Below are 230,686 nucleotides of genomic sequence, written 5' to 3' on the forward strand. Positions count from 1 at the left end.
CCTCCGCTCCAGGAACCTCCACCCCCGCCCGAGGAAGATCCCCAAGACGACGAGGAACCCATTCCTCCTCCGTTTGCGAGGACAAAAAACCAAAGTAAGAATGCGCCCGGTATCAAAAGCCAAAACGTGATGGACCAAAAAATTCCTAAGATCACAAAAAGAACGGCGCCGATTCCACCGGACAATCCGTTACCGAATAAAAATCCGAACAACTTTCCGAGAACCACAAGAATGATGAACGCGGTTACGAGGTTACTCGGAATTACCGGTCCGTCTGTCGAAGAAGAAGATTCCGAATCCGATCCGGCGACTCTTCCGCTTGCGGGTGGAAGTTCTTCTCCGTCGATTCGTTCTATGATTCTTGCGATGCCTTCGGTGATTCCTTGATAATAATCCCCGTTTCTAAAATGAGGAATCATAAAATCCTCTATGATTCGTTTACAGATCACGTCTGGCAGTGCGCCTTCGAGTCCGTATCCGGTTTCGATTCTTGTTTTGTGATCCTGAATTGCGACGACCATAAGAACGCCGTCTCGAATGTCCTTGCGTCCCAACTTCCAGGTTTCGAAAACCTTCACCGCGTATTCTTCTATGGTCCAATCCGAGGTCGAACCTACGATGAGAATCGCGATCTGACTTCCTTTTCTTTTTTCAAGATCGACTAACGTGCTTGTCAGTCTGGACTTTTGCAGATCGGTCAACGTGGATGTTGTGTCCGTGATCTGTGTACGCAGGGGAGGAATCGTGGGGTCTTCCGACCTCCATTCTTCCCTGAAAAAAATCGGGGAAGAATTTACGGTTTTCAGATTCCAACCGGCTACGACCAGAAAGAGAAGAAAAAATCGAAGGATTCCGAATTTACGACGAATCATATTCAAAATTCTTAAAATTTAACTTCCGGGGGTTTGGAGATTTCCTTTTCGTTTTCGACCGTAAAGGACGGTTTTGTGTCGAATCCGAAAAACTTCGCGGTTAGGTTGCTCGGAAATTGTCGAATCGTAATATTATATTTTTGTACAGCTTGGATGTATCTGTTTCTCGAGACGGTGATTCGATTTTCCGTTCCTTCGAGTTGCGCTTGCAGATCTCGGAAGTTCTCGTTGGATTTCAACTGCGGATAATTTTCGGCGACCACGAGCAATCTGGAAAGCGCCGATGTCATCTGCGACTGAGCCTGCGCGTATTTTTTAAAAAGTTCGGGGTTGTTCAGAGTTTTTTCGTCCGCTTGAATCGAACCGACTCCGGCTCTCGCCCTTGTCACTTCGGTTAACACTTTCTCTTCTTGAGTGGCGTAACCTTTTACGGTGTTTACCAGGTTCGGAATCAGATCCGCTCTTCTTTGATATTGGTTGAGTACTTCGGCCCAAGACGCGGTCACGGCCTCGTCTTCTTCCTGGATCGCGTTATAACCGCAGTTGGATGAAACGAGGACCGCGAACGTAAGCGCGATCGTCATAAACGACTTGGTAAGAATTTTCGTTTTCAAGAAATTTCTTTCTCCTGTAGAGGTGTAATTCTTTTACACTTAGACCCGGATCGTAAATCGAATTTTCATTTCTCAAAACGGAAAATCTTCCTCTATATCCGTAAAGTCATTGCCGTCGGTTTCGGCGGCCGAGGAATTTCCTTCGGATTTTTTTTCCGGATTCGGTTCGGAAAGGCTTAGAGAAAGATAATTCTTCCCCGTCGCGGATTTGCGAATCCAACCCGCGAGTCGATAGGTCTTCCCGTCGAGCAGAACCTTTCCCGTGTAATCGGGTTGGGTTTCCTTTTCCTTGGTCGCGTTGCTGAAGAGACTTCCTTTTTTTTCCTTGAGTGCGTATTCCGCCATTGTGGTTTCCTCCTGATGTTTACTCGATTTGTCGAATTGTTAAGCGAAGTCGTTATGCGGCTTCGGGTTTGTTGCGAAGGGCTTCCTTTTCCAAGGCCCTTTTACGGATTTCTTCGATCAACTTGTCCGCGAGAATTTCCGCGATCGCCTCGATTCTATCGTCCATCCATTCTGAATTCATGTTTTGCATATCGTTACCTCTTATCTGAAAACAAGAATACAAGGGACCTCGGACAAAAAAGGGGAGAATGACGCGTTTTAGTAGTTTTTATACGATTTATTTTTTCGAATCCGGAGAATTCTCCGTTTTCTTTGATAAAACCTTTGACCTTTGTCGCCGACGGAAAGAATAAAGGGCGGATTTTCGGTAATTGCTGTTATGTGGATGAAGTCGGAATCATTTGAACTGGAACGTTATCGGGATTTTTTCCTGGGAAGCGCGGAAGGCATCTGGTGTTTCGATCTTTCCACGCCCATAGAAATCGGTCTTCACGAAAAGGAGCAGGTTTCGCTCCTCCTAACGCACGCTAGACTAACGATCTGCAACGATTCTATGGCGAGAATGTACGGATATCGAAGCCCTTCCGAAGTGATGGGGCTTACCCTTTCCCAATTGGTTCCGTCGGATTCGCCCGAAGATCTGGAACCGTACTTCGCGTTCGTTCGAGCCGGATACAATATGAAGGATTTTGAATCTAAAGAATCGGATCGATTCGGAAATCTAAAATACTTTTTGAACAGCGTTGTCGGGGTCGTCAAAGAAGGGAAACTCGTTCAGATCTGGGGTTCTCAAAGGGATATAACTCCTTTGAAAAAATCCGAGGATCAACTCAAATATTCTTTGCTTCTTCAGAGCAATCTCACCGAAATCTCCAAAAGTTTCATCAAGGTTCAACCGAAGGAATTGGATCAGGCGATCCGCGATTCTTTGGAAAAAACGGGAAGAATCTGCAACGCGGACCGCGCGTATATTATAGAATACTCAAATACTCATAAACATCTTTCCAACACATACGAATGGTGCCGGGAAGGAGTTCCCTCCCAAAGACAATTCTTTCAGAACATCACGGTGGAAAACATACCGCTCGCAAAGTTTGAAAACGTACGTAAGTTCGGTTACTTCGCATTAAATTCCGTGGAAGAAATCGAAAACGAGGATTCGTTTTTGAGAGAACTTCTTCTTCCGAGAGGAATTCGTTCCTTGCTCATCATCGGGCTTGTGTATCAGGGAAAGGAGATCGGCTTTTTCGGAATCGACATGGTTCGAGAGGATCGGGTTTGGACCGGGGAAGAAATTTCCATTCTCGGTTTGATCGGAGACTTGATCGTTCTCGCTTTCGATCGAAAGGAAAAGGAAGGAACCTTAAACGCATTTTACGATAGAATGCTCTACGACCTCGAACTCGGAAGGCTGACTCAAAGATCCTTAGTCGATCGTACGTTTCCCGATTCCAAATATTTCAAAATGGAAACCTACTTTCGTCCTTTTGAAAAAGTCGGCGGGGACGTGATCAGTACGATTCAGAACGAGGACGGAAGTATAGACATTCTTTTTGCGGACGTTTCGGGTCACGGAATTTCTTCCGCGATGGTTTCCGGGATGGTGGTCATCTCGTTTAAGAATTCGTCGAGAATCGGTCTTTCTCCCGCGGAAGGTTTGATTCGAATTGTGGAAGATTTAAAACCTCTCGTAGTCGATCATCATATTTCCGCGGTTCGAGTGAAATACATTCCCGAGTCGAAACGTTTGGTTTATTCGTACGCGGGACATCCTCCGATTTTTCTTTTTCGAGACGGAAAAAGAATCGAATTGGACGGAATGAATCTTCCTCTTCTCGCGTTTGAAGGCGCTCAGTATTACGATCAATCGATCGATCTTTTGCACGGGGATCGGATCGTTTTTTTCTCGGACGGAATGTATGAGATCTTCGATTCTCAAGGGGAGATTTTGGACCTCACGGGTTTGATTTCGATTTTGGAAGAATATCTGGATACGGAATCCATCGAAGACTATATAGAATTGATCGTTTCGGATATCTTCGCGTATTCCGGCGGAAACTTCGGAGACGATATCGCTTTGATGATCTTGGATATCTATTAAGGATGTATTTTATAACCTGAAAGGAAACAATTCGTTAAACCAATTATAATTTTCGAATCATAACATCAGCGGGCTGTGTATGGATCGAATCTTTAATTTTTTTTGGATTTTTGCGGGAACTCTTCTTTGTTTTACGTTTTGTTCCCAAGCGGATCGAATCAGTTTAGATTCTTCCTCTGCGGCCGGCATTCTTTTGCAGGGAGGAATGGACGTTTTTCGAAACGGTTCGTACAATCCGAGTGCAAAAGAAATCACTTCCTTTCGGTTTAAAGCAACCGATCATTTTTTTACGACCGATTTTGTCGGAACAATTTCCGGGAATCAGATCACGATTCGGGTTCCGTTCGGATCGGTTCCTCGTTTGAAAGCCACCTTTGAAAATACGGGGATCCGAGTTCAGATCAACGGTGTGACTCAAACTTCCGGACAAACCGTAAACGACTTTTCATCACCACTTACTTACAGAGTTACCGCATCGGACGGAAGCGTCGCCGATTACGGTGTACAGGCGGTTCCGATATTTCGTCTAACAGATGCGGGACAGCCGAATTGTTATGCGACATGTTCCACCGATCCCGGACAGGACGCGGATTATTCGACCGGAGTAATCGGGTCGTTTCAATCGAATTATAAATTTCCCGGATATACAAATAATCCGGTTACGATCGACGGACAAAGCGGATTGATTTGGAAGTATTGCGCGGAAGGAATGAACGATACGAGTTGCGGTTCCTCGATGAGTTTTACTCAATATTCCGCCGGCGGAAGTTGCAATGATTTGAACTCACAAAACGGTGGCGCCGGTTATGCGGGAATCACCCATTGGAGACTTCCCAACTTGGAAGAATTGATGACTCTCAGCACTTTTAAAACTCCGAGTACCGTGCATATCGATCTCGCGGAATTTCCGGGAGGGGCGGGTGAATTTTGGACCTCTTTTTCTTACGTTTTGAATACGGCGGAGGCTTGGAGTTACGACTTTTCCGATGGATTTAACAGCACTTCCGACAAATATTGGGGGAGCGCGTACGCACGTTGTGTTTCCGGAGGTTCCGCGCCGACTTCCTCATACTCCGATTTGGGAAACGGAACGATTCAGGACAATCGAACCGGATTGATTTGGCAGAAGTGTTCGACGGGACAAAACTGGTCCTCCGCGTCTCCGAACTGCGCCACCGGGACCGCGACCACGCATAATTTTTCTTCTTCCTTGGCTACATGCAGAAATTTGAATTTAGCCGGTCGAAGCTGGAGGCTTCCGAACGTACATGAACTCCGAAGTTTATTGGATTTTAATACCACGTCGAATCAGAAAATCGATTCCGTCGCGTTTCCGAATACTCCGAACGCTTCGGAATTTACGACGAGCAATTCGATTCCGGGCGGACAGATTTACAGAGTCAACTTTACGAATGCGGTGATCAATTTGAGCGCTTCCAGTTCCGCCAATTATGTTCGTTGTGTAAGCGAAGGTTTTTGATTTCCATTCTCCCGTTTCTTTGTAAAAAAGATGCGTAGAATTGGCGTTGACCTTGGGAAAAGGCCGTCTGATTTATAAAAAAACAAACAAATTCTTATCAGTTGCTTGTTTTTAAATTATACGGTCGTTTTTAAATGTACCCAATTCTAAGAAGACTGTGGATGTTCTACATCCTGACCACCGTTTCCTGCGCGCAAGCGGGTAAGATTAGTTTCGATTCTTCCTCGAATGCCGGTTTGTTACTTCAGGGCGGGCTTGGGATCATTCGAAATCTGGGAACGGGAACTACGATCACCTCGTTTTCCTTCAAAGCATCCGACAATATTCTTTCCCAAGATTATCCTACAACGATCAACGGAACCAACGTAACCGCTACGATTCCCTATGGGGCGATCGCTCGTTTGCAAGCGAGTTTTGAAGTTTCTTCTGGCGCGACTGTAAAGGTCGGAGGAACTACGCAGATCAGCGGAATCAATAAAAACGATTTTTCAAGTCCGGTTGTTTATTCGGTTCTTTCCGAAACCGGAGAAAAAAAAGATTATACGATCACGATTGCGACGACGGCTCCTTTGACCGACGCGAATCAAAAGTTGTGTTACGACGCTTCCTTAAACGGAATCTCTTGTGGCAACGGAACGAATCCGGGACAAGACGGCGATTTTCAGAACGGACCACAACCGACCTATGTGAAAACCGTATTCTCCGATTATCCGAATCAACCCGTCGTTCACGATAAGATCGCGGGACTCGTTTGGAAACAATGTGTGGAAGGAACCAACGCAGTCGATTGTACGGGAACCGCAACTTCACTTTCGTATGCTTCCGCGATCGCGGCTTGTTCCGCGTTAAACTCGGGGAACGGTTACGCGGGTTATAAGAATTGGCGAATACCGAACATTCAAGAATTGTACACTCTTTCTTCTTATGAGAATCCGACTCCGAGTCCTTATTTGAATGCGACCTTGTTTCCGAATTCCGCTTCTACGTTTTGGTCCGCGACTCTTGTGACCACTCCGAACTCCACTTCGCGTTGGACGTTCAACTTTATGCAAGGAACGAGCAGTAATCTTTCGGAAACCGGCGCGCTTCCGGTTCGTTGTGTCGTAAGCGGCGCGTTTCCTTCAAAGAACTATGCGGATTTGGGAGACGGAACCATTCTCGATCGAAACAACAATCTTCGTTGGGCTATGTGTTCGATCGGGCAAACTGGTTCGGATTGTTCGGGTGGTTCTCCTTCCAATCTTTCCAGACAAGCGGCGCTTTCGGCTTGTAACGGAATTTCGGTTTCCGACGGAAAACCTTGGAGACTTCCGAACGTTCATGAAATGAGAAGTCTCGTCGACTACGGTTTAACCGTTGGAAACGGAATCATCGATACAACGTATTTTAAGAATTCTCCGCCTAACTCGACTTATATGACGAGCAACGTAAACGCGGACGCTTCGAATAAGAATCTATTCATTCTCGACTTCGCATACGGTCCGATTTCTTTGTCCTCGTTTTTGGCGACTACGAACCCGACTCGTTGTGTAAAAGACGGACCTTGAGTTCTTTAATAATTTAGAATATTCTATTCTTATTAAGTAAGAATCCGTCAATTCATCGTAATTTCGGCGTTGTTCGGGTCCTCGTCTTCTTCCGTTTCCTTTTTTGCAAGGGAAGAATCTTCGTAAGAACCATTCTTATCCTTTGTTTTAGAATCCGCAGAAACGATCGAACCGGTCGAGTGAATCGAATCGGTTTGAGTTTTTGTTTCCGATTTTTTCTTTCCGATCGAAAGAACACCCGCCAACACGAAAATCGTTCCCGCGATCCCCGACGACGTGATCGCTTCACCCAAAAAGATCCAAGCGAGTAGGATCGTGGAAATCGGTCCTACCGAACCGATGATCGCGGCTCTTCCCGATCCGATCATTCGAATGCCTTCCGTTGTGAAGTAAGCCGGAATCACCGTCGTCAAAATTCCCAAGGCCAATCCGTATAAATAAACCGGACTCGGTTGGATCAAAGAAGAAGGATTTTTTGTGATGAAAAAATGAATCACCACGATCAAACCCGATAAGAGCATGAGATACGAAGTGAATCGAACCGAGCCGAGTTTGGGTATGAGGGATTCGCTTCCCACAAGATACAACGCATACGCGATCGCCGAAGCGAATACGAACAAAACTCCCTTGGTCGCGTTCGGTCCTTCCGTTTGAATGTCTCCGATAAACGCGATCGAAATTCCGGAATACGTAAGAAGAATTGCAAACACTTCCACACGTTTGATCTTTCTTTTATAAAGAATGGAACTGATCACGAGAACGATCGTGGGATATACGAAAAGTGTAAGTCGTTCCAGACCCGCGGAGATATATTCCAAACCCATAAAGTCGAAAAGACTCGCGAGATAATAACCTAAGAACGCGAGAATAAAAACCAAGGCCCAATCTTTTTTGGTCAATGTCGCGTTTGTTTTTGTGTTTCTGGATCTGTATGCGATCCAAGCGAAGAATGGAATCGCGAACAACATTCGAAGCGCCAACGCAGTTATCGAATCCACTTCGTATCGATAGACTAATTTGACAAAGACCGCCTTTGCGGAAAAGAAAACCGCGCCGGCTAAAACTAAGGATGCGCCTAAAAAGGGCTTCCACTTGGATTCGGAAACTTCCATAAATCCATGCTTATTCCCAAGGACTTTTGATAAAGATATTTCCTTCTTCGTCCACGGAAGGGAAGAACAACGCGCCCGTTTCTCGATTCTTTCGTTTCAGTTCTTTGACCTTTCGGATTTGAACGTAACAATCGCTTAAAAAGAAAGAATGTCCGCATCCGAGAAGATGATACCCTTCGTGAATCAGAGTTCCCTTCGAACCTCCGGCCAACCAATGCGAGATCGTTCTGGTTTGCCCGAGAATATAACCTCTCGTTCCCGTTTTGTTTTCCACCGCGCCTAAAACTTGAAAACTGGGAATTCCGAAAAACGCCATAAAAATTCCAACGAGTTCGAATGCGGTGTCGCTGATTTTTCCGCCCGCGACCGCGAGAAGTCGATCGCATTGTTTGGGAAGGGAAGCCGAGAACACCTGATCCATGATCGGCATTCCGGTCCAACCGGGACGTTCCCAGTCCTTGATGTCGCTTAACAAAACCGTGATTTTATAATATTCTAATTCTTCGTTCCAGGCGCCGACGAGTTCGACGAGTTCCTCGTCGGAAACCTTTACGTCCTTCCAGACGCAGAGCCTCAACGTTTCCTCTTTGCCGAAGTCGATTTCCTGTCGGATTCCATCTCGGTGAAATCCGACCGTCGTACACGAAACCGCAAACAAACAAAACGAAACGGCGAGGATCCTATAAAGAAAACGTTTCAATTCTTATTTAGAATCGGGGATCCTGTGCATCCAAAGCGAAAAGATCGCACCCGTTGCGAACATGATCAAACTGTAAATCGCCGACGGGATCGCCATCGCGGGGTTGTTGAGAATCGTACTCGCGATCGTAATTCCCAAGGTTCCGTTTTGGATTCCTACTTCGATCGTGATTGAGGTTCTTTGAGATTGTGTAACCTTCATCAAGGTCGCGCCTAAAAATCCCAAGGCCATCGTGATCAGGTTTAAAGCCAAAGACGCCGGACCGACCTTGATAAAATAAGGAATGATATTCTGTCTTTCGCGAACGATTGCGCCTGCGATGATCAAAACCAAAAAAACTCCGGAAAGAATTTTTACGGTCTTTTCAAACTTTCGAGAAAGTTCCGGCTTTTTTGCGTTGAGAAGCATTCCGAGTGAAACGGGCAATACCGTGATCAGAAAAATCTGAAGAATGGTTTGCGGAATGTTGAGTTCGATAATCTGTCCCGCTCCGAGAAAATGATGCATCGAAACGTTTAAAAGAAACGGAATGGAGATCACGGTAACACAGCTCGTGATTGCGGTTAACGTGATCGAAAGAGCGACGTCACCTTTGGCGAGATGAGTGATCAGATTGGAAGTCGCGCCGCCGGGACAAATCGCCAATAACATCAGACCGACCGCCAATTCTCCGGGAAGACCGGACACGCTTGCGATCAACCAGCCGGTTACTGGTAAAAGTAAAAGTTGCAACGTTAAACCCGTGATCACCGCCTTGGGAAGAACGAAGATCCGTTTGAAGTCGTCGATCGTAAGAGCCATTCCCATTCCGAGCATGATGATAGCTAACGCGATCGGAAGAAATACAGTCGTAAGCAAATTGGATTCCATAGTTAAGACCTTTTTTTGTTTCGAACTCTGTACCGAAGTTCGGGTCTTTAGTCCACAGAATTTTCGAATTTGGAGAATTTTATGTTTCCGATTTCTTTTTTATCGAACGCTTGACAAAGAAAAAAATGGAAATATATTTCTCGATTACGATGAAAAACTTAAAAATCATTTACGCCTCGCTTTTAATCGGCTTAGTTCTGTTCGGCGGTTTTTTTGTGATTCTTGCAAACCCGAACGGAGGTTTGCCGAAAGAAAGCAGTGGAATCGTTTTAGCGGTTTCGATTTTTCTTTTGCCGGTGGCCTGGTATATTCCGTTGTTGATCGCAAAAAAGAAACTGATTCAAGGAGATCTCAACGTTAAGGAAAAGTTCGTTTCTTATTCTCAGTCGAAAATTCTTTCCGTTATTTTTTTGGACGCGGCTTATACGATCAACGGGGTTCTTTACTTCGTGACTTCTGATCGGATTCACTGGATCGGCATGGGTGTGTTTTTTGTCGCGATGCTTCTTCTGTTTCCGAGAGGAAAAGAGTTTTCCAATCTTTATAAATCACCCGAAATCCCCGTTTGATCCAGTCGAAATCCGAGCCCAAAAAAGAGGTGATGGATTTTCGAATTCGAAAAATTCTCGTGTTACATGGAAGAAAATTCTAAGGTAAACGAAAGACAATCGTTCAAAAGAAAATTTTTAATCTGGCTGATTCCTTTTCTCGTGGTCAATCTTCAAAGATTGATCGGTCTTACTTCCCGAAGAGTCAATATCGGCGACGAAAATCTTGTTAAACTTCGTAAGGAAAAAAAACCTTACATCCTTTCCATCTGGCATACGAACGTTCTTTATTCTCCTTATCTCAATAGGAATGCGGGGGCCGCGGTTTTGATCTCCGAGTCCAAGGACGGAGACTTTATCAACGAGGTTGTACATCGTTTCGGCAATTATAGCATACGGGGAAGTTCTTCGAAGGGCGGTTCCAAGGCTCTCAAAGCTTTGTTCAAACATCTGAAAAATAATCTTCCCGCGGCGATAACGCCCGACGGTCCGAGAGGGCCCGCGCTTGTGCTTCAAGCGGGTTTGATCGCGTGCGCTCAAGTTTCCCAGATTCCGATCATTCCGATGCATTATGAATGTACCCGTCAGTGGATCGCGGAACGCGCTTGGGACAAACATAGAATTCCGAAACCTTTCACCACATTTGTGGTTTCCTACGGAGATCCGATTTACGTTCCGAAAAAACTCGACGAAGAAAGTTTTGAGGAAGCGAGGCTTTCCGTGGAGAAGGCGATGTTGGAAAATCGGCAAAGAGCCATAGACAAAGCCGAAGAGTTAAGAAAAAAATAATATTCAAAAAAAGGAATCTGCGGATTCCCTTTTTTTTGAGAAGTCGAGCGGGGGCTTCGATTCTTTTTGACGCATGGATCTCTCGTCGGTTCGATACGTGGTTTGCGAATTTGCGGAAGGATACTTAAACCAACTTCCGCATAATTACGGATTCTGAATATAAAATCGGTATTGATTTTTTATAATATTAGAAATCGATATTTTTTCATTTCCATCGATCCGATTCGAGGTCGTAAGTCTTTAATTCCACAAAAAGGGTAGTTCATTTCTCTTTGGAACGATCCATCTTAAGTCCTTCAATTTTTTTCTCAGAGGCTGTTGGCAATATTGTGATGTTTGGATCATAAACGCAGTATGCGACTTTTGATTTCCATAAATTCACACGAATCAACAAACAAATTTCAACGAGGTTTGAATATGAGAATAATAAGAATATGGGCCGTTTTGCTCGGAGGATTACTTGCGTTTCAGGCGTGCGATGATTCATCCAAGAAGAAAGGAGAAGAGATACTTCTTTCTTTGATTCAAAATTCTTCCCAACAAGCAAACTTGTTTCCGCCGGGACCGACCGTGAGACGTTCAACGGACGCACAACCGCCTTCGCCCGGTCCAAGCGCCGATTTTATCCGTTCGGAACGAAAGCAGGATTTTCTCGCAAAGATCGATAGACCTGTGGCCTTTTCCGTCAATGGAAAAGGATATCTTGCCTTTAGAGATACTCCGACAACCGCTTGGATCGACTTGTGGGAGTATTCGCCTAACACGGACAGTTGGACCCAAAAGCAAACACTTGTAACCGGTCAGAGTAACGTTGGTCTTGTGGCGTTCGGAGTCGCAGGAAAGGGTTATCTCAGCGTGCCTGTGAATAGTACGTTTAACTTTGTGAACAAATACGATCCGACGACGAATGTATGGACACAGATCGCAAATATGCCCGGAGGACCGCGGAGCAATGGGGCCGCATTCGTAATCGGAACCAAGGCCTATGTCGGTACGGGACGTTCTCTGCAAGGTACGGTGCTTAAGAGTTTTTACGAACTGGATACCGTAACGGAAACTTGGAGATCGGTAGCGGACCTTCCTGCCGCTCGGATGGATTCGGTAGCCTTTGTTTTAAACGGAGCAGGCTATGTTGGAGGAGGACAAGATGCTCTGCATCAACTTTCCGATTTTTGGCAATATCAACCTCAGACCAACGGACCGGGTACTTGGATACAAATCGCGTCTTTTCCGGGTATCACCGGTTCCGGCACCGGAACTTCCGTCGACGGTAAGGGATTGATCATCGGATATGTATACGCGCCCAATCCAAATTTTGAAAGACAGGTCTGGTCGTACGATCCGAGCGTCGGTTGGAAACAAGAGACGAATTTGTATTTTTCATCCCAACCGGAATCGTTGGGAACAACAGCGTCTTTTACCACAGGATCGTTTGCTTATTCCGTGATCGGACAGAAAGTTTATCAATTCCAACGTGTGATCATTGGACCCGACGAACCTTCAGATATGTAAACTCTTGTACGTCGCAGAGGAAACTCTGTGACGTCTAACGGATTCTATTTTTATCCAGGAGATTTTTGTGTTCAAAATTATGACGATTCTAATTTCAATTTCTCTTTCATTTGCGGTTTGTAATCCGAAGAAGGGGAATGTTGCCGATTCCGCTGATATCCAAAACGCCAAAGACCAAGAAATAAAGATCGAAACCTATTCCGTGGAAACGGGTGGATACGGTTATGACGTTTACGTAAACGGCGCTTTGAAAATTCATCAACCTCACATTCCGGGTAGAAACGGTTTGAGCGGTTTTACCCGGCAAATACAGGCTCATCAGGCGGCTCAACTGACGGCCGATAAATTGAGTCAGGGAATCATGCCCCCGACCATAACCGAAAAGGAACTCGATGGTATTTTAGGAAAACGTTAAGTTGATTTTCTGAATGAAAGAAAACAATCTTAAAATGGAAGCGGATTTTTATCCTTATCCGTTGTCTTTTCGCTCGGACGTTTTTCGTCCGCGGTTTTTCCGGAATCGTTTTCTTTTGAGTGTTCTTTGAGAATCCGTTTTACTTCCAAAAAAGTAGGAAGATGATTCTGAACCGAATGTTCGGACGGAATGAGCATTTCCGATTCCGGATTTTCCAAGTGAGAACTTTCGTAAGAAACCACCGAGTCGCTGATCCAATCCAAATCAGCGAGTTTCGAATTTCCGATGATGGAATGAAACTTCACTTTCGGTTTAAATTCTCCGGTGACTTTCATAAAAAGACTTTTAGGCGCGAGACCGTCGAATCCGTATACACCCGCGACTAATTCTCCCTTTTTGTGGGTCGCGTTTAAAAACGCCAAACCGTATTCAACTTTTTGAATGACTTCCTTGGGCAATCGGAACATGAATCTCGCGATCGTTCCCAGGATTCCGTTCGCCAAGTTAGAACCTCTATGCGGGGTCGCGATAAAAACGGCTCTTTTGACGAATGGAACCGGCTTGAATTCGAGAACTCTGCGGATTTCCTTTTTCGATTCGTCGTTCATGGAATCGAATACCGATCGGGGAATTTCGGCGGCGTTCATCCATTGTTCGATGGTGCTGTCGGTGACGGCTAACTTTGTGATGAGCCCGCCCATGCTGTGCCCGATCAATACGGAACGATCGAAATTCTTATTTTCATTTTTTGGATCGTATGTTTTTCTCAAATCGTATAACGTATCTCTAAAGTCCGCGGCGGAAAAAACCATGGGCATCGCGGTCGGATACCAATAGACCCAAAACTGATATTTCGCCTTAATTTCCGGATCGGAAAGAAGTTCGTTGATCATCGGAAACCAAACGAACGGAGAAGACGCAAGGCCGTGCAGGAACACGACTGGAATTTTGTCCTTGTGATACGGATAAACGAGATAAAGACCTTTGCGGGACATACTCGTTTCTCCGTCGAAGATCGCTTTTAAACTGTCCCTCTGTTGTGCGATCGTAAGCATATACGCGAGCGGAGTGGTCGTATCGCTTTCCATCGGGAGGCTGATTCCGTCTAACGTTATGCGATCTCGAAAGACCGGATCGTAGACGTGTATCTTTGCGCGGAGATTCATCATATCTCTCGTGCCTAAATACGATTCTTCCAAACTTACGAAGGCGGTTGCGGGATAAGCCTGACCGACGCCGTTGATAAATTCGTATTTGATTCTTCCCTCGGATTCGTTTTCGGGAAACTTACGATTGAGAATCAAAGGAGTTCCGATTCCGTATTTGCTGATATGATTGGAGAATCCTTTGACCTTGTAGTCGTATGCGACTTCCACTTGAAGAAAATTTTGAGGACGCCAGCTCGTTTCAGTTTCTGAACCGATCATTTCCAAGGAGCCTCGGATCAAAGGAAGATTGAGATCCGTTACGTTCGCAAGTTTGCGGTTCTTCTTCGCAAAACGAACCAACTGCGCGAGAGAACGGTTGTATGTTTGTAGAGCGAATCTGAATTCCGCCGAAAAAGGATCGGCCGCGGGAGTCGCTTTTTTATCGAAAAGATACGTATAAGAATATACTAATGCGGATGCGTACATCTTCGCAAACTGGACGTCTTCCATGTCCAATGAATTTCCCGTAAGATAACAAAGTTCGGAAAGATAATAGGCGAGTTCCCGCGACTTATAGGCGACCAGGCGATTGTCCAAGTCGTAGATGACGACTAACGGAGATTTTTCGAACTTTTCGTCGAGATCGTTGCTTTTCAGATAACGGGTCGTGAGCAGACTGAGACGGTTCGAAGAAAGGCTACTGATGTTCACCGATTTTTCCTGTTCAAACTGAGAATAGTTGGAAGTGGAATACGTCGCACATCGTAAAAATAAAATCGAAAACAGAAGGACCGTAATAGAGAATTTCATCGTATCAAAACCTATTGAAATCAAGATTCGAATCCGTCGAACTGACAAGCTAAAAAGAAAAACGGATCGTTTTTGACATAGACAAAGTTTATCACATAAACGATTCTTGCTCCGTGAAATTTCATCGTTGTGGATTCTGGATCGGAATCCTTTTGTGCGCATTCTGTGCCGGTAAAAAAGAATCGGCTTTTGGTCCGGGGCTTTGGATAAAAGAACCCGGAAGTCATTCGGTCGTTTCCGGAAAACAAATTCCTCTTGTGTTCGTTCCCGGTTATAAGGGTTCGGAGTTGTATCAAAAAAACGAATCCGGTTCTTTGGATCGGATCTGGCTCACACCTTGGCAGGCGTTGAATCTAACGGTCCCCGATCTTACTTTGAAAAAAAGCGATAACGTTCAAGTCGGAAACGTTCTCACTCGGGTCACTTTGATTCCTTCCTTGATCGAAGTGAAGGTGTATCAACCTTGGTTGGAAAGAATGAGCTCGAACGGTTTGGCAAAACTATACGTTTTTCCTTACGATTGGAGAAAGGACAACGGGGAGAATTCTGCGAAACTCGAAGCCTTTTTGGAACTCGTTCAAAGGGAGAATGGCGTCTTACCCGTGTTAGTCGGTCATAGCAACGGAGGAAATCTTTCCTTATCCGTTCTCAATCGAAGACCGGATCTTGTTTCTAAGGTCGTGTTTGCCGGTGTTCCGTTTCGAGGAGGAATCGGTTTTATGGAGGATTTGATTTCGGGTGTTTCCACGGGTTTGAATCCCGAGATCGCGAGCGCCTGTGTCGTATCCAGCTTTCATTCCGTTTATACTTTTTTTCCAAGAGAAGGAAGTTTCGATACGAAGGAAGTTTTAAAGGACGCGGAAGGAAAAATTCTTCCATTCCGTTTTTTCAATGCGGGTGATTGGGAAAAATATGAACTGGGCCCTTATTCTCACGAGGCTCATTGTGAGCCGCCTCCATCGATCAAAGAATTTCAATCCAGATTGGATCTTGCGCTCGCTTTTCGAGATTCTTTGGAAACGAAAAAAGGAAACAAATATCCGCCCGCACTTGTCATTCACGCGAAGAACAGACCAACGATGAGAACTTTAGTTCCGGAAAAAAATCCGGATCATTGGTTTTGGGATTTTAAAAATTCGATTCGTGCTCCGGGAGACGGAAGGGTTACGTTTACGAGTTCGATTCCGCCCGAGGATGTCGCTTATCAAAGTTTCGAAACACAGGCGGAACATTCGGATCTTCTAAACGACGTTCTGGTTTGGGAAAGAATCGAGTCTTTTCTAAAAGAATGAATTTATTCTTCTTTCTCTCAAGAGAAACCTTCGTTTGTGTCTTTAGACTTGATCGATTCTTTCTCGAATGTGTTCATAGTAATTCGTATTAGGAAAAAAGAAAATGAAAACGCCCGCACACAAGTTAGTCGAAGAACCCGAATTTAAAAAACTCGTTTCCACAAGATGGATCGTAAGTTTTACGCTTCTCGCACTTTTGTTTTTATCGTATTACGGATACATTCTCACGGTTGCATTCTATCCGGAGCTGTTGATTCGAAAAGTCGGTAGTTTTTCCAACGTGGGAATTTTAGCGAGCGCGTTAGTCATCTTGTTCTCGTGGTTCTTAACCTTGATCTACGTAATTTGGGCCAATCGATCGTATGATAAAAACGTAAACTCCTTAAAGAAAAGGTTGGAGGATTAAGATGGAAACTCATTTAGGACAACCGAATCTTTTATCCATATCGTTCTTTTTTATCTTTGTCGCATTGACGCTCGCGATCACTTATTGGGCCGCGCGCAAAACGAAAACATCCAGCGAGTTCTATGCCGCGGGAAGAAGTATCACCGGTTTTCAAAACGGCCTCGCTCTTTCGGGGGATTTTATGTCCGCGGCTTCCTTTCTCGGAATTTCGGGAATGGTCGCTTTGAAAGGTTATGACGGAATGTTATACGCGGTTGGATGGCTCGTGGGTTGGCCCGCGCTTATGTTTTTGATCGCGGAACCTCTTCGTAACTTGGGAAAGTTCACGTTTGCGGACGTGGTCGCGTTTCGACTCAAACAAGGACCGATCCGAATCGCCGCGGCGGTGGGAGGAATTTTAGTCACTCTCACATACTCGATCGCACAAATCGTCGGTTCCGGAAAACTCATCAATCTGATGTTCGGTCTTCCTTACGAGGGAGCCGTGGTTTTGGTGGGAATCGTTATGCTTCTTTACGTTTTGTTCGGAGGTATGATCGCGACCACTTGGGTTCAGATCATCAAGGCCTGTCTTCTTTTGTTCGGAGTGACTCTGCTTACCGTATTGGCTCTTTCTAAATTCGGTTTCAGTCTTGAGAATTTATACGGTGCGGTGGAACAAAAATTCGGTAAGACATCTTTGGAGCCGGGAGGTTTGGTCGCGAATCCGTTGGACGCGGTTTCCCTCGGTCTTGCGTTGATGCTCGGTTTATTAGGACTTCCTCATATTCTAATGCGTTTTTATACCGTTCCCGACGCAAAAGAAGCCCGCAAGTCGGTCGCTTATGCGACTTCCTTCATCGGATATTTTTATCTGATCATTCCCATCGTCGGTTTTGCCGCGGCCGTTTTGATCGGAAGAGAACCGATCGCAAGCATCGACAAAGGCGGTAACATGGCGGCCGCTCTTCTCGCGGAGCTCTTAGGCGGAACCTTGCTTATGGGTTTTATCGCCGCGGTTGCGTTCGCCACCATTCTTGCGGTCGTAGCCGGTTTGACGTTAGCCGCCGCTTCCACGATCTCTCACGATATTTACGTGAGCGTCGTCAAAAGAGGAGAAGCGACCGAAGAGGAACAAGTAAAAGTGGCAAGAAGGGCAACGATCGCGTTCGGTGTGTTCAGTATTCTTTTCGGAATTTTATTCAAGGATCAGAACGTCGCCTTTTTAGTCGGACTCGCTTTTGCGGTGGCCGCGAGCGGTAATTTTCCCGCATTGTTCTTATCCATCGTTTGGAAAAACTTCAGCACCATCGGCGGGGTCGTATCGATTCTTACCGGTTCGATCTCTGCGATTCTTTTGATCGTTCTCAGTCCTACGATTTGGGTCGACTTGTTCGGTTTTGAAAAAGCGATTTTTCCTTTGAAGAACCCGGCCGTTGTTTCCATGACTCTTTCTTTTGCGGTCGCGTATATTTTTTCAAAACTATTTCCGGAAACGCGCGCGCAAGAGTTGTATGAAAAGGAAAAAATAAGGACCTATCTAGGCGTGGGCGCGGAATGAATTTTATTTTGAGAATATTCCGAAAACAAAATTTATAGTTTCTTAATGTATTGGGGCGCCTCCTCGCTTCGCTCGGACCGGGCTATCCGCTTCATCTGCGACGCACCACGAGCGGTGCATCGCAGGATTCCACTTCTATCCCTGGCGCGGGATTATTCGCATAAGATTTGGATTTTGCCGTCTGTCATGTTTTGACTGTAATATGTATACGCGTCTTGGATTTGATCCAAAGGAAATTGACGTTGAATCTTAGGTTTAAAGATTCCGTTTACGTTTTGAATCACTTCTCTGGACAATCTGAATCTGGAAAAAAGCGAAAGAGAATTCACGTAATACTCCGTTTCAAAAAACTGAATCTTCCAGCCGTTGAATAATTTTTGAGGCTGAAACAACATCGGTCCGGTATTGAAATAACCGTACATACATAATGTGGAACCTTGAGGCATGGAACGGATCAGGGTCAAGGGCATATCTCCTCCGATACAATCGAAACCGTATGTGCAGTTGACTTCTTTACAAAGGGCCGTAAGTTGTTTTTCGAAATCGGGATCGGATTGGTTCAATACGTGAGAGGCGCCTTCTTCCTCGCAGATTTTTCTTTGTTCTTCTCTTCGTATGATCGCGATGCTCTTTAGTCCGTATCTTTGAGAGGCTCGGATGGTCATTCTTGCAACGGCCCCGGCGGCGGCTGTGATAAAAAAATATTTGGAACCGGAAGCCTCGGCCCATTTTGCCATTCCCATGCCCGTGATCGGATTTGCGACCGAAGACGCGGCTTCTTGAAATTCGACATCTTTCGGAAGTACGATCAGCTTTAAGGAATCGGCTAACACGTATTCGGCGAAAAGTCCGTTCTTTGTATAGAATGCGACTCTTTTGCCCATTCTCATCCTGCCGACGATTCCACCTCCGTTTGCAACGACCGTACCGGCTCCTTCAAATCCGACTCCTCTCGGATACGGATAATTTAAGGTGGAGCTATACACTCCTTTGATGTGATATAGATCGTTCGGATTCATAGAACCGCGATTGACTTTGATCAGAACCTGTCCCGGTTGCGGTTTGGGAAGATCGAGTTCTTTCAATTCTAAGATTTTTGAAATTTCCTTCGGATCGGAAATCGAGTTTTCGGACAAAGGTCCGAGTTGCCGGATCGCTTTCATTTTTTGGGGAAGAATGTATTTCATGTTTTATCCAAGGGAACGATTCGATCCGATTCTCATAAAACGAAAGGAATCGAATCTATACAAAGATTAACATGGATCCTTTCTTCTTGGCTTGAACGGTTCCGGTATGACGCGAAAAAATTTTAATCGAGTAGATTCATTGGAGGACCGAGTTCCATTCTTAAAAATTTTTTCTGACATTCTTTCTTTGAAATCGGTTCTCTTACTTTGATTTGCAGTTACAGTCAATTGAACATGTCGAATGCGATTTCCGTTTCACCATCCAAATTGCGAAGAGGCCGATTGCTATCAGGAGGCTAACAATTCCAATGGATTCCGCAATGGAAAGTATCCATGAAACAATTGAAATTCCTAAAAAGGCAAAGATAAGAGGGGATAGGCAACACAAACCGCACAATCCGATTCCTATGAATCCCAGTTTTTTCCCCCAGTTGAAAAGTTTGTTATTTGATTCCATTCGATCTAAATTTTCCTTTTTCTAAAATTTGATCTCAGTCTAAACCGTTGACTATACTCCATTGTCAATAGGGGCGATGAAAAAAGGAGAAAAAATGTTAATCGGAGTTTTATCGGAACAGTCCGGGGTTTCCAGAGATACGATTCGATTTTACGAGAAAAAGGGACTTATAACGGGAAATATCATTACGCGCAGAGATAATAATTATAAAGAATATTCGGAAGATGTTCTTGAGCAGTTGCTTTTAATAAAACTTCTTCGTAAACTTTCGTTTACTCTTGAGGAAATCAAAACGTTATCCGTAAATAAAATCGATAATCGGCTTGAATGTAATTCTTTAGTTCGCTCGGTGAAGCAGAAATTGAACGTCATCGAGACGGAGATGGAACGTCTCAAGAAAATCAAAACGAAATTAAATTCCGTTAAAAATGATTGCAATGACGATTGTACCTTTGATAAAAAAGTACCGTCTTGTCTAACTTGTTAAGGAGTCAAGGGTGATTCTAAAAACTATTTTCATCTTCGTTTTAGCAGGTCTTTGTGAGATCGGTGGCGGATATCTCGTGTGGCTCTGGTTGAAGGAAGGGAAATCATTTTGGTTCGGATTCACGGGATTTTTAATCTTGGGCCTTTACGGGATCGTAGCGACTCTTCAACCCGCTAATTTTGCGAGAACGTATGCGACTTACGGCGGAGTATTCATTGCCATGTCTTTACTTTGGTCTTGGAAATTGGATGGGTATATTCCGGATAAATTCGATCTTTTGGGCGCCGGTGTTGCTTTGATTGGAGTTGGCATTATCTATTACGCGCCTCGTTAGAAGCGATCCGAATCCGGACATGCGAAATTTTACTGCAACCGCCTACGATCGGTAAAACAAATATCCAGACGAGTCGGAATGAAAATAGACGTTTCAAAAATTACCACCTTGTTGGATCTCGATTCAAAATCGAATTCCGTTTCCATGAAATTAAGACGGAAACGGATTCTTTGAAATCATTATTTAGATTGATTCGTTTTGTTTTTGTAAATCTCAATAAAAAGACCGAGCCGACTTGAATTAACGATTCATACTAATTTTCGATTCGTTTTGTGGGAAATCGGTTTCGGTTTCTTCCTCCTTCTTCGTTGTCAATTGTAGAAACGTTTTTTCGTAATCGGGATGAACGGTTCCAAAAAGTGAATCCCAGATCGTGGTATAAAGTCCGTAGTTGTGACGAAAGGTTTGGTGATGCATATCGTGATTCGTATTCGTGTTGATGAATTTTAGAATTCGATTCGAGATCATCCAACTTGGAAAAATTTCGTAACCGCTGTGACCCAAAACGTTTCGAACGATCTGAAAGGTCATAAAGATCATCAAAGCCAGAGGATGAATCGGAAACAAAAACGCAACGATCGGCATGATCATCGCGTGAATCAGTGCTTCCCAAGGACTGAAAGAATACGCGGCCCAAGGAGAAGGTGTGATTGATTCGTGATGAACCTTGTGAACCGCTTTGAAAAAAAGACGCGTGTGCATGAGTCTATGCGTCCAGTAAAAGTAAAAGTCTTGGATCACTAAGATTGCGATCGTACTCGAAATCAAATAAGTCCAACCGTATTCCTCGATTCGATCGTAAAATTTAAAATACCCGTATTTTCTCAGTAAGAATACGATCAACGTGACTCCCGTATAAACGAGAACGGAGGAAACGGAATATAAGAATTCTCTTTTATACTGAGAATTGGAAACGGTTCGTTTTTGGATTTTTCTCGATTGAAACGGATGTTTCCAAACGTAAAAGAACAGGAACGCGACGCTTGCAAATAGAAGGTATCGCAGAAAGTCGATTGAAAAAATGATCGGAGTCATCGGAGCCAAATCCGAAACGTATTGGAAGAGTTGTTGTTGAGCGCACATATTCGATCCTTTCTCCCCGAATCGGGGTTGATGCGCTTATTAGAACACAAATCGTTTTTGGATTCCGATCGAATCCGGCCGAATGTCAATCGATCCCGGAATCGATCAGGTTTTATCGAATGTTCTGCTTTCTAAACTCGGTGGGCGTATTTCCGGCAATCTCTTTGAACGCACGATTGAACGGAGCGAGCGATCCGTAACCCAGATCCATTGCGATTCGTAATACAGGGGTCTCGTATTTTGTGGGATCGGCAAGGATCGTTTTGGCTTCTCGGATTCTAAAATGATTTAAGAATTCGTTAAAGTTTCTGTATCCGAGTCCCTGATTGATCAGTTTACGGATTTTCTTTTCGGGAACGTTCAATTCTTTCGCAAGCGCGAGAATCGTAAGATTCTCCCTAAGGAATATTTTTTCTGTTTCGAGAAGTCGGTTTAATTTTTTAAGAAGTTCTTCGTCTACCGGTTCTTCTTCCGTTTTCGTTTCCGGCGTCGGAAATACATTGCCCCTAAACTCGAACAACTTGAAAGAAAAGAAATATACAAGAAGTAAAATCGATATCGAATTTAGAAGATCCAACTGACTCGAATCTCCCGAGTTTTTGACGATCGCTTCCACGAGAACGACGCAGATCGCATACAATCCGGTAACCCATGCGAATAAGGTTCTGAATTCTCTTCTTGATTCCATCAGATCTATGTTTCTGTCTTTTAGGATTTTGCCTAACGTTAAAAGAATCAGGGTTAAATACAAAAGTTGCGGAGTGCTGAAGAGAATTCGAGAGAACGCGTCGGTTTCATTCCGCAGGTTAGAAAGGAAGAATATCGTAAAACTATAACAGTTGATGAATACGAATAAAAGTCCGTGCCATATTCTCAGACGGAATTCGTCTTCGAAAAGACTTCTTACGAACAGATAGAAAAAAATCGAAACGGAATAACAACCCATGTGAACGACGATAATTAGGATCGGATGAAACTCCGCGTGATTTCTGGCGAACATCGGACAGATAAAATAGAAAATGAGAGAGACACAGAAGAGGCTTCCCAAAAGATTTCTTGCGGAGAATCGAACTCGAAACAAAAAGTTGAAAATCAAAAAACAAAGTTGAGCGATCGTGATCGCTTTTAGGATGTGAATCAGATTCATCGTTAGTAAGGTCCGCCTCGATTATTCTCTGGGTGACAGATTGACAATGTAAAGATCGAACGCGATAAATTCTTCGTTTTAAAATATATTTTCTGGACGGACGCGGATTATTTTGTTATAAATTCCTTTGGTAATTTCCAAAGGAGAACGGGATGGACCAGCAAATAAAAGACGGTTTGAATGCTTGTTTTGGAATCCTAAGGATTGTACGCGAGAACATAACGAAGGTGAAAACGAATACCGATTCGATTTTTAAGGAATTGAGCTCGAAAGGCGCGAGCGATAATTCGGAATTCGCGATTCGGTTGAGAGACTTCGTAGACAGATTGTTAAGCGAATATTCAAGCGTTTCAAACCAAGTTGAAAAAGGATACAAAGAGATTCGCGGAAAATTTTCCGAAACTGCGGAACACCTAATGACTTCGAACAAAAAGGAAGAAATGCCTATCTCTCGTAAGAAGGTGGCCGCTTAATAAAAATCGACTTTCGTATAATTTAAAGTCCTAAGGTTTTAACGCGCTCTGAGTGATGAAAAGGGGATCTTATTCCTTTACCACTGGCGAAATCAAATCAATACTTTAGGACATTCTGTTCTTTCCATTTCCTAATTTCATTATTTATAATCTTTATGAAACCGAAGATTCGTTTAAAAACGAATTGAAAGATAAAATTTTTGGAGCAGAATCACTGTGTGAATGAGAACTCAAACAGCCAGGTGATTGGACAAAGGATTTGGGAACAATTATCAAAAGAATCCGTTCACATTCCGTTTCCGTTCTTTATTTTGGATAAGGACTGGGGAATCGTCCATTCCAGTGAAGACGGGGATTCGAAATACGTTTCTCTGATTTCCGAGTTTCAAAACGGAATTCTTCCTAAAATAAGGGACTTCGTCGGAGATTTGATCGAGTTTACGTTTGAAACGAAAATTCCCACTTTTGAAAATTACTCCGAAGAAACCGACGTTTGTGTATTCATCGGGAAACTGCGGTTTCAAGATCATTATTGTATATTCATACAAGATAAAACTTCCTCTCATTCCCAAGATAGCTCCGAATATTCCCGTGAGTTTCGAAGGATCAAAGAACAGATTCATCATTTTTTGAATATTCAAGATTCTAAAATTGATAAACGAAGAACGGAAGGACTGGAAAATTCCGATACGTTTCGAGTCGAATTGCTGAAAAAAATTTCTCTGTTGGATTTGATGCAACAGATCGCCACCGCCGCGAACGAAACAAAGGATATAGAAGCATTATTGCAGTTCGCAGTGGATCGGATCTGCGTCGTTGCAGGATGGAAACTCGGTCATATCGAATTGTTGGACGAGGCCGAATCCGTTTTCTTACTTCATCCGATTTGGTACTCCGGGGAAGAATCATCCGTCAAAGAATTTAGATCCTTGGTCGAGTCCTTGAAATTGAAACTCTCCCACCGAGTATTGAATCAAAAAAGAACGATCTGGTTCGAAGATTTTTTGGAAAACTTCGATTTCAATTCGAGACAAATCGCGATTAAAGCGGGTATCAACACCGCGATCGCAGTACCGATTTGGAACGGAGAAATTATCGTCGGAGTGATGGAATTCTTCTTGGATTCGGAACATTCGGATCCTTCTTGGATCGAAGCGCTTTCTCATGTCGCTTCCCAAATCGGAAGAGCATTCGAAAGAAAGAATGCGGAGACGTATCTTCGAAAATCTCAGGAACAACTGCGGGCTTTGTCGGCTCGTCTTCAGGAAGTAAGGGAAGAAGAACGCGTGTTGATCGCGCGAGAGATTCACGACGAATTGGGACAAATTCTCACCGTTCTCAAAATAGAAATCACATTATGTAAACAGAATGTATTGCCTTCCGATTCTTCGGATCATAAAATTATAAAAGATCTGGATTCGATGATTCAGCTGGTCGATTCGGCGATCGAATCCACACAAAGGATCGCAACCGAATTGCGTCCTTTGCTTTTGGAAGAATTGGGATTGTTGGAAGGAATCGAATGGTATGGCGAAGAATTTCAAAAACGAACCGGAATCCTTTGTAGGGTTACGAAGACATCGTTGAAGTCCTTTTTGAACAACGAGATTGCGATTGCCTTGTTTCGTATTTTTCAAGAAACGCTTACGAACGTCGCTCGTCATTCGAAAGCGACTTCCGTGGATGTGATTTTGGAAGAAAAGGATTCCAATATCATATTGATCATGAGCGACAACGGAATCGGGATTCAAGGGAACGAGATTTCCGATTCGAAGTCCTTGGGTATCATCGGGATGCGCGAACGTGCGATCGTTCTGGGAGGTAAGGTGGAAATTTTAGGTTCTCGCGAGAATGGAACAAAAGTAATCGTTCGGATTCCGATCCGTGCCGCTCATTCGTCTTCATCTTCGGGTTCCGAAATATGATTTCCATCATACTCGCGGACGATCACGCTTTGATTCGAGAGGGTTTGAAAAAAGTTCTCTCCAAAGAAAACGATATAGAAGTGATTTTTGAAGCCGAGAATGCTCAACAAGTTTTGGATTTTCTTATAAAAAAGAACGCTAATCTTCTAATTCTTGATATCAACCTTCCCGGCATGAGCGGTTTGGACGCGTTGAAATACATTCAAAAACTATCGCCCGATTTGAGGGTGTTGATGTTGAGCATGTATCCCGAGGATCGTTTTGCCGTGAGGGCTTTGAAGTCCGGAGCCGCGGGATATTTGACGAAGAGTAGCGCCGCGGAAGAATTGGTAACCGCCATTCATAAGATCGTTTCCGGAAATCGTTATCTCAGTTCCGAAGCTACCGAAATCCTATTGAGGGAAATTTCCGGTTCAACGGATAAACTTTTACACGAAACTCTTTCCGAAAGGGAATTTCAAGTGATGCTTTTTTTGGTTCAAGGAAAAAGTGTGAAAGAAATTTCACAGGATTTGGTTTTGAGTTTGAATACGATCAACACGTATCGCGCCCGAGTGTTGACTAAGATGAAGGTGAAAACGATTCAAGAACTGATTCGTTACGCTTACGACCAAAGACTTCTGGAATAACTTTAACTTATTCTAATCCTTTTAATTTATTTCGCATTAATACCTTTGATTTATTGACAGACGCGGCTTTTTTCCGCGAGTTTCCTGTCGCATTTTCGATGACAATCGTTTCGTTCATTTAACAATTACAAGGTGAACCTTTTCAGTTCATTTTTTGTTGCGAATTCCTAACTTGTGATCCATTATTTAAGGGATACTTAGTGTTACCTAGCGAGGAGCGAATATGGCAGACTCAGCAACGGCAGAACTAAACGAAAAGGATTCCCTGGATTTAAAGAAGATCTTGGAAGTCTTGTCCGCTTTTAAGAGAGGCGATCTTTCACAGAGAATGCCTTTGGATCGTGTCGGGATCTCGGGTAAGATCGCGGACGTAATCAACGATATCGTGGATCAAAACGATCGAATGGTAAAAGAATTCGAACGGATCAGCAACGAGGTCGGACAAGAAGGTAAAATTTCACAGAGGATCAATGCCGTTGCCGCAACCGGTTCTTGGGCGGCTTGTATGGATTCGGTAAACTCATTAATCGGGAATTTAGTACAACCGAATACGGAAGTCATGAGAGTGATCGGAGCGGTCGCCGGCGGAGACCTTTCTCAGAACATGTCCTTGGAGATCGAAGGTCGTCCGTTGAAGGGAGAATTTCTTCGCACCTCTAAAATCGTAAACACGATGGTGGACCAGTTGAATTCTTTCGCATCGGAAGTAACGCGGGTAGCGCGAGAAGTAGGAACGGAAGGTAAGCTGGGTGGACAAGCGGATGTTCGTGGGGTTGCGGGAACTTGGAAAGACTTAACGGACTCCGTGAACTCGATGGCATCGAACCTGACGGGACAGGTTCGTAACATCGCGGACGTAACGACCGCGGTAGCACGCGGCGACTTATCTAAGAAGATCACCGTGGACGTTAAAGGAGAGATCTTAGAACTCAAGAACACAATCAACACGATGGTGGATCAGTTGAATTCTTTCGCATCGGAAGTAACACGGGTTGCAAAGGAAGTGGGAACGGAAGGTAAGCTGGGTGGTCAAGCCGACGTTCGTGGTGTTGCTGGAACTTGGAAAGACTTAACTGATTCCGTGAATTCGATGGCATCGAACCTGACGGGACAGGTCCGGGACATTGCGGAAGTGACCAAGGCAGTTGCAACGGGTGACTTGTCCAAAAAGATCACCGTGGATGTTAAGGGAGAAATTCTCGAGCTGAAAGATACGATCAACACGATGGTGGATCAATTGAATTCTTTCGCATCGGAAGTAACGCGGGTTGCAAAGGAAGTGGGAACGGAAGGTAAGCTGGGTGGACAAGCGGACGTTCGTGGTGTTGCCGGAACTTGGAAAGACTTAACTGATTCCGTGAATTCGATGGCATCGAACCTGACGGGACAGGTTCGTAACATCGCGGACGTAACGACTGCGGTAGCACGCGGTGACTTATCTAAGAAGATCACCGTGGATGTTAAGGGAGAGATCTTAGAGCTCAAGAACACGATCAACACGATGGTGGATCAGTTGAATTCTTTCGCATCGGAAGTAACGCGGGTCGCAAAGGAAGTGGGAACGGAAGGAATCCTCGGTGGACAAGCGGACGTTCGTGGTGTTGCTGGAACTTGGAAAGACTTAACGGATTCCGTGAACTTTATGGCGAACAACCTTACCACTCAGGTTCGTGGGATCGCAAAGGTCGTAACTTCTGTAGCGAACGGGGATTTAAAAAAGAAACTCTACTTGGAAGCGAAAGGAGAAATCGCGGAACTCTCCGATACGATCAACGATATGATCGATACTCTCGGTCTGTTCGGGGATCAGGTTACGACTGTGGCCCGCGAGGTGGGAATCGAAGGTAAGTTAGGCGGTCAAGCAAGCGTGCCGGGTGCGGCCGGTTTGTGGAGAGACTTAACGGACAACGTAAACCAGCTCGCGAGTAACTTAACGACTCAAGTGCGCGCGATCGCGGAAGTTGCAACCGGTGTGACAAAAGGAGATTTGTCGAGAACGGTAATGGTTAAGGCCGCCGGTGAGGTGGCCGCACTTTCGGATAACATCAACGAGATGATTCGAAATCTGCGTGAAACAACCAGAATCAATACCGAACAGGACTGGTTGAAAACGAACCTCGCTAAGTTCACTCGTTTGTTACAAGGTCAAAGAAACTTAGTAAACGTAAGTAAGCTCATTCTTTCCGAATTGGCTCCGCTTGTGTCCGCGCAACACGGAGCCTTTTTTATCACGGAGATGATCGAAAACGAACCTTCCCTCAAATTACTCGTAAGTTACGCGTATCAGGAACGAAAATACGTTTCCAATCGATTCAGACCCGGCGAGGGATTGGTCGGCCAATGTTTTCTGGAAAAAGAAAGAATTCTTCTCACACACGTTCCCTCAGATTATATCAAAATCAGTTCCGCATTGGGCGAAGCCGCTCCCTTGAATATCGTCGTATTACCCGTGTTATTCGAAGGTGAGGTCAAGGCGATCATAGAACTGGCTTCCTTTTCCAATTTCACTCCGATCCATTTGAACTTTTTGGATCAGTTAACTGAAAGTATCGGGATCGTTTTGAATACGATCGCGGCGAGTATGAGAACGGAGGAACTTTTAACTCAATCCCAAACTCTTACCGAAGAATTACAAGGTCGTCAGGAAGAATTGACCAAAACGAACGAACGACTCGAAGACCAAGCGAAGTCCTTACAGGCTTCCGAAGATCTTCTCAAAGATCAAAGGGAAGAATTGCAGGAAAAAAACGACGAGCTTGAGGAAAAAGCGAGATTGCTCGCGAAGAATAACAACGAAGTCGAACGCAAAAATATGGAGGTGGAACAGGCCCGGCATTCCTTAGAGGAGAAGGCCAGACAACTTGCTCTTACTTCGAGATACAAATCCGAATTCTTGGCGAACATGTCGCACGAATTACGGACCCCTCTGAACAACATGTTGATTCTATCGCGTTTGTTGTTCGACAGCGAAAGCGAGAATCTTTCCGGGAAACAAATCGAATACGCGCGAACGATCCATAGCTCCGGGAACGATTTGCTTCAGTTGATCAATGATATATTAGATTTATCTAAAATAGAATCCGGAAAAATGACGGTGGATCTCGACTCGGTTTCCTTTAGGGAACTTGCGGAATATCTCGAAAGATCCTTTCGGGAAACCGCAAGAAATAAGGAACTCAAGTTTCAAGTGGACTTGAATTCCGAACTTCCGGTTCGAATGACTACGGATCTACAAAGATTACAACAAATTCTTAGGAACCTTCTTTCAAACGCGTTTAAGTTCACCGAAAAGGGAAGCGTTCTCTTGCGCATCAAACCCGTAAACATAGGTTGGAGCGAGGAACATAAAATTCTAAATCACGCTGGATCGGTCATCGAGTTTTCGGTGATCGATACCGGAATCGGAATTCCTCCCGAAAAACAAAATCTGATCTTCGAAGCGTTTCGTCAGGCGGACGGAAGTACGAGTAGAAAATACGGAGGAACCGGTTTGGGTCTTTCCATCAGTAAAGAAATCACTCGACTGCTTGGCGGCGAACTTCGACTGGAAAGCGAACCAGGAGCGGGTAGTACATTCTCCCTTTATCTTCCCTCCGAATACGTACCTACGGAAGAATCTCTTATGGAGGAAAATCTCAAAGAAGATTCCAAGTGGGTTCAACCTCCGGTGTTGGACGGTCGAGGTGGAAGTTACATTCCGCATATCTTCAAAGAAGTTCCGTTTCGAGAAATCAATCGTTCTTTTTTTAAGATGATCGACGACGATCGTTCCGAACTTTCGGGCGAAGTTTTACTCATCATAGAAGCGGACGAAACGTTAGCGAGACAGCTTTTACAATTGGTAAGAAAGAACGGATTCAAAGCGCTCGTGGCGTTGGATGGAAAAACGGGTCTTTCTCTTCTGCAGGCTTATCCGGTTCATGCGATCGTTCTCGATTTTAATCTAAGCGATATGAACGGATGGTTTATTCTCAACTGGTTGAAAAGGGATCCTAAGTTTCGGCATGTTCCGATTTTGATCGTCTCCGAAGATACTCAGTGGAGAAGAAGTTTGAGGATGGGCGCTCTCGGACAAATTACAAAACCGATCAACGAAGAATCGCTGTTACGCGCCATCGATAAGATGCGGAAGTTTATAGAAAGAAAACCGAAACTTTTGTTGATCGCTATCGATAGCAAGGACGAAGCGGATAAGTTGGTAGAGTCGATAGAAAATTCCGATATCAAGATAAAGACCTCGTTCTCTTCGAAGGATACGATCGATGTTCTGCAAAAAGATCTTGTGGATTGTTTGATCGTTTCCTCCGAATTTGAAGAGGGAAAATTTTTCGATCTGATCGAAGAGGTCAACCGAATCGGAATGGATCATCTTCCGATCGTGATTTATTCGGACGGCCCTTTGAGTCAGAACGATTTGGCTCAGATACAAACTCTCAAAGATACGAATACGATCAAAGAAGTGGAAACGATATCCTCGCTCGTCGAAGAGACCGCGGTGTTTCTTCATAGATCGCAGGAGAATATATCCACTTCTCAGAGAAAGATGATTCTGGATTCTTCACACAACGATCCTATGTTAAAAGGTCATAAAGTGTTGATCGTGGACGACGACGTTCGAAATATCTTCGCTCTTACGAGCGTTCTCGAAAGACAAAAGATGAAAGTCGCCTTTGCGGAGAACGCAAGCGAAGGGATTCGAATTCTTCAGGATACACCCGATATAGAAATCGTCATCATGGATGTGATGATGCCGGATATGGACGGGTATGAAGCGACAAGGGCCATTCGATCTATGAGTAAGTTCGTTTCACTTCCGATCGTCGCGGTTACTGCCAAGGCGATGAAAGGGGACAGGGAAAAATGTATCGAAGCCGGAGCGACCGATTACATCACCAAACCGGTGGATGTGGATCAATTGCTTTCTCTTCTTCATGTTTGGTTGTGCAGGTAACGTCTATGTCTTTACACGTAAAAGTGAACGTTTTGATCGTGGATGACAATCCGGACAACCTTTGGGTTCTTGAGAAAATTTTAGTCAGTCCAGAATTGAATCTTATCAAAGCTCGTTCCGGCGACGAGGCCTTAAAGGCTTTGTTGGAACCGGACGACTTCGCTTTAATTTTTATGGATGTAAGAATGCCGGGTATGGACGGATTCGAAGTCGCTTCTCTGATTCGCCAAAGAGAAAAGTGCGCGCAGATTCCGATCATCTTCCTGACCGCTTATGGAAACAACGAGTCTTGGATGTTCAAAGGATATTCATTAGGAGCGGTGGATTTTTTGATTAAGCCGATCGCTCCCGAAATCCTACAATCCAAGGCTTCCGTTTTTGTGGATCTTCATAAAAAGAATCAGACTCTACTGCTTCAAGACGAATTGTTGCGGGAAAGTCATGACAAGCTGGAACAACGCGTTCAGGAAAGAACCGCAGAGTTGAAGAAGGTAAATCAAAACTTGGTCAACGAAATTTCGGATCGAGAACGAGCAGAAGACGCTTTGAAAAATTCTTTGCGCGAAAAAGAGGTTTTACTCCGTGAAATTCATCATAGAGTTAAGAATAATCTTCAGATTGTTTCGAGCATTCTCAATCTTCAATCCAATTATATCACCGACTCCAGATCTTTCGAATTGTTCGAAGACGCCCAATCCAGAATCAAATCCATCGCTCTGATTCACGAGCTTCTCTATCAGAACAAAGATCTCGCTCAGATGGACTTTAAAGAATACTTATATAATCTTACGACCAATCTTCTCCGTACATATAGGGTCAATTCCGAGATCGACTTCGAAATAGAAGCCGATCCGATTTTTCTCACGCTCGATTCGGCGATCCACTGCGGCCTGATCGTTACGGAGCTGGTTACGAATTCCTTAAAATACGGGTTCAAAGGAAGAGAGAAAGGCACTATATACATATCCATTCGTAATTTAGAGGAGGGTTTTGTTCTGACGGTGGGGGACGACGGAGTCGGATTCCCCGAGGATATCGATTTTAGTCGGACCGATTCGCTAGGATTACAATTAGTGAATATTCTTTCCGAACAAATCGGAGCTACGTTGACTTTGGAGAAAAGCGAAGGAACAAAATTTAAACTGATGGCTATGGATTCGAACAGGGTAAGAAAATGAATCAATATACCGCAAAGATCCTAATCGTAGAGGATGAGAACATCGTTGCAAAAGACATTCGGGACCGGTTGGTCAAGATGGGATATCCGTTTCCGGCGATCGCAAAAAACGGAGCCGAGGCGTTGCAGTCGGCGTCCGTATTAAAACCGGATATAGTCCTGATGGATATTATGCTGACAAGGGGAAAGATAGACGGCGTCGAAGTTGCGACGGAACTTCGGCAAACGATGGACGTTCCGGTCGTTTATATAACCGCGTATGCGGACGATCAAACTCTGATTCGTACAAAACAAACGGAACCGTACGGGTATATACTCAAACCGGTGAGAACTCTTGAACTTCAGATCGCAGTCGAAATCGCTTTGAACAAACATACGATGGAGAGAAAGTTAAAAGAAAATCAACAGCTCTTATTGACTACACTGGAAAGTATCGGAGACGCGGTGATCGCGACCGACGCAACCGGAAACATTACGTTTATGAATCGTATATCGGAAGGATTTACGGGATGGACCATTGCCGAAGTCGGCGGAAGAAAGATTCAAGAGATCGTCAAAATCGTTTCTTATTCGGAACAGGACGAGATGTCGGATCCGATTTCTCATATTTTAGAAACGAAGGAACAGATTCTTTTTGTAAGCGATATCCGTTTGGTCGATCGATTCGGAAAGGATAGACCTATCGAATGTACCGCTTCGCTCATTCATATGGAAGACGGAGTTACGTTAGGCGCGGTTCTCGTTTTTAGGGACGTCACCGAAAGAAAGGTTACCGAAGAATGCGTTCGATATCTTGCCTATCACGATCCGCTCACTGGATTGCCGAATCGTACTCTACTTTTCGAACGTTTTAAAAGAAACATAGAAATCGAGAGACCGAAACGAAAAGAATACACGATGTCCTTTTTGTTTATAGACATAGACGATTTTAAAAAAGTAAACGATACGATGGGACACTCGACCGGAGATAAACTTCTTCGGGAATTTTCCGATCGTATGAAGGCGATCGTTCGGGAAGACGACATCATCGTTCGGCTTTCCGGAGACGAGTTCGTAATCATCCTGAACGACCTCGCAAATACGTCCGATGCGGAGAAGGTGGTTCGAAAAATATTCTCTTCTCTCAAAAAACCTTTTTCGATCGAAGACTTTACGATTTTGCTGAGTTTGAGCATCGGAATTTCGGTTTATCCGAAAGACAGTATGGACATCGATCAACTGATTCGTTTTGCGGATTCCGCAATGTATCGATCAAAATTAAAGGGAAAGAATACGTACGCTTTCTATTCGTCGGAAAGCGAAGTTAAAGTCGTGTGAATTCGAATGGTTTCCAAGGAATCGTCAAAGATACTCATCGTAGAGGATGAAACTCTTGTCGCACAAGATATAAAACGTCGTCTTTTGAAAATGGGCTATGAGAATCTTCTCGTTTCCGTTACGGGAGACGATGCGATTGAACAAGCCAGAACTTTTCAGCCGGATCTGATCTTGATGGATATCATTCTTTCTAAAGGGAATTTAAACGGAATCGAAACCGTAAAGAAGATACAAGAATTCTTAGATGTTCCCGTCGTCTATCTGACCGCTTCTTCGGACGTAGATACGATGAAAGAAGCGAAAGAAACAAATCCGAGCGGGTTTATTCTAAAGCCGTTTCAAACTCGAGAACTGCAGATCGCAATCGAGCTGATTCTTTACAAAAACGATTCCGATAAAGAAATTCAAAAAAAAGAAAGATTGGTTCGTTCCACTCTCAAGAATATCGGAGAGGGAATCATCGCGATCGACAACACCGAAACCGTTTACTTTATGAACACCGTCGCATTAACGCTTACCGGTTGGAAGGAAGAGGAAGCGCTTGGACGATCTATACAAGAGATTCTTAATTTAGCTCCCGTTATAAAATTGGGCAACATCGAAACTAGTAATTTTGCCCCCGACTCCTATGTGATTCCCACCGAAGGATTTTTGTTATCGAAGAATGGGGAACGAACGAGCGTGGAGATCGTAAACAGGGCCATTCTCGGCAACGAAAGCGAGGCGATCGGTAAGGTTTTAATCATTCGCAAAAAGGCAGAGTGACCGGGTTTAAATCCCATATTTTCTAGTATTTCACTTGACATGCAGGTAAATACCTGCATAATCAAAATCACGAACGTAACGGATGGACGCTGACAATGTTTTCAAGGCACTGGGAGACCCGACGCGCAGAAAATTGCTCGATCTACTTTATGAGAAGAACGGGCAAACGTTGAATCAACTCTGCGAGCACTTGGACATGGCGAGGCAATCGACTACACAGCATCTCGGGATTCTCGAGGCGGCCAATCTTGTGAGTACGGTTTGGCGCGGACGGGAAAAATTGCATTTTATCAACCCGGTTCCGTTGCACGAGGTCTATGAGCGATGGGTACGGAAATTCGAACAACAACGACTCAGCCTGCTACACGACCTGAAGAAAGAGCTTGAAGGAGAGTAACCATGAGTAAAGAAAAGACGAGTTTCGTTTATGTGACCTACATTCGTTCGACGCCGGAAAAGGTGTTCGAAGCAATCATGAAACCGGAGATCGCACGACGTTATTGGGGTCATGAGAATGTCTCCGATTGGAAACCGGGATCGCATTGGGAGCACGTGAAAGACAACGCGGAACGTACGGTTCAGATCGTAGGAAAGGTGGTGGAAGTCATTCCACCTTCACGTTTGGTAATCACATGGGCAAGTCCTTCACAAGCATCCGATCCCGAAAGTTATAGCCGTGTTATATTCGACATAGACGTATATGAGGAAATGGTAAAGTTAACCGTAACCCACGACGAACTCGAAGCGGGAAGCGGAATGGCAAAGGGAATTCAACAGGGATGGCCGATCGTTCTTTCCAGTTTGAAGTCCTTGCTCGAAACGGGCGAGGGGATCGACGTTTTTGCTAAACCGAAGTTGGCTTCCAACGGGAATCGTTCATGAGCAAAATTTATACGGGCGGATGTGCGTGCGGTGCCATCCGTTATACGACCAAACACGCTCCTATTTTTCAGAATCATTGTCAGTGCCGTGATTGTCAGTTACGAAGCGGCACCGGACACGGTTCTTATCTGACCTTTCCTTCGAAGGACGAGATGTCGATCACCGGCGAGGCGACTCATTGGGAAGTCAAAGGCGATAGCGGCAACGTGAAGATTCATTCCTTTTGTCCCGTCTGCGGGACGCCCGTTTATCTTCGTTTTGTAGCGATGCCCGATTTGATTGCGATTCACGCGACTAGCTTGGACGACCCGAATCTTTTTTCTCCCCATGCGCTCACTTATAAAGTTCGCGGATTAGCATGGGATTCCATCGATCCTTCCTTGCAAGCCTTCGAAAAAATGCCAACGGGATAGAAGCGGTCGGGTAGGTCGCTTCGTTCAGGCGAAATTCTTTTCGATCGAAGCGTCCGATTCTTTTTTGTTTTCCGGATTGACCGGAAGGTCTATAAAGAAACGAGTATATTCGTTTTCTTTACTTTCGTAATATAATTCTCCGCCGTGATCTTTGATGATTCCGGTGCTGACGGAAAGGCCGAGTCCCGTTCCTTTTTCCACCTTCTTCGTGGTAAAAAACGGGCTGAAAATCTTTTTAGCCTCTTCGGGAGGAATTCCGATTCCTCGGTCCTCGACGATCATCTGAATCCAGATCCTTCCTTCCTTGTCGAATTGTTTTGCCGAAAGTTGAATGATCTTGTTCGAATCGAACTTGGGATATTTTTGATTGAGTGCGTCTCTTGCGTTGTTCAAAAGATTTAAAACGACTTGTTGAATCTGTTGAGGAACACATCGGATTGCGGGAAGAGAATCGGGCATATCCGATTCGATTTGAATCAAATCCTTCTTGAAGAGTTGTTCACAGAGAGAAACCGTTTTTTGAATGATCTCGCCGAAGTTGACGAGGGACAAAACAAGCTTCTCGTGTCTTGAGAGTTTTAAAAGATCCTTCGTAATTTTGCCGATTCTTTCCCCTTCGTCCAAAATGTTGCTCGCGTATTTGAGAATGGAGTCGTCTTTACTTTGTGCGAGAATCAACTGCGCAAAGTTGATCATGATCGTAAGCGGGTTATTGATTTCATGGGCCACACCCGTGGCAAGAAGACTGATGGCTTCGAGTTTTTGCGCTTGGAGCAATTGGGATTTCAGAGCTTCGTTTTCGCGTTCCGCTTCTTCGAGAAGGTTTCGTTCGTCGTATTCCTTCAAGGCTCTGTCCACGGAGAACATCAACTTGGTGATTTTATTTTTGGAAATATAATCGGTGGCGCCTTGTTTGAGAGCTTCAATGGCCGCTTCTTCTCCGAGCCAACCCGAAACAAAAAGAAACGGAACCTTCGGATGATATTTTTGCGCGAGGTGAAGCGCTTCCATTCCGTCGAAGGAAGGAAGTGAAAAATCGGAAAGGATGATATCTGGCTCGCTTGTTTTGAATTCCTGGACCAATTCTTCTTTGGTTTGAATTTGTTTATACGAAAAGTCCAAACCGCTCGCACTGATTTGACGGATCATCAGACCCAAATCGTTCGGGTTGTCCTCAATACAGATGATGTAAACTTTTCTCTGAATCATAGTATGCTTTTGTTCATTAGAATCCAATAAAATCCGATTTCGCTCGCAACGTCGCTGAACTTTCCGAACTCGAGAGGTTTGACCACATAGCTGTTCACTCCCAGTCTGTAACTCTCCACTATGTCTTTTTCCTCGGCGGAGGAGGTGAGAATGACCACGGGGAGCATCTTCGTTCTTTCTTCGCTTCTTACTTTTCGAAGGACTTCGATCCCGTCGACCTTCGGCATCTTTAGATCCAAAAGAATCAGAGAAGGAACGTGAGAAGGGTCCCGATCCGCATAACGTCCGGTTGCATAAAGATATTCTAATGCTTCTTCTCCGTCTCGAACGAGTTTGACCTGATTGCTGAGGTTGTGTTTTTTAAGACTTCGTAGTGTGAGTTCCGAATCCTGAGGATTGTCCTCCGCGTAAAGGATCGAAATCAGATTGTCTTCAAATTTATCCATGATTCTCGTGAACTCCCAGAGTAAAATAAAAACAAGCGCCCTCGTTCGGTTTACCTTCTCCCCAAACTCTACCATCGTGTTTTTCAATGACTCTTTTTACGATCGCAAGGCCGACTCCGGTTCCTTCGAATTGATCGGCGTGATGCAATCTTTGAAAGATGTTGAAAAGTTTGTGTTGGTATTTCATATCGAAACCGGCTCCGTTGTCCTTTACGAAGAATACGGTTTCTCCGTCGTTTTGATACGAACCGATCTCTACCTTCGGGGAATCTTTTTTATTGGAATATTTAAACGCGTTCGAAACGAGATTGAATAGAAGTTGTTTGAGAAGACCGGAATCGGCCTTCGTGTGCGGAAGATCACCCACGATCGTTTCCATCTTCGACTCCGGATAATAGTTCGTAACTTCTTCGAGAATTTTTTCGGCCATGGACTTCATATTCACGACTGAGAACGCGATTTCCCTTCTTCCCAAACGGGAATATTCGAGAAGGTCGTCTATGAGTTGGCCCATGTTTTCCGAATTCTGAATGACTATGTTGAGAATTCTTCTTCCTTCCTCTCCGAGATCGTTTCCGTGATCCTCCATTAGAATTTTAGAAAATCCTGATATACCTCGGATCGGCGCGCGAAGGTCGTGCGAAACGGAATACGAAAACGCTTCAAGATCCTTATTCGATCTTTCCAGTTGTTCGGAATGGGTTTTTAGATTTTTGTTCGATTCTTCCACGGCGTCTTCAGCCGCTCTTCTACGTTTGCTTTCTCTGTAGATAAGCCAGTTCTGAAGAATGATAAACGAAAGATTCAAAACGATTCCGGAAAAAACGAACGCGGTCGCGATCGTCAGATTCTGTTCCGATTTTTTTTTGCGGATCGAAAGAAGCGCGGCTTCTTCTTTTTTCATATCTCTCAGTATGGTTTTTATTTTTTCGGTGAGAGGAATTCCCTGAGGAGAACGAAAGGGCATCACATAACTTTGAATCGAGGTTCTTTGTCTTTTTACGACTTGGTTTTCCAGATAAAGAATCTTTTCGTCGATCAAAGGACGAACTGTGCTGATCTTTTGCTGTTGTTCCGCGTTGTCCTTGGTCAGGTTGTCGACTTTGTTCAGCCGTTCGTAGATTTCGTTTTTTGTTTCGTAAAAATTCTTTAGAAAATAAGGATCCGTAAAAAGGATATAACCCCGGATGATGGAATGCATTTCGCTGAACGCGGATAAGGTTTCTTCGAGGCTGATGACAACTTCCTGGGTATGAGTTTCCCATTCTTTCAGTTCCGCAGATTGTCGGAGTCCGTAAAACGAGGCTCCCGCGATAATCGCGTTTAAAGCGACAATAACGCTCAGTCCGAAGACGATGTTCTTTTCAATCGCACTTTTCAAAACAACCTCAAAAATCGAGATAACGTTTATCGTTTATAAACTTAAAAATAGCAAGAAAATCTTAGGATTCCCGCTCGGAAACGTGGCAATTATATTCCATTTTTTCCAAATCGGGCAAGAATTTATTTCAAAGCGGAAGGGAAGTCCTGCGTGTTTTTTTATTTTTCGAAGGAAAGGGCCATCATATCGCCTTGGTCCAAAAGTTTGACCGCGGGGTCCGCTACGTATTTTAGAGTTCTGTAAAGCGCGGAGGCGTTCTTTTTTGCGGTAAGTCCGCTTCCGTATGTGATGTGTTTTTTCTTTTTGAGTCCGAGAGACGCGCAGAGTTTTACGATTCCCGATAAGGAATAGTAGTATAAATGTTCGGGAACGTTCAGATATCTCCAGGACGGTCCTTGCAATTTTGCTAAAATTCCCCAGCGGCAGGTCGAAAGAATGATTCTTCCTCCGGGTTTCAGATGTGTATAAATCTTTTCTAATGTTTCTTTGGGTTTATGAAGATGTTCTATGGAAGCCCAGAGGGTGATCAGATCGAACTTCTCTTCCCGTTTCGGTTTCCATTCGAGAAAATCCAGTTGTTCCACTTTGAGATTCAGTTTTTCCTTCGCGAACTTCACGGGCGCTTCCGCGATGTCCATTCCGTACGAATCCCAACCTCTGCGTTGCATATAATCCACGAAATAACCGGCCGCACAACCCACGTCGAGACATCGTTTTTCGGAGGACAAGGATTCTTCCCAAACGTTGAAATCCAAATCCTTTAAGTTGAGTCCGAACACTCTGGAGATTTCGTTTCTGATTCCGTCCGAAAAATAGTTATCGTAACCCCGGTCGCTTCGTTTTAAAAAATATTCTTCCGAATAATAAGAAGCCACTTCTTCGGAAGAGGGCTGAGGACTTACTTGCACGAGCGCACAACGTTTGCATCGAACGATATGAAAGAGTTCGTTCTTATGATTGGATTTGGAAAAAAGAGGTTCGAACTCGAACGAACCGCAGGTGTTGCAGGGGATTCTTTCCATTCTATGATTCTTATCGGGCGGGGTCGCGATTCCTTTGATAGAAATTCTGCTTTACGAGGATCTTCTCGTTGAAACTCATGAAAGGACATGAACCGAAACGTAATTCTTACCATTCTATCCGCTTTTCTTCTTTTTTCATCCGCGCTTATCGCGGATTCTCAGGCGAATACGACGATTAAAATCAAGTCCGTGGGCGACATGGTGCCCGGAACGAATTTTCCGGAACCTTTGAACATTCAGGATCCAAGATCCTTTTTGTTCGGTAAGGTGGAGAATCATCTGAAAGGCGCTGACATTCTTTTCGGAAACTTTGAAAGTACTCTTACCAATTATCCGAACACTTCCAAGGATACTTCGAGAAGAATGATCTTCGCGTTTAGAACTCCTCCTTCTTATGCGAAGGTTTTGAAGGACGTAGGTTTCGATATTTTAAGCATTGCTAATAATCATTCCTTGGATTTTCACCAGCAGGGTTTCGACGATACTCAGAAAAATCTTTCCGACGCGGGGATTCGTTATACGGGTAAGAAGGGAATGATCACGTATATGAACGTGAAGAACGTTTCGATCGCGTGGATCGGATTCTCCCATTTGAAGTCGCATAACAACGTGAACGAAATCGAAGAGGGAGTTGAGCTCGTTAAGGAAGCGAAGAAAAAAGCCCAACTCGTTTTTATTTCCTTTCACGGCGGAGCGGAAGGCGGTCCCGCTCTTCACGTAAAAAATCAGATGGAACGTTTTTACGGAGAATACAGAGGCAACCTTGTCGAGTTCAGTCATTCTCTCATCGACGCGGGGGCGGATCTTGTGATCGGTCACGGTCCTCATTTGGTGCGCGCGATGGAATTGTATAAGGGAAGATTGATCGCGTACTCGCTCGGAAACTTTATGGGTTATAGAGCGTTATCTTCCAAAGGAATGGTCGGTTATTCCCTCGTTCTCGAAACGGAAGTGGATTCGCAAGGCAAGTTTGTAAAAGGAAAAATCATTCCTTTGCAACTCGACTCGGCTTCGATCCCCGAATACGATCCCGAAAAGAAAACCATCGACTTGATGAAGAAGCTGACCCGGGAAGATTTCCCCGGCAAAGGCCCTAAAATTTCCGAAGACGGAACCATTCTTCCTTGAGATTGATCTTGCTCGCCTGATCCCTCTCGGAAAACCTGGAACGGAAACTTGTACGTCCTCTTTTTCGAGAGGAAGGGAATCCGGTTTAAGTCCGGAGCTGAACCCGCAGCTGTAATCGCCGTAAAGGATTTCGCAATCAACCCACTGCGTTTTTTCGCGGGAAGGGAGCGAAATCGGCGAAAGCCAGAAAACCTGACAAGTTAATACAAACTGATGGGACTTTCGGGAGTTAAGGTCGGGTTTGAGAATGGCACCCAAAAAATACATTCGAAGATTAGAATATTCTTTTTTCCTGTTTCTCCTTATCATCCGGGGTTTATCCGCGCAGGACGATCGTAATAAGAATTCCGTAACGACCGAACCTACACAAAAAGCGGAAACGGTTCAAGTTGTCGGAAAGGTTTCCGATTCCGGTTCCCAAAATTTCAGATCCAATCCGAGCGGTTTTCAATCCGCGATCAAACTCGACGAAACTTCGGCGCGTTATACGTCTTTGCCGGAGGTTTTGGAAAGAGAAGCCGGGCTTCGCGTCCGGTCCTTCGGAGGTTTGGGTTCTTATTCCACTCTTTCGATTCGAGGAACGAATCCGAATCAATCCAGAATCTACTTGGACGGAATTCCGTTGAACAACTCCCAGGGCGGAGAAGTCAATCTCGCCGATCTTCCTTTCGATAGCTTGGAAAGTGTGGAAGTTTATAGATCTGGGAATCCGATCGGATTTTCCGGTTCCGCGATCGGAGGTTCGGTCAACTTGGTTACGAGAAAGGATTCGGGAAAGCCGCGCACTCGGATCAATCTGGGCGGTGGTTCGTTTAACACGGGAAAGGCGAGCGTTTCGCATACCGGGACCTACAACGGAATCGGAGCCAGCTTTTTGGCGCTCGGGGAAAAATCGGATCAGAATTTCTCCTTTAAAAACGATCACGGCACGGTCGTATTAAACACGTTAGACGACACGATCGACAGAAGAAAAAACGCCGCATTTGAAAGGGCCGCATTGTTCGGAACTCTGAAATACCAGATCGGAAAAACCGAACTCAAATTGTTAAACGACTTCAATCATAGAATCCACGGACTTCCCGGACCGGGTTCCAATCAAACCAATCAGGTTCACAGAAAATACGATCGATATACCGGTTCGTTTGCGACGGACACGAAGGGTTTGTTCACCGATTCCTTTCGATTGGAAACGAGAAGTTTTTATACCGCGGCCAAGGACGATCTTTTCGATCCGGGTTCGGAGTTTTCCAAAGGAACGCCGAACGCGAGAGCGGAGATTCGTCAGACCGGAATTCAAGTGATGCCGACTTTGTATCTTACGGATTATTACCAGATCATTCGCGGGTTTGCTTCCTTGGAAAAAGAATCCTTCGATCGAGAGAGGCTGACTCCGTCCAATGTTATAGGAAGAGTGGAACCTCTCAAAGAGCGTACCTATTCTTCCTTTCGATTGGAGGACGAGGTGAGGCTTTGGAACGCGAAAGTTCTTTTGATTCCCTCCGTGACCTGGGATCATTACAAGGATCGTTTTCCTTCGGAAGAGCCCTGGTATCGAAGACAGGATCCTCTTGCGAGCGATCAGAAAAAAACCGCATTCACAAATCCTAAATTCGGTTTTGTATGGAAGTTGTTCGAAAAGGAAACCTGGGATCTTCAGTTTCAAGCGAACGTTTCGAAACAGTATAGAATTCCTTCTTTCTTGGAAATGTTCGGCGAACAGGGAAGTATCATCGCCAATCCGAATCTGAAACCGGAACAAAGCGGAAACGGTGACGCGGGTTTTGTCATGAAGTCGGATCATTCTTTCCTGAAAACGAAAACGAGCGTTTCATATTTTTCAAAAGACATCAAGGATATGATCTTGTTTCTTCCGAACTCTCAGTTCACCTTAAGACCGGAGAATGTGGACTCGGCGAGAATTAGAGGATTAGAATTTTCTCATAGAGAGGATTGGAAATACGGGATTAAGTTTTTGTTCAACTATACGTATCAAGAGGCGATCAACAATTCTTCGTCTCCGTATCTGCACGGGAAAATTCTTCCCTTAAGACCGAGACATGAGTTTTCGAGCACTCTTTCCTGGAAGGGAAAACGATTGGAAACCGGGATCGAACTTTTGTATATAGGCGCGGTGTTTCGGGATAGAACGAACGAATACATCAATTACATTCCCGCGAGACAGATCTGGAATTATTTTTTCACCTGGGTTCTTTATTCCGAGCCCGGAGAGTTTACGAAGGACGCCTCGGGCAATCCGAAAGAATCCGCTCCTTCGAAAGAATTTCTTCTCACCTTCGAAGTGAAGAATTTTACGGATAAAAGAGTCTCGGACCTGATCGGTTATCCGCTTCCGGGAAGAAGCTGGTATGCCACTTTGAGCATGAGGTTTTGAAATGAGATCAAAACTTAAGATTATTATTTTATTCTTTTTTTTGAATGTGTTTTGCAGAGACATTGAAAGACCTTCTTTTTTAAGTCTTCTTTTGACCCAGAATTCTCCCGGAAACATCGGAGTCGTTACGACCGATTTCGGCGGGGGCGGACGGTTTAAGGTAGTCAATCCTTCTCTTCTTTACAGTTATCCGGGTTTGACTCCGATTCATTCGGACGCCGTGGCGCGTTTTGGACTCGGAAGGGTCTACGTTTTAAACAGACTCAATCGGGACAGCATTCAAGTTTTGGAACCTAACTACGGTTTTGTGACCATCGCTGAACTTTCCCTCGGTTTAAAAGTGAATCCGGTCGACATGGAATTTGCGAGCGCGTCCAAAGCGTACGTGAGTCTTTACGGTTCCAATCGTTTGTTGATCGTAGATCCGACGTATTTGACGATCACGGGTTCGATCGATCTCGGAGGTTATGCCGAAACGTTTTCGACCGGCGGCGCTCCGGACGGAATTCCCGAGATGAACGGTTTGAAGATCGTGGGCGATTCTCTTTTTGTTTGTTTGGAAAGATTGGATCGAAACGATCCTTCCGGATATTTTCCACCTAACACGACTTCGTTGTTGTTGGAGATCGACATCAGGACGGATAAGGTTGTGGGAAATTATACGTTTCCGAGTTCCAATCCCGTGAGCAAACCACAGCTCGTGGATCTTTTCGGAGAACCGCATCTTGTGGTCGCAACTCCCGCGAGAATGGGTTTTCAGAGTCAGATCGACGGAGGAGTGAGCGCATTTCGCTTATCAACACGTTCTTTTGTTTCTCGTTTTCTTTATTCGGAAACCGTAGCCGGCGGGGATATTCTTACGGTTCAGATAAAATCGGATTCGGTGGGTTACGTTTCCGTTTTAGACGCGGGTTTTACAAAAACCTTGCAGGTGTTCAATCCGAGTTCCGGAGAAAAAATTTCCACTCTTCTCACCATTCCTTCGAGTTATGACGCGAGTCTTTCGAGCATTCTTCTTGCCTCGGATAAGATTTTATATGTGGGGAACACTCAGTTTCAACAGCCGGGTGTGACCATGTTCGATACGGAACGGGGGAACGCGCTTTTGACTCCGAATCCGATCTCGGTGGATCTTCAGCCGTACGATATTATCGAATTGAAATAAACTTTTCCCTCTCGCGCAGCGTCGTTCTTTCGAATCGTTTTATGAAATTCGAATCAAGAATTCTCTTGAATTTTTTTCAAAAACGGGATTTAATCCTCTCTCAAAAAGCGACGGTGATCTCTATGCAGGAAATCTTTCAGGCGATAGCAAGCGGGCAAACGGCCAAAGTGATCGGTCTTCTAAAAAGAGATCCCGGTCTTTTTCAATGTGTAACGGAAGAAGGGATCACTCCGATTTTATTTTCCGTTTATTACGGAAAATTAGATATTTCTAAAGAGATTTACGAGCTGAGTACGAATCGGAATCTTTTTGAAGCCGCGGCTCTCGGCGATTTGGAAGAAACAAAACGCATTGTCGCCGCTTCTCACGAAACGATCAATACTCTTTCCCAAGACGGTTGGTCCGCCTTACATCTCGCGGCTTACTTCGGTCATCTGGAGATCGTAAAATTTTTGGTTTCGGCCGGAGCGGATTTGAGTCTTACGTCCAAGAGTAAACTTTCCTATGGGAACACGGCTTTGCATTCCGCGGTAGCCACCGGAAAAAAATCGATCGTGGAAATTCTTCTGGAAAAAGGAGCGGATGCGAACGCTCTTCAAAATCCGGGCGCGATCACACCCTTACATATCGCCGCGAGTAGGTCCGGAAGTATCGAAATCATTCAACTTCTTTTAAAAAAAGGCGCGGACAAAAAGAGAATGAGTTCCGATGAACAAACTCCTTACGAAATCGCATTAGAAAAAGGGAATGCGGTCGAAGCCAAGGCTCTGGAAGTTTGATTCGACATTCCGGTTGACGCAGGTGCGACAAAGATAAACATTGTTTCGACTTAAGGAGAATTGAATATGGAGACCATCAGTTTCAACATTTCCATCCACGCCGACGTAAAGACGGTTTGGAACAAGATGCTCGAGGATAAAACGTATCGGATCTGGACCAAAGAATTTCACGAGGGTTCTTATTACGAAGGAACTTGGGAAAAGGGAACGGAAATCCGTTTTGTCGGGCCCGACGACGACGGAAATCTTCAAGGAATGTTCAGCAAGGTTCAGGAGAATATTCCGAATCAATTCATTTCCATTCTCCATGTGGGTTTGATCGTAAACGGAGTCGTCGATACCGAAAGCGAAGCGGTCAAACAATGGGCGCCTTCCTTTGAAAACTACACCTTTCAAGAAGAATCGAAAGGAAACACAAAGCTGACCGTGGAGATGCAGATCGCGGAAGAATACAAAGAAATGTTCCAAGACATGTGGCCCCGCGCTTTGAAAGCCTTAAAGACTCTCTGCGAAACCGGCTAAACGGTAAATTCTCCCCTTTTTTAAACTCAGACCTCCCGAAATAATTTATTCAACAAAACGGTTTAATAATTGACAGTCCTTGTTCCGAGGAAAAATATTCAACTAAATGGTTGGATTGTTAAATAAGGAACAAAAACTGGATCGGGTCTTTGCGGCCCTTTCCGACAGCTCAAGAAGAAAGATGCTCGCGCGTTTGCGAAAACGTCCTTTGACGATCTCGGAACTCGCAGAACCTTTTTCCATGTCATTTGCGGGCGTGGCCAAACATATCGACGTGCTTACGGGAGCCGGACTTGTACAAAAGATTCGAGATCCCGAAGACGGCCGCAGTTTTCGTTTGAAACTTCAAAATCGAACTCTTGACGAAGCTTCCGAATGGCTTGCGTATCATCGGGAGTTTTGGACAAACAAACTCGACAAACTGGAATCTTTTATAGAGGAACAAGATCATGATCACGGAAGTTCTAAGAGTAGAAAAAAAAATTAACGCGGAACCGACTCGATTGTTCAAAGCCTGGTTGAACGCGGACGCATTCTCGAGTTGGTTTTTACCGGACGAAGAAATCACGATTGGAACCGTGACCATGGATCCGAAACCGGGCGGTAAGTTTTTGATCAACATGCATCTTGACGGAAAAATTCTTCCTCACGAAGGAGAATATCATGTTATCGAAGAACCCGTTAAACTCGTTTTCACTTGGAGATCGGAAGCGACCGAATGGAGAGACACGTTGGTCACCGTTACTTTTACCGAATTGTTAAGCGACATGAAAAATTCTTCCCAAAGTAAGAATTCAAAACCGCAAACGCTCATAACGTTGGTTCACGAACGTCTTGAGAACGACGAGGAAATCAAATCGCATACCTACGGTTGGACGAGTATTCTTGAGGGATTGGAACGATGGCAAAAATCTCAAAAGTAAATCGAGTCTTTATGGATTGAACAAAGTAAAAAAGCAACGAAGCAGGAGAGAAAAATATATGAACGGAATCTATCACAAGATCGGAATTCGCGCGGGGGCTACGGAGGTCTTACGCGCGCTTACGACACAAGCGGGTCTTGCGGGTTGGTGGACCGAACAAGTCGGAGGAACGTTCGCGGGGGGATATTCCAAAGCGGGTGAATCGATTTATTTTGATTTCGGAATCGCGGGAATCGAAATGAAAGTGAAGGAACAAATTCCCGATCGAGTTCTTTGGGAATGTACAACCGGTCCTGAAGATTGGATCGGTTCTCAGATCGATTTTCAATTGAGCGCCGCGAACACTCCGAAGGGAGAACCGATCACTTTGATTCATTTTCGTCATCAAGATTGGAAGAACGAAAGCGATTTTACGGCGCATTGCAGTATGAAATGGGCGGTGTTTCTTCTCAGTTTAAAAAGTCTTGTGGAAGCGGGGAAGGGCCAACCGGCTCCGAACGATTTTAAGATCGACGATCTGAATTGAAAGATCATAGAGAAATACGCGCGGCGTTTAAGAAAACGTCGCGCGGTTGTATTCAAAATTTAGAATGTGTTTCTTACTTTGAACGTTATGAGAAAAATCCGAATTTTTGTTTTCTTGATTCTCTTCCTCTGCGTTGCACTGGACGCGGAATCGAAAAACAAACTCGATGAAAAAGAATTTCAAAGTCTCGTCATAACCGTTTTGGCAAAACGCCTTCCTCAAACCAAAATTCGCAAAGCCGACGACAAAACTGCCGTATATATAAATGAAATTGAATATAGTTTATCGAATTTATATAGACTGTATCAAACTTCGACCGGCAACGATGAGGAATTGATTTTCAATCATTTCGAAAAATCGATTCGAATGGCCGAGGATCAACCTAAGTCCGCGTTGTCTTGGGAAAAGGCCAAAACGATTCTCATGCCTCAAATCATTCGTCAAGAATACGCAAAAGAGAATCGAATCTTTTCAGGAAGAATTTTCGGAAGCGACTTAGTCGTTTCGTATGTTTTGAACTATAAGGAAGGCTATCGATACGTTCTGGAAGAAAATCAAACTTCTTGGAACGTTTCGGAAGAGGAGCTCTTTCGAAACGCGGTCGATAACTTGGATCGGATCAGTCGAAACGTGAAGTTCCTAAAAGTGAACTCCGGAATTCTTGCAATCCGTATGCAGGATTCGTATGACGCTTCGCGGATTCTTTTGCCCAAGCTCAGGGAACGAATCGCAAAACGATTGGGAAACGACTTTGAATTCGCATTACCAAAACGTGATTTTCTAATCTGTTGGAGTAGGTCCTTGCCCCAGGACGTGAAGAAAGGTTTGGCGGAACAGGTCGATTTGGACTTTCAGTCTGGAGCCTATTCGATTTCGAAAGAGGTTTTTGTGGGGAATAAGGAAGGGATTCGGGGGAAGTGAGGAAGGGGAGAAGAAGGTGTTGGACTCGCCGTTACGCACGATTGGGAAGCGTTGCGGGTGCAGTTTGGTCGCAGGGATTTCTCAACTTCGTTGAGAACTTTCGGTAGTGCTTCGCTACCTCAAGTTGTCTCGCTCTCTATGGATCGCTCGACATGTATCTACCGGGACTCGCCGTTACGCACTCTTTCATCCTGAAAGAGTTTGCTCCACGGCGTCTCGAACTTGCCTCGCTACATCCTGTCGCTCGGTCGCGTTCATTACGCTTCCTACGGGGCGCTATGAACGCTTTCAAGTTCTCGCTTCGAGTCCGATATCGATTGCAGTTGGATTTCTTTGCTTCTTATGGGGCGCAATGTATCTACCGGGACTCGAACCCGGACCCCAGGCTCCGGAGGCCTGTACTCTATCCGTTGAGCTATAGATACGTTTACAAGTGAGTCTTTTGAAGAGGCTCGGGCTGTCAAATGCAAATCCTGAAGACCGACTTATGGGATAGGAAAGTCCTTGAAAAAGGAATCGGGTCTGAAATCGTCTTCCTAAAGATAGAGGTTGAGATGAAGGTTTCGTTTCTGAAAGAGGGGGGAGTTCTGTCCCTTCGTAAAATTGTTTCCGTATTTATTTTCGTTTTGGTATTAGGGATTCTTTCCCCGGCATTTAGCGTCAGTGAAGAGGAAGAAGAGAGACTTTTAGAAAAGGCTCTTCTGGAAAGTGCGGTAACTCCCGGCCAAAAACAAGCGATCGCGAATTATCTCAGAGCGACCGCGGTTGCGAAAAGAACCAGAGCCGCCGAACTCAGAGAATTGGCTCAGCTTTCTCACGGTGAAAAGTTTCTTCAGGCGAAAGTCCGCAAAGAAAAACTTTACAAAATGGCGGATTCTTTGGATCGTCAAGCCGATCGTCACGAAGCGGCTCTCAAAGAATTCCAAATCGAAAGCCACTAAATTCAAAAATTCTAATTTAGTTTTCGATTCTTTTCAAAAGAATCTCCAGACATTCCGAAACGATTTGATCAGGACCTTTTTCTCCGTCGATACGAATCGTTTCTTTGGGAAGAATTCTCTCATAAGCGGAATGGATTTTTTGAAGTTGGGATAGTGTTTCGAATCTTTCCTTGTCTTCCTTTCTTCTTTCCAGTCTTTCGAGTGCGATCTCGGGTTTTAAATCCAGATAAAACAAAACGTCCGGCGTTTTGAAATTTCTTTCCAAATTCTTTTCCAAAATCGTTTCGGGTGATAAGTCCTCTCCGCTTTGATACGCCGCGGTGGAATACATATATCGATCGAGTAAAACGTTCTTACCGGATTCAAGAGAAGGAAGAATGTTTTGTTTCAACGATTCTTCCCGATCGTTTAAGAACGCTTCGATCTGTTCCTTTCTGCCGAGTTCGATTTCTCCCCTCAAGAATTTTCTGAGATACTTTCCGGTTTCCAAGTTCGTCGGTTCGGTGAAACCGACGGAGGAAATTCCCCGCGCGGAAAGTTTTTCGGTCATGGATTTGCAAAGTGTGGATTTGCCGCTTCCGTCGATTCCTTCAAACACGATAAAGAAAGGTTTTTTGTTCTTCATTCCGAGGTTTCCAATTCAATTCTTGACAGGGAAGAATTTTTGAGAAATCATTCTTCTATTACCTACATGGATTCTTTCGGAAGGGAAGAATCCAACGAAAAAACTTCCACTATGAAATATAAATTTTCGATTCTGAAATTTCTCCTTTTGATTCTTATCCTCGAATTCTTTTTTGATTTTTGTTCCTCGTCCGTTTCGACTCAGACGCAGGCCGCTAATCTCGACCCCGAACAGGAGCTGGAGCGCGAACTCGGTTTGGAAGAAATTCCGATCGATCCCAAATCTTCCAAACTTCATTCCAAGGACAAGATCCGAGTTCATCACGTTTTCGAAGAGGTCTATCCCACTTCTTCCGCGAGTTCGGTTTCCATTTTCACCGAAAAGACCGTTAAGTCCTCGGCGATTCATCACAAGGGAGGTCATCTTTCCGAAAAGATTTTGGTTACTCTCGGCAACGGAATCGTTTTCAATAAACAAGGTTACATTCTCACCAACGCACACGTGATCAAATCGCACGATCATCTTGTGGTTAAGGTGAAATCGGGCAAAGCATACGAAGCGATCGTCATCGGTATGGATAAAAGAATCGATTTAGCGATTTTGCAAGTAACTCCGGACGAGGATATCGTTCCCGTCGAGAAGTTGGATTACTACACTCACCAAAGGGGAGAGGCCGCGATTCTGAAATACATCAATCTAAAAATTCAGATTCGAAAAAACCGAGAGGCCAAATCGAAATCCAAAGTGAAAACTTCCGCTTAAGATCGTTCTTCGTTTTGTACGATTTAATTGGAAACTCTTTCCGGATGGAACGGTCTAAAAGTCGAAGACGGAAGGATTCTCCCTTTCGTCCCAATCCAATTCTTAAACCGATGTATGCCTTCATGAGACTTGCTTCCAAATCCAACTTGACAGTCGGAGAAGCGAGTCGATCCTTTCAGGTACGATCGGAAATTCGTTTTCAAAGGGATAGAATTCAATGAAAAACATGGAAAAACTGAAGTATGTTGCGGTCGTTAGCGTTTCACTTCTACTAGGCGCATTTTTATCTCCCGTGATGTTTTGCGGAACCGGTCAGAACAGTCCCTTGTTTCTGAACGCGAAGGGCGACAAGGAGCCGAGCGCGGCGACTCGTCAAGCGATCACGATTCAACAAGCCTTCGAAGAAGTTTATCAAACCGCTTCTCCGAGTGTGGTTTCCATCGCGACCGAAAGAATTCAAAACGTTCCGGTTCATCCCTTCGGCGATCCGTTCTTCGACCAATTTTTCGGAAGAGGTCAGGCTCAAGGCGGAAGGGTGATGAAACAAAAACAAACCGGTCTCGGTTCGGGTATCATTCTCAATACGCAAGGTTATATTCTTACCAACGAACACGTAGTTCGCTCCATGGATAAACTTACCGTTCGTTTGAAAACCGGTAAGACATACAACGCGGAACTCGTAGGTTCCGATGCGGTGATCGACTTGGCTCTTTTAAAAATCAAACCGGATACGGAATTGATTCCGATCGAACTCGGAGATTCTTCCGCTGTGAAAGTGGGGGATTGGGCGATTGCAATCGGCGCTCCTCTCGGTTACGAACAATCTTTGACCGCGGGAATCGTAAGCGCCGTGGGTAGAACCGGAATCGATAACAGCGGCGTTCATTATCTACAAACGGACGCTTCCATCAACCAAGGAAATTCCGGAGGACCGCTTCTCGACATCAACGGTCGAGTGATCGGTATCAATCGTATGATCGCTTCGCAAAGCGGCGGTTCGGTAGGAATCGGATTCGCCATTCCGATTAACGAAGCAAAGGCGATCATGGAAGAGTTAAAAACCACCGGTAAGGTCAAACGTCCCGCGAAACCTTTACTTGGTATTCGAGTGGATTATCTTCAAGAAGAAGACGCCAAACACTTGAAAATTACGGGTGGTGCGGTTGTCGTAGAAATCGTGAACGGTTCTCCGGCGGATCGAGCCGGAATTCAATTGATGGATGTGATCACGGAAATTTCGGGAACCAAAATCAATACACCGGAAGAAGTCGTCAGCACCGTGGAAAAAAGCAAACCCGGAGATCGTATCACGGTTACGATTCTACGTCAGGGAAACGTTTCCAGAATTTCGATCCAACTCAAAGAAAGACCGAACTGATTGTCCAAATCCCACACACTCAATCCTGAAGAAGAATTCGAAGAAGAGTCGGGCTTACGTCCTTCTCTTCTTTCCGAGTTTATAGGCCAGAAAGAAGTTCTTGATAACCTAAGCGTTTACGTTCAAGCCGCTAAGAATCGAAAACGCGCGCTCGATCACGTTCTCATCTCCGGTCCTCCCGGTCTTGGTAAAACTACTTTGGCCGGAATCATTTCCAACGAACTCGGAACCAGACTTACGATCACATCCGCTCCCGTAATTACCAAGGGTGCGGATCTGGCTCGTCTTCTTACGAGTATGGGGGAGAATGAAATTCTTTTTATAGACGAGATTCATACACTTCACAAAAAACTCGAAGAGATTCTTTATCCGGCGATGGAGAATTATATGATCGATCTCGTAATCGGCGAAGGGGTCACCGCGCAGATGGTTCAGATTCCTTTGAAACCGTTTACTCTTGTGGGCGCGACTACAAGAAGCGGGCTCATCAGCGAACCTCTCAAAAGCCGTTTCGGAATTCAACTTCGTCTCGATTACTACGGCGACGAAGAGATGAAGGAAATCGTTCTGCGTTCCTCCAAAATTCTCGGCGTTTCCATCGAAGACGACGCGGCCTTGGAAATCGGAAAACGTTCTCGCAAAACTCCTCGAATCGCCAATCATCTTTTAAAAAGAATCCGCGACTTCAGCGAGGTTGACGGTCATTCTTCCGTGAAAAAGGATCTTTGTATGAAGGCCTTTGAAAAGATGGGGATTGACGACCTGGGACTGGATGTTATGGATAGACAGATACTCGGTTGTATGATCGATCGATACAAAGGCGGACCCGTAGGTCTGAAAGCGATCGCGGTTGTTGTCGGAGAGGAAGAAAAAACCATCGAGGACACGTACGAATCCTTTATGGTTCGGATCGGTCTCATCAACAGAACTCCCGCCGGTCGAGTCGCAACCGAAAAGGCGTATCGGCAATTGAAGCGAATGGAAGATTTTTCCGGAAACCATGGACAAGACCCGACTTTATTCTGAATATTCCGGAATCCCCGAAGACGACAAGAGGTTGATCTATGCCTCGTTTCTCGTTTTAGCGCTCGCGTCTTTTTTTACCGCACACTTACTCACACGCAATATGCTCTGGAAAATTCTCGGTAGCGAACCCATGGTTAAGATGGAAAGCAACGAGGAAAAGGAAAAGATCTACGAGGTTCTTCTTGAACAAGACTTCGTGGATAAGAATATCAAGGACGAGTACAAAGCCCTTTCCAATGTGGACGCCGCCGGAGCCGGAGGAATCACGAAGAAGGAAGGGTTTCATTCCGCGAGTCCGTTCCGTGAATTCGTTATGGGCAGTATGGCTCGAAGACCTTCCGAGGCTCAGAAGCAGGAAGCCAAAGAGAAAAACGACGAGAAGGCTTTCGAAGTCGGGATTTATAAAATCGATCCGGTTCAAACCACGACCACGGAAGAAACAAAACAAAGTTCTCAAACCTACGGAAGAATGACGAAGATCCCGTTCAACTATCGATTCGAACAGGATTTCTTGTTTCGTTGGGACGGTAACCAAGCGCTTTCGATTCCGAGAAAAAAACTCGCGGGTTACGAATACTTCAAACGTATGTTGAAGCAGATCGAAGGAAGTTTCGCACCTCCGGGCGGAGGCAATTTCGCCTATCGTGATATGGCGGGCACCGTAGTTCGCGAAGGAATTCTTCCGGGGCAAGTCAAAGTTCTTTTTATGCTCAGCGAGGGTGGTCAGGTTTTGGACGTGAAACTCGTGTCTACTCAGGGACAGGATGTGGTGAGTCAGGCTTGTATGGATTCCATCCGCGGTCAGAATTTCGGAAAGGTTCCGGAAGAGGTCAAGGCGCAGGGAATGATCTTCGGGATCAACTTTATCTTTCCGATGATGCGTCGTTAGTCGATTGTGGACCCCGTAAAAAAAGCGATTCAGGAAAAAGAACGTCTTAAAGAAGAGGAACGTTCCGAAATTCTCCGCAGTCGATCCCGCCAAGAAAGAATGGAACGATTGAAAGAGCGCCTAACGCATTTTTTCGGATTTCTCGCCGGAACTTCCTTCTGGATCGGTCTCAAAAGATACTTTCGATTTATGCTCGCTGATCTTTGGATCGTAAATTACACTTTTATCATATTTCTTCTTTTGATGGGTTTGCCCTCGTTTTACGTCCTCTGTCTTTTGCCATACTTCTTCGCTTCTCCGACCGTAAAGATCATCGCTCTTTTGTTTCCTTTGATTCTTTTGACCGTATGGTTTCGGCAGATTCTTTTTGAAAGGGCGCTTTCCCGTATTTCCTTTCCCGTGAACGGTTACCGGGAAATTTTGAATCGTCCCGAGCTTGGTTATTACAATTGGTTCGAAATCGAGTTGAAAGTCGCGGCTTCCCACAATCAAGAAGCGATTTCCGCGCTTTTGGAGTCCTTTACGATCCGCTCCAAAAAACTTTTTTATCCGCATGACTGGGACATAAATGAGCCGAGAACTTTTTGGAAACATACTTTCGATTCCGCTTCCGGTAGCGTCAATTCCAGACTTGTTCTTTTTTTGTTTCGGGATTTGCTCGCGAAATTGAATGAACTTCATCGGTTCGATCCTTCGATCAAGTCGGTGACGATTTCCGTTCTTTCCGGTCCGATCGAGGTGGAAGCCAGAAGCAACCAGTCCAATTCGGATTGATTGTTTCGCCTAATGTGTTTTGCTACTCCGACCTTGAGTCAAAATTTACTCACCGACCCAAGCTGTACGATTCTTTTTATAATATAAAGGAATTTCTATGTTTCATTCTTTGGGAATTCTTACGGACCACTTTTACAGCAATTAAGGCGATCTACTTAATTGGATTCTTTTATGGTAAAGTTTTCGTATTAGTATCTTGAAGAATCTTTTAAGACATCCGCGTAGGTTCGGATAGAACCCCATCGGAGCCTTCAGATTATAGGATGGGGTGCGAACGCACGATCGTTCTGTTAATCTATTCGACGAATGCCGGCAATCAAGAAAGAAAGCCCGGCTTTTGTTGGAGGATCCAGTTGCAAACGATCACAAAAATTATTTTAGTTTTTCTATTCGCAGTAGCAAGCCTAAGTTGTGTAAACGGAAGCAAGAGCAGTTTGCCCTTTCTCGCTTATCTGGATTTAAGCAATAAATCGAATCCGTTTTCGGTTTCACAAATCACTCCCGGATCCGGAGTGACGCAAGTCTCGCTAAATACCGCGATTCAAGTCGCGTTTAGCGCCTCTATCGATCCTTCCTCCGTTACCTCGTCTACGTTTCAACTCAAACAAAACGGCACTTTAATTCCGGGAAATTTTACGTTGAGCGAAACGGCCGCGGTGTTTACTCCAAATTCTTTACTCACTGCTTCAACAATCTACTCGGTGACAATTGCTAAAGAAATTACGTCCGCAACCGGGATCGCTTTGAAAGAGGATCTTACTTGGAATTTTACTACGGAGAGCGTAGTGGATGCGGTGGCTCCCGCTTTATCTTTGAGAACCCCCGGCACAGGAGCGGCTTTGGTTCCGAACAATACTTCGATCCAAATCGCTTTTACGGAAACGATGGATTGTACAACGGTGGACAATACCACTTGGACTTTGAAAAATAATGCGACCAACGTTCCGGAAGCGGTTAACGTAACTTGTTTGGGTCCGAGTGCAACTTTGACCCCCGTCAATCCCTTGGCCGCGAATACGTTATTTCGAGTGGATATGTCCACTGCGATGAAAGATCTCGCCAACAATCCGCTTCCTGGACCGCAGAGCTGGACCTTTACGACCGGGGCGGGTCCGGACATTGTACCGCCGACCGTTTCTTTCACTTCTCCGACTGCGAACGATCAAGGAACTTCGACGAATTCTGCGGTAAGCGTTGCGTTTAGCGAACCGATCCATTGCGGAACGATCGCGGGAAATCTTACTTTAGACGATAATCCTCTTCTTCCCGGAACGGTTGCCGTAACCGTCAATTGTTCTGGATCTACCGCATCCATTATTCCGACGGCTCCGTTAGCGTTCAATACGACTTATACGGTAGCCATTTCCAATGCGGTTACCGATCTATTTGGAAATTCGATCGGGGTGGTTGCTCCTTGGACGTTTACGACCGGACCTGCGGCGGATTCGACTCAGCCTACGGTTACGTATACAGTTCCGACGGCAAACGCGATCGGGGTTGGAATCAATATCAATCCTACGATCGTTTTCAGCGAAGCGATGTCCTGTGTTTCCGTAAACGCGGCCTCTTTCCGATTGAGATTGCAAGCAACGCCTGGAGTATATTTAACGGGAAGCGTAAACTGTTTTGGAACTTCCGCCACTTGGATTCCCGATCCGTTGATCAATCCTACGCTCGCTTTCAATACTCTTTATACGGTTGAGGTCAATGCCGGAGCCTTGGATGCATCCAATAATCCTCTCGTCCCGATATCTTGGGACTTTAGAACCGGTGCAGGACCGGACGTTACCCCGCCTACGGTCGCTTTTGTGACACCCGCGAACGCCACGTTAGGCGTTCCCGTCAACGGCGGTATCAGCGTCGCGTTCAGCGAAACGATGAACTGCGGGACCGTTTTGGGAGGAATTACCTTAGACGACGACCCTTTAACACCCGCTACCGTAGTTCCGATCAATATAAACTGCAATGGAAACACTTCCACGATTACGCCTATCGCGCCATTAGCATTCAATACCGCTTATACAATAAAAATTGCAAATACGGTGACGGACAGTTCCAACAATGCTTTGGTTGCGAATTATATCTGGACCATCACTACGGGCGCGGCGGCCGATGCGATTCCTCCTCAAGTTTCTCTCGTAAGCCCGGTGCCGACTGCGACGGGAGTAGCAACCAATTCGAATATTACGGTTTCCTTTAGCGAAACCATAGATTGTTCCACGTTGAATTTTACGGTCGATAATGGAATCGGAGGCACCGTGAATTGTTCCGGCGCTACGGCCACCTTCGTTCCGAACGCAATGACTCCTTTAGGCGCGGGAACTACGTATACGGCCAGCATCGTAACGGTAAAGGATTTGGTCGGAAATCCGATCGCTTCCGTTCCTCCCGCTCCTGCGTTCAGCTGGACGTTTACGACCGGATTAGCGGCGGATGTAACACCGCCGACGTTAAACATTCAAAACGTGAGGACCAACAGCACTTTAGAATCCGGATTTATCATCGGAACCGCGACCGATGCAAGAGGGATCGCGAGTGTTGAAATTAACATCGACGGAAACGGATTTACTTCGGCCGGAATGGTCGGAACCACTTCTTGGAAATATCCGATTCCTGCTACCGGTCCGAATGCCTGGTTGCCCAATACACAACACAACGTTTCGGTGCGAGTGACGGACAGTTCGAATCTTTCCACAACTTCCGGAGTTGTAACAAATATACGAAAAGGTACGAACAAGGATATCAACGGAGACGGTTACGTAGATGTGGTGACCGCGGAATACGGACAAGGTCTTGTTTATATTTTCCATTCTTCCGGAACTGCTGGGATAACGACGACTAACGCGGTCTTTGCAAGTCGTGTGATCGCCGGAAGCGCGGCGAATCGATTCGGGAAAACCGTAGCAACGGGTGATGTCAACGGGGACGGATATGCGGACGTAATCGTAGGTTCAACTCCTCCTGTGCCCGGTGCTGTCGGTCGAGTTTATATCTTTCATTCTTCCGGAAACGCGGGTGTGAGCACGTCTTTCTCCGGTTTTGCAAACACGATTCTCAACGGAAATGTCAATGCGGATCAGTTCGGAGACGGACTTGCGGCTGGAGATATCAATGGGGACGGATTCGCCGACGTAGTAGTAGGTGCGCCGGGTTACAATACGTCTACGGGAAGACTTTATGTTTTCCATTCTGCCGGAGGAGCAGGGATAACAAACGCAACGGTGAATGCCGCCGGAGCCGGAGCGAGCGCTTTTAAAACCGGAGCCGCAACCGGGGATCGATTCGGGTATTCCCTTGCTATGGGAAATATAAACGGAAATGCGGGAGGAGGTTTTTCCGATGATCTCGTCGTGGGTTCTCCCGGTTTCAATAGCGGAGGTTTCGGAGATGATTGGGGAAGAATTTACATATACTACGGTTCAACGCCCGCGGGTTTGACTGCGGCCGCACCGAATACGCTTACAAACAATACGGGAAATACAAACGTCACTCCGGGAATTCCGGGCGGACCCGGTTTGTTCGGAGCCTTTGTCGCACTGGGGGATGTCAGCGGCGACGGTTTTTACGATCTCGTAGGAAGCGCACCATACTTTATACAGACTAGCGCAGTTCCCGGTCCTAGCAACGTAGAAGGAAGAATCGTGATTTTTGTCTCGGGCGGAGCCGGAGGAATCGGAAACTTAAACATTGGAGCGGCTAATCGAGTTCTCAACGGAGTAGTCAACACACAATCGATCGGTTCTTCCATCGTTGTGAGCGATTTGAATTCGGATGGAAAAGCAGACATTGCATTTTCTTCCGTAAATCCGAATGCGGTTCAGATATTTATGACTCCCGGGATTGGTATCGGAGCGACTGCGGATACGAATGCGGCCGATATTACGATCGCAGGCGGAGGGTTTTTCATCGGATATTCCGGAAGTTACGCCGGAGCGCCGGGGGTGCCAAGCCCCGGTCGCGCTCTTTCAAGCGGAGATATCAACGGAGACGGTCTTGTGGATCTGATCCTCGGCGGTTCGGGCAACTCGGTTCGTGTTCTTCATTCTGTGGGAGGAGCCACACCGATCACCAACAATATCGCCGCCGCATCCAGCATCATTCTCGGCTCCGGATTGTTAGGCGGGATCGGGGGAACGGGAGCGAATACGAACGAATTCGGTTCCGGTCTCTAAATCAGAGAATTCGGCTTCACTCCGAGAAAAAATTATTGGAGTGAAACCGAATTCTACGGTATTTTATGATATTTTAATATTTTATCCGATTCTTTAAGAATTAAGAAATCGGAACGTATAGAACGAATGAGTTTTCGGAATTTTTGGAATTGAAATCGTAGGTCGCTCCCAGTTTTTCCGATCGCATTCGAATGCTTCCGAGTCCGATCCCGGAAGATTTTTCCGCGTCGATCTTGAATTTTTTTCCGTCATCGATCACTTTGAGGATTAGATTTTTCCCTTCTTCATTCCATGAAATTCTAATATTCTTCGCTTCGGAATGTCTGAGTATATTGGACATTACTTCCAGAAAAATTTTTTGAACGTGAAGACATTGATCCAGATGAATCAGATCCGAAACGTCCTCCACGTGCGTTTCCACACGGATGGTTCCGGTTCCTCCGATTCTTTCTCCGTAACGACGGATCACGTCTTCCACGAGTTCCTTATTGGTTCCCTGATGGTGCATTAGAAAAACGATATCCCTTACGTTCGAGATGAGATGGCTCACTTCGGATTTGAGCTTGATCAACGTGGAATCGTTTTTGTCTTTGGATTCCAATTCGAAAAGAATCGCGGTCAGTTCGGAGCCGATGGAATCGTGGATGTCCGACGCGATTCTCGTTCTTTCCTGAGCTTGAAACTTAAGTTGTTCGTTGTATTTGATCTGAAGTTGTGCGAACTCCTTGGCTCTTTCCAAGTCTTCCGCAAATCTCGAAGAAAGAATGTAGGAATTTAATACGACAAACGTGACGAGTCCGAACGGAAAGCTGTAAGGGAATAAAAAGTAGATTTCGTATAAGCCGTAGAATACGTCGTTCATCATCGTAAACGCCAATACGAAACCGGTGAGAAGAATCGTTTTCGCTCTCGGTTCTTTCGCTCGAAACGCGTTTATCGTTCCTAGGATCAAAACGGTTCCGTAGACGGGAGGGAGATACATAAACTTGGAATAAAACGTAACCAGATCGTGTTCGTTTAAGATGAAAATTCCCAAAAAGAAAACGATGCTCGTGCCGATCGCGAAGTGCATCCATCGCAGGTTGAACTGGATCGGAAACATGTTCTTCAACATCATATAAGAAGCGGGAAAGAATGCGACCTCGCAGAAGAATTCGATTCGAATTCTTAGGTTCAAAGAAAGGGTCGGCAAGGCCATGTATTGAATTCCGGAAGTGATGAAGGAATAACCCGAAACCAAAAAACAAAACGCCGCGAAATACAAAGGAACCGGATCCTTTCTATAAGAGAAAAAGAATACGATATGATAGATTCCGAAGGAGAATATGACGACGATTAGAATGATTTCGAACCATTCTTCTTTGCGTTCTTCGGAATCGATCGAGTCGGCGTTTCCGATCCGAAAGGATTTTCGGATTCCTCCTTTCAGATGATTTCCTTTGAAGTTCGATACGACCACGGTGATATAAAAATCTCCCGAAGGTAGGACGACGCTCGTGATCAAAGGATGTGCGACGAATACCGTATCCAAGGAATCGGTTCCGGTAAAACCGTTGGAATAAACCTTATGATTATCGAAGTAGACGTCGTAAACGCCGGGAAGTCTCGGAATTCTTATCTTGAGATTGGGGCGTTTCCAGTCGCATAACACGCGCAAACGGTAAGTCGCATAACCTTCGAGTGTGAAATTTTTATCGTAGTCTCTCCAGATCCCCGGAACCGGAACGTAAGAAGGGGTCGCGTCCGCGATCTTCGAACTTCCATTCGCGATTTGTTTCCAATAGAATTCCCAGTTTCCGTCGAGGGTCGTTCCATTTTCGTTGAGATTGAAATTTCTGAGATCGATGACTCCGTTTTTCGCGTTGGGTCTGTCCTTGGAGCCGACGGTTGGAGAGCACGCGGCCAAAAACCAGACCAATATTAAGAAAGTATAAAATAGAATTCTTTTCATGGGAGTCGTATTACGGATAACCGGGTATGTCTCGTATGATTCCCATTCTTCTTCCGCGAATGATCGCTTCCGATCTGGAATGAACTTCCATCTTTTTGTAGATTTTTTCGATGTGTCGACTAACGGTATGACTGGAGATGTCCAGTTCTTCGGCGATATCGGGAAAGGTCATCCCGAGCGCCACAAAATTCAAAATTTGTAATTCTCTTTCGGTAAGTCCGAGAGTGTTTACGATCGGAGGATTTTTGGTTTCTTCTTTTTTTGCGAATTCGCGTATGATCTTGTCCGCGATTCTTGCGGTTAAGGGCGCGCCCCCGAGTACGATGACTTTGAGTTCCGCCAAAAATAACTCGGGCGAGGTATCCTTCAATAGATAACCGGAAGCGCCGCCTTGGATCGCTTCCACGATTTTTTCCTCGTCTTCGAACACCGTGAAGATCACATATTTGGTGTTAGGCGTTTTTTCCTTGAGTTCCTTTAGACATTCGAGTCCGTTTTTTCCGGGCAATCCTATGTCGAGAATGACGATGTCCGGCGCTTCTTCGGGAAGAGAATCGATCGCTTTTTGCGAATTCGAATAGTGTTTTAGAAATCGGAAATCCGGGGAATTGCTCAGTAGTTCTTGAAGATTGAGGGCCGTATGACGATTGTCTTCAACGATGGAAACCAGATAAGGAGACTTGGTTTCCGTTTGTGTTGTTTGCCGAACCATCGGCCTGATTTTTCGTATCGCTTTAGGGCGGTAAATTAATTTTTCTATCTATGGATTGCTCGATTTAAAGTATTCATTCCATTCTTCCTTTGCCTTTTCCCATCTGCGTTTGCGATCTCCTTTCTCCTTACTCTTGACATACATTCTGGGTTCTTTTCCGGGGAAGGTGATTCTGACCCTGTGTTCGTGAAGAACTTCCACGAATACGATCTGTTTGTTTTCGATTTCGACTTGATAGGCGACTACACTTTTCATTTGCATCGGGACCTTTCCCTGGCCCAGATCGGCGATTCCTTTTCTGAAATCCAGTTCTAAACATTCAATCGGTTTATGCCAAATGTCGCAGAATCTTCCTTCCGGGGGAGGAACCGGTTTCAGTCCGCAGGATACGATCCAAATCGCAAAAAGAGGCGCGCCCAAAATCGTATAAGATTTTTTGCAAATTCTCCGTAAGAATAAAACGTTCACTTCGTTTAACATTTTAAAAATCTTTCGAAGGATCTACTGATCCGATTCCTGTTCCAAGTTGAGTTTGGTTTTGAGAGTCGGTTTTTCTTCGATGATTTCCTTCGCGAGTTTTATGATCTCGGGTCTTCTGTCTTCCGCTTTCGGATAAAGTTCCTCTAAGATCGTGATCGATTTCGCGTGTAGGTTTTGAAGTCTGAAAATTTTCGCCTCCAAAATCCAAGAACCGGTCGTGATGAAGTCCTCGTTTTCGTTTCTTACCTTTCGGATAAAATTCAAAGAGGAAACGTATTGACCCGCTCTGAACTCGGAAAGTCCGATTAAAAAATTCGATTCCCTGTCTGTTAGAAGAATCGATCCGCTCGACTCCGGACTTGCGAGATTTCGTTTTAAAAATTCCGTATCGCCGGACAAGGACGCGCCTAAGATCGCGATCCAAGTATAACCGATCTTAAACTCGGGACTGATTTTGTCGTAAGGAATGGAAGTCAAAAGACCGGTCAGGGATTTTCTGGAAAGATGTTGTTTTACCGTTTCGCCGAACGCAATCATCACTTCGTTGTCCGGGTTTTCGATCATCGCGGGATCGATCGCCTTCGCGCGAAGCGCGTTACGATACATCTCTTCCAAAATCGGAAGATAAGATCCGTCCTCTTTTAGAAAATCGTTGAACCCCGAATAGGCGAGTTTTACGAGAGTTCCCGAATCGAAGGAGAATCCGTTGAGCAAAAACAAATCATAATTTCCTAATGCGGAATAAAAATATCCGAGTTCGTCGGACGGATTGGCGGTAACGTAATCCTTGGCCGCGCTCTGAAAATTTTTTACGGAACCTTCTTCGAGATTTCCGGAAAGAATCTGCTGTTGAATGTTCTTTCTTTCCTTTTCAAGAAGAATTTTTCGATCGCCCGCGAACAGATTCTTAACGTCTTGCCGGAAAAAAAATCCCATGCCGCCTAAGATCAAAATTAGAACGGTGAAGATATAAGGTTTATAACTGGTTTTCTTTTTGTAACTTTTCAGGCCGGATTGATACAGCATACTTCGTCCTAGTTTTTACCCGCCTATTCAGGGTTCACGTATTTTTTGGAGTCGCTTCGGCCCCTAAAACTTGACACTGAGGGCACCCCTGATTCCGTTGGATTCTATGCCTTACGATTACGATTTTGACGAAGATTTTGAAGTGGAAACCGGAGACGGAGAGGAAGGCTCCGATGAAGAAGTTTTAACGTTTGCCTGTGAAGATTGCGATCACCGTTGGGAAGAGGACGCCTACGAAGCGGAAGACTACGGTCCGGAAGGGGCGATTTGTCCGATGTGCGGTTCCTCTGCAGTAATCGAACTTTGAAAAATACCCGGCCGGTTCGGCGATTCCTTGAGAATTCCGCTATCCGGCTTTTCGGGTTTGCATTCATTCTTTATACATTCATCTTTCAAAGTCCGATCCTCTCGACCGATTTCAGCGACGTTTATGATTTTTATAAAAAAGGAAACTATGATACTTTAGTAAAGGTTTCCAGGACCGCACTCCGCAAGGAGGAAGTGGATTATAGAATTCTTCTTTTGTACACCGCCGCGGAAAAAGATCCGGAAGAGATCGATAAAACGTTAAGAAGCATCTACGAAAAGAAGGATTCTCATCCGGGAATCTTTTACAACTCGGTGTTTTTGTTTCTGGAACGTTGTCTGGTATTGGAGGACGAATCTTCCGGGATCTTCTGGGGAAAAATTTTCACCGAACACGGATCGTCTTCGGTGCGTTATGCGGAAGGTCTTTACACATACGCCTGCATATTGTACGAGGCGGGAAAGTTTTCGGAATCGAAAAGGATTCTTACCAAACTCAAGGAATCCAGGTCCACCGAAAAGTTGATCAAGAAGATTCGAATATTGGAACTCAGTTTGGAAAAAAAATTGGAGGCGCAGACGTGAAATTACTCAAAGTGCAAACCGGAAAACTCAAGGGTAAGTCGATCGAAACACCTCCTGCCGTTGCGGGGAATACGAACTTCACTCCCGCGGTTCTCAAAAAATCGGTCTTCGACATCATCGGTTCCTTGGTATTAAAGGGAAGATTGGCTACGGAAGAATCGGCGTTCATCGACTTCTTCGCGGGTTCGGGACAAATGGGATTGGAAGCGGTCAGCCGAGGATTCGGAAGAGTCGTTTTATACGAACTCGCTTGGGAACGTTCGGACAGTCTTCGAAAACTGTTTTCAAAGTTCGGAGACAACACCACGATCTATAGAAAAGACGTATTCCGTTTTTATGATAAACTCGACATCCCCGAAAAATCGAAGGTTTACTTTTTAGATCCACCGTATTCTTTTTGGGACAAGAAGAGCGAGAAGATTAAAACTCTTTTGGATTCTTTGTTAAGCGACAACACGACCGTCGCGGTTTTGATTCAATCTCCTGTGGATCCTCATTGGTCCGATTTTCAAACTCGTAAGTTTGGTAAGAATTTTTTGACCTTCAAAATCAACGGTCTTACCGGAGAAGAATCGGATTTATCCCGGTTTGATTCGGACGGTTCGGTGGACGATGAAGACGAGGAAGAATCGTCGGTGGAAGAAAATTCTTCGAATCCTTCGTCGAACGGGCCGTCGGAAGATTCTAACTGAAACGTTCTTCTTGTCGGAAGATGATTTTTCGTAAAAATGCAAAGTCCGAACGAATTGTTTAAGTCGATCTTGGAAAGAATGCGAACGATCTTCGCGGAAAGGTCGTTTCGTACGTATCTCGTATTTTTTGCGATCGGGATGGGGATTTCCTTCGTTACATTGCTCTTGAACTCTTCGTTTCAGTTCATGGGAGTCGACCTTTCCGAGTTTAAATCCCTCTTTTTGTCCTTTTTACCTCTATTCTTAAAAGATTATATTCAAACTTTATTATCTAGCGGGATCTTGTTCGGAGCGATCGGCTTGCTTTTGTCTTCCGGGTTTGCAAATGCAAAAAAAAGAAGCGAATTCGAAACGACCAACGAATCCGAAAACCGTTCTTTGCGAAGAGAATTTTGGATCTTCGGAGTTTTTGTTTTTCTTCTTTGGTGTCATTCGATCGTATTTTATCCGCAACTCTATGGAGAATTTTTCTTTTATCGGTTCGCGTTTTTACGTTTCTTTTTGTTCTTTTTGACGGACTGGGTTTTTCCTTGGATTCCTCAGACGATCGCGCTTGGAATCTTAGGTTTTTGTGTTGTTCGACATTCCGTTTTTTTGATCCGAGAAAAGAATCGGATGAAACTCGTCGTCTTCGTCGCTTTTTGTTTTTTCCTTTTTGTATTTCATCTTTTGGGAAGTGTTCTCGGGGTTTTGATCGTTACGATCGTATATTTGTCGAACGGTATATTCGAAAATTCTAAACTGAGAATTGCGGGCGGGGTTTTTGTGGTATTGTCCGCAGGGATTCTTTTTTGGAACGGTAAGGCGGAAACAAAATCGATCGTGACCCCGGTTTCGGAAACACTTCCGAACATCCTAGTGATCAGCGCGGACAGTCTGCGTTTCGATAAGATGGGATATTCCCTCGGTAAAAAAGGAATGACCCCGCATATCGATTCCTTATCTGAGGATTCCGTAATATTCCAAGATCATCATACTACGATTCCAAGGACCTTTCCCGCTTGGGCGGATCTGCTCACCGGGCAACCGAGTTTTGTACACGGAATTCAGGACATGTTTCCGGACGCAAAGGATCGTTCCGGTTTGACGGATAATTCTTCCAGAACGATTCCGTATTTTCTTTCCGAACTGGGTTATCGCACGGGGGTAGTTTCCTCGTTCGCGGGAGATATTTTTCCACGAGCGGATTGGGGGTTTCAAACCGTAAAGGCTCCGATCTTTCACGCGGGAACTCTTACGGCTCAGAGAATTTTAGAATCTCAGATTCTTCTTTTGCCGATCGTAACCGGTTCGATTCCGGGTGCGGGAGAATATTTTAAATCCCTCCGAGGACTTCCGAGTCTCGGAGACGATTCCAGAATCCTTCCCGATCTTTTTGAAACGTTAAAAAAGGAAAAAAATCCGTTCTTTACGGTTTTCTTTTCCTCGGTGACTCACTTTCCGTTCAGCCCCCCGTATCCTTATTACAAGAAATTCACAAATCCTGAATATTATGGAAAGTTTAAGTATTTTAAGTTCGTGGACCCGAGCGATTCTTCGGAACTTTCAAGGGCCGATCAGGAACAGATTCGGGGACTTTTTCAGGCTGGAATCGCTTCGTTTGACGACGCGGTCGGTCAGATCGTAACTCGCTTGAAGGAAGAAGGTCTTTACGATTCCACTCTGATCGTTTTGACGAGCGACCACGGTGAATCCCTGTTCGAAGCGGATCATAGCCACGGTCACGGAGAACATCTGAGAGGGGAGGGTGTGACCCACATTCCTCTTCTGATTAAATTTCCGAAAAACGAAGGCGCGGGAAAAAAGTTCAACGGTATCAGTAGTTCCCTGGATTTGTTTCCGACCTTACTCGGAAACGTTTTGGCGGACGTTTTCCATTCTCCCTTAAAGGAACAACTTTCTAAAGAAGTCAAAAATCGTCCGGGCAGGGATCTTTCTTTTGCGCTCCATTCCGCGACTTGGAAGGATCTTCGAAACGTTTATGGGGAAACCGGGATTTGGTTTAGCGATAGAGGAGATCATTTCTTTCAAAAGGAAAGAATTTTCTATCCCAATATTCTTCGTTTGCATTCCATCGAGACGGGTGATCTTCCACTGATTTCGATCGCGGATTCTTACGCAAAAGAAAGTGTGATCGTTTCCAAACACAGGATGTTTCAGAACGCGAATCGCAAACTTCTCTACGTTCCTTCGGAGAACGGGGTGGTTTGGCGTTGTTATGATCGAATCTCCGATCCTTGGAATGAACATCCTCTTCCAATCGGAGAATGTTCTTTCTTAAAGGATTCTCTCGTTTCGTTTTTAATCTCTTCCGGAAAATTCAAGAAAGCGGGAGAGTATTTGCTTCCTTCGTCAAATTGATGCTTGAAGGATAGGGTTAAACTAAAAATCTGTAATTTTAGTATGCCTAGAAGAGAAGACATTCGCTCCGTACTCATCCTGGGTTCCGGTCCGATCGTAATCGGACAGGCTTGTGAATTCGATTACTCCGGAACACAGGCCGCGAAAGCCCTGAAAGAAAAAGGGATTCGTGTTATCTTACTGAACTCAAACCCGGCCACGATCATGACCGACCCCGATCTCGCGGACGCCACGTATGTGGAACCGATGACGGTTCAAGTCGTTCAAAAAATTCTTGAGAAAGAAAAACCGGACGCAATTCTTCCCACGGTCGGAGGTCAGACCGCTCTCAATCTCGCTCTTGCCTGCAATACCGCGGGTCTTTTGGAAAAATACAACGTCGAACTGATCGGCGCCAAAGTGGACGCGATTAAAAAAGCCGAAGACAGAGAACTTTTCAAAAAGGCGATGGAAAAGATCGGAGTACGAGTTCCCGAATCCGGTCTCGCCAACAATCTCAAAGACGCATTCGAAATCAAAAAAAGACTCGGACTTCCGCTCATCGTTCGTCCCGCGTTTACTCTCGGAGGAACCGGAGGCGGAATCGCGTTCACCGAAGAAACCTTCGAAGAAGTAGTTTCCAAAGGTCTCAAAGCTTCACCGATCAGCCAGGTTCTTTTGGAAGAATCGGTTCTCGGTTGGAAAGAATTCGAACTCGAAGTGATGAGAGATCTCGCGGACAACGTGGTCATCATCTGTTCGATCGAGAACATAGATCCGATGGGAGTTCACACGGGAGATTCCATCACCGTAGCTCCGCAACAAACTCTTTCCGATAAGGAATATCAAAATCTGCGCGACATGTCGATCGCGATTATCCGCGAGATCGGCGTGGAAACCGGCGGCTCCAACATTCAGTTTGCGGTCAATCCCGCGAACGGAGACGTGATCGTGATCGAAATGAATCCGAGGGTTTCCCGTTCTTCCGCTCTTGCGTCGAAGGCCACGGGATTTCCGATCGCTAAGATCGCGGCTCTTCTCTCCATCGGATACACGTTAGACGAAATTAAGAATGATATCACCCGAGTTACGCCGGCTTCTTTCGAACCTTCGATCGACTATGTCGTAACAAAAGTTCCCCGTTTTGCGTTCGAAAAATTTCCCGGAACCGACGATACGCTCGGAGTTCAGATGAAGGCCGTCGGAGAAGCGATGGCGATCGGAAGGACGTTTAAGGAGAGTTTTCAAAAGGCTCTTCGTTCCTTGGAGATCGACCGTTACGGTTTCGGTTCGGACGGATACTTTCAAGAATTATTATATGCAAGAAGTCTAAACCCGGATCAAAGAAAGGAATGGATCGATTCCTTTTTGAAACGCCCGAACGACAAACGTATTTTTTACATCAAACTCGCTTTTGACGAGGGTTATACCGTGGATCGGATCCACGATCTATGCAAGGTGGACAGATGGTTCCTCTGGCAGATGGAAGACCTTCTCAAATTGGAAAAAGAATATTCCGAAAAGGGAAATTCCGTTCTTTCCAAGATGAAACAGGCCGGTTTTTCCAATCGTCAGCTTTCTTTTCTAAAGAATAAAAAACAAATTCTGGATCTGCTCGACGGTTCTCTTCGAGTCGATCTCAAGAAAACGGAAATCCAAAATCTTCTTAAAAAATCCGAAGAGGAAATCGAATCGGAACTCGGTTCCAAAAAGATTCTTCCCGTTTACAAAAGAATCGATACATGCGCCGGAGAATTCGAGGCTTACACTCCTTACTTCTATTCTTCTTACGATGAAGAAGACGAATCCGACGTCACTCCGGCTAAGTCCGTGATGATTCTCGGCGGTGGTCCGAACCGAATCGGTCAAGGAATCGAGTTCGACTACTGTTGTTGCCAGGCTTCGTACGCTCTTCAGGACTTAGGCGTGGAATCCATTATGGTAAACTCGAACCCGGAGACTGTTTCGACCGATTACGATACGTCCGATCGTCTTTACTTCGAGCCTTTGACGCTCGAAGACGTGTTCCGCATCTATCAAAATGAAAAACCGGAAGGTGTTATCATTCAGTTCGGCGGTCAGACCCCGTTGAAACTCGCGAAGGATCTGGAAAGAAAGGGAGTTAAAATTCTCGGAACCAGCCCCGATTCCATCGACCGCGCGGAAGACAGAAAACGTTTTATCGAAGTATTAGAAAAATTGAAACTGAATTCTCCGGAAAGCGGGATCGCAACTTCGATGGAAGAGGCGAGAGAGATCGCGCAGAAGATCACCTATCCGGTGTTAGTCCGTCCGAGTTACGTTCTCGGCGGAAGAGCGATGCTCATCATCAACGAGGAAAAAGAACTCGATCGTTACATGGAAAAGGCGGAGGAGATCTCGAAAGATCGTCCTCTTTTGATCGATTCCTTTTTGGAAGACGCCGTGGAAGTGGACGTGGACGCACTTTGCGACGGTAAAGACGTGTTCGTAACCGGGATCATGGAACATATCGAGGAAGCCGGAGTTCATAGCGGCGACTCGGCTTGTGTTCTTCCTCCGCAAACACTTTCCAAAAAGATGATGGACGAAATCCGCAAAGCCACCGTGAATCTCGCTCTCGAACTTCAAGTTAAGGGTCTGATCAACATTCAATACGCGGTTAAGGAAGAAGTTCTTTATATCATCGAAGTAAACCCGAGAGCGTCGAGAACGGTTCCTTTCGTTTCGAAAGCGCTCGGACATCCGATCGTAAAATACGCGACTCGGATCATGATGGGAGAACCTTTAAAAAGTCTTCCACTTCCGAAAGAGATGGCGTTCTCTCAGGTTTCCGTGAAGGAAGTTGTTCTTCCGTTTAATAAATTTCCGGGTGTCGATACGATTCTCGGTCCCGAGATGCGTTCCACGGGCGAGGTGATGGGAATCGCGGCGACCGCCGGAGAAGCGTTCTTAAAATCTCAGTATATGGCCGGTGACGAACTTCCTTCTCAAGGAACCGTCTTTGTAAGTATCAACGATAAGACCAAGTCCGAACTTCTTTCCTATATCAAGGATCTTTCCGAACTCGGTTTTAATCTGATCGCAACTTCCGGAACTCATAAGTTTCTTTCGGACAACGGGATTCTTTCCTCTAAGATCAACAAGGTGTATGACGGAGTGTTTCCTACGGCGCTGGATTATATTCGGGAGAATAAAATTCATCTGATCATCAATACTCCGCTTTCGAGAGTTACGAGAGACGATAGTTTTACGATCCGTCAGGCGGCGATTCGGTTTAAGGTTCCTTGTCTAACGACCTCTAACGCGGCTAAGGCGCTCATCAAGGGAATGGTGGAGATGAAGAACAAGGGATTTACGATCCATTCTCTTCAGGAAATCCACGCCCTGCCAAAGGTTCTCTAAGAAAACGTATTCAGAAATTCGAATGTGTATTCTCAAGGTGAGAATGCGCTTCGAATTTTTTCGATTCTCTTACGATTGACTCCCAAATCCGATTTTCCCAACCTCGAAGCCGAACGTACATGAATCACCGATGCGTTCGGATCGATCAAAAACTCGACGTCGTCCACAAATCTCCACAAGAAACTCGTAAATTCTACGTACAGATATTTGTCTTCCTCTTTTATAATGTTGGTTCGAGGGGTTTCGGCCAGAATCGCCTTCAGTCTCGCTTTTGCTTCCTCGGGTTTTCCGGAAAAGGACAAAGGTTTGATAAAATGTTCCGAATCGGACTCGAGACAAAAACTGCTCACACAGTTCGGAGTTTCCGGACAAAGTCCTAATTTTCCGTTTTGAAGTCCGAGGGTCATCGGTCTTGTTCCGGTGCACCCAAGAAAGAAGCATAACGTTACCAAAATCCAAAAAGGGAACTTCCCTAAATTTCGAAAGAACATCGAATCTTTTTTACGAACGCCGTTCTTTCCGAGATCGGATGAATTCGGTCTGTTCGACTTATGCGTGTTAGGTTCCGAAGAGAATCGAAACAAAAATGTAAAAGAAAAGCGGGGGAAATGGCGGTGGAACATAGGGAGAAGAATATCAGTAAAACGGAAATTAGCGAAAGAAATTTGTAGTGATTTGTAAAAATCTTATTATTTTCTATAAAAAAATAATTTCATGAAATGAGTGGGATTTCACTCTAAGACGAAAACGATGTCTCTTCTCGAATCAGAAAAAGTCCCCTTGGGAAGTTTATTACCTTCCTTTCAATTGCCAGATCCCAACGGAAAAATGTATTCTTCCGATCAGATTTCCGGATCCACGGGTTTGTTGTTGGTCGTAACCTGTAATCACTGTCCTTATGCACAAGCGATTTGGCCGAGACTGATCCGGTTTGCGGGAGAAATTCTTTCCCTCGGAGTTAAGACGGTTGCTATCAATCCGAACATTCGCCCCGATTATCCGGACGATTCTCCCGAGGTGATGCTTTCTAAGATCAAGGAATGGGAAATTCCGTTTCCGTATCTCGTGGACGAAACCCAGGAAGTGGCCCGAAAGCTCAAAGCTATGTGCACCCCCGACATCTATCTTTACGATTCCGATCAAAAACTTTTTTACCACGGAAGAATGGACGACAACTGGAAGAACGAAAAACAGGTTTCGAGAAAGGAACTTGAATACGCGGTCCATCAACTCGTAAAGGGAAATCCGGCTCCGATCAATCAAATGCCTTCGATGGGTTGTTCCATCAAGTGGAAGGAATAAACATTGCCTGCAATTACACCCGATCATACTCCTATCGCCGCGGAATCCTTTCAAGACGCGGATTTTATCAGCGAACACTATCGTGAAATCGAAACGAAAACCTTGGATCACTTCAGGGATGAGTTTCGAAAAAACGAAACTTCTTTGGATAACGTTCCCACGAACGGTTTGACTCCTTTTCTAAAACGAAGCGGAGATCTATATCAGGATTGGAGAATATTAAAGAAGAATCTTACCGATAAATACGCGGAACTTCAGAAAAGTAGAAATCTTGAATACGAACTGATCTATCGTAAACTTGTGGCGGATAAGAATCACAAATCCAAACCGACCTCTTTGATCGGAGATATTTTTCAATCGGTGGTCGACGGAGTTTTGAACACGGTGTACAACTGGTTCGATTCCGATAAAAAAAACGAACCGTCACCTCCGCCTCAACCCGTTAAAACGACTTCGAAATCTCCGAAGGACGACGATCTAAAAAAACTCTATCGCGAAATGGTTCAAAAGAAACTCAAGGAACGCGATCGCAGTTTCAATCTTTTTCAGGATCTTCTGAAGGAATCTGCTTTGAACTGGAATCAATCGTATCGTAAAAAATTCCATCAAAGTTTGGCCGCGACGGTGAAACAACTCGAGTCGTCCAAGGCCAATAAGGCGGAAATTCTCGGGACGTCGAAGGCCGCGAGGAAAGCGGTTTTAAGTTTTCATGACGAGGATAAGATCCAAAAATATTCAATTTTTATGATAGATTATTTCTTCGAAAGGCTTTTGAAAAAAGAACCGATCGCGGAAAATAAAATGAATCCTCCCGAAAAATTGGAAAACGTAAAAACGGAAACCGTTAAAGCGGAAGAATCGAAAAATCAAGAAAACAAAAACACGGCTTCCTTGATTCCGAATCCGACAAGGGAGAATTCCACCGCGCAGAAAGCGGCGGAACGTATCGTAACCGATTCCGAGCGCGAGATAGAAAAACCGAATTCCTCAAAGAAAAAATGTCCGATCACCGATCTTCCGGATCATCTCATCAAGGAATGTTATTCCGATTATCTGATCGTGGATTTGTCCACGAAAGAAAAACGTTTGGAACTTCATCGAATCCGTTTGGGCAAGGAAAATCAGAACACTCGTGCGGAAGCCATAGAATTTTTTAGCCAGTGTGTGAATAAGGATTCTTCCGCGGTCGCTTTGGCCGAGTCCGTTTTGAAAAGACACAATATCGCGCAGGAAGAAGAGGGTAGACTGAACGAGATGATACGCAGACAGAAAGCCTGCAAATAGTTGATTTTTGATACGATCCCGATTTTAATGAAAGATCGGAGATCGTTATGACACTTCTTGAAAAATCGATTCATCGATACGGCGGATGGGATCTTTGGAATCGTTTGGATTCCGTGGAATTCCTTTTCGGATTCCTGGGCGGTCCGCTTCCGATTCTCAAAGGGCTTCATAAAACCTTTCCGATGCCGGGTAATGTGCGCGTTTTTCCGAAAAAATTAATCGCCGAATTTTTAGATTATCCGATTCCCGGAAAGAAAATCACATTCAATAACGGTAAAGTAGGAATCTTTGATATGAATGGAACCGCCGATGCGTTCGATATTCCGAATTACAGGGAAACGTTTCGCGGTTTTCGAAAATACAGAAGATGGAATCCGCTCGACACTTCGTATTTTTTCGGTTACTCGATCACTCAATATTTAAGCGTTCCTTTTACTCTCAAAGATTACCGCGTTCGCGAATTCGAACTTGCGGACAGCGGCTTTCAAGTTGATGCGGAATTCCCGCAAAATCTGCACACTCATTGCAGACGACAATCGTATCGTTTTGATCGGGAAGGTCTTCTGGTTCGTAACGATTATACCGCCGACATTGTCGGTCCTTGGGCGAATGGCGCACATTTTACGACGGACTTTCAAACGATCGAAGGTTTTCCAGTCGCAACCAAACGCAATGTTTTTGTTCGATTGGGGAAGGTCGTAACTCCGATCCCGGTTTTGTCGGCGGAACTCAAACCGCTTCGAGTGAATTTTCGGTGAAGAATGGCTTGTGAGAAGAATGTTGAAAGTTGCATGTCGTTAAGAAGAAGTTAGGCGGCATAGCGCTAATTAATAATGTAACGGAAATGTCTAATTTACCTGAATCAACTAAAGAAATGATTTTCAGCTTTATAGTTGGAAACCTTTCTTTGCAAGAGTTTGAAGCTTTTCTTTATGGATCAAAGGAAATTGAAAATGCGTTTAAATACGATGATTATATAGAATTACTTTCGCTAAACTTCAATAAAAATAGTAATAGATATGAAGCATTCAAAATCATTGAAAAAAATGTTGATATGTCAGAATACGAAGTGTGGAGATTGAACAAAATTTTCAATAGTATTGTTAATAAAGAAAAGAATTATCCGCAATTGATCGCTTCGCTTTATGATTTATATTGTAAAGGCTACTCTTTTTTACAAATACTCGGCTTAGGCTATGGATTAAACTTAACGTGTCCTCGAGAATATAATTACGATAAACATATATCTGATCTTATTGAGCCAGAGCAGATAAAGTTAGCAAATGCCCTGTATCCGGAAATCGTTTTTCATGTGCATTTGATCCAAAAATTTATCAATGATAAGAAAATAATTATTACAGGTAAACTGGATGATTTTAATAATTACGAATATATTGATAACAGAAATGAAGAAGAAAAGGCTCAAACTGAATTCAGACATGTAGAAACCAAAAGAAAATGGTGGCAGTTTTGGAAATCGAAAAAATCACTACTACTTACTCGCTACGTCGACTAACTTCGTCTCCTCGCTTCGTTCGGGATTGCTCATGCAACCCTCACTCCGGTCTTTGACACATTTGCTTTGTCGCTCGGTTTGCAAGGCGCGACTAAGGTCGCTCAAACCTCGTGCCAATTCTTCCGCACGCTTAGGCGCGCTCCAGTACCGCAAGCGTCGAGGAGACTCTTTCGGTAGAGGAGATTGGAACTACGTCCGTGCTTTGTCGAAAGGTGTGGTAGTTCCCACATTTTCAAAACAAAATCCCGATGAAAACGAAGGAGTTCCCGTACACCATTCTTCCCTTGAAAAGAAACGCGACATAATCATAAAAGGGAAGAAGATAATTTAAAAAACCGTCAAGGAATTTCGTGAAAGATCGATTTTAATACTGCGGAGCACAGTATGAATATTTCCGGCGACATATCCATTTCAGAATTTAAACCACAACAATATCCCGACAACACTCCAACTCTCCCGACAATAGGGGCGTTCATCGGAAAGAGTTCCTTTTTAGATCTGATGAAATCCCTACAAGGTTCCGCGCAGAAGGGATTGGATGAAACCTTGACCGGAATTCAAAATACGTTTTCAAAAACCGAAGTTCCGACAAACAAGGAAGAAAAAACAGAAATCATCGAAGATAAAACCGCCGAATCCGTAAAAACAAAAGACGAGGCCGAGGTCGCAACCGAAGAAACCTCTAAAGAAGAGGAAGAACTCGAATCTGTTGAAGAAGCGACTAACGCAACCGCGCTTCCCTGGTTTCTCGTAGCGGAAGCGAAACCGAACGAAACCGTCGATCCCGAAATCGAATCCGCGATCTTGGACGAACTACAAAACGAAATCATCGAGGAAGTTTCCGTGGAAACCCTCGAATCAAAACCTTCCTCCACGAGCGAGCTGATCGAAACCCTTTTCGCAAAGGAAGAATCCACCGAATTGTTAAGCGAAGTCGCGTTCGAAGAGGAAAACGCCGCGTTTCAGGAAATCGCGGAAGAATCCTTTCTTTCTCTCGAAGACTCCAAAGAAGTAAAACGCCCGATCTCCAAAAGGGAAGAATCGATCCGCGAGGAAGAATCGAAATCATCCGAAACCAAGTCCGCTTCCGAAATTTCAAGAACCACCGAAACGAACGCAAAAGAATCCAAAGAAAACGTAAATACGAAAAATCTTTCCAACAAGGAAACCGTTTCGAAAGGCGCTGAAGAGGCGAGAATCGAAGTTTCCAAAGAACTCGCCCTCGATTCCGAAAAATGGAAGATCAGCAGAGATAAAAAAACGGATTCATACATGAATCTGAAAACTTCCGCAAGAGAAGAGATCAAAACCGCGGTTCTCAATCAATTCTCCGAAAATTCTTCCGGCAAATCGGGTCAGGAACAATCCTTTCGCTCCGGCGGAAACGATTCCTATTCTTCCTTGGTGAAGGGAGTGGGAGGTCCGACCGTAGCGGGAAGAGAACCGAGTCAACTCGGAAAGGATTTTTCCGTATCAAAGGAGACTAACGTTCTTTCTAAAAGGGACGTTCAACAGAACTTTCAAAACCTGATCCGCTCGGCCCGGGTTCAAATTCTCGAAAACGGAAAAACCGAAGCGAGCATCCGTATGAATCCGAAAGATCTCGGTCAGATGTCCCTTTCGATTTCCACGGACAAAGATATCGTTCGAGGAAAACTTTTAGTCGAATCGGATGCCGTCAAACAGCAGTTAGTCGCCGAACTCGCAAACTTGAAACAGGATCTTAAGGCGAACGGACTCGAACTCGAATCGCTCGTCATCGAAGTCAAGGAAAGAGAGGAATCTTTCTCCTTCAATCAAGACTCGGATAAAAACGGGAAGGACGCAAATTCTTTCCAAGCCGCTTTCGGGGAGGAATGGAACTCCGATTTCAAAAATTCTTTTTACGAAGAGGATGAACTTTTCGGCGAAGAAAATTCTCAAGAGTCTCACGGTTTTTCGGAAAAAACCGATGGGAAAACCGAGAAATTGCTCGATCTGAAAGTATAGGCTTCGGAGGAAATCATGCCAGAGACCACAGGCGTCAGCCAACAAGCAACGAGAGATCGTTATCTCGAAGGAGACAGAAGTTTCAATATTAGGAACCACATGGAGAATATTGAAAGGGAAGAGAAGAACGGTCTCAAAGGAATCGAGATTCGTTCCACCGTTAAGGCTCTCGGCAAGGACGATTTTCTAAAACTTCTCATCACGCAATTATCATCTCAAGATCCAACGAACCCGGTTAAGGATCAGGACTTCATCGCGCAGATGGCGCAGTTCTCTTCTCTCGAACAGATGAACAATATCTCCACCGGAATTCAGAAGATGGGAAACCGTCAGAGCTTTTCACTCGTTGGAAAACTCGTTTCCGGTCCAGACTTCGTTACGGGCGAAAGTGTCGCGGGTATCGCGGGCGCTCTTTTCTTCGACGGAGAAGGCAAGACATTCGTTCGAGTCAACGGAAGATCGGTTGACGTGGAGCAAATCTCATTGGTCAGCGATCCTACGGTTCTCAAAGAACAGGAAGCCGCTTACAACCAAGCGCAGACTCAACAAACTCCTTCTACCGCTCCGTCTGCAATGGCGCCTAACGCGTCTCAATTGAAATCGGATAAAAAGGAATCCGCACCCGTTGGCGCTAACGCGGAACAGTCTCCGGAATTGAAGGACAAAACTACCGTCGAAGAAAAACCTTCGGATTGGAAGTTTCCCGGAAAAGACAAAAGTAATTCATACGAATAAACAAAGGATAATCGAGGTAACAGCTTTATGATGAGGTCACTCTATTCCGGTGTATCCGGACTTAAAAACCACCAGGTCCGCATGGATGTCATCGGTAACAACATCTCCAACGTAAACACTCACGGTTTTAAAACCGAACGTGTTACGTTTCAGGATATGATTTCCCAGGAGCTCAGAGGAGCTTCCGAGCCGAAGGAAAATATCGGAGGTGTGAACCCTCAACAAGTGGGTTTGGGTTCCTTGATCGCCGCGATCGATAAGATCATGACTCAAGGTTCTCTTCAAACCACAGGGAAGAATACGGACGTGGCCATGTCCGGTGAAGGATTTTTCATCGTTAAAGACGGGGACAAACAATTCTATACAAGAGCCGGTGCTTTTAACCTCGATAAGAACGGTTACTATGTAAACCCCGCGAACGGTCTTAAGGTTCAGGGATGGAATTCCAGACTCGACGACAAAGGAAACAAGTTCATCAATTCTTCCGCGTCGATCGAAGACATCGTGATTCCAGTTTATTCCAAAGAGCCGGCGAGAGCGACTTCTCAGATCGATTTCAAATCGAACTTGAATTCTTCGGCGCCTGCAGTTCCTCCGGACGCGACTCAGGAAGAAATCACGGCGATGATCAACGATCCCGATCCTAAGATGAGAAGAGGTCACGTAACTACGATTAAGACCTTCGACGATCAGGGAATTCAAAGAGAATTCAAAATGGAATTTTACAAGGTTCGCGATAACACTTGGAAGGCTCGTTTGAACATGACCGACGCGACTCAGCTTTCGGTCGACGTGGCCGGAACCGGCGGACAAAACACACAACTTCCCGGTAACACCGAACTTGAATTTGGATTTACTCCGGACGGAAAACTCGTTTACGTTTCCGACGGCGTGGACTCGATGAACAGCGGTAAGTTGAACGCGAAGGTTTCCTTTAGAATCAACGGAAACCCGGCGGTTCAAAGTTTCGATCTGGCGCTCGGCGAAGCGGGAATGGTGGACGGAATCACTCAATTCTCATCCGACTTCACTACTAAAGCGGTAAAACAAGACGGTTATACGATGGGTTATCTGGAATCTTTTTCCATCGATAACTCGGGAACCATCACCGGAGTTTTCTCGAATGGAGTTCGTCAGCCGCTTGCAAGAATCGCGACCGCGGTTTTTAACAACCCGGCAGGTTTGGACAAGGCCGGAGATACCATGTTCGCGTATTCCATGAACTCCGGAGAACCAAACATCGGTGAGGCGGGAGTTCAGGGAAGAGGTAAGATCAACGCCGGACTTTTGGAAATGTCTAACGTGGATCTTTCCGATCAGTTTACCGATATGATCGTAACTCAAAGAGGTTTTCAGGCCAACTCGAGAACGATCACCACTTCCGATCAGATGATTCAGGAAGTCCTCGGTCTCAAACGTTAAGGATTTTCTCCGATTGATTTCCTCTTCGGCTGACTGAGATGAGCCGAAGAGGATTCGAATTCCATTCTTTCCAAATTATAGATACATTCCTTTTTTTTACAAAGTCCGGGGAAAAATTCTCTTTCCACTATATTTCCAGTACAGTTTCATTGGTTCCTGGTAAGAATGAGTCAGAAGTTCCCCAAATACATAGTTACGGACTCCCGTTCTATCGCTAAAAGACTCGACCCGGTCGCTCTTCGTTTAGAAGTTCAATTCCTAAGTTTAAAAGAATTTTTCGAGTCCGAAAACATCCGGGATTCCATCGGATTTTTGAACGTTATCTTCTATCTAACCGTTTCCAGCCTCAAAGAAACTCAAAGAGAAATTCATAAACAATTCCAGACAAATCCGTTGATCTTAAGCCGTTTTATCCTGAACGACGAGCTGAGTTATACGCAGTCGGACGACGTAAAAATCGAAGAAGATCTGATCTTTTCCATTCTCCCCGAAACGTCTTCGGATATGATTCTGAACAAAACCTTTCTCAACGCGTTCACTCAACTTCAGATGATCACCGATCAGTTCGATCTTCAGCACAAGGTCAACACGACCAAATACGAAATTTCAAAACTGACTCGGATCGGAATCAGTCTCGCGGATGAAAAGGATTTCAACAAACTTCTGAGGGAAATTATTTTCAGCGCAAGGGAAATCGCGGTCGCGGACTCGGGTTCCTTGTATCTCGTCGAAAAGGACGAACTCGGTTTTATACGCAATCTTAGGTTTAAAATTTCATCGATGGACATCGATACCGAAGAATTTTTGCTTCCGATCAATAAGTCGAGCATCGCGGGTTATGTCGCGGCCACCGGAAAAATTCTAAACATACCGGACGTTTACGATCTTCCCGAAGACGCCGAATATACGTTCAACAGCAATTTCGACGTATTATCGAATTATCATACGAAATCCATGCTCGTGGTTCCGATGAAGAATCATAGAAACGAAGTCGTGGGTGTCATTCAGCTCATCAACAAAAAGAGAAATTTCAATCAGAAGTTGACCGTGGATCAGATGAAGGGAAAGGACATTCTTCCTTTCGACGATTATTCCGCTCAACTTGTGATGAGCGTCGCGGGCCAAGCGGCGGTTGCGATTCAGAACAACAATCTTTTGCAGGAAATCGAAACCCTATTCGAAGGATTCGTAACCGCTTCCGTAAACGCGATCGAATCCCGGGACCCGACCACGAGCGGTCATTCGTTTCGAGTCGCGATTCTTACGGTCGGTTTGGCTGAAACCGTGGACTCGGTGAACGACGGTAAATACGGGGATATCAAGTTTTCCAAAGAACAGATCAAGGAAATACGTTATGCGTCCTTGCTTCATGATTTCGGCAAGGTAGGAGTTCGGGAAAAGGTTCTTGTTAAGTCTAAAAAACTGGAAGACTACGAACTTGAACTGATCCGTTGGAGATTCGAATACATAAAGAAGGATATCGAAACCAGAATTCTTCAGAAAAAAACGGATTATCTGAAAAAAAAAGGAAGCGGGGGTTTTGCGGATTACGAAACCTCTCTCGAATTCGAACTTCAGGTGGAATACCAGAAACTCGATCAGATGTTTCAGATAGTAGTCGATTCCAACGAACCTTCCATATTAGAAGAATCTAATTTTCAAATGCTCGAAGAGATCGCAAAGGTGAATTATTCGACTACCGGAGGAGATAACCTGCATCTGATCTCCCCGTATGAGTTCGGATTTTTGACGATCAAAAAAGGTTCTCTTGATTTCGCGGAAAGAAAGGAAATCGAATCCCACGTAGAACATACGTTTCAGTTTTTAAGTAAGATTCCTTGGACCGGGGATTTGAAAATGGTTCCTTCGATCGCACACGCACATCATGAAAAATTGGACGGCACCGGTTATCCGAGAGGACTCGCGGGCGATTCGATTCCGGTTCAATCCAGAATCATGACGATCTCCGATATTTACGACGCGCTTACCGACAAGGATCGACCTTACAAGAGAGCGGTTCCGGTCGAAAGAGCCCTCGACATTCTGCAGATGGAAGCAAGGGAGAATCACGTGGATCAGGATCTTTTAAAGATCTTCATCGAAGGAAAGGTCTACGAACGATTGAATAACTCCGGTTATCTGCGTTAGGCGTTCCCGCGCCGGACTTTTTGTTAAACAAAATCAGATCGAAATCGCGCGGGCCGGGCTTGCTCCGCGCTTCAGCTTCGCTTTCGGTCGTTCTTCGAACGACTGCTTCGCACGCTCCACATCCCTAACGCATACTGAAGTTATCGTAATGAAACCGAGCATCGTTGAATTTTCTTGACTTCAGATTTTTCCGAAGATCGGTCGCGAATTTCTCAGGACCACAAAACCAAATGCTTACGTTCTCAAAATCACCGATTGCGGCATGGAGCTTTGCAACCGTTAGATATTCTTTTTGATTTGAGTTTAAATGATAAAAGTCGATTCCGTTTTTCTTGCACAAATTTTGTAAGGAAGAAGGGAATTGATTCTCCAATTCGCCGCGCGTGCAATACCAAAAGTCGATTTGTTTTTTTGCGCCGCCGAGGTTCGACAATAATTCCAAACGCGCAAGAAAAGGCGTAATTCCGATTCCTCCCGCAATCCAAACTTGCCGTTCACAATCGTCTTCAAACGTGAATTCTCCATAAGGGCCTTCTACGTCGATGGGTTGTCCGACTCGTATACGATTGTTTAATTCTTTTGTAAAGTCGCCTAGGCCCTTGATGACAAAACGCAATTCGTTCGGGTTCTTCTCCGAAGAAGATGCGATCGTGAACGGATGCGGTTCTTTATCGTCTCCAAATCGTAAAAAGGCGTATTGGCCCGCACGGTGGGTCCAAGGTTTGTCCACTGTTTCTAAGTGAATATCGAATATTCCACTTTTATGATGTTGGATATCTTTGACCGAAGTTTTGATTCTGCGTGATTTACCGATTTGTTGAAACAATCCGACGAGAGCGGAAATACTTCCCACCGCTAAAAGAGCGCACAATAAATATCCCGCCGGACTGGACATCCAGTCTTCTTTGATCTGCGCGGTGGCCGCGTGAAACGCAAGTAAAAGAAAAATTCCCGGAAATAGTTTGTGTGTTACGCGGAAGAATCGATACGGAATTCTACGGAAGAGCGCGGTTACGATTAATATTATAAAAATATAAAATACAATCTCTGCGATTGCGGTTCCGGCTTGAAAAAGAGTGATTTGCAATTCGGAAAATTTGCTTTCGTCCCCTAATTCTCCCGGATTTGGAATGATTTTAAGTTCGACGAGCCAATGAGGAACTTCTTCCGTGAGCCAATGAAGAACAACGAATACCGAAGCGAAAATTCCCGCGGATCTATGTACGACGTAAGCCTTATCCAATCCTCCGAGGATACGGTTGATTCTTTCCAAACGTATGGAAAGAATCATGGACAGAACCATAAGAGACATCGAGCAGATTCCCGTAAGATAAACGAGTTGTTCGCGCAGTTCTAACCAGGAAGGATTTTGAATCAGATGAATCGGGCCGGGTGAAAGGGCAAAGATCGAACATCCTACGAGTATAAAAGCGAAGATCCATTTTTTGGTTTTCATCGCCTTCTTTGTCGTTATGACTTTCTTCGTTGTCAATCATTCAAGGACGCGCCCGTTGATAAAGTTTTGAAAATCGATAACAAATGTTAACAAACTTAAGCTGAGTCGTTTTCTTTTGCAAGTTTGCTCTTGATTCTACTGAGATGAACCTTGCTGATTCCCAAATAAGATGCGATATAATGTTGAGAAACTCGTTCTACGATCTGGGGTCTTTCTCGGATCAAGTTGACATAACGTTGCTGAGGTGTGTCTTTTATGAACGATAAAGAATGTCTCATGTAATTGAACGTGCGCTCGAAGATCGCCTCTATGAATTTCTCCCGAATCGATGCGATCTCGGTCACCTCTGCGATGATTCTGTCCGCGTCTTTTTTTTGAATGTACCACAGAATACTCGGTTCTATCGTTTCAATCGTAACGGGACTTGGAATCGCTTTACGAAAACTTTCGATGGATGCGACAGTCTGGTTTTCGAATAAAAACTGAAACGTAAGATTTTTTCCGTTGTTGTTCAACCATACGCGAACACATCCCTTTTCAATGAAGAATAACTTTTTCGAAATGGCGCCTTCGTTTAAGAGCACCGTCTTTGCGGGAACCTCAAGACGTTTGAAACAACTTACATATTCGTTCCATTTATGGTCTTCAATCGGAAGTAGATTTCTAAATCGTTCGAACATTTTTAAAACCTTCTTGTATGGATCGAACTTCCCGCTTCGGACAAAAATATTCAAATTATCGGAAGCCAAGAGATCGACTCGTTTTCAGGATATACTATCTTTTATGGAAGGAGATTCGTATGAAAGAGAATTATGATATTCCCGAGGATCTGACCCGGGACTTGAGCGAAGGGCGCAGGCTTATATCGAGTTCTCAAGGATGGTTCGATCTCGCGTCTTCTCGCGAATTCAAACTCACTTCGGTTCACATAGGACCCTTCCATTCCAAAGAAGAAGGACAATATTATACACACGCGTTGGGTTTGGTTTCGAATACGGAAGCCTATGGAGAATATCACGAAGCGCTCGTATGGCTTCCCCGTTTAAAATCATACGGAGCTTGGGACGCAAGTCATGAAGAGCTTCATATATTCCCGGGTCAAACCTGGACGACTATGAAAACGGATCTTCTTCCGTTTATCGAAAGTCAATGGAGTTCTTCCAGGGAAGGAAAACGGACATTCCAAAAAAGGACGGTGCATCGACCGAATACATATCCGGGTGCGTTCGATTTTATACCGTATCGATTGAAGGATCAGATCAAAGCCGCTTTCGACGATGAAATCTTAAAACTTCTCAAACGATACGAAACTTCAATTCTAAAACATCCGAATCTCGCTTCATTGACGGACGCCTATTTCGCATTGGCAAACGCGTATCATCGTTTGGGAAAAAACGAACCGGCTGAGGAGAATTCTTGGAAAGAAAAGTGCATTCGAATCTTAGAATACTATCCCAAGAATCGATTTTATCACGAGAGAGAAGGGGCCGAGATTTGGGGTTGGGCTTCTCCGAAAAAGAATCTTCTTCTCTTCCGCGAACTCTTGAATAAAGAAGACAAACAACCCGAATACTCCGGCGGAGCGAGTTTGGTTTCTTCGTATTTGATTCATTCTCCCCAAGAAATGAAACCGCTTTTGGAGCTCGCTCAGGACTTAAAACATACGTTTGCGGTTTTAAGATGTCTTTACGTAGCCAAACGTTGGGCCCTCACCGTGGTAAACGATCGACTTGCGGCCCGTTTGAAAGGAAACAAAACCGCGATGCTTTCCCTGGACGATTTGATCGTTGCGGTGGAGGATCGGATGTTATCGGCTCCTGAATCCTATTCGGAATCGGAGATACACGAGGTTCGTCACAGAAGGGTCTCGGATCGAATTTCAAAAGGTTGGGAGCACTTAAGAAAAAAAGAATATTCAAAAACGGAGGAATGTCTTGCGTCCGTCCTCGGAGAGTATCCGGAAAACGGAGAGGCCCTCTTTTTGGACGCCAGACTCGTTTGGATCCGTTCCGGTTCCGTGGAAGAGGGATGGAAACGAGCCACTGAAAATCTATCCAAGGTCAATCGCGCGGATTCTTCGGGAATCGGAAAACTTCACAATTGTATCGGATGTGCGTTAGACGAAATTGGAAAGTTTTCGGAAGCGATCGAGTCGTTTCGACTCGCGGAAGAATCCGATCCGAAAGAATCGATTTATCCCGCCAATCGGGCCGAAATGTTTTGGAAACTCGGAGATGAAAAGTCCGCATCCTTGTACGCGCGCAAATCCAAAAAAATGGGAAACAAATCGGAGATCGTGGAAACGATTCTGAAAAAAACCGCAAAACCCTCTCAGATACGATGGGAATCCTTTTTGAAAGAATGGGAAAAAAGCGGGTTGAGCGATAAGGAATTTTGCGCCCGAGAAAATCTGAGTAAAAAGGCTTTTGCTCATTGGAGAAGGAAAACGTTTCGATAGACGCGTTTTGATCTCGCGTTGGTTCAAAAAAAATTGGATGCAGATTCAAAAAATTTTTTGATCACCTCCATCAATCGATTCGGTTTAAAAAATCTTTCACCAAAGAAAGAAAATGATTTCCTCGTTCTTCGAAGTTCTTGTATTGATCGAAACTCGCGCAAGCGGGGGAAAAAACCACCGAACTCACTTCCGCGCCGTTGGACAATCGGATCTTTTTAGAGACGTTTTCGGTCGAAACATCCGCTTTGTCCGCGGAACTCGCAACCCCGGAAATCACATTCCCATGATTGAATATTCCAAAAGCATCGTTCAGATTTTCGACCGAAAATAACTTGTCTCCGATCACACTGCGGATTCCTTCTTCCCAAACGGATCTTGCTTCCCCGATTAAAACCACCGAGCCGATTCCCCGAATTAGAAAATCATAAAGCGGTTTCGGATCTTCCTGTTTCGGCCTTCCTCCGAGAATGAGACAGGTTTGTGGAAGATTCTTCCATGTCGCCATACCGGCGAGCATACTATGAAGGTTCGTCGATTTCGAATCGTTGATAAACGACAATCCGTGTTTTTCACCCGCGATCTGAAACCGATGAGGAAGTCCTTGAAACAACGGAATCTGAGCCTGGATCGATTCCGGTTTTCCACCGATTGCTTCCGCCGCGAGAATGGAAGCCGCGAGATTCTCCCGGTTGTGTGTGCCCGGAAGATGAAACTTGGAAATGTCATAGGTAAACAAAGACGTTTTGATCGTAAGAGAATTCTCATCCAGAAACGCATCCGAAGAGGATGTTCTTCCGAAACTTTTCAACTTGCATTGAAACGAAACCGAACCTTCGATTTTCTCCCGAATCTTTTCGGAAACGACCAAGGTATGTCGCGGATTGGAAAGATCGGCGATCTTCAACTTGGCTTGGAAATAATTCTCCATCGTCTTGTGTCTTTCCAGATGATCCGGCGCGAGATTTAAAAAAACGGAAACGTCAAGATTCAACAAGGAAGAATCGTCGAGTTGATAACTGGAAAGTTCGAGAACCGCGAGCGAAATCCGATTTTTGCTAAACGAAGTAAACGGGATTCCTAGATTACCGCCTTCTTGAAGATCGGAAAAATCTTTCCGAAGGAGATGCGCCGTTAGGGAAGTGGTCGTGGACTTTCCGTCCGTGCCGGTGACGCCGATGATTCTCCCCTGAAAAAACTTTTTTCCAAGATCGATTTCCGAGAACACGGGAATTTTTTTTTCGATCGCATAAGAAAGAATCGGATGAGTCGGTAGGATTCCCGGCGATTTGATGATCAGAGAAATGTCCGGAAGTGTGTTCGGATCTATGTCATCCGGAAGAAAAGGAACTTGTATGGATTCGGGTCGATTGCGATCGCAAAGAATCGGTTTCGCTTCTTCGGTGATCAAAAGATTTAAAGCGGAGTTGCCGGAGATTCCTCCTCCGAGAACGAGAGTCTTCAGGCCTTTCAGGGACTCTGGAAATTTCATTTTTGGACCGGTGAACAGTGATTGACAGGTTATTTTCACCCCCGATAGTTGTCAGTAGCAAAAAACTAAGGATATTCCCTTGCTCGATCACAAAGTACGCGACGGTGTTTTGATTGTATATCTCAAAGGACGTTTGGATGTTTCCATCGCCAATGAGGTTGAGGAAAATCTGAATGATCTGATCGACAATCAAGGTCATAAAAAAGTAATTCTGAATATGCAGGAAGTGGATTATATGTCCTCGTCCGGTTTCAGAGCTTGTATCTCCACCCTTAGAAAGTTAAACTCCAAAGAGGGTGCATTAAAAATCAGTAATATCAAACCTGCGGTTAAACGGATCTTCGACGTAATCGAACTCACTTCTCTTTTTGATATCCGTGAAACCGAAGACGAGGCTTTGAAATCCTTCTAAGCCTCGATGTCTTCAGCTCAACTCCACCGGGTTCTCCGGGAAATCATTTCCACAAAACAAAACGAAATCAAAACGATCCAAGATTGTGATCCGGCTCCGTATCGCGGACTCGGTCTTCGCGATTCTTTAAGAAGCAGAACCTTCTCCATTATCGCGGAATGCAAACGTAAGAGTCCATCCGCCGGTGAAATTCGCACGGACTACGATCCTGTTCAAATCGCAAAAACATACGAGACTTCGGGAGCTTCCGCGGTTTCGGTTTTAACCGATCGGGATTATTTCGGCGGTTCTTTGGAGGATTTGAAAAACGTTTCTTCCGAGTTGAAGATTCCCGTTTTGAGAAAGGATTTTATCTTGGACGAGATTCAGATCCGAGAAGCGAGAGCCTATGGAGCGTCCGCGATTCTTTTGATCGTGAGAATTCTAACTCCCGAACAGATCAAAACTTTTTTGAAAACGGCATCCTCGTTTGGAATGGATTCTCTTGTGGAAGTTCATACCGCGGACGAAGCGAAACTCGCGCTCGATTGCGGGGCGGAGATCATCGGAATCAACACGAGAGACTTGGACACGTTTCAGATTCATAAGAATCTCGTGGAAGAAGTATCCGCATTTTTACCTCCTAACATCGTTAAGGTGGGAGAATCGGGTGTGAAAAACCGTTCCGATCTAGACACGTTCCGCAAGTTGGTCGACGCCGCTTTGATCGGAACCTATTTTATGGAAAAGCCGGATATCCGCAAAGCCTGGCTGGATCTATTTTAAAGTTTTAAAATATTCTTATCCGTTCTTTTAAAGAATCTTTTTGTGTCTTAAGGGATTCTTCCTTTCGAATCCGTACTTTACAAACCGAAGAAAATCCGATACGTACAATCGGGGAAAAACGATGATCGTATATACTTTGAGTTGGTTTCTGCTTTTGGTTTTCGCGTTTATCAACGCGGCGGTGCGGGAACTTGTTTATAAAAACGCGACGGGAGAATTCTTATCCCATCAAATTTCCGTTTTTACGGGAATGATTTTTCTTTCGATTCCGATTTGGGCGATCGCAAAGTTTAAACCTTTTGAAAATAGAAAACAGGCGATTCAAGTCGGTTTAATATGGATTTTGTTAACCGAAACGTTCGAGTTTACGATGATCGTATTCCGGGGTCAAGGTTCCCTCGAAACTTTTTGGGAAGTTCATTCTCTTTGGAAAGGGGAATGTTGGCCTCTTCTTTTGATTTGGATCGGACTTGCGCCGTATCTATTTTATAGGTCCTCACGTTGATCGAGCATCTTGGAACATAAGAATCCGAAAACGAGCCTCTTGAAAAGAGTATGCACTCAAGTGGGTTGAAAAAAAATCGACAAAGAAGGCTTTCCTCATGACTCAAGACACGCTCGGAGAAGTTCAAACCGGTAAGATTCCGCTCAAGGGAAGAACCCTAAAAGAACTTTCGGAAATTATGGTTTCTCTCGGTGAAAAACCGTTCCGCGCAAAACAAATCTATCACGGTTTATACGTAAACCGCTACGAATCTTGGGATCAATTCTCCACATTTTCCAAAGCGCTTAAGGAAAAACTGGAAGACCTTTGTTCTTTAACACAACTTCAAGTTGCGAAACATCTTAAATCCGTGGACGGAACTCAGAAGTTCACGTTCACATCCGAACTCGGCAACGGAAAAGAATTCGAAGCCGTTTGGATTCCTTCCGGGGACGGAGGAAGAAAAACGATCTGCATCTCTTCGCAGGTCGGTTGTACTCTCAATTGTAAATTTTGCGCCACAGCTAAATTAGAGTTTCAAGGAAATCTAAAGGCGCACGAGATCGTGGATCAGATCCTTCAGGTCGAAAAAATCGTAAAGGACAAGGCGACTAACGTGGTTTTTATGGGAATGGGCGAACCGTTCCACAATTATTTCAACGTGATCCGCGCGGCTTCCATTCTTCACGATCCGGACGCTCTCAATCTCGGCGCGAAACGGATCACGATCTCCACTTCGGGCGTCGTCAACGGAATCAGACGTTTTATAGAAAACAAGGAACCGTATAACTTCGCGATTTCTTTAAATCATCCAGATCCGAGCGGAAGATTGGAGATCATGGACATCGAAGAGAAGTTTTCTCTTCCCGAACTTTTACAAGCCGCAAAGGATTTTACGAGAGAATTAAAAAGAAGAATTACGTTCGAATACGTGATGATTCCCGGCGTGAACATGGGCGTCGAGAACGCGAACAAACTCGTAAAGATCGCAAGGTCTCTCGACTGCAAGATCAACGTGATTCCTCTCAACACCGAATTTTTCGGATGGAGAAGACCGACCCGAGAAGAGGTGATGGAGTTTATCGCTCTTTTGGAGCCGGCCGGAGTTCCGATTCTCAATCGAAGATCTCCCGGAAAAGATATCTTCGGGGCTTGCGGAATGCTCGCCTCAAAAAGTTGACCTCAGCTTTCGTTTCTGAAAAATGGGGCAATGAATCTAAAAAGAACTATTATTCTTTTTTTATGCCTTTCATCTTTCGTTTCCTGTCAGGAATACGTTCAGCAAAAATGCAGTTCCGCTTGTAAGTTTTTCGTTCAGTGCGCCGTGACCACGTTTAAGGACGTGAAGGTGACCGACGCTGAAAAAAGCCAAGCGATGATCGATTGCGAAAGCGGTTGTATCCGCGAGCAAAGTTTTGTTCTTCCCTGTTTCGAATCCGAAACCACATGCAAAGGTTTTAATACTTGTGTGATGGAATCCGGGTTCATGGATTGAAAGGAGCTTTTATGAATCAGATTTCCGTAGATAACAAACAACCGATTTCAATCAAGGTCCTTTTCGTTCTTCTGATCGTTTCGATTCTTCCCTTGATCTTTACGCTTCCTTTGGATGTGATCGATATCGATTCTTCCCAATACGCGGAGATTTCCAGAGAGATGGTGGAGGGCGGGAATCCGTTTTTTATTCGAGACAACGGTAGAAGATATTTGGATAAACCGATTCTTACCTTCTGGAAAATTTCTCTTTCCTTTCTCGTATTCGGTTATCAGAACTTCGCGTTTCGTCTTCCCGCTCTTTTGTTCACCTTTCTTTCTCTCTGGGGAATGTTCAAACTTACGGAGCTCTATTCGGAAAGTCGTCTGCGCGCCTGGATCGCGACGTTTTTATACGCGCTTTCTCCGGGGCTTTATTCGATGGTCGTCGATCCGAAGATAGACGTTTATCTCACGCCATATCTCATTCTGGTTCATACCTTTTACTATTTGGGTTTTAAGAAGAATAAGAATTATTATTATCTAATGTATTTTGCGATGGGTCTCGGTTTTATCACGAAGGGTCCGATCGCGATGGTGATTCCGGGGCTCTCGATCGGAGGAGATATTCTTTTTAGAAGGGATTGGAAACGGCTCCTCGAAATGAAATTGTTTCCGGGCGCGTTGCTCGCGATTCTTCCTCCGGTTTTGTGGTCGATTCCGTTGTATCTCGAGTTTCAAACATACGGTCCTTACTTCTTTTTGTGGATTCAGTCCTTCGGTCGTTTTTACGTTAAGATGTATAATCAGAAATTCAATCCTTTGTTTTTCTACTCCAATTTCTCCTGGGCGTTCGGAGTTTTTATCCTTCCGTTTGCGGGTTTTGTGATCGATCGTGTTCGACTCTTTTTTAAGGAAGGGAAGGTAAAAGGACTATTTAAGAATATTCTAAACAACGAATATAAGAATTCCGATTTTGTTCCCGGTTTTTGGCTGTTTCTCTTTTTGTTTCTGATCAGTTTTTCCAGATATCAATTGCCGCAATATATCTATTGGTGTCTTCCCGCGGCGGCCGTGGTCGGCTCCGGTGTTTTGGAATCCATTCTTCTTTCCATCAACGATCGTAAGAACGGAAATGCGTATGACAAGATCGGTCAAACCCTGCTTCTGATCACTGCGGGCGCTTTTTTGGCGACGATCTTTATTCTTCCTTCGATCAGCGTTTCCGTAGGTTGGAGTTACGTGATTCTTCCCTTGGTTTATCTTGGAATTTTTCTTTGGGTTTTCTTTCAATCCGGCAAAGAGGGAAGGTTGCTCGCAGTCTGGATCTTTCCCGTTTCTTTGTTCTTCTCGATCGTAAGTTTGTATTTGTATCCGATGTTGACCTCGTATCAACCTTCCAAACAAATCGGAACGTTCGTTCGCGAACACGAAGCGGGTAAGGAAAAGTTATTTTTGTTCGGAGTTCCCGCTTCCAAAAGATCGTATGCTTATTATTCTCAAAGAATTTCGAGAACACTCTTTGATCCCGCGATTCTGACCGATGCCGTGCAAAAGGACGGACAACGTTATCTGATCGTTCAAGACAAATGGCTTCCGAAGATGGACGAGTTTTTCGGAAACGATCTTAAGTTCGAAACCGTTCAGGAATTTCCGTCCTACAAGGTCGCGACTCCGGAAGGAAAATTCTTTCTGAAATCGCAGAGGGATCAGATCGTCGGCAAGGTGATTTTGATGAAGGCTACCTTAAAAAATTCTCAGAAAAAATGAGAGTTTTGAAAAAAAGACGAGGGGAATTTTACGTTTCACCCGAAAAATGAATTAGGCTAAATTGTGAGCCTGGTTTGGTTTTGGTCCCTGGGTTAAACCGGGGACTGCTTTTCCTTCCGCATTCCGGGAAGAATTTTATATTTTCCCGTCTTTCAGATTCTTAAAGTCGTTTCCGTTTTTTTTCCTGAGAATTTTTTCCTTCCGTAAAATTCAATTTTTGAGTTCCGAATTTAAAGCCGCATTGTATCATCCTTCTTCATGAAATACTTTGATGATTTGCAGGTCGGCGAGGTTTTCGAATTGGGAAGTTATACTTTGTCGAAAGAGGAAATGTTGGAATTCGCGTTGAAATACGACCCTCAACCGTTTCGTATCGACGAAGAAAAAGCGAAACATTCCATTTACGGAGAATTGATCGCTTCCGGATGGCAGAGTACCGCGGTTTATATGAAATTATTCGTTGATCATCTGATGAATCAGGCGCACGGAATGGGTTCGCCGGGTCTCGAAGAATTGAAGTGGAAACGTCCCGTCTTTGCGGGGGATACTCTTCGAGGGAGATTTATTATATTAGAAAAAAATAAATTTCGAGCCAACCTCGGTCTTGTGATGGGAAAGAACGAGCTGATCAATCAAAAGGACGAAGTTGTGATGACGTTTAAAGGAAAGATGTTGTTTTTGAAACGGGAGAACGGATAACTTTCGATTTTCTGAATCGGCGAGACTCATGGATTTAAACGAGACCGAAAAAGAAAGACTACTCAAAATTTCCAAAAGAATTCTTTTGTGTATCGTAAGAAATCGGGCTGAATCGATCGAAGTCATTCGTTTGGATACTTCTTTGAATTACGATTTGGGCCTTGAGGGAGATGACGTAGACGATTTGTTAAACGACATTCAAAAATACGTATCTATCGATTGGTCCGCTCTGAATTTCGGAACGTATTTTTATTCGGAAGGAGCCTTGCCGTTTCAATCCTTATCTTTTATCCTCTTTTTACCTTTTACACTTCTATTCTTATCCGCAAAAAAATTGCTCAAATGGTTCGGTTTGGATGCATCGGATCGTTGGAAGATTCGATTCTTTCGTAAAAATAAAAAACCCTTTCCCGTTGGAGCGCTGATCGCCGCCGGTTATTTTGGCAAATGGAAGAATTCTAATTTTGAACATCTTTCGATCGAACAAGAGCTTTATGCTTGGCAAAAAGAGTTTCAATTTCGTTTTCAAAGAAGATACAAAAGGAAAGTTTAAACTGATTCAAACGCTCTCAAAAAAACGATCGGGCTTTGTGTAAACAAGAACCCGATTGAAATCTTGTGTTTGGTTTGCATATGAGCATCGTCAAAAACACATCACTCATGCAAAAGAAGTTTGGACCATTCTTCCCTGCGTCTATAAACCAAAAAAGTAAATCCGCATAAAAGAAACACGGTCATTGCGATCGGCGGGAAGCCGATTTCTATCTGTAAGAAAAGTAAATAGGTAACGATATTTACGATGATCGGTCCTAACAATATAAGACCCAGGTTCGAAGTCCGATTGAATAATAAAATCGATCCGCCCGTGATTTCGATGAGTCCTACCAACTGCCATAAATAACCCGAGGATACGAGTGCGCCTATAAAGTTTGCGGCCTTCGGCATCATCGGTGGAACCGGCATAAAAGCGTAAAATTTACTCAATCCGAACAAAATGAATACGCAGGCAAACGCCAAACGTATGATTTGATCCATTCGTTTCATATAAGCTCCTTGCTGTTTGAAAATGATTGTCCAGACAACTAAATTCGTAATAGCCGATTTTGGAAAAATGTCAACTCATTTATTTGTCCGAACAAATAAATCGTGACAAAATTTGCGGATCCCATTGAGTTGAAAAATGTTCAATTTGGACGATCAGATCGGTTTTAACGTCTATAGGGTGGCTTTGTTGTTCCGCAGAGAATTGATGCACGCGCTTAAGGAATATGATCTAACACCCGAACAATGGCAGATTTTGGCGGCGCTTTGGGAGAAGGGATCCTTAAACCAGGCTCAGATCATTTCATTGACTCTTCAAGACGCTCCTTCCGCATCTCGTACGGTTGCGAGAATGCAACGTAAACGTTTGGTTTCGAAGACTCCATCCAAAGTGGATAAGAGGGCAACCGTCGTTACGCTTACAAAATACGGGCAGGGTTTGGAAAAAATCATTCCACGAACCTTGATGAAACATTTTCAAACGTATTTAGGCGCGGTTTCCAAAGAGGATCAATCGATTCTTTTGAGAATACTTAAGGATTTTAGAATGGTGTTTGGGGATATCGGTTGAGTGGGTTGAGATTTCGGGAAATCCTATCAGGATGAATCTATCAAATCTCATTTCGAATTATGATTTTGATCGAATCAAATAGGATTGAAGCGCTCGAACCGCAAACTTTCCAAAGCCGTATTCATCCGCGCCAAGTTGCCGAATTCTAATTCCCAATTTACAAGAATCAAACAGTGTGACGGTCCATGCAGAAAAAAATATCGACCTCGAAAGAACTTCCTGCGATTTTAAGTGAAGTAAATTTATTATTCTCTAAAAACTGTAATATAGAAATCAAAGATTATCGGATCGAACCGGAAAGCGAAGATTACAATGCCGCCTCCTTGACTTTGGATAAGAAACAGGTTCTCTTTCGATTGGCGAAAATCACTCCAAAGAAGATCGGAATGTTCGTTACACTTTGGAAAAGAAATAAGAACGGGATCACTACGCCTTATCACAAAAAAGATAACGTCGATCTTGTAATCATCGAAGTTCGAAAATCGGATCGAATCGGACACTTTGTTTTTAACAAGAATATTCTGGTTGAGAAGGGAATTATCACTTCAAACAAAGAAGGTAAGAGAGGATTTAGAATATATCCTCCCTGGGAATTGGCTTCCAGCAAACAAGCCGTTTCGTCTCAAGTTTGGCAATCACGGTATTTCTTCGAACATCAAAAGGTGAATCAGGAGGATCGTCTGCGTCTTAAGGAATCCTTACTTAAGTTCCTGCGCTAACGCGATGATAAATCCTTCCGGGGAGCGTATGTAACAAAGTAGATAGCTATCCTCATAACGTTCCACCTTATTGACAAGTTGGACGCCATGAGATTGGAGACGAGCGAGAACGTCTTCGATATCGTCGACGGCAAACATAACTCGACTGTATCCGAGAGTGTTTACGGGCGCGTTTTTTGGTTCCGGTTTGATGACATCGGGTTTTATGAATCTCGACAATTCTAATCTGCTGTGTCCGTCCGGTGTGCGCAACATCGCTATGTCCACTTGCATACCTTTTAACCCTACGACGCGGTCCGCCCAAGATCCTTCCACTCTCATTTGTCCTTCAAACTCCAAACCGAGTTCGACGAACAAGGCGATCGTAGCCTCAAGATCTTCTACGACAATGCCCACGTTATCCATTCGTTTTACCGTCATGACCTATCTCCTCCCTTTGTTTTTTTATTTATGAGAACACGTTCGGATTTATGAAACAATTCTTATATATTATTTTCTTAATATCTTATCCATGGTTTTTCCCTTTGCCAATTCATCGATTAACTTGTCTAAGTAGCGGATCTTTTTCATAAGTCCGTCTTCCATTTCTTCGACTCTATATCCGCAAATCATCCCTTTGATTAAGGAAACGTTTTCGTTTAAGCGCGGCGCTTGGTCGAAAAATTCCTCAAAGTTGATCTTGTCCTTCAAAACTTTGTTTAAGGATTTTTGATCGTAACCTGTAAGCCAATAGATGATTTGATCGACTTCGGATTGAGTGCGGCCCTTTCTTTCCACTTTCTGCAAGTAGAGCGGATAAACGCTGGCGAAGGACATCGTAAAAATTTTCTGGTTTTTCATTTTCAATCTTCCTCTATCCTATAACGTCTTATAGTAAGAGTCGTAAAATAATCGTAAAGCGGTATCTTAGAACGGAAAGTTATACGCTGTAAATTGTTTTTCGGCGATATCGAGAAGGTTGGAATTTTATTTTAACGAAACATTTCTAAGATTGAAATCGATCACATCGATTCAAAGGATAAATTCTTTATGAATTCGTTTGTTTCCTCTAGAATGAGATTCGGCGTTTCCTTGTGTGGAGTGTGTTTTACATTCGGGATCATTCTTTTAAAGGATTTTCCGGATACTTGATTTACGATCGAATCGACTTGACCAACGGTTCCATACTCGTCATTCTCCCCTTGAATCACGAAGACCGGACATTGAATGGCAGGTAAGAAATGTTCAATATTCCAATTTCGGAATGTATCCGAAAGCCATGTTTCCGACCATGCTTTGAAAACGTCGTCGGTTTTGTCGGAATGATATTTCTCCAAAGCTTGTTTTAATTTTGTAGTTCGATACGATTCAACGGCTTCTTTGATTCCATCCAATGTGATCTCTTCGACGAAAACGTGTGCGCCTTCCGTGATCACCCCGGAGATCGATTGCGGATATTTTGCCGCCGCGATCAAGGCGATGGAGCCTCCGTCGCTGTGTCCGAATAAAATCGTTTTTTTGAGGTTTAACGTTTGTATGAGTTGATATAAAATGTCGGCTTCGTTTTCCAAATAAGAGTTATCTCTTTTTTTCGTAGTAAATGGGCCGGATTTTCCGTAACCGATTCTGTCATACACGATTGGATTGCAGTGACTCGCTTCCGCTAATAAAAAAGGAAAATCTCTCCAGAGAGATATACACCCCAAGGAATCGTGAAGAAAGATAATGGAAGGGCGATCCTCATTTTCGTTTTCAGCCCTCGCGATTCTTATGGATGAACCGCCTAATTCTATGTCGAATTCTTCGAAGATTTTCTTTTTTTCATTCCGATTCATAAAAACTTCTTTTCCGAGATTTGGATTGATTGTATTTTGTACCGAACGGTACGTACGTAGTCAAGAACGTTTTGAAATTCCATGCGTCCTTTGTAATCGGAGAAGGGGAGAGGATCATGTCGGGAAAGGAAGATATATTGGCGATCACCGCCGATTTGTTTTATACGAACGGATACAACAACACCGGATTGGCGGAAATTCTTACCAAATGCAACTTAGCAAAGACGAGTTTATACCACCATTTCGGATCGAAAGCGGGGCTTGGGTTGGCGTATCTGGATATGATGAAAGAGGATTTGTTTACTCGAATTCATCTTTGGGTAAATAAAAGAAAATCGATCCATGAATATTTGAATAAGTGGGTCTGGTATATCAGGAAGAGCATCAAAGAAAATAAGTTTCACGGTTGTCCGTTCGCTAGTTTCGCATATCAGCTTTCCAAGGACGATATCGAACTTTTTACGCCTAAGATGGAAGAGATCAGTCAGGATTGGATAAAACTACTCTCCGATTTCGTTTCGGGTTTGCAAAAAACCGGAAACGTTCGAAAGGATCTAAAGGCGAGGGATATCGCCTTGGATATGCTTGCGATCTATCAAGGACACGTAACGTTGTGGAAACTTACGAAAAATATACAACATATCGAAGCGATGGATCGTAAGTTCAAAGAGCTTGCAAAGAATGTGGAACTCGGTTCGTGATTTTTATGTAAAGAATCGATCCGATTTCCAAACTCGATTTTATTCCAACGGCACGTCCAACACGACCGGACAATGATCCGAAAGACCGTTCTCCTCGGCGGGATCACCGTCGAAATTTCCGTCGTCTTCCGCAAAAGGAACTTGTTTGAGTTTTGCGTTTCCGATTCCGACATCCGTCAAAATCAAATCGATCAGATCCTTGTGTTGCCAACAACTTGCTTTTGTAAAACGCCCGGGATTCAAAAGTCGAATCCCCGAGGATAAAATATTCCAAGACTTGGAATCCTTGCCGAGCGGAACGTTCATGTCGCCGAGCAAAAAGAAATTCTTTTTTTCCTTTAAGATTTCGTTTAACGTGGAAAGTTGTGCGTCTCTTAAATCCCGATCTCGTTTCGATTTTCCTGCTTTCAGATGAACGCTCAGAAAGGAATAGTCTTTGTTTCCGACGGTAAGAGTTACGATCACTCCACCTCTCAGGCCGGGTTTTATGGAAAGAACGGAGTAGTGCCCCACGTCCACGAAACGAAATTTGTTTTTCCAGCAGATCCCGACCCTTTGATCGTATCCGGCGACTTGCTTTGTGAGCGAACAAGAAAAAGATGTGGGGAGAATTTTCCAGATCGCTTCTTCATTTTCCACTTCTTGGAGCGCGATGATATCGGGATCGATCTTGGAAAGATGTGTTTTGATTTTTTCAAAGTCGGATTCTTTTCTAGGAATTCTTCCTTTCGGAGATTTTTTCTCGTCTCCGATCTCATCATAGAGAAACATCGCGTTAAAACTTGCGATTCTCACCCGAGAATCCTGTGCCTTAAGCGACTTAAGATTAAGGAGCAGTGCAAAAAAAAGAAGAATCGACAAAAGAATTCTTAGCAAGAAGCGGATCTTGTTTTTTTGCATCGTAAAAAATTCTCCTTAGACAGTTTACTTTCCGAGAGATCCGATATTTTCCGATCTTGTTTCTCGAAATTTTCCGGTTTTTAAAATTTGTAACTTCAAAGTTTCAAAAATTTTTTCTTCTTTTTTGAAAATTAATTTTTCCTTTATGAAACTTTTCTAATTGATACCTATTCTCAAATAGCCTTCAAAATAAACGCAAAGGGAAAGTCGTCGGTTCTTCGTTTACTTGCAATTTTTTACAGAGCCAAAAATCCTGTTTCCAATACCAATATTGGATTCATAGGGACTTCATACGAATGAATAACAGAGCACTGAAACTTTCGGTACCGCTCATTGCCCTCGCGGCCGTAGCGTATCTGATTTTCTCTCCCTCCAAGTATGTTGGGTATGCGCCCGATCAGCCTATACCCTTTAATCACAAGATACATGCCGGAGATAATAAGATAGACTGTAAGTACTGTCACACCGGGGTAGAAACCTCAGCACACGCAACAGTCCCATCCTCTTCCACTTGCATGAACTGCCACTCTTTAGTAGCAACCTCAAAACCTCTGATCAAGAAACTCGCTAAGTCGTATAACGATAATAAGCCGATTGAATGGATCAAAGTTCATGACATGCCCGACCACGTTCAGTTCAATCACTCTCGTCACATTTCGAGAGGAGTGGATTGTTCCCAGTGTCACGGCAACGTAGCGGAGATGGTCAAAGTGAAACAAGTAGCGTCCTTAAACATGGGATACTGCGTGGATTGTCACAGAGAGAACAACGCACCGACCGACTGTTCAACCTGTCACAGATAACCGGGAGTAATACTTAGCATGGATCAAAAAAATTTCCAAAAAGAAAAGAAGGCTCACTGGCTGTCTTACGATCTGAGAGACAAAGACGAAGAAGTCAAAGAGATGCAGAAGTCCGAATTCTTCACTTCTCCCGATCCTTTGATCGCGAGAATCAAGTCCGGAGAATTCGATCGTAAATCCTTTTTAAAACTGATGGGTGCGGGAGTCGCGATGACTTCCTTAAACTGTATCCGCAAACCGGTTGAGAAAATCGTTCCTTACGTGGATCTCAACAAAGCGGATGAAAACGCTCAATACGATTTCGTTAAACATGGACATTCTTATTACTACGCTTCCGTTTATGCGGGAACCGGTATTCTTGTAAAAGCGAGAGACGGTCGTCCTCTAAAACTGGAAGGAAATCCGGATCACCCGGTTTCTCAAGGCGCGTTAAGCGCGGCGGGTCAAGCATCCATCTACGATCTTTACGATCCTGATAGATCGCAAAACCCTGCGACCATCGAAGGCGGAGTCGAAGTAAAATCCGACTGGGCTACGGTAGACGCTAAAGTAAAAGCGGCGATTGCGGCTAACAAAGGTAAGACGGTTGTCGTAACAAAACCTTTGGATTCTCCTTCGACGAAGGCGATCATCGGTGATTTTATCCGCACCGTTGGCGGTGGTAAACACTACGAGATCTCCCTTACTTCCGCGGAAGACGTTGTTGCAAAAGGGCAGGCGGCTTCTTACGGCAAGGCCGTGATTCCGAACTATCATTTCGATCTCGCAAACGTGATTCTTTCCATCGATTGCGATTTTATGGGGAACTGGCTTTCTCCCGAAGAACACCAAAAGGATTTTTCCAAAAGAAGAAACCTTCGTAACGGCGCGAAAGACGTAAACCTCTACGTTGCGGCTGAATCGATTCCTACGATGTCCGGTTCCAACGCGGATCTTCGTCTTCCGATTCGTCCCGGCGATCAGACTAAACTCGCTCTTGCGATCGCGGCGGCTCTTGGCGAACTCGGTGCGAACACGAAAGACGCTCTCGGCGGCGAAACCGTAGCGAGCCTTTCTTCTTCTCTCGGTGTGAGCGAAGACAGCATCCGCAAAACCGCAAAGGCTCTTTGGTCCAACAAAGGAAAGTCCCTCGTGGTTGCGGGAAGTCTTGCGGCTTCCACAAAAGACGCGGTGGATCTTCAAATCCTCGTAAACCTTCTCAACAGCGTTCTGGAAAACGACGGTAAAACCGTAGATCATTCCAGCCCTAAAAAAGAAGGAATATCCGATTATTCGAATAATCTAAATTCTTTAGCTTCCGAGCTGAAACAAACCAAGGTCGGAGTTATTTTCGTAAACGACGTAAACCTGGTTTATCAAGCCGGAGAAGAATGGAAGAATCTTCTTCACCAAGCGGCTTTGGTCGTGGCCCTTACGGATCGCGCGGACGAGACGGCGCTTGCGTCTAACGTTCTTGCAACTACCACGCACTTCCTTGAATCTTGGGGAGACGCGGAAGTTACGAAGGGAATTTTCTCCATTCAACAACCTGCGGTTCGTCCTTTGTTCAACTCGCGTTCTTTCGAAGATAGCTTGATCGCTTTTGCCGGCGGTTCACTCGGCGGAGAATCCAGCTTCTACGAATACGTAAAGAATTCTTGGACTAAAAAACTCGGTTCTAAACAAAGATGGGAAGACCTCTTAAGAGCGGGAACTACGCTCAAGGCTTCCGAGCGCAAAAAAGTTGCCGGTTCTTCCAGAAACTTCAACCGTTCTTCTCTGAAAAAGATCGCTTCCACTTCTGCGGGATTAAAACTCGCGTTGTATGAAACATCTGCGATCGGAGACGGTAGAGCCGCAAACAGCGCGCATCTTCAGGAACTTCCGGACCCTGTAACCAAGGTTACTTGGGACAACTACATTCTCATCTCTCCCGCTCTTGCAAAAGAAAAGGGAATCTCTTCCAACGACGTTCTGGTTTTAAAAACCGCAAATAAAACGATCGAACTTCCCGCGCAAATCCAACCGGGTATGCACAAAGAGGCGATCGGTATCGCGGTTGGTTACGGTAGAACGGCCGCTGGATCCATCGGAAACGGAGTAGGAAAGAACGCTTACGGTCTTTCCGAAAACGGAATCTATTCCGGTATCGCCGTAACTTCTTTGGAAAAAACGGGTAAAACTTACAAGCTCGCTTGCACTCAACACCACCACATGTTGTCTCCGGGTTTCGGTTATCCGAATCGTCCAATCGTTCAATCCACTTCGATCGAAGAATATCGCAAAGACCCTGCTTCCGGCAAGGCTCCGTCCGAAATTCCTCAGATCCTCAAAGACGGTAAACTCGTAAACGCTACGGGTGCAAATCCGGTTTACGCATATCCTGGTTACAAGTGGGGAATGAGCATCGATCTTTCCTCTTGCACCGGTTGTGGTTCTTGTGTGATCGCTTGCCAAGTGGAGAATAACATTCCGGTCGTAGGTCGCGACGAGGTTCGTGTCGGCCGCGAAATGCACTGGCTCCGAATCGACCGTTACTATATCGGCGAACCGGATCAACCTGAAACTCTTCAAGTAGCTCACCAACCGATGCTTTGCCAACAGTGCGACAACGCTCCTTGCGAAACCGTTTGTCCGGTCCTTGCAACCGTTCACAGTTCCGAAGGGATCAACGACATGGTTTACAACCGTTGTGTGGGAACTCGTTACTGCTCGAACAACTGTCCTTACAAAGTAAGACGTTTTAACTGGATGCAACACTGGTATAACGGAGCGGAAGGTTCTAAAGCTCCTCGTTACTTGGGACTCAATCCCGAGGTTGCGGTTCGCGGTCGCGGGGTTATGGAGAAATGTAACTTCTGTTCCCACAAAATCGCGGAAGCTAAGATCGCCGCTAAAAACGAAGGCCGTGTTCTCAAAGACGGAGAAGTTAAAACCGCATGCCAACAAAGTTGTGCGGCGGATGCGATCAGCTTTGGTAACACCAACGATAAGGATTCCGAAGTTGCGAAACTTTCTTCCAGCCCGAGATCCTTCCGTGTCCTCGAATATCTGAACGTCGGTCCTCAGGTCGCTTACCTGACCCGAGTCAGAAGCTCAATTTAATGGAGTAACGTAAAAAGCTATGTCAATGTCCAACGCAGTCAAAGAAGCCCTGGATATCCAGCCTCTCGTAACCGGCGGTAAGTCGGTTCGGGACGTTACAGAGGATATCTTAAGACCGGTCGAAGCGTTCCCCACTTCCTTGTGGTGGAAGGCTTTCCTTCTGGTTCTTACCATTACCGTCATCGACTTAGGTATCATCGGATACCTAATGTGGGAAGGTCTCTACATTCTCGGGATCAACAATCCCGTGGCTTGGGGATTCTTCATCGTAAACTTCGTATTCTGGATCGGTATCGGTCACGCCGGAACTCTGATTTCAGCCGTTCTTTATCTGTTCCGCCAAGAATGGAGAACCGGTATCAACCGCGCCGCAGAAGCGATGACCATCTTCGCAGTATTAACCGCCGCTTCCAACCTGATCATCCACATCGGAAGACCTTGGGTAGGATTCTGGTTGTTCCCTTATCCGAACGAAAGAGGACCTCTTTGGGTTAACTTCCGTTCTCCTTTGATTTGGGATACGTTCGCGGTTTCGACTTACTTAACGATCTCTCTCGTGTTTTGGTACATCGGTTTGATTCCGGATATCGCGGCTGTAAGAGACCGTTCCAAAGGAGAAATGAAACGTAAGATCTACGACATTCTTTCCTTAGGTTGGGTCGGTTCCAACAAGGCTTGGTCTCACCTCGAAATGGTGGCGATGATTCTCGCGGCCCTTTCCACTCCTCTGGTTCTTTCGGTTCACACGATCGTATCCTTCGACTTCGCGGTTTCCATTCTTCCCGGATGGCACACTACGATCTTCCCTCCATACTTCGTGGCAGGGGCGATTTTCTCGGGGTTCGCAATGGTTGTGACTCTGATGGTAATCGCAAGAGAAGTGTTCAATCTAAAAGAATACATCACGATGAAACACTTGGAAAACATGAACAAGGTCATCATGGTGACCGGTTTGATCGTGGGTCTCGCTTACTCGACCGAGTTTTTTATGGCTTGGTATTCCGGTAACGAATACGAAGGATTTGCTTTCGTAAACAGAGCTTTCGGTCCTTACGGCTGGGCTTACTTCATCATGTTTAGCTGTAACGTGTTTTCTCCACAGGTATTCTGGTGGAAAAAACTCAGAACCAATATCCCGGTTATGTTCGTAATTTCCATCATCGTAAACATCGGTATGTGGTTTGAAAGATACGTGATCGTTATGACGACTCACGCGGACTTCCTTCCTTCCAGCTGGGATATGTATATCCCAACCGTTTACGACTTCATGATGCTCATCGGAACGTTCGGAATCTTCTTCACGTTGTTCCTTCTGTTCTGTAGAATTATGCCGGTTATCGCGATTGCGGAAGTTAAAACCGTAATGCCGACTAAAGACGGAGGACATCACTGATGTTAAAACCTCATAAAGAACAATTTCATACGTTTGAAGAAACAAGCTCGGGAGTATTCGGGCTTTTCGACTCACCTGCGGAAATCATTGCGGCGGCGGCGAAAACAAAAGAGAAGAATTATACGGACTTCGATTGTTTTACTCCGTTTCCGGTTCACGGATTGGACGACGCGATGGGAGTTCCCCGTTCCGGTCTTCCATGGGTAACGTTCTTCATGGGTCTTTTCGGATGCACCGTAGGTTTCGGAATGCAGTATCTGACTCACAAGTTCGATTGGCCTATCAACATCTCAGGTAAAAACCTGAACGCGTGGTTTGCATACATTCCCATCACTTTTGAATTTACGATCTTCATGTCCGGTGTGGGAACCGCGGTGGCGATGTTCATCTTAACGAAACTTCCGAAAGTAAATCGTAGAGTTTTACATCCGGACATCACTACGGACAAGTTCGCACTCTGGATTCCTTCTTCATCCAAAGGTTATAAGGAAGACGAAGTTGTGAACTTCATCAAGGGTCTCGGCGGAAAGAACGTCGAGGTTGTGAAATAGGAGCAGGGATAAGAATGAAATATTACAAATCTCTAATTTTTCTTTTGGCCGCTGTTCTCTTTTTGAACTGCGAGTCCAAAACGCCTCCTCTGGAATACTTTCCGGATATGGCGGATTCTCCGGCGAGAGAAGCTCAAGAAGAGGACCCGATCGCACACGACGGTTCTTCTTCCAGAATTCCTCCGAAAGGAGCGGTTCCGGTGAATTATTATCCGTACGAGTATCTCGGATTGGATGTAACACAATTACCTAATAAAGGACTTTCTAATCCTTTTAAAAACGATTTGGCCAATCTCCAAAAGGGAGAGGCTAAATACCAAACCTATTGTTCCCCTTGCCACGGTGTAAGAGGAGCTGGGAATGGAAGTATCGTAGGTCCGGCTCCAAGAATCGGTTTTCCGGTTCCTGCCGTGATTTCTCCTAAGATCCAAGGATATTCCGACGGACAGATCTATCACGTGATGACCGCGGGTTGGGGAAGAATGAAAAGTTACGCTTCTCAAGTTTCTCCGGAAGACCGCTGGAAGATCGTTCTCTACGTGAGAAAACTCCAGGAATACGACAACCGAACAAAAAAAGACGTGGCTAGGAATTAAGAATCATGGAAGTCAAAGTCGAACAAAATCTGATTAACTTTAAACTCGACTCCAAAACCCGTAGTGCCCTTTTCGGGATGATCGGGATCGGAGTCTTAAGTTTACTCATCGGGTATTTTACCCTTTCTCATACACCTCCAAGACACGAGGGTGGACATTCCAACCCTGCTTGGTCCGCGTTTTTGATCGGAACTTTCTTTATCACCGGGATTTCTCTCGCGGGTGTTTTCTTTACCGCGATCAGCAACATCACCGGCGCACATTGGTCCATCACCGTAAGAAGACTTGCGGAAGGTTACGGATTGTTTCTTCCCGTAGTTGCGGTTCTTTTACTGATCACTACGGTGGGAATCCACGATCTTTACGAGTGGAGCCACGAAGAAGTTGTCGCACACGATCACCTTCTTCAGCACAAGAAACCTTTGTTGAACACTCCGTTCTTCGTGATTCGAATGATTCTTTTCGGAGCGGCTTGGTCTGCGTTCGGTTGGTTATTCCACAAACGTTCCACCAAACAAGATTCCGATAAGGACGTTTCTCACACGCAGTTCAACGCAAGATTGGCCGGAGGATTTATCGTATTCTTCGCTCTTTCCTTCTCTCTTGCATCTTTCGATTTGATCATGTCCCTTACTCCACACTGGTTCTCCACCATGTTCGGAGTGTATTGTTTCGCGGGAGCGTATCAAACGGGTCTTTCCACTCTCGTTATCATGATTTACTTTCTGAAGAAGAAAGGTTATCTCGGAAACTTAGTAAACGAAAACCATATCCACGATATCGGTAAGTTCATGCTCGGTTTCTGCGTTTTCTGGGCTTACGTAGGATTCTCCCAGTTCATGTTGATCTGGTATGCGAGTATTCCGGAAGAAACTTTCTTTTACGAGCAGAGATTGACCGGCGGATGGGAAGTGTTCACTTACGCTCTTCCTTTTATCAAGTTCATTCTTCCGTTCTTACTGCTCTTGAACAGACCGAACAAAAGAGACATCAACTTCCTCGTGAAAGTTGCGATCTGGATCGTGTTTACACAAGTGATCGAAATCTATTGGCTGGTGTTCCCCGCTAATTTCGAAAACTTCCAACTTTCCGGATTGATCGTAACTCTCGGAGCGGTGATCGGTTTTATCGGTCTTTTCGGTTTCGTAGTGTTGAAACGTTACGAGTCCGCGGCTCTGATTCCGGTAGGAGATCCAAGATTGGATCAGTCTCTACATCATCATCAATAAGAGGGAGAAGAACGATGAAAAAGAATTTAAAACTGACAGTTCTCCTGACAAGTATGGCTCTTCTTTTGGGAGCCTGTTCGAAACTCGCGCAGGTTACCAATCATAAGAATTGCGATCCTTCTTTAGTGAATCCTTCTCTGGAACCTTCGGTTCCGATTTTTGCCGAAGCGGATGCTACTTCCGCCGTTAAGGAAAGAATCGCTCCGGGTTCCGTTGTAAGAGTTTACGATTATAGAAACCACGCGGCGAATCCAAAACCTTTCGTTCGCGTTAAAACCGATAAAAGCGAAGGTTGGATCAATCCACGTTGTTTAGTTGTGGGTCAAGATCCTTCCAAATCCGTTTTTACTTGGGGATACAACAAGGACTACATTCACTTTTACAATCCTGAAGATCACGAGCATTATCCGAACGGATACGAATTCCCGGATTATGCTTCTCTTCCTAAGGACAAGGTTCCATTGGCTGAGCTTGCGCCTGAACTGAAAAAGTAAACAGCAACCGTTACTTAAAACATTGGAAAGTTCCATGTCGCTTCGCAAGAAGGGCATGGATTTTTTTTTCCCCCTTTTCACTGAGAAAGATCGAAGGCATTCACCTAAACTCGCGATGACGCGCAACGTTCTGGAGGCTTATAATCGAAGATTTCCTCATTTATAAACAGGGTTGTAGATTCTCGCGGATTGACCTACGATTCTCCCATTGCAAAGAAATCCTTTGCAGATTTTGAAATCAAAGGAGAAGGAGAGGAGGAGGCCATGCAGAAAAAAGAATTTTTTCGTTCTCGGTTCGGTTGTTATTCTCTTCTTTTTCAACTGATTTTTGTAGGATGTTTGCAAGACCGCAACACGAATCATCCGGCTTTTATGCTTCTGGGAAATCCGACTTCCGTAACGGTTGCGGATTTATCCAATCCTTCTGTGGGAACTCCTCCCACTTTGACGTATGCAGTGAATTCGTTTCAATTTGTGAAGAATAGTTCGATCTCTGTGATTCAGCCTAACGTGTCCGGAGCGGTGACTTCGTTTTCGGTTTCACCCGCGTTGCCCTCGGGGCTTTCTATTGATTCTACGACGGGTGAAATTACCGGAATTCCGACATCCAAACAGGTTGCGTCTTCTTATACGATTACAGCTTCGAATTCTTCCGGTTCTTCTTCCTCTTCGATTCAGATTACGGTCGATGCTCTCAACTCGGAATGGGAAAGTCTTTTAAAGGCTCCGAATCCGGATATCAACGACACTTCGGGAGGATTCGATCTCGATCTTTCCGGAGATACTTTGGTGATGGGGATGTGCGGAGAGGATAGCGCTCAAACATCCATCGTCCATTCTCCCTTTACCGGGTTGACTTCTGCGGGCGACGACGATTCCGCAAACGCGGCCGGAGCGGCTTATGTTTTTCGACGTGTGGGAACTACTTGGGCTTTAGAGGCTTATCTCAAAGCTCCGAACGCGGAAGCGAACGATCAATTCGGATGTAGCGTCGCAATCTCGGGAGATACGATCGTTGTCGGAGCTAAGGGGGAAGACGGGAATTCCGCCATTCTCCATTCCCCCTTTACCGGTTTAACTCCTGCGGGAGACGATGATACTGCAACGAATACGGGCGCGGTCTATGTTTATCGTCGCACTGGAACTACTTGGGCGTTAGAAGCCTATCTCAAAGCTCCAAACATAGATGTAGGTCAAGGAGATCAATTCGGGACCAGCGTTTCGATTTCGGGAGATCGGATTGCCGTCGGAGCCGTTCAGGAACGCGGTGGTCTTGGAGTGATTATCCAAGCTCCGGCCCCGGGTTTTTCGGGTGCAACCGACAACGATTCCGCTCCAACTTCGGGTGCGGTTTATATCTTTGAAAGAACCGGAACCACCTGGGCTTGGGACGCATATATCAAAGCTCCCAACCCGGAGAGTTCGGATTTATTCGGTGCAAAAATTCAAGTCAGAGGCGATACTTTGATTGCCGGGGCGTCCGGAGAAGACAGCGGGAGTACCACAATTTTAAATTCTTTAGGGCCCTCCCTCACATCTGCAGGTGACGACGATTCCTTGTCCCTTTCGGGAGCGGTCTACGTATTTCGCAAAACGGGTGCGACCTGGGCCTTCGAATCCTATCTGAAAGCGCCTAACGCAGACAGCAGTGATCAGTTCGGAGTCACTTTGGATCTTTCCGATGACGGAAACGTCGCTGTAGTCGGAGCCTACAACGAAGACAGCGCTCAGACTACGATTTCCAGTTCTTTGGGACCGAATCTTACGACTGCGGGTGACGACGATTCTGCGTTGGCAGCGGGAGCCGTATACGTGTTCCGTAGAACCGGTGCGACTTGGGCGTTTGAAGCATATTTGAAGTCGCCGAATATCGAAGCGGGCGATAATTTCGGAAGAAGCGTTTCTGTTTACGGAGATATGATCGTGATCGGCGCCACTGCGGAAGACAGTTCCCAAGCTACGGTTTTACATTCTCCTGCGGTTCTTCCGGGACCCGGAGCCGACGACGATTCGGTTGCCAATTCCGGAGCGGCCTATGTGTTTCGAAAATTGTCTTCCGGATGGACCTTGCAATCCTATTTGAAAGCTCCCAATTCGGAAGCCTCGGACGCTTTTGGAATCTTAGTTTGTATCGACGGAGATTTGATCGCGGTCGGAGTTCAAAACGACGACGACGGACTCGGAACCATTTGGAACAAATCCACCGGACCGGCTCCCACACCCGCAACCGACAATGACAGCGTTTCCAATTCGGGCGCGGTCGATATCTTTTATAAGTGATCCGAACGTAAAACGCGAAAACGATGACCTTCTTCGCGACTTTGTAATATATATCTTCCAAAAGGAACCGAAACCAGATACGTTTCAGTTTTTTTGAATATAAGCAGAATGCAAAGTTCGAGGAAGAGAAATTGAGAAAAATAAATATCATCGCGGTGATTTCCATTCTTACCGCAATCAGTTGCAACAGACACTTTTACCTAAAAGAATTCCCGGTTACCGGGCAAACCGCCGTTGTGGGCGTGGGTAAAAAATCGAAGATCGCTTATCTTGGGTTTAGAACCTACAACTCGAAACTTACGAGCGTAGTCGGTAGAAGAAGCACTTACACCGCGGAGTTGAACTATACAAAAAGAACGATTCCTAAACTCGAAAACGGGGTTTTTATCGACCAACTGAAAAACGAAGGCGTAAGAAACGATATTCCTTCGGAAAAGGTTTTGGCGTTCGTATTAGAATATTTGAATCTTGTAAAGTCAAGCGGCGCCTTGGAAATTTCCCATCTGGTGGAAGTGGAAAAAAAGGAAGGGGCTCCCTCCGTTTATAAACTTAAGAATTATCCGGTTGATTATTACGTTGTCGGAGTTCACGGGCCCGCGTTTGTGCAAGACGCTCACGCCGGAATTACGATCGGAAAGGTTTTTTCGGTCCTCTATTCCGTAATTTCGTTCGGTCTGTTCCCGATCTATTCCTCCGAACTCGCAAATACCGAGGTTCGGGTATATGATAAGAATCTAAAGTTACTCAACAGGCTGGCTTACGATAATTCTTATACTTCCATATCGGCCGTTTGGGCCTCGGCAAGTCCGGAATCCTGTCATGGTTTTAAATGCAATCGGGGGAATTTCGATTCTCCTTACGAATTCGTTTACGACGGGATGGGTCCGAAGATCGAGGAAGATGTATTCAACTTGATCCAAAGTCAGCCTTCGAATTAGATGAACGACTAACGTTATTACGTTCGCTTTTGAAAAATACGAAGTAAGAGAAGAGGGAAGATTAAAATTGGAACTTTGGTTCCATTGAATTATCTTTTCATTCAATCAAATTATCTTTTGCGGTATTTTTACGGTGGCCTAGCGGAAAAGAATCGAACCACTTTTGGTCGAAGTGCGCATGTTCGAAATAAAGAATCCGTATAGCAAGAGAGTTTACTTTTCTGAAAACAAAAACAATCGAAAACTTCTCGTATCCATTTCCATTCTCCTTTCACTCGCTTGGGTGGAAGGAGTATTAGCAAAAACGCAAGCGCGTTTGAAAATTTCAGCGAATTCGAAATCGGATTCTCCGTTGCAATTTTCGATTCAAGGGAAGAATTTTTCGAAGAACGTAACGTTTACGGATTCTCGGGAGCTGATCGTCGAACTGCCGGATCTCGGAAGTTATGAGACGATTCTTACCTGGAAAAGCGGACTTTCCGAAAAAAGAACGATCTATATTACACAATCGGAATGGAGCTTGGAGTTCGTTTCCGAACAGAAAGTTTCCGCGGATGCGATCCGCGTGGTTGCGAAACGACCCGATTCTCCCCCGAACTATGTTTTGAGTCAGGAAGACGCGATCCGAATGCCGGGCGGGTTCGGGGACGCGCTCAAAGCCGTTCAGTCGATGCCTGGAATTTCTCCCATGTTTCAAATGTATACGGGCGCAAGTTTTCAATCGGCGATCCAGACATTCGGTCAAAATACGAATCAAAACAAACCAGATAAACCGAACAGCGAAAAAGGATTTTTGGTGATGCGAGGCGCGGGAACCCGAGCCAATCAATTTTATTTCAACGGTTTTCCGATGAGTTATCCGTTTCACGCGGACGGCTTGGCTTCCGTCATCAACAACAACGCGATCCGATCCTTGGAATTGTATATGGGCTCTTATTCCGCGCGATACGGTTTTGCAACGGGAGGGATCATCAACATCGAAGGATTTCAAAAAAGGGATAATAATCTTTCCGTCGCGCACTTAAACGCGTTTTTGACGGATGTATACACATATCGTAATATTACAAAAGACTTAAACGTTTCCGTTTCCGGAAAAAAATACTATCCGAACGTGATATTCGGAAGGGTTCCGAATCTGATTCCGGCGGAAACTTTCATGTCCGATTACAACGACTATCAGGCTCGAATCGGATGGGACATCAACGCGAATCATTCCATTTCCATTCAAACCTTCGGAGCCAAGGATAAACGATATCCGTTTAAAGAACTCAGCCAATACAACCCGAAGGAGACCGCGCAGTCTTTTGGCAAGTCTCCGTCTGCCACCGAGGGCGCGAGACTCGATCGTGTCTTTCGAACGGACGCGATTCAACACGTCTGGAAACCGAAGGATACGATCACGAACACCTTCAACGTTTCCAGAAATTACTTTCACGAAATCACCGAGACCGGCATGGATGCTTTGGCGTTCAATGTTCAAGAACTCGGATATCCTCCTTCCTTATACCGAAAGGTGCACACCATCCAAAACGATTATTTCAACGATTTAAAGCAGGTTGAAAACGTTTCCGAAATCGATCTGTTAAAACGAAATTGGAAGATCGCGTTCGGAGGCCAGTATCGAGAAGTCGACGCGGGTTATAAGGGAAAGGTAAGCTATCTCAATCCCGATCCTACTTTGGCATTTTTGAATCAGCAGTATTTGAATTCGCCGGAAGCAAAATCGGTGTTGGAAGGAGATTCGGTAAGAACGAGACAGATCGGATACTTTTTTGAGAATCGAATCAAGTTCAACGATTTCAATTTGAATCTCGGAGTCAGAAGAGAATACTATGATAAGTCGAGAGAATGGAAAACTTCTCCGCGTCTCGGTATCAGCAAGGAAATCCCCTATACACAAACCAGAATCTTTGCGGGTTATGGGAAGCACTACCAAGCTCCTACTGACGTGAGTCGTTATTCCGCGAGAACGGGGAACCCGAATTTGAAAATGGAAGAATCGGATCACGCGGAGATCGGATGGGATCAGAAGATCGGAAATCTTTGGAACGTTAAAGTGGAAGGTTATCAGAATACGTTTTCCAATCTTTCCGTAGCCGATCCTTTTGTGATGGATCCATTTTCGACAAACAGGGATTTGGCGAGAGAGGCTTTGGATCCTTCGGCAAATTCTTCCTTAATCCGAAGAAGCAATCTGAACTATTCCAATTCCATGACCGGTTATTCGAGAGGGATTGAAGTTTTTATCAAAAAGGAGGCGCCGACCGAATCCGGTTTTTACGGTTGGTTGTCTTATACCAAATCGATCACAAAACGAAATCGTCACATGCCGGAACTTACAAACCAGGAATACAATTCCTGGCTCGCGCAAAGCAAATCAAAAGAATTGATTCATCAGGAAAACACGGATCATTACTACGCGAATTTTTACAGAGACGGAAGTTATGACGTGCTTTTCAAAAATTCTCAAGACGAGTTGTACGACTTGGATCGAACTCATATCTTCAATATCGTTCTCGGTTGGAAATTCGCGGAGAAGGCGCAACTCGGATTAAAAGGAACCTACTTAACAAATTATGCATATACTCCTGTCTCCGGATCAACTGCCACCACTTTGAATCAAAGCATATCGGCTTTGTTTCCGGATCTGCCGATTCCGCCTTCTCCTTCTGGCGGCGTTTCCACTTCTTTTCCTTTTTATCAACCCGTATATTCGGATATGCATCGTTCGGCGAGATTGCCTCACTACCATCAAATCGATTTGAGATTTGATCGTTTTATTCCGACGAGCTGGGGAAAAATGACCGCGTATTTCGAACTCGTAAACATAACCGGAAGCAGGATCGCCGTAAGCGCGGATACGTTTGTTCCGATTCTTCCGTATGTGCAGAACGTCAATCCGGATACTCAATACATTTATCTGAACGGGTTGCAGTCCTTAAAAACGGATAAGAATAAAATCCCTTATTTGAACTTCGGAATCGAAATTAGATTTTGAAATTCGTTTCTCATTGTTGCGATCGTTACGGATCGCGGATTTAATTTTTCGAATTTCGACACATTCGATTCTTTCTTTTTGATTGCCTCAGGAAATCCTTTAGGAGAATGTAATACGAAAACGGATCGGATTTTATCACGATCCGTACATTTCGGAAATTCTATGAGATACGATCAAAAATTTGGATCCTTGATATTCAGTCTTCTTTGCGTTTTGAATTGTAACTATCACTATTACGTTCAACAAACTCCACCCGATGCAACTGCATCGATTCCGAATTTATCCAAGGTGAAAATCGCCTATATCGGATTTCGTCCGTACGAGGCCGAAATTACAAAGTCTTCCGCGGAAACGAGGGTTTATACCGCCAATCTGATTTATCCGGATCGAACTATATTGAAGTTTCAGAATGGATCGTATGCGTCCGATCTCAAGTCGGTCGGATATAGAAAAGACGTATCCTCGGACAAGGTCAGGAAATTCGTTCAGGATTATTTAAACGAGGTCAAGGAAAGCGGGGTTCTCGAACTTACCTATGTTACCAGCGTTGAAAAAAAAGGAGAAGATAAAATCTTCAAACTCAAGGACATCGGAGTCGATTATTACGTTCTTGGAATCCATACTCCGGCGTTTCAAACTCCCAAACACGCGGGAAGTAGCGTGGTTCAATTGTTCTCCTCCATCTTTTCGGTGATCAGTTTCGGCCTGATTCCAAGTTATGCGTCTTTGCAGGCGGGAACCGAAATTAGAATCTATGATAAAAATCTAAACCAATTGACTTCCATCAAATACGACAACGGTTATACGGTCTTGGGTGCGGTCTGGGCTTCCTCGGTTCCGGAAGAATGCAAAAGAATGGGATGCAACGCGATGAAACAGGTGACTTCTCCTCCTAAGTTCGTATACGGGGAGCAGGGGCCGAAATTCGAAGCCGACGTCGCGAGTTTTATTCAGGCTCAGGCCGCGTTTCGTAAATGATATGATTTACGGAGAATGGTTCGCCAATGCGTTTGCGGTTTTCGGCGGATTTCTCGCGTTTTTACTCGCAGTTTCCGAATTAATCACATTCAAAAAAACTAAATTTCAAATCTACTTTTCGATAGCCTTGCTTCTGATCGGAATTTTACAAATTCTGAATGCGATTTCATTTCAGGGAGTTTTTCAAAATACGTCCGTTTACGTCCGATTCAGTCTTCCCATTTTGTTTTTGATCGGTCCGATCGCGTACGTCGCCCTGAAGTTTATGGTCGAAGAGGACTTTCGATGGAACGTGGGGACGATTCTATTTTTTGTCCCGGTTCTTTTGTGCGGACTTGTCGTGTTCGTCGTTCCGAGGGAAACGTTGATTCTTCCCTGGGAAAGAAATCCGGAACTTCCCTTGGAAAACGGGAACTGGCTTTTTTGGATGTACGGTTTTGCGGGAATTTATTCCTTTTTATTCGGGGTTATGATCTTTCGAATTCTTTCCGTCGTTTCCGAAATCAAACTGCGAATCTTGATTTGGATCTGCTTTTTGGATTTTGGCACGGTTTCCGTTTTCGGACTTCTCGGACTTTTTTACGGGGTTTTCTTTTTGAAACTTTCCGCAGTCGTCGTCTCGATCGCTTTATGCGGAATCTATTATGTTCGAAAAGAATTTTCAAATCTCGAAGAAACGATTCACGTCGAGCTCGTGAAAGCGAAATATTCCAGATCCAGATTGGGAGGTTTGGAAGTGGATTCCATTCTTTCCCGTTTGGAAACGATGATGACAACCGAAAGAATGTATCAGGACGAAGAGATTTCCCTCGGCTATGTCGCCGAAAGGGTATCCTTGACGACACACCAATTGTCCGAACTCATCAATCGAAAACTCAACAAGAGTTTTTTTCTTTGGTTGAATCAATACAGGGTGGACGAGGCCAAAAGGCTTTTGGCGGAAACCGACAAAACCGTTTTGGAGATCGCGATGGAAGTCGGTTTCAACAATCGTTCCTCCTTCAACGAAGCGTTTTTGAAACTTACCGAAAAAACCCCGATCGATTTTCGAAAAACCGCCAAGGTCTGACCGCAAGATTTAAAAAATCCGAAAAATCCGATTTCGCATTAAAAAATGTGTAAGCCGTTATAACACCGGTCGAATTGGAATTGAAGTCGGTGCATACTGGGTTCATGTTGATCGTTCAACAAGGTAGGTCTGAATGCAAACTGATAGTATCTCAATGAATCGAGCCGCGGACGGAAATAAAATTCTTTCCATAATCTCTAAAGTTTATCTCGCTTTGAACCTTGCGGTTTACGGCGGCTTTACGGTCGGATTTTTTATTCTTCCGGTTCGACTCGCATCTTTGATCGGAATCGAAATCAGAGATTCCGCGGCGCTCGCCGATTTTAGGGCGATGTACGGAGGACTTTGTCTTGGTATAAGCGCTATCTTCATTTTGGGTTGGTTCAAGGAAGAATTTAAAAAGTCGTCCATCGTTTTGGCGCTTACCGCGGCAGTCGGTCTTTTATCGGGAAGAATTTACACTCTCCTTTTAGATGGACCGGGTAACGAATACATTTACATCAGTATGGCCACCGAGATCGGAGCGATCGTGATCGGGACTTGGCTTTTAAAACGTTCCTAATCAAAAAAACACCCTCGATCGTACGGGATCGAGGGTGAAGGGGAATTACCGTTTCATACAACGCGAGCCGGCGAACCCGCGTTTTACTCGGAGCGGATTCGCCGTTTTGTTCGTTACGGATCTAAGAATGAATCTTATCTTCTACAACGAACACGAAACGAAAGATTCACGTCCGGAATGTTACTTGCCGCGAATTGTTTCGTAATCGGGCAATCCAATACTTGAAGATCGAAAATCGTCGCTGAAGTTTCCTTAACCGTCGCGGTACAAGTTCCTCTGACGTTGTTTGTTCCCGCTCCATAAACTCCTCCGGCCGTATCGATATCCAAGGCCGATCCGCCTTGACCCAACGTATGCGTCGTCGTTTGCGAGAAGTTGATATTATGGATGTTTAGAATCGGAAGGTTATCCGTGTCCACCATCTGAACGATAATACCGCCGACACCCGATACGCACAATTGTTGATTGGTCAATACAAAACTCTCCGATCCCATCTTCATCAAGGCGGTTCCGTCCGTCGGTTGTGGAAGATCCACAGGCCCTGAGTTTCCGGTTAACGCCAGTAAGGCGGCGATCGGGGTTAGATCCGCTTTTTTATCGTCGGCGCAATTCGAGAAACTGATCGCCGCTCCTATCAGAGTGATAGCCAAGAACAATCTAACCGTCTTTTTTTGTGTTTGCATTAAGGTCTCCTATATTGGAACTAAACGCCTAAAAACGGAAACAAACGTCCGTTAGTCGCGTTGTCGTTCGAATCAGATAACTCATGCCCGAAGAAAGTTTTTCAAATTTGGAAATAATTTTATTCCATATTTCCCGTCGTTCATTCCGCTCTTATAAGTCGGCGCGAGTTCTAAAATCTTCGTAACGAAAAATTTAAGAAATTTTTTTCCGAAAGATGAACGTTATGCGTCTTTCAGTTGTTAACGCGGATTCTTTTTTTAGGGGGATTTTTCGGACTAAAGCGCGGAAAATTAGAACACCGAGGATTTGCGGAATAAGATTTCTCGTTTTTGCGTTTTAAGATCGGATTCGAATTCGGAATTATTTTACGCTCGGTTGAACGTGCGTTCTTAATTTATAAGTTGTCAAAAAGTTATTTTTTCGTTTTGAAACTTCCGTTACGTAAAACGGTTTTCGGGAAGGTTTTTCCTTTTTCATTTTTGAAAAATCGACGATCTCATTTTTATCCCGTTTCGCAACGAATTCGATTCTTTGATTGCGTTAGTTGTGTTTCCGGATAGGGTTGGACGACCTAAATATAGACGAAGAGAAAAATCACGATGAACAGTAAAAAAATTGCAACCTTCGAGCCGCTATTTGTATCTCACCCGATTTCTTTTTTTAAATCGAGGATCGGCGTGCGGTTCGGACGTTTGAGCCTTCTATGGATCGTTTCGCTCCTCATTCTTTTGCCCGGAACGTTGTTTTCTTGGGGAACACACTATCTCGTTATGGACCGGGCCCTCGAACATCCATCGATGAAGTTTACTTCGGAGGAAGTTTCTTCCGAATCCCTGGATTCTTTCGTAAAGAAGGAGAAGGATTCCCTAAAAGTCCTCTTTGACGAGTTTGCCGTTTGGGAAGAATCCAGAGGTTCAAAACGTTTTAAAAAAGTGGAATTTAATGCGAAATCACCCACGGTTGTCGATTTTTTAAAGGCCGCGAGACTCAATCCTTCCACGAAATTCGCGGAAGTGGAAAGAATTCTTCCCGGATCCAAATCGATGTCGGGTAACGTGCCGGTTACTTCGATCACTCCGTATCTGCCGGACCTTCCCGAACTTCCGGCGAGATTTCAATCCACGGCCGGAAGAAAAATTAAAATCAGAAACGTTTTGTATACGTTTATCGACGAACCCGATTGGGGAATGGATCACAGTCTTTGGGGTTTCGAAGAATACGGATACGGAAAACAACCGTATGGAAAACCGGAAGGGGAAAGTAGTAAGGCCCCGTTTCACATGCAGTTTCAAAACGAGAATTGGCTGATCTCCCTTTTTGCGCCGGAGGTCGTCGAGGGTGGAATGATGTTGGACCGAATCGAATTATTCTCCCGTCTTTCCAAACTCGCCGGAAAAACCGGTCATGAATATTGGAGATATCGATTTGCCGCTTGGGCCTGTCATTATATGCAAGATATCGGGCAACCGTATCACTCAAAGGCGGTTCCCGACGCCGGATTCTTTTATTATGTTCGTTACGTTTTTTCTTCGAAGGAAACCAAAAAGGAAATGAAAGCGAAAACCACACAGTTGGTCGCCAATCGTCACTTTTTATATGAGGACTTCGTTTCCTACGGACTCATTCAATTTTATAAAAAATCGACTCCGGTTACGACCGCGCTTACGAACTTTCTAACCAAAGACTACGAAGGATTTCCGGGTGAATCGTCGAACAGCGATTTGATGAAATTCGTCGGGAAGCAAGCGTCCTCGCACTCCGCCGATATCAACGCGTCGATCATCGATACGTTCGGGCACGAATATACAATGAAACCTGAATATGATCTGGAAAAGGAACTCGGGACCAAAATGAAGGAAATTTTTCCGACCTTGGACCCGGAAAAGGCGGATCATCTTTTGGAGGAGACCGGTCGGGACTTTTCCTTAACCGGTTCCGCAACGAGGGAAATGCTCCATTCTCTCCTGAAAAACTGAAATTTCCGAGAAACTCGGGGAGTTCCCGCATTCTTCGGCTCAAAAAAGCTTTCTGATTTCGGAATCGATCAGTCGATTGCGGTCAAAAATCATAAGTCTGGTCGAAGATGTCGGAATTCCGAGATAAGATTCTCCCCGAAAAGCGAAAGGTTCCGACCTGGGGTTTTTCCAAAATTTCGAATCGAATTGGGAGAATAGGGAAATGACTCAGAAATTGAAAGAGAAGACTGAAAAAGCGAAAACTTCGGATTACGCGGTTTTGGACGCGGTGATCGTCGGAACCGGATTTGCCGGGCTCGGTATGGGAATCCGTTTGAAACAAGCGGGCGTCCATTCGTTCGTGATTTTGGAACAAGCGGACGGAGTGGGCGGAACCTGGAGAGACAATCATTATCCGGGAGCGGCCTGCGACGTGCAGTCGCATTTGTATTCTTTCTCGTTTGAAAGAAATCCGAACTGGTCCAGGATGTACGGACTTCAATCCGAAATTCTAAATTATCTAAATCATTGTACGGATAAATACGATCTTAGATCGCATATTCATTTTAACAACTCCGTGAACTCCGCGGTGTTCGACGAAAAATCGGGGCTGTGGCACGTAACGTCGATCAACGGAAATTCCTATAAATGCAGAAGTTTTATCAACGGTTCCGGCGGTCTCAGTCGTCCCGTTCTTCCCGATATTCCGGGACTGAAAAAATTCAAAGGGAAGATGTTTCATTCCGCGAGATGGGATCATTCTTACGATCTGAAGAATAAAACCGTTGCCGTGATCGGAACGGGTGCGAGTGCGATTCAGATCGTTCCCGCGATTCAGCCTAACGTCAAAAAACTTCACCTATTTCAAAGAACCGCTCCTTGGGTGATCGCAAAACCAGATCGTGCGATTTCAAAAGGCGAAAGATGGCTGTTTCGGATTTTTCCTCCGGCTCAGTGGTTGTTCCGTCTCGCGATTTATTGGATGTTGGAATTCAGAGTGATCGCGTTTACGATTCATCCGGGTCTTATGAAGGCCCTTGAATTTTTCGCGAAAGGTTATATCAAAAAGCAGGTTAAGAATCCCGAACTCAGACAAAAGGTGACTCCGAATTTTACGATCGGTTGTAAGAGGGTGTTGATCTCGAACGAATACTACGGTGCATTACAAAAACCGAATGTGAATGTGATCACGAATCCGATTCGGGAGATTAGGGAGAATGGAGTCGTAACCGAAGACGGGGTCGAACATCCGATCGACGCTTTGATTCTCGCCACAGGATTTCAAGCCGCGGAAGCGATGTCTCCTTTCGAGTTGAAAGGACTCGGAGGTTTGGATCTGAACGACGCTTGGAAAAACGGAGCGGAGGCTTATCTTGGAACGACCGTTTCCGGTTTTCCGAATCTCTTTTTGATCGTCGGCCCGAACACGGGACTCGGTCATAGTTCCATGGTGTTGATGATAGAATCTCAGATCAATTATGCGCTTCAGTGTATTCTTTCCTTACGTAAGAAAAGATTGAAGTTCATCAACGTCTTGAAGGAAGTACAGGACAAATACAACCGAAACATCCAAAGAAGACTCGAGAAATCCATTTGGAACACGGGTGGATGCGTTAGTTGGTATCGCACGAAAAGCGGTAAGAACACGACTCTTTGGCCGGGTTTTACGTTTGAGTTCAGATTGAAAACGAAGTCGGTCAATCTTTCGCACTACGAGGTCGCTCAATCGGACGATCAGTTGGAAAGTATCGGTTTGGTTTCCAGGATCGCGATGTTGTTTTCCGGAATTTTTAGTTGAGATCTTTTCGTTGAAATTAAATTACCGAGCTTCGATTCATAAAAAATCGAGGCTCGTTTTTTTTTTTAAGGGTGCTTTGTAGAGGGAACTCATATTTATTTTTCTCTATTCTTTAGCGCATCGAATCCGGAACGATACGGACAAGTTTGCAAACCCGTTGCTTACCATATTGCAATTTAGAATTTGAATATCGTAAACACCAGCGCTGTTCTCGAAGAGATACGCGGGACAACTTTGATTCTGCTCGATCGTATAACCGGTTCCACTTGCAATGTTCACGTCCAGATTCGGAAGTTGTCCGGAATATAAAAGAACGTTCGAATTTTTGCTGAAGTCGATCGCATCGAGCGCTATGGCGGGAGCTCCGTTTCCCCCGGATTTGTTAAGATTTACGAAGAAATTTCTACATCCGTTGACTTGGTTCAACGTATGTGACTGTCCGTTCTCTATGAAAGTCGCCGTATTCAGCGCGGGTTGACTCAGACTTCCTGCGGGAGGTCGGCCCTGTCCGTTTCCGGCTCCGTTTTCACCGATAACACCTTGTGAAAACAACAATCCGATCAAAGGAAGAGTTTCGTTTTCTTTTTTATCTTCGCAACCTACTGTTATTAAGCTCAGCAAAATCGCCGTAACCAAATATTTGTTTAAACCGTTTCGGTTCATTCAAGACTCCTTTTGTGCCGTTATGCGACACATCTATGAAAACAAATGAAAAAAATTTTTTTCATTTACGACGTCTTCTTTCGCGCGTTGTGGAACCCATTTGATTACTTGAGAGAAGCGTTTTATTTTTGATTTTATGCGTTCGTTTATTGGATCGAGAAACAATTTCATAGAAAGAGTTGATTTCGTGTCGAATGATGGGTATGTTATACAAGCATAGGAATCGAAAATCGTCAGAGATTCATTTTGAACGGATATAAGAAATCTGATAAGATCTTTACGTGTCCTGTGTCGAATCGAAGTCGATTTAATTGGAAATATATTTTTGACTAAAAACTTTTATTTTTTCACTCGTGTTCAAATTTTGAACGATGACTGAAAGAACGAAAGAATTCGTTTGTTGCTAACGGATGAGTGTGTAAATCAAATCTTAAGAGGTTGTTATCAGTCGTATGAAATTCTTTTTAAGCGGGTTTAATTCTAACTATGACGCGAAGGAATCCATTTGATGTTGCTTAACGAAATGGAATTGAACGGGGCGATGTTTCGAGGAGTCGATCGCAATCTTTTTGTCACTTTTTCGAATATCGTTTACATATCGTCTAACGGAAGATACTCCGTGTTGCACACGTTGGATCAAAACCTGGAAGTTGTGGGCACCTTGAAACAAACCCTACAAAAACTGAAATCGGAAAAATTCGTAAGGGTTCACAAACAGTATATTATAAATATGGAATTTTTGGGTCACGTGGAGTATCTTACGGACGGAATTCATTTTGCGTATATGACGGACGAAGAGAAAAGCCAGGTTCCCGTGAGTAGGGTGTATCTTACCTACACATCGACAAGAGAGGAATGATTTATACGATCCTATGTTAAAAAATTTCCGAACCCCGCCTTAAATCTGATTTTCTATTTGAAGCTCCTTTTCAATCTTGTCCGAGACACTTCCCAAAATGCAGTCAGAATATTTTTCAAACACCCGGGCTCGATCCTCGGTGGATTATCTGTTAAGAACCGTTCACCAGCACCACGTCCAGTTGAGTCTTATGGCGGATCAAAAAGCCAATATCCTAATCGCGGCGTCCTTCGTGATTCTTTCTTTGGCGCTCGGCTTTTTACAAAGAGGTACTTACGTAACCGGAATCGTTCTTCTGATGGGTTTTATTGCGATCGCGGCTTCCTTAGCGATTTTTGCGGTGATGCCCTTGTCTAGACCGGATAAGATTCGAAAGAAGAATCCTTTGTTCTTCGGAGATTTTGCCTCGGACGACGAGGATACTTTTTTTAAGAACGTAGAAGCCGCGCTCGAATCGGACGCTTCCCTCTATAAGGCGATTTCGTTCGATATCTATCAGATGGGAAAGACCATCTACTTTACGAAATATAGATATATCCGTTGGAGTTATCGTTTCTTTTTGGCGGGATTTTTTAGCGGAGGAACTTTGATAGTTTTCGAAAGTATCGGTTGGATTCCTTCTTTGATTCGTGGATAAACCCGGGACGAACCTAAAACCCTAAGCGATCTCTTTTTGATCTATTAAGAATCTTTCATATTCCGTTTTGAGACAACGTTCGAAAGGAAGCCATCTTTGTTCGTCTATCAACGAATCGAAGTTTCTGAAAGACGCAAACTCGGACCAGACTTCCCGGAATGCGTTGATGAGAAGTTTTCGATAATACAAAAGATCCAAGTGGATCTTTTGATTTTTCCGTTTTAGGATCGGAATCATCTCTTCGGGAAGATACCATTGAGCCTTACTTTTCGCTTTTCGATTGAGAATCAAATAACGGATCTTTTCTCCCGCTTGTACTTCGATTCCCATGTCTTTGAGATTGTAAAGTGAAACCGCGGTGGGGCCCGCAACCTCGTATTCGTCTAACGTTTTCGAAGTGGATCTGCGAATGAGAAGATCCTCCAAGGCAACCCGATCCGATTTCAACGCCGCGTCGTATCGATCGTAAATATTAAGAATTTCTGATTCTGCGTTTTTTAAATCGAGAACCGTGATTTTTTCCCGCATCCAATCGAGCATTTCCTGCTGAGCGTTTCTGATAAAGATGGGAAGGTCTTTTCGTCTGGCTCCGATTCCTCTGCACTTGAGTTGTCCGTTTTGAAATCTTCCCATGTATCGATTGGCCACGGGCATCTGCGGATCCTGGCTGGAGGAAGGAAACAAAAGCCAGGTGTAAATTCCGTCCACGTCGATTTTAACTTCCGTTTTACGGCCGATCTCGGAACAAAGAGAATCCAATTCTTCTTTTGAAAATGGGGAAGAATCTTCCTTACGGATAAAGATGCTGTCCGTGATCGCGTGTATAAAAACGTAACCTCTTTCCTCCGCGATTTCTTTTGCGGTGAGGAGTTTCTCTCTTGCGAATGCGTTTACACTTTCGTGACTTTCGAGTCTTCCGAACTTCGCGTTTCTATAACCGAGATATCCGAATGAAGTAACGAGCATCCACTTTAAGCTGGATTGTTTGAGATTGTATTCATAAAGTTTTTTTTCGTATTTTTCTTCTTCGTGCGCCTCTTTGATTTTTTTCGTTTCGCTTTTGTAATAGGCTCTTCTATACAATACGTGGTCGAGTGCCTTGGCTACGATTCCTTTACGTTTTTTGCATATTCTATAACCCAGTCCCGGAACTCGGTTCACGTCGGGATCGTTCACACAACAAAGGCAGTTTACACATTCGGGAGAAATATTATGAATCACCATCGTACTCGGATACATCTGAGCGAAATCGAGTTGGGCCACATTCTCCGCCGTCATCCCGAAAGAAATATCGGGTTGAAATACGAGTCCGCCTTTGTCGGCTTCCAAAAGTTGAAGAGCCGTCTTTGGAGATTCTACCGCGCTTTTTTGCCAGGGAACAAGATAGCCGTCTCGAAGAGCCACGTCGGTTTCGATACTTGTCAAAGCCTTTCCGGTGGATGCCCTCGCCATCTTTTGTATCGGAAGTCTGGACAATCTCGCCAACTCCGCGATCCCTAAAAGATCGGCTTCCTTGTGAACGAAACTATTCTCGCGATCTATATGCCATCTTCCGAATAATGGATATGAAGGAGCGCGATACACGATCTTTCCATACGTATTGAAACTCGTTCCTTTGGTTTGAATGTTTCTTCGGATCGGAGAAGTTCTATCCCTGTCGAAAGCGGGAAAAATTTTCAGACGTTGGGACTGGGTGAAAAGATACGGAAAAATGATCTGATCTCCGAAAGAGGAAAGAATGAGATCGGGATCTTCTTGTTTGAGAAGTCCGTCGATTTTCAGCAGAAGATCTTTCGGATTTTTTCCCGAAAATTCCCAAGAGCCGACTTCGTTTTCGAAAACCAAAGAATTCTCCTGCATCGGAATTCTATGACTCATCTTGAGTCTCATGGAAAGAACCTTGAAGTTCGGAATCTCGTATTCCACTCTTTCGATTTTATCCCCTTGGTCGGTTTGAATCGTTTCGATTTTTTTTCCGTGTTTGTCTTCAGTATAATAAATTCTTAATTTACACAAAGGGAATATCTTCTTTTCCACCATGTAACTCGTGGGAACCTCTATATCCGAGTGATATATGTCGAACTTTTCGTAGAGGGCGTAGAGTTTTTTGGTGACTTTGGAAAGAATGGAAGGTCTGGAAACGGTAATTTCCAAAACCGGGACGGTGAGATTTTCGTAGAATAGTTTTTTATCTTTGATTTGAGGAATTCCGGAGATCGCGTCGAGTTCGTACATTCTTTGTACGAGTTTTTTGAGAATGGATTCTTCCCCTCTCGCATAAATGACCGGTTGATAATAATCGTGGAATAGGACGGTTTCTCCGTTTTCCGTCAGAAGCCACAGATGGATCTTGTCTTCTATATGATAAATATCGAATAGAGTTCCTTCTATGTGTTGAGAATCGGACATTTTATTTCCAACTTGTTCTTCCGGTTTTTTTGTTTTTGCTTTTTCAAGGATTTATTTAAACTTGTTCCGACAAAGTATCGGATCGAAAAATGCTTGCAGAAAACGTAAATAACTTTTGAGTGCGTTTCGATTTTATCGACGTTTTACGTTGTCCGATTAAAGTTCGAACGGATTCGTTTTCTCCGCGTTTTCTTTCAGTGTGATCACTTCCTTTTTCAATCGATACATCTCCTTTTTTAAATCTATCATCATCGTTAACAACATCGTGTCGATCGGATACGGACCCGACGCCATCACTCCGGCTTGTACTTGCAATTTTGCGATTCGGATCAGATCGTCAAAAATTTCTTGATCGGGTTTGCGGAGTCCTCTTCGGAATTCCAGAAGACCGGATTCGACTTGTTGCATCTGTCTGGAATATGGAGTTACTGTTCTGCCCATACTTTCACCTCGTGATTTTGATTCTTTTCATTCAACGCGGGAGAATCGGAAGAATGCGAATACGGTTTTTTGATCGTTCTGATATAGGAAAGTTTGTCTTCGATCTTGAGTTCCCATAGATCGACGGAGGTTTCTACAAGTCTTGGAAAGAAATTCTTATAAGTGGGATGAGGATATTGCATCTTCTCCACGACGAGCACGGGCATTTCCATCGCGTGAAGACGTTCGAGTATAAGAAGCATCTTGTTTAAAAGAAAAATTCCTTCGTCCTCTTGAACGTCTCCGTCGAAGAACTGTTTACAGGGAGCCAGAAGAAAGTAGATCGTATCTTTTGCTCTTTCTTGCTCGATGGCTCGCAATGCATCCAAGATTTGATAGGGAGTAAAAGCCCTTTGAATCAGAATGTTTTCCAATAAGGTTTCGGGAGGAACTCTTCGTTTGCGCGTTTCTTCCGTAATTACAAACGGGTTGAAACGAATCGCACAATCCAGATTGAAGATCTTAAATCCGGATACGGCGAACGCGTATTCCCATTGCAGAGCCAAGTTGTAGATCCCGCTCATTCCGGTTAGCATTCCAAGACCTTTTCTTTCCCAACTCAAGATCGGATTGTAGAGAGGATCGTAATCCTGTGGAAACGAGGTAGGAAAGGTTTGTAGTTCCATTGATACTTATTATATGATATGTATATAAATGTAAAGTATTTTCATTTTAAATGCTTGGGTAGAATGATAAAAAGGGAAGGCGAGTGGATGTAGGCGGTTGTCCTGCGCGGGAATTGTGGTAGTTCCTACATTTTGTGGGACATAAGGTGTTGTGACGTGCCGATTCGATGCGTGCTGTGGTGGTTCCTACATTTTAAAAGACATAAGTGAGATTCTTAGTGAGAAGAAAGCGTATGAGTTCCCACATTTTCTCGAAGAACGAGATCACTTCCAGGCAACGTGGTAGTTCCCACAAATAAAAAAGGCGCCATTCATTCAGGCGCCTTTTTCAAAAACGAAACGTTTCCGTTGTTCGTTTCGAACTTGGATCAATCCAATCGGAAACTGGTCATCGGAAATTTCTGAGTAATTTCCTTAACGCCGCCTCTGACCTTGGTTCTGTTTTTCTCGTCGTTCGGGTTGTCGAGAAAGTCGCAAATCAGATTTCCGACCACTTCGATATCGGCAGGTTTCAAACCGCGAGTGGTAAGAGCCGGAGTTCCCAAACGAATTCCGGAAGCAACTGCCGGAGGATTCTTATCAAAAGGAATCGCATTTTTGTTCACTGTGACGCCGACCTCGTCCAGACCGTCCGCGGCTTGTGCACCGGTAAGACCTTTGACGGAAACGTCCAGAAGAACCAAGTGATTGTCGGTTCCGCCGCTCACGACTCTATAACCGCGTTTCACAAAAACTTCAGCGAGAGTTTTCGCGTTTGCAAGAACGGTTTCGATATACGTTTTGTATTCCGGTTGAAGGGCTTCCTTAAACGCAACCGCTTTGGCCGCGATCACGTGCATCAAAGGACCGCCTTGAATTCCCGGGAATACACGAGAGTTTAGTACTTTCTCATTTTCTAATGTAGAAAGAATCAAACCTCCTCTCGGTCCTCTCAAGGTTTTGTGAGTGGTCGTGGTTACGTAATCGAACATTCCAACGGGAGAAGGATGATAACCGGTGGAAACAAGACCGGAGATGTGAGCGATGTCCGCCATTAACTTCGCGCCGACTTCTTTCGCGATCTCCGCGAACTTTGCGAAGTCGATCGTTCTTGCGTAAGCGGAAGCTCCCGCGACGATCAACTTCGGTTTGTGCTCTCTTGCAAGTTTTGCGATCTCATCGTAATCGATCGTTTCGGTTTTTGGATCTACACCGTAAGGAATCGGTTTGTAAATTCTTCCGCTCACGTTCACCGGAGAACCGTGGGTCAAGTGACCGCCGTGTGCGAGGTTCATTCCTAAGAAAGAATCTCCCGGTTCTAAACAAGCGAGAAACACAGCCATGTTCGCTTGAGCGCCGGAATGGGGTTGAACGTTTGCGTATTCCGCGCCGAAAAGTTTTTTGGCTCTTTCGATGGCGAGGCTTTCAACGACGTCCGCGTTGTGACAGCCGTTGTAATATCTTTTGCCGGGATAACCTTCGGCGTATTTGTTCGTAAGTGTGGATGTATAAGCTTCCAGAACGGGTCTGGAAACGAAGTTTTCGGAGGCGATCATTTCCAGGTTATTTTCCTGTCTTTCGTCCTCTTTTTTTAACGCGGCGAATATCTCTGGATCTGCTTTAGGAAGAAACTGCATCTGGCCCTTCTTTGTGATGATTCCGAGAAGAATTCCGATTTAGTCTCTGAAGATGAAATCCATCCTCGAATATTTATCCTTCAAAAGCCGTTTCGCTTCCTGAAAGACGGCCTTTTTAAACCGGAGATCACTCTCTACGCCCATTTTCGAAAGGCCCAGTGATTCGGCAAATACATGAGATAGGTCCTGACCAAATTTTACGGTGGAAAAATCGTTCGGAAGAGAGGTCACAAAATCGGAATGTTTTCGATTCTTTCTATATTCCGGTTCTTCGGGAGGATGTCCCAACAATCCCGCAACCCTTTCGATCAGGGAAGATTTTAGAATCAACGTCCCGTGATGAACAACCGCGCCTTTTTTTCGAAACTGAGCGTTCCCGGAGATCTTCTTTTCCAAACCCTTTTCGAAAATCGCAAGATCCGATTTACCTCGGAAAGAAGCGTCTAACGTTTGTCGCTTTAACGCGTTCATAACCAAACCCAGAAAATAATCGTAGGATTCTTTTACCTTGTAGAGTTCGGGTTTTACGTCCAAGGAAATGAAAAACGTAAAGTTTAGATTCTCCTCCGGATGATGAACGACAGTGCCTCCGCCGCTCGCTCTTCGGACGATCGATGGAAATTCTTTCGAAACCTCTTTTGCATTTTCGATCGAAAAAGAATCCGCGTTCCCGACGCGTTCTTGAAAAGCGCGCAACACCTCAGGGAGAATCGTATCTTCCGCTTTTTCGGAAAGCCCGAGTACGATGGAGAACGGATTTTTCCAAATCCTAAGTCCCGCTCCGTAACCGGAGGAAACCAAATGAAGTCCGATCGCTTCTTCGATCGCAAGATTGGCCGCGGCGGACCGTTGTGCGTTTTGGATAAAGGAGAATGTGCGCATGTCGAAAAATTTCGGAGTCGTTTACAAAGTTCGTATTGGTTCTTGAAAACGCAATCGATCTTAACCTCTCATCCGTTCCAACTTAAACAAAAGATTCGCCTTCACGGTCGGCCATTCGTTTTCGAGGATGCTGTAAACTGCAGTGTCGCGTAACGTTCCGTTTGGCATGATTCTATGATTGCGCAGAATTCCGTCCAGAACCGCGCCTAGTCTTTCGATCGCCTTTCTCGAGTTTTCGTTCAAACGATGGGTTCTGAATTCGACCGCGATACATTCCAGGTTTTCGAATGCGTGTTCCAAAAGAAGAAGTTTGCATTCCGTGTTCACCGCGGTCTTTTGAAATTCTTTCGAATACCAGGTCGAACCGATTTCCAAACGATTCGAAACCTTTTCGATGTTCATATAACGTGTGCTTCCGATGATCTTGGAATCGTTTTTACGCACGACTACGAACGGAAGGGAAAGTTTTTCCTTTTCCTCTGCGAGCGCCTTTGTGATCCAGGATTCCATCTCTTCGGGAGACGGAACCATCGTAAACCAGAGCTTCCACAATTCTCCGTCTAACACCGCTTTGACGAGTGCGTCCTTGTGTTCGGTTCTGAGCGGACGGAGTTCTACGAAGTTTCCGATCAGGGAAACGGATTCGGGCGGGTAGGAATGTTTCATGTGGATTCGATCCGTTTTCGAGCGTCTATCATTCTTCCGAATAATATTTACTCGAAGCGTCTTTCAAAAATTTCTTTTCCTTTCTGGAAAGGGAATCCATTCCCGATTTCGAAATCTTATCCAGAAGCTGATCCACTTCTTCTCGAACGTGAATCTTTCGGTTCATCTCTTCCTGCCACTTCCTCATCTTTCGTTTTTGGAGATAACGACCGAGAGAAAGCGAAGCCGGAATTTTGGACTTTAGTTTATTATAATATAGAAAATAAAGACCGCCTCCGATCGCGCCGCCCAAGTGGGCCATATGCGCGATGTTTCCGCCCGGACCGGAAAGCGCGATGATGAGCATCAGGATGATCACCATATACTTCGCTTTGAGGGGAAAAAATCCCATAAAAAGAAGTTCTTGATTGGGCCAGATCAATGCGAACGCGATCAGAAGACCGTAGATTCCGCCGGAAGCTCCGATGATGGTTCCTTGATGAAATCCGACGTTGTGAAGAATCCACGGAAAAAATCCTCCCATAAAACAGGAGAATAGATAGAACTTCAGAAAGTTTCTTCCGCCCCAATAATTCTCGAGAATGGAACCGAACATCCAAAGCGAGAACATGTTGAACAGGATATGAAAGAAATTCTGAACCGAATGTAGAAATGCGTATGTGATGAACTGCCAGACAAAAAAACGATGTGTGATCAAATCGGGCGTCATCCCGAGATACAGAGTCAGATAGTCTCCGACCGTCCATGAAAGAAGGAGTTGAACCGCAAAAAGTCCCCCGTTCAAAATCAAAAGGGTGCGGACTACGGGAGTTAATTCCGGGCCGATCCGATTGTAGATGCCTGTCATAGGGGAACATGATTTCTCCTTAGAATCGGACGACAACCGTAAAACGATTTTTCTTTTTCCTCTTCTCTTTGACAGAATGATTCAAATCGAAATCCTGGGTTCAAGGTGATCGTCCAACTCTACGGAACTCGGGGCTCGATTTCCTCTCCGCTCAGAACCCCGGAATACATTCAGAAGGTGACTCAAATCCTGGAACTCGTCCGGGACGCGGGGCCCGACGTCCTAAGGGATATTCAAAAATTTATTTCTAATCTTCCTTCTTATCTTACTCACGTGGTGGGCGGGAACACCACCTGCGTTTCCGTGATTCCTTCCTCCGGCAGAAGAATGATCTTCGATTCCGGAACCGGGGCCAGGGTGATCGGGGACGAGTTGATGCAGGGAGAATGTAAAAAAGGTGAGGGAAAGATCGCATTCTTCTTCACCCACACGCACTGGGATCATATCCAAGGAATTCCGTTTTTTAAACCGCTCTATATCCCCGGGAACGAACTGCATTTTTATTCTCCTTATCCCGATTTGAAGGAACGTTTTGAAAAACAACAATCTCCCGAGTTCTTTCCCATTCCATTTTCCGCTCTTGCGTCCACGAAACTCTTTACCTGTCTGAGTCCCGGCGAAACTTTGGATTTAGAAGGGGATTGTAAGGTCAGCATCTATCCTCTCAAACATCCGGGCGGCTCTTTCGCGTATCGGGTGGAAGAGAAGGGAAAGGTTTTTATTTTTGCCACGGACGCGGAATTTACCGGGGAAGACTTCGGTTCCGTTTCGGAAATGAAGCCCTTTTTTGAAAATGCGGATCTGCTCGTCCTGGATTCTCAATATACCCTGGATGAATCCTTCCAAAAATTTGACTGGGGGCATACGTCCTACACAATGGCCGTAAACTGCGCAGTCGCTTGGAACGTAAAGAAACTCGTTTTGACCCATCACGAACCCGCCTATTCGGACGACGTGTTGGACATCATTCTCGAGGAGGCTCGGGCGCACGCGGCGGCACTCGGTAACTCGTCCATCCAGATAGAATTAGCCGTAGAAGGGAACGTATATAAATTATCATGAAAAGTATCGGACTTCATAGAACCTCCAGAGCCTTGCTCATCATCGCCCTATTAGGCGGTCTCTTTTTCGGTTATATTCTTTCGGAAGTGGACGAAGGGGGAGAACTCGCGATGCTCGCCTCGTATCAACCCACGACTCCGACCCGGCTTTACGATATCAACGGGGTTGTATTCGCAGAACTTTACAAACACAAACAACAACTTCTGAAATACCAGGACATTCCCCCGCACGTGGTTCAGGCGTTTCTTTCCGTGGAAGACAATAACTTCTTCAATCACTTCGGGATCGACTTCGTGGCGATTCTTCGCGCCGGAATCGTAAACGTCATTTCGGGAAGAATCAAACAGGGCGGTTCGACGTTGACCCAACAGCTCGCCAAAACCGTTTTGCAAAACAGAAAACGTTCCTTTGCGAGAAAATTCATCGAAGCTCTTTTTACCCTCCAGATCGAACAGGAATATTCAAAAGAAGAAATATTAGAAATTTATTTTAATCTTATCTACTTGGGACACGGAACCACGGGGCTCGCCTCCGCGGCGGACGTGTATTTCCAAAAGGACGTAAGCGACTTGGACATCGCAGAAGCGGCTATGCTCGCGAGATTGCCGAAGGCGCCCGTGAAGTATTCTCCGTTTAAAAATCCGGCGATTTCCAAAGGCGCGCACTTGAGCGTTCTTAGACTTATGGCGGAACAAGGTTATATTCCCGCCGATAAGGTTCAGTCGATCCACGACGATTTCTGGAATAAATATTGGCCGGTTGTGATCACGCAATCTCCTTCTCAGTCGACTTGGGGAAACCGCTTGAACAAGGCTCCTCACTTCACCGAATACGTTCGTCAAAAACTCGAAAAGGAACTCGGAGAAGATAAGGTTTATACGGGCGGTTTGAAAGTTTATACGACTCTCGACGCTCGTAAACAAGAGATCGCTCAGGAAGAATTGTCCAAGGCGATCAAAAAACACGACGATCTCGTTTCCGGTATAACCGTAAATTATTCCGGCGGTGCGGATCGCGGTCTTGTGGGTCTTTATTATCTGATGGGTTCCATCTTTCCGGTGGGAATGCCGTTCGTCAGTAAACTCGACGAGAAGGCGAACTACCGAGTCGCTTTAGAAAGAGAGCTGATCGACGCGATCGACATTCTTACCATTCTTACTCCGGGCGAAAACGAATCCGCGGCGATCTCCGAGTTTCAAAAACAAACCGCGATCTTCGGAAAAAATTTACACGTAGAAGGCGCGGCGATCACGATCGAACCTTCTACCGGTTACATTCAAACCATGGTAGGCGGTTACGAGTTCACGCCGAAGAATCAGTTCAACCGCGCGACGATGGCGAGACGCCAAACGGGTTCCGCGTTTAAACCGTTCGTTTACGGAGCCGCGATTCAAGAACGAGTTGTGGGAAGCGGGACCGGAATTATGGACGCGCCTTTGACCACTCTTACCGAAGAGGGGGAAGGTTGGTCTCCTCAGGACTTCGACGGAGACTTTCTCGGAATGGTTCCGTTGTCCAGAGCCTTGTCGTTATCTTTAAACATCGTGTCGGTGCAAGTGTTCCTAAGAACCGGACCAGACGCGGTCATCGATTTTTCTTCCAGACTGTTAGGAGTTGCTCCGACTCGTTTTCCACCAAGCCCGGCTCTTGCGCTCGGAATTGCGGAACTCACACCGCTGGAGATGGCTCTCGGTTATGCGACCATCGCCAACAACGGAAGAAGGGTGATTCCGTTTTCAGTGCGTTATGTGATCGATCAAAGTGGCAACGTGGTCTACAACGAAGAGATCAAGGTTCAGGAAGAATTACAAAGGCAGGCGAAGGACGGAAGCATTCAGGTTATCTCCGAGGGAACCGCTTACATTCTTAAAAAAATGCTTACAAACGTAGCGATGGCCGGAACCGCCGCGATGGGTCTTCGCGATCCTGACAAAGGAAATTACAGAGGAACCGCCGCCGGAAAAACCGGATCGACTTCTTCGTTCACCAACGCTTGGTACTGCGGGTTTGATCCGAATTATACAACCGTGATTTGGTTGGGTTTTGATAAAAGTTCCATTTCTTTAGGAAGAGGACAGGCCGCGTCGGTTCTTGCGGTTCCGATTTGGGGAAGAATGTACAATCGTTTCTATGGCGGTCAGAATTATCCTTCCTTCGGCGAAGACATTATGCCCGACGAAGTACAAGGCGGAGGAACCTGCGCTTACAACGGACTTTCTCCAAAACCGGGAGTATGTCCCGTAACTCAAAACTTGAGTCTCAAGCCGATTACCGTTGCGGGAGTTACAAAGGCTGTGATGGGCAATCGTCAGTGCGACGGAGAACGAGATCATCACAAGTCGATGGATTTTAGAGAGTTCTTACAGAAAGAATATCAGATTAGTGATGAAGAATTAGGCAAAACAGATCGGAAGTTTAAACCAAGAACGGAATAATCGCGTTTTGGAGAATTTCGTTTACAGAATTTTTTCGTTTATAAGGATTGAAACCGAGGCTTCCGCTTTTTTGCATCCAAAGCCTCTTAAAAGGAATCATTAATGTCTGTAGAAATCAAGGTCCCCGAAATGGGAGAATCTATCACGGAAGCAACTATTGCGAATTGGGTAAAGAAAGAAGGAGAACAAGTAAAACAGGACGAGATCCTGCTGGAACTGGAAACCGATAAGGCGACCATGGAAGTTCCGGCTCCTTCTTCCGGTGTTCTTCAGAAAATTCATAAGAAGGCCGGAGACACCGTAAAAGTAAAAGAGATCATCGGTCTCATCGACGCCGCCGCAACCGCCTCCGCACCAGCACCTTCTTCTTCCGCACCGACTTCAACTCAAACCACTCAAGCTTCAGGAAACGGAAACATCAACGAAACTCTTCCTCCTGCGGTTCGTAAATTGATCGACGACAACGGACTGAACGCTTCTTCGATTTCCGGTTCTGGTAAGAATGGACAGATCACAAAAGAAGACGTATTAAAAGCAATCGAATCCAAATCCTCCGCAAGCGTGGGAACTACAACGGCGGCCAAATCGGCTCCGGCTTCCGCACCTTCTCCCGAAATTCCAAAAGCGGTTCCTGCCGCGAGAAGAACGGATCTTCCGAGAGAAAACGCGGTTCCGATGTCCCGTCTTCGTAAGGTAATCGCGGAAAGACTCGTATCCGCGCAACACAACGCGGCGATTCTCACCACGTTCAACGAAGTGGATATGAGTTACGTGATGGAACTCAGAAACCGTTATAAGGATAAGTTCAAAGAGACTCATAACGTAGGTTTGGGTTTTATGAGCTTTTTCACCAAGGCGGCCATTCAAGCGCTCAAGACGATTCCCGCCATCAATGCGGAAATCAGGGGAAGCGATATCGTTTATAAGAATTACTACGACGTCGGTGTTGCGGTCGGAGGACCGAAGGGTCTTGTGGTTCCGATCGTAAGAGACGCGGACTTGTTGAGTTTTGCGGGAATCGAACAGGAAATCGGAAGACTCGCCAACAGAGTGAAAGACGGAAAGATCGAACTCGCGGAAATGGAAGGCGGAACGTTCACGATTTCCAACGGGGGAATCTACGGTTCCATGATGTCGACTCCGATCCTCAATCCTCCTCAGAGTGGAATTTTAGGACTTCATAATATAGTAAAACGTGCGGTTGTGGTCAACGATCAGATCGTGATCCGTCCGATGATGTATCTCGCACTTTCCTACGACCACAGAATCGTGGACGGAAAGGAAGCGGTTACGTTCCTCGTGAAGGTCAAGGAAGCGATCGAAGATCCAGCCCGTCTTTTACTAGAACTTTAATGAAAGAGGAATCATGTCAGCAGAATTTGACGTAGTCGTGATCGGCGCGGGACCGGGGGGCTACGTTTGTGCCATCCGCTCCGCACAACTCGGTTTAAAAACCGCAATTATCGAAAAAAGAAAAACCCTCGGAGGCACTTGTCTCAACGTGGGTTGTATTCCTTCCAAGGCGTTGTTGGATTCTTCCGAAGAATATCACAAAGCGCTTCATAAGCTGGATGTTCACGGGATCACCGTGGGCAAAGTGGATCTGGATCTCGGCAAACTCATGAACCGAAAGGATCAGATCGTAAAGGAAGTCACCGACGGCGTGGACTTTCTGATGAACAAAAATAAGATCAAACGTTACGAAGGTTTCGGCAAGGTTCTTTCCGCCGGAAAAGTCGAAGTCGCATTAGCAGACGGTTCGAAAGAAACGATCAATGCAAAACATATCGTCGTGGCGACCGGATCGGTTCCGATCGACATTCCCGGTTTGACCGTGGACGGAAAGAATATCATCACGTCCGATCACGCGATCGATATTCGCAAACTTCCCAAGAAGATGATCGTAATCGGCGCCGGTGTGATCGGACTCGAGCTCGGATCGGTTTGGTCCAGACTCGGAACCGCAGTGACCGTCGTTGAATTCTTACCCGGATTGATTTCCAACATAGATCGTCAGATGGGTTCTCTTCTCGAACGTTCTCTTTCCGGACAAGGAATGGAATTCTTATTCGAACACAAGGTGAAAGGCGCGACCACGAGCAAAGGTGGAGTGAAGGTTCAAATCGAAGATTCCAAAGGTGTAGCCAAGGATCTCGAAGCGGACGTCGTTCTTGTGGCGGTTGGACGCAGACCTTTTCTCGAAGGTGTGGGACTCGAAGAAGCGGGTGTCGCATTAACACCTCGCAAACGAATTCAAATCGACGGACATTTTAACACATCCGTTCCGGGTATTTATGCCATCGGAGACGCGGTGGACGGGCCTATGCTCGCTCACAAAGCGGAGGAAGAGGGAGTCGCCCTCGCCGAATTGATCGCGGGTCAATCGGGACACGTGAATTACGATGCGGTTCCTAGCGTCATATATACTTGGCCGGAAATGGCTTGGGTAGGAAAGGGCGAGGAAGAATTGAAGGCCGCAGGAATCGAATACAAAACCGGAAAATCACTCTTTCGACCGAATGCACGCGCAAAAGCGATGAACGAGGCCGAAGGACAGGTCAAAATATTAGCGGATAAAAAAACGGATAAAATTCTCGGTGCGTTCATATTCGGACCGAGGGCTTCGGACATGGTAGCGGAATTGGCGGTTGCAATGGAATTCGGTGCGTCTGCGGAAGACGTAGCAAGAAGTTTCCACGCCCATCCGACCTTGGCGGAAGTAATCAAAGAAGCGGCGATGGCGGTGGATAAGTGGGCGATCCACGCGTAAGCGTGGTCGCGATTAGGTAGGTTTCAAAATGAAGATAGAAAAACTCATGGCGCTTTACGGGGAGAACGGCGCTCTCCTCGAAGAACTTTATAATCAGTATAAGCTCAATCCCGACACGGTGGATAAGGAATGGAAAACATTCTTCCAAGAAGTCGATAGCAACGGTCTTGCAAACGGGAACGGAAACGGATATTCGAACGGAAACGGTAAGTCCGCGGTTGCAACTTCTTTTACGGATGCACAAGCGGGTTCCATCCGAGAGATGGGGATCATCAACCTTCTGAACGCATACAGAAGACAGGGTCACCTCGCCGCGAAACTCGATCCGTTGGAAATTCAAAAACCGAATCGCACGTTCATCGATTCCAAACTTCACAGCATTTCGCCTTCCGATTTGGAAACCGTCGTGGATAGCGATACGCTCGGAAGAGTAAAACTCAAAGAGATCGTGGATCTATACGAAAAAGTATATTGCGACACGATCGGAGCGGAACACTTCTATCTCGTAAACGACGAAGAACGCGAATGGCTTCAAAAACAAATGGAGTCTCCCGCTTTCTTAGCGCCTCTTTCGAAGAACATCAAACTCAGACTTTTCGAAAAATTATTCCAAGCCGATTATTTCGAAACGTTTCTCGCGAAAAAATACGTAGGTAAAAAAAGATTCTCTCTCGAAGGGGGAGAATCCTTCATTCCTCTTTTAGACACAATCGTGGAAGAGGCCGGACATCACCAGATGGACGGACTCGTGATCGCGATGGCGCACAGAGGACGACTCAACGTTCTTGTAAACATCATCGAAAAACCCGCGTCGCTCATCTTTGCCGAGTTCGAAGAGAAAACGGATAAGGATAATCTGAGTTACGCGGACGTGAAGTATCACCTCGGTTATTCCAACAGTAGAATGACCGCGGCCGGAAAGGAAGTGAAACTTTCTTTGGCGTTCAACCCGAGTCACTTGGAATGTGTGGGCCCGGTCGTAACCGGTTCCGTTCGCGCTCGTCAAACTCTCATTGGAGATAAGGACCGCGAGAAATACATGCCGGTTCTGATTCACGGGGACGCGGCGTTTGCGGGTCAGGGTGTGGTTGCGGAAACTCTCAACCTGATGAACCTCGAAGGTTACACAACCGGAGGAAGTTTTCATATCGTCGTAAACAACCAAATCGGATTCACAACCCTTCCGGACGAATCCAGATCCACGTTGTATGCAACCGATCTTGCGAAAGGATTTCAGATTCCGATCATCCACGTAAACGGGGACGATCCGGAAGCGGTTTACAAAGTTGTAAAACTCGGGATGGAATACCGTCAGAAATTCAAAAAAGATTTTATCATCGACCTCGTATGTTACAGAAGACTCGGTCACAACGAAACCGACGAACCTGCATTCACACAACCGAAGATGTATTCGATCATCAAAAGTCATCCTCCGACCGTAAATCTCTACGAGAAAAAACTGATCGGGGAAGGCGATATCCAACAGGAAGACATCGACTTCATTAAAAACGGATCGATGCACGGACTGGAAGATTCTTTCCAAAGAGCAAAAGAACAAGACGTAAAGATCCGTGTCGATACCATGCAGGGAGTTTGGTCCAAGTTCTCCAAAGTTTCTTTGGATTCGGATCCCGCGACAAAACTTCTCAAAGAACAAATGCACGGAATCGTTCAGTCGTTGACTTCCGTTCCTCAAGGGTTTACTCCGAATTCCAAACTCGTGAAACTTCTTCAGAGTAGAAAGGAAATGGCGGAGGGAAAAATTCCCGTGGATTGGGGATTTGCGGAAGCGCTTTCATTCGGATCGATTCTCGAAAGCGGGTTTAGAATCCGTCTTTCCGGTCAGGATTCGCAAAGAGGAACCTTCTCTCATCGTCACGCGGTTCTTGTGGATACGAACACGAACGAAAAATACATTCCTCTCAATCACATTTCGCCTAAACAAGCGAAGGCGGAGATCATCAATTCTTCCCTTTCCGAATTTTCGGTTTTGGGTTTTGAATACGGATATTCTCTCGCAGATCCGAACGCTCTCGTAATGTGGGAAGCTCAGTTCGGAGACTTCGCGAACAGCGCGCAGGTGATCTTCGACCAGTTTATTTCCAGTTCGGAAGTGAAGTGGCAAAGACTTTCCGGTCTGATCATGCTTCTTCCTCACGGATACGAAGGTCAGGGACCGGAACACTCTTCCGCGAGATTGGAAAGATTTTTACAACTCTGTGCTCTCAACAATATGCAGGTTTGTAACCTCACGACTGCGGCTCAGTATTTCCATCTTCTAAGAAGACAGATGCTTAGAAATTATCGTAAACCTCTCGTGATCGTAACTCCGAAAAGTTTACTTCGTTTCCCGGCATCTCTTTCTCCGGTGGAAGACATTCTTCAGGGAGCGTTCCGAGAAATCCTGATCGACGATAGCGGTTCCAAGCCGGATAAAATCGACAAGGTCATTTTCTCCGCGGGTAAAGTATATTATGATTTAATGAAATACCGCGATGAGAACAAGGTTCAGAACGTGGCGCTCGTCCGTGTGGAACAGATTTATCCGTTCCCCGCAAAGGAAATCGAAGCCGCGCTTAAGACCTTCAAGAACGCGAAATCGTTCGTTTGGTGTCAGGAAGAACCGAAAAACCAAGGAGCTTGGTTTTTTGTTCGGGAAAGAATCGAGGATTTAATTCCTTCCAACGTTAGACTTGCTTACGCGGGAAGACACGAATCTCCGAGCCCGGCGGCCGGTCATATGAAACTTCACTTGCAGGAACAGGATCAACTCGTTCTGGACGCGTTTCAAGCGTAAGAAAAGAATTTTCCGACTTAAACCGGAGTCGTCGTTTTTCGTTTTAGAATTTTAGAAGATACTAAAGCGAAAAAACGGCGACATTGTCGGTCTCTCGAATTTTGCATTCTATAATCTTTCAATTCTTCCCCTAAAAACGATAAAAAATCCGTCGGTCTTGAATCAATAGTTTAAGATCCAACCGACTACTCGTTATAAAGCGATAAAACTTCTCCTCTTAAAATTATAACTTTAAAAAAGTATCACTTACCAAAATTTCGTTTTTGATTGCGTTTTCGTTTTCGGTTTTCTAATTTGCGGTGCATGTTGGCAAAGAGCGCGTTGGAAAACGTAACGTTATTTTTAATCGGTGTTTTGTTTCTTTTTTGTTTCGGATGCAAACAAGATCCCGTCGAATACAATCATAAAATTTTTCGAATCATGGACGGAATTTTTGAGGACGCAAGGTCGATCGATCTTGCATTGGAAAAAGAAGACTATGTGGATGCAAAAAACAAAACGCAGGCTTGGGAACAGAAAGTTCGGAAAGCAAAAGAAAGCGTAAGAAAGATCGGAAGTTTTAGAGGGGATTCTTCCTTTCGATCTGCGTGCGATTTTATCCTGGATATTTTTTCGGAACACGTGATTGTATATTATAAAAGATTGATATCTCTTCTCGAAGGAATACATTCTTCCGATTCTCAGGAAGTATACGACACTTACTATAAAATCCGTTTGAGAATGGACGAGGCCGACAATACTCTCAAAGAAGCTTCCGAAAAATTTAGAATGGAGTATTACGAATAAAGATCCGCGATACTTTCGATGGACCGATCGCAAAATTTTAAAAGCGAGATTGACGAAACTTGGAATTGTCTTATCCTATTCCAAAATGAAAACGGTTTCCATTCTGTATCTTCTGTTCGTATTAATTTTTTACGCGTTTCCAATTGCCGCAAATCCTACAAACGACGGCGAACATTCCCATTCGGAACGAAGGCTCTACGCGCATTCCTTAAACGTAAAGATCGAATCCAAAAAAATCTCCAATTCTCGGGACAAAATTCACGACCTGGTTCACAATTATCGCGGATTTATTTCCAAAAGTACGAACTCAAACCTGAAGTTTAAGATTCCGTTCGCCAATCAGGATCATTTTCTGATCGAACTTAGAAATGCGGAATTGGTCGACAAAAGCGACGAGACGATCGACGACATCACCGATCCGTATGAGGAATGTGTGAGAAGATTGGAAATCGATCACGAATTCCTTTCCAAATACAAGAAGTTATTCGAAGAGGATAAGATTCCGAAACGGGATCGCAGACATATTTTGGCCAAACAGCACAGGGTTTCTTTGGACATTCAGAAACTGGAAAAGAAGAAAAAGGATCTGATTCTAAAAACGAAATTCTCCGATTTTACGGTTTCGTTTGTGCCGATCAAACATTCGGGTCACTGATTGCTCGGAATTTGTAGTAGTTCCTACGATTTTTTTGTGAAATTGAAGGCCCCACCCTGATCTTGGGTGGAGGGGTGGGTGGTGGAAAACTCGGGAAATTCTTCTCTATTAGAAAATCATACTTTTCTCAAGAAGAATTTTCTTTCCCGAAGCCTGTCGGAACTCCGACAAGCTCGATATTTTTTTCTTGTTTAAAGGAGTCCGGTCTTTCTTGCGATTGCGTAGAAGTTTACGCCGTAACCAAGACCGAGAAAATTCTTAGGTGGAAAGAGGTCGTCCGTTTCCGGATTCCAAACGTCTTTCACAAGAGCTTCCATGGAAAAATCTTTTCCGACCGGAAGTCCGAGAATTCTATCGGGGAGTTGTGGAAATTCTGCCATTCTTATTTGCCTCTTTTAGTGGTTTCAACGAGATCGTAAAATTTTTGAAATAGATAACGGGAATCGTTCGGGCCGGGCGCGCTTTCCGGATGATACTGAACCGTAAGTAAAGGATAACCCGATTTCAAAATCCCTTCGACGGTGTCGTCGTTGAGATTTAAAAATGAAACCGGTTCGTCCGACTTTTGATCGTCGATCACCGCAAAACCGTGATTTTGCGAAGTGATCTCCACTTGTCCGGTTGATAAATTCTTAACCGGTTGATTTCCTCCGCGATGACCGAACTTCATCTTCTCGGTTTTTTTACCGAGAGAAAGTCCTATGATCTGATGACCGAGACAGATTCCGAAAAGAGGATATCCTTTTTCCATGATCTTACGAGTTGCATCGATCGCGTAGTCAAGAGGCGCCGGATCTCCGGGGCCGTTGGAAAGAAAGAATGCGTCCGTTCCTTCCTTCATGATATCTTCCGCAGGGGTTAAGGCGGGATAGACGGTTACGGCGAATCCGCCTGCATCCAATAAACGGAGAATGTTCGTTTTCACTCCGTAGTCGTAAACGGCGAGTTTAAACTTTTTACCGGTATGAGTTCCGAAGATATATTTCGAGGACGTTGTTACGACCTTTGCGAGGTCTGCGTTGATGATTCCCGGAAACGATTTAACCGTATCCAAAAACTTAGGAGAATATTCCGGAGCGACGAAGATTCCACCGTTCGGAGAACCGTTCGTTCTGATATAACGAGTCAGCTTCCGCGTATCGATTCCTTGGATGGCCGGGACTTTGTATTCTTTTAAAAACTGGGAAAGCGTTTTTTCGGACATGAAGTTCGAAGGACGATCCACGTATTCTTTTACGATCAATCCGCTCGCCTGAATCTTGGAAGATTCCATGTTATCCGGATGGATTCCGTAGTTCCCGATCATCGGGTAGGTCAACGTTATGATTTGATTGCAGTAGGAAGGGTCGGTTAGAATTTCTTGATAACCGGCCATGGAAGTATTGAAGACAACCTCGCCGACGGATTCCGTTTCGTAACCGAAGGATTCTCCCTCGATGACCGTACCGTTGTCGAGAACCAGGAACGCTTTCATCTCATACAGCCTCGATGTGGGGTTGGGCACAGTCAAGGTTTTTCCCCCGCAAATGCAAATCGGTTGAAAAATATGTCCGATTTTCGCGAATGGAAAGGGGATCACCCAATTTAATTCCTGGAATAGAATACGATATGCATAGGCTAACACTGCCGGACAAATCCGTAAAAGAAGTTTCCGAAGGCGCGACTTACAGAGACTTCATCGAAAAAGAATTACCTTTTTTAAAAAACAAGGCGCTCGCCGTACGTCTCAATGGCAAGGATATCCAGGACTTATCCCGAACGGTAGAGACGGATGCAAACATAGAAGTATTGACCTACGCCGAAAAAGACGGTTGGGAAACCTTTCAACATTCCGCGGCTCACTTGCTCGGGATGGCGGTTCAGAATTTATATAAGAATGCGAATCTCACCGTGGGTCCCGTGATCGAAAACGGACCCGGATTTTTTTATTACGACATCGATTTTCAAGGAACGATCATCACCCCCGAAGATTTTCCGAAGATCGAAGCCGAAATGGAGAAGATCGTAAAGGCGGATCATCCGGTTTGGAGAAAGGTAGTTTCGAAAACTGAAGCGATCGAAACCTTTCAAAAACTCGGTGAGAAGTATAAGATCGAACTGATTGAAGGATTCCCGAGCGGGGACATTTCCATCTACGGAATGGGAGAATGGTTCGACTTATGCCGAGGACCTCACGTTCCGAATTCGGGAATATTAAAATCTTTTAAACTAACCGCGATCTCCGGCGCGTATTGGAAGGCCGATAAGGATAACGCGATGCTCACTCGCATCTACGGAGTGGCGTTTCCTTCCAAAAAAGAATTGGACGCGTATCTTTTTCAAATCGAAGAAGCGAAGAAAAGAGATCACAGAAAGATCGGAAAGGAAATGGATCTATTCTCCTTTCAAAAAGAAGGTCCCGGTTTTCCGTTCTGGCATCCGAAAGGAACCATTCTTTGGAATTCACTCGCTGAGTATCTCAGAGGAGAATGCAACAAACGCGGTTATCAGGAAATCAAAACTCCGGCGATGTTGTCCGCCGAACTTTGGAAGAAGTCCGGTCATTGGGAAAACTTTCACGAGAATATGTATTTCACGGATATCGACGAAGAGGACTACGCTCTTAAGCCGATGAACTGTCCGGGATGTTCCTTGATCTACAAACATCATCTTCATTCTTACCGAGAACTTCCTTTGCGGTTTGCGGAGTTCGGAAGCGTTCATCGTCACGAATTGCACGGAGTTCTTCACGGACTATTCAGAGTAAGAGCGTTCACTCAGGACGATTCTCATATCTACGCGCCTTTGGATCATCTCGAATCCGAAGTGATGGACATCATCGACTTTACGTTTACCGTATATAAGAAATTCGGATTTTCCGAATTCAAAACCTTCATCGCAACTCGCCCCGAAAAATCGCAAGGCCGAGACGAGGATTGGGAATTCGCGACGAACACTCTCAAGTTATCTCTTGAGAAAAAAGGAATTCCGTACGGAATCAAAGAAGGCGAGGGAGCTTTCTACGGACCGAAGATCGAATTCAACATTAAGGATTCCATCGGAAGACTCTGGCAGTGCGGAACGATTCAGGTCGACTTCTCCATGCCGGAACGTTTCGATTTGGATTACACGGACAGCGACGGTCAAAAGAAAAGACCGGTGATGATTCACAGGGCGATCTACGGTTCCTTGGAACGATTCATCGGAATTCTCATCGAACACTACGAAGGAAAATTCCCACTTTGGATTTCTCCGAATCAGGTAAGAATTTTGACGGTAACCGAAAAGGTAACCGATTACGCGAAGGACGTCTATCGCGAGTTAATCGACGCGGGTTTCCGTGTGGAAATGGATACTCGAAACGAAAAGATCGGCGCGAAAATTCGGGATTCTATTTTAAAAAAGGCGAATTATCTTTTGGTTTTGGGCGAAAAGGAAATGGAATCGGGAACGCTCGCAGTGAGAAAGCTCGGTCAAGAGGATACAAAAACTCTGACTCGGGCCGGTTTTATCTCCAATCTTCAGGATGAGATCAAAGCGAACTGATTTTTTTTGAGAATGTAGGAACTACCACGCTTTCCGGTAAAAAGATCGGGATTGAATCGGGAAAAATGTGGGAACTCCTACTTTTCTCACGCGGAATCGAGTCGTTCATTCTCTGAAATCGTGGGAACTCTCACGAATCGGTCGAATCGGCAAAATCCGCTTGAAATAAAGGCTGATTCTCCCGAAATAGAGTCAAAAATCGCTTGAAAACACGCCTAAGAATAAAATCTTGGAAATCTAGCCGGAGAATGAATGCAGAGGAAACCGAGTCAAAAATCAGCAACGGATAAGCTTTTTAATCATCGAATCAACGAGAAAATTACGGGCGTTTCCCGTGTTCGTTTGGTTTCGGACGACGGAGTAGCGATCGTTTCTTTCGAAGAAGCGCTTCGAAAAGCAAGAGAAGAAAACTTAGATCTCGTAGAAGTATCCGGAGATCAAGAAGTTCACGTTTGCAAGATTATTGATTATGGTAAGTACAAATTCGAATTACTCAAAAAGAGTAAAGAGGCTAAAAAGAAACAACACGTAATCAACGTTAAAGAAATTAAGATCCGTCCTCGGATCGAAAGTCATGATTACGATATCAAAAAGAAACACGCACAAGAGTTTCTTGGAAAGGGAGACAAGGTAAAAGTCAGTCTCCGTTTTCGCGGTCGTGAGATGATGCACTCCGATCTTGGAATGAAAGTTGTTTATAGAATGGTCGAAGACCTGAAAGAATTCGGTTCCGCAGAAAGGGATCCGGTTCAAGACGGAAAACAGATCGTAGTAATTATTAATCCGAAGTAATTTCCGGAAATAGGATTTAAAGGTAGATCAAAATGCCAAAGTTGAAAACGAACAGAGCCGCGGCAAAGCGCTTCAAGTTCACTAAGAACAACAAAATCAAACGCAAGAGTATGAATACCCGTCACATCTTGACCAAAAAGGGACCGAAAAGAAGAAGACGTCTTCGCGGTGTGACCCTGGTCAACAATTCTGACTGGAAATCAATCGTCAGATTAATGCCTTATGGAGTACGATAATGCCTAGAGCAGTCAACGGAACCATCCACAAAAACAGAAGAAGAAGAGTCTTAAAAGACGCGAAAGGATTCCGCGGCGCTCGTTCTAAACTATATAGAACGGCAAAAAGTGCGGTAATGAAAGCGGGCCAGTGGGCCTACCGCGATCGTAGAGCGAAGAAAAGAGATTTTCGTAAACTTTGGATCGTTAGAATTAACGCGGCCGCAAGAGAAAATGGTTTGTCTTATTCCGTATTCATGAATTCTCTAAAGAAACTGGGAATCAACATGGACCGTAAGTCCCTTGCAGAGCTGGCTTTTAGCGATCGGGAAGTATTCAACGCCCTGGTCGAAAAAATCAAAGTAGCCGGATAATCAATCCAGCTTGACCAAAATCGACAGCCCTGTAAGTTTACAGGGCTTTTTCTGTTTTCAGAGAATCGTTTTTTAAGGAGAATCAGGTATGCTCACTATGGAGACCATTGAAGAATTAGAAAGCAAGGTCATAAAAGCCCTCGAACTCATCGGTGATCTTCGCGCTGAGAATGGTCGCTTAGAATCTGAAAACGAAACTCTCCGAGCAGAAAACGACCAGATGAAACTGGCGATGGAAGAGAAGGAAAAAGAACTTTCTTCACTCCGCACACAGCTCCAAAAAACAAACGCAGAACTTACAGAACTCAAAGAAAGAGAACAAAAACTCGAAGGAAAGATCAATCAACTTCTCGGAAGATTGGATTCTCTTCCTCAAGGTGGAAGCGGAGGGGCGACTGCTTCTTCGGCTCCTTCTTCCGGTTCCAACGCGGCGCCGATTGCCGCCGCGTCCGCAACTACAGCCGCGGCTTCCAATGTAGTGAAGGAATCTTCCTCAGCGGAAGACGAATTCGGCGAAGACGACGAAATCATATTACTCGATGAAGAAGACGACGATATTTCTTTGATCACCGAAGTTCCCGAGAAGGAGGAGGACATTATCGAAATATCCGACGAGGAAGAATCTGCGGAAGAATTCAGTCCGTTGGCCGGCGACGATGACGACATCATCATTGAAGACGATGACGACGCGATCAGCGTTTTCGACGCGGATGAAGACGACGACTTTCTCATCATCGAAGACGATCCTAAACCTTGAGTTTCTAAATGGACCCACGTAGGGTAAAAGTCAGAATCCTCGGAGAGGAATACACGATCCTCAGTGAAACGGGAGAAGACTACATTCATTCCCTCGCGGATGAAGTGGATCGCAAACTGAGAGAACTCGGAGCCGGAATGCCCGGCGCTTCGAGACAGAAACTCGCCATCTTAGCCGCACTCAATTTTGCGGACGAATTGCAACAAGCGAAAGAAATCAAAAACGATTCTCCGTCCGTTTCTTCTACCGGAACCGGAGAGATCGAAGAAAAAACCAGAAAGCTGATTACGATGTTGGAAGAAGGAATCATCGGAGACCTTTGATTTTTTTTGACCTATAAAAATTTGATCTCTTAGCGACGATTCTCCTTGAAACTTCAGTCCAGAAACGCACTCCGAACTCTTCTTACCCTTTTGGAAGAAAGGGAATCCAAAGATCTCGCCATTCTCGGGTTTTTAAAGGAAATTACCGCGGACGCGCGCAAGATCATCGCATACGCTCCCGATAAATGGGAAGTCAAAGTGAACCCGAAACTTTTGGGCTGGGTGGATTCCGACAAGGAAATATATTTCCCAAAGATGATGGATCAGAAATTGGAATTCATTCTCCCCGAAACCTGGGAGGACGGACCGTTTGGAATTTCGGAACCCAAGGGAACAAAGACATTGGATTTCCACGAAGCCGAATGGATTGTCGTACCTGCCCTTGGTTACGACGAACTCGGATATCGGCTCGGACGCGGTGCTGGCTTTTACGATCGGACTCTCTATGACGTAAGTCCTAACAAATTAATCGGACTTACTTACGAAGAACTCTTTCCGGCGAGCTTTGCGAAAGAAGATCACGACATAAGAGTGGGTCGAGTGATTACGGAGAAAAAAATCTATCAAATCGTCTGAAAAAGCGGTAAAATACTGTCTATTTGATGGATAGCGTAAGAATTTTTAGGTTTGGGGAATTCTTTCTTTCGATTGTTCTTGAAAAACAAATCGCAATCTGTTTTATATATTGATCCTGGATTTTGTAGGGGAGCCGTCGGGTAAACAATCATGGCATCATTTGATAATAGACAATATCTCGAATCCTTAGAAGCGGATAAGATCACGGAATCCCAGAAAGAATATCTGACTTTCAACGTGGAAGAGGAGATTTTCGGAATCGATATTCTGAAAATTCACGAAATTCTAAAACCGGTTCCCATCACAAGAATTCCGAACGGAGACGATTATATTTTAGGAGTGATTAATCTCAGAGGTGAGATCATTCCGATATTAGATCTAAAGCAGGTTTTCGGAATCGGCTACAGCGATATTATTCCTTCCACAAGAATTATCGTAGTCGTTCACGACGAAAAACGCGCCGGGATTCTCGTGGATACTGTGAAACAAGTCGTAAAAATTCAATTAGACAAAATCAGTAAGGCCACCGACGATCTCACTCTCAATTACAGTTCTTTAATAGAATCTGTCAGCCAGGCGGAGGAAACTTTGATACTTAACTTAAATTTATCCGTCCTGATCAACTTCGAACAGGAGGCAATCTAATGGCTGGAATTCTCGGAGAATACACGGAACTCTTTCTCGAAGAATCGGAAGATCAAATCGAGGAACTCAACGCCAACCTTCTTCGGTTGGAAGCGGATCATAAGAATCTTTCGATCATCAACGATATATTTCGCGCGGCTCACTCCTTAAAAAGTTCCGCGGCTTTCGTAGGTTTATACAATCTTTCCGATCTCAACCATAAAATGGAGAATCTTCTTCAGTTGACTCGGGACGGAAAACTCGAAGTTAAACTTCCGCTCGTCAATCTTCTGTTTCAATGTTTTGATCTTATTAAATACGTTATCCGAAACGTCGCCGAAGGAAAAAAAATCGACACTCCGTTTACGGAGATGATTCAAAAACTGGACGCGTATGAAAAAGATCCTTCTTCTTTTTCGGGAGTTGCGGGCGCTTCGGCACAAGCCGCTCCAAGCACAACTGCGCCTTCCGCTCCTGCGCCCAAACCGGTAGAAACATCGAGTTCGGCTCCGGCTTCCGCACCCGCTGTAGCTTCTGCAAAATCCGTTTCCAACAACGGATTGGAAATTCGTCTCGAAACGGAAGAAGCTCGGGAACTCGAAGAAGAAATTAAAAAGTCCGGCAAGTGCTGGAAGATTTCGGTGACGCTCGGAAAAGATTCTCCGATGAAAGGTCTTCGTTTTTCTTTGATTCTCCAGAACTTAAAGAACCTCGGCGTTGTTTACAAATCCGTTCCCGATTTGGAAGAATTGGAAAAGGGCGTCGACGTGACGTCCATCGCGTTGTTGTTTCTTTCCTCCGAATCCTTCGACCAAATCCGCACGGCGGCTAACGTCGATATGGTGGAATCCCTCGACGTTCAGGAATACGTTCCGATCATTCAGGAAGAAGTTGCGGCGAGCGCGGGCTTTAAGATGGACGACGACATGGCCGCTTCCGAGTCCAGAGTCACATTAAAAAGTATTAAAGTATCTTCCGATAAACTCGATCAACTTATGAACAACGTGGGCGAGCTTATCATCACGAATTCGGGCTTTCAAAGAATCTACGACGACTTGGTTCGTATCTTCGGAGAGGATCAACTTTTCAACGATCTCAAATCCAGAATCGATTTGATCAATCGAATCTCCAAAGAACTTCAATCCGGCATCATGAACATTCGTATGGTTCAGATTTCCACGGTGTTTAGAAGATTCTCCAGACTTGTGAGAGATCTTTCTTTGGAAACCGGTAAAAAAGTGAACTTGATTCTCAGCGGAGAATCGACCGAACTCGATAAAAAAGTCATCGATGCTCTCGGCGAACCGCTTCTTCATTTACTCCGTAACTCCGTCGATCACGGTATCGAAACTCCGGCCGAACGCGTTGCCGCGGGTAAATCCGAAACCGGAACCGTGGAACTCAATTCTTACCAAGGTGGAAGCAACATCATGGTGGAGATTCGAGACGACGGTCGCGGTTTGGACGCGGAAAAAATTCTTCGCAAGGCGATCGAAAAGGGACTCGTAAACGCAACCGAAGCTTCGAATCTCACGGAACAGGAAATTTTTCAATTCATCTTTCAAGCCGGATTTTCCACCGCAGAAACGATCACCGATATTTCAGGCCGCGGCGTGGGTATGAACGTAGTGAACAATCTGATTCAGGAATTCAAAGGAAAGATTCTCATCAACAGCACGAAAGGTCAGGGAACTTCGTTCGTTCTTTCCTTTCCTCAGGCGCTCGCGATCATTCCTTCGATTCTCGTTCTTATGGAGGAAGAGGTTTACGCCTTTCCTCTTTCCGAGGTCAACGAAACGATCAAGATCCACAACGATCAGATCACAACTCTCGAAGGAAACGAAATCATCAATCTCAGAGGAGAGGTTCTTCCGATCTACAGACTCAACCGAATCATCGGTCTTCAGGACAAAACAGACAGGGAAGAATTTCCGGTCGTTATCGTTCAATACAAGGGTCGCAAGATCGGATTTATGGTCGATGAACTCGTGGGCAAACACGAGACGGTCATCAAGTCTCTCGAAAAGAATTTCAAAAACATCCACGGTCTTACCGGAGCTTCCATCATGGGAGACGGAACCATCATTATGGTTTTGGATATTCCCGGAATCGTGGAGATCGCTTCCGAACTCGAGGACGCGGAAACCGTGGTCCATCACCATTTGGAAACGATGCGGAGAATCAGTTCGATTCATTCCGCGGAAAGAGAGGAAGAACTCTATATTCAAAAAACGACGAATCCTACGAACGTCTACAATCACAAACTACACGACATCACGAACCGCGAACGTCTGAAAAAGAAAAAGACCGAACGCGCTCGAGAGATGAAACGTATCGTCGTGGACAAAGAGGAAGTGATCCGCGAAGAAAAAGAATTGGCCGCGGCTCTCAGCGTGGAAATGAAAGCTCCGCAAGAAAGACAACTTCCTTCTTCTGCGGACGTTTCCATTCCGGACGCTCCGCAAACGACCGCGCCTCCGACCGTAACTTCTTATTCGGATACTCCTTCCTCACCTCGTAAACCTTTCGTTTCCAAATCCGAGGAAGAATATCGTTCGCATATCACGGACATCGCACTCGATCAAAGCGCGAGCGCGGACGAACAAAAACGCGCGAAGGCGATCATCGACAGCTTCTTATCTCAAAAGAAAGAAAGAACGATGTCCGTCGGTCCGGCCAAGGATTTCAAAGGCGCGCTCTCCAAGGAAGAAATCAAAAAACTGGAAAACGTGGTCAATACCGGTATGATGAATGCGGGTATGGTTCTTTCCCAACTTTTGAAAAAGAACATCGATCTTTTTATTCCTGAAATCATCATGAACGATCGGGACGGTCTCGCGGAAGAGATTCGTTTTTCGGACGATCATTTTTACGGTTTGAGAATCCGTATGAACGGAGACTTAAACGGAAATCTTCTGATGATGTTCTCCAGAGAAAACGCGGGGAATCTTGCAAGAGAACTTCTCGGTTCCGCATTACCTTCGGGCGCCGGTCTGAACGACGACGCCAAATCGATGTTAAGCGAGATTTCCAACATCGTTTGTTCTTCGGTAATGAACTCCATATCGAATAAGGCGAAGGCCAGCGTTATGCCTTCCGTTCCCGAGTTTTTAGAGGGAACGTTCATGCAGGTCCTGGACGTGGTAAAACCGGAGAGAACCAAGTTCTTAAGTATGCTTACAGAATTCAATCACGAGGGGAACGACCTTTTAGGAGTGCTTTTATTCCTTCCGGACTTTGACGAACTGATCGAGTTGATTCCGAGGTTTTAATCCAGATGGTTCCAAGTCCGGTTCGCGCCGTCATTGTCGATGATTCTCTTTTAGTCAGAAATATCATCTCAGATCAGATTCAAAAGGATTCCAAAATTCTCGTAGTCGCCACGGGTAAAACCGGCGTCGATTGTATCGAGCTCGCTCAAAAATTGAATCCGGACGTGATCATTCTCGACGTGGAAATGCCCGTGATGGACGGTTTGACCGCGCTTCACGAAATTCAAAAAAAGAAGTTGGGCATTCCGGTTATCATGCTTTCCGTTCTGACTCAGAACGGAGCCGAAGCGACCTTTAAAGCCTTGGAATACGGAGCCATCGACTTTGTTCCCAAACCTTCTAGCGCGTTTCAATTCGATCCAGAAGAAATCGGAAACATTTTAAAAACGAAAATTCTCGCGTACTTCGAAAGCCGCATTCAAGTTCCCTCCAATGTCGCATTAAAAAAAGTCCCGATCCCTTCGGTTCCTGCCGGAGGAGTACACGCAAAAAAGTCGCCCGTTCACGCGATCTGCATCGGTACTTCCACAGGCGGACCTCGGGCCTTGCAGGAAGTTTTTTCGAGAGTTCCCGCGGACATTTCCCTGCCGATTTTCGTAGTTCAACATATGCCCGCCGGTTTTACGAAGGCGTTTGCGATGAGACTCAACGATCATTCTAAAATTAAAGTTAAGGAAGCGGAGGACGGCGAGCCGATAGAACCAAATACGGGCTACGTTGCTCCGGGAGACGCGCATCTTTCCATTCAATCTCGTGGTGGGAGGAAATGGATTGCCCTGAACAGGGAAGCTCCCGTAAATGGACACAGACCTTCCATTGAAGTTCTCCTAAACAGCGCGATTGAAGAATATAAAAGCGGGATTGTCGGCGTAATCATGACCGGCATGGGAAAGGACGGCTCGGCGGCCATGGTAAAAGTCAGGGAAGCCGGCGGTTCCACGATCGCGCAGGACGAACAAACTTCCGTAATTTATGGAATGAACCGTCAGGCTGTTGAAATGGGAGGCGTCGAATATATCGAGCCTATTACTGAAATCATCAATAGGATCCAAATCATTTTGAAAGAGAGAGGAATTTAATATGGCCAGAATTCTCGTTGTGGATGATGCCAAATTCATGAGAACCATGGTAAAAGACGCGCTTACGCAAACCGGTCATGAGATCGTAGGCGAAGCTGAAAACGGGAATATTGCAGTGGAGCAGTATAAGTCTTTGAAGCCCGATCTGGTCACGATGGACATTACCATGCGTGAAAAAGACGGGATCGAAGCCGCTCAGGAAATATTCAAGTTGGATGCGAAAGCGAGAATCATCATGGTTACCGCTCTTGGTCAGGAAGACCTTTTGGCAAAAGCGATCAAGATGGGAGTCAAAGACTTCGTCGTAAAACCGTTTTCTCCGGAAAGACTCCAGCAGGCGGCGGATAAAGCTCTTAACTCATAAGGCAGATGTCTTTGAATGGAGAATGAAGAATCCGGTAAGTCCTTTGTAGTTCAATGGAACAATTCAGAGGGAGGTTTGACCGAAGGACCTCTTTCAGTCCTCTGGAATTTGATTGAAAGTTATAAAGTGGACATCTTTGATGTTTCTCTCTCTCGCATCACCCGTGATTTTTTAAGTTTCCTGCGGATTTCAGAGACTCTTTCCTTAGAACTCAGCGCCGAATACGCCTTGATGGCGGCCAATCTTATCTATCTCAAATCCAAGGCCTTGTTGCCGGATCCGGGTTTTGAAGAAGAAGACTACGAGCCGCCCCTTCCTCCCGAACTTGTAGAAAAACTTTTAGAACATAAAAAATTCCAGCTTACCGCCAAACGGCTTTCCGATATCGATCAAACCCAGGCCGGAGTTTTCAGAAGGGAATCCAACGTCACCTTAGAGGAAGAAGACAACTGGCTCGACGTTTCTCTTCTCGATTTGATTTCGGCATTCAACGAAATTCTCGAATCCAAAGCGGACGACGCGGAGATTCCCGCCTTACTCACCACACCTCACCGATTCACGGTGGAAGAGAAAATGGAAAAAATTCTTTCTTCCCTCCGAGAAAAAAAGGAAGTCTCTTTTCCGGATTTATTCGAGAAGGAAGTTCCTGAAAAGGCAGAAATCGTTGCCACTTTTCTGGCATTGCTGGAACTAAGTAAGCAGAGGATTCTCCGGGCTAAACAACATAAGCTTTTCGGGGAAATCCGTTTATTTCTGATCGAGGAACAGTGGAACGGGACAGGACAAAACTCAAGGGATTGATCGAGGCTTTACTATTCGTTTCCGGCGAACCTCTGAAATTGGCGAGCATCGCTAAGTCCGCAGAGATGGAAAAGACGGAAGCCAGAGAAATCCTAGACGAACTCGTTTTAGACTACTCCGAAAAAAACGGCGGTTTTCTTTTGAAGGAAATCAGCGGCGCGTATCAATTCGTGACCAACGAAGGGTATTCCGAAATTCTCGGGAACATCTTCAAGGAAAAAAGAAGAGAACAACTTTCCAAGTCCAGTCTCGACACTCTTGCAATCATCGCATACAAACAACCCATCACCTTACCGGAGATAGACGAGATCCGAGGCGTTTCTTCGAGGGCGATGGTGACCTCTCTGATTTCGAAAAAACTGATCAAACCGATCGGAAACAAGGAAGTTCCCGGAAGACCCGCGCTTTACGGGACCACGAAAGAATTCTTGATTCATTTCGGTTTGAATAAACTATCGGATCTTCCGGCTCCCGTGGAAGTAAAAGAGCTAAAATTCGAAAACCTGGACGATTTACTCGAAAATGAGTGACTTGGATCAACAACTAAAAACATACCGAGATCAGATCGATTCCCTGGATCAGGAAATCGTAAAGGCGATCCAAGCCCGTACCGAATTCGTATCGAAGATCGGAGAAATCAAACGGGAAAGAAACGAACCAGTCTTTCGTCCCGATCGTGAAAAAGAAGTTTATGAAAAGATAAAGTCTTTGAGCGGAGGACCGCTTCCCGATAAGGTTCTCATTGCGATCTACCGTGAAATCATGTCCGGTTCCATCTCCGTTGAAAAGGGATTGGAAATCGGTTATCTCGGACCTGCGGGTTCTTTTTCCAACCAAGCGGTTCGTACTCGTTTCGGAGCTTCGATCCAAGCTCTGGAATTCAATTCCATTCCAGACGTGTTTCGCGCGGTCGAAACCGATAAGATAGACTACGGGGTTGTTCCGGTGGAAAACTCGAGCGAAGGTCTTGTGAATTCCACACTCGATCAGTTTTTGGTCTCCGATCTTCTCATCTATTCCGAACATTACTTAAGAATCAGCATCAGCCTTCTCGGATTCGAACACGATCTTTCCAAAATCAAAACCTTATACGGAATCAAGATCGCAAACTCTCAGTGTAAAAACTGGTTGGCCGCAAATCTTCCTCACGTAGAGATCGTGGAAACTTCTTCCACGGCAAAGGCCGCGCAGATCGTTGCGGAAAAAAAAGAAGGATGCGCGGCGATCGCGTCTTCCATCGCGGCTGAAATTTACGGACTCAGTTTAATCCGAGAATCGATCGAAGACCTCGCGGACAACACGACTCGCTTTTTGATCATCGGAAAAAATCAATGTCCTCCCACCGGGAACGATAAAACCTCCGTCGTCTTCTCTTGTCCCGATAAACCCGGTGCGTTGTATCGGGTATTAAAACCTTTCTTCGATCATCAATTGAATCTTACCAAGATAGAATCCAGACCTACGAGAAGAAATTCCTGGGAATATAACTTCTTCATCGATTTCAACGGTCATCAAAAGGACGAATCCATCCAAAAGGTTCTTTCCAGTCTGAAAGAAAACACGATCTTTTTAAGAGTCCTCGGTTCCTATCCGATGTCTCCTCAAAGCCTGTGAAATCAGAATTTTCTAATATTCTCATATACGGTCTCGGACTGATGGGCGCCTCTTTGTCTCTTGCTCTCAAAAAAAAAGGAATCGATTCCCGAGTCACCGGAGTCGTAAGTTCGACCAAAAGTAAGACAAAGGGAGAATCCCTTAAGTCGGCGGACGAAATTCTTACCTCGGAAGAATTTCATTCCTCCAAGAATTGGAAAGATTACGATTTTATCATATTCGGAGTCCCAGTCGATCTCACAGTGAAACTGATCTCCGAACTTCCCTTGGATTACGAAGGTGTGTTCACCGATCTCGGTTCCACAAAAAAAGAAATCGTTCACGCGGTGGAAGCCCGTTTTCCGAACGCACACAATTATGTTTCTTCGCATCCCATGTGCGGTTCCGAGGAATCGGGATTAGAGTTCGCAAACGCTTCTTTATACGAAGGAAGGCTTTGTATTCTCACCTGTCCGAAAAACGCAAGACCCGAAGTAGGGAAGAGTTTGGATTCTTTCTGGAAAAAAATCGGAATGGAAACGATCGAAATTCCCGCGGATAAACACGATTCGATTCTTTCGTATCTATCACATTCTCCTCATATACTTTCCTCGATCATGGCGGACTGGGCGGCCAATCAAAAGATCGTAAAACAATACACGGATCTTTCTCCGATTCCGTTGAACGGGGGAGGGTTTCGCGATATGACTCGGATCGCGGGTTCCAATCCGAAGATGTGGTCCGCGATCTTCGCTTCCAACCAGGAGGAAATTTACAATTCCCTTTTGGACTACCGGGATCGCCTCGATATTATATTAGAAAAATTGAATCCAAAGAACACTCTGAATCACGAAGAATGGGAAGGTTTTATGGAAACCTCCCGAAGATCCAGGGATTATATTTTGAAGAACCAGGATGATTCCAAGAAACACTAAACTCAAGTCCAGGGAAATCACGGTCCCCGGAGACAAATCCCTTTCGCATCGTTCCGTTTTGTTTGCGGCTCTTTCCAAGGGTCGGTCCAAGGTCACCGGATTTCTCGAGGCCGAAGATCCTTTGAACACGATGTCCGCGTTTACAAAACTCGGATTAAAATCCCAAAAGATCAAACCGGGAGAATACGAATTCGAAAGTCCCGGAAAGGACGCACTTATTTCGCCTAACGTGGAATTGGATTTCGGAAACGCGGGTACGGGAATTCGTCTATCGGCGGGACTAATCTGCGGACTTCCGAACGTGAACGCGACTTTGACCGGAGACGATTCTTTGAAAAAACGTCCGATGGGAAGAATCATCAAACCTTTAACGGCCATGGGCGCTTCGATCGTAGGACTCGGAGAAAAAGAAACCGCCCCTCTGCAAATTTCGGGTAAGAAGTTAAACGGCTTTCGTTACGAAAGTCCGATCGCGAGCGCGCAGATCAAATCCTGTTTGATGCTCGCGGCCATCGCCTCCTCAACGGAATTGGAATATTCGGAAAACATACTATCCCGAGATCATACCGAAAACATGTTTCAATTTTTGGGAAACAGGATCGAACGGATTTCACCGTTGCATTTTAAGATCAAACCTCCTTATGTTTTGAACGGAGGAGAATTTAAGGTTCCCGGAGATATCTCTTCTGCGGCGTTCTTTTTGGTGCTCGGAGTTTTGGCAAAAGAAGGGAATCTTCTCATACAAAACATAGGACTCAATCCTGCGAGAACGGGAATTTTGACCGCTCTGGAACTGATGGGCGCGAAGATCGAAATTCTCAACCGAAGAATCGAATGCGGCGAACCCGTGGGCGATTTGAAAACATATCCCTCTGTATTAAAGAAAACGAATATTCCGGAATCGTTGATTCCTTCGATCATCGACGAGATTCCGATCCTTTCCGTGGCCGGTCTTTTTTCCGAAGGCGGTTTTGAGATCCGTCACGCCGAAGAACTTCGCGCAAAAGAATCGGATCGGATTCACACGATGGTTTCCAACTTCCGCGCGCTTGGAATCGAAGTTGAGGAATATCCGGACGGTTATGCGTTAGACGGAACCTCTAAGAAATCCGAGGAAGTATGGGGTGAACTTTCCAAAGGAAAGAAGATCTCCATTCTTTCCTATATGGATCATAGAATCGCGATGAGCTTTTTGATCCTAAAGGCGCTTTCCGGTTTCGATTTAGAAATCGACGAAACCTCCTGGATCGAAACTTCTTTTCCGGGTTTTGAAACCCTGCTTCAAGGATGTCTTTATGAATGAGAATGTGATCGCGCTCGACGGACCTGCGGGTTCGGGAAAAAGCACCGTCGCGAGACAAATCGCCGAAAAGATCGGTTTCAATTACTTGGATACGGGCGCATTCTATCGCGCGTTGACCCTTTTTCTATTTCGGAGATACCAAAAGGCGACTAACGCGGGAGAATTTCCGGATTGGGTCAAAACCTCCGATGCGAAAGATTCGATTTCCGGAGCTCACATTCTTTCCGAATTTTCGGCGGGAAATGAAAACAAAATTCTTCTGAACGGAGAGGACGTTTCTCTCGCGATCCGAACCCCGGAAATCACGAGAGAAATCAAACATATCGCGAACCAAAGAATTTACAGGGACTTCGTAAATAAGGAACTCCATTCTCTCGCGAAACTTTACAAATTGATTATGGACGGACGCGATATCGGAACCGAAGTTTTTCCGGACGCGAAGTTTAAATTCTATTTAACGGCCTCCTCCAAGGTGCGCGCTGAAAGAAGATTTTTACAACTGAAAGAGCAGGGGATTGCCGCCGATTCCGATGAGATCGAAAGAGAAATTATCCTTCGCGACAAATCGGATATGGAAAGGGAAATCGCGCCTCTTTATCAAGCAAAGGACGCATTCCTAATTGACACTGATATCCTCTCCAAAAATAGTGTAATTAGCAAGATCCTTGAGATTCTGGATCGATGATCCCCGAAATTTTCCAGACGGATCCTGAACTACCATTAGCCGAGTAACCTACGCCCCATGACAAACAAGGAAGAGAAGTCCACTTTTGCAGAAGTATTCAAACAGTGGGAACAATCAATACACGAAGAACCGGAACTCCGGAAAGATCAAGTCGTTGAAGGAAAGATCGTATCCGTCGACAACGACTACGTTTATGTGGCAATCGAAGGGCTCAAACAAGAAGGCCGTATCCCAAGAGGAGATTTCGACGAAACTCCGGAACGCGGCAATTATGTCTCCGCAATCGTAAAAAGAAAAGAATCCCAAGACTCGGGATGTATTCTCTCTAAAAAAGAAGCCGACCAAAGAAAAGGTTGGGAAATCGTTAAGGAAGCTTTCAAAAACAGCTACCAAGTAACGGGTCGTTTAGTAAACGAAATCAAAGGCAAAGGTTACATCGTAAACGTAGAAGGAGTAGATCTCTTTTTACCGGCTTCTCAACTCAGCTATAAATTCAAAGAAGGTGAAACCTTCAAAAGCAAGGAACTTGAGTTTAAGATCATCGAACTCAACGACCGCACTCGTTCCGGCGTGGTTTCCAGAAAGAAACTTTTGGACGAAGTGAACGAAGAAAAATGGGATGCTCTTCTTCTCAAACTCAAAGTAGGCGATAAGGTTAAATCCGTCGTCAGCAAGATTGCTTCTTTCGGAGTTTTCTGCGAAGTCGACGGAGTTACCGGTCTTCTTCGTCAGAGAGATATCTCTTACAAAAAATACGCTCCTTTTAAACAATATTTCCAAATCGGTCAAGAAGTGGAACTTGTAGTTCTCGAACTCGATAAGGAAAACAACAAACTCGCGTTAGGTTTAAAACAACTCTACGAAGATCCATGGGTTTGGGCGGAACGTTCTTTGGAAAAAGAAATGGTCATCCGCGGAACCGTTACTTCTTTAACGAAGTTCGGCGCGTTTGTGGAATTGAAAGAAGGTCTGGAAGGTTTGATTCATACTTCAGAACTTGCTTGGGCTAAAAAACCCCCACAACCGAAAGACATATTAAAAAAAGGTCAAGAAGTGGAAGCTCTGGTTTTGGACATCGATTTCAAAAACAGAAGACTTTCTCTCGGACTCAAACAACTCCAACCGAATCCTTGGGATCAGTTAAGCCCTGAAATCCGCAGAGGAAACGTTCTGGAAGGAGTGATTACCGGCATTACTAAATACGGCGCGTTTGTCGAAGTTGAAAACGGAATCGAAGGTTTGATTCATATCAGCGACATCACTTGGGACGAGAAGGCGAGCAATCCTACTTCTCAACTCAAAAAAGGCGACACCGTAAAATACATGATCCTCGACGTGAACTTGGACGCGCAGAGAATTTCCTGCGGTCTCAAACAACTTCTCGAGAATCCGTATGAAATTTTCCGCAACGAACATCCGATCGGAACCATCGTAGAAGGAAAGATCAAATCCATCAAAGAATTCGGTATCTTCGTAGAAGTTGCTCCCGGAATCGAGGGTCTTGTTCATATCTCCGAAGTTCCTAACGGAAGAGAAACGAACATCGCGGAAATTTACAAACCGGACGAGATCGTGAAAACCGCAGTCATCAAGATTGATGTGAAGAACAAGAAGATCTCCTTATCCATCAAGGATTTTGACAAGGCTCTCGAGAGAGAAGAAATGTCCAAGTATCTCAAGACTTCGGATGCTCCTTCTCGTGAAAGTTTGGGAAGTTTCTTAAACACTTCTCTCAGATAAGAATCCTCGAAACAAGGACTTGATATGAAACGGCACGAATCCGGTCAGTTGACGAAAGATGTTAAGGTTGATCCTTACGCGGACTTCCAAGGTAGCAAAGTTGAATTAGCTCTGATTAAATTCTTCAGAGCGATCGCTTCGCGCATTAAGGAAGTTTTGATCGGTGCGGGTGCGATTCTTGTGATCATTCTCGCTTTCGTAATCTACTTTCAATATCAAGATTCCCAGTTCGAAAAAGGAACGATCGCCCTCGAAGCTCTGGACAAAAAGTTCCGCGCCAATCCCGCAATCGATTTGAAAGAAAAGATCGCGGCTTACGAGGAAGTTTCCAAACAATATTCTTCCAAAAAATTGGATCTCAGGCTCGCAAAAATTCTTTCGGATTTATATTCCAGAAACGGAGAATTCCAAAAGGCCGCGGACAAATTGGAATGGGCCGGCAAAAAAATCGACGAGCCTACCGAAGTAAAAGCGTATTATTTCTATCTCGCGGGAAACCTTCGTGAAAGAGAAGGAAACCTCGCAGTTGCAGAAACCGACTTTGCAACTTCCGCAAATCTTCTCACAAACACAAGAGAAGCAAACGGATTCTTAGCGTGGAGTTTATACCAAACCGGAAGACTTCAAGCGCAGAACGGTAAAAAGGCGGAAGCGATCGAATCCTTAAAGAAGGTTCTCGATCAGGACATTAAAACCCCCGCTACGGATTACAACACCGTAAAACAATACGCGACGTTTCTCTTAGTCAAACTCAACCAGAAAGGCTGATGCTTACACTGGCTTTGCCTAAAGGAAGACTTGCCGAGGAGAGCATCGATCTGATGATCTCCAAGGGCTGGCTTTCCTCCAAACCGAATCCCGATTCCAAAGAACTCATCTACAACGATCCAAAGGGGAGAATTCGAATTCTTCTCGTGCGCTCCCAAGACGTTGCGACTTACGTGGAACAATGCGCTGCGGATGCCGGAATCAGCGGCTGGGACGTTCTCAAAGAAGGCGGTTACGATCTTGCAACCCCTCTCGATCTGAAGATCGGAAAGTGCAGACTTTCCTTGGCCGCGCCGGAAGGTTATACGTTGGAAGCGCGTCATCGTAAGATCCGAGTCGCGACCAAGTATCCGAACTTAGCCCGAGAATTCTTTTTTCACAAAGGATTGTCCTGCGAGATCTTCAAACTCTACGGAAGTATAGAATTGGCTCCGCTTGTCGGACTTTCGGACTGCATCGTGGATTTGGTTTCCACCGGCGGAACTCTGAAGGCGAACGGACTCAAGGAGCTGGACATAATTTTAGAATCCTCTGCGAGGCTCGTTTTCAACCGTTCTTCTCTCTACGGAAAAAGAAAGGAAGCCGTGGAATTCATGGATTCTCTTTCTAAAATATAGCCATTCTTCGCGTTTGAATGAAATAATGATTGAGGATTACCAGCCTCAAAAAAGTATAGTTGAATAACTTCAATTTCCCAAGAGGAAAGCAATGGCAGTTCCCAAAAGACGCAAATCGAAATCAAAAGTAAGGACAAAAAGGGCTCATCATGCCATCGGGAAACCGAATTTGGTTCCTTGTCCTAATTGTAATTCTTACAGACTTCCTCATAGAATCTGCCCAACCTGTGGATTCTACAAAACAGGAATCGTTTTAGAGCCGAAAGTTAAGAAGCCTAAAGAAGAAAATTAATACCTATGATGTGGGTCGCCGTCGATGTAATGAGCGGCGATTACGGGCCGGAAAAAATCATTGAAGGCGCCGTTAATGCCGTAAACCAGGATGGGGCTAATGTCGTCTTGGTCGGCAAAGAAGAAGAAATCGGGGAGATCCTCCTCAAATTCGATTACGACACAGCTAAAGTAAGAATCCAGCACGCATCGGAGATCATCGACATGAACGATTCTCCGTCGATCGCCGTGCGCACACTTCAAGACTCTTCCGTAGTTCAAGCCACACAACTCGTCGCGGATAAAACCTGCGTGGGAATGTTTTCGCCCGGAAACACGGGGGCTACCATGGCCTCCGCGCTTTTGTATTTGGGAAGAATTCCCGGAGTTCTTCGTCCTCCGATCGCGGCTCCGATTCCTCAGGAAAACGGACCTCCTATGCTCCTCGTAGATGCGGGTGCGAACGTGGATTGTAAGCCGGATTATCTGGCGCAGTTCGCGGTTATGGGAGAAATTTATTCTAAACTCATATTCAATATTTCTAATCCGAAAGTCGGGATTCTTTCCAACGGGGAAGAGGACAAGAAGGGAAACACGGTTTCTCTGAAGGCTTTCGATATGATCAAAAAACTTCCGATCAACTTCGTTGGAAACGTGGAAGGTCGGGACTTATACGGAAGCGGCAAGGACGTGGACGTAGTGGTCTGCGACGGTTTTATCGGGAATATCGTTTTGAAAGCGACCGAAGGGCTTTCAAAATCTATCTTCAACGTTTTACGGGAAAGTATCAAACAATCCAGTCTTGCACAAACAGGCGCTCTTTTACTCAAGCCGACCTTTGCGGCGATCAAAAAACGTCTCGATTACGCGGAATACGGCGGAGCCTTGTTGCTCGGCGTGGACGGAATCTGTCTGATCGGGCACGGATCGTCTAACGCGCTCGCGGTGCAAAGTGCGATCCGCGTCGTGAATATCTGCGCGGGACATCAGATCAACGATCGGATCGCGGCGGATCTAAAGAAATACAATATCTGAATTCGAATCGAATTATCTTCAAGCATTCCGCATTATAAAACGATTTCCTTATCCTCCTATAAAAGAAGATTTAAAACGTTTCTTTTCTACATTCATCCGTATGGAAGCCTTGTTAGGCGAGTTTTGGCGGCGCACAACGTTCCTCTTCTAATACGACATCGAAAGGCAAACGCGCATAACTTGTTTCATCGTTTGTTTCGTCTGACGCGGACTTTTTATCACCAATCAAAAAAGAATCAAAAAATAGACCTCCGGTTGTAGACCTTTTATAACAAAAGCAGGATGGGCTCTATGTTTGATGTAAATAAATTGGCCGACTTTGCTCAGGCAGAAATCGAAAAGTTTTCTCACGAACACCAAGGTGAAATTTTTTACGCGTTTGCAATCGACGAAAGTCGACTTTGTTTCAATTCGGTTGGCCACTTCGAAAAGGCTCTCAAGGAACTCGCTTCCCAATCTCCCAGATACTACGATTCTCCCGAGAAGATCGCCACACTTCGCAATGATCCATACGGCTGGGCCTATCGCGGTATCGCCTGCTTTCGCGCTTTAAATCGCGGTTTTCAAACTCCCTTCGACGAGACTCTTTTTCAGGAACACGATCAACTGGATGAGAAGGAAAAGCCGAATAGCGATTATTCTTCCGCAATGAACGAGGTCCTCGAAATTCTTAAGGAAAGAAACGTTTTTCAGTATCTTCAAAAGACGAAGGATTTCAAAATAACGAACCGCGGACTCGGTTCCAAAACCTTAGCTCATCGTTGAGATAAGAAATTTCTTTATCGTAATGACTGAAACGAAAAATAAATCGGAAAAACTTTTAAGAACGGATTTGATATTCGGTTTTCTATTTTTCGCTTTGAATCTTTGGCTCGGAAGATTTTTGGGATTGAGCGTCGACCCGGAAACTTTCGAGCCGAGTCTATTCCGATATTCCGCATTTTTTTACGGACTTATGTTTTTGATTTTTGCGGGGATCGACATATCGTTGATTCTTGAAAAAAAGATTCCGAGATCGTTTCGGATTTTGGCGGGAATTCTCGTGTTCGCGTTTATCTTCGGAGAACTTTTCTATCAATCCAAATGGATTCGCATTTTATGGGAAAACGTTCTGCAAGGAGGAGAATCCGACGAACCCGCGATGGAAAGAATGCGAACGGAATTACGTTATATTCTCTCCTTGATTCTTTTGACCTTTATGATTCTCAAAACCCTTCTCAGAATCGTTTGGAATTTCTTTTGGGCAAAGACGATTCTTTTCTTCGATTGACCGTTCGTATGCAAAAAATTGAATCATGAAAGTCGTTTTTCTTTTTTGCAGATCCGCAGTCATTTGTATCGCGATCGGAATTTTGATCGTAGGATGTTTCTTTGATCTGAAAAAACCGAAATCCGATTCTTCAGCCGTAGCGGAAGCTTCAACCTCGATAGCCGTCCAACCTCGGAAAGAAAAACATCGATGCGGTTATGGAATCGATCCTTTAAAATCTTCCGGTTTGAGTGCGAAAGAAAATAAAAATCCGAAAGTAATCGAAGAAGATAAAAAGAAAATTCTGGAGTTTATGAAAAAGGAGTGGTCCACCGCGGAAAAGATTCTTCCCGTTGATCAGTTCATCAAATACGATATTTCCATCGTGGACGGCTTCTATTGTGCGACAGCAGACAAAAAACTGAAAAGCGACGCCAACAATGTATCGCTTCAATGCGGAATCGAATATGTTTTTAAATCCGATCCGTTTACATATCTTTCGGTTCAAATTTTTACTCCTCAATGTCCTCCTGAATCGTAAGCGACGATGTGGAAAGGTCTGCATTATTTCATAAGTCTTGGATCAGATAAAATCTGGATCGTTCTGCAAGGTGTAAGCAAGAGACATCCGAGGATGCAATGAATTAAAAGAGAGTGATCTCTGACAATTCGGGTAAAAAATTCATTTGCTTTTTATTATCGTATATTTACGATATACAATATGGCGGTTAATAAAAAAGATCAGTTTAAGAACGGGGCGAGATCGCTCGCTGAATTTTCCAAGGCGTTTTCGCATCCTGCGCGGTTGTCGATTTTAACCACGATCGCCAAAAAGAAAGAATGTATCTGTGGTGAAATCGTCGAGGTTTTACCTTTGGCTCAGGCCACGGTTTCTCAACATCTCAAGGAATTGAAATCGGCCGGATTGATTTCGGGCGAGGTGGACGGTAATAAATCCTGTTATTGTCTCAACTGGACGCAGATCGAAAAATTCAGAAAAGACTTAAACGCTTTCTTCGACGGTTTAAATAAATATAAAACTCAAGACCAGGAGAATTGTTGCTGATGACGAAGCCGAAGATTCTCGTTTTGTGCACGGGAAATAGTTGTAGAAGTCAAATCGCCGAAGGTTTGCTCAGACATCTTGCGGGTGACAACGCGGAAATTTACAGCGCCGGAATCGAAACACACGGAGTCAATCCGCGCGCGATCGCCACGATGAAAGCAATCGGAATCGATATCTCGGACCACACTTCCAATCATATCGACGAATATCGTAATTTAGATTTTTCTTATATTCTCACCGTCTGCGATCACGCGAAGGAGAATTGTCCTTATTTCCCTTCGAAAGCGATTCGGTTTCATCATAATTTTCCCGATCCGGCAAAGGCGATCGGAACGGATGAGGAAATCATGGAAGAATTTCGGAAGGTTCGGGAAATGATTCGATACTATGCGGAGAATTTTTTACGTGAACTGAATTTGATTTCGAACTCCGGGAAAGTTTGAGCACGATGCGATCGAAAAGAGACGGTTTTTGAAACCCGCAGAGATAGAGGCGAATCGGATATGACTACAATTTCACAGATTCTCAATCGAGAATGTCAATGTGTGACTCTGGAAAAAAGCGTCTTAGAAGAAGTGTTTCATTCTAAAATTTTAAAAGCGAACGGCGCGGAGCACTTGGACATAGACGCGTTGTCTAAAAGTTATTTTTCTTCGAGTGCGTATTTTTTGGATCCGAAAGAATTGGATGCGATACAGGCAACCGTTTCCACGTTTCAACGAATTTTAAAAAACCATACTGTTCGTAAGGAACTTCTCCGGGAGTTTCCGGAACCTCTGAGAGAACGTTATTCCGAAGGCGGCGTTTTTTTGAGTTTCGATTTTCATCTTACGGATTCCGGTCCGAAGCTGATCGAAATCAATACGAACGCGGGAGGCGCATTCTTACAAAAGAAACTTGTGGAAGCACAACAAGAATGTTGCATAGAAGTCAGGGACGCGCTTCCTTCTAAAGAGGAATTGAACGAATTAGAATTTTCGTTTTTGGAAATCTTTCTTCAGGAATGGAAGAACTCGGGTAAAAAGGATCTATCGAAATTCATCGCGATCCTGGATGAAAATCCAAAAGAACAATTTCTTTATCCTGAATTTATTTTATTTAAGGATTTGTTTTTAAAACAAGGCATTGAATCCGAGATCGTTTCGCCGGAATCCTTGCAAGCGGATGAGAACGGCTTTCTTTATCATTTAGGAAAGAAGGTCGATTTCATCTACAATCGTCTCACCGATTTTTATTTGGACAAACCGGAGAATCGTTTTCTCAAAAATGCATGGAAAGAAGAAACCGTCGTAATCAGTCCGAATCCATTGGACTACGAACTCTATGCAAAAAAAGCGAATTTCATTTTGTGGAACGATTCTGAGTTTTTAAAAAATGCAGAAGTCGATTCGGAGGATCTTCGGATTCTTTCCAAGGCGATTCCTTTTACGGGATTTGTAAAGAATGTAGATCCGCAGACTCTTTGGTCCGAAAGAAAAAAATTCTTTTTTAAACCGACTTGCGGTTACGGAAGTAAGGCGGTTTATCGAGGAGATAAATTGACCAAGGGAGTTTTTCAAGAAATTATGGACGGCGATAACATATATCAAGAAATCGTAAACCCTTCCGAAAGAATTCTTTTGAAAGAAGGTGAAAAGAAAATCTTTAAGACGGATTTGAGAGCTTACGTTTATCGGGAAAAAATCTTACTCCTGGCTTCCAGATTGTATCAAGGTCAAACCACGAATTTTAGAACTCCCGGCGGAGGTTTTTCTCCCGTTTATGTTTTACCGAATCTCTGACAAATTCTAAAATTCAAACCTTCAGCGAACCGCGAAAACCTCTTACCGCATAATACGAAGACGCGCCGTTGTGATAAACAAAAACGGCGTCGTATCTACGATCCGCAAAAAGAGCCCCGCCAAGTTTTCGAATCGAAGGAGGGGTTACGATCCAACTCGAAGTTTTTAAATCGAATTCACCGAGCTTCTGAAGTAAACGATATTGTTCTTCCGTTAAGAGTTCGATTCCCATCGCTCGGGTCATATCGATCACGTTGTCCGCACGTTTATGTTCTTTTCTGGAATCCAAAGCTTCCCGATCGTAACAAACACTTCTGCGGCCTTTCGGAGTTTCCGCGGAACAATCGTAAAAAACGAACTCGCCGGTTTTCGAATCGTATTCGACTACATCCGGTTCGCCGCCTGTGCTTTCCATTTCGTAAAGAGATTGAAGTTTTTCCGGATTCGATTCCAACCTCGTTTGAACCTTCGTCCATTCGAGATCCTTGTGACGTTTTTTGTTTTTTTCAAAACGAGTCTTCAACGTTTTGAGTAATTCTTCGTTTTGATCCGGTGTTAATTTCTTTTTTGCCGTATTCTTTTTGCTCATATTCTTACTTCGTTTTTCCGTTGAATCGATAGGTTAAAATGCTCGATCTTCGATAAGAAAAGTCTTTTTCGAAAGAGGAAAGAAAATTTCTTCTAAAGAATATTACAAGAATCGACTATTTCGAAGGATCGGGGCAGAACGTTCGTTCTGTTTGCGGGACTTAAAACGCGGAAAACTCCCTTGACCCGCTATTCGAAGGAAATACTTTAGCCGCAGAGCACCCGAATAGGAAAGAATTATGATCGATTTAAAAGGTAAAAACGCCGTCATCACCGGATCCGCAAGAGGAATCGGAAAATCAACGGCTCTAACTCTTGCAAAAGCGGGAGCAAACATCGTAATCGCGGATCTGAACGAAGACGCGAGCAAGGCGACTGCGGAAGAAATCGCAAAACAAACCGGAGTGAAAGCTATCGGAATCGGAACAAACGTAGCGGACTCTGAATCTTCCGCAAAAGCGATCCAAGCTTGTGTGGAAGAATTCGGAAGCGTGGACATACTCGTAAATAACGCCGGTATTACGAAAGATACTCTTCTCATGAGAATGAAAAAAGAACAATGGGACGCTGTGATCGCGGTAAACCTTACCGGAACTTTCAACTGTACTCAAGCGGCTATCAAGTTCATGATGAAAAATCCGAACGGCGGATCCATCATCAATCTTTCTTCCATCGCGGGAGTGAACGGAAACATAGGACAAACCAACTATTCCGCATCCAAAGCGGGAGTGATCGGTTTTACGAAAGCCGTAGCGTTGGAAATGGCTTCTCGTAAGGTTCGTTGTAATGCGATTGCACCGGGTTTTATCGCCACTGAAATGACAGAAGCGATTCCGGAAAAAATCAGAACTGCCATGGTTGCGGCCATCCCTCTTAAAAGAGCGGGACAACCGGAAGATATCGCGAATACAATCGCGTTCTTAGCTTCCGATATTTCTTCTTTTATTACCGGTCAGGTAATCGAAGTGAACGGCGGGGGATTTCTCCCAGGCGCACAAGGCTAAGAATTTAGAATTTCAAAATGATTCTTTCACTCTTTTCTTGAGTGGAAGAATCGATTTCTCCGTATTTCCTCATACTCGTTCGAAATAAACAAATTTCAGATCAGTTCTTTTTTTTGTTCGTGGAAGAAAAGAATCTTTTTCCTTTTCAATTTTTCATTTTTGGAATAGAATGAAATTGATTGAATGAATTAAAAAGCGATTCTAATGAGACAAACTCTTACGAAACCTTTCCTGCAATGCATCCGGTCTTTTCAATCGTTAAAAAACCGATTTGAAAAACAAAAACGAATCAACGATTTAAAGGAGTTTTTTTCTGAAAAAAAGTATATTGGCTTGCCAAATATTTTCGGAATTAAATCTATAAAATTCGGTGGATTTTATATCCGCCTGACTAAATCTAACAAAAAATCATCATACCACCTAAATGTGGTACGGAGGAAACAATGGCAGACTTTGAAAAAGTTAAATCTATCATCGTAGAACAACTTGGAGTGGATGAATCTGAAGTTACACCTGAGGCTCACTTCATCGATGACCTCGGTGCAGATTCTCTGGACACGGTTGAACTAGTAATGGCTCTCGAAGAAGAATTCGGAATCGAAATCTCTGACGAAGATGCTGAGAAAATTCAAACTGTCGGGGACGTAACTAAGTTCATCGACGCTCTCAAGTCCTAATCGTTTGAGACTTTCCGGGTTCTTCGCGGAACTCGGAATTCTTTTTTCCTTCCTTTGATCTTTAAGAAAACACAACCTTCTTCCTCTCTCAAAAACCCGGACCGGGTACAAAGTCTTCAAAAGCTTTCTAAAAAAATCGGAATCAAGTTTTCTAAACTAGAATATTATAATACCGCATTTATCCATAGTTCTTATAAAAACGAGAACCCCGAGATCACAGAGGACAACGAACGTCTTGAATTCTTAGGCGATTCCGTATTGGGTCTTGTGGCCGCTCGTGCGCTTTTTCAAAGATATCCCAAGGCGAGCGAGGGAGAATTGTCCAGAATCAAATCCAGAATCGTTTCCACGCCGATTTTAAACTCGATCGCGGAGAATCTTGGCTTGGGGGAATATCTTCTTTTGGGTAAGGGGGAAAAAAATTCTCAAGGAAAAGGACGTCGTAAACTTTCCGCGAATCTTTTCGAATCCCTTGTGGGTGCGATCTATTTGGATTTGGGTTTTGAGACCGCAGAAAAATTCATAGTTCAACATCTATTAGAATTTGCGGAAAATCCGGAAAAGGAAGAATCTGTCCGTGATTACAAGACTCAACTTCAGGAATATTCTCAGAAACATTTTAAGGTTCTTCCGGTCTATCGTATGAAGGGAGAATCCGGTCCGGACCACGCGAAGGTTTTTCAAGTTACCGTTCGTATCCGAGATAAGTGGGAAGCGAGCGGTTCCGGAGTCAGCAAAAAGGCGGCGGAACAAAACGCGGCCAAAGAACTTTACAACCGAATTCAGAGAGGAACTTAGAAAACGTTCCTTTCCAAATCAAGATTCCTCGGATCAAAGGACGACAATCTAAGTAGATGGATTTTTTCTTTAAAAAAAAAGGATTGAGGGTCAGGGTCGCGGCCTTGATTGAAAATTCTCAAAACGAAATTCTTCTCATTCAACAAAAGAAAAAAGATTCTTACTATTGGCTTTTGCCCGGAGGCGGAATCGAATTCGGTGAAAGCGCGGAAGACGCTCTTAAAAGAGAACTCAAGGAAGAACTTTCTCTTGAAATGAAATCGGCTTCTTTTTTACTCTTAAATGAGTCCATTGAACCGGGCGGAAAAAGACATCTCATTCAACTCGTCTTTGCGGTGAACGTTAAAAAAGAAGTTCCCGAACTCAATCTGAAGGAAAAGGCGATCACCGGTTTCGGTTATTTTTCTTTCGCCGCGGTTCGTGAAATGGATCTTAGGCCCGATATCAAATCCTTTCTTTTGCAAGGGGATTTTCAACCGGCGCCCTTTATCAAAAGCACTTGGGTATCTGAAAAAAAATGAGTCTTATTGAAACCATTCCGGTGAACACGGAACACAAATCCGTTCCGGTTCATCTTCATACGGATCTTTCCGGTTTGTCGGAAGAGATCGCAAAACTTCCCGGAGTCACTTCCATTTTTTTAATCACGGAAAGATCGATTCATTCTTTATATTCCAAATATCTGGAAAAGGAATTGGCTCCCCTCGGAATTCCGGTTCGCGAGATCTACGTCAAAGGCGGTGAAAAATCGAAACATATCGATCGAACCGGAGACGTATATAATAAACTCATTGAATACGGTGCGGATCGTAAGTCCCTGATTCTCGCTTTCGGCGGGGGAGTTGTGGGGGACTTTGCGGGTTTTATAGCGTCGACTTACTTGAGAGGAATTCGTTTCGTTCAGATTCCCACAACTCTACTCGCTTGTGTGGATTCTTCCGTGGGCGGTAAGGTTGCGGTGAACGCCGACTTCGGCAAGAATATGATCGGTTCTTTTTATCAACCCGAGTTTGTCTTCGCTCCTTTGTTCGCATTGTCCACACTTCCCGAACGAGAATGGAAATGCGGTCAGGCCGAGATCATCAAACATTCCCTTCTTTCCGGAGGAGAATATTGGGACAAGGTAAAAGCGCATTCATTCAAAGATTTGAATGTGGATTCTTCGATTCTTCCCTACTTGATCGCCGAGTCGGTTCGTTTTAAGGCGAACGTGGTTTCGAGCGACGAAAAGGAAACCGGTCTTCGCAAAATTTTGAATCTCGGTCATACCACCGCACACGCGATCGAATCGGTTACGAAATATAAAAAGTTTTCGCACGGAGAAGCGGTCGCGATCGGTCTTGTCACCGCGCTTTTGTTAAGCGAACAGAAATCGAGTCTGGATCCTATCACCACGACCGAAACGATCGAAACCCTGAAAAATTACGGCCTTCCGTTTCAAACAAAACTGAAGTCCAAGGAACTCGCAAAACATATGCTCCACGACAAAAAGAACGTCGGCGGTTCCATCCGTTTTGTTCTTTTGGAAAAACCGGGTTCGCCCGTTTTCGATATTCCGGTGGAATCCAGGGACATCATATTAACGATTCGTAAACAAAAGAGTCTCTGATGGGTTTCGAAATCGATTTTCTGAAAAGTATCAATCCGTTCATTCTTCTTAAATTGAACGAACGGAGTCTTGCGGAAGAATTGATTTTAGTAGTTTACTTCATCATCTTTCTGATTCTTTCCTACAAGGTAATCATACTCGTTCTTGATTTTTTCAGACCGACGATCGACGTCACTTCGCGTTACAACCGAAGAAAGATGGCTCGAATGTCATTCGTCATTTTGGGTCTGGTCACTCTTTTGCCGGTCGTGTTTTCGGGGCTTTCCTATCTTCCCACCGTTATGGGTCTCGCGGGAGCGGGTATCGTCATTTCTCTCAAGGATATCACTCTCAACTTCGTTGGTTGGTTTTTTATCCACGGTAGTAACGGTTTCGAAGTGGGGGATCGTATCGAAATCGAAGGAGTTAGAGGGGACGTCATCAATATCGGGATGAACCGTTTTACTCTGATGGAAATTTCTTCCGATCCCAAGTCGGATCAATCCACAAACCGTCTTGTGCACTTTCCGAATCATTTCGTGATTCTTCGTCAAGTGATTGTGGTTAAGGATAAGATGAATTACGTTTGGGACGAGATGAGAATTAAAATTCCGTACGATTCCGATTTCGAAAAGGCCGAAGAACTTCTGAACGGAATCATTCGAAACAACGCGATCATCGATCAGGGTGAAATCGATTATACCCTTCAGGAACTTTCCAAAAATTATCTGGTTCGTTTGGGAAAAACTTCTCCCATCGTTTATCTTTCCTTGGAGGAAGGTGGAATTCTTTTTTCTCTGCGCTATCTTACGCACGTCCGGGAACGCAGGGATATGAAGACGAAAATTTCCCATCAGATCCTGAAGGAATTCAAACAGTTTCCCGGTATTCGAATTTTATAATATTCTATGAAACGCAAAACGATCTCCGTTCTTTTGAATCTGTTTTTACCTCCGTTCGGTTTTTATTATCTTAAGGACAGAAAGTTGTTCGGTTGGTTTTATTTGTTCGCGCTTTTTTCCGGTTTAGTCGGAACCCTTTTGACTTATTCGGCCTTTGTGAACGGATCGGGTCGAATCGCGATTTTTTTTCTGATTCTTTATATCGTATCCGTCTGGGGACTTTGGATCTACTTCACTCTTCGTTCGGAATCGGACAATCGATCCGATACGTTTCCTTCCGCATATTGGTTTTTACCGATCGCCTTTTTGATTTTGATCGTTTCGGGGATTTTGATCGACGAACTTTTTAAAGACAGAATTTTAAAGGCAAAGATCCAGCTTTCCTCGGGGATGCAACCCGCTTTGAACGTGAACGATTCTTTCTATATTACGGAATTATTTTATACGAAAGAACTAAAACACGGGGACATCGTCGCGTATCGGGATAAGGATTCGGAACGACGTTTTTTGGGGAGAATCGTAGGTCTTCCCGGTGACAAGATCGAGTTTTCGGACGAATTGACTTCCGATGGATTTAAAGTTCTTAGAACTTCCGTAAACGGTGAAAAATCTCCGCAAGAGATTTCGTCCGTTCGTACGGAAGAATGGAAATCCGGCGTTAAACCCGCTAATCTGATTGTTTTGACGGAAGTCATAGGAGATCATCTGGTTCCGATCTTCGAAACCAGAAGTCAGCCGGTTCCGATTGGCGTTCCGAGCCTAACGCTCCAGGAAAACGAATTTTACGTTCTCGGGGATAATCGAGACGATTCCTATGATTCAAGAACGATCGGACCGATCGACGCGGATCGAGTCGCGGGAAAATTCGCGTTTACGTATCTTTCCGCGGACGGGGATCTATCGAAAGAGCGGATCTGCGACGGGAATCAGGATCTATTCTGTCCTATGAAACGAATTTATAAAATCATAATATTGCAAAATATTCTTTGGAGCCGCATGGGTTACGATAACCGAAGCCGATAAAACCAAAATTCTTCGTTTCCTTTTGCTACCAAATTTATAAAATCCGGAAAGTATATCTATAATATTGAATATATTTTTATTATATTCAAAAGTTTTGTTTTTATCGATCGCGTTGACAGTATCAAGATCTCCTTTAGATTCCGCATTCTCAAAAGGAGAAATAAAATGAGAAAAAGTTTGATCATTTGCGTTTTCACCTTCGCGCTATTAGGCGGATGTGCGGACCAAAACCAAGGAAAGGATAACGTTTCCGTTTTTCTTTCGCTGTTTTCCGATAAAACGGTAAAAGATTCGCAAACGGACCGGAGTAAATTCTCGGTTGCTACGTTTGCGAGCGTTACGTATTACGTGGACGCCTTGCACGGCAAGGACACGAATTCGGGAACTTCAACCTCTTTACCATTCAAAACGATCACAAAGGCCGCGTCTTTGGCAAAAAACGGGGATGTGATTCTCGTGGCCGCCGGAACGTATAACGCCGCGTTAGGCGAAATCTTCCCGATCGGAATCGCCCCCGGTGTTACGATTTTCGGAGACGAGTCGACCAAGGGCGGATCCTGGGGATATTACACAGGTTCGGGAGAATATCCGAATTCCGGACCGACCTTAATCGAAGGTGGAGGAAACTTGATTCCTTCTCCATTTTCTCCCGCTGTGATTCTTGCGAGCAATTCCGTGATCGGGGGTTTTGTGATCACGAATCGTATGTCCGATTCGATGGCGTCCGGGATTATTTTGTATTACGCAAACAATGCGACCGTTCGAAACAACTCATTGATCAACGGAAACAACGGTTAGACCGGGATTTACGTTTATCAATCGGGTTTAAACGTGATTTCGAACAATATCATTCGCAACAATTCGGTCGGGATCTACCAAGAAGAATCGCCTTCGTTCAACCTTGTCGAAAACAACTGGATTCGAAACAACGATAGCGGAATTCTTTTGTTTGATTTGAAATTGGATTTGGGTGGAGGTCCTTTGGGAAGTCTCGGACGAAATTGGATCTTCTGCAATACGATCCGGGATTTATTTATCGATCACGGCTCCTTTCTTGTTCCCGAGTTGTTTGCTAAGAATAACAACTGGGATCACAATCCGCCCACGATCGATTTTTGGAGTTCCACAGGAGGAATCGACATTTTCAATCACGGCGGCGGTGCTACGAATGTCGTAACGGACGGTTCTTCCCTAATCGCTCCGTCATTGTGTGTGCCGAATCAGAAATAGACACGTTTTGTTGGTCAGGTAGATAGATATGAGTTCCCGTTTGGATTCCCGATCGTATCGAGTTTTTCTCTACGATCGGGGTGACGGATTACAAAAGAAGAATATTCAATGAATCTTATAGATTTGTAGAAAATCCACGCTTTTGACGGTGGTTCCCGGAGCGCCGGAAAGAATTACCACCTTATCTCCCGGAAAAAGAAATTCGTCCTCTTTGAGTTTCTGATTCATATACGCGATCATGTCTTCCAATCTCGTAAAAAACGGCATCACAAAAGGAATCACACCCCGATACAATTTCATCTTTCTCGCGGTCGTAACGAACGGAGTAAAGGAATAGATCGGAACCTTCGGTCTCATTTCCGAAGTGATGAGAGCCGAGTAACCGCTTCTTGTGAAGTTCACGATCGCATTTGCGTGAATCCCGTGTGCGATTTCCCTTGCCGCGTTACCGAGTGCGGTTCTTTCCGATTCCAAGAACGTCTTTTTTATATTCCAGTGAATTTCGTAGATATGATCGATCGTTTCGGTTTCCTGAATGATCTTCGACATGATCTCGACCGATTCAACCGGATAATGTCCGCTCGCGGATTCCGCGGATAACATCACCGCGTCCGTTCCGTCCATCACGGCATTCGCCACGTCGCTCGCTTCGGCTCGTGTCGGTCTCGGATTTTCGATCATCGATTCGAGCATCTGCGTCGCTGTGATGACCGGCTTGCCCGCTTGGTTGAGTTTGTAGATGAGTTCTTTCTGAAGAATGGGAACCTTTTCGGTATCGATCTCAACGCCGAGATCTCCTCTTGCGATCATGATTCCGTCCGCGCGTTCTATGATTTCATCGATATTGCCTAACGCTTCGGGTCTTTCGATCTTTGCGATGAGCCCCGTATAACTTCCTTGCAACATGGATCTTGCTAGTTCCAAGTCGGCTCCGGTGCGGACAAAGCTGAGTGCAACGTAATCGACTCCGAGGCCGAGTGCGAATTTCAAATCCTCAATGTCTTTTTCCGAAAGTGCGGGCGCTGAAATCGGAGTTCCGGGAAGATTGATTCCTTTGTTACTCCATAAAATTCCGCCCACGATCACCTTGAGAAGCGCCGAATCCGATTTTTTCGACACTACTTTTAAGACCAACTTACCGTCGTCGATGAGGATCTTATCTCCTTCCTTGATGTCGTTTATCAAATTGGGATAGGTGCAACCGATCGTGTGTTCGTCTCCTTGATATTCAGAGTCGGGGACGATCGTGATTTCCTGATCCTTATGGAGCAGAACGGAATTGAGTTTTAATTTTCCGGTTCGAATTTTGGGCCCTTGTAGATCCGCCATAATTCCCAAAGGAAATCCGGAGATTTGCTCGCATTTGCGGAGAGTGTCGTACACTCTTTTGTGAGAATCGTGAGTGCCGTGCGAAAAGTTCATTCGAGCGATATCCATTCCCCCCTTGAGAATGGAAAGAACGATCTCTTCCGAAGACGAGGCGGGGCCGATGGTGCAGACGATTTTGGTTTTTTTCCCGTTCAGGGTTTTCATGAACGGCAATTGTAGACAAACGCCTTCCGTTGTTCCAGCGAATATTTCCTCTTTACGAACGGAAACCGGAAAATAGAATGAACCAAAAATAGGCGTCCTCTCCTTGGAGAAGCAGTTAGAACGAATTGGTTTGGTTTATCACCCAGATTATAACATGGATCTGGGTCCCCATGTATTTCCCGCAAGGAAATACCAAATGGTTTACAATCTTGTAAAACAAGATCCTAAACTTGCGGACCTCTATATATACAAGCCCGAGCCCGCTAAAGAGAAGGATTTAGCTTTGGTTCACACCAAAGAATTCCTCAAAGATTTTTTTTCACTCAAACTCACGGAAAGAACCCAGTATTCCGAACTTCCACTCACCAAACAGATCGTTCAGAGTTTTGTTTTAGCGGTCGGAGGTACGATACTCGCCACCGAATTGACTCAGAAATACAAGTTCGTTTATCATATAGGCGGCGGATTCCATCACAGTATGCCCGATCGTGCGGAAGGTTTCTGTTATCTGAACGACGCGGCGATCGCGGGTAAACTTTATCAGAAGGAACATCCGGGTAAAAAAATTCTTTTTATCGATTTGGACCTTCATCAAGGCAACGGAAATTCCGTCGTATTTCAAGAAGACCCGGACGTGTTTACATTCTCCATGCATCAGGACAATTTATATCCCAAGAAAGAAAAATCCGGTTTGGATATTCCTCTCGGAGAGGGAACGGACGATAAACAGTATCTTGAACTTTTGGAAAAATCTTTGAACGAGATCAAAGCGGACTTCAAACCGGATCTGATTTTTTATATCGCGGGGGCCGATCCTTTCGAAGGAGATTCTCTCGGAGATCTTAAGTTGACGTTTCAAGGATTGCGTAAACGGGACAAGGTCGTTAAGGACTTCGCACTTGCGTTAAACGCTCCTGTCGTGATTCTTCCCGCAGGCGGTTATGCGAAGGATTTTCACGATACGGTAACGATTCATTACAACACGATCAAAGTGTTTGCGGCCGATTGATATGAGTATCTTTTCCGATTCCGATAAGAAAAAAGGCAACCCGGGATTTTTGGACAGTCAAGAACTCGGAATGATCGATATATCCAGAGAATTTCATACTTCACTCGGAATCGAAAACAGTCTTTTCAATCGTTTCACTCGGGAAGAAGTCAGAGAGATGCTCGAGAGCGCGGGCATCTTTCGGATTCTTCAGGCGAGGGGATATCAGGAATACGAACTTTCTTTGGACGGAATTTCGGACATGGACAATCGGATCTACATCAAGGATCCTTCCGGCGGAATTTTAGTTCACATGCGTTTAAAATTTTCCGACTTTCAATTTAAAAAGCTGGATCAATCCTACAAACTCGTTTATATTGACTGGCTCTTGACCCAGAACCTAAAGATGAAAACCATGAAGGTCAAAAAGAAACTCTATCAGGGCCAGGAATATCCGGGTCTTTCTTTGATGAACGAGATCACCGGTTTTATCAGAATTCTCGCCACGAAGATGGGAGCCTATGGAGCCTTCAATATTCCGGAATATTTTCATGACGCGGTTTTATTTCATAAATCCTTTCAGTTTGTGGATCCCGAAAAAGAAGGAAGGTTTCGCGCGATTTTACAATCGTTCAGTAGAACCAATCTGAGGGAATTGAGCGATCAAATTCACAACGAAAAAATCTGCGACGCTACTACGGGAGAAGTATACTCCTGGAAATACGGAGAGATGGTATCCTGTATCAATAGTTATCTCGAGTCCGAGCTTTTCGACGAAGAATATTATAAAAAAGTGGAAAAGATCGTTTTAGGAACTCATTATATGAGGAAAGTTTAATATGACGGAATTTCCCCTTAGACCGGAAATCATAATCCTCGACGACGATCGGGACGTGGGGGAAACTCTCGAACTCATTCTCAACAAACTCGGCTATCAAAGCGTATTTTTCGATTCGGTGGAGCAGGGTAAACAATACTTCGAAAAGGAATTAAACCCGATCGTTTTTCTGGACATTCACATGCCCGGGTCGAGCGGTCTCGATATTCTTCCTTATTTTAAGAATCTGGAATCCAAAACCCAGGTTATCATGATGACCGGAGAAAGGGACATCAACAACGTCGTGACTTCATTGACCCACAAGGCGAGCGACTTTCTTTTGAAGCCGTTCTCCATTCAGACGGTTCAGATCGCGATCCAAAGAGCATTCGATTATTATACTATTCTAAAAGAAAAGGATCTCCGCGACGAGGTAATCATGAGGGATCTTCGTCTTGCCTCCAGGGTTCAAGGAAAGATTTTTTCGATCCCGGATCTGAGTCCGTACGGAATCGAAGCGGACGTGACTCCTGTTTCCTTCGTAAGCGGGGACTTTAACGTGATTCTTAAAAAGGAAAAATCCATTCTTCTTCTTTTGGGAGACGTGGAAGATCACGGTGTCACTTCCGGACTCATCGCACTTTTGATGACCACCCTCGCCAAGGAAGAATTTAAGAATTCGGACAATCCGAGCGATATTCTGGGAAGAATGAACCAGGAACTTTGTCTGAACATCGGAACCCACAGTATGACCGCGGCTTGCGCGATTCTTTTTCCGAACGAAAAGAAACTCGTCTATGCGCGGGGAGGACATCCCTTCCCGGTTCACTTTCATAAGGAAGGATTTTCTTTTTTGAAGGATAAGTCCGGGCAGTTGATGGGAATATTAGAAGATCTTGATTTTCCAAGTCACGAAGCGGGCTTTGATAACGGAGATGTGATTTTTCTTTTTTCGGACGGGATCATCAACAATTTGAATCATCCGCTCATTGAGGAACTGAATCAAATTCACAAATCCGGAAACGATTCCTTAAAAAGAATGAAAGTGGCTCTTGATAATTACGTGCGTTCTTCCATTCCTTCCAGAGAATACAGAGACGACGCGTCTTATATTCTTTTGGAAATCAGATAAGAATTTCAACCCGATTTCAATCCTCGTCTTGAAACCGAAAGATTTCTTCGGGAATTTCCCGCATGGAAACCGTGGGAAACGTTCCCTTTCGAATATTAAAAAAAACGAATTCAGGAAAACTAAAGAACAGGGATTGAAATCCTTTTTGAAACCGTTCTCCCTTGTCGAACGGGGATGTGAAAACTCCGATCGTCGTCGCGCCGAGTCCCGCGCCCAGGTTTACGGTTCCGTAAATCGGTCTTAGCCAAAACACGTCGTCCGTAAAAAGAGGAAAAAAATGATCTTCCCGGTTGGGTTTGTAGATCGTGGAAGAAAACGTAAACGATTCCTTAAGGGCGTTTTTGAAACTCGGATCCTTTTGTAAAAGTTCGGAAAGTTTTCGTCTTCGATACGAAAGTAGGGTCGTTTGTCCCGTCGAATTCCAGTTTTTAAAAACGGAATCGGATGCGTAAAACGGAATCAAGGCCATCGAATAGTCGAAGTCGATTTTTTCTCCCGGAAACGAAATTTCTTTTTGATCGAAGGAATTCTGTGTGCTTCGGATAATTTCGGTCGTGCAGTTTTCAAACAACAGATGAAACGGATAGAGTTTTTTTAAACGGACATGATATTCCGTTTCTCTCCGTTTCGCGAGTTTGAGATATTCTGCGAGAACCGTTTCTTCCGGAAACACGATCGGAAGTAGAAACTTATTCTCTCGTGCTGGAAGTAATTTTCCGGAAGTGACTCGAACAGGTATGGAATTGTCGATTCCTTCCTTAAGTTCAAAGGCGCGGTTGGTCGCGTCTTCCCAGATTTGGTATTCCTTTTCTGTGAGTTCCTTGATCTCTGAAATTTTTTTGCGAGCCAATGAAACCACGGACCAATTCTCCTCGGAAAGATAATCGAGCGCCTGTTTGTCCTCTTTGTCTTCTTGGTAAACTATGGAAGAATCTTCCGGAAAGCTGGATAAAAAAACGGGGAAACCGGTTCTTAAACTTTCCTCGATCGCATGCAGTCTTCCTAAAGTGACGAGCGCGCTGTAACCCCAGCCCGGATCCCTTTCGGAAACGATTTCCGCCAAGGAAAGAATCTGTTTTTTGTAAAAGGTTTTTAAAAGTTCGATTTCTTTAGAACTTAAAGAAATTTGTATATTCGAAATTTTGAATTCTTCGTTTAGTTTCCATTCTTCCCTGAGAATTTTGCAGAACAAAATCCCTTCGAGTGTGTCTCTGAGTCTCAGAAAGGACCCCGGTTTGAAAAAAGGAAACCGGTCTCGGGTCATCTTCTCCGGCAAAGGAGGAAACTCCATTCTTTCCAAGGGACTTTTTTGAGAATAGAGTTCGTATTCGAGAGTTTGTTCCAGGTCGTTTAGATAATCCTCGCCTAAAAGATAAACGATCTCGGATTTGATATTCTTTGAAATTGGAGATCGTTCCTTTTGCGTAAAATACGCGGTGGCGCGCAGACCGATTTTTTTTTCGGGAGAATTCAATTCCTCGAAGAACTTGGTCTCTTTTTTTAACATCTCCAAATTCTGCAAATGTCTGAACTGCACCAGATAAAGACGATTGAGTCCCGATTCCAAAACTGAAATTTCTTTTTGACTGAAGTTCAATCGAGTAAGAATACTCGTTCGATTGGATACTACATTGTAACTGAATGCGAAGTCGTCGTAGGATTCGCGGACCAAGTGAAAGATATCGTCCGGAAAAAATTGATAGTGATAGACCTTGTTTCCGATTCTGAGGCCGGTGTGGCCGCCGCTGGACTGACCGGTGTTTGCGTCTACGTAGATAAAGTCCGCGGTTGTAGGGGAGGAATACAGCCCCGCCGTAAAAAGCAGGGCCGCGATCAGAAGAGAAAGAAATTTTCTCAGAGTTGATGAAATCCTTTGCGAATGGATTCGATCACTTCGGGTTTGGAAGTTCCGAGTGCGGAAACGAATGTTTGAAATTTATCTTCGCTCACTCCCGCCTTTTTAAGACCGCTTCCGATCCCGAGATACGTTACGCGCAACGACTTCCAGTTGGTGAGTCCGTTTTGCAGAGCGAGAGTGGAAAGATCGTTTTTAAATTCGATTTCCTGAAATCCGTTTTCGATGTGCATCGCGGTCAGATCGCGCACGTCTTTGAGATAAGCCTTTTCCTTTTTTTCATCGTCGTCCGAAGAAGAGGAGAAAATGGAACTTACCGATCCCGAAATGGATTTCACCGATTTGGAAAGACTGTCCAAAGAATCCGAGGATTTACTAATGGAGTTCATTCCTGCCGAGATCGATTCGAAAATAAAGCAGTTGTTCAGACCTATGATAAAAAGTCCGAGCGTTAAGAGAGTCAGTAATCGTAGCGTGCGTTTCATCAGATGGAGTCTCCGTGGATTCGTTTTGTCGGTTGGAATTTTATATCTTCCTTTCATTCAGTCAAACAACTTTTGCGGTTTGTAAAACCACGGAGCCGAACGCGGGAAGTTTTAATTTTAAGATTCCCGTTTTAGAGGAATACTCAAAGGACTCGGGAACCTTTCCGGTCCAAAAATCCGGGAATTGTTTCAACTTGGATACGAACGGAGTTTTGATTTCGATCGTATTTTCTTCCTCGCTCGGATTCCAAATTCCTAAAAAGCCTGCCGGATTATAAAGAGCGTTTGGAAACAAACCCGATGCGATTCCGATCGGAATCGGCGTTTTGTTTCTGCACTTCGTTCCGAGTTCCAATGTCTTTTTGAGAAGTTCCAATCGTTCTTCTCCGATGAGAGAAAGGTCGTCGCTCACGAGAATCATTCCACCGCTAACGGCCATCACGCTCGCCATCAATTGTGTCTGCGCGGGATTCATATCGTTTTTACTTTCACGAACCAAAAGACAATCCGGATCGTTGTACCAAAGATTTCTGTGCATCGAAGAACGAGTGATGTCGTTGATCAAAGCTCTTTCCGTCGACAGCGCGTGTTTGTCTTTGGCGAGAATTCTTTTCTTTTCTCTTCCCCAAAACGGAGCGACGTCGCAACTGATCCGCATCGCGTCGAAAAGTCCGATCGAAGGATAGATCGGAGCGCCACATCCCAAAAGAAAAACGTCCTTGCCCACGACCTTACGAATGAATCGAATCGTGTCCGCATAACGTTTGTGAGGTGATACTCCACGGTCGTATGTCCAACCCGGAAGAAGAGCCGCGAACAAAAAGTCGAGTTTGAGATACGGATAACCGTAATCCTTTACGATCGTTTTGAAAACGTTTTCTAAAAAGTCACGGGAAGTGGGATGGGTGACATCGATGCAGTATGTGTAGTCCATTCCCCAGAGAGGATTCCAAAGCGCGGGAACCGGTTTTCCGTCCCGATCTTTTAAAACCGCTTCCGGATATTTTTGATAGAACTCCGATTTTTTTCTTACCAAGAACGGTGCGAGCCAAATTCCCGGCGTGAGTTTTTCGCGTCGAATCTCCTCCGCGATAAGTCTCATTCCTCCGGGGAATTTATCGTTTGTGGTAAGCCAATCTCCGATTTCTTTTTGATAACCGTCGTCGATCTGAAAGAATTGAATCGGAAGTTTTTTCTCCTTAACGAGAGAAAGATTTTTGAGAATGATCTTCTCCGAAATCTTAGTGTAGTAGTGATACCAAGAACACCAACCGGTGGGAACCGGAGTCGTTGGAAGTTTTACTTTATGAGCTTTTCCTAATTCGCTAAAATACTTTTTTAAGAACGCTTCGGGTTCGATCGTAAAACGAGTCACGCCGACCGGAGTCAGAGCGAGTTTGTTTCCTCTGAAGTCCTCGTAACGATAAAAATCATAGATTAAAGAAACGCCCGAATCCGAGATCCAAGAATGTTTTTTGGAATTCTCCAGCGCTTCCTTTCTTTGGGAAGAAACGACTCTGAACTTAACTCCTTGTTCTCCGGGAGCGATCGCTCCCGCGAAGTAGTGCGGATCTTTCGAGGAGGAAATGAGAAGAAGCAAACCTTCGCTCTGCCAATCCCCGCTTTCTCCGGAATGATTCGTATAAACGTTTTCCTGACCGTAGCGAAGAAAATCCAAACGAGGAGATTCGTCCGGATCCGAAAGAGGATGAACCGCGGAAAGACTCCAGGATTGATAACCGTGTTGAAAAATTTTCGGTTCGTCGATCGCGTGCGGAGGAAGTTCGATTTCCAAGGTGAGAATTTCGGTTCCAGCCTTGGGTCTTTGTTCGCCGATCCAATCCAGATGAGGTTTGAAGACTTCATTCTTCCCCGTCTTTTTGTGTCCGAGTGAAAGCGAAAAATTTCCGCAATCGCTTTTGCTTTTTAATTCTTTCCCTGAAATTTCAAAAGAGGATGTAAAGGAATCCTCATAGACTTTGTAGTTTAAAATCGCTCTCATGTTTCTCTTTTTCTTTGCCGCTATTTTTCTCTGATACGAACGGGAACTTTTCTATAATTCCGCAGTCCCCGTCTCGTATTTTTGGTTCCCGAAACCGCGCGGTACGGATTATTATGAAATTATGCCTCCAAAACCTTCAACTATAAAACCGGAGCTTTTTCCGGGGGATCTCTCTCAAAAAAGATTCGAGGAATACATGGCGGACGATCGTTTAGCGGTCGACTGCGAAATGATGGGACTCAATCCGAGAAGAGATCGACTCTGCGTGGTTCAGATCTGCGATTCTTCCAATAACGTAAGTTTGGTTCAAATTCTTCCCGATCAAAAGGAAGCGCCTCTTCTCAAGTCCTTATTCGAAAATCCGGAGATCGTAAAAATTTTTCATTTCGCGAGAATGGATTCTCTCTTTCTGCGTTATCGTTTGGGAATTTCTTTGCAGAACGTTTTCTGCACGAAGATCGCGAGCAAACTCGCGCGGACTTATACGGACAAACACGGTTTGAAAGATCTCATCAAGGAATTCTACGATGAGATTCTCGATAAAAAAAATCAGTCCTCCGATTGGGGTAAAAAAATTCTCACCAAGGATCAAGTGGACTACGCGAGCGGGGATGTGAAGTATCTGATTTCCCTCGAACAGAAGTTAACCGAAATTCTCGCGAGAGAAGGAAGGGAAACTCTCGCAAGAGAAGCGTTCGCTTGTCTTCCCGTTTTCAACCAGATCGATTGGCTTGAGATGCCCGCTCTTTTCGAACATTGAAAAAGAAACTCGTCCGAACTTTCGTATGTCAATCCTGCGGTCAGGATTATTCCCGTTGGGCCGGTAAGTGCGAATCCTGCGGGAACTGGAACACGATCGTCGAGGAAGTGGGCGGGGAACGATTCGCTTCTTCGAACGGAAATTCTCAAAAGAATAAATCGTATAAGGAACCCACTCCCTTAGACAAAGTAGGGGAAGAATCTCTCACGAGAATGGGAACCGGTTTGAAGGAATTGGATCTTGTTCTCGGCGGAGGATTGGTTCCCGGTTCTTTGACGTTGATCGGCGGAGAGCCCGGGGTCGGAAAGTCCACTCTAGTTCTCGAAGTTTCACGTTATCTGTCACAGGCAAACAAAACCGTTCTTTATATTTCCGGGGAAGAATCTCCGTCGCAAATTCGGATGCGCGCCGAAAGGATGGGAATTCAAACCTCGAAACTTCTTCTCACTTCCGAAACGGTTGCGGAGAATATCGCGGCCATGATCGAAGGTGAAAAACCTTCCGTTGTTTTTGTGGATTCGATCCAAACGATCGCGAGAGAAGCCCTTCCCAATCAAGCGGGAACCGTCACACAACTTCGGGAATGTACACAAGTCCTTCTTGAAACCGCAAAAAGAACGGGGATTCCGATTTTGATGACGGGTCATATCACCAAGGAAGGAATGATCGCCGGTCCGAAAATTTTGGAACATCTCGTGGATACGGTTTTGTACTTCGAAGGAGATCGACTGAATTATTATCGATTGCTTCGTGCGGTGAAAAATCGTTTCGGCGCGGTGGGCGATCTTGCGATCTTTGAAATGTTTTCGGGCGGCTTACGAGAAGTCGGCGATCGCAATCGTATCTTTGTAAGCGCGGGCGCGGAAGAAAGAAGCGGTTCCGCGATCAGCGCCGTTCTCGAAGGAAGCCGAGCCTTGACCGTGGAAGTGCAGGCCTTGGTTAGTAAAACGGGTTTTGCTCAAGCAAGAAGAATGGCGGAAGGTCCGGATACACGACGTGTGATTCTTCTCGCGGCGGTGATCGAAAAATACATCAAAATCAAATTAGGAGAATGTGATATATTCAGCAATCTCGCCGGCGGTCTGAACGCGGACGAACCCGCGTTGGATCTTGCGATTTGCACTTCGATCATTTCGAGTTATTTGGATCAACCCCTACCGAAAGGAACCTGCGTTTTAGGCGAGGTCGGTCTTTCGGGAGAAGTTCGTAGTATAGGCCAAGCCAATCTCAGAGTCAAAGAACTCGCGGGCGTCGGGATGAAGAAGGTCATTCTTCCCGAAGGTAACTTAAGCGAACTCGATAAGAATCTGGACATTCAGATTCAGGGAATTCGCTCCTTGAACGATCTGCGTTCTTTGTTTCCCGGTGCGAATTGATCCCGTTGACTTTTTGGACCACAAATCGTAGCGGACCGTAAACGAAATGTGGGAACTCTTACAAAAGAATTCCCTTGTAAAACAAATCTCGTTTGTGGGAACTCACTCAATATAAAGTCTTTCGATGTACGACAACTTTCAAGGTCGGATCCAAGAACGCTTTTTCTGCGTCCTCCCAATCCGCGAGTTTTGTCGTTACAAGTTCCGGTTTTAAAAGTCCCGATTGAACCAAAGAAAGTATTTCGGGAATTTCGATTCTCGCGTTTATAACCCCGGTTCTAAAATTCAATTGTTTGATCCACATTTCGAATAAGGGCATCGGCGTTCCTTGTTCGTAGTAGATTCCAATGCTCGTGGACACTCCGCCCGGAGCCGTAGAACGAATCGCACAATCCAATCCCGCAGGCGCCGCGCTCGCATCCACCGTAATCGGATACGATCCGCGAGAACCTTCCGGTTTACCGTCGATCGGATTCGCTCCGACTTTTTTTGCGATCTCCAAACGAAGAGGATCCGTATCCAAGTAATCCACTTGGGGAGATCCCATCGCGACCGCGATCGCAGTGGCATAAAGACCGATGCTAAAAGCTCCACCACCTACGACCAAAACCGGAGAATTCGGATCCTTTTTTAAGAACGGGCCGACGGCTCTATATCCGTCCGGAATATTATCGCTTGCACTTGCCAAACCGATCGGGTCGACTCCGTTGGGAATTCGGATCAACATAGAATCCGCATACGGAACACGAACGATATCGCTTACCGCTCCTCCCCAGTTTCCACCCATATCTCCGTAGCTGTACCATCTTCTCGGATGAGATTCGCACAATCCGGTGAGATCCTTTTGACAAGTTAAACATTTGCCGCAAGAGATTTGAAAGGGTACGATTACCTTATCTCCTACTTTGAAATTTTTGACGTGATCGCCGCAGGAAATGATTTCGGCGACACATTCGTGTCCGTAAGGAAAGGGTCCTTTGAACGGAGTTTGTCCCCAAGCATGCAGAGTCATTTCGTCCATCGAATGTCTTTGTAATCCTCTCTGAAGAATGGAATGAAAATCTCTAAATAGAAAAGGATAATCCAAATCACAACGAGCTGCCGCAAAAGGACGTACTAACGCGTCTTCCCGCGATTCTAATTTCGGATCGGGCACTTCTCTCCATTCCAAAACGCCTTTTTTGATAAAAGTTAACTGCTTCATCTCTCTCTGTCCTCGATTTTAAAGTCAAAAAATTCTTTCCATAAATTTGAATTAAAAATCGAGAATGGTCAATAAATAATTAAGCAGAGTGTCGATGGACGAGTTTAAGTTTATAAAAACTGAATATGTTTTTTTATTTTGTATCGAAACGATTTCGGTTTAACGTAGAAGGTTCGGTGTGATATTGGTTGGATATTCTGAAAAAGAAGTCGTTGGTTCTATTTTTGGATTTGTGGCTCGAATCTTGTTCCCGGACGCGATTCGAATTCTTCAGTAAATTAAGATCGCATAGGATCCGGGATTTCCCGCACCGACACCGACGATATTCGGCGTATTCGGCGATACGCTTCCATTGATCGTATCCACGGTATATAGATTGACGACATTTCCGGTTGATTCGGTGGAAAATGCGTATTTACCGGAAGAATCCAGAATCACGGCATGAGTGCCCATGCTCGAAGTGATCGCGGAGCCCCAAGTGTTTAATACTCCGGATGAGTTCCGTGTCGGAATGACGATGTTCGTAGTCGCGGAGGCATAGTTGGAAATAAACGCGAATTTTCCGGCAGGGTCGAACTCGATGCTCGTGGGTTGCGCGAGCATCGAGTTGTAAGTTGTTCCCGCAGATAAAAGTCCGTTTGTATAATCGATCGTGAACATATCCACGTTGTTCGTGGTATTGTTTACCGAATACAGATGTTCTCCCGTGGGATCGGTTTTGAGAAATACGGAGCCGGCCGCGTACGGCGTGTTGGATCTTGCATTCGGAATTCCGGTCGAGTCCAAACCGAAAAACAGAATTCCTCCTCCGCCGTTCATAGAAACAAAAAGACTGTTTCCGGCAGGATTCAAGCAAATCGCTTGCGGAGAAGTGGAAGCCCCCAATCCGGAAACTATGTTCGGTGAAAGCGCGCCCGTCGTCGGATCGATTTTGAAATAGTAGATCGTGTTCGCCGCGGCCCCGGTTGCAAACGCGAACTTCCCGGTTGGTTCGATCACGATTTTAGAAGGAGAAGCGACCGGGTACGTGGAAGCGAACGTGATATCTCCCGAAGAAGTATCGATCCTGTAGGTCGCGATCTCCGAGGCCATCGTAGCGAAGAGAAATTTTCCGGAAGGATGAATTGCCAGCGAGGAAACTCCCGAAGTGGTATTCACGAAAACAGTCGTTCGCGTCTGCAAAAGCCCGGTATTTGGATCCATCGTAAACAACCAAATCTGAGAATTCTGATAATTGGAAACGTAAGCCCAGGCCCCACTCGTGCCGAAGCTGTTCGAACTTGTGTAATTCGAGGCCATACGTTCGCCTTGTTCGTTCAAAGCATCCGTCGTTACCCTGAGTTTGTATTGTGTTCCCGATCTAAGAACTTTAGAAGGATTGAATGTGATTTTCGGATTTTGACCGAGGTCCAAATTGCCTTCTATGCAGGATAAGAAGTCGTCGTAGCTGACCTGAACCGATCCGGAACAGGTTCCCGCGGTCGTCTGAGAGGTCAATGTTTCCGGGCTCATTCTTTCACTGAACGTAAATTCGATCCCGGTTCCTCTGGAAACTGCCGTTAAACCGCTCGCCGGCGTTTGTTGGGAAATTTTTAGATTGAGATTGATCTTTATTCCGTAGCGATAACCGCAAACTTCATTGTTCGAGTCGTTTAACGCGAGTTTTAAGGCGAGACTTTGTTTGAACCAGTCGCTGGCCGGATCGCACGCGCTTAGATCGAACGTTTGTCTGCAGTCGAGAATGAACATGCAAAAAATATTAAATACGAATAGAAAGAAGAACGCATTCCCGTTTTTGAATGTCCGTTTAACGAATTTATGTTTATTATTTATTTCCATATAATAATCGCTTTGGGTAAGTAGCGTCGGCCGAATTCGTAAGTCAAGACGATCGGGCGTTTTCGGATTATCCGAAAATCGTAGCTTATAAAACGATTCTCGAATCTAAATTAGGAAATTCTAAAACATAGTTTAGAGCGGTTCTTTTTCTCGGATTAACGACTTACGGTTTTATCGGCTACAATCAACGAAAAGCGGCCCTTCCCGCATCGAGTCGATTCGGTAAGGATGGATTGACTGGGAGAAGGTCATCTCCGACAATGAAAAAGATTCTCGTTTGATGCAGTTTGGAAATCACGGGATCGTGCATTGATTCTCGAACTTTTGGGAAAGGATCGAGCTTGCGCGGGTTCTTATTTCTAAACGTTCTTTGCGAGCGACGCACCCATGTTCAGAATCATCATTCGCAGTTTAGGTTTTCCAAAAAGAAGAGTCTTCCTTCCCTGGATCGCGGGAATTTTTTGTCTTGTTTTCTTTTCCCTATACGGACAAACGGAACCGCCGCGGACGACTCCACAAAACTCGACACAACCGAACGTTTCACAAACACAAACCTCCGTCGATCCGCTTCTTCGAGGTTCTTGGTTTGAAGACCAGGAACAAAAAGAAGCGGTCTTATACAACAAGGTGATGAAATTCTTTCGCGGGAATCCTCATTTCGTATGGAAGACCGACCTGCGAGGAAGAAACTACAGATTTTATAAGGACGGAAGAGTGGAGTTCCTCATCGACCGAGAATACGAGGAAGTTTTTCCGGACATATCCGAACTTGACGTTCACAGAAGCGAAGCCAAAACCTTAGCGGAACACGGAGAGCCTTATTCCGCGATTCGATTGTTAAAAGGAATCGGACTTTGTTATCGGTTTCAATTCGGCAAACTCGTACCCGAAGGATATCAAACCGCCACCGAAGAATCGAGTCGTTTGATGAAACACATGGCCCACAAAAAAGAGGACGTGGACGATCTCACCGACCCATACGGATGCACAAAAAAGAATATTCTAAAAATTGAAAGTGAACCATTTCGATTCTCACTCGAAACCGAAAACGACTGGAGACATTTTTTTCCGGAACCGGAAACCCCCGAAAGCGGAAACGAAGGCGATCATATCTGGAAGATCCGAAGATTCTATAAAACGTTACCGACCGAACGCGAAGGCGGAGAATGGGAAAAAATATACAAATCCCAATCCGAAAAATTTCTATATTACAGACCGGACCGAATCCTGTTTACGATCGGACTTACCTATCACCCGGTCGCGGCGGTCTACACATCTAAAAATTATTTCCAACTCTGGGATCTAAAAAGAGGAATCAATCCGCGAACGATCCGAGAAATGAACTTCCGAAGAAAAAAAGAGGACGATTCTTACGTAAGCCGATTCGACACGTATCAGAAGGACGGAAGAAAGGTTTCCTGGATTCTTTTGGAAAAATATTATTTACGAGAGAACCGAGGACTTTTGTTTTCCGTAGCCGGACCGGAAAAACAGATTGATCGTCTTCGTCAGATCTGGTCACAATTGAATCAGAAACTGATCGTTGAATAAATAGGTTATGATTTTTGGGCTCGTAAAAACAGGAGATCGTCCGTATCCGCCGGGACCGCCCTCGCAAAATTCCCATTGGCAACTTTTGCTCATCGGTTTTTGTCTCGTGGACGGAATGGCGCTTTTGTTTATTCCGCTCGGAATTTACGGATCGGTTTTACTTACGGCCGCCTTACTTTTGTTTTCGTTTCTACCTCTTTTGTTTTTGGTTATCCGGCTCAGCACTAAGTTCGGAAATCTTCTTTATATCGCGCTTTTCTTAAGTCTTTTATCCGCGGGAGTTTCTTCGCTTTATATCAGTCATAGCATTGGATTTTTCCTCGGACTTCCGACCGGAAAAAACACGGATCTCGCGCAAAGCAGAGAATTTGGAAACGATCGGATTCTCGTGTTTCGAGGCGTTAAGGTTCTTGAGAACTATGTCTCGTCGAGGTCCGCGATTAGCAGAGCGAAGTCGGAACCCAAACGGGCCAAGACGATTTACTTTCACGTCGCGCCCTTGGTTTCCGCAAACTGGAAGGAGGGGGATCCGATTCACGTTTGGGTTGCTTGCGAAAGAATGGAATTGCCCAACTGCACCTGGGGGAATTCGGTCTTTTTTTGGGGGGAGAATCTCAAAACCCATTCCTTATACCCGTATTACAAACTTTCGGTGCAGGACGCGGGAAGAATTTATAAATTTCCGATTCCCGAGACTCCGACGATCTTTCGCCCGATCGCCGATCCGGAAAAGAAGCTGGTTCGCGCGGGAATGTACGGGCTTTCGGGCTTATTCTTCTTGAACTATTCCTGGTTTGTTTGTATTTTTTTGGGTAAATTCTTTACGAAAGAGAAATAGGGGAGAATGGACCAACCGGACTTTTTCGAAAAGTCGGAACTACGCGGCGCGGGGTGAAGGTGCAACTTAGATCGTCTATCTCAGCTTCGATCGCTCGACGCACGAAAAAAATCTTCGATTTATCAAAAAACTTTTTCGTTTGCTAATTTTGATCCTTTATCTTCCGATATTTATACGGAGACGGGTAGTAGAATCAGATTTTCTCTCCGTCCGTGGATTCTTTTTAAGAATCCCGCGATCCGTCTCTAAAACGATTTTTTATTTTTTGTATTTTGTAACCAGGAGAAATTCTCATGAGGAAGAAGATCATCTTACTTGCCGGACTGCTTTGCATTCTTGCTGTACCAGGTGTCTATAGCCAGCAGACCGGAAACAATCAGGCTGGCGGAAATCAGCAAACAGGAGCTAACCCGGATCCTCTTGAGAAGCTCATTCTCGAGAATTTCGAAGAGGCTGAAGACTGGAGAGCTAAGTCAACGACTCCCCTCGGAGAAACCAAGGTTCTCAAAATGGTTCAAAGAGGTCTGATGAGAGACGTGTTCGACGAGAACACGGTTCCGGATAACGGGGGAGATCAGATCGAAAAGAATCATATCCTCGGCGTAAAAACCAACTATACCAATAGGGGTTTTGACAGAGTGGAAGTTTTTCCTCCTCACGAGTATATCGTAAAAGGAAAAGCGCGTCAGTTGTCCATCTGGGCTCTGGGAAGAAAATTCCGTCACACTCTTTTCGCGAAGCTAAGAGACTACAGAGGAAACACTCATAACATCCGTCTGGGACGATTGGATTATTTCGGTTGGAGAAAAATGACCGCGACGATTCCGGGTTACGTTCCTCAAAGTACACGTTTCGCTCTTCTGGATAAGAATCTACATTTCGTATCTTTATTCGTAGTCAGCGACGTTCACGAAGTGGGCGGACAATTCTACTTTTACGTGGATGATTTGGAAGTTCGCGCCGATAAATCGGATGCGAAGTATCCCGGATCGGAAATTAAAGATAACTGGTAATCTTCAAAAGAAAGGAAGCAGACATGAGAAGGTTCATGAATTCGTTCAAAATTACAGCGGTTCTTACTACGATCCTCGGAGGAGCGATTCTTCTGGGTCTGGTTAACGGACAGAACATCATCAAAAGCAAACGCGGAATCGACACCGCGACCGGGATCGACGTAAGTGGAATGGAACTCAGATCCATCACCGTGGAATCTTGGGACAACCCGGCAAGTTCCGCGGCTTACGGTTGGGAAGTATCCACTGATAAGGATACACAACAACCGCAAAACGGACAACAGCAGTATCAACCGACCGCGCAAAACGCGCAGTCTTTGAGAGAAGTAAAACTGATCTCCGGTAAACCGGGAGACATCAAGAACGTGGACGCTGGAACCGCGAAAGTTCTCGGCGTTAAGTTTCAGTTTACTTTTCCCGGTGACAACGCCGTAACCATTCGTCCTCCGAGAGTTCCCGAATACGAAGTACTTCGCACCAAGTCTTACTTGGATTCAAACAACCAAAGAAAGATCTCCAAAATTTACGGAGTGGAATTCCCGGGTGTGAGCAAGGCGATTTCGGTTTGGGTTTGCGGAAGAGGAAACGAATACAATCTCGAAGGTTGGATCGAAGACTGGAAAGGCGACACTCATATTCTTCAGTTCGGATCTCTCGACTTTATCGGATGGAGACCGCTTACCGTTGGGATTCCTCAAGGAGTTCCTCAGGACGTAAATTCTTATCCGCAAGTGAAGACGATCGTTTTCAAACAATTTAAGATTCGTTCCCGTCCCGATACGAGCGGTGAAACCGTATATCTTTTCTTCGACGAGTTAAGAGTTCTTTCCGACGTTTTCGAAGTTCACTTCGACGGAGCTTCCATCGATTTCGACGACGAAGATTGCAAGAGCAAGCACAAACTCGATAAGATGCTCAAAGCCAAAGTCGACAAAGAATGCGGCGGCGGTGGAGCGGCAGGAAAATAAGATTTCATAATCAACGGGATGTTCTAAATCCCGTTTCATTCTCTCTTGGTAAGGCCGAAACCCGGCTTTACCGGGAAATCCCCCTCTTTCTAAATTCTGGTTTACGGATAAGCCAACTCGGCTATAATTGATAAATACAGGGCTGTCAGAGAGGAATTTAACCCCAAACGTCCCAATTTTCATCAAGCCGAGACTCAATCGGTGGAGTATCCTATGTCTAACGAAATATCAGCAACTACGGAATCCAGACCGGCCAGCGATCTGGATAAGCTGACATCTCTTTTCAACGAAGAAATCTACGTTCGCACCGACGCGAACTCAATTCCTGCATCCAAGTTTAAGATTTTTGACGACCTCATCGAATTTTATAAATCGGCCGGAAAAATAGACGAAGCAAAACAGAAAATAGAAGAATATCTCGGCGAACACGAAGACAGCATTTCTGCACGTTATCTACTCGGAATTCTCTCTCTGGAAAGAGGGGAGATCAGCGACTCCGGTCTTTTAAAAAACCTATTAGAATCTTTTAAAGTAGCGAGTAAGTGGACGATCATCGAACACATCACCGATCAGATCCTGAAATACGGGGATCAAAGACTCGCTTTGAAATACAAGGCAGAGGCCCTCGAAAAGTTAAAGAAGAATAAGGAACTCAAACCGGTTCTGGAAAAACTCGCGAAACACGATCGCAAAAACCCCGAAATCTTAAAAAAATACGCGCTTTCCATATTAGAAGAAAATAAAGAACGCGCGATCACATATCTCAAACAAGCGATCGAAACTTTTGCGAAAACAAAAGATTACGTTCAACTTGAAGAGATCTGGCCGATCATCGTAAGCAACAACCACGAAGACCTTCAGTTTTTCGAAAGAATCGAAAGAATCATGTTGGGTCATCGTGAAAGAACGAGACTTGTAGGTTATCTTTATCCGATCGTTGAACCGTACAAACAACTCGAAGACTGGGACAAGGTCATTTATCTTTTAAAGAAGATTCTCGAACACGAGGCTTCTTCCAACAAAGCAAGAAACGAACTCATCCGCGCTTATAAAGCGAAGTATGCAAATCATTCCCTTCTCGAAGACTTCCTCAAGATGTCCGAGATCGGAAACAATAGAAAACCCATCAAGGTTTGTATCGCCAACTTCGAAAGAAACATCGTGTTCGACACGAACAACTACGTTCTTCATAGAAACTGGGGAGTGGGTAAGATCACTTCGATTTCGCCTAACGGAGATTCTATCTTCGTGGACTTTAAGGATAAAAAGGATCATAAACTTTCGATCCAGATGGCGATCACCAGCTTAAAACCTTTGAAAAAAGATCATATCTGGGTGAAGTTCTACGAAAACAAAGAAGAGATCGTGGATCTTTTCAAGAACAACATTCCGGACTTCTTCAAGGAATTGCTGACTTCTTTCGACAACAGAATGTTGACCGCCGATATCAAGTCCGAAGTGTCCGGAAAATTCTTACCCTTGGCCGAATGGTCGAAGTGGTGGAACAAGGCTAAGAACGTAATCAAAAAAGAACCGAACATCGGTTTTGATCCTAAGAAAAAAGACGAACTCGTTTATCGTGAAAAGGCGATCTCCTTGTCGGAAGAATTGTCCGAGAAGTTCACGCACCAGACCGATTCGAACAAAAAACTCGATATCGCAATGGAAGCCCTGGACAACCGCGAAGACGCGGAAGGTGCGATCGAAGCGTTCAATCATTTTTATTACGAAGAAGAGGAAGCGGCGGATCCTGTTCGCAAGTTAGTCGCTTTCTTGTATCTGCAAGCGGCGTCGGAAGAACTCGGTGACGAGGAAATTCCGAGACATTTGACCGAACAAAAAATCGTGGAGCTGATCAAATCCCTGCCGGTAAGCACGTTAACCGAAATTTCTACGAAAATCGGAAACGTGGAAATCAAAAAGGGTTATGTGAATCTGATCCGCAAACACGCACACAGTGCGGAAGAGGTTTTGACCGGAATTCTATTCGAAGTTCCGATCAAGGTGAACAAATACGTATTCTCCATTATGGAAGAAGAAGGAAAGTTCGATCTTCTGAATGCGTTTATCAAATCCGCGGGCACAAGAGCGAAAGAAGCTCCGGAAGTTTTTATCTGGGTTGCGAAATCCATTCTTACCAAAATCTGGGAAGGGGAATGGATCGTTTCTTCCAAACCGGAAGAACGTCTCGAACTGATTCTGAAAGTTTTCCGTTTGTTCAAACCTCTCACTAAGATCGAAGACAAGGGAACCAAACTCAAAAACGCGTCCAAGGAAATTCTCCATGGAAACGACGACGAGGTTTTACGCGAGGCGATCAACGCGGGAGATTCGGAATACATCCGCAAGTTATACGCTCTTTATAAGGAAGTTCCTTACTTTACGGATCTTGAAAAAGATCGTTTGTATTCTTTGATCGTAGAGTTGAAACCCGACGTCGCTTGGGAAGAAGACGAAGACGAGGATGAAGAGGACGACGACATTCTTACGCGTATTCCCGAAGGTGCGATTCTTGTTACAAGACGCGCTCTCAACCGCAAAAAGGAAGAATTCGAACATTTACTCAACGTGGAAATGCCGGAGAACTCCAAGGATATCGGGGAAGCTCAGGAAAGAGGGGACTTGCGAGAAAACGCGGAATACAAGGCCGCGATGGAAAAACAAGTTCAGCTTCAAGCGGCCATCAAAAGACTCGAAGCCGAAATCAAAAGTGCGATCATCTTGGATCTTACCAACGTCAAAACGGACAAGATCAATATCGGAGTTACCGCGAAACTCAAGAACGAATCCACCGGAGAAGTTGTCGCTTATTCCATTCTCGGGGCTTGGGACGCGGATACTGAAAGACATATCATCAGTTATCAGTCTCCACTCGCTAAATCCCTTCTTGGAAAGAAAACGGGAGATTCCGCGGTATTGAACCTTACCGGCGCCGAAACGCGTTATACGGTTCTTGAGATCGGAAGATTTTCTCTTCAAAGCCAAGAAGACTAAAAATCACATTCAAATATTCGAATGTGCTAAAATCCCGGATTCCGATTTGGAATTCGGGATTTTTTTTGTCCCGATGCCGATGTGCGTGATCGCCACGGGTCGCCCTGGTCACTTCGAGATTTGTCCCAAACGTTTCTACGCGGTTTTGGTTTTGTATGTTTCCGCTTCTTTTTCAGCGGTCAATAACGCAACTTCGACCGGTAGAATATGCCGTTGCATGTAAGTAAGAAGTTCTTCCGCGTTGAGTTTTTGAATCATGGTTTCGGGAATTCGATTCCAGCACTGGTCGAACACCGATCTTACGTTCAATCCCTTCGTTTTGAGATCTCCAACTTGATCGCAGAGAAAGCGGATTCTCACTCGATCTCTTTTGATTATATTTGCCATTTTTCTCTCCTTTACTTGCGAATCTTCCGACAATCTCGCTCCTTTTAAACGAAGCCGAATCGATCCTTTAAGGCCCGTCATTTTGGACCTAAGTTTCCACGTTCCTTTCCAAACAGTTTATTTCCGACCCCGGACAAAAACTCCGTGTTCGAAAAATTTTTAGACGTTTTCTTTTGAAAAAAGTTTTCGCGAGGATTTCAAGTCTATTTTTTTCGTTCGCTCGGTCCCTGAAAATAGATTCAAAATTATGAATATAGATCGGTGCTTGACAGAATTGAATCTCTTTCTTTCGGTTGGTCTATGATCGAAATAAAAAAGAATACGGACCAAGCTCGTTCTCAAAACGAAGGTTCATCGAAGAAGGTTGTCGGATTTTCACAGGAAGGTTCTCTTTATAAAAATTCGTTCGGTAAGGAACGTTCGAAGAACGTTTCCTCTTTACCGATGCAGACAAATCCGGCGATTCCAAAAGAACCGAAAGATACGATGACCCCGAAAGAGGTTGCGGCCTTGTTGAAACGATCCGTTCGTAGAGTGGGGGATTATCGCAGGGAGGGATTGCTTGGAAAGTTTTGGAAACTGCGGGACGGAAGCGTTTTGTATTCGCGGATCGGAGTTGAGGAATTTTTTAGATCTCACTTTGTGGAGTCGGATGATTCCTGCGAATGATTTTAGAATTGAAGATTGCAAACTGTAGAATATTCTAAATATCTTAAGCGATCTCGGTTCTCGATATTTCTCCGCAGTCGGCGCGCTCTTGCGCGCTTTTTATTTTTGTCCATCTTAATATTCGTCGGTTCAATTCTTCCGACAAACTAATCCTGAATCAAAATTGTCTTGTGTTATGAAATAAACAAGGTCTGCGATCTTCATTCTTCCCTGAGTCGATCACTCCCTTCGCTTTGGGACCGTACGGAAATTCAGGTCTATCCCGTGCGTTCACGACGTAGATTTCTTCCGACATGTATCGTAAACTCGGCGCATCGGTTTCAAGGAGACGAATCGGAAACATGAATTTTGAAGATATAGAATCGGCGATGAACAAGATGATTACGGAGATCAAAAAACCGGATCCTCCGATTTCTTTCGTTCTCGCGGATCAAACGGAATTGCCTACGACCTTTCCATACGGCACTTATAAAATCGTTCAACTGAATCAAGATTCTTCCGCGAACGCTTCTCGTAAAATTCAATCGATCGATTCCGCGACTTTTAAGGAAACGTTTAGAATCAATCAAACAGTTTCCATTAACATAATATTCTTACATGACAGTTCGATCGCAACTTGTTGGGAACTTTCCGAAAAGTCCATGGATTGGTTCGATTCGAAAGAAGGTACGATCGAATGCGAGAAGTTCGGAATCACTCCGGTTCTCGTTTCTCCGAACATTCAGGACAAAACCGTTTTAACCGAAAACGCGACGTATCTATACAAAGCGAGCTTCGACATCGTATTCAAATTAAGAAAGTATAATGAAAAACAAGGCGAATCGACCGCGAGCGCACCAACGGTTGAATATCAGGAGGAAGCATGAGCGCACAAACAGTCTCTAAAATTGAGCCGATCAGTATCAATCTATTTCTTAGAAATACTCCGGTTTCTCAAATGGGATTCGGGTTACCTTTGATTCTTGGAGTCAAGGCACCAACCTATTCTTTACAAGTATCCAGCGGTCCGAGCGGACTGATCTGGAAATCGGTCACTTCGGGAAACGTGTTTATCCAAGTTAAATACGTCGTTGCCGGAAACAGCACGGCTCTGAGCGTCGTTCGCTCCGGAACCGGAACGGAAAACGATCCTTATGTTGTTTCGGTTAACGTTGCAACGGATGCGGGCGGCGTCGCTACTTCTACGGCACACCAGATCAAACTTGCCGCGGAAGCGGTTTCGAACATCGCCGGAGCGACTAAAATCGTAGACGTGATCGAAACGGCAAGCGCGGGAAGCGGAATCGTTTTCGCATTCGCTCAAGCGCCTCTGGCTTTCGAAAGATATATGGAGATTTCCTCCGCCGACGATCTTTTGGGGATGGGTTTTGTTTCTTCGGATAAGGAATATCTGCAAGCTACTAAAATTTTCAGACAAACTCCAAGACCGAAGACCGTAGCGGTATTTCTTCTCACTTCTTGGGCGAACGCGGCCGTTGAAATCGCCGCTTTGAGAAATTCGGGAAAAGACGCTTGGTTTAAAACGACTGCGACCACTCATACGAAATCCGAAATACAAGCGTTAGGCGATTATCTCGCATCCATCGAGAAGATGTTCTTTGCTTGCACGGACGACGTAACCGTTCTCACGGGAAGAAATTCCATCTGGGAATACTTTACGATTCATAAGAATCCGGATTCTTTTCCGGAAGCCGCGTGGGTCGGAAATTCTTCTCCTCGTAGAGTCGGTTCGTATAACTACGCTTATCTGCCTCTCGACGGAGTTGAGAATTCCGGTTACACAAATTCTCAAACGAGTTCCATCTTTGCGGACAACGGAAATCTAATCGTTGATTTCGGCGGTAAGCAGGTTCCTTATCCGGGAGTTTCCACCGGGAACGTTTATGCGGACGTGGTTGAAAATCGTTCCTGGTTGAAGGCGCGTTTGAAGGAAAACATCACGAGTCTTTTTTTAAACTCGGACGTCGTTCCTTATACGATTCAAGGGATTCAGATGATCGAAGCGAGAATGCGAGAGGTTTTTTCTCAAGCAGGCGTTCAAGGAATCGTCGCACCCGTCGAAAACGAATCCGATAAAACGCGTTCCGATCTGGGAGATTATCAATATAAGATTCATCTTCCCGAAACGATAGACGAAATTCCGACTAACGATCGCAACAATCGGATTCTTCCCAACATCACTTTCTCGTGCCGCTTGAGAGGAGCGATCAACGAAGTCGACATCGACGGCGAATTAACCTAAGGAGCAATCAAGAATGAACGGTATTTGGGATCCAAAGAAATTAAACGTGAACTGCAACGGACGAGACGTGTCCGGAATGAGTCAAGCGGACGGGTACTTTAAAATCGAACCCGTAACGAAGGAATACATTCTCTCTCAAGTGGGAATCAAAGGAGATTGGAACATCTCGGAAGTATATGATGGAAGAGTAAAGTTGACTCTGACTCTTATGGGAGATTCCCCGGAGAACCAATACTTCTTCGCCTTAGGCGAAGGAAGACTTCCCTGCGTGTTTACGATTAAGGATAAAAGCGACGGAGGAATGTTAGGTTTCTCCGCACAAGGTAGAGTTTGGGAAAGACCGAACATCGAAAAGGGAAAAGAATACAAGGACATGGTCTGGGTGTTTCTTCTTCCCGATTACAAAGGAGTAATCACGGCATGATGACGGATAACGTTTCAAAAGATTCGGCGCAACCGGATAAAATTTTCGTTAAGAAGGAATCCTTGGAATCGGAAGTTTCCGTTTTTCCTTCGGAACCGATTTTGGAGACGATCGACGACGACGCGAAAGTGGCTCAGATTCATTTCGTGGACGGGCGCAGGTATAAACTTCAACATCCGGGAAATAGAAAGGCGCTCCGCTGGAGACAAGAATCGATCTCTTTAACCGAGGGACTCAATCAGGATAAACTGATGGATAAATTCTTCAAGTTCTGCGTTAGACCGATGGGTCATTCCTTCGAACCTACGTTAGACACTATTGAGCCGAATCACGTGGAGGTTTGGCTGAATATAGCGAATCGATTTCTTAAGTGGGAGTTGGAATAGGAAGTTCCCGGATTTAAGATACAACCCTTCCGCGGAAGAATGGATGAGGTGGATTGATGAAGAGATCGATCGTGAGCTTTACTTCTGGAAACCTTTCATCCTCGGTGCGGCGCAGTTTACGAGCAGAGAGCTCGAGAACGCGCCCACCGTTCTTTATATGAAAATATTGGAAGTGGTGGATCGAAGAAAAAAAAGAGAAGCGGAAGAAAAGGCGGAAGAGTTGAAGTTTCTGGCGAAACTGATTCACGGTTCGGGATTTTAAACGCTGATAAGAAGGATTGGAATAGGAAAGAATATGGCCGAGCGGGACGTAAACGTTAAGATAAAAATTTCTGTGGATCCGAAGGATTCTTTTACACTGATTGAGAAGGACGTCAAAAAATTGAAAGAGCAAGTATTAGCTTTTTCTGATGCGATGACTTTGGTTTCTCAAAAAGGCGTTAAGTCCTGGAAGGCTTTGAAGGATTCTGTTTCGAGTTTTGCGAGTAAGAAATCCGAATTATCGACCTTTACGGAACAGACAAAAAAACTCGATTCGAGCCTGAGCGGTCTTTCTTCCAAGCTGAAAGGAATGGCGAAATTACCGAACCCGTTTTCGGAGATGACAAAGTCCGCCGATGCCGCCGGAAAAAAAGTCAAGGAATTGGATTCAGGGTTGGCGACGAATGCCGCAAAGACTTCCCGTCTGAGCGGCGCTTTTTCAACCCTGAATACGGTCGCTACGTCCGTTTTTCAACAGATCATCGTTCCTTCGTTTAAATCCGGAATCGAATTGGATAAACAAAGATCGATCTTAAAGAATCTGGCGGGAGACGGATATTCCAAACTGCAAGCCGCGATCAATAACACGATCAAAACTTCCAAAGGACTTCATACTCAAACGGAACTTACAAAAATCACCGATGATGCGATTCGATCGGGATATTCGATCGATTTTATCTCGAAGAATCTTTCCGGTCTTCAAATGGCGAGTAAACTGACCGGTAATGAATTGTCTTCGTCTATGACGCTGGCTTTTAAAGCGATCGAATCGGGAAATGACGATTTTTTTAAACATAGCGGCGCTCTTTTTTCCGCTTACTCCAAAGACTTTCAGAAGATCAACGGCTCCGCGATGTCCGAGGCTGACAAAAGAATTGCACGAGAAGAACTGATTTTTCAGGCACTTAATAAGAATAAAACATTACAAAACTCTTATAAAGAAGAGATGAAAACCGCATCCGGGATTCTGGAGCGATTTGACGGCGGAATGAACCGTCTATCGGAGAGCCTAGGGACGAAAATGGTGGAATCGATGAAACCTCTCTTCGATATGCTCTCCGATTTAATCGACTACTTCACCACCGGAGAAGACGCGTCCGAACGTTTGCAAACTGCGATGATCCTTTTGGGAAGCGTCCTTGTGGGAGTGTTCGGTGCGCTTGCGGTCGCCGCCTGGAGCGCCGTCGCACCTTTGATTCCGTTCATCGCCGCGGGTGTTGCGATCGGATTGGTCATCGGTGGCATTATTCTAATATTCAAAAACTTTAATAAAATACTGGATGCGGTTAAAAACGGATTCATGAGTCTCTTAACGTCGTTTCAGAATTCTAAAATCGGATCCTGGTTCGGTCTTTTGAAGGCGTCCGGCGCTCCTCCGCCCGCACAAACCGGTAACGTTACCAATGTAAACGACGCGCTCATTACCAAACACGGTGAGATCGTAAAATTTCATCCCGATGACAACGTAGTCGCCGTCAAGGACTTAGGCGTGTTAGGCGGTTCCAAACAGAATCGTAGCGGCGGAGGAATCTCCGTAAATATCGCCAACGTAGTGTTAGGTTCCGCAACTAGAAAAGAAGATGCGTCTGTATTCGCATCCTATTTGGAAAAGGAATTGGATAAAATAGCGTTGAAGATCGGTCTTGCGTCCGGTCTTACGCCGGAGGGAGCATAATGGGAATTTTAACGGGAAGAGATACGATCGCTCTAACGGACGGCGACGATGAAATCGAGATAAACGTTTCCTTCGATTTGCAATATACATATCCCGCCGAGATCACGAAACATACGGTCGAAAAGGAAAAAGGTAAGACCATGTTGACCGATCACGTGATTCCGGGAAACAGAGGAATCACGTTAAGCGCTCTTCTATCTTCGTCCTTCGGTGTTTTGACCTTATCGAACAAAACGGTCGATGAGAAGTTGGAAACATTGATCGCATGGCAGACGAGCGGAACGCTTCTTACTCTTTTAGGTTACGGAACTGGCGGAATCATCAGCCGCGTTTTGTCGATGTTACCGTCCGTCTTTCGTTATGTGGAACCGGACGATCCGGATAAACGATACTTAGGAAGATCGGTTGACGAGATTCCGAATCTTCTTCTCGGGGACATTTCCTTTTCCGAATCCAAGGATACGGGGGACGATATTCCGATTTCGATTTCCATCTTCCCGATTCTGATCGCGGAAGCCAAAACGAGAGAGTTAAAAAGTGTAAAGTCTGGCGGAAAAAAACCGACCAAGACCGTTTCAAAATCCGGAGAGCCTGTTCCGGGAAAAGGTTAGAATTTTATTATATGCCAATATATCAATATTTACCAGTGGATCCGAACGTATTTCCGATCCGCAACACATACGAGATCGGTTCGAAAGATTATGAATTCGAATTCGCTTACAACGAAGTGGGGGATTTTATTACGGTTCTCGTGAGAGATCAGGACGGAGTCGATTTGTTTTCTTCCCGACTTGTATACGGTGTTCCTTTCAATCACGTAGTCGTCGATGAATTTCCGATTTCCATTCTTCTCAAACCCTTGGATCTCGATGATCTTTACCGCGAAGAGTTTAAGGATATCCCGGTTAACCTCGATACGTTGGGTTCCAGCGTACAAATTTATGTGGAGGAAACGTTATGATCGGAAATCCGAAATTATTCGGAAGAGTGGCTTCTTTGGAGATTCTTCCCAAAACGGGAAGCGGCAAAGAATTCACGTATCCACCTTTCGATATCGAATTCGAAACAGAAATCGGGCCGATGAATTTGACCACGGTGACCTTATACAACGTGAATCAGGATACGATGAATCTGATCGAAGGTAAATCGAAAGGAACCGGATTACAATATCCAAGCGCGTTTTTAAACGCGGGTTATAAGGACGAAAACGGTTTGGTAGTTAGCGGTGAAGTGATTCGTCCTAAGATGACACAAGAGGGAACGAATCGTATATTGGAGTTTCAGATCAGTGCGAACGCAGGCGCATGGTCAAGTTCTTATATTATGAAAACATACAGCAAACTTCCCGCAACGACCGTGATTCTTGATATTTTGGATCGCGGAAATCTCAAACCGGGAAGAATCAACATCGCGGATAACAAAATTATAAATTTCAGCGCGAATACTTCGTTAGGCGATTGTATTCTACGTTTTTGCTCTTTGACAAAAACGCAATATTGGTTTCAGGACGGACTTCTACACATAGATTCATTACAACCTCAGAAAAAACCGAGCGCGATCTTTTTGGATGATTCTTCCGGTCTGATCGGCGCTCCGGAAAAGGGACAGAAAACTTGGAAGATCAAAAGTCTGTTTCGACATAAATTCAAACAGAATGTGATTGTCTCCGTAAAAGGGGGAAGTCTCGACGCCGATTGTAGAATCTTAAAGGGAAAACACGTCTTTTCCACGCTTCAATCCGAATGTTATTCCGAACTGGAGGTTCTACCTTTATGAGTCTGGATGAAATGATTCTCGCCGCGATGAAAAAATCTCTTTCAAGGGTTCAGGTTGGTTTGCCTGGAATCATAGATTCCTTCAATTCGAGCGAAATGACGGCTAACGTTAAAATTCCGTTTAAACAGAAAGACGGAACGGGAGAAGAGAAGTCCTTTCCTATCCTTTCGAACGTCCGAGTGGGTACGATGTGGGCCGGTGATTTTTATATCAAACCCGATTACAAACGCGGGGACAAGGTTTGGATTTCATTCTCCACACATGATATTTCGGAAGCGGTTCGAGGTGTAAGTTCGGTTGTCTCCGATTCCTTATTCGATCTTCAAAGCGCTTGTATCGTAAGCGGTTTTAAAGGGGAGACGGATGCTCCTGCGACCACGGCGAATCAAGCCGGTTTAGTGATCGGAAATAAGGAGGGCAAGTCTCTCATTCAGCTGGAGGACGATCGTATAAAAATCCAAGGCGGTCTAGTGGATCTTTCCGAATACGCTGTGTTAGGTGAAACATTGGCCGACCTGATCAAAGCGATTATAGACGTTTTTATAAACAATGCCGGAGCGTTTACTACGAACACTTCTCAGGGAGTGCCTGCGGGTCTCGGAGCTTCGGTTGTCAATCAACTCAATATGAGAAAGGCGGAAGTGGATCAAATTCTTTCGAACAAGGTAAAGATAGGATGAAAGGAATCAAGATTGAAAACGGGGATGTGGTTCGTTTCCAAGGTAAGCCGGTTGTATTGGAAGATGCAGAATACTATTCCCAAAGAATCAAACACGCGATTCGTCTTTCCATCGGTGAATCCGTTTATGAGCCGTTAGTCGGTCTGGATTGGTACACCGTTTTTTCGACGAAAATCCCGAGAGAAAGGGTTTTGGTGGAAATTCGCAAAATTCTGATCAAGGATCCGGAGACCGTATCGGTGAATCGTATCGAAATCGTAGAATCGAACGACTTCGATAGAAGAATATACATTCAATTTTCTGCAAATACTATTTTCGGAATCGTAACTGAGGAGGTTTGATTATGGCCGGTGTGACAGAGCAAGGTTTTATACGTAAGACAAGGGACGAAATTCTTTCCGATCTCGAGGAAAAATACAAAACGAGCTTGGGACAGGACATCGACCTTTCCATTTTGAGCGAGGACGGAATGAGAATGAGAATTCTCGCGGATGAGTTGGATTCGATCCATCAACTCGCGGAGGCCGTTTTTTATTCGAACTTCGCACATACTGCGACGGGAGCATCCTTGGATCGGGTTTTGAATCCTCTGGGAAGCGAACGTCAGCCTGCAAAACGATCCATTGTCGCATTAAAATTTTTAGGAGTGAACGGTTCCTTCGTCGACGTGGGTACAATTTGTCAGACTGGAAGCGGTCTTCAATTCATCACGATTCAATCCGGTACGATTTCAAGCGGATTTGTGATCTTAAACGCACAGGCCATGAATCTCGATTACGGAATCAACGGAGATGTTGCGGCTAACGCGATTAGCACGATCAATACAGCGGTAGCAGGTGTGGATTCGGTAACGAACCCCGATCCGGCTAGAGGTGGAAGATCGATCGAAACCGATATCGAATATTTGAATCGATTCTTTAACGAAGGAATCAACGGAGGTTCATCGGCGGCTAACGTTCAGGGGGTTTTGAATCAGATAGAATCCGTTTTAACCGCGATCGTTTATGAAAACAATACGGACTTCGTCGATGTGGATGGCAGACCTCCACATTCGATGGAAGCCGTGATCGAAGGAGGTGCTCCCGAAGAAATCGGAGAAGCTCTTCTCCGAAACTGGCCCGGTGGAATCGAATCCTTCGGTTCTCAAAACACGACCGTCATCGATACGAAAGGAGTCGCGAGAACGTATTGCTTCAATCGACCCGCAGATGTTCTTGTTTTCGTAAAGATCGATATCGTTCGAGACTTGGCTCTTTGGGTTCCAGGTTCGGAGTCCATCGTTAAAACGAATTGTATCAAAGTAGTCGGCGGCGTCGATACGATCGGAGCGACTTCCACTGCGTTCAAAGGCGACGGTACGGGCGCGGACGTATTCTCTTGGAAGTTGATCGCGTCTCAAAGCGGACTCAGTGAATACGATTCGGTAAAAGTTTTAGGAATCAAGTCAATGACCGCAAAGGTCGCACTGTCTTCGCCCGCGAATCTGGATGAACTTTCGATCAACAGTCGTCAAAGGGCGAAATTGATCACCGCGAATATTCAGGTGAACTTTATATGACCGAGTTGAGCGACATTTTACAAAAATACCCCTCTTCGCTTTTTACGAGAGAGGAAGATTCCCAAATCGGAAAAAAATGGAAGGCCGATCTTGAGTTGTTAAACGAAGTGCGTAACGTGTTTGAGTCCTCGAAAGGCGCTACCGATTTCAGAACACAAAGCGGAGCTATTCTCGATCTGATCGGTAAAAATCTAAAACAACCTAGAGACGGAATGGACGATTTTAGATACAGGGTCTTTCTTTCGATTGCAAGACAAAAAAGAAAATCAAAGGGAGACATTCATTCCATGAATGAGATCGGATCCCAAATTCTTGCCGGAACGGGAACGTTATACGAAATCCAAGAGCTTTGTTACGGTGGAGAACCGTTGCTTCTCGACGGTTTGATTACGTTCAATGGGGAATATCCGTTATCGGGAAATACAAAAAGACCCGCTACAATTCGAGTGATTTTCACCGGTTCCGTAGATACGGTCGTTGTTACGCCGGAGTTTAATAAGGCCATTTCTCAAATTCGAGCGGGTGGGGTGAATTCGATCATCAATTATCGTTTTGAAACTTCGACCTTATCCGGTAGACTTTACAATTCGGCGCTTCGAACCTCTGCGTTAGACGTAACATGGGCGATGAACGGAGTCACCATACTCTCGATTCCGAACGCAAAAATTTTACCGGATCAGATTGCGTTTGGGATCGGTGGCCTAAGCTCCGGAACGCCGAGAATTCCTCAGGCAGGAGATACAGGCTTACAAAACGAGGTTTTGAGAAAATCGATTACAATTCAAAACAACCCGGACGGCTCGAGAATTTTCAAAGCCTCTATAAAACAAGCGGAAGCAATCGGAGCGGGAATTAACGAACTGGGATTGTTTGATCGAGACGGGAATTTGCTTTTTTTGAAAACGTTCCCCTCCAAACCCAAGGACAATTTGATCGTATACGATTTTGCAATTCACGAGGAATTCGAGTGAAGATTGTAAGGTCTTGGTTCAAAGATCCGTAGCATGAATGTATTCTGCACGGTCTCAATGCATAAATATTTTAGAAGATACGTTCGGTTCGGCCCGGCGTTCGATAAATATATGTAAAATTTATAATATTCTAAATAAAATTTAAGGAGTCAATATGGCAATATTCAATCCGTCAAAAACCATTACATGGAATAGAAGCACGCCCGCAGACGGTGATTTGATAGACGACGAGGTGGATCGTCTCTATGGAAACGATCAATATTTGAAGGATAGAATCGATCAAACCGATGCGAATTTTTCCGCGGCTCGGATTCCACTGGGAGGAATCGTAGAGGATAATTTGGATCAATGCTCGTCGGCGTTGTTTAAAGACGCAAACGCACAGGCAATTTCTCGTACGAGTTTTTCCGCGCTTTGGAATTTGATTCACAAGACGGTTACCGGGATTACGCCCGCGACCGATCGAGTCAATCTTACCGCACACGGTTGTGTAGAAGGTCAGTTGGTAAAGTTTGCATTTACCGGGGGCGGTGTTACCGCGCTTACGAAATACTATGTTCGTAATCCGACTACCAATGATTTTCAGATTTCTACGACACAAAGCGGAACTATTATCGATCTTACCGCTTCCCAGACCGGTGATATGCTTACGAACGTAGAATACGGTTTTGGAGACGGTTCGACGACGTATAATGTTCCGGATCGAAGAGGAATTTTTACAAGAGGGGCCGGTGTAAATGGATCGAGAGCTAAGGCATTGGGCGGGAATTACGATGGTGGTTCGATTGGGTTTGAGGGGCAAGATCAGTTTCAAAGATTTTTGATATCAACGAAGCAAATTTTGAATGATTCCTTTTCCTCCGGCGCTTATGGCTACAATGCAATTTGGCTTGGAGGTTATGAGGAGCTTACACCTAAAAATGATCCCGCGGGAGGTGCTGTTCGCCTTGGAACCGAAACAACTCCTGCATACATCGCCGTAAAATTCAAAGTAAGAGTGGCGTGATTAATGTGTCTCCGCGTGAAAGCAAATAAGGAGGTAGATAGTGGCAGTATTTAATGCGACAAAAACGAGAACATGGACCAAAAATACTCCCGCAGACGGGGATATGATGGACGATGAGTTTGATCGTCAATACGAAAGTCTTCAGTATTTGAAAGACCGCATTGATGTTACGGATAACAATCTTTTGAATTTTCTAATACCGATCGGCAGTATTGTAGAGGATAACTTGAACATTGCTCCTTCTTCTAATTTTAAGGAGGCGAACGCGCAAGCGATTTCTAGAGCGACCTTTTCTGTGCTTTGGAATTTTGTCTCTAAGTCGGTTACCGGTATCGTTCCTGCGACCGATCGAATCAATGTTACCGCGCATGGTTGTGTGGAAGGTCAGTTGGTAAAGTTCGCTTTTACGGGCGGCGGCGTTACTGGTCTTACGAAGTATTACGTTCGTAATCCGACTACCAATGACTTTCAAATTTCTACGACGCCTACTGGATCGATCATCGATCTTACTGCTTCTCAGACCGGTGATATGATTACGAATGTTGAATACGGTTTTGGAGACGGTTCGACTACGTATAACGTTCCGGATCGAAGAGGAATTTTTGCAAGAGGGGCCGGTGTACATGGAAGCCGAGCTAAGGCATTGGGCGGGAATTACGATTCAGGGGTTGTTGGAACGGAGGGGCAGGACCAGATACAAGCATTTGGTATCAGAGCGCGTTATGAAAACTATAATCTATTCGGTGGCGGCACTAACATTTCAGTTTTGAATTTTACCGGGGTTGCATACGATACGCTTTTAAATACACTTGTTGCATCTACGTCAGGAACTCCTCGAACAGGTAACGAAACAACACCTGCATACATCGCAGTAAAATATAAAGTGAGGGTAGCATGAATTATATTATCGATAAAGAAACTAAATCCGTAGTTTGGATCAATTCCGATCCGAGTAAATTAGAAGGTCGATCCGCTTGGTCTTTGTTTGATTCAAAGGTGCATCAGATAGCCTATGCGGTACATTACAATCCGAAAATCGGCGATGAGTTCAAAGCCGATTTAGAGGATGGAATTGCAAAGGACTTCGAGAATCAAAAAGTCTATCACAAGACCACAGGCACGGAAAGGGTTCTGCAAAGTTGGGAAGACGAGATTGATCCTGAAACGGAAACATTTGCCGAACCGTTGAAGGACCAAACCGGGAATCCTTTGCCGTTTCAAAAATATACCGGCTCCGAATGGGTTGTAGACGAGAATTTAAAAAGAGAATCCTTGCTTTTGCAGAATAAACAGATTTTTCTTTCGAGAAAGGAATTTTATCGTGGAACGGTCGACTTTTCGGGTGCGGTCTGGGATTCCGGAAAACAATATCTTGAGAATATTCAAAAAACATTAACTCTTTATTCCAAACAAAAAATTTCAGGCCTTCCTGACTGGAGAGATGCGAACAATGCGTTTCATATACTCAGCTCGGAAGATTTGTCCGACCTGGCGGAAAAAATAGAATTAGATCTCTTTCGCGCGGGCCAAACCCTATATACGAAAAAATGGGACGTTGAAGTCAAAATTCTTTCCTTACAGGAAAATGAATTTTTGGATTTAGTTTCCCTTTGGAGTTGAGTTTCTCGTCGGATCTGAAATCGAATTAGTATTAGAAAATTAAAAGAACCTTAGATCGAGATGTATATTCTCGGTCTGAGGTTCATTCGAAATTCTTTATTTAACCAAATCCAAAAAGGTTTTTTCCAAAAGATTTTTTTGAGTCCAAGGGATAAAGTGATTCTCTTCATCCAATGTGATCGTTAGAAGTTGAGATTTTGGAAGTTGGTTTTGAAAGTATTCCAGGTTTTGAAACGGGACAAGAGAGTCTTCTTTTCCGTGAATCAGAATCGTTTTACAAGAAATTTTTTTCCAAAAAGGTTCCAGAGAAAATAACTGCGGTTTCAGCGGAAGCATCTCGTCGTTGCTGTTTCGAATTTCCTGAGGTAACATTCCTTTTACCCAGTTCCAATCGGCGATCTTGTTATACCACTGGATTTCCTCTTCTTGAGAACTCAAAGGCGCCGCTAATAACACCAGAACATGAATTTTGTTTTCGGAAATGGAAGCGATTCTTGCGGCGATCGGTCCTCCGTATGAATGGCCGACTAACGTAATTTTAAGAGTTTCGTTTTTTCGAATCGAGTTTGAAAATTTTCCGATCGCATCGTTTAAAATAACGGCTTGTTTCTCGACGTCCGCGACAACTTCGTTCGGATCGGATTTTCCGAACCCGGGTCTATCCAAAGAAAGAATACAATACTTTTCCGTTAACTTTTTGTTTTCCAAATACCAAGCGTAATTCTGCCAACCGCCGGGCGAACCGTGTATGAATATTAGAATATTCTCCTTTTCGGATTCACAACCGCTTGCGACTGCATAGATATTTTTTCCCTTGGATTCAAGGAAGAGCTCCTTGTATTCCGCGCCGGATTCCTTCAATTCGACGAGGCTTTCTTCCGATTTTTTCTTTAGATCCTCGGGGACACGACAGGATATTCCGATTAGAAAAAGAAAAATTAATGAGAAATAAAATAAAGAGCGGTTATGGAGCATGAGTAGGATTTTCAAAGAATCTTCCTAAACGGGAAATTCTCCCCTTTGAATTTGTGCGTAAAATCTGAGAAACGTCTGATTCGGTTTAAATTCGTCTTCGGGATCGTGCAAACCTTCTCTTATTTTTTTGACGAGATACATATCGATCTCGCCTTTGTTCTTCGCTTTAATTTTTCCTCTATGTTCACATACGAAAAAATCCTTTATCCTTTCGTATGTTTCGCTTGAGATGTTGACTTCTCCCGGAACTCCCGAGCTCTCCATCCGACTCGCGGTATTCACCGAATCACCCCAAATATCGTAGGCAAATTTATCCGTTCCGACCACACCGGCCACCACGGAACCGGTATGAATTCCGAGTCTTAGTTCCCAACAGGGTTGGTTTAGATTTTCACTTTCCCGTTTTTTTAAACGCATAAATTTCTGGAATTCGAATCCGCATAACACCGCGTCGATGCAATGGGTTTTGTTCGTAAGAGGAATTCCTCCCGCGGCCATATACGCATCTCCGATCGTTTTAATTTTTTCCATGTTGTGTCTTTTGGTGATGGAATCGAACTCTCTGAAAAAGAGATCGAGTTCGCTTAACAATTTTTCGGGTGTCATCGTCTCCGCGATTTGTGTGAATCCAGCCATGTCCGTAAAAAGAACGGTGACACTTTCATAACGCATCGGAACTACGTAATCGTTTCTTTTTAATTCTTCGGCGACCGTTTCCGGGAGAATGTTAAGAAGCAGAGAGTCGGATTTTTTTCTTTCTATGTTCAGATTTCTCGTGAGAATAAAGATCAAAATTCCCGTTAAAATCTGAACGAATAAATAATTTCCTCCCGCGTCTATGTATCTTTCCGTATCGTTCGGATACGGTTTCACGAATCCACGATTGAAATATTCCGTTCCGTATAAGAACGCGGTCGCGGCGGCGTATATCAAATATACGATCCATACGTTGTGATTTCTTAGAAGAATCGTCGCGATTACAAGAGCGGGTATGAAGTAATAATGATTTCCGCCGATCGATCCTCCGTTGAAGAACCACATAGAGGATAGATAGAGAAGAATGGTGAGATTGAAAGGCCAAAAGAGGGCGTAGTATATGTTTTTAATTCTCGATAAAAAATACATTCCCATCAAAAGAGTTCCGGAAACGAAATTCAGAAGAAAGATCACCATATAATTTTCGAGATAGAAGGAAGAGAAGGCGCCGAATATGTTTAGAACGCCGTTTAAAAAAGCGATCGTGTTGAACAGTCTGTGTTCCAGTGAATTCTTTTTCGGATCGCCAAATATAAAGTATACGATCTTAAGAATGGAATGAGTCATTTTTTTATCCTTCTATTTTCTTTGTCCGTGTTTATTACGGTTTTTGAATGGGTTCCGATCGGACGAAGTCCACCTTTTGAACATCGGTTTCAATCCGATCTAGGATTCACCTTTCTATCTCCGGCGTAAAAACGGAGCAGGGTTCTTATGATCTCGATCAAACTCGTTTTGGGAATTCCGCGTTTTCGATTTTCGGAACCGATTTTGAACAAAAGATTCCATTGTTTGAATAGAATCGAATACATTTTCCAAATCGAAAAATTAGGATCGTATAAATTCGTGGATTCGGAAGTGATTCCGTTCAATTCTACGATTCCGAATTCTTTTCCTTTTTTGAATGTGTCCTCGGAGCGATAACGAACATCGTATCTTCCGAAATAGAAACCCGAAAATGTTTTCGAAATCTCGTCTATCCTCTCGGTCAATTCTTCCGTTACTAAATGGCTTCCGTCCGTAAACAAAGTCCCTTGACAATGGTTTCCGGCTTCGGCTAAACGTTTTATTTCTCCCGGATTCAAAATCGTATTCCATTCTTTTTTGTGTCTTTCGTAAAAAACTTTCCATTGATATCGGAACCGAGGATGATCGAGAATCAATTCCCCCAAAGATTCTTTTCCGTTTCCTTCCAAGATCGGAAACGTCTTTTGTGTGATTGAAAAGATTCTCCCCTTGTCTTCTCCGGGAAAACGATAGTAAAAAATTCCCGCTTCCTCGGGCCCCGCATGATATTCCTGCGCGATCAGATCCACATTCGTAGACTTGAGAGATTCTAAAACTTCGGAATCGTTTTTTACGAGTTTTAATCCGGCCCCTCTTTGACCGGCGTCCGGCTTGAGTATATAAGGATATTTGAATTTATTTTTTGCGGCTTCCAGAGTCCGAACTTCGAATTCCCTTTCGATATTTCCGTTTTCTCTGGATACTTTCATAAACTTTAATATATGTTTCGATTTCAGATTTTTTAGGATTTGTTCTTTGGATTCTCCGACAAGACCGCCCAGCGGGATTCCCGGATTGGCGGCGCAGATCGTACCGAAACCCCAATGACGGATCGTTAGATAAACTATGTATGGAACAAGGGGCGCATAGAACAGCCAAGCGGGCCAGAATTCAGGTCGCATTAATTTTTTTAGTTCGATTCTTCCGAAAGAAACGGCTTTCTTTGGAAGAATCGATTTACGATTTGCGGACGCCGATTTTTTTCTGAAACTGAAGAGTCGATAAGGCGACTCCAAATTCTTCCGGTAGAGAAACATTGGTTAAAAAGCACTCCGCATAAAGTTTGATGATCGCCATGTGATGAATCGTATGTTCCTGAACGTATAAAAATTCCCGCTTTAGATTGCTTATGGTTTTTCCTTCCAAGCCGGAGTTTGAATCCACGAGATAGACGAGTTCAATGATTTTGTTTTCGTCGATTCTTTCGAGTTTTCCGAGCAGTTCGAAAATTTTATCTCTCGCGGCGAGGGGAGAGGTTTCGTAAAGAGGATTTCTTTTTCTTTGATCGTAGGAAACGCTGGATACTTCGATTCCGTCCGCGAGATTCTCCAATACTTCGATACAATGACGAACGTGTTTTCCTATGCTCGAACCTTTTACCTGAGTGATCTCTTTTGAATATTCGATTTCTTCAATGATCGATAGAAGATCCGTGAGTTGATGGAACGTGCGCTGAATGTTTTTATATTGTAAAGGTAACATCGCTGAATTCTTCGGAAGAGAGCTTTCGAGGTTACAATGTGAATATTTTTTTTCCCGATTTGCAATCAATTAAACCGGAAATTGAAAAAGAAAGACAGAGCCGAAGCCCTGTCCGTTTAAGTTTTCGAGTGGGGTTTAATAAAGACTGAATCGAACCGGTATGAGAACTTTTACCGTGATCGCTTTTCCTTCCAGAATCGAAGGCGAATATCTTTTTTTGTAGAATGCTTCCACCGCGGATTCTTCCAATCCGAATCCGAGCGCCTTTCCTACGGACCGAACTCTCAACACTTCTCCGGTATCGGCGATTACGATTTCAAGAGTTGTAGTTCCGGATATACCGGCGGCTTTCGCTTCGCTCGTAAACACGGGGATAACGTTCGGAGTTAAGTCGACCGGAGCGGTTGCTCCTGAGATGACCGCGTCCTGCGCTCCGGCGATTCTCGGATCTTCCTTCTTTTTCAGCGTATCCGTTAATTCGAAGTCGCCGTCTTCGGGCGCTCCTTCCGCGGGTTCTTGAATCGAAAGGTTGTCTATGAACGCCACTTCTTCCACGAGCTTCTCCAGTCGATTGAATTCGATCGAAGGTGTGTACCAAAAAAGTAGAATCAATATCTGTATGACGAAAGAAAGTCCGATCCATGATTCGTACGGATATCTTTCGATAAAACGTCTTAGTTTTACTTTGAGTTTATTTTGAGTCCCGGTATTCAATGCCAGTTCCTTTATTTCAACCCGCCGCCCTGGGTCGTTTTCGTCACCAGAGAGATCTTCAGCGCGCCTGCGTCTTGTAAGGTTTCGAACACTTGATCCAACTCGGCGTAAGGCAATTCCTTATCCGCGTGGATCAGAACTTTTAAGTCCGGTGTGGTGGTTAGTTTCGCTCTTATGTTATTGATTGCTTCGTTGATCGGCATCTTTATAGAATTATAAAATACGGTTCTATTCGGATCCGCGCTCAAGTAGACGTTCGCGATTTTCTTGTTCAACTGTTCTCCGCCGGGAACGTCCGGCAGAGCGATCGGGATATCCGGGTCGGTATCCAATACGGAAGTAACCATGAAGAATACGAGCAGAAGGAACGCGATGTCCGCCATGGAACTTACGGGAATCGACGGAGGATTCTTTTTCTTTTTTAAGCTCATTGGTTTATTTTAACCTTTTGACGGAGATCAATTTGAATCCCCGCAGTTGTACGGCCGAAAGCGCGTCGAGCATGTTTCCGTATTTCGTTTCGCCTGTCGTTTTTATCAATGCGACTTTGTTCGCGATATCGGGAATCTCCAATAGATTCAACTGCTGACGGAAATCGTTTAGATTTCTGTAATCCTTCGTACCGATGGATTTATTTCTCATCTTGATGGTTTCGCCCGTCACGAGAATTTCGTAAACGTTTTCCCGAAGAACCGTCGTCGGGTTCGCGTTCTTTCTCGGAAGTTGAATGTTCAGACCTTCCTTTACGAAAAAGACCGCGGTCACCATGAAGAACACAAGAAGAAGAAATGCTATATCCGACATCGAGGATGCGGAGATTTCTTCCAATACGCGTTTCTTTTTTATTTGGATCATAAAGATACCTTTATATTACAAAAACCGAATTAACCTTTTTTGGAATTTCTTTTCAGGAATTCTTTGTAGATTCTGTTGGCCGCTTCTTCGATTTCGGAAGTAAAGCCGTCGATTCTTGAAGTAAGGTATTGGTGGAATGTCATCGCGGGAATCGCAACGATCAAACCTGCCGCGGTCGTGATCAAGGCTTCCTTGATACCACCCGCAACTACTTTCGCGTTTACTTGATCCGCGTTTGCGATCGCGTCGAACGCGTTGATCATCCCGGATACGGTTCCTAAGAACCCGATGAGTGGAGCGATTGTCGATACCGCCGCTAAGATTACGAGTCCTCTTTCAAGAACTGTGATCACTTCGGCCGCTTCTCTTTCCACACCCTTTGCGAAAATTTCCGCGTCTCCGGAGGAAACGTCGATACCGCCGGATAAAACCTGAGTGATCTTGTAATCCTTTCTTTCATCCAAGAATCCTTGAACCGCGTCGAGTCCTTTGGAATCCATCGCGTCTCCCAAGTCTATGTTGTAACCTTTAGGAAGAAGTTTCGCTGTGGATAAGAAATAAATTCTTTCGAAGATGATTCCCAATGCAACGATCGAAGAAAGAGCAAGAGGATACATGGTCCAACCGCCGAGAAGAAAAAGATCCACGAATCCCCAGCTTTTTTCCGCTTTCGGAGCGGGTGCGGGAGTTTCGGCTGGAGCCGTTTCGGTCGCCGGAGTTGTAGCTTCGGTTTTAGTAGGTTCGGTAACTTTATCTTGAGCTAAAATTGCGGTAGTGGAAAGGGAAATGAGTCCCGAAAGAATGAGCGCGGTTGCTACCCATTTGAATTCTTTTTTTATGGAAGAAAATTTCATCGATATCTCCGATCAAAATGTGATCGTAATATAGGGGAGAATTGTTACCGCAAGATTACAAAAGAATTACGGGTTTGCGACTTCAGAAAGCGCGTCGGGGTTTCATCCGCTTCGTTTTATGGAAAGAATACGAAATAGTTTCTAAACGAAGACAAGGGTAGAAGTTCGAAAGCGACAAACAAGAAGCGGTTCAAAGAACACCGTAGAAATGAAATGAAAATGGGAAAGACAGGAAAGGATTGAGAATGAAGCGAGAACAAAAGTAAGAACTCGCTTCATCCGTTCGTTTCTTATTCTCGTTTGAGATGATAGAGTTTGTATTTTCCCTTATATTCTAAAAACGTACTGAACGAACGCAGTGTGATGGTCGTGTGATCCTTCGGATTGAGTAGGGTGGTCGCACATCCGAGATGTAAAGTAAACGGTCCGTATTCTTCCGGTTTTCTTCTGCACTGAACGGATTTGAATTGATAATCGATTCCGGCTCCGCTTAGAAAATTGAACTGTTCTTTGATGACGATGTTGGTTTCCATATTCATGTGTTCGTATGCGAGTTCGGGCGTCATGCCGGGATCGCTCGTAAACCTTTCTCCAACGTGTTTCCAGAACATCGTATTGTGTTCTTCCGGACTTAAGATAAGGTTTTCGATTCCCTGAAGATCTTTTTTTCGAAGCGCGTCGATCGCTTTGACCACAACTTCTTCCTTGGTAGGATAGAGATATGTGATCGGATAGTTCGTAAAAAGATTACATTGATAGGCGAAGACGAGGATACAAAGGGAAAGTTTTGCGTGAATGGATGACTTCATGTGTGAATTTTTAAATCCTAAAATATTCCGTAAATAAAAAACCCACTCCGTTGCCGAAGTGGGTTTCGTTTCCTAACTTAGAATGAATTCTAAATCAGTTGCTTGGATAAGACGCCCAACCTGCAGTCCAATCCGCGCCGGAGAAGTCGATCGCTCCATAATAAGTCGCGCTCGAAAAACCCGTTCCAAAGTTAGCCGCCGCCGTAGTGTTACCGCTTACGTTCGCCGCATTTGGTGCGTAGTTCGGAGAAGTGTAGTTGGTAGCCGCGGTTGAAATCGACACCGTGTTATTGGAAGTCACAACCACCGCGCCTGTGCAACCGGAAGCCGCTGAAGCGTCGTTCGCAAAGATGTTCGTTGCAGTTGCAATCGCCGCACCACTGGAGTCACCGCATTTAACCGCCGCTTTTGAACCGTAACCAACGATCAAGAAGTTGGTATAATCTCCAACGCTGATCGCCGCGCCCGCTCTACGAACGAAGATTGCATCTCCATGATTCGTGTCCGCAGGGTTTCCCGATCCAACACAAGTGATGTTTGCGAAGTATGGATCCGCACAATCACCGGCGCCTCTTGCAGAGCTTGTGCAAGAAAGAGCGGAGTTACCATCGCCTTCGATACAACGAGAAGTATCGTCGTTTGCCGCGATGGAAGTTTTGTAAAGGTGAGTGATACCGAATTGGTATTTACCGATAAATCCGTCTGCGAAGTCGAACTGATCGTCCCGGTTACCGGTAGAGATCATGTAAGTAGCAGTGAAAGCACCACCCCATTGTTCGAAACCGTCGTCAAATCCCATGTGGCACTGAACGTGATCCAGAGTGGTTTCTTGACCAACACCCATCAAAGACACACAGTTTCTTTCGTTACCTGGGGAGAATGGAGCGCCCGCGAATTGAACCACAACGTAGCTCAGCTTGCTTGCGCTAGCGGCATCGGAGTAGCTACTTCCACCGAAGGAACCAGTATCTCCTTCACCCACTGCGACCGAACCACGGCCACCGAAAGTTTGGATTGCGTTTCCTTGGAGAATGATTCCTTGCCAGTCCGCAGGAGCTCTTGAGCCCGCGTTTTGAGAAGAAGTAAACGTGATCGGTTCAGCGGAAGTTCCGTTAGCGATCAGCTTTCCACCCGGTTTTACTAAAAGCGCACCCGCTGGAGAAACCGCTCCGTAAAGAGTTGTTCCCGCTTGGATCGTAAGAGTTACACCGCTTGGAACAATCACAGTTCCGCTTAAGAGATAAGGGCTACCCGCTTTTGTAAGAGTTACGTTGCTTCCTAAGGTTCCGCTGATTGTGTTGTAATTTCTTGGATACACAACGTTTAAAGAAACGGTAGAGAAGGAAACGTCATAAGAACCCGCATATTTAGTAGGTTCACCGGAAGGGAAGATAGAAGTCCAGCTGTTCGCTTCTTGTGCGGTGATGTCGAGACCTGTGGAAAGTTCCAAAGGACCGTTTGCAAGTTTACCGGAAACGGGGCTGAGAAGTGTAGCCACACCGTTTTTGGTAATTTTCAAACGACGAGGTTTCAGAGTAGTTCCGTCGCTCTTAGTCACGAGAAGTTTATAAGTATTTCCTAAACTAGAAACGTTGAACTTCACGTGAGAAAAACTTCCGCTTGCGTCCGTTGTAAAAGTCGCGATTACGGTTCCGGATGCTTGAACGGTTGTATCGATTCCAACTGCGGTTGCGGCGGATTCCAGAGTCGTTACGTCGCAATAAATTCTATACTGGTCTTTCGTGTATTTCAAAGGTTCAGCACCGGCGCCAGTCGCGTCTCCCGCGGCAGGATATACGGTGTTGATCTTTGCAACTAAGTCGCTTCCGCATTTAGAAGCAACAAATTGTGCTCCTGCGGAAGAGCCAGCAACTGCGTTTGCCAAACTCGCAATATAAGTAGCAGGACAGTTCGTTCCTGTGTTCACAAGGTTTGTAGAATCGAAGCTATTGCAAGCACTTCCGTCTGCGGCAGTAGCCGCCGCTCCTTGAGAGTTGTTAAAGAGGAACCCGCCTGGGATTACGTTGTTACCGGAAACCCCGCCGTTTGATTTTCCCGCGGCGTTGTTGTTGATCCAGTTCGGAGGAAGAACGGTAGCGGAGCTTTCGCCTCTTCCTAAGATCTGAACCGTAGCATTCGCTAAGGGAGCTTGATTCTTGTCTACTAGGGTACCGGAAATATAAACGCCAGGTTGTTCTTGTCCAAGTATTAGTGCTAATATTGCCAGGTCGTTGTTGCTTTTTTTCTTATGGCAATTCGCTGCGAAGAGGGCAAGTGCCGCAAGTCCCAGAGAGATTCCCATTCTTTTCATGGATGGATTCATTGTGATATGAAATCTCCTAATTTGATGGGTCCTATTGAACAAAATTAATGTTTCAATTGTGTTTCGTTTTGGTTATGATTTGATTAGATTCTGCGGTGCAAAAATAAAAAATCCCGCGATGTTTTTAAAAGCATCACGGGATTCGAGTCGAAAGAGACTTAATTTAAGTTGTATGTTACGGAGAATGTAATCGTAGGTCCGAGACGGTAAGAGTTGATCGTCTCACCTTTGTAACTATGACCACCGATCGGGATGAACGTGTTTCCGATATTGAATCCGGTGTTGGAATGAACCGTAGAATCCAGAATCGGGTTTTCCTGAACGATTTTAATTCTACTGTCGGTCACGTTTCTCGCCGCAATCTTAATGTCCCATTTTTCGAGGAACTTCAGGTTATACACGAAGTCGAGCATACCCACTGGTCTTTCATACGTATCCGGAATTCCGATACCACCCACCGCGCTGATTCTCGGTCCGAACTCGTTGTATAACATGGTGATCGTATGATCTCCCTTGTCGTCGAAACGGTATCTTAAGTTTACGTTATATACGTAAGGAGATTGACCTTGCAGAGGTCTGGAAAGATTCGTAGGTCTCTGTGTGGTTCCGCTCACTTGGTAGTAGAGCCAATCTTGGAACTGAACTTCGGACTTGATGAAGAACGTGTTGATACCGAACGCCCATCTTTCCAATTTCGGAGTGAACATGTTTAGAGATTTTCTGACTTCCAACTCTATACCGTGCACGTAAGCGGATTTCGCGTTGGTGTAAGTGTATCTAAACTGAGAATCCACTTCCATTACCTTCTCGATCGGAGAAGCCATCTGTTTACCGAAAACACCGATCGCGATGATCTCATCCGCGTTCGGAAATTTTTCATAACGGAAATCGTAGTTATGAATGTAAGTTCTCGTTAAGTATTGATTTCCTTTTTCGATCCCGCCACCGAGGACGTTGAAGAACTGGAACGGAGCCATTTCTCTAAAGTCAGGTCTTGAAATCGTTTCCGTGTAGGAAACTCTTAAGTTCGTCTTATCATCCCAAGCATACACGAAGTTGGAAGAAGGAAGAAGGTTCTTGTTTGCGTTGATCGCCGCGGGAGATCTAAACGTAGGATCGATAACGGAAAGTTCATATCCGTTCAGATAAGACTTATAGTTGTAACGATCGAAGACTGCCGCGTTCGGATCAAACGGGTTTTGAGTCGCAACGGATTGATAGTTGTCCTCGTGTCTTGCACCGCCGATAAATCTCAACTTAGGAGTGATCGGCATATCCACTTGCAGATACTTTGCGAATAACTTTTGTTTTGCATTGTATTTATCCGTAGGTTGGGTTGCTTCGTCCACGAAGTAACCTTTGGATCCTCTGTTGAAAGGGCTATAAACCACTTCAGGAGGAATCGGATAGTTCGGATCGGGAATCGCGCCGCCCGCTAAGTTGCTCATGGAACCGGAGCTTTGACCTCTGAAGAAGTATCTCTGAGCCTCGAAACCTCTTTCTCTTTGAACCGCGGAATAACCGATCTTCAATTTGGATTGTAAGCCGTCCCATTGGTTGAAAGGAATTTCATAATCCAATCCGCCGTGTCTGCTCAAGTCTTTTGTCTTAGAGTAGAATTGACTGCTTCCTAAGGTTCCCCCTTGAAGCACCGCAGGCATTTGACCTTCCTGACCGGTTTGAACCGCGTAGATCGTATCTCTCATATCCGGCTGATTTCGGTTCGCTTCGGATTGAGCGAATCTCCATTCGAGTTTCGTCTTTACGTTTCCTACGTTGATGATATGATCGCCGGAAAGTTGACTACTATATAAGTTTCTCATAATGTAGTTCAACTTGTCGGATGCGATTGTCTGACCGGAAGCCAGGTTTTGACCGGAGTAAACCATCACTTCCTTATCGTTGTTCACGCTGAAGAAGTTTTTAAAATGCAATCTGTGACCGTTCGCCACTTGGAACGTGGTGTTGAGAATGGTTCCCCAGTTCACCGATTCGTTGTAGATATGCTGATCGTATTTGTAGGCTCTGTTCAACTGGGTGTTTTTATCGCCCACGGGGATTCCCGGAACGACCGCACCCGCTCTGTTCAGAACGTCGGTTTCTCTTCTGTATTGATAGTCGTTGTTGTAAGTGATCGCGAAGATCAAACCGAGTTTTCTATCACCGCCGAGGTCGAACTTGTTTCCGATGGAAAAGTTAAAACCCTTGTTGAGAGGCGCGTTCATCTGAGTCGGAGTCCACTGGTTGCTGAACTGCAAAGACCCGAGAGTAACCGCGGCTTGATTGTAACCGTATTGACCGGAACCAACCGCCTTAAACGGAGCGTCGGGAAGAATGTCCACCATACTCGGTTTGGATCTGTTTCCTTCGGACAAACCGAGCCAGTCCTGACCGCCGCCGCTGTATGTTTTAAAGTTTTGGAATGTAGTATTGTTGTTATAACCGGTTTGTAATCCGACCTTCACGAAAAATTGGTCCGGATAATCCTTGGTTTCGATCTTAACCGTTCCACCTGAGAATTCCGCTTGGTCTTCTGGAATGAACGTTTTCGAAACGACGATGTTTTTGATCAAAGAAGCGGGGAACAAGTCCAAAGGAACGATTCTTTTGTTCGGTTCCGTGGAAGGAAGAGGAGAGTTGTTCAACAACGTGTTGGAGTATCTTTCCCCTAAACCCCGAACGAAAACGAAACGACCGCCTACCAGCGTAATCCCGGTAACACGTCGAATGACGTCGCCCGCACTTGAATCCGGAGTTTTCTGGATCGCCTGAGCGGAAATACCGTCGGAAACCGCGGCGGCTTTCTTTTGAAATTTTAATAAGGACGCTTCGGTGTCGTTTAACGCTCTGTCTTCAACGACCACTTCTTCGAGTTTTTTAACGCCCATTGCGACGTTAACTCGAACGAGTTTACCTCCGCTGACGGTCACCGATTTCTTTTGAGTCTCCATACCCTGCATGATGAACTCAACGGTGTAACTACCGTCGGGAACTCCGGTGATTTCGTAGTTACCATCGACGTCCGTTCTACCGAACTTATTGATACTTCGGATAACGGCGGTAACCCCGAACATCGCTTCCGCGGTCTGAGCGTCGAGAGCTTGACCTTGCACCTTTCCGGTGCCTTGCGCGAAAACGGGGATACTAAAAATGCCGAGAGAAAGAATAATTCCTATTAGCGATTTCTTATAGATCTTCATAAATATTTTTAAATTTGTCCCGAATAACTTTTCTGTTTAGAGACTAAATTCACCGATTTCTGTTACGAACGGATTACGTACAGATTAAGAATGGAATAAGAACTAACGCAAGAACGGAGGTCGAGATCCGTTCGTACGGGAATTGACACGAGATTGAAATCAAAAGGAAGCGGGAGTTCCCCGCCTTGAGGAGAATGATTCGGGCTTGAAGTTAGGGGTCGAGAGTAGCCGGGGCATTTCGCTTAACAAAATCTTCCAAATCCTGAATCGGAAGCGGCTTCGAAAACAAAAATCCCTGGCCCATGCCGCAACCCTGGGCCTTCAAAAGATCTCTTTGGTCTTCGGATTCGATTCCTTCGGCGATCGTGTTTAAGTTCAAACTTTCCGCCAAAGCGAGAATGGTTTTGACGATCGATCCGTTCGTGGAATCCACACTTAAGCCCTTTACGAAGGATTGATCGATCTTCAGAGTATGCAAAGGATATTGGCTTAAAAAACTCAAAGAGGAAAAACCGGTACCGAAATCGTCCAGGGAGAGGGTAATTCCCGCCTTATGAAGAGAATTCAAAACTTCTAATGTAGAAACCGGATCGCCCGCAAGGGCGCTTTCCGTGATTTCAAGCTCCAATTCTTCGGGTTTGGTATCCGTTTCTTTTAGAATATTCAAGATCGTTTCCGTAAGAAATTTCTTGCGGAACTGAATCGGAGAAAGATTCACCGAAACGAGAAAACCCGGATTTCCTTTCTTCTTCCAATTTTGCAGATCGATACAAGCGCGTCTCAAGACCAATTCGCCGAGTTCTATGATCAAACCGGTTTCTTCCGCAAGAGGAATGAATTGAAGAGGGGAAATAACACCAAGACTCGGATGATTCCAGCGGACGAGAGCTTCCATTCCGATCAATCGACCCGATTGAAGATCCACTTTCGGTTGATAAAGAACGGTGAACTCGTTTTTGGCGACCGCGTCTCTCAATTCTTTTTCGAATGTAAGTTTCTCTTTCAATCGATCGTTTTGTTCCGGAGTAAAAAACCCAAAGTCGTTCCCCGAAGCGATACTGCCGTGAAGTGCGGTTTCCGCTTTCCAAAGAAGTTGTTCGGAAGAATTTCCGTCCTTCGGAAAGAACGATATTCCCGCGTTGAGATGAATGTAAATCTCGGCCCCCGCGATCGGAAGAGCTTCCTTAAAGCCCGATAAAATTTCGGCAACCTTGGTTTCGACTTCGGAGATCGCATTCGGATTGGTGCGGTAGAGTAGGGAGAATTCTCCCTCGCCGCTACGGCTTAAGATTAAGAAGTTATTTCCCAGGTCCGAAAGACGTTTGCCTATGAATCTCAAAAATAAATCGGCGGAATGATTTCCGAACGTGTTTTTGATTTCTTTCCATTTTTGAATTCCGAAGGAAACCACGGCAAGGTTTGAGGAATCTTCCGAGGAATTTTTGATTTCGGAATAAATTCTTTCCACGAACGAATCCCGGTTCGGAAGACTTGTGAGCGCGTCGTAATTGGAAAGATAATTGATGACGTCGTCGAGTTTGCGAACCGTAAGAGATGTTCCGGCCATGAGCGTTCCGGCTTCGTCCGTGTAATTCGTGGGAAGATTCGGAAGGACCTTTTCGTTCAGATATTTTTTAAGGGATTGCGAGGTAAGAGTGATGGGTGTCAACAATCTGTGAAGAGCAAACAAGGTCACTCCGGTTCCGCCTAACGTTGCCATGAGCGCGATGAGAAGGGTTTGAAAGATGGTTCTTACGTCGTATCCGGTGTTGATTACGTAATAAATCAAAAGTGCGATCAGAGGAACGTGGGTTCCCAAGAATGCGATGAGCAGAATTTTCGCGGTATACGATTTAAGAGGTTTGATCTTGGAGAGAGTTTCGTAAAGCCCCAGGTTTTGTTCCTTCATTCTTTGGATCCTTGGTTCGGAATTTGAAATCGCTCACAGGTTTTCATTTGGACTCTTTTCATTACTTAAGTGTTTTCGCTTCTTTCGATCCAAGTTTTAACGACGCTTCAGTCTTTCAACGGAAGAATCCTTTGCGTCGATTCATTCTTTCCTAAATCGTTTTTAACCTTAAAACCTGTAAGAATGTCAGAAATTGCAATGTGCTTTGACTTTTTAGTTTGAAAATTTGATTTAGAAGGGGCTTCTCAGATTTTTTTCTTGCATTCGATTGAATTTTTTATATAATAACTGTTGTTCTATAAAAACAGTTGTTCGAAATTAAGGAGAATTGCTTTGCCAAAAGTTGTGGACCACGAGCTTTATCGGATATCGATTCTGAAACGTTGCCTTGGTTTATTCGCCAAAAAAGGATACGCCACCGTGACGATGCGGGAAATTTCCAAAGAGCTTCGGGTTTCCACCGGCTCCTTGTATCATTATTTTCCGACAAAGGAAGTTTTGTTCGAGGAAATGGCGAAGTGGGTCGTGCGAGAGGACGCGGCGCAGTTGGAAGAGGTGAGAGGTTCGAGTAAACTTTTGAGTTTTCGGGAAAGGCTCGAACTTCTTTTCGAATTCGTTCGCGAAAGAGAAGGGCATTTTCAGGATTTAGTTCTGATCGCGTCCGATCTCTATCGTTTGGACGAATCCGAACCGGCCCGTGCGATTTTGAAAGAATGTTCCCTCGTATTTCGAAACGCGATCGAAAGTCATCTTGCGTTAAAAAACGAAGAGATGGAAAAACTTTTTTTCAGCGTTTTAATCGGTACGGTCTTTCAAAGAATGCTCGATCGGGAAACTGCGGACTTCGAAAAGACATTCGCTCTTGTAAGAGGTTTTGCTCCTTTGATTTCGTTCGGTTTATTATCGGAACCTAAAAAGGCGGGGAATGATTCTCCATAGAATCTTTTGCCCGATCCAAAAAAAACGGAGAGAATAGTATCATGACCAACTTAAAACGTTATTCGTTTATCGTTTGTTTTTTGGTGCCCGCGTTCGCGGTGCTCGGTTATTTTTTAGGAGGCGCGTATAACTTTCTTACCTTTGCGATCGTTTTCGGTTTATTGCCGATCTTGGACGTGGTGGTGGGCGCCGATCCTTCCAATCCGAAAGAAGAGGACGTTCCCGCTTTGCAGAACGAATTCTACTTTAGATTTTTAACATATATTTGGGCCTGGATTCAGATGGGACTCGTTCTTTGGTCCTTATACGAGGTGCAGACCAAAACTCTTTCCACTTTGGAATGGTGGGGTTTCGTTCTCGCGATCGGAATCAACACGGGCGGAATCGGAATCACGGTGGCGCACGAGTTGGGTCACAAAAGCAAGAAGATAGAACAGTGGTATTCCAAGTTCATTCTGATGACGGTTTGTTATATGCACTTCTTTATCGAACACAACCGAGGTCATCACGTTAACGTTTCCACGTTCGAAGATCCGGCTTCTTCGCGTAAGGGAGAATCGTTTTATAAATTTTATCCGAGAACGGTTTTCGGTTCTTATTTTTCGGCTTGGAAGTTGGAGGCGAAACGTCTTTCCAAAGCGGGCAAGTCATCTTGGTCCATGGACAACGAAATGATTTCTTCTACGATCATCCCTCTTTTGTTCATCGCGGTTGCGACCGGAGCCTTGACCTTGTATACGGGACGTTTTTCTTGGGAGGTTCCCGCGTTCTTCTTTGTTCAGAGTTTTATCGCCTTCTCTCTTTTGGAACTCGTGAATTACATCGAACACTACGGTTTGCAGAGAAAGGAAATCGCTCCGGGTAAATTCGAAAAGGTTCTGCCGATTCATTCTTGGAATCAGAATTTTGCGATGAGCAACGCGTTTCTATTTCATCTTCAAAGACATTCGGATCACCACGCGAACGCCGGAAGACGTTATTCCGCTTTGAGACATTTCGAGGAAAGTCCCCAACTCCCGTACGGTTACGAAGTTATGGTTCTGATCGCCCTTTTTCCTCCTCTTTGGTATAAGATCATGGATTGGAGACTCGAAGATTGGAAAAAGAAATATTACGGCGATTCGGTCGAGTTGAAAGCCGAAACGAAACGGCCGATCAAAAACGCAATTGCTTAGAATTTTGTGGATGGAAAGTGTTTTCCGTTTTCCCTGCGTGAGCGATCGAGACGGGGTCGACAAATTGGATTCTAAAAAAGGAATATTCAAAAAATATAAAATTTAATTTGTTGACCGGAGTCGAGAGCGCGACTCCGCGCTGGAAGGAAACTAAAGTTTTCGCGGAGGCACGCCCCGAAAAAAATCGGATTCTTTTAAAAAGCCCCGTTTTCGTTCGGGGAATCCTTCGTAAGAAGTTGACCCAAATCCCAAAGTTCAGCGACCTTATCTCCTTCAAATCGAAAGATATGAACGACCGCGATGTTCGGTTCCTCCGAATTTTGACGGACCACGAGCGAATGTGTGATCACCGTATCACCTTCTTCGAAACATTGTTTGATTTCGATTCGTTTGTTCGGACTTGCCTTGTGGGCTTCTTCCATCGCGGTCAAAAGAGAATTTCGATCCCCTTTGAAGTATTGGTTGTGATGGATAAAATTATTTGCGATGAATTGATCGTAAGCCGCTTGAACGTTTCCGGAGCCGGCCATCTCTAAAAACGAAGTCGCTTTTTTCTTGTTTGTCATTGTTTCGTCCTCGGTGTTCGTCGGAATTCCGACGACCTTTTTGTAAAATTGCGGCCCCACCCTGGGGCCTTATTGTGGGTGGGGGGTGAGGTGGTGGGAAAAGCCGATGGTATCGGAAAAATCCTCTTTGATCAACCGTAATTCTTTCGCGTGTGTTCGTCGGAACTCCGACAAACGCGGGTTATCCGACTACTGTTTGGAAAGAATTTTCACCGTTCTTTCCAGATCGTCCCGATGTTGTTTCAGATCTTTTTTGAGAAGAGCGGGGATTTCCTTTTGTTCCTTTAAGAATCGGTTCGTTTTATCGACGAGGGTTTGGTTCGGTTCCACACCCGGAAATAAGATGTTTCCAAACGCGGAAGAAAAGTGAGAATCCCGATCCTTATAAATTCCGATCACGGATCCGAAGTATAAATCCTCGTACGATTTTAACATTTCTTCCTGATGATCCCAATAGAATCCTCGCATTCCGTAACGAAGCGTGTCAGTGGAATGTTTTGTTTTAGGATCCGTGAATTCTTTCCAAGCCGCGGCCTTGGATTGGAGATCGGGATAAGCCACTTTTGCGCCGTATGCTTTTTTAGCTCCGAGATCGGAAGTGTCCTTGGTTTCCTCTTGAGCAATGAGAGCTAACGCGTCCTTGTTTCCGAACGCGGAAAGTCTCGTAAGAATACTCCACCTTCTTTCTTGGTCGATCTTGATTCCGGGGATCGTCGTTTTTGCGTCCAATAGATCCTTGAGATAAGAAAGTTGGTTCGGTGTTCTCGATGTTCCTTCGAGCATTCTATACCATACGATCTTTTCCTCTTCCTTTGTGGAAGGATCGTTCAGACCTTTTTTGGCGAGTTCGTTTAACTTCGTGGACCATTCTTCCCTGTGTTCTTTTTTTAAGTAACTTCCAGCGATGGAAGACGCCTTGGTAAGAATGTGACTGCTTCGAACCGCGAGATCCTCTTCGTAAATTCCCTGAGAGAATACGAGTTCGAGAAAATCCTTGGGGGAAATTTCAGCGTCACGCGTCATCTGCCACAGAGAGCCCCAGAGAATTCTTCTCGCAAAACGATCCTTCAGTTTGTTAAGCGAAGTCTTTAGAAGTGCGATTCCGTCCTTCGGAAGATATGTTTTGGCGTAGGCGAAGTCGTTCGTGTTCAACACTACGATTTCCGAAGAACCCGGTTCGTGTTTGTAAGGGAGAATGGTTTCAGTTCCCTTTACGACAACTCGGTCCTTCCACGCGACTTCGAACGATTCTCCCTTAAGCGAGAATATGGTTACCTCGAGCGCGTGTGTTCTATAAAGTCCGTTTTTTTCGGAAGGAAGTTGTCGGATTAACAGATGATCTTCTTTCCATTCGGGAAGAAGAGTGTTTACTCCGGTTGTGTCCAGCCATTCCTTGCTCCATCCTCGAATGTCGATTCCTGAGGTTTCGGACATCGTATCCAAAAAGTCGGTTTGAACCGTATTCGAATTCGCGAATTTTTGAAAGTATTTCCGCATCGCCTTACGGAACGCGTCTTCGCCGATATAATACATAAGCTGACGCAGAACGGACGCTCCTTTGGAATAGGAGATTCCGTCGAAGTTACTGATGGCGTCTAACGTGTTCTCCGCGCTTCCGGCGATCGGATGGGTTGTGGATAACTGATCTTCGCGATAAGCCCATTCTTCCCTTACGTAAAAATGTTCGAGAGCGTCCGGAAATAATTTTCCGTGAGACATCGCGTAATAGGAAAGATAATCGGCGAAACTTTCGTTCAACCAAAGGTCGTTCCACCATTTCATCGTGACAAGATTTCCGAACCACATGTGAACCATCTCGTGATAGATCGTATTGGCTCTTCCGAGATATTCGGAATAAATTCTCGGGCTTCTGAAAATATAATGTTCGGAAAAGGTGACGGCGCCCACGTTCTCCATCGCTCCCATGTTGAACTCGGGAACGAAGATCTGATCGTATTTTCCGTACGGATACGGAAGATCGAAATAGGATTCCAAAAATGAAAACGATTCTTTCGTGATTGCGAAGATGTTCTCCGCGTCGAGATATTTTGCGAGAGACTTTCTGCACAAAATTCTCAAAGGAATGTTTTTGTATTTATCTTCCCAAACCTCGTAAGGTCCAGCGATGAGCGCGAACAGATATGTGGAGAATAAGGCCGTTCTTTGAAAACGGATCTCTACTTTTTCCTTTTTGATTTCCTGTTTTGCGGGAAGTGTGTTGTGAACGTATTTCCAATCTTTCGGACCCGCGAGTGAAAGTTCGTATGTCGCCTTCAAATCGGGTTGATCGAAACAGGGAAACATTCTGTGCGCTTCGAACGGTTCGAAGTCCGTGTGAAGATATTCCGAGTTGTCGGACGGATCCTTGAACTGATGAAATCCCGAACCGCTGTGATTGTAATCGTTTACGTATTTGATTTTGATTTCATTCTTCCCCGGATTGAGGGAGTCGCCGGGAACGTCCAAGGTGGAATCGGTCTTCGTATAACCGCCGAATTCTTTTCCGTTTAACAAAAACACTTCGATCTTTTTCGTCACGAAGTCCACTTTGAGTTTTCCCTTTCCTTTTCCGGTATAAAAGAAAAGAATTTTGGTTTCTCCCTGATACGTGGACGATCCGGCGTTCAGATCCAGACGGATTTCGTAGCTGACCTGGTTGACCAGGCCGGCTCTTTCTAAGGCTTCTGTTTGCGTGAGTACGTTGGGAGCATCCATAGATCGATTCTACCTATATTTGAAAATTAGAATACAATAATTATAGAATATCTTTCAATTCCATTTTGCGGAGACGCGGCGTGATCGCGCCCACGAAGGCCACGGTCAAAAGCGTCAAGGCCCCGCCCGCGACGATGGATCTTCGAATGCCGAGCCATTCTGCGGTAACCCCGGATTCGAATTCTCCGATCTCGTTCGAAGAACCGATGAAGATATGATTCACCGCGGAAACCCTTCCTCTCATGTGATCGGGAGTGTGCATCTGAACGATCGTATGACGGATCACAACGCTGACCATATCGAACGCCCCCGCGGCCGCGAGACAAAGAAAGGAGATTCTATAATCTTCCGAAAGTCCGAAAAGAATGATACAAATTCCGAAACCGAAAACGCAGGAAAGAAGAATCCATCCCGAATGTTTTTTAGGAGGTCTTGCTGCGATAAAGAACGCGCAGAGAACCGCGCCGACTCCTTGAGCCGAACGAAGAATTCCGAAGATCTCCGGGCTTTGTCCTAAAATCTTTTCGGTAAAAGAAGGAAGAAGGGCGACCGCTCCTCCGAAAAGAACCGCGAACAAGTCGAGTGAAATCGCACCGAGAATGATCTGATGTGTCGAAACGAATTTCCAACCTCCGCTTAAACTTTCCCAAATGCTTTCGCTCGTTTCCGGTTTTTGCGGAACCGGTTTTCCTTTTACGAAAAGCATCAGCGTTAAACCGAACGTCATCAAAAGAAGATCCACGGAATACGCGAAGTAAAGACCCGCGACGATGAGCAAACCTCCCGTCAAAGGACCGAGAACCAAAGAAGTCTGCCAAGCGATTCCGCTCCAAGTCGCGGCGTTCGGAAAGGTTTCCTTGTCCACGAGTTGTGTTTGAAACGCCGCGGTTGCGGGATTTAAAAATCCTCTCGCGATTCCGGAAAGAAAGATCACACCGTAGATCGGATACACTCCGAAGTCCGCGAGGATCCAACTCATATTAGGAACTACTAATACAAGAAGAAGTAAAGAACAGATCGATAAAAGACCGAGGGCCGAGGTTACGATTTTTTTTCTCGGAAAAGAATCGATGATCAAACCGGAAATCAATGCCATCGCGATGGAAGGAATCGCTTCCGCGAGACCGATAAAACCGACGTGTAAGTTGCTACCGGTGAGATGATACATCTGCCAACCGACTACGGTGGTTTGAATGCTGATGGAAAGAGTCACCATAAACTTACCGAATAAAAAGGAACGGTAGTCGGCGACTCTTAGGGCTTGAAAAGGATCGTGTTTTGTATTTGTTTGGGTCATTCTAATTCTGAATTGGGTTCTTGATAAAATACATTCCAAAAGCCGCAACCATCATCCCGTGGTGGAGAATATTGTCGTCTATCAGTTTGGGAATGTTCCGAAGGGGAGTTTCAAAAATTTCGATTTGTTCGCTGTCGTCCAGATCTTGATCGTGAAGTTTACGAACGTTTTTCGCAACGAATGTATGGCACCAGTTGTTTAAGATCGCGGGATTGCCCGTAACCTTTCCTAAGTATTCCCATTCTTCCGACACGTAACCGGTTTCTTCGACGAGTTCTGCTTGTGCGGATTCGAGAAGAGTTTTTTTCTCCGCGATGCCGCCCGGAATTTCCAAACTGAAACGGTGAATTCCGTGTATGTATTGATCGATGAGAAGAATTTGATTTTCCGGCGTAAGTGCGATCACGTTGACCCAGTCCAGGGATTCTAAGTGAAAAAAATCCTTCGAAACTTTCCGGTCGGTCGACGTCGTATGCCAGGAAACGAGTTTGAAAATGGGGGTTTGGATAATGTCTTTACGATTGCTTTTGGACCAAAGATTCGAGAGGGGATCGTATTCTTCCGGATTAAAGGGTTTCATTCTCATCTCCATTTTTTCGGAATAGGTTTTTTTCTCCAAGAGAGAATTGGAACCTTCGGAAGAATGACGTTTTTTAGGAATCGGAAATGTGGGAACTCATACTTTTCTCGAAAACTTCGCCATGGGAAATGTGGGAACTCATACAAGTTTTGGGAATTCAAGGTGTACAGGATTGACAGAATCTTTCCCACTCCAATTATGTCACATGTCCCATGAAGCTCAATCCTGAACAGGAAAAGGCGGTTCGCCACGTAGACGGACCGATTCTCATATTTGCCGGAGCTGGCTCCGGAAAAACGCGCGTGATCTCGAATCGAATCGCGCATTTGATCGAAAACGCGGGAGTTCCCGCGGGAAAAATCGTGGCCCTTTCCTTCACGAACAAAAGCGCACGGGAAATGGAAGAGCGGGTCCGCAAAATGATACCGCGTCAAAAGCTCAAAGGAATCATACTTTCCACGTTTCACTCTCTCGGACTCAACATTCTCAAAAAACATATCGGACTTTTGGGATACAAACATCCGTTCCTGTTATTGAATCAGAACGATCAGGAAGGATTCGTAACTACATTATTGATTGCTAATAAAGTAGAACTCAAAAAAACGAAAGTCCCCGAGATCCTCGGAAAAATATCCAGGATCAAAAACTCCGGACCTTCTTATCGGGAATATCTGGATTCGTCTCTCGTAGAATCGGATCAGATCGCGAACCTCATCTTTGACAGTTATCAGAATTCTTTGAAGGAACAAAACTCCCTCGACTTCGACGATCTCATTCTTCTTCCCGGAATTTTGCTCAAAGAGTTTCCGGAAGTCAGGGAAGAATATCACAAGAAGTTTCAATACTTCATGGTCGACGAGTTCCAAGACACGAATCAAACCCAGTATGTTTTTCTGCGCGCGCTTATGGGGGAGAATCGAAATCTCTGCGTGGTCGGAGACGACGACCAATCCATCTACGCGTTCCGAGGTTCGGACTTAAGTTTGATTCTCGGTTTTGAAAACGATTTTCCCGAAGCCAACGTTGTGCGTCTTTTGGAGAATTACAGATCCACCCAGGTGATCATTCAAGGCGCCAATTCGCTTATCAAAAACAATCTTTCGAGAAGATCCAAGGAATTATTCTCCTCCATTCCCGGAGGAAGAAAGATCCGTTATATAGAAAGAATGGACGAGAAGGACGAAGCGGCTTACGTCGTGGATTGTATTCGAGAAGAAATGATCAAGGACGCAAGAATCGGAAGTCAGATCGCGATTCTTTTCAGAACCAATTTTCAAACGCGTCCCTTTGAAGAGGAACTGAGAAGCAGATCGATTCCTTATAAACTCGTGGGCGGATATAACTTCTTCGATCGTAAGGAAGTTCGGGATATGATCTCCTACATCCGATTGATCGCGAACACGAGGGACGACGCATCTCTATTAAGAATTTTGAATTATCCGAAACGCGGAATCGGACCGGGAAGTATTTCTCTCATCCACGAAAAGGCCGCGCACATGGGAGAATCCTTATACGAGATTCTTTTCCGAGTCTGCGAATCTCCCGATTTTATACCGAGTCTTCAAAAGAAGATTCAATCCGAGATTTACAATTTCGTAAACCTGATCGAACGGACCAAAAAGAAATTCTCCACCGCGCCTAAGATGTATTTT

At 44.8% G+C, this 230,686-nt stretch carries 215 protein-coding genes, 1 tRNA gene, 2 pseudogenes and 1 riboswitch (1 of these 219 cut by a window edge); of the genes and pseudogenes, 153 read left to right on the forward strand and 65 right to left on the reverse strand.

The annotated features are described in order from the left end of the window. From CH367_RS04690 to CH367_RS21050, 4 genes are all read right to left on the reverse strand, one after another. On the reverse strand, positions 1–872 hold an 872-nt coding region (locus CH367_RS04690; protein WP_100761364.1), incomplete at its 3' end, for a TPM domain-containing protein. An 11-nt stretch (positions 873–883) separates the two neighbouring features. After that, positions 884–1,486, reverse strand: a complete 603-nt coding sequence (locus tag CH367_RS04695; RefSeq protein ID WP_100761365.1) for a LemA family protein — start codon at positions 1,484–1,486, stop codon at positions 884–886. Positions 1,487–1,558: 72 nt separating this feature from the next. Then, positions 1,559–1,831, reverse strand: a complete 273-nt coding sequence (locus CH367_RS04700) for a DUF736 family protein (RefSeq protein WP_100761366.1) — start codon at positions 1,829–1,831, stop codon at positions 1,559–1,561. Positions 1,832–1,883: 52 nt separating this feature from the next. After that, complete coding sequence (locus CH367_RS21050; protein WP_279627429.1) at positions 1,884–2,012, reverse strand: hypothetical protein; 129 nt, start codon at positions 2,010–2,012, stop codon at positions 1,884–1,886. Positions 2,013–2,216: 204 nt separating this feature from the next. On the opposite strand from CH367_RS21050, the gene CH367_RS04705 reads away from it, so the two are divergent. From CH367_RS04705 to CH367_RS04715, 3 genes are all read left to right on the forward strand, one after another. Then, positions 2,217–3,932 (forward strand): SpoIIE family protein phosphatase, encoded by a 1,716-nt coding sequence (locus CH367_RS04705; RefSeq protein ID WP_244284479.1) that lies wholly within the window; start codon positions 2,217–2,219, stop codon positions 3,930–3,932. 79 nt (positions 3,933–4,011) lie between these two features. Continuing rightward, entirely contained in the window at positions 4,012–5,412 is a 1,401-nt protein-coding gene (locus tag CH367_RS04710) for an Lcl C-terminal domain-containing protein (protein WP_100761368.1), read from the forward strand. Between the two features lie 161 nt (positions 5,413–5,573). Next, complete coding sequence (locus CH367_RS04715; RefSeq protein ID WP_165783219.1) at positions 5,574–6,959, forward strand: Lcl C-terminal domain-containing protein; 1,386 nt, start codon at positions 5,574–5,576, stop codon at positions 6,957–6,959. A gap of 200 nt (positions 6,960–7,159) precedes the next feature. On the opposite strand, the pseudogene CH367_RS04720 reads toward CH367_RS04715, so the two are convergent. The 3 genes and pseudogenes from CH367_RS04720 to CH367_RS04730 form a co-directional block, all read right to left on the reverse strand. Then, positions 7,160–8,071 (reverse strand): annotated as a pseudogene (locus tag CH367_RS04720) (DMT family transporter); the annotation flags it as partial. A gap of 10 nt (positions 8,072–8,081) precedes the next feature. Then, positions 8,082–8,771, reverse strand: a complete 690-nt coding sequence (locus tag CH367_RS04725; protein WP_100761371.1) for a hypothetical protein — start codon at positions 8,769–8,771, stop codon at positions 8,082–8,084. A gap of 3 nt (positions 8,772–8,774) precedes the next feature. Beyond that, positions 8,775–9,641, reverse strand: a complete 867-nt coding sequence (locus CH367_RS04730) for a bile acid:sodium symporter family protein (RefSeq protein WP_100761372.1) — start codon at positions 9,639–9,641, stop codon at positions 8,775–8,777. A gap of 149 nt (positions 9,642–9,790) precedes the next feature. On the opposite strand from CH367_RS04730, the gene CH367_RS04735 reads away from it, so the two are divergent. The 4 genes from CH367_RS04735 (at position 9,791) to CH367_RS04750 (ending at position 12,905) form a co-directional block, all read left to right on the forward strand. Further along, complete coding sequence (locus tag CH367_RS04735; RefSeq protein ID WP_100762040.1) at positions 9,791–10,210, forward strand: hypothetical protein; 420 nt, start codon at positions 9,791–9,793, stop codon at positions 10,208–10,210. A gap of 66 nt (positions 10,211–10,276) precedes the next feature. After that, positions 10,277–10,978: a lysophospholipid acyltransferase family protein gene (locus CH367_RS04740; protein ID WP_100761373.1), complete on the forward strand. Its 702-nt coding sequence runs from the start codon at positions 10,277–10,279 to the stop codon at positions 10,976–10,978. A 417-nt stretch (positions 10,979–11,395) separates the two neighbouring features. Continuing rightward, on the forward strand, positions 11,396–12,490 hold the full coding sequence (locus CH367_RS04745; RefSeq protein WP_165783220.1) for a Kelch repeat-containing protein: 1,095 nt from the start codon (positions 11,396–11,398) through the stop codon (positions 12,488–12,490). A 67-nt stretch (positions 12,491–12,557) separates the two neighbouring features. Beyond that, entirely contained in the window at positions 12,558–12,905 is a 348-nt protein-coding gene (locus CH367_RS04750; protein ID WP_244284480.1) for a DUF4907 domain-containing protein, read from the forward strand. Positions 12,906–12,934: 29 nt separating this feature from the next. Here CH367_RS04750 and CH367_RS04755 read toward each other — a convergent pair whose 3' ends face one another. Further along, positions 12,935–14,863, reverse strand: a complete 1,929-nt coding sequence (locus CH367_RS04755; protein WP_244284481.1) for an esterase/lipase family protein — start codon at positions 14,861–14,863, stop codon at positions 12,935–12,937. A 152-nt stretch (positions 14,864–15,015) separates the two neighbouring features. Here CH367_RS04755 and CH367_RS04760 point away from each other — a divergent pair, with 152 nt between their 5' ends. From CH367_RS04760 to CH367_RS04770, 3 genes are all read left to right on the forward strand, one after another. Then, on the forward strand, positions 15,016–16,155 hold the full coding sequence (locus CH367_RS04760) for a lipase/acyltransferase domain-containing protein (RefSeq protein ID WP_244284482.1): 1,140 nt from the start codon (positions 15,016–15,018) through the stop codon (positions 16,153–16,155). A gap of 103 nt (positions 16,156–16,258) precedes the next feature. Then, positions 16,259–16,561 carry a DUF485 domain-containing protein gene (locus CH367_RS04765; RefSeq protein WP_100761377.1) on the forward strand — a complete coding sequence of 101 codons (303 nt, stop codon included), beginning with the start codon at positions 16,259–16,261 and terminating at the stop codon, positions 16,559–16,561. Between the two features lies 1 nt (position 16,562). Further along, positions 16,563–18,101, forward strand: a complete 1,539-nt coding sequence (locus tag CH367_RS04770) for a sodium:solute symporter family transporter (RefSeq protein ID WP_100761378.1) — start codon at positions 16,563–16,565, stop codon at positions 18,099–18,101. Positions 18,102–18,253: 152 nt separating this feature from the next. Here the strand turns inward: CH367_RS04770 and CH367_RS04775 are convergent, their stop codons facing one another. Then, positions 18,254–19,288 carry an alcohol dehydrogenase catalytic domain-containing protein gene (locus CH367_RS04775; protein WP_100761379.1) on the reverse strand — a complete coding sequence of 345 codons (1,035 nt, stop codon included), beginning with the start codon at positions 19,286–19,288 and terminating at the stop codon, positions 18,254–18,256. A 551-nt stretch (positions 19,289–19,839) separates the two neighbouring features. On the opposite strand from CH367_RS04775, the gene CH367_RS04785 reads away from it, so the two are divergent. Both CH367_RS04785 and CH367_RS04790 read left to right on the forward strand, forming a co-directional pair. Further along, entirely contained in the window at positions 19,840–20,232 is a 393-nt protein-coding gene (locus CH367_RS04785) for a MerR family transcriptional regulator (protein WP_100762041.1), read from the forward strand. Positions 20,233–20,242: 10 nt separating this feature from the next. After that, positions 20,243–20,566, forward strand: a complete 324-nt coding sequence (locus CH367_RS04790) for a YnfA family protein (RefSeq protein ID WP_100761381.1) — start codon at positions 20,243–20,245, stop codon at positions 20,564–20,566. A 240-nt stretch (positions 20,567–20,806) separates the two neighbouring features. Here the strand turns inward: CH367_RS04790 and CH367_RS04795 are convergent, their stop codons facing one another. Both CH367_RS04795 and CH367_RS04800 read right to left on the reverse strand, forming a co-directional pair. Continuing rightward, on the reverse strand, positions 20,807–21,649 hold the full coding sequence (locus tag CH367_RS04795; RefSeq protein ID WP_100761382.1) for a sterol desaturase family protein: 843 nt from the start codon (positions 21,647–21,649) through the stop codon (positions 20,807–20,809). 112 nt (positions 21,650–21,761) lie between these two features. Then, positions 21,762–22,796 (reverse strand): helix-turn-helix domain-containing protein, encoded by a 1,035-nt coding sequence (locus CH367_RS04800; RefSeq protein WP_100761383.1) that lies wholly within the window; start codon positions 22,794–22,796, stop codon positions 21,762–21,764. A gap of 152 nt (positions 22,797–22,948) precedes the next feature. On the opposite strand from CH367_RS04800, the gene CH367_RS04805 reads away from it, so the two are divergent. From CH367_RS04805 to CH367_RS04850, 10 genes are all read left to right on the forward strand, one after another. Then, on the forward strand, positions 22,949–23,269 hold the full coding sequence (locus tag CH367_RS04805) for a phasin-related domain-containing protein (protein WP_125226093.1): 321 nt from the start codon (positions 22,949–22,951) through the stop codon (positions 23,267–23,269). Positions 23,270–23,487: 218 nt separating this feature from the next. Beyond that, positions 23,488–25,194 (forward strand): GAF domain-containing sensor histidine kinase, encoded by a 1,707-nt coding sequence (locus tag CH367_RS04810; RefSeq protein ID WP_244284483.1) that lies wholly within the window; start codon positions 23,488–23,490, stop codon positions 25,192–25,194. Continuing rightward, positions 25,191–25,823, forward strand: coding sequence for a response regulator (locus tag CH367_RS04815; RefSeq protein ID WP_100761385.1), 633 nt, complete (start codon positions 25,191–25,193; stop codon positions 25,821–25,823). The genes CH367_RS04810 and CH367_RS04815 overlap by 4 nt, the downstream gene beginning before the upstream one ends. A 223-nt stretch (positions 25,824–26,046) precedes the next feature. Then, positions 26,047–30,774 carry a HAMP domain-containing protein gene (locus tag CH367_RS04820; protein ID WP_100761386.1) on the forward strand — a complete coding sequence of 1,576 codons (4,728 nt, stop codon included), beginning with the start codon at positions 26,047–26,049 and terminating at the stop codon, positions 30,772–30,774. A 5-nt stretch (positions 30,775–30,779) separates the two neighbouring features. After that, positions 30,780–31,952: a histidine kinase dimerization/phosphoacceptor domain -containing protein gene (locus CH367_RS04825; RefSeq protein WP_100761387.1), complete on the forward strand. Its 1,173-nt coding sequence runs from the start codon at positions 30,780–30,782 to the stop codon at positions 31,950–31,952. Beyond that, positions 31,949–33,268 (forward strand): diguanylate cyclase domain-containing protein, encoded by a 1,320-nt coding sequence (locus CH367_RS04830; RefSeq protein ID WP_100761388.1) that lies wholly within the window; start codon positions 31,949–31,951, stop codon positions 33,266–33,268. Before CH367_RS04825 ends, CH367_RS04830 begins: the two co-directional genes overlap by 4 nt. 6 nt (positions 33,269–33,274) lie before the next feature. After that, on the forward strand, positions 33,275–34,033 hold the full coding sequence (locus CH367_RS04835; RefSeq protein WP_100761389.1) for a response regulator: 759 nt from the start codon (positions 33,275–33,277) through the stop codon (positions 34,031–34,033). Positions 34,034–34,115: 82 nt separating this feature from the next. Continuing rightward, entirely contained in the window at positions 34,116–34,430 is a 315-nt protein-coding gene (locus tag CH367_RS04840) for an ArsR/SmtB family transcription factor (RefSeq protein ID WP_100761390.1), read from the forward strand. A 2-nt stretch (positions 34,431–34,432) separates the two neighbouring features. Further along, a complete protein-coding gene (locus CH367_RS04845) occupies positions 34,433–34,915 on the forward strand; it encodes an SRPBCC family protein (protein ID WP_100761391.1) in 483 nt (160 codons plus the stop codon). Then, a complete protein-coding gene (locus CH367_RS04850) occupies positions 34,912–35,328 on the forward strand; it encodes a GFA family protein (RefSeq protein ID WP_100761392.1) in 417 nt (138 codons plus the stop codon). The genes CH367_RS04845 and CH367_RS04850 overlap by 4 nt, the downstream gene beginning before the upstream one ends. Before the next feature lie 24 nt (positions 35,329–35,352). On the opposite strand, the gene CH367_RS04855 is transcribed toward CH367_RS04850, so the two are convergent. The 4 genes from CH367_RS04855 to CH367_RS04870 all read right to left on the reverse strand — a co-directional run bounded on the left by CH367_RS04855 (position 35,353) and on the right by CH367_RS04870 (position 39,386). Next, on the reverse strand, positions 35,353–36,537 hold the full coding sequence (locus tag CH367_RS04855; protein ID WP_100761393.1) for a hybrid sensor histidine kinase/response regulator: 1,185 nt from the start codon (positions 36,535–36,537) through the stop codon (positions 35,353–35,355). Further along, positions 36,534–36,983: a response regulator gene (locus tag CH367_RS04860; protein ID WP_100761394.1), complete on the reverse strand. Its 450-nt coding sequence runs from the start codon at positions 36,981–36,983 to the stop codon at positions 36,534–36,536. Before CH367_RS04860 ends, CH367_RS04855 begins: the two co-directional genes overlap by 4 nt. Beyond that, positions 36,976–38,379, reverse strand: coding sequence for a sensor histidine kinase (locus CH367_RS04865; protein WP_100761395.1), 1,404 nt, complete (start codon positions 38,377–38,379; stop codon positions 36,976–36,978). Before CH367_RS04865 ends, CH367_RS04860 begins: the two co-directional genes overlap by 8 nt. Positions 38,380–38,522: 143 nt before the next feature. Continuing rightward, positions 38,523–39,386, reverse strand: coding sequence for a class I SAM-dependent methyltransferase (locus tag CH367_RS04870; RefSeq protein ID WP_100761396.1), 864 nt, complete (start codon positions 39,384–39,386; stop codon positions 38,523–38,525). Between the two features lie 87 nt (positions 39,387–39,473). Here CH367_RS04870 and CH367_RS04875 point away from each other — a divergent pair, with 87 nt between their 5' ends. The 9 genes from CH367_RS04875 (at position 39,474) to CH367_RS04915 (ending at position 47,742) form a co-directional block, all read left to right on the forward strand. Continuing rightward, a complete protein-coding gene (locus tag CH367_RS04875; protein WP_100761397.1) occupies positions 39,474–40,514 on the forward strand; it encodes a CapA family protein in 1,041 nt (346 codons plus the stop codon). Between the two features lie 32 nt (positions 40,515–40,546). After that, positions 40,547–40,728: riboswitch (cobalamin riboswitch) on the forward strand. A 33-nt stretch (positions 40,729–40,761) separates the two neighbouring features. Then, entirely contained in the window at positions 40,762–42,906 is a 2,145-nt protein-coding gene (locus CH367_RS04880) for a TonB-dependent receptor plug domain-containing protein (protein WP_100761398.1), read from the forward strand. A gap of 1 nt (position 42,907) precedes the next feature. Then, positions 42,908–44,071, forward strand: coding sequence for a YncE family protein (locus CH367_RS04885; protein WP_100761399.1), 1,164 nt, complete (start codon positions 42,908–42,910; stop codon positions 44,069–44,071). A 122-nt stretch (positions 44,072–44,193) separates the two neighbouring features. Then, positions 44,194–44,850: an ankyrin repeat domain-containing protein gene (locus CH367_RS04890; protein WP_100762043.1), complete on the forward strand. Its 657-nt coding sequence runs from the start codon at positions 44,194–44,196 to the stop codon at positions 44,848–44,850. 66 nt (positions 44,851–44,916) lie between these two features. Next, positions 44,917–45,372 carry an SRPBCC family protein gene (locus tag CH367_RS04895; RefSeq protein ID WP_100761400.1) on the forward strand — a complete coding sequence of 152 codons (456 nt, stop codon included), beginning with the start codon at positions 44,917–44,919 and terminating at the stop codon, positions 45,370–45,372. A gap of 106 nt (positions 45,373–45,478) precedes the next feature. Next, positions 45,479–45,859, forward strand: coding sequence for an ArsR/SmtB family transcription factor (locus CH367_RS04900; RefSeq protein WP_100761401.1), 381 nt, complete (start codon positions 45,479–45,481; stop codon positions 45,857–45,859). After that, on the forward strand, positions 45,822–46,295 hold the full coding sequence (locus CH367_RS04905) for an SRPBCC family protein (protein ID WP_100761402.1): 474 nt from the start codon (positions 45,822–45,824) through the stop codon (positions 46,293–46,295). The genes CH367_RS04900 and CH367_RS04905 overlap by 38 nt, the downstream gene beginning before the upstream one ends. Before the next feature lie 58 nt (positions 46,296–46,353). Beyond that, positions 46,354–46,821, forward strand: coding sequence for an SRPBCC family protein (locus CH367_RS04910; protein WP_100761403.1), 468 nt, complete (start codon positions 46,354–46,356; stop codon positions 46,819–46,821). A 114-nt stretch (positions 46,822–46,935) separates the two neighbouring features. Further along, entirely contained in the window at positions 46,936–47,742 is an 807-nt protein-coding gene (locus tag CH367_RS04915; RefSeq protein WP_165783221.1) for a DUF1444 family protein, read from the forward strand. Positions 47,743–48,095: 353 nt separating this feature from the next. On the opposite strand, the gene CH367_RS04920 is transcribed toward CH367_RS04915, so the two are convergent. Beyond that, positions 48,096–48,167 (reverse strand) — tRNA-Arg (locus CH367_RS04920). 129 nt (positions 48,168–48,296) lie between these two features. On the opposite strand from CH367_RS04920, the gene CH367_RS04925 reads away from it, so the two are divergent. Beyond that, the gene (locus CH367_RS04925) at positions 48,297–48,683 is read left to right on the forward strand and encodes an LIC10421/LIC12816 family protein (protein WP_100762044.1); all 387 of its coding nucleotides are present in this window, start codon (positions 48,297–48,299) and stop codon (positions 48,681–48,683) included. 16 nt (positions 48,684–48,699) lie between these two features. Here the strand turns inward: CH367_RS04925 and tmk are convergent, their stop codons facing one another. Beyond that, positions 48,700–49,308, reverse strand: a complete 609-nt coding sequence (tmk, locus tag CH367_RS04930) for a dTMP kinase (RefSeq protein WP_100761405.1) — start codon at positions 49,306–49,308, stop codon at positions 48,700–48,702. 66 nt (positions 49,309–49,374) lie between these two features. Here tmk and CH367_RS04935 point away from each other — a divergent pair, with 66 nt between their 5' ends. The 6 genes from CH367_RS04935 to CH367_RS04960 all read left to right on the forward strand — a co-directional run bounded on the left by CH367_RS04935 (position 49,375) and on the right by CH367_RS04960 (position 58,309). Further along, complete coding sequence (locus CH367_RS04935; RefSeq protein WP_100762045.1) at positions 49,375–50,070, forward strand: trypsin-like peptidase domain-containing protein; 696 nt, start codon at positions 49,375–49,377, stop codon at positions 50,068–50,070. Between the two features lie 217 nt (positions 50,071–50,287). Further along, on the forward strand, positions 50,288–51,448 hold the full coding sequence (locus tag CH367_RS04940) for a S1C family serine protease (protein WP_100761406.1): 1,161 nt from the start codon (positions 50,288–50,290) through the stop codon (positions 51,446–51,448). Next, a complete protein-coding gene (ruvB, locus tag CH367_RS04945) occupies positions 51,449–52,474 on the forward strand; it encodes a Holliday junction branch migration DNA helicase RuvB (protein ID WP_100761407.1) in 1,026 nt (341 codons plus the stop codon). Further along, positions 52,449–53,363, forward strand: a complete 915-nt coding sequence (locus CH367_RS04950) for an energy transducer TonB (protein ID WP_100761408.1) — start codon at positions 52,449–52,451, stop codon at positions 53,361–53,363. Before ruvB ends, CH367_RS04950 begins: the two co-directional genes overlap by 26 nt. A 6-nt stretch (positions 53,364–53,369) precedes the next feature. Further along, positions 53,370–54,137 carry a hypothetical protein gene (locus CH367_RS04955; protein WP_100761409.1) on the forward strand — a complete coding sequence of 256 codons (768 nt, stop codon included), beginning with the start codon at positions 53,370–53,372 and terminating at the stop codon, positions 54,135–54,137. Between the two features lie 353 nt (positions 54,138–54,490). Further along, positions 54,491–58,309, forward strand: a complete 3,819-nt coding sequence (locus CH367_RS04960; RefSeq protein WP_100762046.1) for an Ig-like domain-containing protein — start codon at positions 54,491–54,493, stop codon at positions 58,307–58,309. A gap of 100 nt (positions 58,310–58,409) precedes the next feature. Here CH367_RS04960 and CH367_RS04965 read toward each other — a convergent pair whose 3' ends face one another. Genes CH367_RS04965 through CH367_RS04980 form a run of 4 tightly spaced genes read right to left on the reverse strand, consistent with a single transcriptional unit; the run spans position 58,410 to position 62,478 of the window. Further along, positions 58,410–60,260: a sensor histidine kinase gene (locus CH367_RS04965; RefSeq protein WP_100761410.1), complete on the reverse strand. Its 1,851-nt coding sequence runs from the start codon at positions 60,258–60,260 to the stop codon at positions 58,410–58,412. A gap of 10 nt (positions 60,261–60,270) precedes the next feature. Then, positions 60,271–60,972 carry a response regulator gene (locus CH367_RS04970; RefSeq protein ID WP_100761411.1) on the reverse strand — a complete coding sequence of 234 codons (702 nt, stop codon included), beginning with the start codon at positions 60,970–60,972 and terminating at the stop codon, positions 60,271–60,273. A gap of 48 nt (positions 60,973–61,020) precedes the next feature. Beyond that, a complete protein-coding gene (locus CH367_RS04975; RefSeq protein WP_100761412.1) occupies positions 61,021–61,452 on the reverse strand; it encodes an LIC12806 family lipoprotein in 432 nt (143 codons plus the stop codon). Between the two features lie 21 nt (positions 61,453–61,473). Then, positions 61,474–62,478, reverse strand: a complete 1,005-nt coding sequence (locus tag CH367_RS04980) for a hypothetical protein (RefSeq protein ID WP_100761413.1) — start codon at positions 62,476–62,478, stop codon at positions 61,474–61,476. Between the two features lie 106 nt (positions 62,479–62,584). On the opposite strand from CH367_RS04980, the gene CH367_RS04985 reads away from it, so the two are divergent. The 5 genes from CH367_RS04985 (at position 62,585) to carB (ending at position 69,785) form a co-directional block, all read left to right on the forward strand. Further along, a complete protein-coding gene (locus CH367_RS04985; protein WP_100761414.1) occupies positions 62,585–62,785 on the forward strand; it encodes a hypothetical protein in 201 nt (66 codons plus the stop codon). After that, positions 62,782–63,369, forward strand: coding sequence for a hypothetical protein (locus CH367_RS04990; protein ID WP_100761415.1), 588 nt, complete (start codon positions 62,782–62,784; stop codon positions 63,367–63,369). The genes CH367_RS04985 and CH367_RS04990 overlap by 4 nt, the downstream gene beginning before the upstream one ends. Beyond that, the gene (locus tag CH367_RS04995) at positions 63,366–64,061 is read left to right on the forward strand and encodes an RsmD family RNA methyltransferase (RefSeq protein WP_100761416.1); all 696 of its coding nucleotides are present in this window, start codon (positions 63,366–63,368) and stop codon (positions 64,059–64,061) included. The genes CH367_RS04990 and CH367_RS04995 overlap by 4 nt, the downstream gene beginning before the upstream one ends. 69 nt (positions 64,062–64,130) lie before the next feature. Then, on the forward strand, positions 64,131–66,422 hold the full coding sequence (locus CH367_RS05000; RefSeq protein ID WP_425268814.1) for a sulfatase family protein: 2,292 nt from the start codon (positions 64,131–64,133) through the stop codon (positions 66,420–66,422). 42 nt (positions 66,423–66,464) lie between these two features. Then, on the forward strand, positions 66,465–69,785 hold the full coding sequence (carB, locus tag CH367_RS05005; RefSeq protein ID WP_100761417.1) for a carbamoyl-phosphate synthase large subunit: 3,321 nt from the start codon (positions 66,465–66,467) through the stop codon (positions 69,783–69,785). Positions 69,786–69,817: 32 nt separating this feature from the next. Here carB and CH367_RS05010 read toward each other — a convergent pair whose 3' ends face one another. Next, positions 69,818–70,192: a DUF1499 domain-containing protein gene (locus tag CH367_RS05010; protein WP_244284484.1), complete on the reverse strand. Its 375-nt coding sequence runs from the start codon at positions 70,190–70,192 to the stop codon at positions 69,818–69,820. Positions 70,193–70,535: 343 nt separating this feature from the next. Here CH367_RS05010 and CH367_RS05015 point away from each other — a divergent pair, with 343 nt between their 5' ends. The 8 genes from CH367_RS05015 (at position 70,536) to CH367_RS05055 (ending at position 80,181) form a co-directional block, all read left to right on the forward strand. After that, positions 70,536–71,087 carry a thioredoxin family protein gene (locus CH367_RS05015; RefSeq protein WP_100761419.1) on the forward strand — a complete coding sequence of 184 codons (552 nt, stop codon included), beginning with the start codon at positions 70,536–70,538 and terminating at the stop codon, positions 71,085–71,087. 3 nt (positions 71,088–71,090) lie between these two features. Then, positions 71,091–72,371, forward strand: coding sequence for a hypothetical protein (locus CH367_RS05020; RefSeq protein ID WP_100761420.1), 1,281 nt, complete (start codon positions 71,091–71,093; stop codon positions 72,369–72,371). A 47-nt stretch (positions 72,372–72,418) separates the two neighbouring features. Further along, a complete protein-coding gene (locus CH367_RS05025) occupies positions 72,419–73,129 on the forward strand; it encodes a hypothetical protein (protein ID WP_100761421.1) in 711 nt (236 codons plus the stop codon). 116 nt (positions 73,130–73,245) lie between these two features. Continuing rightward, complete coding sequence (locus tag CH367_RS20910; protein ID WP_208861981.1) at positions 73,246–73,887, forward strand: hypothetical protein; 642 nt, start codon at positions 73,246–73,248, stop codon at positions 73,885–73,887. A 384-nt stretch (positions 73,888–74,271) separates the two neighbouring features. Beyond that, entirely contained in the window at positions 74,272–75,876 is a 1,605-nt protein-coding gene (locus CH367_RS05040) for a flagellar hook-length control protein FliK (protein ID WP_100761422.1), read from the forward strand. 15 nt (positions 75,877–75,891) lie between these two features. Then, a complete protein-coding gene (locus CH367_RS05045) occupies positions 75,892–76,611 on the forward strand; it encodes a flagellar hook capping FlgD N-terminal domain-containing protein (RefSeq protein WP_100761423.1) in 720 nt (239 codons plus the stop codon). Positions 76,612–76,638: 27 nt separating this feature from the next. Continuing rightward, positions 76,639–78,033, forward strand: a complete 1,395-nt coding sequence (flgE, locus tag CH367_RS05050) for a flagellar hook protein FlgE (RefSeq protein WP_100761424.1) — start codon at positions 76,639–76,641, stop codon at positions 78,031–78,033. A 165-nt stretch (positions 78,034–78,198) separates the two neighbouring features. After that, positions 78,199–80,181: an HD family phosphohydrolase gene (locus tag CH367_RS05055; protein WP_100761425.1), complete on the forward strand. Its 1,983-nt coding sequence runs from the start codon at positions 78,199–78,201 to the stop codon at positions 80,179–80,181. A 124-nt stretch (positions 80,182–80,305) separates the two neighbouring features. Here the strand turns inward: CH367_RS05055 and CH367_RS05060 are convergent, their stop codons facing one another. Further along, positions 80,306–81,637: a ferredoxin reductase family protein gene (locus CH367_RS05060; RefSeq protein ID WP_100761426.1), complete on the reverse strand. Its 1,332-nt coding sequence runs from the start codon at positions 81,635–81,637 to the stop codon at positions 80,306–80,308. 95 nt (positions 81,638–81,732) lie between these two features. Next, entirely contained in the window at positions 81,733–82,317 is a 585-nt protein-coding gene (locus tag CH367_RS05065; protein ID WP_100761427.1) for a Crp/Fnr family transcriptional regulator, read from the reverse strand. Positions 82,318–82,436: 119 nt separating this feature from the next. On the opposite strand from CH367_RS05065, the gene tnpA reads away from it, so the two are divergent. Then, complete coding sequence (gene tnpA / locus CH367_RS05070; protein ID WP_100762049.1) at positions 82,437–84,095, forward strand: IS66 family insertion sequence element accessory protein TnpA; 1,659 nt, start codon at positions 82,437–82,439, stop codon at positions 84,093–84,095. A 70-nt stretch (positions 84,096–84,165) separates the two neighbouring features. Here the strand turns inward: tnpA and murD are convergent, their stop codons facing one another. Continuing rightward, entirely contained in the window at positions 84,166–85,584 is a 1,419-nt protein-coding gene (gene murD / locus CH367_RS05075) for a UDP-N-acetylmuramoyl-L-alanine--D-glutamate ligase (protein WP_100761428.1), read from the reverse strand. A gap of 79 nt (positions 85,585–85,663) precedes the next feature. Here murD and CH367_RS05080 point away from each other — a divergent pair, with 79 nt between their 5' ends. The 8 genes from CH367_RS05080 (at position 85,664) to CH367_RS05115 (ending at position 91,740) form a co-directional block, all read left to right on the forward strand. After that, positions 85,664–85,996, forward strand: a complete 333-nt coding sequence (locus tag CH367_RS05080) for an STAS domain-containing protein (RefSeq protein ID WP_010575596.1) — start codon at positions 85,664–85,666, stop codon at positions 85,994–85,996. 6 nt (positions 85,997–86,002) lie between these two features. Next, on the forward strand, positions 86,003–86,761 hold the full coding sequence (locus tag CH367_RS05085; protein ID WP_100761429.1) for an indole-3-glycerol-phosphate synthase: 759 nt from the start codon (positions 86,003–86,005) through the stop codon (positions 86,759–86,761). 121 nt (positions 86,762–86,882) lie between these two features. Beyond that, positions 86,883–87,266, forward strand: coding sequence for a hypothetical protein (locus CH367_RS05090; RefSeq protein ID WP_100762050.1), 384 nt, complete (start codon positions 86,883–86,885; stop codon positions 87,264–87,266). Between the two features lie 97 nt (positions 87,267–87,363). Then, positions 87,364–88,425: a dual-specificity RNA methyltransferase RlmN gene (rlmN, locus tag CH367_RS05095; protein WP_100761430.1), complete on the forward strand. Its 1,062-nt coding sequence runs from the start codon at positions 87,364–87,366 to the stop codon at positions 88,423–88,425. 30 nt (positions 88,426–88,455) lie between these two features. After that, positions 88,456–88,740 (forward strand): Cys-rich protein, encoded by a 285-nt coding sequence (locus CH367_RS05100; protein ID WP_100761431.1) that lies wholly within the window; start codon positions 88,456–88,458, stop codon positions 88,738–88,740. Positions 88,741–88,751: 11 nt separating this feature from the next. After that, on the forward strand, positions 88,752–90,488 hold the full coding sequence (locus CH367_RS05105) for an ArnT family glycosyltransferase (protein ID WP_100762051.1): 1,737 nt from the start codon (positions 88,752–88,754) through the stop codon (positions 90,486–90,488). A gap of 258 nt (positions 90,489–90,746) precedes the next feature. Beyond that, positions 90,747–91,187, forward strand: coding sequence for a MaoC family dehydratase (locus CH367_RS05110; protein WP_100761432.1), 441 nt, complete (start codon positions 90,747–90,749; stop codon positions 91,185–91,187). Positions 91,188–91,215: 28 nt separating this feature from the next. Then, the gene (locus CH367_RS05115) at positions 91,216–91,740 is read left to right on the forward strand and encodes a DUF1493 family protein (protein WP_100761433.1); all 525 of its coding nucleotides are present in this window, start codon (positions 91,216–91,218) and stop codon (positions 91,738–91,740) included. Positions 91,741–91,841: 101 nt separating this feature from the next. On the opposite strand, the gene CH367_RS05120 is transcribed toward CH367_RS05115, so the two are convergent. Continuing rightward, positions 91,842–92,231 (reverse strand): DoxX family membrane protein, encoded by a 390-nt coding sequence (locus CH367_RS05120; RefSeq protein WP_100761434.1) that lies wholly within the window; start codon positions 92,229–92,231, stop codon positions 91,842–91,844. 136 nt (positions 92,232–92,367) lie between these two features. On the opposite strand from CH367_RS05120, the gene CH367_RS05125 reads away from it, so the two are divergent. Both CH367_RS05125 and CH367_RS05130 read left to right on the forward strand, forming a co-directional pair. Next, on the forward strand, positions 92,368–92,799 hold the full coding sequence (locus CH367_RS05125) for a MarR family winged helix-turn-helix transcriptional regulator (protein ID WP_100761435.1): 432 nt from the start codon (positions 92,368–92,370) through the stop codon (positions 92,797–92,799). 185 nt (positions 92,800–92,984) lie between these two features. Continuing rightward, positions 92,985–93,518, forward strand: a complete 534-nt coding sequence (locus CH367_RS05130) for a MepB family protein (protein WP_100761436.1) — start codon at positions 92,985–92,987, stop codon at positions 93,516–93,518. On the opposite strand, the gene CH367_RS05135 is transcribed toward CH367_RS05130, so the two are convergent. The 3 genes from CH367_RS05135 to CH367_RS05145 all read right to left on the reverse strand — a co-directional run bounded on the left by CH367_RS05135 (position 93,498) and on the right by CH367_RS05145 (position 95,332). Beyond that, positions 93,498–93,938, reverse strand: coding sequence for a VOC family protein (locus tag CH367_RS05135; RefSeq protein WP_100761437.1), 441 nt, complete (start codon positions 93,936–93,938; stop codon positions 93,498–93,500). The two genes, CH367_RS05130 and CH367_RS05135, sit on opposite strands and share 21 nt — an antisense overlap. 69 nt (positions 93,939–94,007) lie before the next feature. Continuing rightward, the gene (locus CH367_RS05140; protein WP_100761438.1) at positions 94,008–94,358 is read right to left on the reverse strand and encodes a DUF2200 domain-containing protein; all 351 of its coding nucleotides are present in this window, start codon (positions 94,356–94,358) and stop codon (positions 94,008–94,010) included. Positions 94,359–94,519: 161 nt separating this feature from the next. Continuing rightward, positions 94,520–95,332: an alpha/beta fold hydrolase gene (locus CH367_RS05145; protein WP_100761439.1), complete on the reverse strand. Its 813-nt coding sequence runs from the start codon at positions 95,330–95,332 to the stop codon at positions 94,520–94,522. A gap of 116 nt (positions 95,333–95,448) precedes the next feature. On the opposite strand from CH367_RS05145, the gene CH367_RS05150 reads away from it, so the two are divergent. Beyond that, a complete protein-coding gene (locus CH367_RS05150) occupies positions 95,449–96,033 on the forward strand; it encodes a TetR/AcrR family transcriptional regulator (RefSeq protein ID WP_100762052.1) in 585 nt (194 codons plus the stop codon). A gap of 39 nt (positions 96,034–96,072) precedes the next feature. On the opposite strand, the gene CH367_RS05155 is transcribed toward CH367_RS05150, so the two are convergent. Next, on the reverse strand, positions 96,073–96,933 hold the full coding sequence (locus CH367_RS05155) for an endonuclease/exonuclease/phosphatase family protein (RefSeq protein WP_100761440.1): 861 nt from the start codon (positions 96,931–96,933) through the stop codon (positions 96,073–96,075). Between the two features lie 296 nt (positions 96,934–97,229). Here CH367_RS05155 and CH367_RS05160 point away from each other — a divergent pair, with 296 nt between their 5' ends. The 13 genes from CH367_RS05160 (at position 97,230) to CH367_RS05220 (ending at position 113,908) form a co-directional block, all read left to right on the forward strand. After that, positions 97,230–97,736, forward strand: a complete 507-nt coding sequence (locus CH367_RS05160; RefSeq protein WP_020986727.1) for a cytochrome c3 family protein — start codon at positions 97,230–97,232, stop codon at positions 97,734–97,736. Positions 97,737–97,754: 18 nt separating this feature from the next. Then, on the forward strand, positions 97,755–100,820 hold the full coding sequence (locus CH367_RS05165; RefSeq protein ID WP_100761441.1) for a TAT-variant-translocated molybdopterin oxidoreductase: 3,066 nt from the start codon (positions 97,755–97,757) through the stop codon (positions 100,818–100,820). Between the two features lie 25 nt (positions 100,821–100,845). Next, on the forward strand, positions 100,846–102,213 hold the full coding sequence (gene nrfD, locus CH367_RS05170; protein ID WP_100761442.1) for an NrfD/PsrC family molybdoenzyme membrane anchor subunit: 1,368 nt from the start codon (positions 100,846–100,848) through the stop codon (positions 102,211–102,213). Continuing rightward, positions 102,213–102,764, forward strand: a complete 552-nt coding sequence (locus CH367_RS05175; protein ID WP_100761443.1) for a DUF3341 domain-containing protein — start codon at positions 102,213–102,215, stop codon at positions 102,762–102,764. The genes nrfD and CH367_RS05175 overlap by 1 nt, the downstream gene beginning before the upstream one ends. Before the next feature lie 14 nt (positions 102,765–102,778). Further along, a complete protein-coding gene (locus CH367_RS05180; protein ID WP_100761444.1) occupies positions 102,779–103,360 on the forward strand; it encodes a c-type cytochrome in 582 nt (193 codons plus the stop codon). 5 nt (positions 103,361–103,365) lie between these two features. Then, complete coding sequence (locus CH367_RS05185) at positions 103,366–104,589, forward strand: hypothetical protein (RefSeq protein WP_100761445.1); 1,224 nt, start codon at positions 103,366–103,368, stop codon at positions 104,587–104,589. A 14-nt stretch (positions 104,590–104,603) separates the two neighbouring features. Further along, on the forward strand, positions 104,604–105,083 hold the full coding sequence (gene lsa16, locus CH367_RS05190) for an E-cadherin-binding lipoprotein adhesin Lsa16 (RefSeq protein ID WP_100761446.1): 480 nt from the start codon (positions 104,604–104,606) through the stop codon (positions 105,081–105,083). Between the two features lie 264 nt (positions 105,084–105,347). Then, the gene (locus CH367_RS05195) at positions 105,348–107,363 is read left to right on the forward strand and encodes a putative Ig domain-containing protein (RefSeq protein WP_125226096.1); all 2,016 of its coding nucleotides are present in this window, start codon (positions 105,348–105,350) and stop codon (positions 107,361–107,363) included. Positions 107,364–107,494: 131 nt separating this feature from the next. Next, entirely contained in the window at positions 107,495–108,301 is an 807-nt protein-coding gene (locus tag CH367_RS05200) for an Lp29 family lipoprotein (protein WP_100761448.1), read from the forward strand. 178 nt (positions 108,302–108,479) lie between these two features. Then, positions 108,480–111,299 (forward strand): TonB-dependent receptor plug domain-containing protein, encoded by a 2,820-nt coding sequence (locus CH367_RS05205; RefSeq protein ID WP_100761449.1) that lies wholly within the window; start codon positions 108,480–108,482, stop codon positions 111,297–111,299. 162 nt (positions 111,300–111,461) lie between these two features. Then, complete coding sequence (locus tag CH367_RS05210; protein WP_100761450.1) at positions 111,462–112,277, forward strand: Lp29 family lipoprotein; 816 nt, start codon at positions 111,462–111,464, stop codon at positions 112,275–112,277. Between the two features lies 1 nt (position 112,278). After that, on the forward strand, positions 112,279–113,346 hold the full coding sequence (locus tag CH367_RS05215; RefSeq protein WP_100761451.1) for a helix-turn-helix domain-containing protein: 1,068 nt from the start codon (positions 112,279–112,281) through the stop codon (positions 113,344–113,346). A 133-nt stretch (positions 113,347–113,479) separates the two neighbouring features. Further along, a complete protein-coding gene (locus tag CH367_RS05220) occupies positions 113,480–113,908 on the forward strand; it encodes a DUF4345 family protein (protein ID WP_100761452.1) in 429 nt (142 codons plus the stop codon). A 134-nt stretch (positions 113,909–114,042) separates the two neighbouring features. Here the strand turns inward: CH367_RS05220 and CH367_RS05225 are convergent, their stop codons facing one another. Next, positions 114,043–114,591: a hypothetical protein gene (locus tag CH367_RS05225; RefSeq protein ID WP_100761453.1), complete on the reverse strand. Its 549-nt coding sequence runs from the start codon at positions 114,589–114,591 to the stop codon at positions 114,043–114,045. A gap of 771 nt (positions 114,592–115,362) precedes the next feature. On the opposite strand from CH367_RS05225, the gene CH367_RS05235 reads away from it, so the two are divergent. Both CH367_RS05235 and CH367_RS05240 read left to right on the forward strand, forming a co-directional pair. Next, complete coding sequence (locus tag CH367_RS05235; protein ID WP_244284510.1) at positions 115,363–116,568, forward strand: phospholipase C/P1 nuclease family protein; 1,206 nt, start codon at positions 115,363–115,365, stop codon at positions 116,566–116,568. Positions 116,569–116,770: 202 nt separating this feature from the next. After that, positions 116,771–118,345, forward strand: a complete 1,575-nt coding sequence (locus CH367_RS05240) for a flavin-containing monooxygenase (RefSeq protein ID WP_100761455.1) — start codon at positions 116,771–116,773, stop codon at positions 118,343–118,345. A 105-nt stretch (positions 118,346–118,450) separates the two neighbouring features. On the opposite strand, the gene CH367_RS05245 is transcribed toward CH367_RS05240, so the two are convergent. Beyond that, on the reverse strand, positions 118,451–119,008 hold the full coding sequence (locus CH367_RS05245; protein WP_100761456.1) for a hypothetical protein: 558 nt from the start codon (positions 119,006–119,008) through the stop codon (positions 118,451–118,453). Between the two features lie 508 nt (positions 119,009–119,516). On the opposite strand from CH367_RS05245, the gene CH367_RS05250 reads away from it, so the two are divergent. Together CH367_RS05250 and CH367_RS05255 are read left to right on the forward strand one after the other, a co-directional pair. Further along, complete coding sequence (locus CH367_RS05250; protein ID WP_100761457.1) at positions 119,517–119,867, forward strand: LytTR family DNA-binding domain-containing protein; 351 nt, start codon at positions 119,517–119,519, stop codon at positions 119,865–119,867. Positions 119,868–119,964: 97 nt separating this feature from the next. Then, positions 119,965–120,504 (forward strand): Pycsar system effector family protein, encoded by a 540-nt coding sequence (locus tag CH367_RS05255; protein WP_244284486.1) that lies wholly within the window; start codon positions 119,965–119,967, stop codon positions 120,502–120,504. A 21-nt stretch (positions 120,505–120,525) separates the two neighbouring features. On the opposite strand, the gene CH367_RS05260 is transcribed toward CH367_RS05255, so the two are convergent. The 7 genes from CH367_RS05260 to CH367_RS05290 all read right to left on the reverse strand — a co-directional run bounded on the left by CH367_RS05260 (position 120,526) and on the right by CH367_RS05290 (position 128,030). After that, positions 120,526–122,913, reverse strand: coding sequence for a DNA polymerase domain-containing protein (locus CH367_RS05260; protein ID WP_100761459.1), 2,388 nt, complete (start codon positions 122,911–122,913; stop codon positions 120,526–120,528). Positions 122,914–123,069: 156 nt separating this feature from the next. Beyond that, the gene (locus CH367_RS05265) at positions 123,070–123,354 is read right to left on the reverse strand and encodes a DUF8156 family protein (protein WP_100761460.1); all 285 of its coding nucleotides are present in this window, start codon (positions 123,352–123,354) and stop codon (positions 123,070–123,072) included. Then, positions 123,339–124,019, reverse strand: a complete 681-nt coding sequence (locus CH367_RS05270; protein WP_100761461.1) for a hypothetical protein — start codon at positions 124,017–124,019, stop codon at positions 123,339–123,341. The genes CH367_RS05265 and CH367_RS05270 overlap by 16 nt, the downstream gene beginning before the upstream one ends. Positions 124,020–124,387: 368 nt before the next feature. Then, positions 124,388–125,635 (reverse strand): serine hydroxymethyltransferase, encoded by a 1,248-nt coding sequence (gene glyA / locus CH367_RS05275; RefSeq protein ID WP_100761462.1) that lies wholly within the window; start codon positions 125,633–125,635, stop codon positions 124,388–124,390. A 39-nt stretch (positions 125,636–125,674) separates the two neighbouring features. Then, positions 125,675–126,517 (reverse strand): lipoate--protein ligase family protein, encoded by an 843-nt coding sequence (locus tag CH367_RS05280; RefSeq protein WP_100761463.1) that lies wholly within the window; start codon positions 126,515–126,517, stop codon positions 125,675–125,677. A gap of 60 nt (positions 126,518–126,577) precedes the next feature. Then, positions 126,578–127,183: a GNAT family N-acetyltransferase gene (locus CH367_RS05285; protein ID WP_100761464.1), complete on the reverse strand. Its 606-nt coding sequence runs from the start codon at positions 127,181–127,183 to the stop codon at positions 126,578–126,580. Between the two features lie 28 nt (positions 127,184–127,211). After that, positions 127,212–128,030: a rhomboid family intramembrane serine protease gene (locus CH367_RS05290; RefSeq protein WP_100761465.1), complete on the reverse strand. Its 819-nt coding sequence runs from the start codon at positions 128,028–128,030 to the stop codon at positions 127,212–127,214. Positions 128,031–128,135: 105 nt separating this feature from the next. Here CH367_RS05290 and CH367_RS05295 point away from each other — a divergent pair, with 105 nt between their 5' ends. The 7 genes from CH367_RS05295 to CH367_RS05325 all read left to right on the forward strand — a co-directional run bounded on the left by CH367_RS05295 (position 128,136) and on the right by CH367_RS05325 (position 138,535). Continuing rightward, positions 128,136–129,092 (forward strand): MBL fold metallo-hydrolase, encoded by a 957-nt coding sequence (locus CH367_RS05295; protein WP_100761466.1) that lies wholly within the window; start codon positions 128,136–128,138, stop codon positions 129,090–129,092. Beyond that, positions 129,089–131,527 carry a penicillin-binding protein 1A gene (locus CH367_RS05300; protein WP_100761467.1) on the forward strand — a complete coding sequence of 813 codons (2,439 nt, stop codon included), beginning with the start codon at positions 129,089–129,091 and terminating at the stop codon, positions 131,525–131,527. Before CH367_RS05295 ends, CH367_RS05300 begins: the two co-directional genes overlap by 4 nt. A gap of 102 nt (positions 131,528–131,629) precedes the next feature. Beyond that, positions 131,630–132,880, forward strand: a complete 1,251-nt coding sequence (gene odhB / locus CH367_RS05305; protein ID WP_100761468.1) for a 2-oxoglutarate dehydrogenase complex dihydrolipoyllysine-residue succinyltransferase — start codon at positions 131,630–131,632, stop codon at positions 132,878–132,880. 13 nt (positions 132,881–132,893) lie between these two features. Further along, complete coding sequence (gene lpdA / locus CH367_RS05310; protein ID WP_100761469.1) at positions 132,894–134,297, forward strand: dihydrolipoyl dehydrogenase; 1,404 nt, start codon at positions 132,894–132,896, stop codon at positions 134,295–134,297. Between the two features lie 28 nt (positions 134,298–134,325). Then, the gene (locus tag CH367_RS05315) at positions 134,326–137,094 is read left to right on the forward strand and encodes a 2-oxoglutarate dehydrogenase E1 component (RefSeq protein ID WP_100761470.1); all 2,769 of its coding nucleotides are present in this window, start codon (positions 134,326–134,328) and stop codon (positions 137,092–137,094) included. Positions 137,095–137,397: 303 nt separating this feature from the next. Continuing rightward, positions 137,398–137,880 (forward strand): LIC11966 family surface protein, encoded by a 483-nt coding sequence (locus CH367_RS20915; RefSeq protein WP_208861978.1) that lies wholly within the window; start codon positions 137,398–137,400, stop codon positions 137,878–137,880. An 85-nt stretch (positions 137,881–137,965) separates the two neighbouring features. Next, the gene (locus tag CH367_RS05325; RefSeq protein WP_100762055.1) at positions 137,966–138,535 is read left to right on the forward strand and encodes a DUF4349 domain-containing protein; all 570 of its coding nucleotides are present in this window, start codon (positions 137,966–137,968) and stop codon (positions 138,533–138,535) included. A 191-nt stretch (positions 138,536–138,726) separates the two neighbouring features. On the opposite strand, the gene CH367_RS05330 is transcribed toward CH367_RS05325, so the two are convergent. Next, positions 138,727–138,915, reverse strand: a complete 189-nt coding sequence (locus CH367_RS05330; protein ID WP_010575542.1) for a hypothetical protein — start codon at positions 138,913–138,915, stop codon at positions 138,727–138,729. 2 nt (positions 138,916–138,917) lie between these two features. Further along, the gene (gene carA, locus CH367_RS05335) at positions 138,918–140,009 is read right to left on the reverse strand and encodes a glutamine-hydrolyzing carbamoyl-phosphate synthase small subunit (protein ID WP_100762056.1); all 1,092 of its coding nucleotides are present in this window, start codon (positions 140,007–140,009) and stop codon (positions 138,918–138,920) included. Between the two features lie 134 nt (positions 140,010–140,143). Here carA and thrS point away from each other — a divergent pair, with 134 nt between their 5' ends. From thrS to CH367_RS05475, 28 genes are all read left to right on the forward strand, one after another. Continuing rightward, the gene (thrS, locus tag CH367_RS05340; RefSeq protein WP_100761471.1) at positions 140,144–142,060 is read left to right on the forward strand and encodes a threonine--tRNA ligase; all 1,917 of its coding nucleotides are present in this window, start codon (positions 140,144–140,146) and stop codon (positions 142,058–142,060) included. 252 nt (positions 142,061–142,312) lie between these two features. Then, entirely contained in the window at positions 142,313–142,852 is a 540-nt protein-coding gene (infC, locus tag CH367_RS05345; RefSeq protein ID WP_100761472.1) for a translation initiation factor IF-3, read from the forward strand. Positions 142,853–142,884: 32 nt separating this feature from the next. Continuing rightward, positions 142,885–143,088, forward strand: coding sequence for a 50S ribosomal protein L35 (gene rpmI / locus CH367_RS05350; protein ID WP_100761473.1), 204 nt, complete (start codon positions 142,885–142,887; stop codon positions 143,086–143,088). Continuing rightward, entirely contained in the window at positions 143,088–143,441 is a 354-nt protein-coding gene (rplT, locus tag CH367_RS05355) for a 50S ribosomal protein L20 (RefSeq protein ID WP_100761474.1), read from the forward strand. Before rpmI ends, rplT begins: the two co-directional genes overlap by 1 nt. An 88-nt stretch (positions 143,442–143,529) precedes the next feature. Continuing rightward, the gene (locus CH367_RS05360; protein WP_100761475.1) at positions 143,530–144,198 is read left to right on the forward strand and encodes a coiled-coil domain-containing protein; all 669 of its coding nucleotides are present in this window, start codon (positions 143,530–143,532) and stop codon (positions 144,196–144,198) included. Positions 144,199–144,206: 8 nt separating this feature from the next. Continuing rightward, positions 144,207–144,521 (forward strand): cell division protein ZapA, encoded by a 315-nt coding sequence (locus tag CH367_RS05365; RefSeq protein WP_100761476.1) that lies wholly within the window; start codon positions 144,207–144,209, stop codon positions 144,519–144,521. A gap of 45 nt (positions 144,522–144,566) precedes the next feature. After that, positions 144,567–145,097, forward strand: coding sequence for a 5-formyltetrahydrofolate cyclo-ligase (locus CH367_RS05370; protein ID WP_100761477.1), 531 nt, complete (start codon positions 144,567–144,569; stop codon positions 145,095–145,097). Between the two features lie 150 nt (positions 145,098–145,247). Beyond that, positions 145,248–145,742, forward strand: a complete 495-nt coding sequence (locus CH367_RS05375; protein ID WP_100761478.1) for a chemotaxis protein CheW — start codon at positions 145,248–145,250, stop codon at positions 145,740–145,742. Further along, positions 145,742–148,993 (forward strand): chemotaxis protein CheW, encoded by a 3,252-nt coding sequence (locus CH367_RS05380; RefSeq protein WP_100761479.1) that lies wholly within the window; start codon positions 145,742–145,744, stop codon positions 148,991–148,993. Before CH367_RS05375 ends, CH367_RS05380 begins: the two co-directional genes overlap by 1 nt. Before the next feature lie 5 nt (positions 148,994–148,998). Further along, a complete protein-coding gene (locus CH367_RS05385; RefSeq protein ID WP_100761480.1) occupies positions 148,999–150,072 on the forward strand; it encodes a protein-glutamate methylesterase/protein-glutamine glutaminase in 1,074 nt (357 codons plus the stop codon). Between the two features lies 1 nt (position 150,073). Next, positions 150,074–150,436, forward strand: a complete 363-nt coding sequence (locus CH367_RS05390) for a response regulator (protein ID WP_004458304.1) — start codon at positions 150,074–150,076, stop codon at positions 150,434–150,436. Positions 150,437–150,451: 15 nt separating this feature from the next. Further along, positions 150,452–151,237, forward strand: a complete 786-nt coding sequence (locus tag CH367_RS05395; protein WP_100761481.1) for a segregation and condensation protein A — start codon at positions 150,452–150,454, stop codon at positions 151,235–151,237. After that, positions 151,204–151,767, forward strand: a complete 564-nt coding sequence (gene scpB / locus CH367_RS05400) for an SMC-Scp complex subunit ScpB (RefSeq protein WP_100761482.1) — start codon at positions 151,204–151,206, stop codon at positions 151,765–151,767. The genes CH367_RS05395 and scpB overlap by 34 nt, the downstream gene beginning before the upstream one ends. Continuing rightward, positions 151,760–152,851, forward strand: coding sequence for a prephenate dehydratase (pheA, locus tag CH367_RS05405; RefSeq protein ID WP_100761483.1), 1,092 nt, complete (start codon positions 151,760–151,762; stop codon positions 152,849–152,851). The genes scpB and pheA overlap by 8 nt, the downstream gene beginning before the upstream one ends. Then, on the forward strand, positions 152,848–153,765 hold the full coding sequence (locus CH367_RS05410; RefSeq protein ID WP_100761484.1) for a prephenate dehydrogenase: 918 nt from the start codon (positions 152,848–152,850) through the stop codon (positions 153,763–153,765). The genes pheA and CH367_RS05410 overlap by 4 nt, the downstream gene beginning before the upstream one ends. Continuing rightward, on the forward strand, positions 153,746–155,068 hold the full coding sequence (gene aroA / locus CH367_RS05415) for a 3-phosphoshikimate 1-carboxyvinyltransferase (RefSeq protein ID WP_100761485.1): 1,323 nt from the start codon (positions 153,746–153,748) through the stop codon (positions 155,066–155,068). The genes CH367_RS05410 and aroA overlap by 20 nt, the downstream gene beginning before the upstream one ends. Beyond that, a complete protein-coding gene (cmk, locus tag CH367_RS05420) occupies positions 155,061–155,753 on the forward strand; it encodes a (d)CMP kinase (protein ID WP_100761486.1) in 693 nt (230 codons plus the stop codon). The genes aroA and cmk overlap by 8 nt, the downstream gene beginning before the upstream one ends. Positions 155,754–155,810: 57 nt before the next feature. After that, entirely contained in the window at positions 155,811–157,493 is a 1,683-nt protein-coding gene (locus CH367_RS05425; protein ID WP_100761487.1) for a 30S ribosomal protein S1, read from the forward strand. Positions 157,494–157,517: 24 nt separating this feature from the next. Continuing rightward, on the forward strand, positions 157,518–158,261 hold the full coding sequence (locus tag CH367_RS05430; RefSeq protein WP_100761488.1) for a YfgM family protein: 744 nt from the start codon (positions 157,518–157,520) through the stop codon (positions 158,259–158,261). Continuing rightward, positions 158,261–158,878 (forward strand): ATP phosphoribosyltransferase, encoded by a 618-nt coding sequence (gene hisG, locus CH367_RS05435; RefSeq protein WP_100761489.1) that lies wholly within the window; start codon positions 158,261–158,263, stop codon positions 158,876–158,878. The genes CH367_RS05430 and hisG overlap by 1 nt, the downstream gene beginning before the upstream one ends. Positions 158,879–158,969: 91 nt before the next feature. Next, positions 158,970–159,170 carry a 50S ribosomal protein L32 gene (gene rpmF, locus CH367_RS05440; RefSeq protein WP_000290471.1) on the forward strand — a complete coding sequence of 67 codons (201 nt, stop codon included), beginning with the start codon at positions 158,970–158,972 and terminating at the stop codon, positions 159,168–159,170. A gap of 5 nt (positions 159,171–159,175) precedes the next feature. After that, a complete protein-coding gene (gene plsX, locus CH367_RS05445) occupies positions 159,176–160,183 on the forward strand; it encodes a phosphate acyltransferase PlsX (protein ID WP_100761490.1) in 1,008 nt (335 codons plus the stop codon). 291 nt (positions 160,184–160,474) lie between these two features. Beyond that, a complete protein-coding gene (locus CH367_RS05450; RefSeq protein WP_165783223.1) occupies positions 160,475–160,948 on the forward strand; it encodes a DUF4303 domain-containing protein in 474 nt (157 codons plus the stop codon). Between the two features lie 22 nt (positions 160,949–160,970). Continuing rightward, the gene (locus CH367_RS05455) at positions 160,971–161,453 is read left to right on the forward strand and encodes a hypothetical protein (RefSeq protein WP_100761492.1); all 483 of its coding nucleotides are present in this window, start codon (positions 160,971–160,973) and stop codon (positions 161,451–161,453) included. Positions 161,454–161,478: 25 nt separating this feature from the next. Then, positions 161,479–161,973, forward strand: coding sequence for a hypothetical protein (locus CH367_RS05460; protein ID WP_100761493.1), 495 nt, complete (start codon positions 161,479–161,481; stop codon positions 161,971–161,973). A 180-nt stretch (positions 161,974–162,153) separates the two neighbouring features. Beyond that, positions 162,154–162,498, forward strand: a complete 345-nt coding sequence (locus tag CH367_RS05465; RefSeq protein WP_100761494.1) for an ArsR/SmtB family transcription factor — start codon at positions 162,154–162,156, stop codon at positions 162,496–162,498. Then, positions 162,498–162,941, forward strand: coding sequence for an arsenate reductase ArsC (locus CH367_RS05470; RefSeq protein WP_100761495.1), 444 nt, complete (start codon positions 162,498–162,500; stop codon positions 162,939–162,941). The genes CH367_RS05465 and CH367_RS05470 overlap by 1 nt, the downstream gene beginning before the upstream one ends. A gap of 60 nt (positions 162,942–163,001) precedes the next feature. Continuing rightward, a complete protein-coding gene (locus CH367_RS05475) occupies positions 163,002–164,279 on the forward strand; it encodes a circularly permuted ATPgrasp domain protein (RefSeq protein WP_100761496.1) in 1,278 nt (425 codons plus the stop codon). 13 nt (positions 164,280–164,292) lie between these two features. Here the strand turns inward: CH367_RS05475 and CH367_RS05480 are convergent, their stop codons facing one another. Next, complete coding sequence (locus CH367_RS05480) at positions 164,293–164,868, reverse strand: DUF4256 domain-containing protein (protein ID WP_100761497.1); 576 nt, start codon at positions 164,866–164,868, stop codon at positions 164,293–164,295. A gap of 238 nt (positions 164,869–165,106) precedes the next feature. Between CH367_RS05480 and fabG the strand changes: the two genes are divergently transcribed. The 8 genes and pseudogenes from fabG to CH367_RS20920 all read left to right on the forward strand — a co-directional run bounded on the left by fabG (position 165,107) and on the right by CH367_RS20920 (position 172,089). Further along, positions 165,107–165,871 carry a 3-oxoacyl-[acyl-carrier-protein] reductase gene (fabG, locus tag CH367_RS05485; protein WP_100761498.1) on the forward strand — a complete coding sequence of 255 codons (765 nt, stop codon included), beginning with the start codon at positions 165,107–165,109 and terminating at the stop codon, positions 165,869–165,871. A 443-nt stretch (positions 165,872–166,314) separates the two neighbouring features. Next, complete coding sequence (locus tag CH367_RS05495) at positions 166,315–166,548, forward strand: acyl carrier protein (RefSeq protein WP_100761500.1); 234 nt, start codon at positions 166,315–166,317, stop codon at positions 166,546–166,548. Positions 166,549–166,602: 54 nt separating this feature from the next. Beyond that, positions 166,603–167,346 (forward strand): ribonuclease III, encoded by a 744-nt coding sequence (rnc, locus tag CH367_RS05500; RefSeq protein WP_100761501.1) that lies wholly within the window; start codon positions 166,603–166,605, stop codon positions 167,344–167,346. Positions 167,347–167,402: 56 nt separating this feature from the next. Further along, positions 167,403–167,867, forward strand: coding sequence for an NUDIX domain-containing protein (locus tag CH367_RS05505; RefSeq protein WP_100761502.1), 465 nt, complete (start codon positions 167,403–167,405; stop codon positions 167,865–167,867). Then, the gene (gene aroB / locus CH367_RS05510) at positions 167,864–168,955 is read left to right on the forward strand and encodes a 3-dehydroquinate synthase (RefSeq protein WP_100761503.1); all 1,092 of its coding nucleotides are present in this window, start codon (positions 167,864–167,866) and stop codon (positions 168,953–168,955) included. The genes CH367_RS05505 and aroB overlap by 4 nt, the downstream gene beginning before the upstream one ends. Next, positions 168,955–169,836 (forward strand): mechanosensitive ion channel family protein, encoded by an 882-nt coding sequence (locus tag CH367_RS05515; protein WP_100761504.1) that lies wholly within the window; start codon positions 168,955–168,957, stop codon positions 169,834–169,836. Before aroB ends, CH367_RS05515 begins: the two co-directional genes overlap by 1 nt. A gap of 6 nt (positions 169,837–169,842) precedes the next feature. Further along, positions 169,843–170,859: a signal peptidase I gene (lepB, locus tag CH367_RS05520; protein ID WP_100761505.1), complete on the forward strand. Its 1,017-nt coding sequence runs from the start codon at positions 169,843–169,845 to the stop codon at positions 170,857–170,859. Positions 170,860–171,024: 165 nt separating this feature from the next. After that, positions 171,025–172,089: pseudogene (locus CH367_RS20920) on the forward strand (LIC10774 family surface protein). 105 nt (positions 172,090–172,194) lie between these two features. Here CH367_RS20920 and pyk read toward each other — a convergent pair. Then, positions 172,195–173,622, reverse strand: coding sequence for a pyruvate kinase (gene pyk, locus CH367_RS05530; RefSeq protein ID WP_100762057.1), 1,428 nt, complete (start codon positions 173,620–173,622; stop codon positions 172,195–172,197). A 103-nt stretch (positions 173,623–173,725) separates the two neighbouring features. Here pyk and CH367_RS05535 point away from each other — a divergent pair, with 103 nt between their 5' ends. From CH367_RS05535 to CH367_RS05545, 3 genes are read left to right on the forward strand one after another with little or no spacing between them, the layout of a single operon-like run. Further along, entirely contained in the window at positions 173,726–174,631 is a 906-nt protein-coding gene (locus CH367_RS05535) for a histone deacetylase family protein (RefSeq protein WP_100761506.1), read from the forward strand. Position 174,632: 1 nt separating this feature from the next. Beyond that, positions 174,633–175,448, forward strand: a complete 816-nt coding sequence (locus CH367_RS05540; protein WP_100761507.1) for a hypothetical protein — start codon at positions 174,633–174,635, stop codon at positions 175,446–175,448. 1 nt (position 175,449) lies between these two features. Continuing rightward, positions 175,450–176,559 carry a SpoIIE family protein phosphatase gene (locus CH367_RS05545; RefSeq protein ID WP_100761508.1) on the forward strand — a complete coding sequence of 370 codons (1,110 nt, stop codon included), beginning with the start codon at positions 175,450–175,452 and terminating at the stop codon, positions 176,557–176,559. 16 nt (positions 176,560–176,575) lie between these two features. Here CH367_RS05545 and CH367_RS05550 read toward each other — a convergent pair whose 3' ends face one another. The 3 genes from CH367_RS05550 to CH367_RS05560 all read right to left on the reverse strand — a co-directional run bounded on the left by CH367_RS05550 (position 176,576) and on the right by CH367_RS05560 (position 180,901). After that, positions 176,576–178,384 (reverse strand): hypothetical protein, encoded by a 1,809-nt coding sequence (locus tag CH367_RS05550; RefSeq protein ID WP_100761509.1) that lies wholly within the window; start codon positions 178,382–178,384, stop codon positions 176,576–176,578. Positions 178,385–178,413: 29 nt separating this feature from the next. After that, entirely contained in the window at positions 178,414–178,899 is a 486-nt protein-coding gene (locus CH367_RS05555; protein ID WP_100762058.1) for a putative lipoprotein, read from the reverse strand. A gap of 61 nt (positions 178,900–178,960) precedes the next feature. After that, positions 178,961–180,901 (reverse strand): alpha-galactosidase, encoded by a 1,941-nt coding sequence (locus CH367_RS05560; RefSeq protein ID WP_100761510.1) that lies wholly within the window; start codon positions 180,899–180,901, stop codon positions 178,961–178,963. A 121-nt stretch (positions 180,902–181,022) separates the two neighbouring features. Between CH367_RS05560 and CH367_RS05565 the strand changes: the two genes are divergently transcribed. Continuing rightward, a complete protein-coding gene (locus CH367_RS05565; protein WP_100761511.1) occupies positions 181,023–181,661 on the forward strand; it encodes a ribonuclease D in 639 nt (212 codons plus the stop codon). Further along, complete coding sequence (gene radA / locus CH367_RS05570) at positions 181,658–183,037, forward strand: DNA repair protein RadA (protein ID WP_100761512.1); 1,380 nt, start codon at positions 181,658–181,660, stop codon at positions 183,035–183,037. The genes CH367_RS05565 and radA overlap by 4 nt, the downstream gene beginning before the upstream one ends. 106 nt (positions 183,038–183,143) lie before the next feature. Here the strand turns inward: radA and CH367_RS05575 are convergent, their stop codons facing one another. Continuing rightward, positions 183,144–184,241 carry a zinc-dependent alcohol dehydrogenase gene (locus tag CH367_RS05575; RefSeq protein ID WP_100761513.1) on the reverse strand — a complete coding sequence of 366 codons (1,098 nt, stop codon included), beginning with the start codon at positions 184,239–184,241 and terminating at the stop codon, positions 183,144–183,146. Positions 184,242–184,511: 270 nt separating this feature from the next. Next, complete coding sequence (locus CH367_RS05580) at positions 184,512–185,990, reverse strand: beta-propeller fold lactonase family protein (protein WP_165783227.1); 1,479 nt, start codon at positions 185,988–185,990, stop codon at positions 184,512–184,514. Positions 185,991–186,467: 477 nt separating this feature from the next. Here CH367_RS05580 and CH367_RS05585 point away from each other — a divergent pair, with 477 nt between their 5' ends. The 5 genes from CH367_RS05585 (at position 186,468) to greA (ending at position 193,444) form a co-directional block, all read left to right on the forward strand. Then, positions 186,468–187,631, forward strand: a complete 1,164-nt coding sequence (locus CH367_RS05585; RefSeq protein ID WP_244284487.1) for an LIC10775 family protein — start codon at positions 186,468–186,470, stop codon at positions 187,629–187,631. 7 nt (positions 187,632–187,638) lie between these two features. Next, the gene (locus CH367_RS05590) at positions 187,639–188,469 is read left to right on the forward strand and encodes a hypothetical protein (protein ID WP_100761515.1); all 831 of its coding nucleotides are present in this window, start codon (positions 187,639–187,641) and stop codon (positions 188,467–188,469) included. Between the two features lie 293 nt (positions 188,470–188,762). Continuing rightward, a complete protein-coding gene (gene flaA2 / locus CH367_RS05600) occupies positions 188,763–189,482 on the forward strand; it encodes a flagellar filament outer layer protein FlaA2 (RefSeq protein ID WP_100761517.1) in 720 nt (239 codons plus the stop codon). A gap of 23 nt (positions 189,483–189,505) precedes the next feature. Beyond that, positions 189,506–190,450, forward strand: coding sequence for a flagellar filament outer layer protein FlaA1 (gene flaA1 / locus CH367_RS05605; protein WP_100761518.1), 945 nt, complete (start codon positions 189,506–189,508; stop codon positions 190,448–190,450). A gap of 213 nt (positions 190,451–190,663) precedes the next feature. Next, complete coding sequence (gene greA / locus CH367_RS05610) at positions 190,664–193,444, forward strand: transcription elongation factor GreA (protein WP_100761519.1); 2,781 nt, start codon at positions 190,664–190,666, stop codon at positions 193,442–193,444. Positions 193,445–193,579: 135 nt separating this feature from the next. On the opposite strand, the gene CH367_RS05615 is transcribed toward greA, so the two are convergent. Next, complete coding sequence (locus CH367_RS05615) at positions 193,580–193,831, reverse strand: hypothetical protein (protein ID WP_100762059.1); 252 nt, start codon at positions 193,829–193,831, stop codon at positions 193,580–193,582. Positions 193,832–194,131: 300 nt separating this feature from the next. Between CH367_RS05615 and CH367_RS05620 the strand changes: the two genes are divergently transcribed. The 17 genes from CH367_RS05620 (at position 194,132) to CH367_RS05705 (ending at position 207,099) form a co-directional block, all read left to right on the forward strand. Next, positions 194,132–194,500, forward strand: coding sequence for a helix-turn-helix domain-containing protein (locus CH367_RS05620; RefSeq protein WP_100761520.1), 369 nt, complete (start codon positions 194,132–194,134; stop codon positions 194,498–194,500). Between the two features lie 341 nt (positions 194,501–194,841). Next, the gene (locus tag CH367_RS05630; RefSeq protein WP_100761522.1) at positions 194,842–195,366 is read left to right on the forward strand and encodes a phage neck terminator protein; all 525 of its coding nucleotides are present in this window, start codon (positions 194,842–194,844) and stop codon (positions 195,364–195,366) included. After that, positions 195,363–196,742 carry a DUF3383 family protein gene (locus CH367_RS05635; RefSeq protein WP_100761523.1) on the forward strand — a complete coding sequence of 460 codons (1,380 nt, stop codon included), beginning with the start codon at positions 195,363–195,365 and terminating at the stop codon, positions 196,740–196,742. Before CH367_RS05630 ends, CH367_RS05635 begins: the two co-directional genes overlap by 4 nt. 13 nt (positions 196,743–196,755) lie before the next feature. Next, the gene (locus CH367_RS05640; protein ID WP_100761524.1) at positions 196,756–197,166 is read left to right on the forward strand and encodes a phage structural protein; all 411 of its coding nucleotides are present in this window, start codon (positions 196,756–196,758) and stop codon (positions 197,164–197,166) included. Next, on the forward strand, positions 197,166–197,552 hold the full coding sequence (locus tag CH367_RS05645) for an LIC_12613 family protein (RefSeq protein ID WP_100761525.1): 387 nt from the start codon (positions 197,166–197,168) through the stop codon (positions 197,550–197,552). The genes CH367_RS05640 and CH367_RS05645 overlap by 1 nt, the downstream gene beginning before the upstream one ends. 43 nt (positions 197,553–197,595) lie before the next feature. Then, positions 197,596–197,814 carry a hypothetical protein gene (locus CH367_RS05650; protein WP_100761526.1) on the forward strand — a complete coding sequence of 73 codons (219 nt, stop codon included), beginning with the start codon at positions 197,596–197,598 and terminating at the stop codon, positions 197,812–197,814. Positions 197,815–197,847: 33 nt separating this feature from the next. After that, positions 197,848–199,488, forward strand: a complete 1,641-nt coding sequence (locus CH367_RS05655; RefSeq protein ID WP_100761527.1) for an LIC12611 family phage tail protein — start codon at positions 197,848–197,850, stop codon at positions 199,486–199,488. Beyond that, complete coding sequence (locus CH367_RS05660; RefSeq protein WP_100761528.1) at positions 199,488–200,099, forward strand: phage baseplate protein; 612 nt, start codon at positions 199,488–199,490, stop codon at positions 200,097–200,099. Before CH367_RS05655 ends, CH367_RS05660 begins: the two co-directional genes overlap by 1 nt. Positions 200,100–200,110: 11 nt before the next feature. Further along, the gene (locus CH367_RS05665) at positions 200,111–200,449 is read left to right on the forward strand and encodes a phage baseplate plug family protein (protein WP_100761529.1); all 339 of its coding nucleotides are present in this window, start codon (positions 200,111–200,113) and stop codon (positions 200,447–200,449) included. Then, positions 200,446–201,264, forward strand: a complete 819-nt coding sequence (locus CH367_RS05670; RefSeq protein WP_100761530.1) for a phage protein — start codon at positions 200,446–200,448, stop codon at positions 201,262–201,264. Before CH367_RS05665 ends, CH367_RS05670 begins: the two co-directional genes overlap by 4 nt. Beyond that, positions 201,261–201,944, forward strand: a complete 684-nt coding sequence (locus CH367_RS05675; RefSeq protein ID WP_100761531.1) for a Gp138 family membrane-puncturing spike protein — start codon at positions 201,261–201,263, stop codon at positions 201,942–201,944. The genes CH367_RS05670 and CH367_RS05675 overlap by 4 nt, the downstream gene beginning before the upstream one ends. After that, positions 201,941–202,285, forward strand: coding sequence for a contractile injection system sheath initiator (locus tag CH367_RS05680; RefSeq protein WP_100761532.1), 345 nt, complete (start codon positions 201,941–201,943; stop codon positions 202,283–202,285). Before CH367_RS05675 ends, CH367_RS05680 begins: the two co-directional genes overlap by 4 nt. Before the next feature lie 2 nt (positions 202,286–202,287). Further along, complete coding sequence (locus CH367_RS05685; RefSeq protein WP_100761533.1) at positions 202,288–203,502, forward strand: baseplate J/gp47 family protein; 1,215 nt, start codon at positions 202,288–202,290, stop codon at positions 203,500–203,502. Beyond that, complete coding sequence (locus CH367_RS05690) at positions 203,499–204,473, forward strand: phage tail protein (RefSeq protein ID WP_100761534.1); 975 nt, start codon at positions 203,499–203,501, stop codon at positions 204,471–204,473. The genes CH367_RS05685 and CH367_RS05690 overlap by 4 nt, the downstream gene beginning before the upstream one ends. Before the next feature lie 154 nt (positions 204,474–204,627). Beyond that, positions 204,628–205,479, forward strand: a complete 852-nt coding sequence (locus CH367_RS05695; RefSeq protein WP_100761535.1) for a hypothetical protein — start codon at positions 204,628–204,630, stop codon at positions 205,477–205,479. Positions 205,480–205,519: 40 nt separating this feature from the next. After that, complete coding sequence (locus CH367_RS05700; RefSeq protein ID WP_100761536.1) at positions 205,520–206,377, forward strand: hypothetical protein; 858 nt, start codon at positions 205,520–205,522, stop codon at positions 206,375–206,377. After that, the gene (locus tag CH367_RS05705; RefSeq protein ID WP_100761537.1) at positions 206,374–207,099 is read left to right on the forward strand and encodes a DUF4376 domain-containing protein; all 726 of its coding nucleotides are present in this window, start codon (positions 206,374–206,376) and stop codon (positions 207,097–207,099) included. The genes CH367_RS05700 and CH367_RS05705 overlap by 4 nt, the downstream gene beginning before the upstream one ends. Before the next feature lie 96 nt (positions 207,100–207,195). Here CH367_RS05705 and CH367_RS05710 read toward each other — a convergent pair whose 3' ends face one another. The 12 genes from CH367_RS05710 to CH367_RS05765 all read right to left on the reverse strand — a co-directional run bounded on the left by CH367_RS05710 (position 207,196) and on the right by CH367_RS05765 (position 221,762). Then, entirely contained in the window at positions 207,196–208,074 is an 879-nt protein-coding gene (locus CH367_RS05710; RefSeq protein WP_100761538.1) for an alpha/beta fold hydrolase, read from the reverse strand. A gap of 24 nt (positions 208,075–208,098) precedes the next feature. Beyond that, the gene (locus CH367_RS05715; protein WP_100761539.1) at positions 208,099–209,397 is read right to left on the reverse strand and encodes an adenylate/guanylate cyclase domain-containing protein; all 1,299 of its coding nucleotides are present in this window, start codon (positions 209,395–209,397) and stop codon (positions 208,099–208,101) included. 89 nt (positions 209,398–209,486) lie between these two features. Beyond that, complete coding sequence (locus CH367_RS05720; RefSeq protein ID WP_244284488.1) at positions 209,487–210,518, reverse strand: ATP-grasp domain-containing protein; 1,032 nt, start codon at positions 210,516–210,518, stop codon at positions 209,487–209,489. 55 nt (positions 210,519–210,573) lie between these two features. Beyond that, entirely contained in the window at positions 210,574–211,098 is a 525-nt protein-coding gene (locus CH367_RS05725; RefSeq protein ID WP_100761540.1) for a hypothetical protein, read from the reverse strand. 135 nt (positions 211,099–211,233) lie between these two features. Next, positions 211,234–211,812: an energy transducer TonB gene (locus CH367_RS05730; RefSeq protein WP_100761541.1), complete on the reverse strand. Its 579-nt coding sequence runs from the start codon at positions 211,810–211,812 to the stop codon at positions 211,234–211,236. Positions 211,813–211,823: 11 nt separating this feature from the next. Next, positions 211,824–212,243 (reverse strand): ExbD/TolR family protein, encoded by a 420-nt coding sequence (locus tag CH367_RS05735; RefSeq protein ID WP_100761542.1) that lies wholly within the window; start codon positions 212,241–212,243, stop codon positions 211,824–211,826. 4 nt (positions 212,244–212,247) lie between these two features. Beyond that, complete coding sequence (locus CH367_RS05740) at positions 212,248–212,667, reverse strand: ExbD/TolR family protein (protein WP_010575466.1); 420 nt, start codon at positions 212,665–212,667, stop codon at positions 212,248–212,250. Positions 212,668–212,696: 29 nt separating this feature from the next. Then, on the reverse strand, positions 212,697–213,521 hold the full coding sequence (locus CH367_RS05745; protein ID WP_100761543.1) for a MotA/TolQ/ExbB proton channel family protein: 825 nt from the start codon (positions 213,519–213,521) through the stop codon (positions 212,697–212,699). 290 nt (positions 213,522–213,811) lie between these two features. After that, positions 213,812–214,330: a hypothetical protein gene (locus CH367_RS05750; RefSeq protein ID WP_100761544.1), complete on the reverse strand. Its 519-nt coding sequence runs from the start codon at positions 214,328–214,330 to the stop codon at positions 213,812–213,814. A gap of 94 nt (positions 214,331–214,424) precedes the next feature. Next, positions 214,425–216,653 carry a hypothetical protein gene (locus CH367_RS05755; protein WP_100761545.1) on the reverse strand — a complete coding sequence of 743 codons (2,229 nt, stop codon included), beginning with the start codon at positions 216,651–216,653 and terminating at the stop codon, positions 214,425–214,427. A 158-nt stretch (positions 216,654–216,811) separates the two neighbouring features. Next, positions 216,812–219,853 carry a TonB-dependent receptor gene (locus CH367_RS05760; RefSeq protein ID WP_100761546.1) on the reverse strand — a complete coding sequence of 1,014 codons (3,042 nt, stop codon included), beginning with the start codon at positions 219,851–219,853 and terminating at the stop codon, positions 216,812–216,814. 211 nt (positions 219,854–220,064) lie between these two features. After that, entirely contained in the window at positions 220,065–221,762 is a 1,698-nt protein-coding gene (locus CH367_RS05765; protein WP_100761547.1) for a putative bifunctional diguanylate cyclase/phosphodiesterase, read from the reverse strand. 333 nt (positions 221,763–222,095) lie between these two features. On the opposite strand from CH367_RS05765, the gene CH367_RS05770 reads away from it, so the two are divergent. Both CH367_RS05770 and CH367_RS05775 read left to right on the forward strand, forming a co-directional pair. Next, on the forward strand, positions 222,096–222,701 hold the full coding sequence (locus CH367_RS05770; RefSeq protein WP_165783228.1) for a TetR/AcrR family transcriptional regulator: 606 nt from the start codon (positions 222,096–222,098) through the stop codon (positions 222,699–222,701). 41 nt (positions 222,702–222,742) lie between these two features. Continuing rightward, the gene (locus CH367_RS05775; protein ID WP_100761549.1) at positions 222,743–223,876 is read left to right on the forward strand and encodes an alkane 1-monooxygenase; all 1,134 of its coding nucleotides are present in this window, start codon (positions 222,743–222,745) and stop codon (positions 223,874–223,876) included. 194 nt (positions 223,877–224,070) lie between these two features. Here CH367_RS05775 and CH367_RS05780 read toward each other — a convergent pair whose 3' ends face one another. The 4 genes from CH367_RS05780 to CH367_RS05795 form a co-directional block, all read right to left on the reverse strand. Beyond that, positions 224,071–224,442: a nuclear transport factor 2 family protein gene (locus CH367_RS05780; protein WP_100762061.1), complete on the reverse strand. Its 372-nt coding sequence runs from the start codon at positions 224,440–224,442 to the stop codon at positions 224,071–224,073. Positions 224,443–224,631: 189 nt separating this feature from the next. Next, positions 224,632–227,157, reverse strand: a complete 2,526-nt coding sequence (pepN, locus tag CH367_RS05785) for an aminopeptidase N (RefSeq protein ID WP_100761550.1) — start codon at positions 227,155–227,157, stop codon at positions 224,632–224,634. Between the two features lie 40 nt (positions 227,158–227,197). Beyond that, entirely contained in the window at positions 227,198–228,454 is a 1,257-nt protein-coding gene (locus tag CH367_RS05790; protein WP_100761551.1) for an MFS transporter, read from the reverse strand. Between the two features lies 1 nt (position 228,455). After that, positions 228,456–229,034: an NUDIX hydrolase gene (locus tag CH367_RS05795; protein WP_100762062.1), complete on the reverse strand. Its 579-nt coding sequence runs from the start codon at positions 229,032–229,034 to the stop codon at positions 228,456–228,458. A 212-nt stretch (positions 229,035–229,246) separates the two neighbouring features. On the opposite strand from CH367_RS05795, the gene CH367_RS05800 reads away from it, so the two are divergent. Further along, a protein-coding gene (locus CH367_RS05800; protein ID WP_100761552.1) for an ATP-dependent helicase crosses the window boundary here: on the forward strand, positions 229,247–230,686 show its 5' portion. It continues 585 nt past the right edge of the window; only the first 1,440 of its 2,025 coding nucleotides appear in the window; it begins with the start codon at positions 229,247–229,249; its stop codon lies off the right edge, out of view.

The organism is Leptospira barantonii (assembly GCF_002811925.1).
Classification (GTDB): domain Bacteria; phylum Spirochaetota; class Leptospiria; order Leptospirales; family Leptospiraceae; genus Leptospira; species Leptospira barantonii.

Bases quoted from the DNA above. Each gene is read 5' to 3' on its own strand.
- CH367_RS05580 (WP_165783227.1), bottom strand. From the start codon at position 185,990: ATGTTCATTCTCGACTGCAGACAAACGTTCGATCTAAGCGCGTGCGAT.
- CH367_RS04740 (WP_100761373.1), top strand. From the start codon at position 10,277: ATGGAAGAAAATTCTAAGGTAAACGAAAGACAATCGTTCAAAAGAAAA.
- CH367_RS05180 (WP_100761444.1), top strand. From the start codon at position 102,779: ATGAAATATTACAAATCTCTAATTTTTCTTTTGGCCGCTGTTCTCTTT.
- CH367_RS05720 (WP_244284488.1), bottom strand. From the start codon at position 210,518: ATGCGACCTGAATTCTGGCCCGCTTGGCTGTTCTATGCGCCCCTTGTT.
- CH367_RS04980 (WP_100761413.1), bottom strand. From the start codon at position 62,478: ATGCTGTATCAATCCGGCCTGAAAAGTTACAAAAAGAAAACCAGTTAT.
- murD (WP_100761428.1), bottom strand. From the start codon at position 85,584: ATGAAATTTCCAGAGTCCCTGAAAGGCCTGAAGACTCTCGTTCTCGGA.
- CH367_RS05120 (WP_100761434.1), bottom strand. From the start codon at position 92,231: ATGAAACGAATGGATCAAATCATACGTTTGGCGTTTGCCTGCGTATTC.
- CH367_RS04775 (WP_100761379.1), bottom strand. From the start codon at position 19,288: ATGAAATACATTCTTCCCCAAAAAATGAAAGCGATCCGGCAACTCGGA.
- CH367_RS05040 (WP_100761422.1), top strand. From the start codon at position 74,272: ATGAATATTTCCGGCGACATATCCATTTCAGAATTTAAACCACAACAA.
- CH367_RS05285 (WP_100761464.1), bottom strand. From the start codon at position 127,183: ATGAAACATTCCTACCCGCCCGAATCCGTTTCCCTGATCGGAAACTTC.
- CH367_RS05560 (WP_100761510.1), bottom strand. From the start codon at position 180,901: ATGAGAGCGATTTTAAACTACAAAGTCTATGAGGATTCCTTTACATCC.
- aroA (WP_100761485.1), top strand. From the start codon at position 153,746: ATGATTCCAAGAAACACTAAACTCAAGTCCAGGGAAATCACGGTCCCC.
- CH367_RS04895 (WP_100761400.1), top strand. From the start codon at position 44,917: ATGGAGACCATCAGTTTCAACATTTCCATCCACGCCGACGTAAAGACG.
- CH367_RS04885 (WP_100761399.1), top strand. From the start codon at position 42,908: ATGAGATCAAAACTTAAGATTATTATTTTATTCTTTTTTTTGAATGTG.
- CH367_RS05105 (WP_100762051.1), top strand. From the start codon at position 88,752: ATGAATCAGATTTCCGTAGATAACAAACAACCGATTTCAATCAAGGTC.
- pepN (WP_100761550.1), bottom strand. From the start codon at position 227,157: ATGGATGCTCCCAACGTACTCACGCAAACAGAAGCCTTAGAAAGAGCC.
- CH367_RS05685 (WP_100761533.1), top strand. From the start codon at position 202,288: ATGGCCGGTGTGACAGAGCAAGGTTTTATACGTAAGACAAGGGACGAA.
- CH367_RS05145 (WP_100761439.1), bottom strand. From the start codon at position 95,332: ATGAATCGGAATGAAAAAAAGAAAATCTTCGAAGAATTCGACATAGAA.
- CH367_RS05480 (WP_100761497.1), bottom strand. From the start codon at position 164,868: ATGAGCAAAAAGAATACGGCAAAAAAGAAATTAACACCGGATCAAAAC.
- infC (WP_100761472.1), top strand. From the start codon at position 142,313: ATGCAGAGGAAACCGAGTCAAAAATCAGCAACGGATAAGCTTTTTAAT.
- CH367_RS05015 (WP_100761419.1), top strand. From the start codon at position 70,536: ATGTCTCTTCTCGAATCAGAAAAAGTCCCCTTGGGAAGTTTATTACCT.
- CH367_RS04850 (WP_100761392.1), top strand. From the start codon at position 34,912: ATGAGCAAAATTTATACGGGCGGATGTGCGTGCGGTGCCATCCGTTAT.
- plsX (WP_100761490.1), top strand. From the start codon at position 159,176: ATGATGTGGGTCGCCGTCGATGTAATGAGCGGCGATTACGGGCCGGAA.
- CH367_RS04755 (WP_244284481.1), bottom strand. From the start codon at position 14,863: ATGAAATTCTCTATTACGGTCCTTCTGTTTTCGATTTTATTTTTACGA.
- CH367_RS04820 (WP_100761386.1), top strand. From the start codon at position 26,047: ATGGCAGACTCAGCAACGGCAGAACTAAACGAAAAGGATTCCCTGGAT.
- CH367_RS05175 (WP_100761443.1), top strand. From the start codon at position 102,213: ATGTTAAAACCTCATAAAGAACAATTTCATACGTTTGAAGAAACAAGC.
- CH367_RS04860 (WP_100761394.1), bottom strand. From the start codon at position 36,983: ATGGATAAATTTGAAGACAATCTGATTTCGATCCTTTACGCGGAGGAC.
- CH367_RS05160 (WP_020986727.1), top strand. From the start codon at position 97,230: ATGAATAACAGAGCACTGAAACTTTCGGTACCGCTCATTGCCCTCGCG.
- CH367_RS05575 (WP_100761513.1), bottom strand. From the start codon at position 184,241: ATGAAGCAGTTAACTTTTATCAAAAAAGGCGTTTTGGAATGGAGAGAA.
- odhB (WP_100761468.1), top strand. From the start codon at position 131,630: ATGTCTGTAGAAATCAAGGTCCCCGAAATGGGAGAATCTATCACGGAA.
- CH367_RS04935 (WP_100762045.1), top strand. From the start codon at position 49,375: ATGGATTCTTTCGGAAGGGAAGAATCCAACGAAAAAACTTCCACTATG.
- CH367_RS05125 (WP_100761435.1), top strand. From the start codon at position 92,368: ATGTTCAATTTGGACGATCAGATCGGTTTTAACGTCTATAGGGTGGCT.
- CH367_RS05475 (WP_100761496.1), top strand. From the start codon at position 163,002: ATGACTACAATTTCACAGATTCTCAATCGAGAATGTCAATGTGTGACT.
- CH367_RS05665 (WP_100761529.1), top strand. From the start codon at position 200,111: ATGCCAATATATCAATATTTACCAGTGGATCCGAACGTATTTCCGATC.
- CH367_RS05775 (WP_100761549.1), top strand. From the start codon at position 222,743: ATGACCAACTTAAAACGTTATTCGTTTATCGTTTGTTTTTTGGTGCCC.
- CH367_RS05705 (WP_100761537.1), top strand. From the start codon at position 206,374: ATGAATTATATTATCGATAAAGAAACTAAATCCGTAGTTTGGATCAAT.
- rlmN (WP_100761430.1), top strand. From the start codon at position 87,364: ATGACTCAAGACACGCTCGGAGAAGTTCAAACCGGTAAGATTCCGCTC.
- CH367_RS05735 (WP_100761542.1), bottom strand. From the start codon at position 212,243: ATGAGCTTAAAAAAGAAAAAGAATCCTCCGTCGATTCCCGTAAGTTCC.
- CH367_RS04700 (WP_100761366.1), bottom strand. From the start codon at position 1,831: ATGGCGGAATACGCACTCAAGGAAAAAAAAGGAAGTCTCTTCAGCAAC.
- CH367_RS05505 (WP_100761502.1), top strand. From the start codon at position 167,403: ATGGATTTTTTCTTTAAAAAAAAAGGATTGAGGGTCAGGGTCGCGGCC.
- CH367_RS05360 (WP_100761475.1), top strand. From the start codon at position 143,530: ATGCTCACTATGGAGACCATTGAAGAATTAGAAAGCAAGGTCATAAAA.
- lpdA (WP_100761469.1), top strand. From the start codon at position 132,894: ATGTCAGCAGAATTTGACGTAGTCGTGATCGGCGCGGGACCGGGGGGC.
- CH367_RS05675 (WP_100761531.1), top strand. From the start codon at position 201,261: ATGAGTCTGGATGAAATGATTCTCGCCGCGATGAAAAAATCTCTTTCA.
- lsa16 (WP_100761446.1), top strand. From the start codon at position 104,604: ATGAAAAAGAATTTAAAACTGACAGTTCTCCTGACAAGTATGGCTCTT.
- CH367_RS04785 (WP_100762041.1), top strand. From the start codon at position 19,840: ATGTTAATCGGAGTTTTATCGGAACAGTCCGGGGTTTCCAGAGATACG.
- CH367_RS05150 (WP_100762052.1), top strand. From the start codon at position 95,449: ATGTCGGGAAAGGAAGATATATTGGCGATCACCGCCGATTTGTTTTAT.
- CH367_RS04900 (WP_100761401.1), top strand. From the start codon at position 45,479: ATGGTTGGATTGTTAAATAAGGAACAAAAACTGGATCGGGTCTTTGCG.
- CH367_RS04870 (WP_100761396.1), bottom strand. From the start codon at position 39,386: ATGGAAAGAATCCCCTGCAACACCTGCGGTTCGTTCGAGTTCGAACCT.
- CH367_RS05590 (WP_100761515.1), top strand. From the start codon at position 187,639: ATGATTTTTGGGCTCGTAAAAACAGGAGATCGTCCGTATCCGCCGGGA.
- CH367_RS05755 (WP_100761545.1), bottom strand. From the start codon at position 216,653: ATGAATCCATCCATGAAAAGAATGGGAATCTCTCTGGGACTTGCGGCA.
- CH367_RS05205 (WP_100761449.1), top strand. From the start codon at position 108,480: ATGTTCGAAATAAAGAATCCGTATAGCAAGAGAGTTTACTTTTCTGAA.
- CH367_RS05790 (WP_100761551.1), bottom strand. From the start codon at position 228,454: ATGACCCAAACAAATACAAAACACGATCCTTTTCAAGCCCTAAGAGTC.
- tnpA (WP_100762049.1), top strand. From the start codon at position 82,437: ATGAAAGAGAATTATGATATTCCCGAGGATCTGACCCGGGACTTGAGC.
- cmk (WP_100761486.1), top strand. From the start codon at position 155,061: ATGAATGAGAATGTGATCGCGCTCGACGGACCTGCGGGTTCGGGAAAA.
- CH367_RS04975 (WP_100761412.1), bottom strand. From the start codon at position 61,452: ATGTTAAACGAAGTGAACGTTTTATTCTTACGGAGAATTTGCAAAAAA.
- CH367_RS05245 (WP_100761456.1), bottom strand. From the start codon at position 119,008: ATGAACCGAAACGGTTTAAACAAATATTTGGTTACGGCGATTTTGCTG.
- CH367_RS05100 (WP_100761431.1), top strand. From the start codon at position 88,456: ATGAATCTAAAAAGAACTATTATTCTTTTTTTATGCCTTTCATCTTTC.
- fabG (WP_100761498.1), top strand. From the start codon at position 165,107: ATGATCGATTTAAAAGGTAAAAACGCCGTCATCACCGGATCCGCAAGA.
- CH367_RS05380 (WP_100761479.1), top strand. From the start codon at position 145,742: ATGGCTGGAATTCTCGGAGAATACACGGAACTCTTTCTCGAAGAATCG.
- rpmF (WP_000290471.1), top strand. From the start codon at position 158,970: ATGGCAGTTCCCAAAAGACGCAAATCGAAATCAAAAGTAAGGACAAAA.
- CH367_RS04710 (WP_100761368.1), top strand. From the start codon at position 4,012: ATGGATCGAATCTTTAATTTTTTTTGGATTTTTGCGGGAACTCTTCTT.
- CH367_RS05765 (WP_100761547.1), bottom strand. From the start codon at position 221,762: ATGAAGGAACAAAACCTGGGGCTTTACGAAACTCTCTCCAAGATCAAA.
- greA (WP_100761519.1), top strand. From the start codon at position 190,664: ATGTCTAACGAAATATCAGCAACTACGGAATCCAGACCGGCCAGCGAT.
- pyk (WP_100762057.1), bottom strand. From the start codon at position 173,622: ATGAAAACCCTGAACGGGAAAAAAACCAAAATCGTCTGCACCATCGGC.
- CH367_RS04845 (WP_100761391.1), top strand. From the start codon at position 34,433: ATGAGTAAAGAAAAGACGAGTTTCGTTTATGTGACCTACATTCGTTCG.
- CH367_RS05045 (WP_100761423.1), top strand. From the start codon at position 75,892: ATGCCAGAGACCACAGGCGTCAGCCAACAAGCAACGAGAGATCGTTAT.
- CH367_RS05250 (WP_100761457.1), top strand. From the start codon at position 119,517: ATGTTGCTTAACGAAATGGAATTGAACGGGGCGATGTTTCGAGGAGTC.
- CH367_RS04950 (WP_100761408.1), top strand. From the start codon at position 52,449: ATGGACAAGACCCGACTTTATTCTGAATATTCCGGAATCCCCGAAGAC.
- CH367_RS05265 (WP_100761460.1), bottom strand. From the start codon at position 123,354: ATGGGCAGAACAGTAACTCCATATTCCAGACAGATGCAACAAGTCGAA.
- lepB (WP_100761505.1), top strand. From the start codon at position 169,843: ATGAAACGCAAAACGATCTCCGTTCTTTTGAATCTGTTTTTACCTCCG.
- CH367_RS05450 (WP_165783223.1), top strand. From the start codon at position 160,475: ATGTTTGATGTAAATAAATTGGCCGACTTTGCTCAGGCAGAAATCGAA.
- CH367_RS05135 (WP_100761437.1), bottom strand. From the start codon at position 93,938: ATGACGGTAAAACGAATGGATAACGTGGGCATTGTCGTAGAAGATCTT.
- CH367_RS21050 (WP_279627429.1), bottom strand. From the start codon at position 2,012: ATGAATTCAGAATGGATGGACGATAGAATCGAGGCGATCGCGGAAATT.
- CH367_RS04855 (WP_100761393.1), bottom strand. From the start codon at position 36,537: ATGATTCAGAGAAAAGTTTACATCATCTGTATTGAGGACAACCCGAAC.
- CH367_RS05660 (WP_100761528.1), top strand. From the start codon at position 199,488: ATGGGAATTTTAACGGGAAGAGATACGATCGCTCTAACGGACGGCGAC.
- flaA2 (WP_100761517.1), top strand. From the start codon at position 188,763: ATGAGGAAGAAGATCATCTTACTTGCCGGACTGCTTTGCATTCTTGCT.
- CH367_RS04880 (WP_100761398.1), top strand. From the start codon at position 40,762: ATGGCACCCAAAAAATACATTCGAAGATTAGAATATTCTTTTTTCCTG.
- CH367_RS05715 (WP_100761539.1), bottom strand. From the start codon at position 209,397: ATGACTCATTCCATTCTTAAGATCGTATACTTTATATTTGGCGATCCG.
- CH367_RS05330 (WP_010575542.1), bottom strand. From the start codon at position 138,915: ATGGCAGAATTTCCACAACTCCCCGATAGAATTCTCGGACTTCCGGTC.
- CH367_RS05215 (WP_100761451.1), top strand. From the start codon at position 112,279: ATGATTTACGGAGAATGGTTCGCCAATGCGTTTGCGGTTTTCGGCGGA.
- CH367_RS05690 (WP_100761534.1), top strand. From the start codon at position 203,499: ATGACCGAGTTGAGCGACATTTTACAAAAATACCCCTCTTCGCTTTTT.
- CH367_RS20915 (WP_208861978.1), top strand. From the start codon at position 137,398: ATGTTGGCAAAGAGCGCGTTGGAAAACGTAACGTTATTTTTAATCGGT.
- CH367_RS05465 (WP_100761494.1), top strand. From the start codon at position 162,154: ATGGCGGTTAATAAAAAAGATCAGTTTAAGAACGGGGCGAGATCGCTC.
- CH367_RS05655 (WP_100761527.1), top strand. From the start codon at position 197,848: ATGGCCGAGCGGGACGTAAACGTTAAGATAAAAATTTCTGTGGATCCG.
- CH367_RS04805 (WP_125226093.1), top strand. From the start codon at position 22,949: ATGGACCAGCAAATAAAAGACGGTTTGAATGCTTGTTTTGGAATCCTA.
- CH367_RS05325 (WP_100762055.1), top strand. From the start codon at position 137,966: ATGAAAACGGTTTCCATTCTGTATCTTCTGTTCGTATTAATTTTTTAC.
- CH367_RS04765 (WP_100761377.1), top strand. From the start codon at position 16,259: ATGAAAACGCCCGCACACAAGTTAGTCGAAGAACCCGAATTTAAAAAA.
- CH367_RS05555 (WP_100762058.1), bottom strand. From the start codon at position 178,899: ATGAAACGCACGCTACGATTACTGACTCTCTTAACGCTCGGACTTTTT.
- CH367_RS05750 (WP_100761544.1), bottom strand. From the start codon at position 214,330: ATGAAGTCATCCATTCACGCAAAACTTTCCCTTTGTATCCTCGTCTTC.
- CH367_RS05745 (WP_100761543.1), bottom strand. From the start codon at position 213,521: ATGAAATTTTCTTCCATAAAAAAAGAATTCAAATGGGTAGCAACCGCG.
- CH367_RS05635 (WP_100761523.1), top strand. From the start codon at position 195,363: ATGAGCGCACAAACAGTCTCTAAAATTGAGCCGATCAGTATCAATCTA.
- CH367_RS05085 (WP_100761429.1), top strand. From the start codon at position 86,003: ATGTCTTCAGCTCAACTCCACCGGGTTCTCCGGGAAATCATTTCCACA.
- CH367_RS04940 (WP_100761406.1), top strand. From the start codon at position 50,288: ATGAAAAACATGGAAAAACTGAAGTATGTTGCGGTCGTTAGCGTTTCA.
- flaA1 (WP_100761518.1), top strand. From the start codon at position 189,506: ATGAGAAGGTTCATGAATTCGTTCAAAATTACAGCGGTTCTTACTACG.
- CH367_RS05225 (WP_100761453.1), bottom strand. From the start codon at position 114,591: ATGCAAACACAAAAAAAGACGGTTAGATTGTTCTTGGCTATCACTCTG.
- CH367_RS05255 (WP_244284486.1), top strand. From the start codon at position 119,965: ATGCAGTCAGAATATTTTTCAAACACCCGGGCTCGATCCTCGGTGGAT.
- CH367_RS05140 (WP_100761438.1), bottom strand. From the start codon at position 94,358: ATGAAAAACCAGAAAATTTTTACGATGTCCTTCGCCAGCGTTTATCCG.
- tmk (WP_100761405.1), bottom strand. From the start codon at position 49,308: ATGAAGAACAAAAAACCTTTCTTTATCGTGTTTGAAGGAATCGACGGA.
- CH367_RS05130 (WP_100761436.1), top strand. From the start codon at position 92,985: ATGCAGAAAAAAATATCGACCTCGAAAGAACTTCCTGCGATTTTAAGT.
- CH367_RS05650 (WP_100761526.1), top strand. From the start codon at position 197,596: ATGAGGTGGATTGATGAAGAGATCGATCGTGAGCTTTACTTCTGGAAA.
- CH367_RS05470 (WP_100761495.1), top strand. From the start codon at position 162,498: ATGACGAAGCCGAAGATTCTCGTTTTGTGCACGGGAAATAGTTGTAGA.
- CH367_RS05220 (WP_100761452.1), top strand. From the start codon at position 113,480: ATGCAAACTGATAGTATCTCAATGAATCGAGCCGCGGACGGAAATAAA.
- CH367_RS05725 (WP_100761540.1), bottom strand. From the start codon at position 211,098: ATGTTACCTTTACAATATAAAAACATTCAGCGCACGTTCCATCAACTC.
- CH367_RS05060 (WP_100761426.1), bottom strand. From the start codon at position 81,637: ATGAAAACCAAAAAATGGATCTTCGCTTTTATACTCGTAGGATGTTCG.
- hisG (WP_100761489.1), top strand. From the start codon at position 158,261: ATGCTTACACTGGCTTTGCCTAAAGGAAGACTTGCCGAGGAGAGCATC.
- CH367_RS05585 (WP_244284487.1), top strand. From the start codon at position 186,468: ATGTTCAGAATCATCATTCGCAGTTTAGGTTTTCCAAAAAGAAGAGTC.
- CH367_RS05615 (WP_100762059.1), bottom strand. From the start codon at position 193,831: ATGGCAAATATAATCAAAAGAGATCGAGTGAGAATCCGCTTTCTCTGC.
- CH367_RS05385 (WP_100761480.1), top strand. From the start codon at position 148,999: ATGGTTCCAAGTCCGGTTCGCGCCGTCATTGTCGATGATTCTCTTTTA.
- CH367_RS04985 (WP_100761414.1), top strand. From the start codon at position 62,585: ATGCCTTACGATTACGATTTTGACGAAGATTTTGAAGTGGAAACCGGA.
- CH367_RS05540 (WP_100761507.1), top strand. From the start codon at position 174,633: ATGAGTATCTTTTCCGATTCCGATAAGAAAAAAGGCAACCCGGGATTT.
- CH367_RS04835 (WP_100761389.1), top strand. From the start codon at position 33,275: ATGGTTTCCAAGGAATCGTCAAAGATACTCATCGTAGAGGATGAAACT.
- CH367_RS05210 (WP_100761450.1), top strand. From the start codon at position 111,462: ATGAGATACGATCAAAAATTTGGATCCTTGATATTCAGTCTTCTTTGC.
- CH367_RS05365 (WP_100761476.1), top strand. From the start codon at position 144,207: ATGGACCCACGTAGGGTAAAAGTCAGAATCCTCGGAGAGGAATACACG.
- aroB (WP_100761503.1), top strand. From the start codon at position 167,864: ATGAGTCTTATTGAAACCATTCCGGTGAACACGGAACACAAATCCGTT.
- CH367_RS04905 (WP_100761402.1), top strand. From the start codon at position 45,822: ATGATCACGGAAGTTCTAAGAGTAGAAAAAAAAATTAACGCGGAACCG.
- CH367_RS04830 (WP_100761388.1), top strand. From the start codon at position 31,949: ATGAATCAATATACCGCAAAGATCCTAATCGTAGAGGATGAGAACATC.
- rplT (WP_100761474.1), top strand. From the start codon at position 143,088: ATGCCTAGAGCAGTCAACGGAACCATCCACAAAAACAGAAGAAGAAGA.
- CH367_RS05495 (WP_100761500.1), top strand. From the start codon at position 166,315: ATGGCAGACTTTGAAAAAGTTAAATCTATCATCGTAGAACAACTTGGA.
- CH367_RS04800 (WP_100761383.1), bottom strand. From the start codon at position 22,796: ATGAATCTGATTCACATCCTAAAAGCGATCACGATCGCTCAACTTTGT.
- CH367_RS05695 (WP_100761535.1), top strand. From the start codon at position 204,628: ATGGCAATATTCAATCCGTCAAAAACCATTACATGGAATAGAAGCACG.
- CH367_RS05375 (WP_100761478.1), top strand. From the start codon at position 145,248: ATGGCATCATTTGATAATAGACAATATCTCGAATCCTTAGAAGCGGAT.
- thrS (WP_100761471.1), top strand. From the start codon at position 140,144: ATGCATAGGCTAACACTGCCGGACAAATCCGTAAAAGAAGTTTCCGAA.
- CH367_RS05235 (WP_244284510.1), top strand. From the start codon at position 115,363: ATGGACCGGGCCCTCGAACATCCATCGATGAAGTTTACTTCGGAGGAA.
- nrfD (WP_100761442.1), top strand. From the start codon at position 100,846: ATGTCCAACGCAGTCAAAGAAGCCCTGGATATCCAGCCTCTCGTAACC.
- CH367_RS04965 (WP_100761410.1), bottom strand. From the start codon at position 60,260: ATGAAAAGAATTCTATTTTATACTTTCTTAATATTGGTCTGGTTTTTG.
- CH367_RS05515 (WP_100761504.1), top strand. From the start codon at position 168,955: ATGGGTTTCGAAATCGATTTTCTGAAAAGTATCAATCCGTTCATTCTT.
- CH367_RS05090 (WP_100762050.1), top strand. From the start codon at position 86,883: ATGATCGTATATACTTTGAGTTGGTTTCTGCTTTTGGTTTTCGCGTTT.
- CH367_RS05670 (WP_100761530.1), top strand. From the start codon at position 200,446: ATGATCGGAAATCCGAAATTATTCGGAAGAGTGGCTTCTTTGGAGATT.
- CH367_RS05300 (WP_100761467.1), top strand. From the start codon at position 129,089: ATGAAAAGTATCGGACTTCATAGAACCTCCAGAGCCTTGCTCATCATC.
- CH367_RS05055 (WP_100761425.1), top strand. From the start codon at position 78,199: ATGAGTCAGAAGTTCCCCAAATACATAGTTACGGACTCCCGTTCTATC.
- CH367_RS04970 (WP_100761411.1), bottom strand. From the start codon at position 60,972: ATGGTTCGGCAAACAACACAAACGGAAACCAAGTCTCCTTATCTGGTT.
- CH367_RS05430 (WP_100761488.1), top strand. From the start codon at position 157,518: ATGAAACGGCACGAATCCGGTCAGTTGACGAAAGATGTTAAGGTTGAT.
- CH367_RS05065 (WP_100761427.1), bottom strand. From the start codon at position 82,317: ATGTTCGAACGATTTAGAAATCTACTTCCGATTGAAGACCATAAATGG.
- CH367_RS04875 (WP_100761397.1), top strand. From the start codon at position 39,474: ATGAACCGAAACGTAATTCTTACCATTCTATCCGCTTTTCTTCTTTTT.
- CH367_RS05710 (WP_100761538.1), bottom strand. From the start codon at position 208,074: ATGCTCCATAACCGCTCTTTATTTTATTTCTCATTAATTTTTCTTTTT.
- CH367_RS05795 (WP_100762062.1), bottom strand. From the start codon at position 229,034: ATGAAACCCTTTAATCCGGAAGAATACGATCCCCTCTCGAATCTTTGG.
- CH367_RS05455 (WP_100761492.1), top strand. From the start codon at position 160,971: ATGACTGAAACGAAAAATAAATCGGAAAAACTTTTAAGAACGGATTTG.
- CH367_RS04735 (WP_100762040.1), top strand. From the start codon at position 9,791: ATGAAAAACTTAAAAATCATTTACGCCTCGCTTTTAATCGGCTTAGTT.
- CH367_RS05260 (WP_100761459.1), bottom strand. From the start codon at position 122,913: ATGTCCGATTCTCAACACATAGAAGGAACTCTATTCGATATTTATCAT.
- pheA (WP_100761483.1), top strand. From the start codon at position 151,760: ATGAGTGACTTGGATCAACAACTAAAAACATACCGAGATCAGATCGAT.
- CH367_RS05280 (WP_100761463.1), bottom strand. From the start codon at position 126,517: ATGCGCACATTCTCCTTTATCCAAAACGCACAACGGTCCGCCGCGGCC.
- CH367_RS05545 (WP_100761508.1), top strand. From the start codon at position 175,450: ATGACGGAATTTCCCCTTAGACCGGAAATCATAATCCTCGACGACGAT.
- CH367_RS05630 (WP_100761522.1), top strand. From the start codon at position 194,842: ATGAATTTTGAAGATATAGAATCGGCGATGAACAAGATGATTACGGAG.
- CH367_RS04770 (WP_100761378.1), top strand. From the start codon at position 16,563: ATGGAAACTCATTTAGGACAACCGAATCTTTTATCCATATCGTTCTTT.
- CH367_RS05185 (WP_100761445.1), top strand. From the start codon at position 103,366: ATGGAAGTCAAAGTCGAACAAAATCTGATTAACTTTAAACTCGACTCC.
- CH367_RS04825 (WP_100761387.1), top strand. From the start codon at position 30,780: ATGTCTTTACACGTAAAAGTGAACGTTTTGATCGTGGATGACAATCCG.
- CH367_RS04795 (WP_100761382.1), bottom strand. From the start codon at position 21,649: ATGTGCGCTCAACAACAACTCTTCCAATACGTTTCGGATTTGGCTCCG.
- CH367_RS04815 (WP_100761385.1), top strand. From the start codon at position 25,191: ATGATTTCCATCATACTCGCGGACGATCACGCTTTGATTCGAGAGGGT.
- CH367_RS04840 (WP_100761390.1), top strand. From the start codon at position 34,116: ATGGACGCTGACAATGTTTTCAAGGCACTGGGAGACCCGACGCGCAGA.
- CH367_RS20910 (WP_208861981.1), top strand. From the start codon at position 73,246: ATGATTTTCAGCTTTATAGTTGGAAACCTTTCTTTGCAAGAGTTTGAA.
- CH367_RS05155 (WP_100761440.1), bottom strand. From the start codon at position 96,933: ATGCAAAAAAACAAGATCCGCTTCTTGCTAAGAATTCTTTTGTCGATT.
- CH367_RS05780 (WP_100762061.1), bottom strand. From the start codon at position 224,442: ATGACAAACAAGAAAAAAGCGACTTCGTTTTTAGAGATGGCCGGCTCC.
- glyA (WP_100761462.1), bottom strand. From the start codon at position 125,635: ATGCAGTTTCTTCCTAAAGCAGATCCAGAGATATTCGCCGCGTTAAAA.
- carB (WP_100761417.1), top strand. From the start codon at position 66,465: ATGCCTAGAAGAGAAGACATTCGCTCCGTACTCATCCTGGGTTCCGGT.
- CH367_RS04730 (WP_100761372.1), bottom strand. From the start codon at position 9,641: ATGGAATCCAATTTGCTTACGACTGTATTTCTTCCGATCGCGTTAGCT.
- flgE (WP_100761424.1), top strand. From the start codon at position 76,639: ATGATGAGGTCACTCTATTCCGGTGTATCCGGACTTAAAAACCACCAG.
- CH367_RS05195 (WP_125226096.1), top strand. From the start codon at position 105,348: ATGCAGAAAAAAGAATTTTTTCGTTCTCGGTTCGGTTGTTATTCTCTT.
- CH367_RS05290 (WP_100761465.1), bottom strand. From the start codon at position 128,030: ATGACAGGCATCTACAATCGGATCGGCCCGGAATTAACTCCCGTAGTC.
- CH367_RS05680 (WP_100761532.1), top strand. From the start codon at position 201,941: ATGAAAGGAATCAAGATTGAAAACGGGGATGTGGTTCGTTTCCAAGGT.
- CH367_RS04715 (WP_165783219.1), top strand. From the start codon at position 5,574: ATGTTCTACATCCTGACCACCGTTTCCTGCGCGCAAGCGGGTAAGATT.
- CH367_RS05760 (WP_100761546.1), bottom strand. From the start codon at position 219,853: ATGAAGATCTATAAGAAATCGCTAATAGGAATTATTCTTTCTCTCGGC.
- CH367_RS05620 (WP_100761520.1), top strand. From the start codon at position 194,132: ATGATCGAAATAAAAAAGAATACGGACCAAGCTCGTTCTCAAAACGAA.
- CH367_RS04705 (WP_244284479.1), top strand. From the start codon at position 2,217: ATGAAGTCGGAATCATTTGAACTGGAACGTTATCGGGATTTTTTCCTG.
- CH367_RS05025 (WP_100761421.1), top strand. From the start codon at position 72,419: ATGACACTTCTTGAAAAATCGATTCATCGATACGGCGGATGGGATCTT.
- CH367_RS05395 (WP_100761481.1), top strand. From the start codon at position 150,452: ATGGAGAATGAAGAATCCGGTAAGTCCTTTGTAGTTCAATGGAACAAT.
- CH367_RS05390 (WP_004458304.1), top strand. From the start codon at position 150,074: ATGGCCAGAATTCTCGTTGTGGATGATGCCAAATTCATGAGAACCATG.
- CH367_RS05315 (WP_100761470.1), top strand. From the start codon at position 134,326: ATGAAGATAGAAAAACTCATGGCGCTTTACGGGGAGAACGGCGCTCTC.
- CH367_RS05115 (WP_100761433.1), top strand. From the start codon at position 91,216: ATGGATTTAAACGAGACCGAAAAAGAAAGACTACTCAAAATTTCCAAA.
- CH367_RS05645 (WP_100761525.1), top strand. From the start codon at position 197,166: ATGACGGATAACGTTTCAAAAGATTCGGCGCAACCGGATAAAATTTTC.
- carA (WP_100762056.1), bottom strand. From the start codon at position 140,009: ATGAAAGCGTTCCTGGTTCTCGACAACGGTACGGTCATCGAGGGAGAA.
- rpmI (WP_100761473.1), top strand. From the start codon at position 142,885: ATGCCAAAGTTGAAAACGAACAGAGCCGCGGCAAAGCGCTTCAAGTTC.
- CH367_RS05565 (WP_100761511.1), top strand. From the start codon at position 181,023: ATGCCTCCAAAACCTTCAACTATAAAACCGGAGCTTTTTCCGGGGGAT.
- CH367_RS04745 (WP_165783220.1), top strand. From the start codon at position 11,396: ATGAGAATAATAAGAATATGGGCCGTTTTGCTCGGAGGATTACTTGCG.
- CH367_RS05640 (WP_100761524.1), top strand. From the start codon at position 196,756: ATGAACGGTATTTGGGATCCAAAGAAATTAAACGTGAACTGCAACGGA.
- CH367_RS05740 (WP_010575466.1), bottom strand. From the start codon at position 212,667: ATGATCCAAATAAAAAAGAAACGCGTATTGGAAGAAATCTCCGCATCC.
- CH367_RS05240 (WP_100761455.1), top strand. From the start codon at position 116,771: ATGACTCAGAAATTGAAAGAGAAGACTGAAAAAGCGAAAACTTCGGAT.
- CH367_RS04925 (WP_100762044.1), top strand. From the start codon at position 48,297: ATGAAGGTTTCGTTTCTGAAAGAGGGGGGAGTTCTGTCCCTTCGTAAA.
- CH367_RS04910 (WP_100761403.1), top strand. From the start codon at position 46,354: ATGAACGGAATCTATCACAAGATCGGAATTCGCGCGGGGGCTACGGAG.
- CH367_RS05425 (WP_100761487.1), top strand. From the start codon at position 155,811: ATGACAAACAAGGAAGAGAAGTCCACTTTTGCAGAAGTATTCAAACAG.
- CH367_RS05010 (WP_244284484.1), bottom strand. From the start codon at position 70,192: ATGACCCTCGGACTTCAAAACGGAAAATTAGGACTTTGTCCGGAAACT.
- CH367_RS05270 (WP_100761461.1), bottom strand. From the start codon at position 124,019: ATGGAACTACAAACCTTTCCTACCTCGTTTCCACAGGATTACGATCCT.
- CH367_RS05165 (WP_100761441.1), top strand. From the start codon at position 97,755: ATGGATCAAAAAAATTTCCAAAAAGAAAAGAAGGCTCACTGGCTGTCT.
- CH367_RS05110 (WP_100761432.1), top strand. From the start codon at position 90,747: ATGAAATACTTTGATGATTTGCAGGTCGGCGAGGTTTTCGAATTGGGA.
- CH367_RS04890 (WP_100762043.1), top strand. From the start codon at position 44,194: ATGCAGGAAATCTTTCAGGCGATAGCAAGCGGGCAAACGGCCAAAGTG.
- CH367_RS05460 (WP_100761493.1), top strand. From the start codon at position 161,479: ATGAAAGTCGTTTTTCTTTTTTGCAGATCCGCAGTCATTTGTATCGCG.